Origin of the sequence: Nocardiopsis oceanisediminis, from assembly GCF_048595525.1 — a bacterium.
GTDB lineage: Bacteria > Actinomycetota > Actinomycetes > Streptosporangiales > Streptosporangiaceae > Nocardiopsis_A > Nocardiopsis_A oceanisediminis.
Window position 1 is genome coordinate 1 of the sequence record NZ_JAFMZJ010000002.1, and the last position, 226,593, is coordinate 226,593.

General features: G+C 70.6%; 207 protein-coding genes, 11 pseudogenes and 7 CRISPR repeat arrays (1 of these 225 only partly in view). Of the genes and pseudogenes, 105 read left to right on the plus strand and 113 right to left on the minus strand.

The genetic code is table 11. The features are described 5' to 3' along the window. Positions 1-530: 530 nt before the first annotated feature. From J0910_RS29970 to J0910_RS29995, 6 genes are all read left to right on the plus strand, one after another. Positions 531-1,694 (plus strand): ParA family protein, encoded by a 1,164-nt coding sequence (locus J0910_RS29970; RefSeq protein WP_420162131.1) that lies wholly within the window; start codon positions 531-533, stop codon positions 1,692-1,694. After that, a complete protein-coding gene (locus J0910_RS29975; RefSeq protein WP_420162132.1) occupies positions 1,691-2,680 on the plus strand; it encodes a ParB/RepB/Spo0J family partition protein in 990 nt (329 codons plus the stop codon). Before J0910_RS29970 ends, J0910_RS29975 begins: the two co-directional genes overlap by 4 nt. A 161-nt stretch (positions 2,681-2,841) precedes the next feature. Further along, positions 2,842-4,677 carry a DUF2637 domain-containing protein gene (locus J0910_RS29980; RefSeq protein WP_420162133.1) on the plus strand — a complete coding sequence of 612 codons (1,836 nt, stop codon included), beginning with the start codon at positions 2,842-2,844 and terminating at the stop codon, positions 4,675-4,677. Between the two features lie 2,805 nt (positions 4,678-7,482). Next, a complete protein-coding gene (locus tag J0910_RS29985) occupies positions 7,483-7,989 on the plus strand; it encodes an RNA polymerase sigma factor (RefSeq protein ID WP_420162134.1) in 507 nt (168 codons plus the stop codon). After that, the gene (locus J0910_RS29990; RefSeq protein WP_420162135.1) at positions 7,986-8,513 is read left to right on the plus strand and encodes a hypothetical protein; all 528 of its coding nucleotides are present in this window, start codon (positions 7,986-7,988) and stop codon (positions 8,511-8,513) included. The genes J0910_RS29985 and J0910_RS29990 overlap by 4 nt, the downstream gene beginning before the upstream one ends. An 86-nt stretch (positions 8,514-8,599) precedes the next feature. Continuing rightward, positions 8,600-9,340, plus strand: coding sequence for an AAA family ATPase (locus J0910_RS29995; protein ID WP_420162136.1), 741 nt, complete (start codon positions 8,600-8,602; stop codon positions 9,338-9,340). Positions 9,341-9,499: 159 nt separating this feature from the next. On the opposite strand, the gene J0910_RS30000 is transcribed toward J0910_RS29995, so the two are convergent. The 9 genes from J0910_RS30000 to J0910_RS30040 all read right to left on the minus strand — a co-directional run bounded on the left by J0910_RS30000 (position 9,500) and on the right by J0910_RS30040 (position 27,102). Next, on the minus strand, positions 9,500-12,895 hold the full coding sequence (locus tag J0910_RS30000) for an AAA domain-containing protein (RefSeq protein ID WP_420162137.1): 3,396 nt from the start codon (positions 12,893-12,895) through the stop codon (positions 9,500-9,502). Between the two features lie 697 nt (positions 12,896-13,592). Then, positions 13,593-17,412: a CRISPR direct-repeat array (repeat unit 28 nt; unit sequence GACTCACCCCCGCGGATGCGGGGAGCAC). Between the two features lie 280 nt (positions 17,413-17,692). Then, complete coding sequence (cas2e, locus tag J0910_RS30005) at positions 17,693-18,034, minus strand: type I-E CRISPR-associated endoribonuclease Cas2e (protein WP_420162138.1); 342 nt, start codon at positions 18,032-18,034, stop codon at positions 17,693-17,695. Further along, positions 18,034-18,999, minus strand: a complete 966-nt coding sequence (gene cas1e / locus J0910_RS30010; RefSeq protein WP_420162139.1) for a type I-E CRISPR-associated endonuclease Cas1e — start codon at positions 18,997-18,999, stop codon at positions 18,034-18,036. Before cas1e (J0910_RS30010) ends, cas2e (J0910_RS30005) begins: the two co-directional genes overlap by 1 nt. 3 nt (positions 19,000-19,002) lie before the next feature. After that, a complete protein-coding gene (gene cas6e / locus J0910_RS30015) occupies positions 19,003-19,686 on the minus strand; it encodes a type I-E CRISPR-associated protein Cas6/Cse3/CasE (RefSeq protein ID WP_420162140.1) in 684 nt (227 codons plus the stop codon). Continuing rightward, complete coding sequence (cas5e, locus tag J0910_RS30020; RefSeq protein ID WP_420162141.1) at positions 19,683-20,423, minus strand: type I-E CRISPR-associated protein Cas5/CasD; 741 nt, start codon at positions 20,421-20,423, stop codon at positions 19,683-19,685. The genes cas6e (J0910_RS30015) and cas5e (J0910_RS30020) overlap by 4 nt, the downstream gene beginning before the upstream one ends. Then, positions 20,420-21,703: a type I-E CRISPR-associated protein Cas7/Cse4/CasC gene (gene cas7e, locus J0910_RS30025; protein ID WP_420162142.1), complete on the minus strand. Its 1,284-nt coding sequence runs from the start codon at positions 21,701-21,703 to the stop codon at positions 20,420-20,422. The genes cas5e (J0910_RS30020) and cas7e (J0910_RS30025) overlap by 4 nt, the downstream gene beginning before the upstream one ends. 60 nt (positions 21,704-21,763) lie before the next feature. Continuing rightward, a complete protein-coding gene (locus J0910_RS30030) occupies positions 21,764-22,435 on the minus strand; it encodes a type I-E CRISPR-associated protein Cse2/CasB (protein WP_420162143.1) in 672 nt (223 codons plus the stop codon). After that, positions 22,425-24,071, minus strand: a complete 1,647-nt coding sequence (casA, locus tag J0910_RS30035; protein ID WP_420162144.1) for a type I-E CRISPR-associated protein Cse1/CasA — start codon at positions 24,069-24,071, stop codon at positions 22,425-22,427. The genes J0910_RS30030 and casA (J0910_RS30035) overlap by 11 nt, the downstream gene beginning before the upstream one ends. Positions 24,072-24,084: 13 nt before the next feature. Beyond that, complete coding sequence (locus tag J0910_RS30040) at positions 24,085-27,102, minus strand: HD domain-containing protein (RefSeq protein WP_420162145.1); 3,018 nt, start codon at positions 27,100-27,102, stop codon at positions 24,085-24,087. 170 nt (positions 27,103-27,272) lie between these two features. Further along, positions 27,273-28,771: a CRISPR direct-repeat array (repeat unit 28 nt; unit sequence GTGCTCCCCGCGTCCGCGGGGGTGAGTC). 36 nt (positions 28,772-28,807) lie between these two features. Between J0910_RS30040 and J0910_RS30045 the strand changes: the two genes are divergently transcribed. Then, complete coding sequence (locus tag J0910_RS30045; protein WP_420162146.1) at positions 28,808-29,161, plus strand: right-handed parallel beta-helix repeat-containing protein; 354 nt, start codon at positions 28,808-28,810, stop codon at positions 29,159-29,161. Between the two features lie 57 nt (positions 29,162-29,218). On the opposite strand, the gene J0910_RS30050 is transcribed toward J0910_RS30045, so the two are convergent. Beyond that, positions 29,219-29,776 carry a DUF4352 domain-containing protein gene (locus J0910_RS30050; protein WP_420162147.1) on the minus strand — a complete coding sequence of 186 codons (558 nt, stop codon included), beginning with the start codon at positions 29,774-29,776 and terminating at the stop codon, positions 29,219-29,221. A gap of 439 nt (positions 29,777-30,215) precedes the next feature. Here J0910_RS30050 and J0910_RS30055 point away from each other — a divergent pair, with 439 nt between their 5' ends. Then, positions 30,216-31,031 (plus strand): phosphotransferase, encoded by an 816-nt coding sequence (locus tag J0910_RS30055; RefSeq protein ID WP_420162367.1) that lies wholly within the window; start codon positions 30,216-30,218, stop codon positions 31,029-31,031. Positions 31,032-31,049: 18 nt separating this feature from the next. Here the strand turns inward: J0910_RS30055 and J0910_RS30060 are convergent, their stop codons facing one another. Next, complete coding sequence (locus tag J0910_RS30060) at positions 31,050-31,193, minus strand: hypothetical protein (protein WP_420162148.1); 144 nt, start codon at positions 31,191-31,193, stop codon at positions 31,050-31,052. A 243-nt stretch (positions 31,194-31,436) separates the two neighbouring features. Between J0910_RS30060 and J0910_RS30065 the strand changes: the two genes are divergently transcribed. Continuing rightward, entirely contained in the window at positions 31,437-31,940 is a 504-nt protein-coding gene (locus tag J0910_RS30065; protein WP_420162149.1) for a flavoprotein, read from the plus strand. Positions 31,941-32,317: 377 nt separating this feature from the next. Here the strand turns inward: J0910_RS30065 and J0910_RS30070 are convergent, their stop codons facing one another. The 5 genes from J0910_RS30070 to J0910_RS30090 form a co-directional block, all read right to left on the minus strand. Next, positions 32,318-34,012 carry an AAA family ATPase gene (locus J0910_RS30070; RefSeq protein ID WP_420162150.1) on the minus strand — a complete coding sequence of 565 codons (1,695 nt, stop codon included), beginning with the start codon at positions 34,010-34,012 and terminating at the stop codon, positions 32,318-32,320. A 30-nt stretch (positions 34,013-34,042) separates the two neighbouring features. Beyond that, entirely contained in the window at positions 34,043-34,249 is a 207-nt protein-coding gene (locus J0910_RS30075; RefSeq protein ID WP_420162151.1) for a hypothetical protein, read from the minus strand. A 617-nt stretch (positions 34,250-34,866) separates the two neighbouring features. Beyond that, entirely contained in the window at positions 34,867-35,556 is a 690-nt protein-coding gene (locus J0910_RS30080) for a hypothetical protein (RefSeq protein ID WP_420162152.1), read from the minus strand. Between the two features lie 1,050 nt (positions 35,557-36,606). Further along, positions 36,607-37,306: a CRISPR direct-repeat array (repeat unit 28 nt; unit sequence GACTCACCCCCGCGGACGCGGGGAGCAC). An 84-nt stretch (positions 37,307-37,390) separates the two neighbouring features. Further along, positions 37,391-37,795 (minus strand): helix-turn-helix domain-containing protein, encoded by a 405-nt coding sequence (locus tag J0910_RS30085; protein ID WP_420162153.1) that lies wholly within the window; start codon positions 37,793-37,795, stop codon positions 37,391-37,393. Further along, positions 37,792-38,256, minus strand: a complete 465-nt coding sequence (locus J0910_RS30090; protein WP_420162154.1) for a replication/maintenance protein RepL — start codon at positions 38,254-38,256, stop codon at positions 37,792-37,794. Before J0910_RS30090 ends, J0910_RS30085 begins: the two co-directional genes overlap by 4 nt. A 1,834-nt stretch (positions 38,257-40,090) precedes the next feature. On the opposite strand from J0910_RS30090, the gene J0910_RS30095 reads away from it, so the two are divergent. From J0910_RS30095 to J0910_RS30125, 7 genes are all read left to right on the plus strand, one after another. Continuing rightward, positions 40,091-40,450, plus strand: coding sequence for a hypothetical protein (locus J0910_RS30095; RefSeq protein ID WP_420162155.1), 360 nt, complete (start codon positions 40,091-40,093; stop codon positions 40,448-40,450). Positions 40,451-40,517: 67 nt separating this feature from the next. After that, entirely contained in the window at positions 40,518-42,122 is a 1,605-nt protein-coding gene (locus J0910_RS30100) for a polymorphic toxin-type HINT domain-containing protein (RefSeq protein WP_420162156.1), read from the plus strand. A gap of 7 nt (positions 42,123-42,129) precedes the next feature. Continuing rightward, positions 42,130-42,510 (plus strand): hypothetical protein, encoded by a 381-nt coding sequence (locus J0910_RS30105; protein ID WP_420162157.1) that lies wholly within the window; start codon positions 42,130-42,132, stop codon positions 42,508-42,510. 241 nt (positions 42,511-42,751) lie between these two features. Then, positions 42,752-43,321: an SUKH-4 family immunity protein gene (locus tag J0910_RS30110; RefSeq protein ID WP_420162158.1), complete on the plus strand. Its 570-nt coding sequence runs from the start codon at positions 42,752-42,754 to the stop codon at positions 43,319-43,321. A gap of 47 nt (positions 43,322-43,368) precedes the next feature. Then, positions 43,369-43,875 carry a hypothetical protein gene (locus tag J0910_RS30115; protein WP_420162159.1) on the plus strand — a complete coding sequence of 169 codons (507 nt, stop codon included), beginning with the start codon at positions 43,369-43,371 and terminating at the stop codon, positions 43,873-43,875. Positions 43,876-44,527: 652 nt separating this feature from the next. Further along, positions 44,528-45,208, plus strand: coding sequence for an Imm52 family immunity protein (locus tag J0910_RS30120; protein WP_420162160.1), 681 nt, complete (start codon positions 44,528-44,530; stop codon positions 45,206-45,208). A 237-nt stretch (positions 45,209-45,445) separates the two neighbouring features. Continuing rightward, entirely contained in the window at positions 45,446-45,817 is a 372-nt protein-coding gene (locus J0910_RS30125) for a DUF6188 family protein (protein WP_420162368.1), read from the plus strand. A 186-nt stretch (positions 45,818-46,003) separates the two neighbouring features. Here J0910_RS30125 and J0910_RS30130 read toward each other — a convergent pair whose 3' ends face one another. Together J0910_RS30130 and J0910_RS30135 are read right to left on the minus strand one after the other, a co-directional pair. Then, positions 46,004-47,857, minus strand: coding sequence for a hypothetical protein (locus J0910_RS30130; RefSeq protein WP_420162161.1), 1,854 nt, complete (start codon positions 47,855-47,857; stop codon positions 46,004-46,006). A gap of 661 nt (positions 47,858-48,518) precedes the next feature. After that, positions 48,519-48,770, minus strand: coding sequence for a hypothetical protein (locus tag J0910_RS30135; RefSeq protein ID WP_420162162.1), 252 nt, complete (start codon positions 48,768-48,770; stop codon positions 48,519-48,521). A 293-nt stretch (positions 48,771-49,063) separates the two neighbouring features. Between J0910_RS30135 and J0910_RS30140 the strand changes: the two genes are divergently transcribed. The 5 genes and pseudogenes from J0910_RS30140 to J0910_RS30160 all read left to right on the plus strand — a co-directional run. After that, positions 49,064-49,741 (plus strand): TetR/AcrR family transcriptional regulator, encoded by a 678-nt coding sequence (locus J0910_RS30140; RefSeq protein ID WP_420162163.1) that lies wholly within the window; start codon positions 49,064-49,066, stop codon positions 49,739-49,741. 768 nt (positions 49,742-50,509) lie between these two features. After that, entirely contained in the window at positions 50,510-51,091 is a 582-nt protein-coding gene (locus tag J0910_RS30145; RefSeq protein WP_420162164.1) for a flavoprotein, read from the plus strand. Further along, positions 51,088-53,100: a tetratricopeptide repeat protein gene (locus J0910_RS30150; RefSeq protein WP_420162165.1), complete on the plus strand. Its 2,013-nt coding sequence runs from the start codon at positions 51,088-51,090 to the stop codon at positions 53,098-53,100. The genes J0910_RS30145 and J0910_RS30150 overlap by 4 nt, the downstream gene beginning before the upstream one ends. A gap of 828 nt (positions 53,101-53,928) precedes the next feature. Beyond that, positions 53,929-55,157: pseudogene (locus tag J0910_RS30155) on the plus strand (IS701 family transposase). A 99-nt stretch (positions 55,158-55,256) separates the two neighbouring features. Then, positions 55,257-55,398: pseudogene (locus tag J0910_RS30160) on the plus strand (IS481 family transposase); the annotation flags it as partial. Positions 55,399-55,549: 151 nt separating this feature from the next. Here the strand turns inward: J0910_RS30160 and J0910_RS30165 are convergent. Then, entirely contained in the window at positions 55,550-55,825 is a 276-nt protein-coding gene (locus J0910_RS30165) for a hypothetical protein (protein WP_420162166.1), read from the minus strand. A gap of 179 nt (positions 55,826-56,004) precedes the next feature. On the opposite strand from J0910_RS30165, the gene J0910_RS30170 reads away from it, so the two are divergent. The 5 genes from J0910_RS30170 (at position 56,005) to J0910_RS30190 (ending at position 60,580) form a co-directional block, all read left to right on the plus strand. Continuing rightward, on the plus strand, positions 56,005-56,127 hold the full coding sequence (locus J0910_RS30170) for a hypothetical protein (RefSeq protein ID WP_420162167.1): 123 nt from the start codon (positions 56,005-56,007) through the stop codon (positions 56,125-56,127). Positions 56,128-56,369: 242 nt separating this feature from the next. Beyond that, positions 56,370-57,485 carry a DNA-processing protein DprA gene (locus tag J0910_RS30175; RefSeq protein WP_420162168.1) on the plus strand — a complete coding sequence of 372 codons (1,116 nt, stop codon included), beginning with the start codon at positions 56,370-56,372 and terminating at the stop codon, positions 57,483-57,485. Between the two features lie 40 nt (positions 57,486-57,525). Continuing rightward, positions 57,526-58,701 carry a hypothetical protein gene (locus J0910_RS30180; protein ID WP_420162169.1) on the plus strand — a complete coding sequence of 392 codons (1,176 nt, stop codon included), beginning with the start codon at positions 57,526-57,528 and terminating at the stop codon, positions 58,699-58,701. A 228-nt stretch (positions 58,702-58,929) separates the two neighbouring features. Beyond that, positions 58,930-59,835: a DNA-processing protein DprA gene (locus J0910_RS30185; RefSeq protein ID WP_420162170.1), complete on the plus strand. Its 906-nt coding sequence runs from the start codon at positions 58,930-58,932 to the stop codon at positions 59,833-59,835. Between the two features lie 16 nt (positions 59,836-59,851). Continuing rightward, positions 59,852-60,580 (plus strand): phosphoribosyltransferase, encoded by a 729-nt coding sequence (locus J0910_RS30190; protein WP_420162171.1) that lies wholly within the window; start codon positions 59,852-59,854, stop codon positions 60,578-60,580. A gap of 105 nt (positions 60,581-60,685) precedes the next feature. Here J0910_RS30190 and J0910_RS30195 read toward each other — a convergent pair whose 3' ends face one another. Beyond that, the gene (locus J0910_RS30195; protein WP_420162172.1) at positions 60,686-60,883 is read right to left on the minus strand and encodes a hypothetical protein; all 198 of its coding nucleotides are present in this window, start codon (positions 60,881-60,883) and stop codon (positions 60,686-60,688) included. A gap of 393 nt (positions 60,884-61,276) precedes the next feature. Beyond that, positions 61,277-62,769: direct repeats of the CRISPR family, unit length 28 nt; unit sequence GTGCTCCCCGCATGCGCGGGGGTGAGTC. Between the two features lie 461 nt (positions 62,770-63,230). Between J0910_RS30195 and J0910_RS30200 the strand changes: the two genes are divergently transcribed. The 5 genes from J0910_RS30200 to J0910_RS30220 all read left to right on the plus strand — a co-directional run bounded on the left by J0910_RS30200 (position 63,231) and on the right by J0910_RS30220 (position 67,214). Then, a complete protein-coding gene (locus J0910_RS30200) occupies positions 63,231-63,431 on the plus strand; it encodes a hypothetical protein (RefSeq protein ID WP_420162173.1) in 201 nt (66 codons plus the stop codon). Beyond that, positions 63,424-64,053 carry a DUF6879 family protein gene (locus J0910_RS30205; protein WP_420162174.1) on the plus strand — a complete coding sequence of 210 codons (630 nt, stop codon included), beginning with the start codon at positions 63,424-63,426 and terminating at the stop codon, positions 64,051-64,053. Before J0910_RS30200 ends, J0910_RS30205 begins: the two co-directional genes overlap by 8 nt. Beyond that, entirely contained in the window at positions 64,050-66,449 is a 2,400-nt protein-coding gene (locus J0910_RS30210) for an ATP-binding protein (protein WP_420162175.1), read from the plus strand. The genes J0910_RS30205 and J0910_RS30210 overlap by 4 nt, the downstream gene beginning before the upstream one ends. A 169-nt stretch (positions 66,450-66,618) precedes the next feature. After that, positions 66,619-67,005, plus strand: a complete 387-nt coding sequence (locus J0910_RS30215; RefSeq protein ID WP_420162176.1) for a hypothetical protein — start codon at positions 66,619-66,621, stop codon at positions 67,003-67,005. Next, complete coding sequence (locus J0910_RS30220; RefSeq protein WP_420162177.1) at positions 67,002-67,214, plus strand: hypothetical protein; 213 nt, start codon at positions 67,002-67,004, stop codon at positions 67,212-67,214. Before J0910_RS30215 ends, J0910_RS30220 begins: the two co-directional genes overlap by 4 nt. Before the next feature lie 178 nt (positions 67,215-67,392). Here the strand turns inward: J0910_RS30220 and J0910_RS30225 are convergent, their stop codons facing one another. The 10 genes from J0910_RS30225 to J0910_RS30275 form a co-directional block, all read right to left on the minus strand. After that, positions 67,393-67,680, minus strand: a complete 288-nt coding sequence (locus J0910_RS30225) for a hypothetical protein (protein WP_420162373.1) — start codon at positions 67,678-67,680, stop codon at positions 67,393-67,395. A gap of 372 nt (positions 67,681-68,052) precedes the next feature. Next, complete coding sequence (locus J0910_RS30235; protein WP_420162369.1) at positions 68,053-68,721, minus strand: response regulator; 669 nt, start codon at positions 68,719-68,721, stop codon at positions 68,053-68,055. Positions 68,722-68,781: 60 nt separating this feature from the next. Further along, complete coding sequence (locus J0910_RS30240) at positions 68,782-69,606, minus strand: hypothetical protein (protein WP_420162178.1); 825 nt, start codon at positions 69,604-69,606, stop codon at positions 68,782-68,784. Next, positions 69,603-70,529 (minus strand): ABC transporter ATP-binding protein, encoded by a 927-nt coding sequence (locus J0910_RS30245; RefSeq protein ID WP_420162179.1) that lies wholly within the window; start codon positions 70,527-70,529, stop codon positions 69,603-69,605. The genes J0910_RS30240 and J0910_RS30245 overlap by 4 nt, the downstream gene beginning before the upstream one ends. Positions 70,530-70,665: 136 nt before the next feature. After that, complete coding sequence (locus J0910_RS30250) at positions 70,666-71,784, minus strand: ABC transporter permease (protein ID WP_420162180.1); 1,119 nt, start codon at positions 71,782-71,784, stop codon at positions 70,666-70,668. Positions 71,785-71,873: 89 nt separating this feature from the next. Beyond that, positions 71,874-72,587 carry an ABC transporter ATP-binding protein gene (locus J0910_RS30255; protein ID WP_420162181.1) on the minus strand — a complete coding sequence of 238 codons (714 nt, stop codon included), beginning with the start codon at positions 72,585-72,587 and terminating at the stop codon, positions 71,874-71,876. Next, a complete protein-coding gene (locus J0910_RS30260) occupies positions 72,584-73,660 on the minus strand; it encodes a peptidoglycan-binding protein (RefSeq protein WP_420162182.1) in 1,077 nt (358 codons plus the stop codon). Before J0910_RS30260 ends, J0910_RS30255 begins: the two co-directional genes overlap by 4 nt. A 41-nt stretch (positions 73,661-73,701) precedes the next feature. Then, a complete protein-coding gene (locus J0910_RS30265) occupies positions 73,702-74,151 on the minus strand; it encodes a hypothetical protein (protein WP_420162183.1) in 450 nt (149 codons plus the stop codon). 603 nt (positions 74,152-74,754) lie between these two features. Then, positions 74,755-75,969, minus strand: a complete 1,215-nt coding sequence (locus J0910_RS30270) for a sensor histidine kinase (RefSeq protein WP_420162184.1) — start codon at positions 75,967-75,969, stop codon at positions 74,755-74,757. A 47-nt stretch (positions 75,970-76,016) separates the two neighbouring features. Continuing rightward, the gene (locus J0910_RS30275; RefSeq protein ID WP_420162185.1) at positions 76,017-77,798 is read right to left on the minus strand and encodes an ABC transporter ATP-binding protein; all 1,782 of its coding nucleotides are present in this window, start codon (positions 77,796-77,798) and stop codon (positions 76,017-76,019) included. Positions 77,799-78,222: 424 nt separating this feature from the next. On the opposite strand from J0910_RS30275, the gene J0910_RS30280 reads away from it, so the two are divergent. The 12 genes from J0910_RS30280 to J0910_RS30335 all read left to right on the plus strand — a co-directional run bounded on the left by J0910_RS30280 (position 78,223) and on the right by J0910_RS30335 (position 89,084). Next, positions 78,223-78,387, plus strand: coding sequence for an LxmA leader domain family RiPP (locus J0910_RS30280; protein ID WP_420162186.1), 165 nt, complete (start codon positions 78,223-78,225; stop codon positions 78,385-78,387). Between the two features lie 145 nt (positions 78,388-78,532). Then, positions 78,533-78,697, plus strand: a complete 165-nt coding sequence (locus J0910_RS30285; protein ID WP_420162187.1) for an LxmA leader domain family RiPP — start codon at positions 78,533-78,535, stop codon at positions 78,695-78,697. Between the two features lie 91 nt (positions 78,698-78,788). Continuing rightward, complete coding sequence (locus J0910_RS30290) at positions 78,789-79,445, plus strand: flavoprotein (protein ID WP_420162188.1); 657 nt, start codon at positions 78,789-78,791, stop codon at positions 79,443-79,445. Beyond that, on the plus strand, positions 79,435-81,552 hold the full coding sequence (lxmK, locus tag J0910_RS30295) for a class V lanthionine synthetase subunit LxmK (protein ID WP_420162189.1): 2,118 nt from the start codon (positions 79,435-79,437) through the stop codon (positions 81,550-81,552). Before J0910_RS30290 ends, lxmK begins: the two co-directional genes overlap by 11 nt. Continuing rightward, positions 81,549-82,556 (plus strand): T3SS effector HopA1 family protein, encoded by a 1,008-nt coding sequence (locus tag J0910_RS30300; RefSeq protein ID WP_420162190.1) that lies wholly within the window; start codon positions 81,549-81,551, stop codon positions 82,554-82,556. The genes lxmK and J0910_RS30300 overlap by 4 nt, the downstream gene beginning before the upstream one ends. Continuing rightward, positions 82,553-83,341, plus strand: coding sequence for a class I SAM-dependent methyltransferase (locus tag J0910_RS30305; RefSeq protein ID WP_420162191.1), 789 nt, complete (start codon positions 82,553-82,555; stop codon positions 83,339-83,341). The genes J0910_RS30300 and J0910_RS30305 overlap by 4 nt, the downstream gene beginning before the upstream one ends. Continuing rightward, positions 83,334-84,335 (plus strand): LLM class flavin-dependent oxidoreductase, encoded by a 1,002-nt coding sequence (locus tag J0910_RS30310; RefSeq protein ID WP_420162192.1) that lies wholly within the window; start codon positions 83,334-83,336, stop codon positions 84,333-84,335. The genes J0910_RS30305 and J0910_RS30310 overlap by 8 nt, the downstream gene beginning before the upstream one ends. Beyond that, the gene (locus J0910_RS30315) at positions 84,332-85,594 is read left to right on the plus strand and encodes a M16 family metallopeptidase (RefSeq protein ID WP_420162193.1); all 1,263 of its coding nucleotides are present in this window, start codon (positions 84,332-84,334) and stop codon (positions 85,592-85,594) included. Before J0910_RS30310 ends, J0910_RS30315 begins: the two co-directional genes overlap by 4 nt. Positions 85,595-85,599: 5 nt before the next feature. Beyond that, a complete protein-coding gene (locus J0910_RS30320; protein WP_420162194.1) occupies positions 85,600-86,817 on the plus strand; it encodes a M16 family metallopeptidase in 1,218 nt (405 codons plus the stop codon). Between the two features lie 419 nt (positions 86,818-87,236). After that, complete coding sequence (locus J0910_RS30325) at positions 87,237-88,259, plus strand: hypothetical protein (protein WP_420162195.1); 1,023 nt, start codon at positions 87,237-87,239, stop codon at positions 88,257-88,259. 265 nt (positions 88,260-88,524) lie between these two features. After that, positions 88,525-88,848 carry a hypothetical protein gene (locus J0910_RS30330; protein WP_420162196.1) on the plus strand — a complete coding sequence of 108 codons (324 nt, stop codon included), beginning with the start codon at positions 88,525-88,527 and terminating at the stop codon, positions 88,846-88,848. A 29-nt stretch (positions 88,849-88,877) separates the two neighbouring features. Further along, on the plus strand, positions 88,878-89,084 hold the full coding sequence (locus J0910_RS30335; protein ID WP_420162197.1) for a hypothetical protein: 207 nt from the start codon (positions 88,878-88,880) through the stop codon (positions 89,082-89,084). Positions 89,085-89,468: 384 nt separating this feature from the next. On the opposite strand, the gene J0910_RS30340 is transcribed toward J0910_RS30335, so the two are convergent. Then, a complete protein-coding gene (locus J0910_RS30340; RefSeq protein ID WP_420162198.1) occupies positions 89,469-89,891 on the minus strand; it encodes a hypothetical protein in 423 nt (140 codons plus the stop codon). Between the two features lie 101 nt (positions 89,892-89,992). On the opposite strand from J0910_RS30340, the gene J0910_RS30345 reads away from it, so the two are divergent. After that, positions 89,993-90,214 (plus strand): hypothetical protein, encoded by a 222-nt coding sequence (locus tag J0910_RS30345; RefSeq protein ID WP_420162199.1) that lies wholly within the window; start codon positions 89,993-89,995, stop codon positions 90,212-90,214. Between the two features lie 57 nt (positions 90,215-90,271). Continuing rightward, a complete protein-coding gene (locus J0910_RS30350) occupies positions 90,272-90,571 on the plus strand; it encodes a hypothetical protein (protein ID WP_420162200.1) in 300 nt (99 codons plus the stop codon). An 815-nt stretch (positions 90,572-91,386) separates the two neighbouring features. Here J0910_RS30350 and J0910_RS30355 read toward each other — a convergent pair. Then, positions 91,387-91,719, minus strand: coding sequence for a histone-like nucleoid-structuring protein Lsr2 (locus J0910_RS30355; protein ID WP_420162201.1), 333 nt, complete (start codon positions 91,717-91,719; stop codon positions 91,387-91,389). Positions 91,720-92,350: 631 nt separating this feature from the next. On the opposite strand from J0910_RS30355, the gene J0910_RS30360 reads away from it, so the two are divergent. Beyond that, positions 92,351-92,665 (plus strand): hypothetical protein, encoded by a 315-nt coding sequence (locus J0910_RS30360; RefSeq protein ID WP_420162202.1) that lies wholly within the window; start codon positions 92,351-92,353, stop codon positions 92,663-92,665. A 245-nt stretch (positions 92,666-92,910) separates the two neighbouring features. Here J0910_RS30360 and J0910_RS30365 read toward each other — a convergent pair whose 3' ends face one another. Next, a complete protein-coding gene (locus J0910_RS30365; RefSeq protein ID WP_420162203.1) occupies positions 92,911-93,726 on the minus strand; it encodes a hypothetical protein in 816 nt (271 codons plus the stop codon). A gap of 667 nt (positions 93,727-94,393) precedes the next feature. Between J0910_RS30365 and J0910_RS30370 the strand changes: the two genes are divergently transcribed. From J0910_RS30370 to J0910_RS30400, 7 genes are all read left to right on the plus strand, one after another. Further along, on the plus strand, positions 94,394-94,648 hold the full coding sequence (locus tag J0910_RS30370) for a hypothetical protein (RefSeq protein ID WP_420162204.1): 255 nt from the start codon (positions 94,394-94,396) through the stop codon (positions 94,646-94,648). 425 nt (positions 94,649-95,073) lie between these two features. Beyond that, on the plus strand, positions 95,074-95,394 hold the full coding sequence (locus tag J0910_RS30375; protein ID WP_420162205.1) for a hypothetical protein: 321 nt from the start codon (positions 95,074-95,076) through the stop codon (positions 95,392-95,394). 94 nt (positions 95,395-95,488) lie between these two features. Then, on the plus strand, positions 95,489-96,262 hold the full coding sequence (locus tag J0910_RS30380) for an NYN domain-containing protein (protein ID WP_420162206.1): 774 nt from the start codon (positions 95,489-95,491) through the stop codon (positions 96,260-96,262). Positions 96,263-96,482: 220 nt separating this feature from the next. Continuing rightward, positions 96,483-96,698 (plus strand): hypothetical protein, encoded by a 216-nt coding sequence (locus J0910_RS30385; protein WP_420162207.1) that lies wholly within the window; start codon positions 96,483-96,485, stop codon positions 96,696-96,698. Next, positions 96,695-97,768: a DUF2332 domain-containing protein gene (locus J0910_RS30390; RefSeq protein WP_420162208.1), complete on the plus strand. Its 1,074-nt coding sequence runs from the start codon at positions 96,695-96,697 to the stop codon at positions 97,766-97,768. Before J0910_RS30385 ends, J0910_RS30390 begins: the two co-directional genes overlap by 4 nt. Positions 97,769-98,114: 346 nt before the next feature. Next, complete coding sequence (locus tag J0910_RS30395) at positions 98,115-99,389, plus strand: NsdA family TPR-like regulatory protein (protein WP_420162209.1); 1,275 nt, start codon at positions 98,115-98,117, stop codon at positions 99,387-99,389. 352 nt (positions 99,390-99,741) lie between these two features. After that, the gene (locus tag J0910_RS30400; protein WP_420162210.1) at positions 99,742-100,332 is read left to right on the plus strand and encodes a hypothetical protein; all 591 of its coding nucleotides are present in this window, start codon (positions 99,742-99,744) and stop codon (positions 100,330-100,332) included. A gap of 136 nt (positions 100,333-100,468) precedes the next feature. Here the strand turns inward: J0910_RS30400 and J0910_RS30405 are convergent, their stop codons facing one another. Further along, entirely contained in the window at positions 100,469-100,645 is a 177-nt protein-coding gene (locus tag J0910_RS30405) for a hypothetical protein (protein WP_420162211.1), read from the minus strand. 485 nt (positions 100,646-101,130) lie between these two features. Between J0910_RS30405 and J0910_RS30410 the strand changes: the two are divergent. Then, positions 101,131-101,663: pseudogene (locus J0910_RS30410) on the plus strand (transposase family protein). Here the strand turns inward: J0910_RS30410 and J0910_RS30415 are convergent. Together J0910_RS30415 and J0910_RS30420 are read right to left on the minus strand one after the other, a co-directional pair. Further along, a complete protein-coding gene (locus J0910_RS30415; protein WP_420162212.1) occupies positions 101,589-101,888 on the minus strand; it encodes a helix-turn-helix domain-containing protein in 300 nt (99 codons plus the stop codon). The pseudogene J0910_RS30410 and the gene J0910_RS30415 sit on opposite strands and share 75 nt — an antisense overlap. Before the next feature lie 37 nt (positions 101,889-101,925). Continuing rightward, positions 101,926-102,186 (minus strand): hypothetical protein, encoded by a 261-nt coding sequence (locus tag J0910_RS30420; RefSeq protein ID WP_420162213.1) that lies wholly within the window; start codon positions 102,184-102,186, stop codon positions 101,926-101,928. Positions 102,187-103,491: 1,305 nt separating this feature from the next. Between J0910_RS30420 and J0910_RS30425 the strand changes: the two genes are divergently transcribed. From J0910_RS30425 to J0910_RS30440, 4 genes are all read left to right on the plus strand, one after another. Then, positions 103,492-104,274 (plus strand): hypothetical protein, encoded by a 783-nt coding sequence (locus tag J0910_RS30425; RefSeq protein ID WP_420162214.1) that lies wholly within the window; start codon positions 103,492-103,494, stop codon positions 104,272-104,274. 105 nt (positions 104,275-104,379) lie between these two features. After that, a complete protein-coding gene (locus J0910_RS30430; RefSeq protein WP_420162215.1) occupies positions 104,380-105,186 on the plus strand; it encodes an MFS transporter in 807 nt (268 codons plus the stop codon). A gap of 79 nt (positions 105,187-105,265) precedes the next feature. Then, the gene (locus J0910_RS30435; protein ID WP_420162216.1) at positions 105,266-105,748 is read left to right on the plus strand and encodes a GNAT family N-acetyltransferase; all 483 of its coding nucleotides are present in this window, start codon (positions 105,266-105,268) and stop codon (positions 105,746-105,748) included. Between the two features lie 456 nt (positions 105,749-106,204). Further along, on the plus strand, positions 106,205-106,486 hold the full coding sequence (locus tag J0910_RS30440; protein WP_420162217.1) for a hypothetical protein: 282 nt from the start codon (positions 106,205-106,207) through the stop codon (positions 106,484-106,486). A gap of 528 nt (positions 106,487-107,014) precedes the next feature. Here J0910_RS30440 and J0910_RS30445 read toward each other — a convergent pair. From J0910_RS30445 to J0910_RS30465, 5 genes are all read right to left on the minus strand, one after another. After that, positions 107,015-107,941, minus strand: coding sequence for a hypothetical protein (locus J0910_RS30445; protein WP_420162218.1), 927 nt, complete (start codon positions 107,939-107,941; stop codon positions 107,015-107,017). Positions 107,942-108,464: 523 nt separating this feature from the next. Further along, the gene (locus tag J0910_RS30450) at positions 108,465-108,725 is read right to left on the minus strand and encodes a hypothetical protein (RefSeq protein ID WP_420162219.1); all 261 of its coding nucleotides are present in this window, start codon (positions 108,723-108,725) and stop codon (positions 108,465-108,467) included. Between the two features lie 34 nt (positions 108,726-108,759). Beyond that, complete coding sequence (locus J0910_RS30455; RefSeq protein WP_420162220.1) at positions 108,760-109,113, minus strand: LuxR C-terminal-related transcriptional regulator; 354 nt, start codon at positions 109,111-109,113, stop codon at positions 108,760-108,762. Further along, entirely contained in the window at positions 109,097-109,459 is a 363-nt protein-coding gene (locus tag J0910_RS30460; protein ID WP_420162221.1) for a hypothetical protein, read from the minus strand. Before J0910_RS30460 ends, J0910_RS30455 begins: the two co-directional genes overlap by 17 nt. A gap of 406 nt (positions 109,460-109,865) precedes the next feature. After that, positions 109,866-111,350 carry a serine/threonine-protein kinase gene (locus tag J0910_RS30465; RefSeq protein WP_420162222.1) on the minus strand — a complete coding sequence of 495 codons (1,485 nt, stop codon included), beginning with the start codon at positions 111,348-111,350 and terminating at the stop codon, positions 109,866-109,868. Between the two features lie 287 nt (positions 111,351-111,637). Between J0910_RS30465 and J0910_RS30470 the strand changes: the two genes are divergently transcribed. Then, positions 111,638-111,859: a hypothetical protein gene (locus tag J0910_RS30470; RefSeq protein WP_420162223.1), complete on the plus strand. Its 222-nt coding sequence runs from the start codon at positions 111,638-111,640 to the stop codon at positions 111,857-111,859. Between the two features lie 19 nt (positions 111,860-111,878). Here J0910_RS30470 and J0910_RS30475 read toward each other — a convergent pair whose 3' ends face one another. From J0910_RS30475 to J0910_RS30500, 6 genes are all read right to left on the minus strand, one after another. After that, entirely contained in the window at positions 111,879-112,112 is a 234-nt protein-coding gene (locus J0910_RS30475) for a P-loop NTPase family protein (protein ID WP_420162224.1), read from the minus strand. A gap of 635 nt (positions 112,113-112,747) precedes the next feature. Beyond that, positions 112,748-113,209 carry a hypothetical protein gene (locus J0910_RS30480; RefSeq protein WP_420162225.1) on the minus strand — a complete coding sequence of 154 codons (462 nt, stop codon included), beginning with the start codon at positions 113,207-113,209 and terminating at the stop codon, positions 112,748-112,750. 65 nt (positions 113,210-113,274) lie between these two features. Further along, positions 113,275-114,447, minus strand: a complete 1,173-nt coding sequence (locus tag J0910_RS30485; RefSeq protein ID WP_420162226.1) for a NucA/NucB deoxyribonuclease domain-containing protein — start codon at positions 114,445-114,447, stop codon at positions 113,275-113,277. A 26-nt stretch (positions 114,448-114,473) separates the two neighbouring features. Continuing rightward, positions 114,474-115,724 (minus strand): hypothetical protein, encoded by a 1,251-nt coding sequence (locus J0910_RS30490; RefSeq protein WP_420162227.1) that lies wholly within the window; start codon positions 115,722-115,724, stop codon positions 114,474-114,476. A 192-nt stretch (positions 115,725-115,916) separates the two neighbouring features. Continuing rightward, positions 115,917-116,657: a hypothetical protein gene (locus J0910_RS30495; RefSeq protein WP_420162228.1), complete on the minus strand. Its 741-nt coding sequence runs from the start codon at positions 116,655-116,657 to the stop codon at positions 115,917-115,919. Next, positions 116,654-116,782, minus strand: coding sequence for a hypothetical protein (locus J0910_RS30500; protein ID WP_420162229.1), 129 nt, complete (start codon positions 116,780-116,782; stop codon positions 116,654-116,656). The genes J0910_RS30495 and J0910_RS30500 overlap by 4 nt, the downstream gene beginning before the upstream one ends. A 389-nt stretch (positions 116,783-117,171) precedes the next feature. On the opposite strand from J0910_RS30500, the pseudogene J0910_RS30505 reads away from it, so the two are divergent. After that, positions 117,172-117,369: pseudogene (locus J0910_RS30505) on the plus strand (IS701 family transposase); the annotation flags it as partial. A 63-nt stretch (positions 117,370-117,432) separates the two neighbouring features. Here J0910_RS30505 and J0910_RS30510 read toward each other — a convergent pair. From J0910_RS30510 to J0910_RS30530, 5 genes and pseudogenes are all read right to left on the minus strand, one after another. Then, positions 117,433-117,858: pseudogene (locus J0910_RS30510) on the minus strand (TniQ family protein); the annotation flags it as partial. Then, positions 117,855-118,763 (minus strand): TniB family NTP-binding protein, encoded by a 909-nt coding sequence (locus J0910_RS30515; protein WP_420162230.1) that lies wholly within the window; start codon positions 118,761-118,763, stop codon positions 117,855-117,857. The pseudogene J0910_RS30510 and the gene J0910_RS30515, both read right to left, overlap by 4 nt. Next, positions 118,760-120,412 (minus strand): Mu transposase C-terminal domain-containing protein, encoded by a 1,653-nt coding sequence (locus J0910_RS30520; RefSeq protein ID WP_420162231.1) that lies wholly within the window; start codon positions 120,410-120,412, stop codon positions 118,760-118,762. The genes J0910_RS30515 and J0910_RS30520 overlap by 4 nt, the downstream gene beginning before the upstream one ends. Positions 120,413-120,641: 229 nt before the next feature. Next, complete coding sequence (locus J0910_RS30525; protein WP_420162232.1) at positions 120,642-122,312, minus strand: tetratricopeptide repeat protein; 1,671 nt, start codon at positions 122,310-122,312, stop codon at positions 120,642-120,644. Between the two features lie 148 nt (positions 122,313-122,460). Then, positions 122,461-122,676 carry a hypothetical protein gene (locus J0910_RS30530; protein ID WP_420162233.1) on the minus strand — a complete coding sequence of 72 codons (216 nt, stop codon included), beginning with the start codon at positions 122,674-122,676 and terminating at the stop codon, positions 122,461-122,463. 228 nt (positions 122,677-122,904) lie between these two features. Between J0910_RS30530 and J0910_RS30535 the strand changes: the two genes are divergently transcribed. Further along, on the plus strand, positions 122,905-123,534 hold the full coding sequence (locus J0910_RS30535) for a class I SAM-dependent methyltransferase (RefSeq protein WP_420162234.1): 630 nt from the start codon (positions 122,905-122,907) through the stop codon (positions 123,532-123,534). 77 nt (positions 123,535-123,611) lie between these two features. Here J0910_RS30535 and J0910_RS30540 read toward each other — a convergent pair. From J0910_RS30540 to J0910_RS30600, 13 genes and pseudogenes are all read right to left on the minus strand, one after another. Beyond that, a pseudogene (locus J0910_RS30540) lies at positions 123,612-124,049 on the minus strand (Tn3 family transposase); the annotation flags it as partial. Between the two features lie 191 nt (positions 124,050-124,240). Continuing rightward, the gene (locus J0910_RS30545; protein WP_420162235.1) at positions 124,241-126,313 is read right to left on the minus strand and encodes a hypothetical protein; all 2,073 of its coding nucleotides are present in this window, start codon (positions 126,311-126,313) and stop codon (positions 124,241-124,243) included. Next, complete coding sequence (locus J0910_RS30550) at positions 126,310-126,801, minus strand: hypothetical protein (RefSeq protein ID WP_420162236.1); 492 nt, start codon at positions 126,799-126,801, stop codon at positions 126,310-126,312. The genes J0910_RS30545 and J0910_RS30550 overlap by 4 nt, the downstream gene beginning before the upstream one ends. Next, positions 126,798-127,064, minus strand: a complete 267-nt coding sequence (locus J0910_RS30555) for a hypothetical protein (protein WP_420162237.1) — start codon at positions 127,062-127,064, stop codon at positions 126,798-126,800. Before J0910_RS30555 ends, J0910_RS30550 begins: the two co-directional genes overlap by 4 nt. Before the next feature lie 42 nt (positions 127,065-127,106). After that, positions 127,107-128,399 carry a tetratricopeptide repeat protein gene (locus tag J0910_RS30560; protein WP_420162238.1) on the minus strand — a complete coding sequence of 431 codons (1,293 nt, stop codon included), beginning with the start codon at positions 128,397-128,399 and terminating at the stop codon, positions 127,107-127,109. Next, entirely contained in the window at positions 128,392-128,679 is a 288-nt protein-coding gene (locus J0910_RS30565; protein ID WP_420162239.1) for a hypothetical protein, read from the minus strand. The genes J0910_RS30560 and J0910_RS30565 overlap by 8 nt, the downstream gene beginning before the upstream one ends. 74 nt (positions 128,680-128,753) lie before the next feature. Continuing rightward, positions 128,754-129,059 carry a hypothetical protein gene (locus J0910_RS30570; RefSeq protein WP_420162240.1) on the minus strand — a complete coding sequence of 102 codons (306 nt, stop codon included), beginning with the start codon at positions 129,057-129,059 and terminating at the stop codon, positions 128,754-128,756. A 76-nt stretch (positions 129,060-129,135) separates the two neighbouring features. Continuing rightward, positions 129,136-129,483 (minus strand): hypothetical protein, encoded by a 348-nt coding sequence (locus J0910_RS30575; protein WP_420162241.1) that lies wholly within the window; start codon positions 129,481-129,483, stop codon positions 129,136-129,138. Between the two features lie 222 nt (positions 129,484-129,705). Then, entirely contained in the window at positions 129,706-130,587 is an 882-nt protein-coding gene (locus J0910_RS30580; protein WP_420162242.1) for a DUF6879 family protein, read from the minus strand. Positions 130,588-130,625: 38 nt separating this feature from the next. Further along, on the minus strand, positions 130,626-130,913 hold the full coding sequence (locus J0910_RS30585; protein ID WP_420162243.1) for a hypothetical protein: 288 nt from the start codon (positions 130,911-130,913) through the stop codon (positions 130,626-130,628). 174 nt (positions 130,914-131,087) lie between these two features. Continuing rightward, positions 131,088-131,270: a hypothetical protein gene (locus tag J0910_RS30590; RefSeq protein WP_420162244.1), complete on the minus strand. Its 183-nt coding sequence runs from the start codon at positions 131,268-131,270 to the stop codon at positions 131,088-131,090. Next, positions 131,267-131,515 carry a hypothetical protein gene (locus tag J0910_RS30595; RefSeq protein WP_420162245.1) on the minus strand — a complete coding sequence of 83 codons (249 nt, stop codon included), beginning with the start codon at positions 131,513-131,515 and terminating at the stop codon, positions 131,267-131,269. Before J0910_RS30595 ends, J0910_RS30590 begins: the two co-directional genes overlap by 4 nt. Next, positions 131,512-131,838, minus strand: a complete 327-nt coding sequence (locus tag J0910_RS30600) for a hypothetical protein (protein WP_420162246.1) — start codon at positions 131,836-131,838, stop codon at positions 131,512-131,514. Before J0910_RS30600 ends, J0910_RS30595 begins: the two co-directional genes overlap by 4 nt. Before the next feature lie 181 nt (positions 131,839-132,019). On the opposite strand from J0910_RS30600, the gene J0910_RS30605 reads away from it, so the two are divergent. The 3 genes from J0910_RS30605 (at position 132,020) to J0910_RS30615 (ending at position 133,567) form a co-directional block, all read left to right on the plus strand. After that, a complete protein-coding gene (locus tag J0910_RS30605) occupies positions 132,020-132,838 on the plus strand; it encodes a helix-turn-helix domain-containing protein (RefSeq protein ID WP_420162247.1) in 819 nt (272 codons plus the stop codon). Then, on the plus strand, positions 132,838-133,032 hold the full coding sequence (locus J0910_RS30610) for a DUF397 domain-containing protein (protein WP_420162370.1): 195 nt from the start codon (positions 132,838-132,840) through the stop codon (positions 133,030-133,032). The genes J0910_RS30605 and J0910_RS30610 overlap by 1 nt, the downstream gene beginning before the upstream one ends. Before the next feature lie 349 nt (positions 133,033-133,381). Then, a complete protein-coding gene (locus J0910_RS30615; RefSeq protein ID WP_420162248.1) occupies positions 133,382-133,567 on the plus strand; it encodes a DUF397 domain-containing protein in 186 nt (61 codons plus the stop codon). A gap of 597 nt (positions 133,568-134,164) precedes the next feature. On the opposite strand, the gene J0910_RS30620 is transcribed toward J0910_RS30615, so the two are convergent. From J0910_RS30620 to J0910_RS30640, 5 genes are all read right to left on the minus strand, one after another. Further along, positions 134,165-134,944 (minus strand): protein kinase, encoded by a 780-nt coding sequence (locus J0910_RS30620; protein ID WP_420162249.1) that lies wholly within the window; start codon positions 134,942-134,944, stop codon positions 134,165-134,167. Between the two features lie 2 nt (positions 134,945-134,946). Then, complete coding sequence (locus J0910_RS30625) at positions 134,947-135,831, minus strand: radical SAM/SPASM domain-containing protein (RefSeq protein WP_420162250.1); 885 nt, start codon at positions 135,829-135,831, stop codon at positions 134,947-134,949. Positions 135,832-136,163: 332 nt separating this feature from the next. After that, on the minus strand, positions 136,164-137,009 hold the full coding sequence (locus tag J0910_RS30630) for a helix-turn-helix domain-containing protein (RefSeq protein WP_420162251.1): 846 nt from the start codon (positions 137,007-137,009) through the stop codon (positions 136,164-136,166). A gap of 13 nt (positions 137,010-137,022) precedes the next feature. Beyond that, the gene (locus J0910_RS30635; protein ID WP_420162252.1) at positions 137,023-137,550 is read right to left on the minus strand and encodes a DUF6879 family protein; all 528 of its coding nucleotides are present in this window, start codon (positions 137,548-137,550) and stop codon (positions 137,023-137,025) included. A gap of 3 nt (positions 137,551-137,553) precedes the next feature. Further along, positions 137,554-137,754 (minus strand): hypothetical protein, encoded by a 201-nt coding sequence (locus J0910_RS30640; RefSeq protein ID WP_420162253.1) that lies wholly within the window; start codon positions 137,752-137,754, stop codon positions 137,554-137,556. A gap of 104 nt (positions 137,755-137,858) precedes the next feature. On the opposite strand from J0910_RS30640, the gene J0910_RS30645 reads away from it, so the two are divergent. From J0910_RS30645 to J0910_RS30655, 3 genes are read left to right on the plus strand one after another with little or no spacing between them, the layout of a single operon-like run. Beyond that, the gene (locus J0910_RS30645; RefSeq protein ID WP_420162254.1) at positions 137,859-138,377 is read left to right on the plus strand and encodes a hypothetical protein; all 519 of its coding nucleotides are present in this window, start codon (positions 137,859-137,861) and stop codon (positions 138,375-138,377) included. After that, a complete protein-coding gene (locus J0910_RS30650) occupies positions 138,374-138,613 on the plus strand; it encodes a hypothetical protein (RefSeq protein ID WP_420162255.1) in 240 nt (79 codons plus the stop codon). Before J0910_RS30645 ends, J0910_RS30650 begins: the two co-directional genes overlap by 4 nt. A gap of 9 nt (positions 138,614-138,622) precedes the next feature. Continuing rightward, positions 138,623-139,084, plus strand: coding sequence for an NUDIX domain-containing protein (locus J0910_RS30655; protein WP_420162256.1), 462 nt, complete (start codon positions 138,623-138,625; stop codon positions 139,082-139,084). 282 nt (positions 139,085-139,366) lie between these two features. Here J0910_RS30655 and J0910_RS30660 read toward each other — a convergent pair. Further along, a pseudogene (locus tag J0910_RS30660) lies at positions 139,367-139,711 on the minus strand (acyl-CoA dehydrogenase family protein); the annotation flags it as partial. Positions 139,712-140,147: 436 nt separating this feature from the next. On the opposite strand from J0910_RS30660, the pseudogene J0910_RS30665 reads away from it, so the two are divergent. Next, positions 140,148-140,270, plus strand: a pseudogene (locus tag J0910_RS30665) (helix-turn-helix domain-containing protein); the annotation flags it as partial. Between the two features lie 32 nt (positions 140,271-140,302). Here J0910_RS30665 and J0910_RS30670 read toward each other — a convergent pair. After that, positions 140,303-141,115 (minus strand): alpha/beta hydrolase family protein, encoded by an 813-nt coding sequence (locus tag J0910_RS30670; protein ID WP_420162257.1) that lies wholly within the window; start codon positions 141,113-141,115, stop codon positions 140,303-140,305. A gap of 316 nt (positions 141,116-141,431) precedes the next feature. Continuing rightward, positions 141,432-141,842 carry a hypothetical protein gene (locus tag J0910_RS30675; protein ID WP_420162258.1) on the minus strand — a complete coding sequence of 137 codons (411 nt, stop codon included), beginning with the start codon at positions 141,840-141,842 and terminating at the stop codon, positions 141,432-141,434. 4 nt (positions 141,843-141,846) lie between these two features. On the opposite strand from J0910_RS30675, the gene J0910_RS30680 reads away from it, so the two are divergent. The 3 genes from J0910_RS30680 to J0910_RS30690 are packed head-to-tail and all read left to right on the plus strand — an operon-like array spanning position 141,847 to position 143,422. Beyond that, positions 141,847-142,254: a hypothetical protein gene (locus J0910_RS30680; RefSeq protein ID WP_420162259.1), complete on the plus strand. Its 408-nt coding sequence runs from the start codon at positions 141,847-141,849 to the stop codon at positions 142,252-142,254. Next, positions 142,251-142,502: a PTS transporter subunit EIIB gene (locus J0910_RS30685; protein ID WP_420162260.1), complete on the plus strand. Its 252-nt coding sequence runs from the start codon at positions 142,251-142,253 to the stop codon at positions 142,500-142,502. Before J0910_RS30680 ends, J0910_RS30685 begins: the two co-directional genes overlap by 4 nt. A gap of 44 nt (positions 142,503-142,546) precedes the next feature. After that, positions 142,547-143,422 (plus strand): IS5 family transposase, encoded by an 876-nt coding sequence (locus tag J0910_RS30690; protein ID WP_420162261.1) that lies wholly within the window; start codon positions 142,547-142,549, stop codon positions 143,420-143,422. A gap of 120 nt (positions 143,423-143,542) precedes the next feature. Here the strand turns inward: J0910_RS30690 and J0910_RS30695 are convergent, their stop codons facing one another. Beyond that, complete coding sequence (locus J0910_RS30695) at positions 143,543-144,430, minus strand: alpha/beta hydrolase (protein ID WP_420162262.1); 888 nt, start codon at positions 144,428-144,430, stop codon at positions 143,543-143,545. A gap of 149 nt (positions 144,431-144,579) precedes the next feature. On the opposite strand from J0910_RS30695, the gene J0910_RS30700 reads away from it, so the two are divergent. Then, positions 144,580-145,452 (plus strand): helix-turn-helix domain-containing protein, encoded by an 873-nt coding sequence (locus J0910_RS30700; protein ID WP_420162263.1) that lies wholly within the window; start codon positions 144,580-144,582, stop codon positions 145,450-145,452. Positions 145,453-145,512: 60 nt separating this feature from the next. On the opposite strand, the gene J0910_RS30705 is transcribed toward J0910_RS30700, so the two are convergent. From J0910_RS30705 to J0910_RS30745, 9 genes are all read right to left on the minus strand, one after another. Beyond that, a complete protein-coding gene (locus tag J0910_RS30705) occupies positions 145,513-146,016 on the minus strand; it encodes a hypothetical protein (RefSeq protein ID WP_420162264.1) in 504 nt (167 codons plus the stop codon). Between the two features lie 14 nt (positions 146,017-146,030). After that, positions 146,031-146,228 (minus strand): hypothetical protein, encoded by a 198-nt coding sequence (locus tag J0910_RS30710; protein ID WP_420162265.1) that lies wholly within the window; start codon positions 146,226-146,228, stop codon positions 146,031-146,033. A 64-nt stretch (positions 146,229-146,292) separates the two neighbouring features. Then, on the minus strand, positions 146,293-147,882 hold the full coding sequence (locus J0910_RS30715) for a P-loop NTPase family protein (protein WP_420162266.1): 1,590 nt from the start codon (positions 147,880-147,882) through the stop codon (positions 146,293-146,295). Positions 147,883-147,997: 115 nt separating this feature from the next. Further along, on the minus strand, positions 147,998-148,483 hold the full coding sequence (locus tag J0910_RS30720; protein ID WP_420162267.1) for a transposase: 486 nt from the start codon (positions 148,481-148,483) through the stop codon (positions 147,998-148,000). Continuing rightward, positions 148,480-149,010, minus strand: a complete 531-nt coding sequence (locus J0910_RS30725; RefSeq protein ID WP_420162268.1) for a hypothetical protein — start codon at positions 149,008-149,010, stop codon at positions 148,480-148,482. The genes J0910_RS30720 and J0910_RS30725 overlap by 4 nt, the downstream gene beginning before the upstream one ends. A gap of 237 nt (positions 149,011-149,247) precedes the next feature. Then, positions 149,248-150,666 carry an ATP-binding protein gene (locus tag J0910_RS30730; RefSeq protein ID WP_420162269.1) on the minus strand — a complete coding sequence of 473 codons (1,419 nt, stop codon included), beginning with the start codon at positions 150,664-150,666 and terminating at the stop codon, positions 149,248-149,250. Positions 150,667-151,373: 707 nt separating this feature from the next. Next, entirely contained in the window at positions 151,374-152,864 is a 1,491-nt protein-coding gene (locus J0910_RS30735; RefSeq protein ID WP_420162270.1) for a hypothetical protein, read from the minus strand. Positions 152,865-153,649: 785 nt separating this feature from the next. After that, a complete protein-coding gene (locus J0910_RS30740) occupies positions 153,650-154,555 on the minus strand; it encodes an SRA domain-containing endonuclease (protein ID WP_420162271.1) in 906 nt (301 codons plus the stop codon). A gap of 8 nt (positions 154,556-154,563) precedes the next feature. Beyond that, a complete protein-coding gene (locus tag J0910_RS30745; RefSeq protein WP_420162272.1) occupies positions 154,564-155,409 on the minus strand; it encodes a TauD/TfdA family dioxygenase in 846 nt (281 codons plus the stop codon). A 130-nt stretch (positions 155,410-155,539) separates the two neighbouring features. On the opposite strand from J0910_RS30745, the gene J0910_RS30750 reads away from it, so the two are divergent. Together J0910_RS30750 and J0910_RS30755 are read left to right on the plus strand one after the other, a co-directional pair. Continuing rightward, positions 155,540-155,941, plus strand: coding sequence for an NUDIX hydrolase (locus tag J0910_RS30750; protein ID WP_420162273.1), 402 nt, complete (start codon positions 155,540-155,542; stop codon positions 155,939-155,941). 4 nt (positions 155,942-155,945) lie between these two features. Continuing rightward, positions 155,946-157,094, plus strand: coding sequence for a helix-turn-helix domain-containing protein (locus J0910_RS30755; RefSeq protein WP_420162274.1), 1,149 nt, complete (start codon positions 155,946-155,948; stop codon positions 157,092-157,094). A gap of 83 nt (positions 157,095-157,177) precedes the next feature. On the opposite strand, the gene tgmC is transcribed toward J0910_RS30755, so the two are convergent. The 8 genes from tgmC to J0910_RS30795 form a co-directional block, all read right to left on the minus strand. Then, positions 157,178-158,335: an ATP-grasp peptide maturase system methyltransferase gene (gene tgmC / locus J0910_RS30760; protein ID WP_420162275.1), complete on the minus strand. Its 1,158-nt coding sequence runs from the start codon at positions 158,333-158,335 to the stop codon at positions 157,178-157,180. After that, on the minus strand, positions 158,332-159,267 hold the full coding sequence (gene tgmB / locus J0910_RS30765; RefSeq protein WP_420162276.1) for an ATP-grasp ribosomal peptide maturase: 936 nt from the start codon (positions 159,265-159,267) through the stop codon (positions 158,332-158,334). Before tgmB ends, tgmC begins: the two co-directional genes overlap by 4 nt. Before the next feature lie 17 nt (positions 159,268-159,284). Then, on the minus strand, positions 159,285-159,572 hold the full coding sequence (tgmA, locus tag J0910_RS30770) for a putative ATP-grasp-modified RiPP (RefSeq protein WP_420162277.1): 288 nt from the start codon (positions 159,570-159,572) through the stop codon (positions 159,285-159,287). A gap of 52 nt (positions 159,573-159,624) precedes the next feature. Continuing rightward, positions 159,625-159,882: a hypothetical protein gene (locus J0910_RS30775; RefSeq protein ID WP_420162278.1), complete on the minus strand. Its 258-nt coding sequence runs from the start codon at positions 159,880-159,882 to the stop codon at positions 159,625-159,627. Between the two features lie 55 nt (positions 159,883-159,937). Further along, positions 159,938-160,774, minus strand: a complete 837-nt coding sequence (locus tag J0910_RS30780) for a helix-turn-helix domain-containing protein (protein WP_420162279.1) — start codon at positions 160,772-160,774, stop codon at positions 159,938-159,940. A gap of 7 nt (positions 160,775-160,781) precedes the next feature. Continuing rightward, entirely contained in the window at positions 160,782-161,309 is a 528-nt protein-coding gene (locus tag J0910_RS30785; protein ID WP_420162280.1) for a DUF6879 family protein, read from the minus strand. A gap of 7 nt (positions 161,310-161,316) precedes the next feature. After that, positions 161,317-161,688 (minus strand): hypothetical protein, encoded by a 372-nt coding sequence (locus J0910_RS30790; protein WP_420162281.1) that lies wholly within the window; start codon positions 161,686-161,688, stop codon positions 161,317-161,319. 215 nt (positions 161,689-161,903) lie between these two features. Next, complete coding sequence (locus J0910_RS30795; protein WP_420162282.1) at positions 161,904-162,413, minus strand: NUDIX hydrolase; 510 nt, start codon at positions 162,411-162,413, stop codon at positions 161,904-161,906. A 233-nt stretch (positions 162,414-162,646) separates the two neighbouring features. Between J0910_RS30795 and J0910_RS30800 the strand changes: the two genes are divergently transcribed. The 3 genes and pseudogenes from J0910_RS30800 to J0910_RS30810 all read left to right on the plus strand — a co-directional run bounded on the left by J0910_RS30800 (position 162,647) and on the right by J0910_RS30810 (position 163,943). Next, a complete protein-coding gene (locus tag J0910_RS30800; protein WP_420162283.1) occupies positions 162,647-162,913 on the plus strand; it encodes a transposase family protein in 267 nt (88 codons plus the stop codon). 36 nt (positions 162,914-162,949) lie between these two features. Further along, positions 162,950-163,156 (plus strand): annotated as a pseudogene (locus J0910_RS30805) (transposase family protein); the annotation flags it as partial. A 199-nt stretch (positions 163,157-163,355) separates the two neighbouring features. Beyond that, complete coding sequence (locus J0910_RS30810; protein ID WP_420162374.1) at positions 163,356-163,943, plus strand: hypothetical protein; 588 nt, start codon at positions 163,356-163,358, stop codon at positions 163,941-163,943. Here J0910_RS30810 and J0910_RS30815 read toward each other — a convergent pair. Continuing rightward, positions 163,869-164,810, minus strand: coding sequence for an IS5 family transposase (locus J0910_RS30815; protein WP_420162284.1), 942 nt, complete (start codon positions 164,808-164,810; stop codon positions 163,869-163,871). The two genes, J0910_RS30810 and J0910_RS30815, sit on opposite strands and share 75 nt — an antisense overlap. Positions 164,811-165,502: 692 nt before the next feature. On the opposite strand from J0910_RS30815, the gene hemC reads away from it, so the two are divergent. The 11 genes from hemC to istB all read left to right on the plus strand — a co-directional run bounded on the left by hemC (position 165,503) and on the right by istB (position 179,545). Further along, a complete protein-coding gene (gene hemC / locus J0910_RS30820) occupies positions 165,503-166,438 on the plus strand; it encodes a hydroxymethylbilane synthase (protein WP_420162285.1) in 936 nt (311 codons plus the stop codon). Between the two features lie 547 nt (positions 166,439-166,985). Beyond that, complete coding sequence (gene cas3 / locus J0910_RS30825; RefSeq protein ID WP_420162286.1) at positions 166,986-169,838, plus strand: CRISPR-associated helicase Cas3'; 2,853 nt, start codon at positions 166,986-166,988, stop codon at positions 169,836-169,838. Between the two features lie 450 nt (positions 169,839-170,288). Further along, positions 170,289-171,878 carry a type I-E CRISPR-associated protein Cse1/CasA gene (gene casA, locus J0910_RS30830; protein ID WP_420162287.1) on the plus strand — a complete coding sequence of 530 codons (1,590 nt, stop codon included), beginning with the start codon at positions 170,289-170,291 and terminating at the stop codon, positions 171,876-171,878. Beyond that, the gene (gene casB, locus J0910_RS30835; protein ID WP_420162288.1) at positions 171,875-172,675 is read left to right on the plus strand and encodes a type I-E CRISPR-associated protein Cse2/CasB; all 801 of its coding nucleotides are present in this window, start codon (positions 171,875-171,877) and stop codon (positions 172,673-172,675) included. The genes casA (J0910_RS30830) and casB overlap by 4 nt, the downstream gene beginning before the upstream one ends. Positions 172,676-172,680: 5 nt before the next feature. Further along, a complete protein-coding gene (cas7e, locus tag J0910_RS30840) occupies positions 172,681-173,823 on the plus strand; it encodes a type I-E CRISPR-associated protein Cas7/Cse4/CasC (RefSeq protein WP_420162289.1) in 1,143 nt (380 codons plus the stop codon). Beyond that, the gene (cas5e, locus tag J0910_RS30845) at positions 173,820-174,617 is read left to right on the plus strand and encodes a type I-E CRISPR-associated protein Cas5/CasD (RefSeq protein ID WP_420162290.1); all 798 of its coding nucleotides are present in this window, start codon (positions 173,820-173,822) and stop codon (positions 174,615-174,617) included. The genes cas7e (J0910_RS30840) and cas5e (J0910_RS30845) overlap by 4 nt, the downstream gene beginning before the upstream one ends. Continuing rightward, positions 174,602-175,282: a type I-E CRISPR-associated protein Cas6/Cse3/CasE gene (gene cas6e, locus J0910_RS30850; RefSeq protein WP_420162291.1), complete on the plus strand. Its 681-nt coding sequence runs from the start codon at positions 174,602-174,604 to the stop codon at positions 175,280-175,282. The genes cas5e (J0910_RS30845) and cas6e (J0910_RS30850) overlap by 16 nt, the downstream gene beginning before the upstream one ends. Next, positions 175,279-176,298 carry a type I-E CRISPR-associated endonuclease Cas1e gene (gene cas1e, locus J0910_RS30855; protein WP_420162292.1) on the plus strand — a complete coding sequence of 340 codons (1,020 nt, stop codon included), beginning with the start codon at positions 175,279-175,281 and terminating at the stop codon, positions 176,296-176,298. The genes cas6e (J0910_RS30850) and cas1e (J0910_RS30855) overlap by 4 nt, the downstream gene beginning before the upstream one ends. Next, entirely contained in the window at positions 176,298-176,636 is a 339-nt protein-coding gene (cas2e, locus tag J0910_RS30860) for a type I-E CRISPR-associated endoribonuclease Cas2e (protein ID WP_420162293.1), read from the plus strand. The genes cas1e (J0910_RS30855) and cas2e (J0910_RS30860) overlap by 1 nt, the downstream gene beginning before the upstream one ends. A gap of 39 nt (positions 176,637-176,675) precedes the next feature. Beyond that, positions 176,676-177,314: direct repeats of the CRISPR family, unit length 29 nt; unit sequence GTGAGCCCCGCGGACGCGGGGATGGGCCG. Positions 177,315-177,511: 197 nt separating this feature from the next. Continuing rightward, positions 177,512-178,732, plus strand: coding sequence for an IS21 family transposase (istA, locus tag J0910_RS30865; RefSeq protein ID WP_420162294.1), 1,221 nt, complete (start codon positions 177,512-177,514; stop codon positions 178,730-178,732). A 3-nt stretch (positions 178,733-178,735) separates the two neighbouring features. Next, entirely contained in the window at positions 178,736-179,545 is an 810-nt protein-coding gene (gene istB / locus J0910_RS30870; protein WP_420162295.1) for an IS21-like element helper ATPase IstB, read from the plus strand. A gap of 325 nt (positions 179,546-179,870) precedes the next feature. Here the strand turns inward: istB and J0910_RS30875 are convergent, their stop codons facing one another. Both J0910_RS30875 and J0910_RS30880 read right to left on the minus strand, forming a co-directional pair. Then, complete coding sequence (locus J0910_RS30875) at positions 179,871-180,332, minus strand: hypothetical protein (RefSeq protein WP_420162296.1); 462 nt, start codon at positions 180,330-180,332, stop codon at positions 179,871-179,873. A gap of 1,000 nt (positions 180,333-181,332) precedes the next feature. Next, the gene (locus J0910_RS30880; protein WP_420162297.1) at positions 181,333-182,637 is read right to left on the minus strand and encodes a restriction endonuclease; all 1,305 of its coding nucleotides are present in this window, start codon (positions 182,635-182,637) and stop codon (positions 181,333-181,335) included. Positions 182,638-183,237: 600 nt separating this feature from the next. On the opposite strand from J0910_RS30880, the gene J0910_RS30885 reads away from it, so the two are divergent. After that, complete coding sequence (locus J0910_RS30885) at positions 183,238-184,929, plus strand: hypothetical protein (RefSeq protein ID WP_420162298.1); 1,692 nt, start codon at positions 183,238-183,240, stop codon at positions 184,927-184,929. Between the two features lie 447 nt (positions 184,930-185,376). Here J0910_RS30885 and J0910_RS30890 read toward each other — a convergent pair whose 3' ends face one another. The 3 genes from J0910_RS30890 to J0910_RS30900 all read right to left on the minus strand — a co-directional run bounded on the left by J0910_RS30890 (position 185,377) and on the right by J0910_RS30900 (position 188,036). Beyond that, positions 185,377-185,637, minus strand: a complete 261-nt coding sequence (locus tag J0910_RS30890; protein WP_420162299.1) for a hypothetical protein — start codon at positions 185,635-185,637, stop codon at positions 185,377-185,379. Between the two features lie 454 nt (positions 185,638-186,091). After that, a complete protein-coding gene (locus tag J0910_RS30895; protein WP_420162300.1) occupies positions 186,092-186,574 on the minus strand; it encodes a hypothetical protein in 483 nt (160 codons plus the stop codon). Positions 186,575-186,803: 229 nt separating this feature from the next. Then, complete coding sequence (locus tag J0910_RS30900) at positions 186,804-188,036, minus strand: NsdA family TPR-like regulatory protein (RefSeq protein ID WP_420162301.1); 1,233 nt, start codon at positions 188,034-188,036, stop codon at positions 186,804-186,806. Between the two features lie 173 nt (positions 188,037-188,209). Between J0910_RS30900 and J0910_RS30905 the strand changes: the two genes are divergently transcribed. From J0910_RS30905 to J0910_RS30945, 9 genes are all read left to right on the plus strand, one after another. Continuing rightward, entirely contained in the window at positions 188,210-188,482 is a 273-nt protein-coding gene (locus J0910_RS30905; protein ID WP_420162302.1) for a hypothetical protein, read from the plus strand. Next, positions 188,482-188,691 carry a hypothetical protein gene (locus J0910_RS30910; RefSeq protein ID WP_420162303.1) on the plus strand — a complete coding sequence of 70 codons (210 nt, stop codon included), beginning with the start codon at positions 188,482-188,484 and terminating at the stop codon, positions 188,689-188,691. The genes J0910_RS30905 and J0910_RS30910 overlap by 1 nt, the downstream gene beginning before the upstream one ends. Before the next feature lie 229 nt (positions 188,692-188,920). Beyond that, positions 188,921-189,601, plus strand: coding sequence for a hypothetical protein (locus J0910_RS30915; protein WP_420162304.1), 681 nt, complete (start codon positions 188,921-188,923; stop codon positions 189,599-189,601). Beyond that, on the plus strand, positions 189,598-189,756 hold the full coding sequence (locus tag J0910_RS30920) for a hypothetical protein (RefSeq protein ID WP_420162305.1): 159 nt from the start codon (positions 189,598-189,600) through the stop codon (positions 189,754-189,756). The genes J0910_RS30915 and J0910_RS30920 overlap by 4 nt, the downstream gene beginning before the upstream one ends. Then, the gene (locus J0910_RS30925) at positions 189,749-190,864 is read left to right on the plus strand and encodes a UDP-N-acetylglucosamine 1-carboxyvinyltransferase (protein WP_420162306.1); all 1,116 of its coding nucleotides are present in this window, start codon (positions 189,749-189,751) and stop codon (positions 190,862-190,864) included. The genes J0910_RS30920 and J0910_RS30925 overlap by 8 nt, the downstream gene beginning before the upstream one ends. A 50-nt stretch (positions 190,865-190,914) precedes the next feature. Continuing rightward, positions 190,915-191,862: a serine hydrolase domain-containing protein gene (locus J0910_RS30930; RefSeq protein WP_420162371.1), complete on the plus strand. Its 948-nt coding sequence runs from the start codon at positions 190,915-190,917 to the stop codon at positions 191,860-191,862. 343 nt (positions 191,863-192,205) lie between these two features. Beyond that, positions 192,206-192,901, plus strand: a complete 696-nt coding sequence (locus J0910_RS30935; protein ID WP_420162372.1) for a NucA/NucB deoxyribonuclease domain-containing protein — start codon at positions 192,206-192,208, stop codon at positions 192,899-192,901. Further along, positions 192,898-193,425: a hypothetical protein gene (locus J0910_RS30940; protein ID WP_420162307.1), complete on the plus strand. Its 528-nt coding sequence runs from the start codon at positions 192,898-192,900 to the stop codon at positions 193,423-193,425. The genes J0910_RS30935 and J0910_RS30940 overlap by 4 nt, the downstream gene beginning before the upstream one ends. A gap of 288 nt (positions 193,426-193,713) precedes the next feature. After that, positions 193,714-194,478: a transposase family protein gene (locus J0910_RS30945; protein WP_420162308.1), complete on the plus strand. Its 765-nt coding sequence runs from the start codon at positions 193,714-193,716 to the stop codon at positions 194,476-194,478. A gap of 419 nt (positions 194,479-194,897) precedes the next feature. On the opposite strand, the gene J0910_RS30950 is transcribed toward J0910_RS30945, so the two are convergent. Continuing rightward, positions 194,898-195,086: a hypothetical protein gene (locus J0910_RS30950; protein ID WP_420162309.1), complete on the minus strand. Its 189-nt coding sequence runs from the start codon at positions 195,084-195,086 to the stop codon at positions 194,898-194,900. Between the two features lie 349 nt (positions 195,087-195,435). Beyond that, positions 195,436-195,882: a hypothetical protein gene (locus J0910_RS30955; RefSeq protein ID WP_420162310.1), complete on the minus strand. Its 447-nt coding sequence runs from the start codon at positions 195,880-195,882 to the stop codon at positions 195,436-195,438. Positions 195,883-196,090: 208 nt separating this feature from the next. Between J0910_RS30955 and J0910_RS30960 the strand changes: the two genes are divergently transcribed. Further along, positions 196,091-197,197: a tyrosine-type recombinase/integrase gene (locus tag J0910_RS30960; RefSeq protein WP_420162311.1), complete on the plus strand. Its 1,107-nt coding sequence runs from the start codon at positions 196,091-196,093 to the stop codon at positions 197,195-197,197. Between the two features lie 562 nt (positions 197,198-197,759). Further along, a CRISPR array of direct repeats spans positions 197,760-202,247; the repeat unit is 28 nt; unit sequence GTGCTCCCCGCGTCCGCGGGGGTGAGTC. A gap of 256 nt (positions 202,248-202,503) precedes the next feature. Here J0910_RS30960 and fxlM (J0910_RS30965) read toward each other — a convergent pair. The 8 genes from fxlM (J0910_RS30965) to J0910_RS31000 all read right to left on the minus strand — a co-directional run bounded on the left by fxlM (J0910_RS30965) (position 202,504) and on the right by J0910_RS31000 (position 211,839). Continuing rightward, on the minus strand, positions 202,504-203,694 hold the full coding sequence (fxlM, locus tag J0910_RS30965) for a methyltransferase, FxLD system (RefSeq protein WP_420162312.1): 1,191 nt from the start codon (positions 203,692-203,694) through the stop codon (positions 202,504-202,506). Positions 203,695-203,705: 11 nt separating this feature from the next. Continuing rightward, a complete protein-coding gene (locus J0910_RS30970; RefSeq protein WP_420162313.1) occupies positions 203,706-204,830 on the minus strand; it encodes a lanthionine synthetase C family protein in 1,125 nt (374 codons plus the stop codon). Continuing rightward, on the minus strand, positions 204,827-207,772 hold the full coding sequence (locus J0910_RS30975) for a lantibiotic dehydratase (RefSeq protein ID WP_420162314.1): 2,946 nt from the start codon (positions 207,770-207,772) through the stop codon (positions 204,827-204,829). Before J0910_RS30975 ends, J0910_RS30970 begins: the two co-directional genes overlap by 4 nt. A 66-nt stretch (positions 207,773-207,838) precedes the next feature. After that, on the minus strand, positions 207,839-208,036 hold the full coding sequence (gene fxlA / locus J0910_RS30980; protein ID WP_420162315.1) for an FxLD family lanthipeptide: 198 nt from the start codon (positions 208,034-208,036) through the stop codon (positions 207,839-207,841). A gap of 323 nt (positions 208,037-208,359) precedes the next feature. Next, a complete protein-coding gene (locus J0910_RS30985; protein WP_420162316.1) occupies positions 208,360-210,423 on the minus strand; it encodes an NB-ARC domain-containing protein in 2,064 nt (687 codons plus the stop codon). After that, positions 210,420-210,887, minus strand: a complete 468-nt coding sequence (locus J0910_RS30990) for a MerR family transcriptional regulator (protein ID WP_420162317.1) — start codon at positions 210,885-210,887, stop codon at positions 210,420-210,422. Before J0910_RS30990 ends, J0910_RS30985 begins: the two co-directional genes overlap by 4 nt. A 21-nt stretch (positions 210,888-210,908) precedes the next feature. Further along, positions 210,909-211,205, minus strand: a complete 297-nt coding sequence (locus J0910_RS30995) for a hypothetical protein (RefSeq protein WP_420162318.1) — start codon at positions 211,203-211,205, stop codon at positions 210,909-210,911. 220 nt (positions 211,206-211,425) lie between these two features. After that, on the minus strand, positions 211,426-211,839 hold the full coding sequence (locus tag J0910_RS31000) for a hypothetical protein (protein WP_420162319.1): 414 nt from the start codon (positions 211,837-211,839) through the stop codon (positions 211,426-211,428). A gap of 130 nt (positions 211,840-211,969) precedes the next feature. Here J0910_RS31000 and J0910_RS31005 point away from each other — a divergent pair, with 130 nt between their 5' ends. Further along, complete coding sequence (locus tag J0910_RS31005) at positions 211,970-212,779, plus strand: helix-turn-helix domain-containing protein (protein ID WP_420162320.1); 810 nt, start codon at positions 211,970-211,972, stop codon at positions 212,777-212,779. Further along, positions 212,776-212,952 (plus strand): DUF397 domain-containing protein, encoded by a 177-nt coding sequence (locus tag J0910_RS31010; RefSeq protein ID WP_420162321.1) that lies wholly within the window; start codon positions 212,776-212,778, stop codon positions 212,950-212,952. Before J0910_RS31005 ends, J0910_RS31010 begins: the two co-directional genes overlap by 4 nt. 72 nt (positions 212,953-213,024) lie before the next feature. Here J0910_RS31010 and J0910_RS31015 read toward each other — a convergent pair whose 3' ends face one another. Further along, the gene (locus tag J0910_RS31015; RefSeq protein ID WP_420162322.1) at positions 213,025-213,189 is read right to left on the minus strand and encodes a hypothetical protein; all 165 of its coding nucleotides are present in this window, start codon (positions 213,187-213,189) and stop codon (positions 213,025-213,027) included. A 398-nt stretch (positions 213,190-213,587) separates the two neighbouring features. Here J0910_RS31015 and J0910_RS31020 point away from each other — a divergent pair, with 398 nt between their 5' ends. The 4 genes and pseudogenes from J0910_RS31020 (at position 213,588) to J0910_RS31035 (ending at position 220,334) form a co-directional block, all read left to right on the plus strand. Beyond that, entirely contained in the window at positions 213,588-214,856 is a 1,269-nt protein-coding gene (locus J0910_RS31020; RefSeq protein WP_420162323.1) for a hypothetical protein, read from the plus strand. A gap of 120 nt (positions 214,857-214,976) precedes the next feature. Then, positions 214,977-215,225, plus strand: a pseudogene (locus J0910_RS31025) (DUF2637 domain-containing protein); the annotation flags it as partial. 36 nt (positions 215,226-215,261) lie between these two features. Beyond that, positions 215,262-215,596: direct repeats of the CRISPR family, unit length 28 nt; unit sequence GTGCTCCCCGCGTCCGCGGGGGTGAGTC. Positions 215,597-217,100: 1,504 nt separating this feature from the next. After that, on the plus strand, positions 217,101-217,682 hold the full coding sequence (locus tag J0910_RS31030) for a DNA cytosine methyltransferase (protein WP_420162324.1): 582 nt from the start codon (positions 217,101-217,103) through the stop codon (positions 217,680-217,682). Positions 217,683-219,024: 1,342 nt separating this feature from the next. Next, positions 219,025-220,334 (plus strand): annotated as a pseudogene (locus tag J0910_RS31035) (IS701 family transposase). Positions 220,335-220,581: 247 nt separating this feature from the next. Here J0910_RS31035 and fxlM (J0910_RS31040) read toward each other — a convergent pair. From fxlM (J0910_RS31040) to J0910_RS31060, 5 genes are all read right to left on the minus strand, one after another. Beyond that, a complete protein-coding gene (gene fxlM / locus J0910_RS31040; RefSeq protein ID WP_420162325.1) occupies positions 220,582-221,841 on the minus strand; it encodes a methyltransferase, FxLD system in 1,260 nt (419 codons plus the stop codon). A 235-nt stretch (positions 221,842-222,076) separates the two neighbouring features. Beyond that, positions 222,077-222,643, minus strand: a complete 567-nt coding sequence (locus tag J0910_RS31045) for an AAA family ATPase (RefSeq protein WP_420162326.1) — start codon at positions 222,641-222,643, stop codon at positions 222,077-222,079. 10 nt (positions 222,644-222,653) lie between these two features. Continuing rightward, entirely contained in the window at positions 222,654-223,682 is a 1,029-nt protein-coding gene (locus J0910_RS31050) for a thiopeptide-type bacteriocin biosynthesis protein (RefSeq protein ID WP_420162327.1), read from the minus strand. Next, positions 223,664-224,911, minus strand: coding sequence for a lanthionine synthetase C family protein (locus J0910_RS31055; RefSeq protein WP_420162328.1), 1,248 nt, complete (start codon positions 224,909-224,911; stop codon positions 223,664-223,666). Before J0910_RS31055 ends, J0910_RS31050 begins: the two co-directional genes overlap by 19 nt. Further along, positions 224,911-226,593: the 3' portion of a lantibiotic dehydratase gene (locus J0910_RS31060; RefSeq protein WP_420162329.1), read on the minus strand. 1,326 nt of this gene lie beyond the right edge of the window; the window shows 1,683 of its 3,009 coding nt (coding positions 1,327-3,009); its start codon lies off the right edge, out of view; the stop codon is at positions 224,911-224,913. Before J0910_RS31060 ends, J0910_RS31055 begins: the two co-directional genes overlap by 1 nt.

Below are 226,593 nucleotides of genomic sequence, written 5' to 3' on the forward strand. Positions count from 1 at the left end.
ATCCCCAGCTCCGCCGCCCGGCACCGCCCCGGGCCGTGTTCGTCGCCGCGGTGCACGGCCAGTGGGCGGTTCCATCTGGAGTGCGCCGGCCGATGGCGGGGGAGCAGCGGGGGCGCTCCTTGCCAGTAGGGCGGCCTCCAGTAGCGGGATGGGCGAGCGGCGCCATTTCGCCGCCGACCCCTTTTTCCAGCTCCCGGATGCGGGAGGAGTCCAGTGCATCGGTTCGCACGGCTCGGCCGGCGGCGCCTTGTGCAAATGCTCCCGGGCCGGGGCGGCGTTCCGTTCCACCGGCCGCCGCCTTCTCCTCGGAGCCGGATCCGGCTGCGGGGGGGTTTCCCGGGCGGTTCTCTGCGGTGGTGACCGCCTCCGCGCTCAGGCCGCTCCCTTCCCGTTCAAGGGGTACACGGCGGCCGGGGCGCTCCCGGGGTGTAAACCGGGTTTACATTCGCCCTTCGCTCGCCTGGAAACGAGAGCGACACGCCACACCTCAGGTGAACCAAAGAACCGCCTGGCGTTAGTAAGGTAACGCCATGATGGCATCACGACCCGCTGAGGACCGTGAAAAGGTCACGTCCAAGATCCCCGAGGCGCTGCGGGCGCGGCTGAAGGTCCGCGCCGCCGAGTATCGCGTCGATATCCAGGACGCGGTCGCCGAGGCGATCACGCTGTGGCGGCGGACGCCCGCGGATCGGATTCCGATCGCCGACACCTCGGGGGCCGCATCGTTCAGCACGTGGCTGTTCCCAGGGGTCTACGACGAGTTCAAGAAAATCTGCGCCCGGCGGGATGTCTCCTACATCCAGGGCCTGGCGCAGGCGGTCGGCCTCTGGCTGGCCGACCATCCCTCTCCCGGACAGGAGTCTGGTGTGCGCTCACCTCGACGCGAGATCATGGCCAATCAGAAGGGCGGGGTCGGTAAGACCGCGCTGACCGCCGGCGTGGGGCAGGCCTACGCCGAAGGAGGCTCCCACGGGGGCCCGGGGCTGCGGGTGCTCATGGTCGACTACGACCCCCAGGGCCACCTGAGCAGCCAGCTGGGCATCGAAGCCCTGCCGCTGGACGGCGACAGCCTCGTCAAGCACATGACGGGCGAGGCCAAGGGCTCCATCGCCGATCTGATCGTCCCGGTGGAGGAGGAGCGCTTCGGCGACCGGCTCCATGTCCTTCCCTCCTGCGCGGACGGGTTCGTCCTGGACGTCAAGCTGTCCACGATCCGCGCCCGGGAGGCCGCGCTGGAGCGCGCGCTGGAGCCCGTCGAGGGCGACTACGACATCGTCCTGGTGGACTGCCCGCCCAGCCTCGGGCTGGCGATGGACAGCGCCATCTACTACGGCCGGCGCCGCGACGGGGAGGACCTCGCCCGCTCCGGCGTGGTCATCCCGGTCCAGGCCGAGGACTCCAGCGCCGATGCCTTCACCCTGCTCACCGGCCAGATCGAGGACCTGCGCGAGGACATGCGCATCGAGATCGACTACCTCGGCCTGGTGGTGAACATGTACGACGGGCGCCGAGGGTACATCGCGACCTCTTCCCTGGAGAGCTGGAAGAGCATCGGTGACCCCCGGGTGATCGCAGTGATCCCCGACCGCAAGGAGCAGCGCGAGGCGGTGCGCAGCAAGCGCGGCCTGCTCGCCTACGATCCCGAATCCGCCCAGTCCCAGGCCATGCGTGACATCGTGAAGGAGCTGTCGTGAGCAAGGCCGACAAACTCGGCGCTTCCGCCTCCTTCAGCGCGGCCGGCCGCCCGGCCAGCGCGCGCAGGCGCTTGATCGCCCAGGCGACGGGGGACGCCCCGGCCGATCCGACCCGGGTTCCGCTGGAGCAGCTGGCGGGCAACCCCGACAACCCCCGTGACGAGCTGGGGGATCTGGAGGAGCTCGCCGAGAGCCTGCGCACCCACGGGCTGCGCCAGCCGGTCAGTGTCATGCCCAAGCGGATCTTCCTGGAGGCCTATCCGCATTACGAGGAGGCCGTCGGCGAGGCGTCCTTCGTCGTGGTGAACGGAAACCGGCGGCTGGCCGCGGCTCGTCTGGCCGGCCTGCCGGCCTTGGCGGTGCATCTGGCCGATTCCCAGGACGCCGATACCGCTTCGATCCGCACCGCGGCCCTGGTGGAGAACATCCACCGCAAGGACCTCGAGCCGCTGGAGGAGGCGGCCGCGGTCCGCGAGCTGGTGGAGGTGTACGGAACCAATGCCGAGGCCGCCCGGAGGCTGGGCAAGACCCGCGCCTGGGTCGGGCAGCGGCTGGCCCTGCTGGACCTGCGCCCGGAGCTGCAGCAGGCTCTGCGCGGAGGGGAGTTGCGCATCAAGGATGCACGCCGCTTGGGCACCCTGTCGGCCGAGGAGCAGCTGGGGGAGTGGGAGCGGCTTGTAAACCCGGTTTACAGCCCGCCCCCCTCCTCTGACCCCTCTGCCTCCGAGGCCGGTGTAAACCCGGTTTACACCGGGGCGGAGGAGGCCCGCGGGCAGAAGGCCTCCGCCCCGGCGGAGGCGCCTTCCAGGCCGCCGGTGAACGGCGCCGCTCCCCGCAGGGGCAAGCGGCCTGAGCCCTTGAAGCTCCACGTGGAGTGGGACAACCCCGAGGCCGTCGCCGACCAGGTCTTCAAGGAGCTGTCCACCGGCATGTCCGCCGATGAGCTGCAGCGGTTCGCCTCCGCCTTCTCTGAGCGCCTGGCCTGACCCATCCCGTTCCGGCCGGGCCGGCGGGAGGGGCGGGGACACAGGCCTCCCCTCCGGGGCCGCCCGGCCCCGCCCTTCTCCGGAGCGGGGCCGGGCGAGCACCGTCCCCCATGCCCCTCTTCGGTCTCCTCATCCCCTCGATTCCAGGAAGAGCCTTCCGGATGCCCTTCGAAACCAGCCCGCCGTGGTGGGTGATCGCGATCCTGGCGATCGCCGCGGCCGCGGCGATCGCGGCAGCGCTGCGGTCCCTCCTGGCCCGCAGATCCCCGGGGCGCGGCGCCCTGCACGGCGGCCACCTGGTGGCGACTGTCGCCATCGCCGGGAGCGCACTCGCGCTGATCCTGGTCGCCTTCACGATGAGCTACGCGGCCCTGTACGAATCGGCGACCTGGCTGGCCGACACCCAGCTCTACGCGATCAACGGGGGAGACCTCCGGTTCCTCTTCCCCGTGGGGATCGACGCCGTCATCGTCTACTTCCTGGCGATGGACCTGATCATGGAGTGGCAGGGCCGCCGCCACCCGCTGAACCGCTGGGCCGCCTACGGGCTCTCGGCGATCACCATCGCCCTCAACGTGTCCCAGGGGGACGGCAGTACCGCCTCCTACCTCGGCCATGCGGGCCCGCCCGTGGTCATCGTCCTCATCGCCGAGGGGGTGGCGGCCTGGGTCCGCCACCTGGCCGGCCTGGCCCGCGGGACCACCGCCGACCGCATCCCCGTGGGCCGCTGGCTCGCCCACCCCGTCTCCACGTTCAAGGTCGCCCGGATGATGCTGGGGTGGGGCATCTACTCCTATCCCGATGCCCTGGAGCGCGAGCAGCGGCGCCAGCTCGCCTACGCGATGCTGCACCAGCAGTACGGCCGGGGCTGGCGCCGGCGCACTCCCCGGCATCTGCGGTGGATGCTGGACAACGGCTATGAGCTGGAGCGGGCTTTCGAGATCACGCGGGCGCTGACCACCCGGCGGGTGGCCATGTCCGCCGCCGAGGTGCAGAGCCACGCGGGAGCGGGGGAGGGGCGCCCCGGCCGCAGGGAGCTTTGGCCGCTTCCGGGCGCCTCCTCCCAAGCAGGGGAACCCGGAGGGGAGGGGGCGGCACCTGCGCTCGGCTCCTCCGACCGGGCCGGGGAAGGAGGGCTGCCGGCCCCCGGCGCCCCCGGGGAAGGGCTCGGGGCGGAGGCGCCAGAGCGGGACCCGGATGTCCGGGCCCAGGCGGAGCCTTCTGCGGGCCGGCCGCCGTCCCGGGAGGCCGAGCGGGGCCGCGGCTCTGAGGGCTCCTCTGGCCAGAGCGCCGCCGGCCACTCTGGCCATCCTGGCCGCTCCGGCCAGAGTCCGGTCGGCCGGAGCGGCCAGTGGCCGCGCGTTCCCGAGGAGGGCGGTGGCCGGCCGGGCGGCCCCTCTGGCCAGTGGCCAGTCCCTTCCTCGGAAGAGGGTGGCCGGTCGGCCGCGGCCGCTGGCCAGGGCCTGGCCCCGCCGGACTCTTCCGGAGAAGGGGGTGGCCACTCGGCCGGTTCCTTTAGCCGCAGCGGCCAGCGGCCGGATTCCTCGCCGGCGGGAACCGGCCAGGAGGCCGGGGCCGCTCCGGGCGCAGGGGAGGAGGGGTCCCGGGCCCCGGAGGCCGGTCCCCAGGCCACGGCCACCGGTTCCGCGGCCGGCCGGCCGGAGGAGGCAGGACCGCGGTCTTCTGCCGAGGACGGCTCAGGGGTGCCCGGCGCGGGTGCCTCCGGGAGCGGGGAGCAGGCCGGGGGAGGGGAGGAGGGATCCCCCCTTCCCGACACCCGGCTGACGGCCGAGCAAAGACGCAGGCAGGCGCGCCGCCTCATGGAGGCCATCCCCGACATCACCGACGACGAACTCGCCGCCGAACTCGGTGTGGCACCCCGCACGGCTCGCCGGTACCGGACCGAGGTCCAGCGTTTGTGGGCTGAGGAGGAGCTGGTCATGGAGGAGGCGGCCGATGGCCGTCCCCGCCTCGTCCGCAGCGGCACCAGCGCCTAGCGCTCTGGCCGCGGCCAATGGCCGCGGCCTTTCCGGCAAGCGTTGGCCAGTGGCCGCCGCGGCCGCGGCCGCCCTCCAGCCCCTCTGGCCGCTCAGGGGGCCGAGTGCCTTGCCTGGCCATCCGAGCAGCCCGTTGGCCACTCCCTTCCCGGGAAAGCTTTGGCCAGTGGCCACTCAGGTGGCCAAGGCCTGGCCAGTGGGCAGGGATCCGGCCGATCCGTCGGCCGCGGCGTCCGCCCGCGTCGGCCAGTGGCCGCTTCCTTCCAGGGAAGGATGTGGCCACTGGCCGACGGCCCGGGGCCTATGGCCGCCCATGGCCGCAGGCCGGCCGGTGGCGGTGCAGGCACCCCTTGCGGCTCTCCGCTCCCCGCGCCGGCGGGGTTCCCCCGGCCGAGACGGCGCTCGCTGGGTCCGTGAAGGACAGCACCGAGCTGAGCGGCGCCCAAGCACCGGGCCGCTTCTCTGAGGCCCTGAACCGCACCCCTCACGCCGGCCGGACCGGCGAACCCGGAGAGCTGTGCTGCGACCGGGACCGCGCAGGGGCCGCCGAGCCGGCGGCAGCCGAGGCCAGAGGCGAGATCGCCCGGCACTCCTCCATCCCCTCCCCGGCAGGCCGGGCCGATCTTCTGGCCGCCCTGGCCACCGGGCCGCTCCTCCTGCCCCCGACCTCGGCGCGCAGCCCGAGCGGGACATTCCCGATGCCGCCGTCTGCGCACCGGCTCCGCGCGGTTCGCGGTGGGCCTCTGCACCGGCTAGGTGCGGGTCTGGCCGGAGAACAGAGAGGGGAGCCCGCCGGAGCACTTCCCCCTGCGGTCCGGTAGAGGTTCTCCCCGGCGCAGCCCTGAACGGCGGAGGCTTCCCGGCCTCACCGCCTGCTGCGCGCCCCCGAAGGGAAAGGACCGGGCTGAAGGCGCCCTGGAGCGCCTGCTCCCGGGGGCCGCCCCTGCGAGGTGAGGGAAGGGTTCAAGGAGGCGATGCGCAGCTCCGCCTTACTCACCAGATGGGGTTCGCGCCCGGTGCGCCCGCACGGCCAGGCCGTTGTCCGAGCCCTGCGGGCCAGTGCCGGCGCCCTGTGCCCTGCCCTCCGCGCACGTCCCATCCGTAGGCGGCGGTGAAGGCCCCGCACTCCTCCTCTGAGTACCGGCCCAGGTCCCGCTAGACCGCGGCCACCACCGGCCCCACTCCCTCAATCCAGTGGAGGGCCGGTCCAGGTCCAGCAGCACCGGGCCGGCGGGGTGCGGGGTGATGTTCTTGCGGTGGGCGGCGCCGTGCGCGTGCCCCGGCTGCAGTGCCGGCTCCAGGGCGGTGCACCGGCGGCTCAGCCTGCTGATGAGGCCGCGGAGGAAGGCCGGTGAGGCCGGGGCCACTCCGCTTGCGGCGTCCAGGTAGGCCTCCGCCCCTTCCAAGGGGGGCGAGCTCGGGCAGGTCGAACTCGGGGGAGGGGAGCCGCTGCAGTTCCCTCAGGAGGTGCCCGATATCTCCGCAGGTCCCAAGGACCCGGGCCGCCCCGAGGTGGCCAGCCGTGTAGTTCGCGGACGGCCAGGGCCGTCCGCAGAGCGGAGGAGCCTGCGAGCGGCTCTTGCCCAAGCCCGGCCTTCCCCGTCGACGAGCGGCTGCGCTGACGCCGTCGCCCTGTTCGAGAGCGGATGGCCTCTTCGGCCCGCCTGGGTACACAGAAGGGCAGCGGCATCCCGGCGGCTTCGGCCCTGAGCGGGCAGCGCAGCACCGCGTCCCCTCTCTTTGGGGACGGGAGCCCTTCTCTGCTCTCCGAACCCGCAAGAGTATGCTAATCCATACGTTTCGGGGGGTTACAACCCCCGTTGGCCCCTCCCAGGGATCCCTAAAGCGGGGCCAGAACCCTCGTTACCCTTGGGTAAGGGGGGTTACAACCCCCACTGCGTTTCACATACCCCCAGTTCAGAGCCGTGTTTTCCCGCTGCTGCTCTTACACAAGGACCCCTCCGCCACAAAGGCCCCAGCACGCCCCTGACGGGGCGTCCCCGAACCGATGGGCACCGGAAAACGGGGCCAAGGACCCCGGTGGAATCGTGGCGACCACCTCTTCGAGGAGGCTCCAGGCAAGCAGGAGTACATGGCGAGGGCCTGGTGGTACCAGGGGGCCGCAGCCCCCTGGACCCCCGCCGACCGGACGGGAACCTGGCGCGACACAGGATGTGCATCGGCCCTGGACCGCTCGCGCCAGAACCCCGCCCGGACCGCTTTCTCCCCCTCCACCGAAGATGGCGGCCATGGCACCCCTACCGCCTGTCCCTGCCGGGCCTCTGGCACCTGTGCTCACCCTGGGCATCCCCAACGGGGCAGCGGCGATTCCGTCGCCCCGCGGTAATAGAGGAAGCAGTGGAGTACTGGACTGGAGCGGCCCCTGCTCCGTCCCGGAGCTCTAGCGGCGCTTCTTCTGAAACTCACCGGCTTCAGCCGCCTTCTCTGCGGCTCTGAACTGCTGGTTGTCACACTCCGGTGCCGAGGGGCTCTTTAAAGGGTGAGCAGGGTTGGAAGGGAGAAGCCGATGGAGCCGGTGCTGGCAGGGTTGGCGGCGATCGCGATCGCCGAGGCGGCGGGGGTGGCGAAGGCGTGGCTGGGGTCAGGAAGGCGCCTGTGCCGCTGCAGGGGTCCAGCGCCGGACCCCTCGGGTGGCAGAGAGGGTGGCCAGGCGCTGGTCGTCCACCTCGCCCCCGGCCCGGCCTCAGGAGGCGGCCGATGAAGCAGGACCGGCCTCGGGCCGAAGCCGCAAGGCTCGTCACCAACGCGGGTGCAGGCTCAGGGAAAACCCTGGTAGCCGCGCAGTTGGCTCTGATCCTGCAGGCAGAGCAGGAGGAGTGGCGCCTGCTCGTACAGGAGATGGGCCCCAAGCTGGCCGCCTACCTTCAGAAGATCGGCGCCGGCGTTGAAGAGGCCCGGGACGCCTACCAGACCGCGCTCACCGGAGCATGGCGCCGCCGGCGAGAGATCGACGACCTGCGCGCCTACATCTGGGTGGCCGCCAAGAACGCCTACCTCAAAAGCCCGGCCGAGCCCAGCCCGGTCCCCTTGGGCGAAGTAGAGATCCCCCTCCCGGCCTGCAGGCTTCCCGACTTCGCGGTGGAGCGGAGAGAAGAGCTGCGCCGGGTCCTCAAAGCGATGCAGAAGCTCCCCTTCGACCAGCGCGACGCCCTGGCCCAGGCCGCTTCCGGGTTCCGATCGGCTGAGATCGCCAAGAACATGGGCAGAACCGAGCAGGCCGTACGCCAGCTGGTGAGCAGGGGGCGGGCACGGCTCAAGCAGATCCTGGCCGCGGAAGGAGGAGAGGGATGAGTGAGGACCGCCGGCCGTTGAGCGATTCCGAACTCGATGCCCTCCTGGGGACCGCGGATGAGGCCCTGGAAGCGGCCTGGCGGTCGGAGCTGGCCGAACAGGTTCCGGACTTCATGCCGCTTCCGAAGCTCTGGGTGCCCCTTCCCCCCGGGCCTTTCGGAAGGCTGCAAAGGACGTGGCTGTACGTGCGCCATGACTGGGCCGCGCAGTTCGATGCGGCCGCGGAGGAGCTGGCCGGGGTGGCCGGACTCCTCAAGGCATCGGGCAGGCCCGAGGAGGCCGAGCGGGGCCGGAAGGCCCTCCTCGAGCTGAAAGAGGGGCTGGTGCACGGGGCGGTCGACCGGGAGGAGGCGCTGTCCATGTTCCGCATGGTCCAAGAGCCTCTCGGCGGCGTCCTCGAGCAGGACGTCTCCGATGAGGCCAAAGAGGCGGCCGCGGATGCCTTGCAGGCCGTCCTCGATCTGAGGGAGAAGGTGCGCCGCCTCTTCAGCGACCAAGAGGAGAGGGGACGGCTCCTCTCCTGACGCCGGTCCGGGCCGCCGCGTCCCGTCGGAGGGCCTCGGTAGGGTGGGGCGGCCCGTCCCGGTTCCGCGTCCAGGCGAGGAGCAGCGTGTTCGTCCAAGGCATCGACGTCCCCGACTGGGCCCGTCCCCCAGACCCGGAGGCCTGGCCCTACACGGTCCCGGCGGTGGGCGACCTGCTCACCGCACCACTGGAGTTCCACGCCCCGGTCACCTTCCTGGTGGGCGAGAACGGGTCGGGCAAGTCCACCCTGGTGGAGGCGATCGCCGAGGCCTACGGCCTGGACGCCCGCGGCGGAAGAGCCGGCCGCAAATACGCCAACAACCGCCCCAAGACCCCGCTGGGCGAACACCTGCGCCTGGACCTCACCGTGCGCGGCGCCCGCCAGCTCAGCGCCGGGCGCCGCGCGCGCACCGGGTTCTTCCTGCGCGCCGAGACCGCCTTCGGCCTGGCCGAAGCGGTCTCGGGGATGAACGGCTACTGGGAGGAGGACCTGGCCGAGCACAGCCACGGCGAAGGGTTCCTCATCATCCTGCAGGCCATGTTCGACAGGCCCGGCCTGTACCTGATGGACGAACCCGAAGCCGCCCTGTCGTTCCTGTCGTGCCTGCGCCTGGTCGGCCTCATGCACGACCTGGCCGAGTCCGGCTCCCAGATCATCTGCGCCACCCACAGCCCGATCCTGTCCGCACTGCCCGGCGCCGACATCATCGAACTCGGCGACGAGGGCGCCCGCCGCACCCAGTGGGAGAAACTGGAGACCGTCGACCACTGGCGCCGCTACCTGGCCGACCCGGGCCGCTACCTGCGCCACATCACCGGCCCATGAGCCTGTCGCTGAAGTCCGGCCGGCTTGAGTAATAAGAAGACGACAGGGCGGCGGGATGCGCCGGGATCAGCGGGGCAGAGAGGCTCCTGCGGAACCTCCGCCGATCTCCGCAGCGCCGGGGCCCGCTACGGGCGGGGCCCCGGCAGGGCTGATCCTTTTTCAGGCCGGAACGAAGTCGTGGGAAGGCAGCCGGTCGGCCAGAGTGGAGAAATAGTCCAGCTTCGACCAGGCCGCGAGATCGCCGATCACATAGAGGCGGCGCTTGGCGCGGCTGACCGCGACGTTCACCAGGTTAGGGGACTGGGCGGCCCACTCCTTGGCGCGGGGTTTGGCAGGGTCTCCGCCCAGCACCAGGATGACCACGTCGGCCTCCTTGCCCTGGGCGGTGTGCACGGTGCCGGCGTTGGCCTCCGGGACCCCGTAGGCCAGGGCGATGTCTTTGGCGGTGCGGGCCACCGAGGAGAACGGTGAGACCGTGAAGACCTGGCTCATGTCCTGGCCTCGCTCCCTCATCTTGCCCAGGATCCGTTCGAGGGGGGCTCGTTGGGACTCCACCCAGTGCTCCCGGGTCTGCCCCGCGGCGACGACGTTGACCCAGGAGCTTTTCGCGAGGTGGTCCAGTAGGGGCCGCTCCGGTGTACCGAACACCATCATCCCGCCGTAGGCGATCTCGTTGGAGACGTCGAACATCGGGGAGTCGCAGCGCCGGTGCACCCGCAGCGGGCAGCCCACCCACAGCGGCAGGCCCTGCGGGCCGGGAAGCCGGGTCCCCAGGAGGGTCACCTCGTCGGCGAGCTGCTGGACCGAGGTGGTGCCGGGCACCCATTTGTCGGGGACCCGGTAGGAGCGGCGCAGCGCCTCCTGGGCGGTGTAGGGGAGGCTGCAGATGGGTTCGAGCTGGAGCGGGTCGCCGACGACCACGGCGCGGCGCGAGCGCCACAGGGCTCCGACGGCCTGCTGGGGTGTGGCCTGGCCGGCTTCGTCGATGAGCAGCCAGCCCAGTTCTTCCTGGCCGAAGGGTTCGAACTGCTTGGCGAAGGAGGAGAAGGTCGAGGAGATCACCGGCACCGCCATGAACAGGCTGCGCCAGGCCCCGAGTACGCCGCCGCGCGGGGCTTCGGCCGCCTGGCTGCCGCGCAGCATCTGGTCGGCCGCGGCGAGGTTGGCGTGCATCTTGGCGGAGGTGCATTCCAGGAACGCGCGGTGCAGGTCGACCGCGGTCAGGAACACGCGGGTGCGGGCCGCCGTCAGCTCCGGGTCGCCCCAGATGGAGGCGAGTTCGCGGGCCTGGTCGTCGGCCAGGAGGTCTTCGGTGGGGAGGAAGCCCTCCCACTCCTCCCACCCGCGGTCGACCTGCTGCTGGGCCGCGGAGTAGGCGCGTTCGGCCTTGCCGGTGCGGGCGAGCACCGCTGAGAGTTCGCGTTCGCCGGCGCTGAGCTGCTCGTCGGCGGAGCGCAGGCGCGCGGCCCACTCCTCGTCGGCTGCGCGGGCCTGCTCGAGGTGGGCCCCCATGCTCCGAGCGGTCTCCTGCCATTCCTGGTGGAGGCGGCCGGAGGTGAGCCGCTGGATTCCTGTGGGGCGGCGCCTCCAGTGCTGGCCCATGGAGCGTTCCCACCGGTCCCAGGTGTCGCGGGCTTCCTCGCGCCGCTGCAGGACCGTCCGCCTGTGGGTGTGCGCGGCGTCGTGGCGGTGCCGGGCCTGTTCTGCCTGCTCGGAGGCCTCCTGGGCGGCTTTGCGCAGTTCGGCCAGGCGGTGGGTCTGGGCGGCGAAGTCGCGGCGCTGCTCGCGCAGCCGCTCTACTTCCCGTTCGGCCTGAGTGAACGCCTTCACCGCCTCCCTCCAGCGGCCGATTCCGGGGGCCGGGCGTTTGAGGACGTCGTCCATGCCGCCGCCCGGCGGCCTCCATTTGCCGTCGGCCTGGCGCTGGGGCGGTCCTCCCTCCCAGAAGCGCCGGGCGAAGTCGATCCGGTTGGCCTGTTTGCCGAGCCGGGCCGCGAACACGCCCCATGAGGGGCTGTCCAGGACTTTCGCGCCGACCTCGGCGAAGTAGTCGGCCTCCTCGGCCCATTCCTCTGCGATGGCCCCCGCTCCGGGCAGTTCTGTGGTGACGTTTTCCACCGCGCCGTTGTTGGCTGAGGCCACCACGATCTCGTGGCCGGTCAGTTCGGGGATGAGGGGGTGGACGGTGGTGGTGTTGCGCCCGGTGCGCCAGGTGATGGGGGAGGTGTAGCCCTTGTCGGGGGAGGGGAGCCGGGCCAGGACCCGGGCGCGTTCTGCGACCACGTGGGCCACCAGGTCGCGCAGCAGGGTGGTCTTGCCGGTGCCGGGCGGCCCGTTGACGGCGAAGATGCCGCTCCCTTCGCCGCCGAGGCGGTCGACGATGGAGTTGACCGCGACCTGCTGGCTGAAGACCAGTGGGTGGGAGGTCTTCGCGGGCCACCGGGCCGAGGGGGTCCTGCCGAGTGCGACGCGTGCCGCGCTGGTCTCGGTGCGCAGGTCGATGCGTTTCAGGCGTTCGGTTCGGGAGGGAGGGGAGAGGTAGTCCCCCAGGGCGGTGCCGTAGCGCCCGGACCGCACCTCCTCGGCGACCATTCCGAGGTCGTCGGCGATCCGGCTGTTGAGGATCTCGCCGGTGTCGGGAGGGTGAGGGGGCTCCGAGGGCGGTTCGCAGGCGTCCCGGTCGGCTGCGCGCTGGTGCATGACCTCCTGCTGGCGGCGGTGTTCTCTGGCGGCCTCCCAGGAGGTGACCTGTTCGCTCTTCACCCGTATCAGCGGCCGGGCGAAGTCGCCGATGCCGCACAGCCGCAGTGCCGTCTGTGTGCATGCCTGCAGGTCTTGACGGGTCAGGGGGCGGCGGCTGGCGCCGGCGGGGTTGGAGTCGGGGCGGGCGGAGGCTGCGGGCTCGGGGACGGCCGGTTCCGACCGGCGGCTGCGGTACAGCTCGTCCTCGGCGGTCTCCAGGAGTTCCCAGATGTCGGCGAGGCTCTCCGCCTGGAGGAAGGCGTCTTTTTCCAGGACGCGCATCAGTGCTTCGCGGGAGAGGACGCCGCCGGTGGCCAGCCATTCGAAAAGCAGGCTGAAGGTGTCTTCGGCGTGCTTGAGTCCGGACAGCCAGCTATCGACCGTAGGGCCCGGGGACAGGGTGCGGCCCACGGCCCATCCGCAGCTGCCGATTCCCTCGGTGTCCAGCAGGGGGCGCCCGAAGGAGTCGAGGACGAAGGCGGCCACGGGGGCTTCTCCGAGGCGGCGTTCTTCGACGTCGCCGTACTCCTCGGTGCCGAACTTGTCGCGGAGCAGGTCGCGGACGCGGTTGAGGTCGATGGCTCCGCAGTAGACGGTGTGGCGCCATTCCTTGTTGCGGGAGGGGGCCCACCGGTCTTGGAGCCGGTGGTCGGGGTGCCAGGGGAGGGGGTCGTCCTTGGCGGGATCGATGTCGGCGAGGGGGGTGTATTTGTTCGGCCGCTTCGGGACTTTGGGCAGGTCCTGGGGGAGGAAGTATTCCACTGCCTGCCAGTAGTCGAGTACAGCGGCTTTCTGCCGTTCGGTGTTGCCCACGCACGTTCCTTCGCTTTGCGACCAGGCGGCTCCGAAACGTTTCTAGCAGGCCTGGGATCGGGCCGTATCGCCGGTGTGCCAACCGAACCGGGCTTGTGCGGCCTCCGGAGAGGGGTGCCAGGAGGAAGGGGCCGTGCGGCCTGCACCGAGGGATGCCGGGGAGGGAGCTTCTGCGGAACCGCCGGCCGCTCATGGTCTTCCCGGCCTTCGGGGCACGGCTTCCCTCGTGCCGGGGCGCCGCCGGGCTGTTCTGTCCTTCGCCGGGGAGCGGCGAGGCAGAGGGAGGCGGTTTCAGGCGGTCGGTGCTCCTCGGGCGGGCTCGGGTGCGGGGGTGGTTCGCTGCCTGGCGGTGGGCGAGAGAGCGCATCTGCACCGAGCCGGGCGTGCCGCTGGAGAACGTCGAGGTGGCCCACTGGTGCCGCGACGCCGCCTGATCGCCTGGCCCTCTTCCCTGCGCGGGCCCGCTCCTGCGTGCTCAGCTCCGCGCCACCGCCGGGACCCGGGCGAGGACCCCGCGGCTGGCGGTGCCCATCGCGATGTAGGGCACCGACTCCAGCACGGCGACCAGGCCCATGAGAAACGCCGATCTGGAAACCGCAGGGCACTCAACTCAGGCCATCTGCCCCGGCACAGCATGGGACTCTCCGGAGCGGTATCCGAAGAGACCTGGGATTGGGAGTTTTCCGGGCAGGCCTGGGACTCACCCCCGCGGATGCGGGGAGCACATCCAGAGCGGAGGGGGCGACCGGCACCACCAGGACTTACCCCCGCGGATGCGGGGAGCACCACGGCGACCCCGCGGCCACCGGCGCCCGCCTGGACTCACCCCCGCGGATGCGGGGAGCACGGGTCTCCGGTACTCAGAGGCCGCAACCGCATCGACTCACCCCCGCGGATGCGGGGAGCACCTCACCGGCAACTCGGCATTCGCCGCTGGCGGGGACTCACCCCCGCGGATGCGGGGAGCACCCTCGCCGCACGATTGTGAGTCGGAGACCTACCGACTCACCCCCGCGGATGCGGGGAGCACGAAGGCCGGCATCCCCCCGAAGCGCTGATGACGGACTCACCCCCGCGGATGCGGGGAGCACGAGGCACCCGCAGGTCAGTGCGGGCGCCCCCGGGACTCACCCCCGCGGATGCGGGGAGCACCTCATGGCCAGCGCATACGGGAACTGGCTGGTGGACTCACCCCCGCGGATGCGGGGAGCACACGCCGCCGGGTCCTGGGCCGCAGCCGATTACGGACTCACCCCCGCGGATGCGGGGAGCACTCCAGGATGGCCCGGTCGGTGGCCTGCAAAGACGACTCACCCCCGCGGATGCGGGGAGCACTCTAATTCCTCGCAGCACATCCGTCACAGCAAGGACTCACCCCCGCGGATGCGGGGAGCACGTGAGACGGTGATCATCACTGCCGCCGAGCTGGGACTCACCCCCGCGGATGCGGGGAGCACGCGATGCGCGCGGTCGTGCTGAGAGCGGGCTGCGACTCACCCCCGCGGATGCGGGGAGCACGTGTGGGGCCACGGAGGGGTGCCCCTGCCGAAGGACTCACCCCCGCGGATGCGGGGAGCACCCCTCGAAGAACGGGGCGTCGCTGACCTGGATGGACTCACCCCCGCGGATGCGGGGAGCACGGGCCTACCGGCCGGGGGAGGCCGGGCTGACGTGACTCACCCCCGCGGATGCGGGGAGCACGCACCCGCTCCCGGACTTGGCCGCCGGAGCGGCGGACTCACCCCCGCGGATGCGGGGAGCACAAGGGCAAGCCCGCTGTCGCCCGGCTGCAGAACTGACTCACCCCCGCGGATGCGGGGAGCACTGAGGAATCGGTACAGGCTCGCCGGACTCGGAGGACTCACCCCCGCGGATGCGGGGAGCACCTTTTCCGCGCGGCGCCGGTGGTGGTCCACGAGGACTCACCCCCGCGGATGCGGGGAGCACGGTGCGCAAGGGAGAGTGCGCAGGTGGGGCGGGGACTCACCCCCGCGGATGCGGGGAGCACGCTCCTCGACCGAGGGACGCGGCGCCGAGGACGGACTCACCCCCGCGGATGCGGGGAGCACACGCGCCCCAACGGCTACAGCGTCGGCCGCCTGGACTCACCCCCGCGGATGCGGGGAGCACCCGGCTGCATGTGGCCCCGACCTCGCTGGACGCCGACTCACCCCCGCGGATGCGGGGAGCACGGCGGAGGCCAGGGTCCCGGCCTCAGAGAGCTGGACTCACCCCCGCGGATGCGGGGAGCACCCTGACCGACGACGGCGAGCTCTACATCGCCAGGGACTCACCCCCGCGGATGCGGGGAGCACTCCCAGGACGGCCGCCGCAAGCCCCGCAGCAAGGACTCACCCCCGCGGATGCGGGGAGCACTCCCAGGACGGCCGCCGCAAGCCCCGCAGCAAGGACTCACCCCCGCGGATGCGGGGAGCACTCGCGCGGGCGCGCGCGAGAGGTGTCCGGACCGGTGACTCACCCCCGCGGATGCGGGGAGCACAGATCATCACCGCCGACAAGCTGACGCCGAGAAGACTCACCCCCGCGGATGCGGGGAGCACTCGCGCGGGCGCGCGCGAGAGGTGTCCGGACCGGTGACTCACCCCCGCGGATGCGGGGAGCACAGATCATCACCGCCGACAAGCTGACGCCGAGAAGACTCACCCCCGCGGATGCGGGGAGCACCATCTCAAGCGGCTCCTTGTCGTGTTCGGCGGGGACTCACCCCCGCGGATGCGGGGAGCACGCCAGGACGTCCGCGCGGCGGTAGCCGTTGCGGGACTCACCCCCGCGGATGCGGGGAGCACGTGCGCGGGTCCATGAAGATCCCCGCCAGGATGGACTCACCCCCGCGGATGCGGGGAGCACTCCCCGCTCCGGCCGTGTTCCGGTTCCGGTGCGGACTCACCCCCGCGGATGCGGGGAGCACTGCCACTCGGGGCGGCGCCCCAGCACCAGCACGGACTCACCCCCGCGGATGCGGGGAGCACGAGGAGCAGGCCGACGGCCACCGCGCCTACGAGGACTCACCCCCGCGGATGCGGGGAGCACGCCATCCCCCTTGGGCACGGGCGCCCCGCCGGAGACTCACCCCCGCGGATGCGGGGAGCACGTGGACCGACCCTGATGGAGACACCCGCCCTGGGACTCACCCCCGCGGATGCGGGGAGCACCACTCCGGGACCGGTTGGACAGCTCCACCAGCGACTCACCCCCGCGGATGCGGGGAGCACCGGCGCAGAGAGAGACGTCGACCTGTCCATGGACGACTCACCCCCGCGGATGCGGGGAGCACACCCCCACTTGGGCCCCCAGGACGCCCGAGCCGGACTCACCCCCGCGGATGCGGGGAGCACACCCCCACTTGGGCCCCCAGGACGCCCGAGCCGGACTCACCCCCGCGGATGCGGGGAGCACAGCTAGACACCGATCACGACCCGGAGCTGGACAGACTCACCCCCGCGGATGCGGGGAGCACGGTGCGCTGCTCCATGGCCTCGATGAGGAGGGGGACTCACCCCCGCGGATGCGGGGAGCACCGTCGGCCTCGCAGCCGCAGGGAGGCCGAGACGGACTCACCCCCGCGGATGCGGGGAGCACCCGAGCAGCCACTCCTTCTCCCCGGCATCGGGGGACTCACCCCCGCGGATGCGGGGAGCACAGCAGGCGGCGGTGGCGGCGAACGGGGGCATGGGACTCACCCCCGCGGATGCGGGGAGCACTCGCTATACATGTGTACTGATCAGCCGGGCAGCGACTCACCCCCGCGGATGCGGGGAGCACGGATGGCGGCTGGCGGAGCGCTCCCCGGTCCTGGACTCACCCCCGCGGATGCGGGGAGCACACCGAACTGACCCCCGCCGGACGTCTGTCCCCGGACTCACCCCCGCGGATGCGGGGAGCACCAAAGGGGTCCTCACCTGGGCCGGGGCTCCTCTGGACTCACCCCCGCGGATGCGGGGAGCACGGCGTCCCGGGAGCGCTCGGCGTGGGCGAGCAGGGACTCACCCCCGCGGATGCGGGGAGCACGCTGTGAACGCCCCGGCCGAGGCGGCCGTCCTGGACTCACCCCCGCGGATGCGGGGAGCACGGAGCGGTGACCCCGACGACCTACACCGCCCTGGACTCACCCCCGCGGATGCGGGGAGCACCTGCAGGTCGCCGTCCAGGTAGACGCGGGCGAAGACTCACCCCCGCGGATGCGGGGAGCACGCGCCGAGGCCGAACGCCCGGTAGTGCAGCATGGACTCACCCCCGCGGATGCGGGGAGCACCTGCACCCCGACATCACCGGGTGGATCGCCCGGGACTCACCCCCGCGGATGCGGGGAGCACGCGTATCACGGCAGGACGGCAGGTCAGCCCAGGGACTCACCCCCGCGGATGCGGGGAGCACCCCGGGGAGCCGACCACCGAGGTCGGCGTGGCGGACTCACCCCCGCGGATGCGGGGAGCACCAGGGCGCCGACGGCGGTGGTGATCGCCGTCAGGACTCACCCCCGCGGATGCGGGGAGCACCCTTCGCGAACTGCAGCGATGTAGGGCGTTATCAAAACTTGATAATTTTTGCGGCTCATCCTGTCCTCGATTGTCCTCATAAGAAGTCGCTTGAGCCTCCCCCTCCGAGTTCCAGGCTTGCTCGAAGGCGCGCCTCGATAAGGAACCGGGCACACCGCGTCCCGGGCCCCGCTGGAATGGGGACCGGGACGTAGCGAGGAGCCAAGGAGGCGATGCGCGAAGACCTGACCCGACGGCCGGGAGGCCTTCAACGAAAACGGTGCGCATACGGCGGCGGTTCTCACGGACCAGGATGAGAGGGGCCCTCCTCCTCGTCTTCGGGTCCTTCGGCCTTGGGCCAACCGATCAAAGTCAGGCCGTCGATCTCCCTGGGAGTGCGGCTGCCCTCCCCATAGGTCAGGACCCGGTACCCCTGCTCGCCGTCGGAGCCGTGGATCAGGACGGCCCAGCCCCCCTGGTCGTCGATGGCCTGCTGCAGCCCCGACCAGAGGTGCTCGCGCACCCGCTTGGTCAGCGTGCCCACGTACACCCCCGGGGCGGGCTCCAGCATCCAGCGGGTCAACGCACCTCGGGTGCCGTCGGCGATGGCGGTGGTGGAGATGGTGCAGAAACCGCCGGCCATCACCACCCCACCTCATCGGCGTAGTTCACCCCCGAGGGGACATCGCCCTCGGGATCCCACAGGTTGATCAGGCCGGAAGGCCCCGGGGAGTCGGAGACCGGCAGGTCGAGGACCTTGTAGACGTCGGTGATGATCCGCGGGATCAGGCGCAGCAGCCGGAAGTCCTCGCGCAGGCGCAGGCGGGCCGTCCGCTCCGGATCGGTGCTGGCGTGCAGGGAGAACGCGAGCGGAATGGTGACCTCGGCCTTGTAGAGGTCGGCGATGTCCAGGGCGAAGGCCCGCTGCTGGCCGTGGTGGAGGATGCCCAGGGCCGGTGAGGCCCCCAGGCTGAGCAGCACGGCCGCAACGATCCCGTACAGTGCCTGGTTGCCTGAGGTCAGGGCCTTGTTCACCGGGTCCTGGGCGTCGAAGTCGTCGGGGTCGTAGCTGCGTTTGAAGCGCGGTATCCGGTGCTGCTGGGCCAGGGTGCGGTACAGCACCTTCATGCGCCGGCCTTCCAGGCCGCGCAGTTTGTCCAGGGTCAGCAGGTCGGGCAGCTCGTCGTCGAAGCGGATGGTGAACAGGCGCCTGGCCGCCGCCAGCCGCTTCGCGTCGTCGGCGATGATCTCGACCTGGCGGTCCAGGATGCGGGTGGTGGTGCTGTCGTTGAGGAACGCCGAGTAGCAGCGCACCCCTCCGTCGCCGACGTGGACGATCACCGCGCCGTCCTTGGTGAGGCGCTTGACTGCCTCGTGCGTGGTGCTGGTGCCCGGCCCCAGCAGGATGCAGCCGATCCCGGCGGTGGGCAGGTAGACGCGCTCCTGCTGCCCGTCGTCGAACTCCACGAGCGCGCACACGCCGTTGCGGTCGGCTTTGATCTGGACGGTGTCCAGGTAGAGGAAGCCGAGGCGGTCGGCGATGCGGGGCAGCGCGACGGCGCTGGGCGCCCCGAGGGTCTTGGGGAGCCTGCGCCTGTTGGGCGGCACGGGTCACCGCCTCCCTGCGGGGGCCAGGGAGAGCATCCCCAGGCCGTAGGAGCGGCCGCGGCCGATGCCCTCCAGCAGGGCGGGAAGGAGCAGGTCGGGATCGGTGATCTCGGCGGTGCCGTCGAAGCGGACACCGGAGTTGAACAGCCGCTTGGCCTTGCCCTCTTCCCCGGGGTCCTGGTGCCGTGCCCGCTTGTGCCGGGTGAGCGGGGGATCGGAGGCCAGGTCGTGACGCTGGGAGGAGACCAGGTCGGGGGCGAGGCCGGCCTGTTCGGCCTTGCGGCGCCACCACTTCTCGGCCTCGGCGCCGTAGAGGGCCTTGCGGGTGCCCCTCTTCTTGGGGTCGGCGGGGTCGGGTACGGCTTTGACCGGGTTGGCGGCGATGCGGTAGTGGACGGTGCGGCCGCGGGTCAGGTTCTCGAGCAGGGGCAGTAGTGAGACGGTGCGGGCCTGGTCGAATCCGGTGAGGTCGGGGGCGATGCCCGATTGCACCAGGAGCTGGATGCGGGGGCCTGAGGGTTCGAGGCGGTAGAGGGCTCCGGCGGTGCGGCGGGCCTGGTCGCCCAGGCCGTCGGGGAACATGGCCATGACCTTGCGGTGCATGTGGGAGGCGTTGCGGGTGAGCGCGGCGGCCTGGGCGCCGGTGAGGACGGCGCGGGTGAGCCAGAGCTGTTCGGGGGGCTTCATCGCGTCTCCTTCAGGGCTTCGGCGAGTCCGCGGAATCCGCGGATGCCGGTGCCGGCGCAGTCGTCTGCGGAGTGCTCGTTGAAGAGTTCGAGGGCGCCGCGGGCCTTGAAGGCGCGGCGGTCGGGGGTGCGCTCCTGGGGGACGTCGCTGATGTGGGTGTCGGCGTCCTGTCCTTCGGTGGCCTCTTGGAGGAGGGCGATCTGCAGGCGGTTTCCGTCGCAGAGGGGTTCGCGGTAGAGCGGCAGGTGCTCGGCCAGCCGCTGCGGGGGCCGGTCGCTGGTGCCCAGCAGGACGGGCAGGGCCGGCGGGCAGCCGCGCCGCCCGAGGTAGGGCGCCCATCTGGGGGTGCGCAGTGCCTGGGCGAGGTCCTCGATTACCTCCCCGGGGGCGGTGAGGTAGGCGGTGAAGGCGGCGTCGGTAAGGTAGTCGCGTTCGGTGATCACCGGTGTGGTCCGGGGTTTGTGGTCGGCGGTGATCATCCGCCGGCCCGGGGGGCGTTCGGCGCCGACGGTGTGGAAGTCGGTCAGGACGTGGCCGCGCCGGTCGCGGCGCACCAGGAGCCCGGCCTGCTCCCAGTGCGGGGGGAGGGGCTGGGAGCGGCCGATGCCGCTTGCCGAGGCGAGCATCCCGAGGACCCCGGAGCGGGTGGGGTAGGGGTAGGTGTCGCGTTTGTTGAAGGTCGAGCGGACCCCCCACGACTGCAGGGGGCCCGCCAGCAGCATCACCAGGGTCTTCACTGCTGCTCTCCGGAGGAGGCGCGGGAGGCGGCGGACCGGGTGAGCTCGCCCATCGTCATCCGCTCTCCCAGGAGCGCCCGCTGTTCGCCCTGGGCCTGCCCGGTGAGGTCGGAGGTGTCCACGGTGGCGGCGTGGCCGTGCCACAGCCGGCCCTCGGTGCCGAAGAAGGATTCGACTCCGTCCAGGTGGCGGGCCAGGGCGTGCAGGCTGGCGGGCAGGTGGCCCTCGGTGGTGGCGCGGGCCGGGGTCTCGAAGGCCGCGGCGAGGCTGACCGGCCGGTCCGAGCGCAGGGAGACGTAGACCAGGGCGGGCGGGGTGTGGGGGGCGGTGGATGTCTTCTTGCCGCTAGGCACGGCCAGGGAGAAGGCGCGGATGAACAGCCCGGCCAGTTCGCCGGCCTGGTCGGCGGCCTCTTCACCGCCCAGGTGCTCACGCAGTTCGCGCAGGTCCAGAGTGGCGTAGCGGTAGAACACGCCGCTGCCGTACTCGGCGGTGCCCAGGTGGCCGCTTCCGCTGCTCTCCTTGCCGGTGAGCAGGTCGTCCACGGCGGTGAAGTAGTCGACCTCGAACTTGGCCTCGTGGGTGGTGAAGGCGTGGGCGACCTGGGAGGCGCCGTCGATGCGCCCTTCGGGCAGGGCGGCGATCATGCGCCCGAACAGGGCGAGTCCGGCGCCGGTGCACTGCTTGAGGATGCCGAGCAGCTCCTTGTGCCACTTCTTGTCCTTCTTCTTGTGGACGGTGGGCAGCGGGTCGCCTTCGGACAGGCCTTCTGCCGCGCGCTCGTAGTCGGGGCGGTGGGCCTCGGCCAGTTCGATGAGCCGGGGGAGGTCGCCGTCGTTGAGGTAGAGCAGGACGTTGGTGAGGAGCTGGGAGGCCTCCTCCTCTTCGGGGCTCTTGTCCGCGGCGGGCTTGGCCTTGGCGGGCTTGTCGGCGCCGGTGTCCTCGTCGTCCTTGCCGGTCTCTTCGTCGTCATCGAGCATGCTGAACAGGTCGCGCGCGGCGATTTGGGCGGCCATGTGCGGCCAGCCGCGCTCCTGCAGGGCGCGGGCGATGGTCTCGCCGTGGGCGCGGGAGCGGGTGCCGAAGTCCCACTGCCCGCCCTGGGTGATGTTCTGCAGCTCGGTGCGGGTGGCGCGCTTGTAGCACTGGCTGGAGACGCGCATGCGGGCGGCGCCGCCGTAGGAGACCTCCTTGGGGGCGCCCATGTCGTCGCGGTTGAGGTTGGCGAAGGGGACGGCCTGCAGGATGTGGACGTCGGCGAAGCGCGCTTCAGGCTTCATGGTCGGAGGCTCTGCTTTCTGCTGGGAGTGGGAGGAGGGACGCGGGGCGGCGGGGCGCGGTCAGGGGCGCCGGTGCCACACCGGGGTCGTCAGGTAGGAGGTCTGCCATTTGTGCGCGACCGCGTCGGCGTCGCGGGTGTGCCATTCGATGTCTGCGGCCATCTGCCCCCAGGCCGGCAGCCGGTGGTGGCCGCCGTCGAGGAAGGACAGGGTGGAGAACAGGTGGCGGGGCAGCCGGTCGGCGTCGGTGCGGCAGAGCTGGACCAGGCGCTTTTCCCGCGGGCTCATCTTGTCCGGCTTCGCGGTTCCGGGCAGGGCCTTGTGCTTGGGGTCCCCGCGGTCGGCCTCGGCCAGCGCCAGCCCCAGGTCCAGGCGGGGGTGCCGCCTCTCCCGCCCCTGCTCTTCAGAGTCGGTGCCGCCGGGGCTGCGGCGGTCGTAGGCCTTCCAGCGCTCCTCCAGGGTGGGGGCCTTGTGGAAGGCCGCCATGAGGCCGGCGGCCAGCAGCAGCGCCTGCTGCGTCCGCTCGCCCTCGGCCAGCTCGCCGTAGCGGGCGCCCTTGTCGTCCAGCCAGGCCAGCAGGTGGCGGCGCGCCTGGTAGGAGCGGGAGCCGTCTTTGCGCAGGGCGGTGCGCAGCTCCGAGCGCACGCCGCCGTAGTCCAGGAGCGGGCGCAGGTGGCCTATGAAGGCCCGCGCCATGTCCCAGCGCCGGGGGGTTTCGGGTTCAGTGGGCATCGTCGTTCTCCGGGGAGTCCGCGGGCAGGGGGTGGGGGCGGTTGTTGTGCACCGAGCGGCGCATCAGGTAGTCCTGGCGCGAGGGCGGGCGCACCGATCCGCCGGCGGTGGCGGTGCGGGTGACCTCGTCATAGACCTGCAGGCACAGCTCGCGTGCGGCCCGGCGGGATCCGCGCCGCAGGGCCTCGCTCTCGAAATCGGCGCCCTCGGCGGCCAGGCGGTCGTAGAAGAGGTCCTCGGCGCGCTCCCAGAACAGGCGGGCCCCGCGCGAGGGCCAGACGCGGTTGGTCTTCTCCTTGGGGTTGCTGCGGGTGCCGTCGCGCCAGGCGGCGCGCAGCCGCGCCTTGACCGTGGTGCACTCGGTGTCGATGAGGGCCAGCAGGCGGCGGGCGGCCGCAGCTGCGGCCAGGGTCTCTTCGGAGCCGTCTGTGAGCAGGCGGGCGAACTCCGGGGGCGCGGCCGAGGACCACCAGGCGTGGTCGGTGGTCATGGGGTCCTGCTGGAAGCCGACGGCGATGAGCCCGGCGGGACGGCCGCAGGCGCCGGTGTTGAGGCGTTCCTCCAGGAACCGCGGGGGGCGGTAGCGGCCGGCCCCCACGGTGCGCCCGGTCGCGCCGTCGGCGGTCTCGGGCAGTAGGGAGTCCAGGTCGCGCCAGAGGGCGCGGGAGGGGTCGGCGGTGCGCCGGGTGCCCTTGGTGCGCTCGTAGCTGATGAAGGGGTTCTCGGTCTTCAGGTCGGGCCAGGGTTTGCGGTAGGCCCAGGTCCGGTAGACGTCGCAGACCCCGTCCTGGCCGTCGCGGACCAGCAGGAAGGCGTGGGTGTGCACGCCGGTCAGCAGGGCGCACATCCCGCCCGGCGGGCTGGGCGGGGCATCGGGGTCGGGCAGCTCCTCCAGCTCCCAGGGGCACAGGTCGGGGCCGGGCCGGGCCGCGGGGTCGGGTACGGCCGGGCCGGGGGGCACCAGCGACAGCAGCAGCGAGTCGAACAGGTTCTCGCCGCGGGGGTAGTAGGTGATGGTGTTGCGCAGCATCCCGGCCTTGGCGCTGGAGGTCTTGGAGCCGCGGACTTCGCGGGGGGTGATCTGGCCGGCGGCGCCGTAGTACCACTGGGCGATGAGCCACCAGGCGGCCTCTCCGGCGCTGATGGCGCCCTGGTTGTCCTTGTGGTGGCGGGTCCACCAGGTGGCGCTGTTGACGCCGGTCGGCCGGCCCAGGACCAGTTTGTTGATGCCGCAGGTCACCGACTGCTCGGTGAGGCGGGGGTCCTGGAGGAAGGGGCGGGGGCCGAACAGGTCGAGGGCGCCCTCGGGCAGGGCGGCGAAATAGGTGCGCACCGGGCCGTCCGGGGCCTGCCCGCCGAGTCCCTCGGGGCGGGAGGCGAAGGTGCCGTGGGCCAGCCACAGGTCGCGGCGGCGGCGCCACTCCGCCGCGCCGTCCTGGCGGTCCAGGCCGGTGACGCGGTAGGCCAGGGCGGTCAGGATATGGCGCAGCCCGGCGTGGGCCGGCGGGTTGGGCGCCTCGATGTCGGCGATGTCGTGCGCGTTTTCCAGGAGCCAGGCCAGGCCTGTCTCCACCTGCTGCCCGGCGCGGGTGCGCACCCCGATCCAGGGGCGCTCGCGCAGGTCGAACGGGTCCATGTGTCTCGTCTCCTCAGCGGCCCGGGGCGCGCTCGGGCGCGGTGAACAGGCCGTAGTCGGTGCTGAAGGCCACCGTGCGGCGCGGGGCGCGCGCCCGGGGGAGGTGGCCGGGGGCGGCGTCCGCGCCGGGGATGACCGACGCCTCGACAGTGTCCCCGAAGGGTACGACAATGACTTCGGAGAGTAGCGGGTGGTCGGTGAACCAGCCGGGTGCGGTGCCGGCCACCGCCTCCTGCCAGGCCGGGGCGCGGCGCACCGGGATCGCGTGCCCGATGACGGTGCGCACCGCCTCCGCCGAGGGGGCCCGGTCCTCGCCGGGCGCCGCGGGCAGCGGGACCGATGCCCCCGGGTCGAGGTAGAGCCGGCCCTCCCGCTCCCAGACCGGCAGCAGCCGCACCGAGTCGGCGCCCAGCCGGGTCGACAGCACCTCCTCCACGTCGAGGTCGGCCTCGGTGAGGCGGTGCAGGTCGGCGCGGCCCAGGTTCGGGCCCGGGGAGGGGACGGCCGCCTGGTCGCCGCGCCCGGCGGCCACCCCCTCCTCGGCCCACCACGACATCAGGGCCTCCTCGAAGGCCTCATCGCCCTCACACCCCAGAAGATGCAGGCCGGGCTCGGCGGCCTCGACGAGCTCCTGGACACCGTGGGGGACCTCGACGGTGCGCCGCCACCGCCGGCCCTCCTCCTGGAGGGCCGCGCCCTCCAGCAGGGTGCGCCAGGTCTGCAGCAGGGCGGCGTGGGCATAGGGCGGCGCCTCGGCCGGTTCGCCGGTCTCCGGTTCCACGTCGGCCAGCACGTGCACGGCCCACTCCCGCCACGGGGCCGGCACCTGTTCGGGGGCCCGGTGGCGGTGGGCGCGCCCGGCGCGCTGCAGGATGAGCGAGAGCGGGGCGAGTTCGCTGACGGCGGTGTCGAAGTCCCAGTCCAGGGACTGCTCGGCCACCTGGGTCGCCACGACGATCGCCCTTTCGGGGCGCTGCGGCCGATCGGCGGGGTCGTCCTCGCCGCGCTTGCCGAAGAGCGCCTCCAGCCGGGCGGTGCGCTCGGCGCGCTGCTTTCCCTGCATGCGGGCGTGCAGCAGGTGCACCTCGCAGCCGGCCGGCGCCTCGGCGCGCAGCAGGGCGGTCAGGACCTGGGCCGAGGTCACGGTGTTGACGATGACCAGGGCGCACCCCTGGCCGCCGGGGCGCAGCAGGGGCTCCAGCAGCGGCATGCAGGCCCGGGCCAGGCCGCGGGCGCGGGCCACCGGGTCGAGCCTGCCGCCCCCGGAGGTGAAGGCGTGGGAGGCCAGTGCGAGCGGCGCCGGTTCGGAGTGCACCCGGGGGCTGGCCGCGGTGGCATCGGAGGCGGAGTCGTAGTGGACCCACCCGGGGTAGGGCAGCGCCGGCAGGTCGTCGTCCCGGGCGGGGGGCTCGGCCCGCCCGCCCCACACCGCGGCGCCCTTGCGGTAGGCCTGCAGGTAGTCCCGGGCGACCTTGGCCGGCAGGGTCGCCGACAGCAGCACCACCGGAACGCCGAAGGCCCCCAGCCAGGCCAGGACCGTGCGCAGCAGCACCCGCATGTACACGTCGTAGGCGTGGCACTCGTCGATGACGACGACCCTGCCCCACCCGCCGGCCATGCGGAAGGGCTGGAAGCGCGCGGGCAGGGCGGCAGCGAGCAGCTGGTCGACGGTGGCCACGACCACCGGGGCCTGCAGCCGGAGCAGCTTGTGGGTGCCGGCCTCGGAGAGCCTCAGCCCGCGCCCGGCCTCCTCGCCGTGCCGTTCCACGGCCAGGCGCCCCGGGGCCGCGGCCCGCAGGCGGGCCTCGTCGGTGGCCTTGAGCTCCTCCAGCAGCCGCGCGGCGTCCTCGGAGTAGGGGGCCATGGAGTGGAGGAGCTCCACCGCCGCCTGCCCGCCCAGGATGGGCCACAGGTCCTTCACCCAGCGGGCGAACTGGGCGTCGGTGGTGGCCATGGTGGGCAGGAACACCCCCACGCCCAGGTCGGCGCCCATGCGGCGCCGGAAGATCTGCAGGGCCTCTTGGGCGACCTCGGTCTTGCCGCCGCCGGTGCGGTCGGCGGCGATGAGGAGGCCGGGGCCGCTGACGTGCTCTTCGAGATCGGAGCAGACCGAGGACTGCACGCCCCGCGGGGCGAAGGCGTAGCGCTCCTCGAAGGGGAGGTCGGCCGTCTTCAGCGGGACCAGGCCCATGCGGCGCAGCTCGGCCCGGGCGTCCTCGACCCCTGAGGCCAGGAACGCCGCCGCGGTCTGAGGGGTCCACTCCTCGGGGAGGTGGCGGCGCCGGCGCCCTTCGATGTAGGGGGCCTGGGAGGCGATCCAGTCGGCGAAGGGCACCAGGGCGCAGGCGGCCACGGCCGCGGGCACGTTGCCGGCCCCGCCGGGGGCCAGGCGGGGCCGGCCCAGGGCCGACCAGACCAGCAGGGCGAGGTCGTGGCGGACCCCGGCCCAGTCGGCGGTGTGGTCGAGTGCCTTGGCCAGGGCCTCCCGGGCCGCGCCGCGGCTCATCGCGGAGGTGATCTTGCCGTGGTGGGCGCCGATGACCAGGCCGATGAACTGCCGGATCTCGGCGGCCTCGGCGTCGCCGGGGCCGTCCTCGGCGGATGCGAGCCGCAGCGGCCACTCCTCGAGCAGGGCGCTGGCCTGCCCGGGGGCGGTGTGGCCTCGCTCGCCGCCCCGCTCTGGCAGCGCGCCGGCCCACATGCACTCCCAGGAGGGCAGGTACCGGGCGGCGAATCCGGTGGTCGCCTTGCCGATGTCGTGCAGGGCGGCGAGAAGGGCCAGGCACAGGACGCCGTCCTCGCCCAGGCCTCGCAGCGCCTGCCGGGGCAGGAGCGGGGATTCCAGCCGGTCCAGGGCGATGATCAGCGATGCGGTGTCGATTAGGTGCGCGGGCAGTGGATAGGAGCCGCCGGGCAGGATCTCCGCGGACTTTCCATAGACCGCCCCGAGGCTGCGAGGGCGCAGTTCTGCCTTCGGTGGCCCTGTCGGAGCGGTGGGGCGGGGGAGACGGGAAAGCCGGCGGTGGGTCATGGGCTCTAGTCTGGGGATGTGACCGAGGTTCCTGGGGTGTTTTGGGGTGTTATGGCCGCTGCAGGCCAGTTTTCGGGAATCGCCTTCCCGGGAATCGATCATGGGGTAATGCACCCGGCAGACGATTATAAACTTTCAATAACGCCCCGCGTTGTTGCAGTTCGCGAAGGGTGCTCCCCGCGTCCGCGGGGGTGAGTCTGTGCGTGATACTGCGCGTGCCTGCCGGCGCACCGTGCTCCCCGCGTCCGCGGGGGTGAGTCCGCCCGCGGCGTCCTCGACCCCGGCCAGGCCGCCGTGCTCCCCGCGTCCGCGGGGGTGAGTCAGAGGGGTTGCGCAGCGGGCGGGACCAGTAGGGGTGCTCCCCGCGTCCGCGGGGGTGAGTCCTCGCGGGAGCTGTGGTTCGTCGTACTCACCGAGTGCTCCCCGCGTCCGCGGGGGTGAGTCCCCGTTGAGGCCCAGGATCGCGACCACAGCGGCGTGCTCCCCGCGTCCGCGGGGGTGAGTCGGCCGCCGCGGCGAGACCGGCCCGGATGGTCTGGTGCTCCCCGCGTCCGCGGGGGTGAGTCTCTGCCCTGCTCTCTATTGATGCAGGCCAGGGGGTGCTCCCCGCGTCCGCGGGGGTGAGTCCGGGAAAGGAGTCCGCGGCCGCTGCGGGGCCGTGTGCTCCCCGCGTCCGCGGGGGTGAGTCTGGCAGGAATGGAGAGCACCATGACCGAGCACGGTGCTCCCCGCGTCCGCGGGGGTGAGTCCAGCTCGGTCCGCACCACGGCCCTAGGCTGCATGTGCTCCCCGCGTCCGCGGGGGTGAGTCCACCTGAAGTGAGCCTGAAGTGAAAGCGCCCCTGTGCTCCCCGCGTCCGCGGGGGTGAGTCCGACGTCGCGCGGGCCGAGGTGGCCGAGGAGGTGTGCTCCCCGCGTCCGCGGGGGTGAGTCTCAGCGGCGCATCCCGATGACCGTCTCCCCGGGGGTGCTCCCCGCGTCCGCGGGGGTGAGTCGCAGCATCGAGATTTCGGACTTGTTCACTGGAGGTGCTCCCCGCGTCCGCGGGGGTGAGTCCTCGGTGATGTAGGGGCCCCACGCCTCCACGCCGTGCTCCCCGCGTCCGCGGGGGTGAGTCCGATCTCGCGGGTTTCCTCGGTGAGCTCGCTCCAGTGCTCCCCGCGTCCGCGGGGGTGAGTCCCCGCTGCAGGCAGCGCTGCTCGGCGAGATGGTGTGCTCCCCGCGTCCGCGGGGGTGAGTCCAGCCCGATCTTCAGCGGCTCGGCGATGCTCTTGTGCTCCCCGCGTCCGCGGGGGTGAGTCGGTCCCCGGCCTGCTGCTGCGGGTGCTGGAGGCGGTGCTCCCCGCGTCCGCGGGGGTGAGTCGGCGAGGGCGGTCCGGTGAGCCGCGAGGCCGAGGGTGCTCCCCGCGTCCGCGGGGGTGAGTCCGAGTAGCCCTCCCAGTCCACCACCGTCGGCACGTGCTCCCCGCGTCCGCGGGGGTGAGTCCGATCGATGACTTCGACTTCTCCCCCCGCCCCCGTGCTCCCCGCGTCCGCGGGGGTGAGTCGCCTCCACGACGCCTCTCATCTCACGCCCCCCTTGTGCTCCCCGCGTCCGCGGGGGTGAGTCGGCCGAGCGCCAGGCGGGGTACATGCCCGACCTGTGCTCCCCGCGTCCGCGGGGGGGTGAGTCCGCCATCACCAACCCCACCGGGTCCGGGATTTCGGTGGACTCTCACCAGCTCGCCGCCGGCGTCCTGGACGACATCGTCGCGCACTGCAGCATCGTCCGCGGCGCCGGCAGCAACGACATGCACATCCTCGGCGGGCTCGACGTCGAGATCTCCGACAACCGCCTTGTGGACATCACCGGGTACGGGGTGCAGGTCTCCAGCTCCGCCGACCATGTCACCGCCCACGGCAACCGCATCCGCGGCACCGGGTCAGCCGGGCTGAACATCACCACGAGCATCACGAACGTCAAGATCTACTCGAACGACGCCCGCGGCTCGACGATCGTCGTGCCGGCCGGGATCACCGGCCGCGACGTCACCGCGGACAACGTCCCGGCCCCGACATGAACGCGCGCCCCGCTCCTCCCTAGTGGAGGGGCGGGGCGCCTTGGTCGTGCCCGGGGGCTACTTCACGTCGGCCGTGATCGGGTCTCCCATGAACATGTTCTCCTCGAATGCGACCGACTTCGGGGTGAAGGAGCCCTTCGCGGTGATCGCGCCCGTGGCGTTCTCCCCCGGCGCCAGGGTGACCGTGTCGATCTGGTTCTCATCCATCCCGAGCCCGTCGGCGGTGTCGTGCTTGGTGCCGCCGTCGTCGGTGATGGAGAAGGACAGCGGGTTGATGTCGATGGGCTCGTCGCCGTTGTTGGTGACGGTCACCTGCACGCTGGTGTACTCCCCGTCGGCGAGGATGCTCGGCACGAACTCTGCGGCGGTCGCCTCCAGGACGACGGGGCCCTCCTCCGCCGGTTCCTCTTCCGCGGCGGCGTCCTCCGCCGGGGCCTCCTCGTCGCCCTTCTCCGGGGCCTTCTCCTCCTGGGAGGCCCCGGAGGACCCGGTGCCGCCGGCGTCGGGGTCGGAGGCGAGCAGGGCGCCGCAGCCGACGAGCACGACCAGGAGGATCACGGCCAGGCCGCCGCAGCCGAGGCAGCCGAACAGGATGCCCTTTGCAGTCTTGTCCACGGTGTTCCTTCATCAAGAGGGGGACAGGGGGAAGCCCTGGTGCAGCGGGAACACGCAAGGGAGGCGCGCGGTGTGTGCGCGTGGAGACGGGGCCGCCGGACTGTCGTGCTGTGGCGCGGGGACGGCCCCGATGAAGAAGTTATCGAACCGGTTCAGGGTGTTTAGGCGGTTTTCACGGAATGGCCCGATCCGGCCTGTATGGCAACCGAAACCCGGGCGGCGCGTCCCGCCAGGGAGCGGGACGCGCCTTGCGCGGCTAGCTCACGCACATGCAGTAGGCCGAGCACGCCTCGTTCGGGCACGCGGTGAAGGTGTCATCGTCATCGGCCTCGTGGCGGCCGGTGTAGGTGGTCTCGTCGTTCACGACTCCTCCATCTGTGAGGGGGGTTGATTGGTAGCCTGCGGCCCTGCCGAGACGAGGAGGCCCGCGCGCGTGAGGATGACCCCGCAGGACATGAAGCACGCCCTCGACGCCCTCGGCCTGGAGCCGGACGGCCCGGAGCGCTACGGCTTCGACCAGGTGACCGTGTCCGGCCCCGCCCGCACCGCCGACGGCCGGCCCGTGTGGGTGCGCGCCGCCGGGATCCCCGAGCCGCCGCTGTGGCCGCGCCCGGACGCGATCGGCGAGGCGTCCCGGACCCTGGCCGGCGCCGTGCGGATGCCGCGCGTGCTCGACACCTTCGACTGGGCCCGGTGGGACGAGCACTACGACCGGGAGGGCACCGCCCGCGCCTACGTGTTCGAGCGCGTCACCGAGGCCCCGGTGTCCGACACCCCGAACCTCACCACCGACCCGAACCTCTCGGAGTCGTGGTGGTCCGGCCTCCGCCAGGCGCACGACGCCATCGCCGCCGCCGACTGGGCCGGGCCCGCCCGCCCGAAGAGGCGCTTCCTCGTGAGGCTGCGGCGCGTGCTCGGGCCCGGCACCGACGCCGCACGAGTGCCGTGGGTGCCGCAGCACGGGGACTTCCACTGGGCGAACCTCCTCTCTGGTGACGCGCCGACCGTGGTCGACTGGGAGGGCTACAGCTACGCCCCCCGCGGCCTCGACGCCGCCTCGCTGCTCGTCTACTCCCTCACGCACCCGCCCACCGCCGCCAGGGTCCGCCAGGAGTACACCGACGTCCTCACCGGCGAGCACGGACGCCTGGTGCAGATCTACGCGTGCGTGTCGGTGATGACCGCGGTGCGGGCCGGGTACTACACCGACCTCGGGCCGGCCATCCGGGACCACATGGCCGCGCTCATCTCCTGACCGCGGGGCCGGGCAGCTTCAGTCCTTGTCGTCGGTCTCCTTCTTCTCCTTCTCGGCCTTCGCCTTTTCCAGCTCGCGCCGGACCTCCTTCAGGCCTTCTTTCGCTTCCGCCCTCTCGTCGGCGGGAGTCCGGACGCGACCTTCCTTGGTCCACCAGGGCATGCGGTGTCCTTTCTCTGCCAGAGGGTGTGGAGCCCGCCCCGGGCGGGGGAGTCAGCCCCGGGGCGGGCGGGTGGCCGGGCTCCTCGTCCCCCTCCGGCGGGTGCCGGCCGTGGTCGGCGCCGGGGCCTCCGGTCCCGGCGCGCGGTCGGTCTCTATGCGCGCGCCTGCTCGCCCCGTCCGCCACCCGGCCGGATCGGCGGGGCGGTGCGGCGGGCGGGGTGCTCTTCCGCTGCGGTTTTCCAGGTGGCGCCCACGACGGACTCGTGCACGTCGCTGTGGCCGGCGGGGCGGGCGCAGGAGTGCGGGTGGCCGGTCCAGGTCATCGCGACCCCGGCGGCCACCGCCTTCATCGACGGGGCCGCCCTGGAGGAGCAGACCGGCCGCCCGGTGCGCAGCCGGCACCGGGAACCCGGGCAGCCGCGCAGCCCGAAGGCGGACGCGATCGTGGTCGCACCCGCGTCGTTCAACACCGTCAACAAGCTCGCGGCCGGGATCGCCGACAACTACGCGATAGACGTGGTCGGGGAGTCGCTGGGCATCGGCGTGCCGGTGGTGGTGCTGCCGTTCGTGAACTCCGCCTACGCCGCCCGGGCCCCGTTCCGAGCCAGCGTGGAGTCGCTGCGCTCCGAAGGCGCGGAGGTCCTGCTGGGGCCGGGAGAGTTCGTCCCGCATGAGCCCAAGACCGACGCCGGGGCGGAGTTCCCGTGGGGCCTGGCGCTGGACCGGGCCGAAGCGGTGGCCCGGTAGGAACGCCGAGGCCCTCGCGCGGCGGAGCAGCCGGGTCGGTTCCCCGCCGCGCGAGGGCCGGCCCCTGCACCCCGGCGGTCACCGGCGTGACCGCGCCGGCCTGCGCGGCCATGGGGATGACCTTCCGGCGGTCGTGGTGACCGCCGTCCGCCTCGGCGGCCGCGCCGTCCGGGAGGAGGCCGGCCAGCGTCAGGGCCGCGGTCACCTGCCGCAGCACTCGGCGGCCGGTCCGGTCCGAGCAGCCGGTCATCGCGGCCACGCCGGCGCCGGTGGCCACGGCCCCGGTGGCCACGGCCGCGGCCACCCGCCGGTCACGGGCGGACAGGCCCGGCAGGGCGGACACCGCTGCGGCCAGCTCCTCACCGGACAGGGCCGGATCAGGGCGCTGCTCGGAGAAGGCCGTGGGCACCCGGACGCGGACAGCGCCAGCCGGGGCGACCGTTCGACGGGGCCGCCGGACACTCACCACGACCGCCTCGACTGGCACCGCGCGGCCGCAGATGACCGGCCGGACCGGGGCGGCCACCGGGCGGTCGTCCTCCTGGCCGCCGTCGGCCGCACGCTTGGCTGCACTGTCCGCTCCCCGGACACGGGCCATGGCCGCGGCCACCGGGACGGCGGCCGGGCTGCAGATCGTCCGCCGCCCGGCGGTCGGGGTGGCCGAGGTCTGGGCGATGCGCAGCGCGGCCATCGCGAGGAGGTACGCCGGCTCGGCGACGAGCGGCACCCAGATCGCAACGGCCACACCCTGCCACCCGTAGGCCAGGCCGTGGTGCTCCCCGTGTCCGCGGACGCGAGTCCGAGAGTGGCCGAATCGAGCCGCCGCGCATCACGTGCTCCCCGCGTCCGCGGGGATGAATCCGTCGCTGGGCTGGCCTGAAGAGCACGGAGTGGGTCCGGTAGGCGCCGGTGGGTCGGCCTGCAGTGCCCGAGGTCATTCTCCGTAGAGGGTCGGCAGGTCGATGAGACAGGACGTCGCCGCGGCGGTCGGCCAGCTCGACCAGATCCGGATAGAAACCGTGCAGCGAGTACAGGGCGAGGACCGTGCCGGAGGTGTCGTGGCCCTGGCCGGCGAGCAGGGAGCGGATGTGCTCCAGGCGCTCCAGGTCTCCGGTCCCCCGGCGGGCGGCGGTCGCCTTGGCCTCGCCCAGGAACGCGATCCTCGCTCGGGGGGACTGCGGGCGCTGGCCGGCGGCCAGGGCGATGACGTCGACCTCGTGCCTGGTCCGGGCAGCGGGGTCGGCCACCTCGGTGGTGCCGACCGGGCCGGGCAGCCCGCCGGGCATCAGGGTGTGGGCGTAGCGGCGAGTGAAGTCGCGGGCCAGGTCCTCAAAATGCGGGCCCAGGATCTTGGAGTTGAAGGTCGGGGCGGCCTGCCGCCACATCTGATCGGCGAATCCCTGGTCCACCGCGGCGGCATGGGGCAGCGTGATCAGCTGGTTGAAGCGGATGACGGGGTGCCGGGAGCGCAGGATGTCCTGCTCGCGCCGGATGTAGCCGGTCGACTCCAGCACGTCCAGCGGGTGGGCCACGGCGTTGCGCGGGCGCTCCAGCGCCGCACCGACCTTACTGGGGGTGGTCGCGCCCTGGGCGATGGCGGTGAGGATGTCGTAGTACAGCGTATGGCGGGTGATCCGGGGATCTTCGCACAGCAGGTACTCGGTCTCGGTCCGCGAGTACACCGCCCGGCCCGGATGGAGCAGTGTCCGGGTGAGCCAGGAGTCGAAGCCCTCATCAGGATGCGGGCGCGAGGCCACCGGCCGGTAGCCGGGGCCCCCGCCCAGGACCGCATGCACCTTCAACGCGGTCAACGGGTCGGCGATGCGCCAGAAGGCCCGGCTGTCGCGGTAGTCGAAGGGCCCCAGGCGCAGGTCGACCACGGCGCGGCCGCGCAGCGGCTTGGTGCCTGAGAGCAGCTCGTGCATGACGCTCATCGCTGAACCGCACAGGATCAGCCGCGGGCCCGGCCCGGCGCCAGGCCGGGCCCCGCGCTGGCGCTCGTCGTAGAGCTGCTGGAGCAGTCCCGGGATCTCGGGGGAGTGCTGGAGCAGGTAGGGCAGGTCGTCGACCACCAGGAGCGGGCGGGGGGAGCGGGCTGTCACTTACAGGGCGTTGCTCAGGACGTCGCGCCAGTCGGCCAGGCGCAGGGTTCCCGGGCTCAGGCCGGTGTGGGCGGCGAGCGCGTCGCTGAGGCGCTGGATCGCCGGCAGGCGCCCCTCTTCTCGGACCGCGGTGACATAAAGGCCGCCGACCTGCTCGGACAGGGCCTGCAGGAGGTAGGACTTGCCGTAGCGCCGGCGTCCGGACACGGCGCCCAGCCGCATTTGGGGGGCGGGGTCGGCCAGGAAGTCCGCGAGCAGGGCCCATTCGCGGTCCCGCTCGACCAGGTCGCTCGGCTTGGGCAGGGGGTTCTCCTGCAGCGGACCTCCACACGCGGACTTCGGCGGATCCCGTTCGAATCCACTTCGGCGGGATCGAGCCTATCGGGCTTGCTCCCATACGGCGCACACGCAGGCTGGGCCGACTCGCCGCTCTCTTGCTGTCTCAACCCGTGCACACCGCGGTATCGCGAAGGCACCGGCTCTTCTCCGAAGACCTCGGCCGGGTGGCCCGGTGAGGGCGGGATCCGTGAGGGCACACCGGATCTGGGAGGCCCTCGTCCTGAGAGCACGGAGAACGGCCCCTGCGGGTCCGAGGGGCATGGCCGGCCGCCGTCTCCGGCCCCGATCAGGCCACCGCCTTGGGCTGCGGGAGGTGGAAGGCGGGCGGCGCGGCAGACCGCCCGCCGACTGCAGGAACGGGTCGGGATCCGGACGGCCGCCCCCGCGAAAGAGTCCCGTTCGCTTCGGGGCGTCCCCGGACGACCTCGACCCGTGGTCCCGCCGGGGCGAATCCAGGTGGATCTGCCTCCAGGCATCCGCGGGGCTCACCCCGGCGGTTCCCCGACGCGCAGGCGCAGCGCCTCCTCCACGGCCCGCCTCCCTTCCGGGGTCTTGGCCGGGGCCGTTCCGCGCTGCTCGGCGCACTCGGCGAGCTGTTGCACCGCCAGGTTGAGGATGGAGGCCATGGAGCTCATCTGCGACACCGAGAGCACATCCTCGGCACCGAACCGCTCCAGTTCGTCGAGCCATTCGTCGGCCTCTTCATCGGTCTCCAGGTCGGGGCGGGCGGCGATCAGGCGCCGGGCGGCTTCCAGCACCCGGTGGTGCCTGGCCCGAGCTTTGGCGGCCTCGAGGTCCAGGCGCCGGCGGGTCTCGGCCTGATCGGCCTCGATCCTGCGCCCGATGTCGGGGCTGCGCCTGCGCCGGGGGTCCTCCACCGCGGCCCGCAGACGCTGGTAGTAGTTGGCCACTCCGCCCTTGCTCTGGATGCCCAGGACCTCTCCCAGCGCTTTGAGGGGCACTTTCTCCTGGGTGTTTCCTTCGGGGCGGGCCTGGCGGAAGAGCGCGAGTTCTTCTTCTTCGAGGAGCCTGCGGAGCAGGCGGATCGCCTGCAGGCGGAGCAGGACCTGTTCGTTGCGGATGCGGCCGTTGGAGGAGGCGGGCAGCTGTGTCCGGTCGCGCCGGGCCTGAGTGAGCACGCCGAGGATGTCCTCGTCGTCCGGCCAGTGCTCCATCCTCTCCTGACCTGCTGTTTCGTGGAGTTCACGCAAGGCTTTGGACAGGCGCCGCAACTCTCGGGAAAGGGCCGGGTCGACTCTGTTGGCCATCGGGCTTCGGGGCCCTTCGATCGGGGGTTTCCAATTTGGAAACCAGGCTAGGGGGTGTCTCCCGCGGCGCGCGGGAACACCCCCTGGAGATCGGTGGGGAGGCTGGCGTCTTCACGCTCATGCCCTAACGGAGAGGATGCGCCTTTCAGGGCACCGCCGGCTCCGGCCGAGGCCCGGGGCGGCCGTCTCCGTCGGCAAGCTCCCCGGCTGCCTTTCCCGAGCGAAGCAGAACCTGCCTGCGGGCCGCTGAAGACGAACAGGGGGCACACCGGCGCCCACTCCGGCCAATCACCGGGGGCGGTATCCGGCCCAGCGGGACCTCGGCCCGGACCGCCCCTGGAGGCCGCCCGGGCTCCTTCCGGGGGGCGGCGCGAGCTGCAGGCTGCCGCGCGAGATCGTGGAACTCCTCGGCGACCTCGGCAGTCACGGGCTCCTTGCCTTCTTTCATGGGGGTTCGTTGCTGACCGTCTGGCAGGGTCGGGGGGATCCCGGGAGCGCCGGGTATGGCTTTCACGGGCTTGCCGCAGGTGAGGCTCTGGAGGATTGACCCCCCGGCGCTCCGCGACGGCCCGACCGCTGATTGGGATGCGCGAAGCAATCGCTGTGCAAGGAGACGACGGCGCGGTCGTCCTCCAGGTAGGCGGGGGTCTTGGCCTTGGAGGCCTGCAGGCCGCTGTCACGCACCGGGCGATGCGGCCCGAGCCACACAGCCCGACCTTGGCGGTGAAGACGACTGCCTGAGCGAGCGCACGGCGGTCTCCAGCACCAGCGGCCGGTAGACCTCGTAGAGGCGGTGGTTGCCGGTCCCGGCGAAGCGGCAACACCACCCGCCGCCACCGCTGCAATGCAGGCGTTCGGCAGGTCACCGCATGGGTGAGCGATGCCTCTGCCTTCGGCTGACTGGACGCCTCCATCCCATGACGTGGGGAAATAAGAGCGAGAATGCAGCACACTCCGGACTCACCCCCGCGGACGCGGGGAGCACTCCACGGACACGCTCTGGACGCCCGGCTGCGTGGACTCACCCCCGCGGACGCGGGGAGCACGCCGGCGCACGCGTTTCCCCAGGTCAGAGCCTGGACTCACCCCCGCGGACGCGGGGAGCACCCGGTGGCCGTCTGCCACTCCCGGCGCACCAGGGACTCACCCCCGCGGACGCGGGGAGCACGGACGGTCTTTAATGACTTTCAGGATCACTCCAGACTCACCCCCGCGGACGCGGGGAGCACCCGGTCCCCATGGCAGCGAGCTTGGTCGCGTCCGACTCACCCCCGCGGACGCGGGGAGCACCAGCCGCACAGCGGCTGCGATCTCCTCGGCCGGGGACTCACCCCCGCGGACGCGGGGAGCACCCCTCGGGGGGCCCGGAGGAGCCCCCGATGGGGGACTCACCCCCGCGGACGCGGGGAGCACCTGCTGACGGTGCGGATGCCGTCCAACACGCTGGACTCACCCCCGCGGACGCGGGGAGCACTGACATCCGGCCGAGGAGCTGTGTGAAGAACTGGACTCACCCCCGCGGACGCGGGGAGCACCACCGCCCCTCCAGCGGGGCGCCGGGCTCGATGGACTCACCCCCGCGGACGCGGGGAGCACCTCGGCGGCCAGCGCCGAGCGCCACAGCTCCAGGACTCACCCCCGCGGACGCGGGGAGCACCCTTCGCCACCTGCAGCAACGCAGCGCGTTACCAAAAGTTGATAATTGCTGTGCGCTAGCAAACGCAACACCCCGACCTCCAGCTCAGGCCACACTGAGCTTCTTGCGCCGACGCGGGGGCCGGACGTCATGGTCGGGCATCGGCACCGGGGGCACCTCGGCGGGGACCGAATCCAGCGCCTCCTGCCACTCCTCGGTAGTGCCTTTGAAAGCCACGTTGGGGTTTATCTGCCACAGGTCAGCAGACACCTTCCACAGCAGCCCCAGTTCCTGCAGCCGGGACAGTGCGGGGGAGATGTTGGTCGGGGCGGTGTTGAGCCGCAGGGCTATGTCGGCACGAGACAGCGGCACCCTGCCCCCGTCCTCCATCCGGCCCAGCATCGTGTTCCACACGTCGTGCTCGGTGGTGGTAAGCCTGTACAGCGGAAGCACCCAGGCCAGCGCCTGCGACTGGTAGAAGATCGCGTTGCCCTCGGGGACATAGGTCATTTCCCGGCCTCCTTGAGCTTCCTCCTGCGCCGCGGCGGCCTGGTGCCCTGCTCTGGAAGGTCCAGTTCCGGCACCTCCGGCGGTATCTGCTGGATCGCTTCGGCCTGCTCCGAGGAGCGGCCGTAGAAGGCCACCCGCGGATTGATCCGGTATATCCCGCGCCCCGGCCTCCAGATAAGACCGTACCCGGCCAGCCGGCGGAGAGCCTCCCCGACCTCCTTTCGGCCGATTCCGAACTCTTTGGCGATCTTTTCCTGGGTGGCCCGGATGATGCCGCCCCGCTCCTGGGTGCCCAGGAGGTGGTGGAAGACGTCGTATTCGGTGGCGGTCAGCCCCAGGTGCGGAAGCTTCGCCGAGAGCTCGCGGGAGGCCTGGTAGTAGCTGCGGCCGATGAAGTCGTATTCGGTCCGCCTGCCTTGGACGACCAGGCTCTGGCCGGGGCTGAGGCGGATGGGCTGCACGCGCGGCTCCTCCGCGCTGACAGGCGCGGGGCTGCTCTGGCCCTCTACCGCCTGCTTGGTCAGGCGCAGCCTGCGCACCGGTTCCGACACGTCATCCCCACTAGTTCGCCATCGTCCTCTGGGATCGCTCCGGTGCAACGCCGCCGGCGCCGACCCCCTGCAGAACCCAACGGTATGCTAATCCATACCTTTCGGGGGGTTACAACCCGCGTTTCTTGCTCCCGGGCGTGTCGGAAAGAAGAGGCCCTGCCTCGCCGCCGACCGGAAGAGCAGGGCCGACCCCGAACCGGCCCGCATCATCGCAGGTGGATCCTGGCTTCTCTGCCTGGTAGGCCTGCTTGGACGCCTCGCCCGCAGCTCCCGGAGGCCGACCCCAGACAATCTGCGGTGGGACGGGGCCCTGGAACCGCCGGAGCCGATGGGCAGAGTCGCCGAGTCTTCGGCCCGCAGGATCGAACGCCGACCTCTGCCCTGCGGCCGCCTGCGACCGCATCCGGCCACAAGCCGAGCACTTTCGGTAGGACGCTCCGCTGCCCCCGGACGGATGCAGTGCACCGAAGCCCGAAGCCATCCGCCCGGTGGCGGAAGGAGGAGGGGTTCCGACCACAATCCGGTCCGGTCTTACCGTCACCCTGAGCCGGCGAATCATGCGGCTGGACGGCCCAATGCGCCCAGCAGAGCTTCAGTAGCTATGGACTGCCCCGCAGACTCTGGATTCAGTCGGCCTGCAGTCGATGACCACGGCCATCCCGCCGTCGCGACGCGCGAAGCAGTCCGGCGCGTGCGAGGACGGCCGCCCGTTCGCCGCCGACCAGAACAGCCAGAACGGCTGCGAGGAGGTCCCCACCACCGCCGGCACGGCCCCGCCTGGCGGCCACCCCGTTCCTGGACACCGTGCGCCTGGCCCGCCGCGCCCACCCCGAGCCGGCCTCCCACGCCCTGGACGCGCTCTTGGGGCACCTGCGCATCCCCGTCCCCGCCGCAGGCCGCCGCGCAGGTCTTCCAGCGCCTGCTGGAACACGGAACACGGCAAGACCCCTGGACCGACCCCCACCACTTGGAGGCCGCAGGACGCTATGACCCCAGACCCGCGCCGCCGACCGAAACGGGACAGGAGAGCCTGTTCTGGACAGCCCCGCAGGCCCGAACCCCGGCCGTTCCGGGGACAGGGCGCGGCTGGAGCGGCTGGACGCCTCAGATCAAGCCCCGCAGGGTGCCCGAGAGGAGGGTGCCGTCCAGGAATTCCTCTGGGGGCCGCACCAGGTCTCGATGTCCGCCGCATGCAGGCGCACCATGCCGTGAGGACCCAGGCGGCCGGGAAGGAGTTCTGCGGTGGCGGCCCGGTGCTGTGGGGCGAATTGGCCGCACCCTTTCGACCTGCGATGCTGCACTACTGGTGGTCCGCTGCAGAACGGCCCTCATCCAGGACTGGGAAGGGGGCTGTGAGCGGCGGCTTTGCTTTCGGTCGCTGATCGTCCCCAGAGGGATCGCAACGTGATCCGGGGCGGCCCACGAGGCATTCCACACCCGATCCCCGCCCACACCGGAGCAGCGCAGATCGGCGGTCTGGACCCTGTGGAGATTCTCGGCGGGCGGCTGCACCCTGCCGATTTCTCACCCGCCCGCGGTCACTCTTGGTACAGAAAAGCACACGGCCGGAAACGGCCATTCGCGTTCCCGCTGGCCAGGAGCGTGCCCGACAGTCACTGGGCCCGGCTTGGGCCCCTGGACCCAAGCCCCGGAAGCGGACCATCCGTAGCCTTACCGGAACTTTCCGCACACCCCCTTGATGTCCCGCCCGAACCCCGCCTTTCTCCCAGGAGGCTCTTCGCCCGTGCGCCGCCCGCTTCCCGTCCCTCTCAAGGCCACCCGCGTCCTGCTTTTCGTCTTCGCCGCCGCCGTCGCGCTGCAGATCATCGGCGGACTGATCATCGGCGGAATCACCCCCGAGGTCCTCGCCCTCCTGGTCTGGGTGGCCCTCCCCGGAGCCATCGCCCTGGCCCTGGCCCTGCGCCTGCCCAGCGGCCGCCGCCCCTTGCTGATCGCGATCGCGGTGTTCCTGTCGCTCCTCCTGCTGATGGCGCTGGGCAGGATCGGCGCCGGGGAACCCCAGGGGCTGATCAACCTTCTGCTGCCCACCGCGATGCTCGTCCTCGTGTTCCGCCGCTCCTCCCGGACCTTCCTGGCCTCCTGACCCCGCCCCTCTCCCCCCAGGTGCCTTGGTGCTAAACCGAATCCGCAACCCCGAACGCGGCGCGAGCATGATCGAATACGCCGCCATCGTCCTGCTCATCGCCGCGATCCTCAGCGTCGTCATGGACCTGCGGATGGCCGACCGCATCGCCGCCCTGCTCCAGCACTCCATGGACAGCGTCGCCGGCCCCCAGGCCGACGGGGACGAGGACGGTTCCCCGCCACCGCTCGCCGGCGGCGCAGCCGACACGGATACCGGTACCGGCTCCCAAACCGGAACCGAGGGGACCGGTGCCCCCGGAGCCTTCCCGGAGGAAGCCACGGACCCCGAAGACGAGGCCGCCGGTGCCGAGAACGCCCTGTGGGAGGGCGATTCGCCGGTCTATGGCAGTGTCTTCGGCGGCACCCCGCCCGATGGCGGGCTGCACTTGGCCCCCGGCGAGGACGGCATGCCCGAACCCGTCGGGGAGATCAATCCCGACGACCCGGTGGTCGAGCGCTTCCTCGACGCGCTGCTCACCGCCGCCGCCGGGGACATGGCCGGGGCCGTCCAAGGGCTGTGGGCGCTGGTCACCGACGCACCGCAGGCCATCGCGGGCTTCGCGCAGGCGGTCATGGAGGACCCCTGGGGGCTCCTGGTCAGCAAGGAGTTCCGGCAGGCCTTCTCGGAAGGGGACTGGGCCCTGGTCCTGGGCTATGGGCTGTGGGAGTTCGGATCGCTGCTGTCCCTGGGGGCCGGGATCGTCATCAAGATGATCAAGACCCTCGGCAAGATCCCCGACGGCGGCAAGCTCCCCGGCACCCCGGACACCCCGCCGGACAAGGGGGGCGGCTCCGACCAGAACGGCGAAGGCGGCAAAGGCAAAGACGGGGAGTCCGAGGAAGGGGACAAGGACGGCATCACGTGTGCCTCCAACAGCTTCCTGCCGGGCACCCCCGTGCTGCTCGCCGACGGCAGCACCGCCCCCATCGAGGACATCACGGCCGACGACGAGGTCTGGGCCTTCGACCCCCTCACCGGAGAAGAAGGGCCTCGCGAGGTCACCGCCACCATCGCCGGCGACGGCCCCAAGGCCCTCGTCGACATCACCACCGACGACGGTTCAGGCAACACCGGAACCGTCACCGCCACCGACGAGCACCCCTTCTGGGCCCCCGAACCCGCCCGATGGGTCGACGCCATCGACCTGCAACCGGGCACCTGGCTGCGCACCTCCGCCGGCACCTGGACCCAGGTCACCGCGACCGAGGTGCACAGGGCGGACGACCAGCAGGTCCACAACCTCACCGTCGACGACCTCAGCACCTACTACGCTTCCACCGGCAGCGTCTCACTCCTCACTCATAATGACAGCTCAGATTGCAGCGATCTTGGCGAGGATTGGGAACCAAGGGACCCAGGGGAGATCTGTGGAAGCTCTGGATGCGAAGATGTCGCACGTGACATCCAAAGCAGGATCGGGGGCACCCGCTACAGGATTCAGGACTCCTTGGGCGCCCCATTTCTCGGACAATACCGAGGCGAGGACACTGGATGGGGCCACCACGATGTCGTCATCAAGGACGGGCGCGTTTACGATGCATTCAGCAGCAGACACGGCGTCCCCATAGAAGAATACCGAAATCTATGGCAATACGGAGATGACCTCGAATTCACTGAATTGAAAGACTAGTAGCACCATGGACTACATAAACCTCTTCCGCGACGCACAAAAACGCCCTAATGCCTATGGAATTTCCGGAAACTACTCAGAGATGGTCGCATTCATCATGGGGTGTGACGCAGGAAACGAATGGGGCCTCCTGGCCGGCTTCCCCCACTGGTTGGCGCTCAGATACGGCTTGGAGGCGAACCTGTCCTGGCCCGCAATGATTGAAAGAATATCCACTCAAACCCCGAAAGGCGAATCCCTCTCTCGGGACGACGACCACAAAATATCCACGCTCTTCCAGCATGTGGAGTCTTTTCTGGAAGAAAGGACGGGCCCCCACTTCACTGCGACCACCATCACGAACTACGTGGAGGCGAAACTGAGGGCTCGAACACAGGATCCGAGCTGACCCCTTTGCAATCCAAGTCCGATCTACAACCCACCCCGGGAATCCTTGCAATCCGAATAATGGATCCCACTGCCACCGGAAAATGTGCATACCCTGATGGATATGTGGTCTACGTGAGCAAAGGGAGGCAAACAGTCAATCCTGCAACCGGAAAAACGACCAGCAAAGCCGATCCCTCCAGCCGCGCAGAACGCGAGGGACATCGCGCGCTACATGAATGAGAACGGGGACCGCTGACACCGTGCCGGATCACCACGACGACATCCGCGCCGGGGCCGAGCGCACGCTTCAAGATGCCTATCTGCTGCCATTGGCCGAGATCGTCGATTCCGAGAAGACCGTGCAAGCCCCGCCTGCCACAACCTCCTGGCTCATCCCGGACAGGGATCGTGCTGTACTCGACCTCTGGGGACTTCCCGCACGAATCAAGGCCGGCTTCTTCGAGAACACGCCTCAACAGGCCCTGGATCCCGCCCTGTCAAGGTATGGAAGCGGCTTCTACCTCCTGGGACGGTTGAATCACCTGTGCATCGGAGCCGAAATCGGCACCGGGGCGGTCTACGTTCTCTCCGAGGAACCCGCTTCCTCCAATTCCTTGCTCAACTCCTCGATCGAGCACTACGTTGAATGCAGTTGGCGCTGGTGCGCGGCACTTCCCGTTCTGATCCAACTGGTCGATTGGGCCTGGGAGCCCGACCAGCTCGATTTCTACGACGAGAGGCGGGCCGAAGTCGGTCGGAATATCGCAGCCATCGACCCCGAGGCCGCCTCCGGCAAGGGCGCCCTTTGGCAGGAACTCACCGACGTCTGACCATGACCAGCCCTCAAAGCCGATCCCTGCAACCACATTGAACTCTCATGTTTTCGATAGAAAACCTCATCAGGGAAAGAAGTTTCTCGCCGCCCTCCAGGCCACTTGAAATGGACCCCTTAAGAGAAAACAATGCACTGCAGGAAGCCCAGTTGCTCGACTCTCGAGTATGCCCGCTGACGTCCGTCGCAGCACTCCTCTTCGAGATGCGCACCGCTTTGCAGTTTAAAGATGGAAACGCCGCGCTGCTTGTGGTGCGGAACCTGCACTCATTCAACTGGACTTCATCCTCAATGGAAACGCCCTTCGTCGCACTGACGGCGGTCTCCAGTATCCCTGAGTGCGAAGACAACTTATTCCACATGAGACTTGGATTTTACCTGGAAGCACAGCTTGCCAGTGCAGGCAATCTGACAGAATTTTACCTTCTCGACGTAGAAGAAATAAGCGAAGCGCCACCCGACTATTTAGATGCGGATCAAGATGGCATTTATCGAGAATTGCCGTCGTGGTCTTCCGTGTGCAACCTGCTTCAGATTTCGAGCTTGAACTGAGGTAGTGCGGTCGATAATCCGGCCGCCAGGACACATGTGGGGTCCGTGACCTACTTTCCTTATCGTCCGACCACGCAGAGAGGATCTCAGGGACCCTCTTCCGCTTCACTGCCCTTCCATCCGATAGTCGGCCTGCACCCAGTCGAAAGACCCCTGACCTGCATTCACCGCCAAGGCCGCCAGTACTATTTTTTCAAAAAAGGAGAGGCTGGGGCGCGGATGCGCACAGACCTCACACCCGTCAGAGATGAACGTCATTCGAGGAGCTACTGAAAAAGGAGGTCGATACGGCAGGCAAAATCCTCTGCAGCCCTCCGCCGCAAGGATGGTAGCAGCCTTCTGGCGGGCGCTCTTCAATCTGGATCAGCGGCAGCGGAAAACCCGTCTGGCAGCTCGCTCTCGATATTTTGATCCCTGGATGGGCAGAGCAATAAGCGGCTCGTGAAGCGCAAAGAAATGGAGTGGGAGGCGCTCGAGGAATGAGAGATCAGAGAAAGGCGTTTCTAAGGGATTTTTCGTTGAAGTCCCAGAGAGTTGAGGCGGGGAACCCGATATCCTTTGATCGACCCCGTCCTCTCTTTTCGTGGGGCACTCTCCCAGGTGGCGATCAATGGAGATGCGCACGTCGGATCATTGGGCGTAGGCCCTTGACATGAGATTCACGGCCTCTGCTTTCTGGGGCCCCCGCAGGCATCCGGCGAGCGAGTATGCCGACTCCCTCTCTTCGTGCCTGAGCGCCCTGAAAGAGATATCATCCGACCTGTCAGGCTGGCGGAGCCTCGGCCCCTCCGAAGAGGAAGCACAGGCAAACCGGCCAATAAATACAGACTCTGCCAGCATTCTTTCCTTCATGGAGCAGGGAAAAGAGCTCGATGAATCTGCGCTCACGGGCGTGCGCCTCGAGTTTTGGAACGGAAAAGAAAGTGCATCGAGCTTTAGCATGAATTGCGGGATCACAGGCGGCGAGAGCCGCCTAAAAAATAATTTCCTTCTCAGACTCCCCGACACCGAAGAAATAGAAGGGGGCCTCTATTCGGAAAACAGATCAACCGCCATCTCTGCGGCGATTATTCGCCAATTCAGCCCGGACTGGTTCACTTTCTCCACCAAAGAATTTCGAAAGATGCAGGACAGGAAGGTCTCAGCCCCTTACGTTGGATGGCTAACTTACTTCTCCCATCTTCCTGAAACAAAAAAGCCGACAGCCCCAGAAGTTGACATAATCGATTTCCATGAAGGCGTGCTGATGAAAGCAGCCCCTTCGCCAAAAGACACGACCACAGAAGACGTGGCTCGCGCCTGCAAGGCGGTCGGCATCCCGCTGAAGTGCTAGACCGGCGCCCTGCGCTCCTTTGCGGGGAAATTTCCATGTATACGGCGTCTGCTGGTTCGGCCGGACCGGTCGACGGGGCGAGAGCCCGGCCGGCTCGGCTTCTGCGATGAGAAGCGGTCCGAGGCCGGCCGGTCCCTCGGAGCCGTCGGCCCCGAGGCCGCCTCTGCAGAGAGCACACTCTGGCAGGAGCCCATCGAAGATGTTCGACCGCGCCCAGGCCCCGATCGGTCGGTGACCATGAACCTGCCCCTTGAAGAGCAGAGCATCATCCGGGTCTGCTTCGACTCCGCCGTCACGATCCTGACCGGCGGAGGCCATCAGGTTTCACTTGAAGCGGAGATAGAGCTCCTGACCCCCGGGAACGGGGCGGTCGTCCTCGAACCGGACTCCCCAGGGCCTGCCGCGCTCCACATCATCCGGCTGGTCGGGGACACGATGAGCACCGCGAGGACAGAAGGCGACGGCTCCCTGCGCATCGTCTTCGAGAGCGGCGTCGAATTGACCGCTCCCCCTGACACTCACTACGAGTCCTGGAGCGTCGTCGGCCCCTCCGGCGGGCGCGCGGTCTGCATGCCCGGAGGGGAGATCGCGGTGTGGGACGGCCTGTGAGGCCTGATCGCCCGGGTGAAGGCCGCCGGCCCGCCAGGGCGGCCTGCTCCTCTCCGCCGGCCGCATTGAGAAGGCCCGAAGGCTCACCCGGGACCGGCAGAGAGGGAAACCTCCGGGGCAGGGCCGCGCCTCGACACCGCGCCGGGGCCGAAGGGCGTTCTCCGGCCCGGACGGCCCCCGGGGGCCTCAGCAGTGGGAGGGCCGGCCGGTCCTCAGCGATCGTGCGCCCTTCCTCGGTCTGAGGGCGGCGATGCGCCTGGCCGTCCGGTGGTCGGGGGCCCCTCCGGGGGAGCGGGGGTAGGGCGCTTTCCTCCGGGCGGGGAGGCCGCGGGGGGCCCTCAGGCGCTCGAGTTCGCTGCACCAGGCCGCGTAGGCCGCGCGCTCTGCCCGGTAGTGGCGCATGCGGCGGGCCCGGGTGCCGGCCGTTCCCAGCCTGCGTGCGGCCTGGTCCCTGCGGGCGGGTGCCGGGGTCGTGAGCCGGGGGAGGCCCTTCCGGATCTCCGCGAGGTCGCAGGAGAGGAGTCTCAGCAGGTGGCGGGCGGTCGTCTTGGCGGTGTAGCCGCTTTCCCCCACCGTATCTACACCGTAAAGGCTATGTTTTTGAGGGGTCTTTCCCAGTTCCCAGGCGGTCGCTTCCACATGCCGTCCCAGCCCTGAGGAGCCAAGAGGGGAGCGTTCGCACCAGACGTCGTGGGCCGCGTGGTCCAGGCGGGCCCGGATTGCGGCGAGCAGGGCCTGGCGGGTCGGGGAGGGAGCGGGACCGCGCTGCGCTGGGATCGCTTGTGTGCCACCCCGGGGCCCTGAAGGGAAGCGTATCGCCTGGGCCCCCCAAGCGGAGGGGGAACGCAGGCGGTAGGCGTTGGCGGTGCGCCCCTCACCCTTCTTCTCCAGCACGAGCCTGCCGTCCAGGATCAGGCGGCGCAGTGCGCGGGAGGCGGTGGAGGGGGTCATCCCGCAGGCATCGGCCAGGCGCCGGCAGTCCACCTCGACCACTTCGCTCAGGGCCTCCAGGGCCATGGCCCCCACGAACAGCAGGGCCTTGCGGTCGGAGGGCCCCGACTGCACCCGCCACCACCGGGGCCTGCCCACCGCGGAGACGATGTCCGCGACGCGCTCCACCAGTTCCCGCACCCGGGGGGTGTCGCGGGTGCGGCGGTCGCGGCGCGGGGCCCGGGAGGCATAGGCCAGGACCCGTCCCCACTGCCGGCGCAGGAGGGCGGACTGCTCGGTGCGGCTGCGGGGGCGCCGCCGGCCCGCCCCGCCCTGGGAGCGGAGGTGCTCCAGGCCGGGGGCCCGGGGGCGGGAGGCGACCAGGGCCTCCACCTCGGCCAGGCTCCACCGGGCCAGCGCCAGTCCGGTGAAGATCTTGGCCAGGTGGGCCGAGGCGTCGGCGGGGGAGTGCTCCAGGAGTGCGGCGGTGGCCTCCGGGAGCGCGCGGCCGCGGCCCACCAGGCGCATCGCCTGGGTGTCGATGAGGCCGCCCGCCTCCTCCTGCCCTCGTTCGGGCTGGGGGGGTGCTCCCAGGTGGCGGGCCAGGCGCTCGAAGCGGTCCAGGCGGTTGGGGCCGGCTTCGCACAGCGCGGCCAGGGTGGAGGGGTCGGTGGGGAAGAGGAGGCGGGAGAAGCCTCCGTCGCGGTGGGGGGAGCCGGGCGGGCGCAGGCAGCCGGTTCGGGTGTTGAGCAGGGGGGCGGTGTCGAGGGTGGGGCAGTGGAGGGCGGCTCCGCGGGCGATGGCGTGGGCCAGGGCGGGCGGGGCGCCGCGCGGGTCGGTGACGGGCACCCACAGGTGCAGTCCTCCGCGGGGGCCTGAGGCGCATACGGCGAAGGCGAGGCCGGCGGCGTCGAGGCGGCGGCCCAGCAGGGCGGCGTCGCGGCGCACGGCCTGGGGGCCGGCGTGTTTGGCGTCCAGGTCGAAGGCGATGAAGCGATAGCGGGAGTCGGCCTGGGCCAGGTACATCGCGTAGGGGCCGGCCGGGCGGCCCGCCGCGACGCTGGTCTCGGCGTCGTAGCGGTGGGCCCATCCCCCGGTGCCGGCGGGCACGTCGGTGCGGAGTCGGCCGCGCGGGGCGTGCCAGCGGGTGAACTCCTCCCATACTGCCTGTGCTGTGCGGTTGTGGTCGTCGTCTGGGGCATGGTCCGGGGGCCCTGCGGGGGTGACACGCCATCCCGTATCAGGGCATAGAAGACCCGCCCCGAGGCCATGTTGTACGATGAGTACGACCTCTCGGGGTCAAGTTTTAAACACGACCTCTCTGGGCCGGTTGATGTCGGCCTTCCGAGGTCGCTGCGTGACGGCCCCTCGCGGGTCAGCTCGAGTAGCTGGAGCAAGCGGTACGCGTACCTGGAAGTAAGCAGTCGGTACGGGTGCCGGCCCCCTTTCTCAGGGGGCGGTTGACAACTGCACACGCGGCCTCGTGTGAGGCCGTGGGCGCAGGTGCGGCTTTGGGGCCGTGCTTTCGCCGTTATTGGGAGACCGGGCGCTGCCTGCTGGATCTGCCAAGTACCGCTTCAAGGCGGCGCTGGTCTCCTGGTTGTGGCTCTCCCGCGGTGCGCGGGACGGCTGGGGACGTGGCTCGGGGATCACCTCCTTGCTTCGTCCGGTGTCCGGGAGTGGTGGTTGCCGCCACCGGTCTCCCGGGAGTCTTTTGGATCGTGAGTCCGCACGTAGTCTCGCCCCGGTTGCCGCCGGGGCTTACGTGTTTCTAGGTGCTCTGAGCGTAGCGGTGGCCGTCGCTGTCGGGGCCCTTGGACTCCAGGGCGGCCTTGCAGGCGGCGATCACGTAGTCGCTGAACTCGCCCTTCTTGTAGCCTGCCGCCTCGGCGTCGGCCTGCAGGCGCTCGTAGAGCTTCACGGGGAAGCGCACCATGTGAGGATGGCGCTCGCCCTTGCTGGGCCGCCCCGGCCCCCGGCGCTTGGGGGCCGGCGCGGCTTCCTGTGCGTGCGTCTCGCTCATAAAAGAAACCTGTATCAGAAAAATGGTCGGGTGGGGAGTGCTTCCCGGCGTGTCGCGGCGGACCGCCCACGCCGTCGCCGCAGGAAGGCGGGCCCGGAATCGGCCGGTGGCAGGCTTTTCGGCCCCCGGCGTCACCGTGGGTGACCTTCCTGAAACGGTTACCGGTAGTCTTGCAGAGGCACCGGACGTTTCTCAACGCGGGGTGGCCCTTACTCCAACACTGTTGGAAAAATTTTCGGGCGGGGCGCGGCCCGGCGCCCACGGCGGCCCTGCAGGTCGCTACCCTCTCGCATATGCCTGAAGCCCCGCCGCCCCACGGTTCCAAATCCAAAGCCGCCCGCCGCAACTCCGCCGAGGCCAGTAGCGGCCAGCGGGAGATCAAGAAGATCCGCCTGCAGCAATCCGTCCTGGAACTGCTCAAGCAGGGCGCCGGGATCCACGGCGTCACCATGGCCCAGATCGCCGGAGCCCTGGGGATCGACAAGTCCAGCGTCTACCACTACTACGCCTCCAAAGAGGACCTGTTCCGCGAAGCGCTCGGCAACCACCTGGACGCCCACATGGCCCGCGTCGACCTGGCCCTGGGACCCGGCGAGGACTTCGCCGGCTACACCTCGCGCCTGGTCGCCGAGATGGTCGCGCTGTGGCGCTCCTCGGGCCCGCTGCTGCTGGCCTCGGCCTCCCTGGCCGCCACCGACGCCGCCCAGCACGCCTGGGAGCAGCAGCGCATCCGCGGCTGGAGCCATGCCCTGGAGGCCGCGGCGCGCACCGCCGCCGACCGCGGCGAGATCGCCCTGCCCCCCGACGTCCCGATGGCGGCGGCGGCGGCCATGTGGGGGGCGTGGGGAGGTTGCTCCGCCTCGATCGGCCATCTGGAGGCCTACCCGCCAGAGCAGCGCGAGGCCATCGTGGAGCGGCTGCAGGCGGTCATGGTGGATTCGGTGCGCCGCGCCCTGGGCTGGCGCGGCTGAGAACGCCTGGGCGCTGCGCGGTGCCGCGACGGCGAGCGGAGGGGGCCGGGGCGCCCGACATGATCCGAGTGCGACGCCGGCGCGCAGCCCAAAGGGCCCCGCGAGGTCGGAGCGGCCTCTGAGCGCGCCGGAGGGGAGCAGGCGGAGCCTGGGCCCGCCTCCTGCAGCCTTCCGGGCGGGGCCCTGACCGGTGGGCGGAAGGACGCCCGCGACCGCTGCGCCGGACCGCTTCCGCGCCCGGACAGACCGGTTGGACGCCCCCAGGCCCCGGTCGGCCCGGCGCGCCCCGGGAACCGGCCGCGCTCCGAGCATCTGGGCCCAGAGCTCAGACCGGGGGATCCGCGGCCTCCCTGATCGCGTTGCGGCCCCTCCAAGGCGACCGCCCTCTGCCGCCCGCCGGCGCCTTCGGTGCAGAACTCGGTGGGTGGGGCCGATAGGCCCTCTCGATGCGAGGCGCCTTGCCCGGCGGCTGCGGGCAGGGTCTCGGGTACACGGCGGAGGGCGCCGCCGTCCGAGCGGCCCAGGGGCCGTCGACAACGTCGCCGTACTGACCCTCGACGGTAAGAGCCCACGCGGCCCGGCTACTGCCGACACCGGGCACGGCCTGCTGACCCGACTGGGGTTCGCGAGCATTCCTACGGCTCACCGGTGGGTGGGCTATGACTGACTCATCTGCCTGCTCGACCTTCTCGGGATTACCTGACCAGCGGTTACGTGAATCGACTCCGAGAATGAAAACACTCTGCGGCAGAGCGGGTCGGAGAGCTGGTGGGAAGGGCCCAGGAGCAGAAGTGGGCGGTGCAGGGGATCGCCACGCCCTCGACCGCCGAGTTCGTTGACACCTCTGCGCTGGAACAGCGGATGAGCAGGCCGACGCGCGGCCAGCACCGGGATCCCGGCCAACCGCGAACCCCGAAAGTCGAGGCAGTGGTGGTCGCGCCCGCCTCGTTCAACACCGTCAACAAACTGGCGGCGGGCATCGCCGACAACTACGCCTTGGACGTGGTTGGCGAAGCGCTGGGCAGCGGCGTTCCGCTCCAGCGTGGAATCACTGCGCTGCGAAGGAGCGTCGTCCCCGCACGAGCGGAGGCAAGCGCGGGAGGCTGCTGCATCGCATCGCCGAGAGTTCTTCACAGATCGGCGATCCGGCCGAAGGGGCCCGGCCCTCCTGTATCTCGAAAAACGGAACCGCTGAGATCGCTTGACCGGGTGCGTCTCTCCAGGGAAGCGGTGCGGGTGCCCTGCAGAGGCATGAAGCAGAAATCCGAAGAGAGTGCCTCTTTTTTCAAGTATCAGGGATTGTTGAATCCTGAAATGTTCTTCAGCTGGGTGGCAATGATGCAGATGTGAAGGCGGGCGAGGGCGAAGTTCGGCACAATCGGCACCATGCCTGCGCATCGACCATTCGCTACCTCGGGCCTCCGGTGGTGAGCAACCGAGCCGAGATGAACACCGCCGGCAATCTCGTCCAGGTGGGTTCTCTCACCGGTGCCCTACACCTCGGCGGAGGGAACGGAATATCGCCTGACCGGGACCGGAAGGTGGAAGCGGCTCTGGCCGCGGCGCTGCCCGTGGCCCATGCCGACCTCAGAAACCTGGGGGTGCGTCCTGCGCGCCCTGGTCTAAACGGGTCCAAACTTCCTCCCTATGTTCCCAGGGATCACGATGGGAAGCTGGTGGAAGCAGTGCAGGAAGCCGCCCGGAGGGGAGGGGCGGTGCTGGTCCGTGGAGACTCGGCTGCCGGTAAAACCAGGAGCCTGGTCAACGCCTTGGTGCAGACGGTCGGCTTCTGGCCCCTCATCTCTCCGCCGGTCGGAACCGACCTGGGGAGCCTGGCCGAACACATCGCTCGCACCCCCGCATTCGCCGAAGAAGGCGCGATCGTTTGGCTCGACAACGTCGACCGGTTCCTTCTTCCGGGAGTCGGCGGGCTCACTGAGACTAACCTGGCTCTGCTGACCTGCAGCCGCCTCATCGTCGCCGCAACACTGAGCACCCACCTCTATGAGTACCACTGCGCCCCCCATTCGCTGGAGGCCCCGGATGGAGCCGCGCTCTACCGGGAGCACGGAAACCTCATGCTCAAGCGCCTCAATTTCGTGACCCTGGACCGAAGGTGGTCTCCTGAGGAGATCCGGCGTGCCGCGGAATCGGGGGATGAACGCCTGAACTCGGCGGCACGCGTGGCAGAGCAGGGGGTGCACGGGGTCGCTGAGTACTTGGCGGCCGGCCCCGAGCTGCTCGGCCTCTGGCGTGACGCCGATCGGCCGACCTCTAGAAATGGGCACCCTCGCGGATATGCGGTAGTGGCGGCGGCGGTGGACCTGACCCGCACGGGCTTGGCGGCCCCGCTCGACCGGTCGGTGCTGGAGACCGCTCATACCGCCTATCTCCAAAGGTCGGCGGTCTTCCGTCCAGAGGACTTCGATCAGGCGCTGGATTGGGCCCAGGAGGTCCGGCTAGGGGTGAGCGGCCTGCTCATTCCTTTCGACGTCGGTGAGGATCTGTGGCAGCCGTTCGAGTACCTCGTCGAAGCCGCCGAAGGCTCCGTTCCAGAGGCGGTGTGGCGGGCGGCCCTGGTCCACGCCGCCGACGACGACGAGCGAATGGCCATCATCGGTAGAGCCGCCGATGAAGGCCAGCAGGGTCTGGCTCGAGAGGCTTGTGCGCTGCTTGCTCAGGACGGCCACCCCCAGGCCATGAACCTGATGGGCTGCTGGCTCCATGAGGAGGGCGAGCTGAGAGGGGCCCAGCGGTGGTATCGGCGTGCCGCTGCAATGGGAAACACCATTGCGATGGTCAATCTCGCCCTCCTCCTGGAGGGGCGAGGGGGTAAGCGTGAGGCTGAGCGGTGGTATCGCCGTGCCGCTGATGCGGGAGAGATTCCCGCCATGGTCGGCCTCGGCTCCTTGCTGTACGAGTGGGGTGGGAAACGAGGCAGTAAGCGTGAGGCTGAGCGGTGGTATCGCCGTGCCGCTGATGCGGGAGAGATTCCCGCCATGGTCGGCCTGGGGTTTTTGTTGTTACAGCAGCGCAGGGAGAAAGAAGCCGAGTGGTGGTTTCGGTGCGCCGCTCAAAAAGGGGACAGCGAGTCGATGGTCAGCTTCGGTGACTCGCTGTACAGGCGAGGCGATAAGCGTGAGGCTGAGCGGTGGTATCGCCGTGCCGCTGATGCGGGAGAGATTCCCGCCATGGTCGGCCTGGGGTTTTTGTTGTTACAGCAGCGCAGGGAGAAAGAAGCCGAGTGGTGGTTTCGGTGCGCCGCTCAAAAAGGGGACCATTACGCCAGGCTCCATCTGGGCGTTCTGCTGAGGAAGCAAGGGCGGAACAAGGAAGCGGAGGAGTGGTTCCAGGACTGAGGGTTCCACGGCTTCTTGCTCTACCTTATAGGAAGCTGCATAATACAGGGCGCCTATGCCCGGTGAGATAAAAATATGCTTTGCCGACACGGCAACGGAGCCTGGTATGGGGCTGGGGGCCGAACCGTCGACCTCGCCGCAGTCCCACGAAAGCCGGTCAATGTATCTGGAGTTGCCTCGCCTGCAATATATTTCCCATGGAAGGGGGCGACTCTGGGCGGGTCCGGGGTGCGGTCACCTCGATCCGTTCGGCGCTCAGCCCGTTCCGCCAGCGCGGGTGGTCCAGGCCCGCCAGGTCGATGAGACCGCCGCCCGGCGGCAGCGCGGGATCGTCTCTCCCCTGAGCATCCCCGGAAGGGTACTTGTCCTTCGTCTGGGAGCGGTTTCCGCCGGGTGCTATCCGGGATCCGGGCGGGGCTGGCTTGTACGCATCCCGGCGAACGAGGCGTGCAGTCCCGGCCACCCGGGGCCGGGCTTCAGAGCCTGTGCGGGGAGCAGCTCCTGACTCACCGAGGCGCACGCCCATGCGGGCATGGCCATCGACTGCGAGCCAGCCCGCGCGCGCCACGTCGGGGGCCGGGTCGCCGGACCGGCCGTTGTAGCAGGCAAACCATATGTCGCCGGGGCCGGGCTGGTATCCGGTTTCGGGGCGGCGCAGCTGGGGCCGTGCATTCGAACTAGTACTGCAACGACACTCCGTGATGCGGGGGACGTGGCATCGTTGACCGCATCGTGGTGAAGCAGACAATCGAAGGCCGGTCAGATGCGTTTCTTGACTTCACGGCCCGGTTCGCGGGACGTTTCGGGCGGGTGGAGCCCCGGCGGCGGATGGTGTCCTACCTGCGGGGACTGCTGAGCGAGACAGAGCGGAAGAACGGCTGGACCCTGGCGGAGGCCGCGGGGGACGACGGCCCCCAGGGCATGCAGCGGCTGCTGAACCACTACCTGTGGGACGCAGACGCGTTGCGCGATGATGTCCGCGATGCGGTGATGGAGCATATCGGCGACCCCGAACGAGGAGTCCTCATTCTCGACGAGACGGGATTCCTCAAGAAAGGGGTCCGGTCCGCCGGCGTGGCGCGCCAGTACTCAGGGACGGCCGGCCGGATCGAGAATTCCCAGATCGGAGTGTTCCTGGCCTATGGGTCGGACCGGGGGCGAGCGCTGATCGACCGGGAACTCTACCTTCCCAAGTCCTGGACCGAGGACCGGGAGCGCTGCCGGGCCGCCGGAATCGGCGATGACATCGATTTCGCCACCAAGCCGGACATGGGCCTACGCATGCTCCAGCGCGCGGCGGGGGCGGGAATCCCGTTCGGATGGGTGACCGCGGATGAACTCTATGGCCAGACGAGCCGTATCCGGGTGTGGCTGGAATCCCACGACATCCCCCATGTCCTGGCCGTCCCGAAGTCGCAGATGGTCATCACGATGGAATTCTTCGGCCAGGCCCGTGCGCACCAGTTGGTCAGCGACTTGCCTGACGAGGCATGGGAGCGTCTGAGCTGCGGCGGCGGCGCCCGCGGCCCGCGCGTCTACGACTGGGCCGCAGCTGCGGTCCGGCCCTTCAGGCGTGAAGGATGGGAGCATTGGCTGCTGGCGCGGCGCAGTATCGCCGACCCCGCGGACATCGCCTACTACATCTGCTTCTGCCCGGCGGGGACGGCGCTGGAAGAGATTGCGCGGATCGCGGGATCGCGGTGGATGGTCGAGGAGTGTTTCCAGGCCGCGAAGAATGAAACCGGACTCGACCACTACCAGGTCCGCGGCTACACCGCATGGTATCGGCATATAACCCTGTCCATGGCCGCCCTCGCCTTTCTCGCCATCCTGCGAGCGGAGGCAAAAAGGGGGATGCAGAGACTGTAGCCGGCCATCCCCTGGCGCCCGTGACGATGAACGAGGCCCGGCGGCTCTTCAACCGCATCACCTTTCCGGTTCGCAACGGTTCCCGGCACGCCCTTGCCTGGTCCCAGTGGCGAAGAAGAAGCCAGGCCCGAGCTCGCAGCAGCCATTACAGACGCAGAGTGCATCACGAAGTGTCGTTGCAGTACTAGGTGTAATGATCATGGACGTTGTTGGCAGTAAGCCTTGATCAACGACGAAGACCTCCGATGTGGTGGAACTACCAGGTCACACACCACACGGAGGCCTCCATGTCCCACCGTAACGCCCGCCTGACCGTCCATGGGAGCCTCCTGCTCGTCCAGCGCATCACCGCTGGCCGCCCAGATGGGCGTCTCCCGCATCACCGCCCACAAATGGCTCCACTGCTACGAAACCGAGGGCCGAGTCGGCCGCTATCAGCACACCCCAGCCCGGGGCCGCCTCAGGGCCGGTGACGTCCTCCGGCCAGACGATGTCGCCTGCGCGCACCCCCGTGTCTCCGAGGGCCGGCTTCCGGGGAGGTAGGCCAGGGTGAAGAACGCGGTGAGGAACCGGTGCCGCATCAGCGGTCCGGCCCCGGGTGATCTGGGCACCGGCCAACGGGTTGGTACCCAGCAGCCGCTTGGAGACCGCGCAGTCTAGGGCGGCCGAGAAGATCGAGCGGCGGCGCCGCACCGTCGGAGTCCATCGCCGCGATCGGCAGGCAGACCGCCTCCACCCAGTCCACACACGCCCGCTGCTGCGCCGACAGCGGGGTCAGGTCGCGCACCCGGTTTTCCGGGCGGGCCGCGGCGAGGTTCATCCGGAAGGCCGGTGCGGCGCGCAGCGCCGAGCGCACCACCGGCATGGGGCCGGAGCGCCCGGTCGGGCTCCCCCACCGATCTGCAACCGCAGCTGTGCGCTGCTCACACAGGCCCCCGGCACCTCCACCGTGACCGAGACCGCCTACGACCAGCGCGCCACCCACGTTCCAGGCCTGCGCCACCTGGGAGCCCGTATCCGATACGAGGAGGACGCTTGGCCACCTGGGCACACGAGGCCGCCGCCGACGTCGGCGGGGCACTGGAAGAGATGGCCGCCGCCGGCCGCGGAACCGTCGCGGCCGGCGCGATCGCCCCCGGCGGTCCGCCGATGCGCTGACCGGACCACGTCCCTTCGGCCGCCCCCCCCGGACTCGGCCCGGTCATCACGCCAGGAGCCGCGTCCGGTCACGGCCTTCCCCAACGGTCAACCGGGCAGCCTCACTACGCGTCAAGCTAGAACCGGTGGCAGCCGGAGGCGGCGGGGAAGAACAGCGCCACTGGGGCCGGTCGTGGGCAGGGCGCGGCCACCCGTTTCACCAGAGGCGAGGCCGAAGGCCGACAGCGGAGGGAGGCGGGGGAATGGCGGAAGGCAGCGGTCGCGATGACCGCCACGCCGCCGACCCGGTGCCCATGCCCCCATCGGACATCCCCTCGTTCCCGGTGGCGCTGCTGGCGCTGGCGGAAACCCCCGGCATCGGGCACCAGAGCCTGAGCAGACTCGTGGATCTCTGCGGTGACCGGCTGGGGCGGCTCTTGGCCTGCCCTCCGGAAGAGGCCGCTGCCCGGCTGGCGGAGCTCAAAGCACCGTCGAGGCTCACCGGACCCCTGGCGGGCGCCGATCCCCGCATGCTCGACAAAGCCCGCGCGCAGATGGACGAACTGGCCTCAAGGAACATCCACGTCCTTGGCCCTGAGCGACTCCCGCGGCGCCTCACCCGCCTGCCCGACCCGGACCGCCCCCGGTGGCTGTTCCTGCAGGGCGATCCCGAGGCCCTGAACGGCACTCATGTCGCAGTGGTCGGAACCCGGGAGCCTTCCGCCTCGGGGGCCGACGCGGCCCGAGCGGCGGTCCAGACGATGGCCGCCTACCCCCTGGCCTTGGTCTCCGGTCTGGCCAACGGGATCGATGCAGCAGCCCATGACCGTGCTTTGGAATGCGGCCTGCGCAATGTCGCCTTCCTGGGGCATGGGCTGGACCTGGTCTTCCCCGCTGAAACCGGATCCCTGCGCGGGCGCATCATCGAACAGGGAGGGGCCGTCGCGACCGAATACCCTCCCGGCCGGCGCTACCGCAGGGAGCAATTCGTGCAGCGCAATCGGCTTCAAGCCGGCCTGGCTCAGGCGGTCGTCGTCGCCGAAGGCCGCGTTTCCGGGGGCACCGCCCACACGGTGGGTTTCGCTCAGCGCTACCGGACTCCTGTGATCGGGCTGAGGGGGGCCGGTATCAGCGACGAGCTCAACCGGCTGATCTCCTCACTGCCGCAAGGGCGCGTGATCGACGTTTCCACCGCTCCCGGCCTCCGGGCCCTGGACCGCTTCCTGAGGAACCTGGCCGAGGCCGACGGCCATCCCACCCACGCACTCTCCCGGGTCGAACGACACCTTCTCCAAGAGTGCGAACGGCGCGAGCTGCGCCCCGACGACCTTCTCCGCCTCCGGAACCTCCTCCACCGCCTCCTCGACGGAAAGCCTTGACCTCGTGCCTGTGCGTGCTCTGATCATCGACTACAAAGTCTTGACGAAGGGGGATGCCGAAGAGATCGGCTCCATGCTCGACTGGGCGGCCGGCCAGGGGCTGGCATGGTGCCTCTTCTCCACCGAGGCGATGGACCCCGAAGAGGTGTGCGGGCCCCGGGGCTACCCCCGGCCGGCGGCCTGCGTCCATTCGGCCGACATCCCCGAGGGCAGAAAGCGCGGATCACCCCTGTGGGTCGAGGTAGCCGCGCAGAGGCTGGGGGTCAAGCACCATGAGCTCTTCTACATGGGAGGCAGTGCCCGGGATTGGCGCAGCGCGATCAACGCCGGGGTGTTCTACGTCCACGCCGCCTGGGGAGATGAGCTCCCCTCCAACTGCAAGGCCTATAAGGCCGGCTCCGCCGCCGACTTCCGGCTGATGCTGGAGCACTTCCTCCTGGGGGAACCGTCGTGGGCCTATGCGGGAGGAGGCCAGGGATGGGAGCTGCGCTGCCTTCTCCCCGCCGGAGCGTCCTTGCCCTGCACTGCTCCGGGGACCAGCTTCACACTGCAAGACGTCCTCACCTACAAGAAGGAGGTGAAGATCGGCGGGACCGATGCCCGCAACGTTTTGATGCTCTCGGTCCTGGCCAACGCCTACCTCGAAGGGCTCATGAGCCCCGGGGCGTTGATGTGCATCTACCCCAGCAGCAGACCGGGCGAGGTCAGCGACCGGCTGAGCGGCTATTTCCGCCCTGCCTCGCACCTGTTCCGCAGCTACTACAAGGAGGACCTGCTCATTCGCGGGCGCCAGGCCCTGGACACGAGCCGCGAGCGGGTCAAGGCCAAGCGGGAGAGCCGCCCTTCTGGGGTGTCGATCGCCACGCAGGCCACCAGCGTGCACGTGGGCGAGCGCTACGCGGCCCCCGGCAAGCTGAAGGGCAAGACCGTCATCGTCGCCGATGACTTCACCACCCAGGGCATGTCCCTGGACTGGGCGCGCACTCTGCTCACCGCGGCAGGGGCCGCCCGCGTCATCCTCCTGGCGATCGGCAAGTACGGGCGCCCTGAGCACACCGCCTACACCCCGCAGGCAGAGATCGCCCCGTACCGGCTCGGGGCTCTGGAGGCAGGCGACTTCACGCAGTCGGCCGTCCCGTTGCGGCACGACACCGGTGCCGAGGCGCGTATGCGCGAACGCTTCGGCAGACTCCTGCCTCTTCTGGCCGGGGAGTGAAGGCGTTCTGGCCCCAGCAGGGCAGGGGAGGGGAGGCCCTGGCCGTTCCCGCGAGGGCCTGTTCCTCCAACGCGGCCTGCAGGGGTCGAAGCGAAAATGTCTCAGCAGCTCATAGCATGTTAAGTGAACAGGTGTACGATTCTGGTGGAGCGGTGCTCAAGCAGGCCGGCAGGAGGCGGAAGCATGGCGAGGTTGGGAAGCCAGAGGCGGGCTTCTACCATCGGTGACATGCACACCATCGACGAGCGGACCGCGATGCTCGCTCTTCTGCTGGGCAAAGGCGCGCGGTGGCCGGCGGTCGCCGGTGAGGTCATGGAGCGCGGAAGCGCCGCGGCGGTGCTGGAGGACAGGCTCGGGGGCGAGGCTCTGTTCCCCGTCGTCGAGCAGGCGCCCGAAGTCTCCCGGGCCCGGGAGATGGTCGATGCCTGCCTGCGCCAGGGGGTCGAGGTCCTGAGCCTGTGCGACCCCGGCTACCCCGCCCGGCTCCGGGACATCCATGAGATGCCGCCGGTGGTGTTCCTCCGAGGCCGGATGCGGCCCGATCCGCGCGCCATCGCCGTGGTGGGCTCCCGCGAGGCCTCCGACTACGGGCTGAAGATGGCCTACAGCATCGCCGCGCAACTGGCGAGGATGGACGTGACGGTGGTCAGCGGCCTCGCCGCTGGGGTGGACGCCGCCGCCCACCGGGCCGCGCTCGACGCGGGAGGGCGCACCGTCGCGGTGATCGGAACTGGGATCAACCGCTGCTACCCCCGCCAGAACAAGGACCTGCAGGACGAGATCGCCGAACGCGGCATGATCCTCTCCCAGTTCCTGCCCGACGCGGCGCCGACGCGCGCGTCGTTTCCCATGAGGAACGCGGTGATGAGCGGGTACGCGGCCGCGACGGTCGTGGTGGAGGCCGGCGAGCACAGCGGTGCCCGCATCCAGGCCCGCTACGCCCTGCAGCACGGCCGCCCGCTCATCTTCCCCTCTGAGCTGCTGGGCAACCAGTGGGCCCGGGAATTCGCCCAGAGGCCGGGGGTCTACGTCGTCGATCGCATGGAGGAGATGGTCGAGGTCGTGGAAGCCCGCCTGCGCGATGCCGACGCCACGCTGGCAGAGATAGCGAGAGAAGCGGCCGTTGCCTGGTAGCCCTCCCCGGGAAGTGGTGAGGCGCTCGGTCGCCGAGCAGAGCAACTACCTCAATCCGGCCTTGAGCGGGCTCCCCGAGATCTGCCCGGCGTGTTTCGGAGCGATGCCGGCCGGCAGGGGCATCTGCGGGAACTGCGTCGAATCCCGGACGGTATCGGGCGGCGTCTTGGCCGATGTGGTGGCCCCGATCACCTACAGGGTCGGTTACCAGGGCCAGGGCGCCCACGACCTGCGCGCATACAAGGCCGACCCGGCGAGCAGCGAAGCGAAACTGCGCTTGACCTGCCTGTTCTGGGACTTCTGCAGCCGTCACCTCAACTGCGTGAAGGCTCGGCTGGGAATCACCGGGTTCACCCATGTGGCCTTCGTCCCCAGCACGAAGAGGCCGGGAGGCGTCCATCCACTGCAGGCCATGCTGTCCCCCCTGATCCCGCTCAAGCTGGCACCCCTGCGGCTGAACTCGGGCATCGACTCGGCGCTGCGCAGCATGAACACGGAGTGGTTCGCTGCAGAGCCCCTCACATCAGGGCGGAAGCAGCCCTCGGCGGTGCTGCTCCTTGAAGACACCTGGGTGTCAGGGGCGCGAGCGCAGTCCGCCGCACACAGCCTGAAGAAAGCGGGGGCGGAGCGGGTCGGGGTGATTACTTTGGCCCGCCAGCTGAACCCTGACTATGCCCCGGCGCAGCCGATCATCAAAGAGCTGGGCAAATCCCGCTACGACCCCGAAAGATGCGTCTGGCACTAGGGTTCGTATCGAGTCGTGGTCACAAGGTGGTCTGGGTGAGGTTCTTGGCCCAGGCCATCGAGGCGTGCAGGTGGGGGCCGGAGAGGCGGCTGTCAGGGGCCTCGCCTACCGCTCAGCGATACCCCGCCAGGCCTTGAGCCCGTTGTTCAGGCGCTCGACGTTGTTCCGCTCCTTGCAGGGGCCGACGTCGCAGTCGACGGGCCGGTCGCCCCGGCCCGCACGGGAGCGGCTCGCCTGCACCTCGGTGGCGTCCGACCGCAGCTCCGCACCCTCGGCTTGGACACAGGCGAACGTGTCCTCCAAGGTCTGCAGACGCGCGCCCCGGACGGCTCGGGGCTGGGCATCCGGGCTCGGCTGACAGCGCGCGGAGCCGGCCGGCGGAGGGGGGACGGTGGAACCTCCCGAAACAGCAGGCTCAGAACCGCACGCGGCAGGCCAAGACGCAGATGGGCCAGGACCGCACGGTGGGCCGTGATTACCGTAGACAGGGAATGCAGCAGCCCTTCGGCGAAGCCTCACTCGCTAACCCGTAAGCAGTGGGAGAGTGGCCATTGAGCCTCTGCTGCTGGGTGGGAGAACCAGACCGGGGGAGCTAAGGAAGGGGCTTGAGCCGTTCTATGAGGAGAAAGAGCTCTCTTCTCAGGTCAGCTCATATCAACTTTTGGTAACGCCCCGCATCGATGCAGTTCACAAAGGGTGCTCCCCGCATGCGCGGGGGTGAGTCCTGGCCCGAGGGGCGCAGCCTCGCGCCCTACCAGGTGCTCCCCGCATGCGCGGGGGTGAGTCTCCGAGGACCATGTAGGAGGGGAGCCCCTCCGCGTGCTCCCCGCATGCGCGGGGGTGAGTCCTCCGCTAGGTCGCGGGCCTCCGCGTCCAGCCAGTGCTCCCCGCATGCGCGGGGGTGAGTCGACCAGGCCACAGCCCTTACGCCAGTTGTCCAGGTGCTCCCCGCATGCGCGGGGGTGAGTCTACCGGGGCGGGTGCGGCCACGTCCCTGATATCGTGCTCCCCGCATGCGCGGGGGTGAGTCTGGCTGAGCGACCCCTTGTCCCTCTGCAAAGAAGTGCTCCCCGCATGCGCGGGGGTGAGTCCAGCAGGTTCCCCCACGCCGCCAACCGGTCGGGGTGCTCCCCGCATGCGCGGGGGTGAGTCTACGTCGGGCTGGAGACGTACCCCCTCACCGCCGTGCTCCCCGCATGCGCGGGGGTGAGTCCAGGCCCTTGATGATCTCGAAGGCGCCGCTCACGTGCTCCCCGCATGCGCGGGGGTGAGTCGAGTGGTCGATGTCGAACCCGGCCGTGCTGAGGGTGCTCCCCGCATGCGCGGGGGTGAGTCCGCGACGCTACTCGCGATTACCGCTTGCGCCGAGTGCTCCCCGCATGCGCGGGGGTGAGTCCCGCCGGTACCACAGCCCCGTGTACTGGCTCTTGTGCTCCCCGCATGCGCGGGGGTGAGTCGAGGGGTCGGGATGGGCAGCACCCGCCCCGAGAGTGCTCCCCGCATGCGCGGGGGTGAGTCCGAGCGCTTCGTCCGGTTCAGGGGCGCGCACTGGTGCTCCCCGCATGCGCGGGGGTGAGTCCCAGCGCGGCCAGCGCGGCCGCCTCCGAGATCTGTGCTCCCCGCATGCGCGGGGGTGAGTCTGGCCGTGGCTCGTCGTCATCATCGACGAAGCGGTGCTCCCCGCATGCGCGGGGGTGAGTCCCAGGATTCGGCCGGTGGCCGGGACGTTGCGCTGTGCTCCCCGCATGCGCGGGGGTGAGTCCCTGCTGCACATGCCTCTGTCCACCAGCGCCACGTGCTCCCCGCATGCGCGGGGGTGAGTCCAGGGCGGTCACGCTGCCACGGAGGGCTCTCATGTGCTCCCCGCATGCGCGGGGGTGAGTCCCCCGTCGCCTACCTGGGCGAGCCGGGCCGGGCGTGCTCCCCGCATGCGCGGGGGTGAGTCCGCGCTGATGGAAGAGCTACGCAGGAGGGAGCAGTGCTCCCCGCATGCGCGGGGGTGAGTCCGGTGCAGGCCCGGCTCGCCGTCGGTCTCGTACGTGCTCCCCGCATGCGCGGGGGTGAGTCCGACGTCGACCAGGCGCTACACGCCTACAACCGGTGCTCCCCGCATGCGCGGGGGTGAGTCGGCCCTCACCCGAGAGCCCGACGGGCGCAGCTGGTGCTCCCCGCATGCGCGGGGGTGAGTCCGGCTCCATGGGATCCAGAAGCCCGTACTGAACGTGCTCCTCGCATGCGCGGGGTGAGTCCCCTAGGCTTGCGTATAGCTGAAGCCTTGGGGCTTGTGCTCCCCGCGTACGCGGGGATGAGTCTGCCTTGATGAGCGGTGGTCCGGGTTGCGGGTTGTGTGCCCCGTGTGCGCGGGGATGAGTTCTGCTGGCTGCCTAACCGAAGCCGCCTGCGCGGCCCACCCCCGCGTAGGTGGGGGTGGGTCAGGCTTTACCGCTGCCGACAGATCCTTAACTCGCTCCCCACCTTTCTCTCTGATTTCAATTCCGTGAATTGCGGGCATTGTCGTGTGCGATGAAAACGCCTTATAGTCCGCTCAACCGTGCAAACCGAATGATAGTCGGAGGTGGCCATGCCCCGCCCCTGGGAGGCCGACCCGTCAGCAGGATTCGACCGGCGTCTGGGAAAAACGCCGAAAGAGTTGGGAAACACCGGAGGCAAGGACGACTGCCCGGACATCTGGAGGCTGACCAACGGCGACATCGCGGTGATCGGGCGCGACCTGACCTCGGATTACGAGTCGCGCCTGCCGGAAGGGGTGCACATCTCCGCAGGTGAACGCCTGGTCGTCATCCCAGGAAGCACGCTGGCATCGGCGAAGAAGGACATCGCCGATGACTGACCCGGCCGCCCTCCGACTCGACCCCTCCCGAGGAGTCCGCCTCGCCCACCGGGAGTACAAAGAGGAGTTCCGCCGGCACGATTCCGAGGTCCGCGACCACAAGTCATGGAAACTGGAACGCCGTCAGCATTTCCTGGAACCGAACGACCCCAGCTGGGAGGCGTTCCACCGAGGCGAATGGGAGGAGTCGCTGCGCCTCCTGGAGGACAGGCGCGGCGCCCTCTCCGAGGCCGTCGCAGACGAGGAGGAGCGCGGCAATCCCTTCCACCGGGTGCGCATCGTGAAAGAGCCGCTCACCCCCTACCTCCGGTGGGAACTGCGCTACCTCCGGCTGCAGGCGGAGTGCGGGCGCCCCGTCCGGGTCCTCGGCCATGAAGCTGTGCTCCCCTTGGAACCCGCCGGGCCGCTGCCCGAAGCGGTGGTGCTGGGGGGACGAATCCTCTACCAGGTCGTCTACTCGGACGAAGGGCTCTCGGACGGCGCGATCCGCTTCACCGATCCCGAGATCGTGCAGCGCTGGGAGGGCCTGATCGGAGAGCTCTACAGCAGCGGCGAGGACGTGGTCTCCTACACCGACCGCCACATGCCGGGCCTTTCACCGCCGCCGGGTAGGGGCCGATGACGGGACGCAGAGAGGACCGCGCCGGCGGTACCCGCTCGGAGATGTCGGGCCGGTCCCAAGACGTCGTCCAGGCGGGCAGCATCGGCGGCGACGTCCACTTCCACAGCAACCGCGCAGAGCAGCCCAAGGGGCCTCCCCCGCGGCAGCTCCCGCGCGGCGTGCGCGGCTTCGTCAACCGCGCGGCCGAACTCGACCGCCTCAACGCGATCGTCACCGGCGCCGACGGCGGGCAGCACCTCATCGACGTCTGCGTGATCGCCGGGACGGCGGGGGCCGGCAAGACCTCCCTCGCCGTCCGCTGGGCCCACCAGGTGCAGGACCGCTTCCCCGACGGCCAGCTCTACATCAACCTGCGCGGTTACGACCCAGGTGAGCCGGTCACCGCCTCCCAGGCGCTGCGCCGGTTCCTCACCGCGCTCGGCGTCGAGGCCGGATCGGTGCCCGAAGACCTCGATGAAGCCGCGGCCCTGTACCGCTCCCTGCTCGCCGGGCGGCGGATACTGGTCCTGCTGGACAACGCCGCCTCGGCGGCCCAGGTCCGCCCTCTGCTCCCCGGCCACTCCGCCGGCCTGGCGGTCGTCACCAGCCGCGGACGCCTGTCCGGGCTGGCCGTCCACGACGGAGCGCACCGCATCACGCTGGGCACCCTGCCCGAGCCCGAGGCCGTCGCGCTGCTGAGCACCATCACCTCCGGGCTCCGGCCCGCCGACGGCGACGCAGAGCTGGCCGAACTGGCCCGCCTCTGCGCCGGGCTGCCGCTGGCCCTGCGCATCGCCGCCGAGCGCGCCGCCACCCACCCGCTCATGGGACTCGGTGAACTCATCGGCGAGCTGCGCGACGAGTCCGGCCTCTGGGAGGCGCTCGACACCGGTGAAGAGGAGGAGACCAGCGCGGTGCGCTCGGTGTTCTCCTGGTCCTATCGGGCCCTTCCCCCGGAGGCGGCCCGCCTGTTCCGGCTTCTGGGCCTGCACCCGGGCCCCGACTTCGGCATTGCCGCGGCCGCCGCCCTCGCCGGGATCAGCACCCGCAGGGCCCGCCACCTGCTCGATGTCCTGGCCGGCGCCCACCTGCTGGAGCAGACCGCACCAGACCGGTTCGAGTTCCACGACCTCCTCCGCGCCTATGCCGCCGACCGGGCCCACGACGACGAGGAGCCCGCCGACCGGTCGGGTGCGCTGCAGCGCCTGCTCGACTGGTACCTGCACGCCGCCGACGCCGCCCAGGGCCGCATCAGCCCCGCCGAGGACCGCCTCTGCCTCGAGCCCCCCGGCGACGGCATCGCGCCGCCTGTGTTCGCCGACTACGACCAGGCGGTGGACTGGGCCGAACGCGAGCACCGCAACCTCGTGGAGGCGGTCCGCGCCGCGCATGAGGCCGGGCTCGACCAGTGCGCCTGGCAGCTGGCGGCCGTGCTGTGGAACGCCCAGGCCCCTTCCGTGCCCCCCGGGGACTGGATCGCGGCAGGCGAGGCCGGCCTGGCCTCCGCCCGCCGCCTGGGCGATGGCCCCGCCCAGGCGCGGCTCTTGGAGAGCCTGGGGTTCGGCCATGTCCAGCTGCACCGGCTCGAACAGGGGGCCGAACTGCACCGGGCCGCGCTGGAGCTGTTCACCGGCCTGGGGGACCGGTCGGGCCAGGCGACGGCGTTCAACGCCCTGGGCCTCATCCACCTGAGGCGGCGTCGGCTCGCCGAGGCCGAAGCGCGCTTTTCCCAGGCGATTGAGGCCTTCGGCGGCCTGGGGCAGGACCACTGGCGGTCCGTCGCCCGATTCAACCTGGCCACCGCCCGCCATCAGGCCGGGCGGTCCGCCGAGGCCGAAGAGATCATCGAACGGGAGCTGGAGGCTCACCGGGCCCGGGGTGACAAGCGATCCACGGGCAACGCGCTGCGGATCCTCAGCGCGATCCGCCTGGACCGCGATGAGCCCCAGTCGGCGCTGGAGGCCGCGGAGGAGGCGGTGGAGATCGCGTTGGGCCTGCGGAGCCACCTGGCCGAAGGGTACTGGCTGCTGGATCTGGGCAGCGCCCAGCGGGCGCTGGGCCGGTTCGGCGAGGCGCTGGCCTCCTTCCAGCGCTCGGCGGTGCTCCAGCGGCGGCAGAGGAACCGCAGCCGGGAGGCCCTGGCCTGGCACGGTGCGGGGGAGACCTACCTGCTGATGGGGCGGCCGGAGCAGGCCGCCGATCTCCACCGCCGGGCCGCCGGGGTCCACCGCGAGCTCCACGACCCCTGGAACCGGGCCCTCGCCCTGGAGGGCCTCGCCGAGGCGCTGGCGCCCGACCGCCCTGACGAGGCCCGGGCGCACTGGGAGGAGGCCCTCCGGCTCCTGGCCGGCTACGGCGATCCCCGGGCGGTGCGGACCCGGGAGCGCATCAGGGCCCGCCTGGCAGCCGGCCGTTGAGGCCGCCGGGCCATCGCCCCGGCCGCGGGGCGGGGCAGGACATCGTGCCCATGGGCCGCAGGAGCAGGGAGCGGCCGATTAGGCACCAGGCCCGCCCCCGCTGGGCGGCCGTGCTTCGAACCCTCACCCTTTCCGTCGGCTGTCGGCGGCCGCTGAGAGGGTTCGGGCCATGGCAGCAGACGTGTTCGGTTTCCACGCGCCCCGCCTCTGCAGGATCCGGGGCGAACAGGCCATGGCCGAGGCTCCGGTTCCGCAGAGTGCCGAGGCGTTCCGTGCCGGGAACGAGGCCGTGGGAGCCGAAGCCGAGACGCTGCGCGACGGGGTGCCGGCGCCCCTGCCCGTGGTCGCTGCGGCGGGGGCCGCGATCGTGCTGGGTGAGCCGGGCGCGGGAAAGACCTCGGTCTTGAGGCAGCTCACCGGAACACTGCCCCGCCTCGTGGGGGAGTGGGACCGAAGGAGCGATGCATGCCTGTGGGTGGCGGGCGGAGGCCTGACAGAGGGTTCTCATCAGGAGGAACTGGGCCGCCACCTCTGCGCTATCTTCCGGCGAGGTTGAAGAGGCCGCTGCAGGGTCGGGACACCACCAGGGCCCGCTTCATCATGGCCTGCCGCACGGCCGACTACCCGCCGAGGCCGATACTGGTGCTGTCCGAGGCGTTCGGGGCCTGCCGGTGTGTGGACTCGGCCCCGCTGAGCCGTGCAGAGGCCGCCGCCCTCGCCGGCGGCGCCGGTGTCGCAGGCGAAGCGCTGGCCGGAACCGTCTAATCGCCGACGGGAGCAGGGGGATGGCTGCCCCAGGAGCCGGGCCGGTCGCGGGGCTTCTCGCCTACCTCCGCCCTCCCCCGCGGAACACCTACCGCCTCCTCGGGCGCCGGAGCGAAGGCGGGGGCATCGTCGCCGGCGGCACCGCCTGAGCCCATCGGCCGCCCGGCCGGCCTGCCTCTCAGTTCAGCAGCAGAAGCAGCGCGATCCCTGCCACGTTCACGATCCCGACGACCAGGCCGATGGTCGCGATCAGCTGCACGCGAGCCAGCTGCGGCATGCTCTCCGGTTCCTCCCGTCCCCTCTGGGAGGAGGCAGGGGGAGAAGAGTCCCTTCGCTCCACCGCCGGACGGGGCAGCACCAGGACGGAACCCTCCGGAGCCTCTCTCGCGTCGCCGGCCTCGGGGCCGCCCGCATGGTGCACGGCGAGGTCGGCCAGCCCCTCCCCGTCGGGACCGCTCAGCTCCAAGAAGATCCCGTCCCAGCGCCTGCCCCATTCATCGACGTCACCGCCGCAGCACTTGACGAAAGCCAGGCAGACATCCCGCGATGGCAGCCGAAGCCCTCTCGCGGCGGTAGAGAGAGTGGTACTGGAGAAGCCGGCCATCTCCGCCAGTTCCCGATAAGGGGGATTTCCGGCGCTTCGCCGGAGTTTGCGCAGGTCGTGAGCGAATTTCGCTACCGGTCCCTGCATCGGGTCGATCGGACTCTCAGGTCTTGGCAATTGGGCTCCCGGCGATCCGTTCAGTCGAATTCCGCGCATATTCATGCGCGTAGAGGCCGGCGGGGCGGGCCGCCGAAATCGAGGAGCGGCGCTTTCCCGCTCCTTCGGGCGGCAGGCCTATCCTTCGGAGGGTTCGACGAGCCTGGCGTCGTAGGCGAAGATCACGGCCTGCACCCGGTCCCTCAGTTCCAGCTTGCCGAGGATCCTCCCGACGTGCGTCTTCACCGTGGCCTCGGCCATGGCGAGCCGTTCGGCGATCTCGGAGTTGGACAGGCCGCGCGCGATCTCCACCAGCACCTCGCGCTCCCGCGCGGTCAGAGCCTCCAGTGCGCCCTGGGCCTCGTTCGGCCGCGGCTCGGCCTCCCTTCCCGGCAGGTGGCCGCTGACGGCGTCGAGCAGCCGGCGGGTCAGGGTCGGCGCCACGATCGCGTCGCCGTTCCCGACCACGCGGATCCCGTCCAGGATCTCCTCCGGGCGGGCGTCTTTGAGCAGGAATCCGCTCGCGCCCGCCCGGAGCACCGGATAGGCGTACTCGTCGAGGTCGAACATCGTCAGCACGATGATCTGGACCGCAGGGTGCCGCTCGATGATCCGCTTGGTCGCCTCGATGCCGTCCATGCCCGGCATCTGCACGTCCATGAGGACGACATCGGGACGGAGTGCGCCGGCCTGGCGCACCGCCGAGTCGCCGTCCGAGGCCTCGCCGACGACCGTCATGTCCTCTTGCGATTCCAGGATCATCCGCATCCCCATGCGCTGCAGCGGTTGATCGTCGACGAGCAGCACGCGATGCAATCCGGTTTTATCATCTGCGGTATCCGCCACGTCTTCGGATCCTACCTCAACTCAATTGACGTCCCCCCTCTTGAATGAGGCGATGGCCGGGAGGAAAACGAGGGCGACATAGCAGCAGAAGAGCATGAAGCCATTGGCTGGGGTGATGGGCGAATCGGGGAGCGGGAACTCCATGATCTTGCTTCCGAGGGTCGTCGGCATGAAAACCGACGCCTTCTCGTCCCACCCCGAGGGAAGCAGTGCGGAAAGCATCGGAACGAGGTACAGAACGCCGACCATCACCGTGATCCCCACCGCGGTGCTGCGGACCAGGGCCCCCACTCCGAGCCCCATGACACCGATCGCGCCGAGGTAGAGGCCGGCCCCGAAGAGGGCGCGCACCACGTGGCCGTCCACCGGCCAGGCGAACCCCAGGGCCTCCTCCAGCATGGGGCGCGCGGCGAAGAAGCAGAGCGCGGCGACCGGAACCGTCACCGCGACCGTGGCGGAGAAGAGGACGACGGCCTTGGCCGTGAGCACCGGGATCCGCCTGGGAACGGCCAGAAGAGTGGAGCGGATGTGCCCCGTTGCGAACTCCCCGGTGACGAATAGGACCCCCGCCAGGGCCACGGGCAGCTGGGCGAGCGCGACGCCGCTGAGCGTGAGGTGGGTGGGGTCCGCGAACAGCTCAGGGGGCGGGGCCCCGCTGCCGGTGTCCATCCCCGACACCGCGACCGCGGCGAGCCCGAACGCGAGCATCAGCGATGCGGCGGCGCCGTAGACCACCGCCGTGGACCTCAGCGTCCACAACTTGCCCCACTCGGAGGACAGGACCCTCGGCCAGGTGACCCGCCCGCTCCTCTGCCGCGCCGCCCCGGTCTCCGGTGTGGCCCTCATCGCCGGTCTCCTCCCGCCTCGGTGCCGCGGTATTCGCTCTCGGTCCTGGTCAGCTTCATGAAGGCCTCCTCCAAGGAGGTCCGCTGCGGGACGAAGTCATAGATCTCGATCCCCTTCGCGGAGGCGAGCCGCTCGATGGTGAGCCGGTCGATGCCGGCCACGTCGACGGCGTTGGCGCCCGTGCGCGCACACGTCCCGCCGCTGCGCTCCACGACCTCGCAGAGCGCTTCGGCGTCGGAGGCCACGACACGTGCGGCGTTTCGGCCGCCGGCGGATTCGATGAACTCCTGCGTGGTGGTCTCGGCGAGGATGCGGCCCCGGGCGATGAGGACGACCCGGTCGGCGAGGTCCTCCATCTCCGACAGCAGGTGGGAGGAGAGCAGGACGGTCCGCCCCTGCTCGGCGAATCGGCGCAGCATCCGCCGCATCCACCGGGCGCCTTCGGGGTCCAGGCCGTTGAACGGCTCGTCCAGGATGAGAACGCCGGGATCGCCGAGCAGAGCGGCCGCCAGGCCGAAGCGCTGCCGCATCCCCAGGGAGAAGCCCCCGGGGCGCCGGTGGGCGGCGCTCTCCAACCCGACCTCCTCCAGGACCGCCGCGGCCCTGCTCCGGGGGATGCCATGGGTCCGCGCCAGCAGGCGCAGGTGATCGATGGCCTTCCTGCCGGGGTGGAACGCCGAGGCGTCGAGCATCCCTCCCGCCTCCCGCAGCGGGGCCGGATGCCCGGTATAGGGGCGCCCGTTGACGGTCGCCGTGCCCGATGAGGCCCGGCCCAGTCCCAGGATCAGCCGCATCGTGGTGCTCTTGCCGGCTCCGTTGGGGCCGAGGAACCCGGTGACCTCTCCGGGGCGGACGCTGAAGCTCACCCCCTTGATCCCGACGTCGTCGGCGTAGGTCTTGGTCAGTTCCCGAACCTCGATCATCCGGGTGCTTCCTTCCCGTCGGTGGTGTCCGCCGCCGGCGGCGCTGCGGTGCGCCATCGACGCTAGGGGCCCGGGCTCCGCGCGGCCTCCGCCTGCGGTCGCATGCCGGGGAGCGCCTGTACGCCGGAGGTCGGACTCAGTTCGCCGCGAGGGCTTCGGTCGGTGCCAGCCGGGCGGCTCGGGCGGCCGGGTACAGCCCTGCCAGGGCGCCGATCCCGACGGCCGCCGCCAGGGCCCCGCCGAGGCTCCACAGGGGCAGCGTCGGCGACCACCCCTGCAGGAGGGCATAGATCGCGGTGACCGCCGAACCGAGCAGGACGCCGCCGAGGCCGCCCATCAGCGAGAGCAGTGACGATTCGACGAGGAATTGGGCCCGCACGGCCCCGCGCGTCGCTCCGAGGGCACGGCGCAGCCCGATCTCCGATCGGCGCTCGATGACGGAGATGACCATCGTGTTGGCCACCCCGACCGCACCGACCAGCAAAGAGACCCCGCCGAGACCGAGCAGCATCGATCGCAGCGCGCTGTCGACGGCCTCTTGGGCGGTCAGCGCGTCGGAGGGGCGCGAGACCTGGACATCGCTGGGGCTCTCGGGGTTGGCCGTCGCGGCGAGGACGGATCGCACGTCCTTGACGGCGCCGGGATCGGCGCGCACATAGATCGTGGACACCGATCCGTCGTGGCCGAGGTGGTCGCGGGCGATCGGGGCGCCCACCAGTGCGGCCGTGTCCAGTTCCGGGGCGAGTGGGACGGGGTCCAGCACACCGGCGACGGTGAACCACTCCCCGCCCAGCCACACCTGCTCGCCCGTGCCGCCTGGGCCCACACCGAGGCGGGAGGCGGACTCGCTTCCCAGGACCACCGCGGGGTAGCGGCTGGTCGCCCTGTTGAGCCACGTCCCGCCGGCGAGTTCGAGCCCGAGGCGCTGGCGGAGGTCGAGGGGCACGGCGAGCACTGCGATGCTGCCCGAGCGCTCCGGGGGGACGCGGTCGCTGCGGTAGACCTTCGCGTCGACCTTGCCCACCGCGGTCACCGACTCCACGGGCGGGATCATCCCCACCGCGGCGGCGGCCGTGTCGGGCAGGGCGACCTGTTCGCCCATGAGGTCCGTTCCGGGGGCCACCCTCAGCAGGTTGGTCCCGAGCCGGTCCAGCTGCGCGTTGAGTTCGGCCCTGCTGGACTCCGAGACGCCGACGACCGCGATCACGGCGGCGATTCCTATCGCGATGCCCAGTGCCGAGAGGAAGGAGCGCATGGGCCTGGCCTTCAGGCCCCCGCTTCCCAGGCGAAGGAGGTCGGCGGGGCGCAGAGACGCCGGGCGCGTCGGGTCATCGCGGCGGCGCCTCATTTCGCCTCTTCCGCGGTCCGGTCGGCCTCCGGCTTCCTCGGGGGCCCGGTGTCCCCGACGAGGCGCCCGTCGCGGATCTCCAGTCTGCGCGGCAGCTCCGCGGCGATGTCCCTGTCGTGGGTGATCACGACCACGGCGGTCCCCCTGCCGTTGAGCCTTCGGAGCAGCTCCACGACCTCGCGCCCTGAGGCCGAGTCGAGGCTGCCCGTCGGTTCGTCGGCGAGGAGGAGCCGGGGCCGGGGAGCGACCGCGCGGGCGATCGCCACCCGCTGGCACTCGCCTCCCGACAGCTCGTGGGGGCGGTGGTCCAGGCGGTCGCCGAGACCCACCGTCTCGAGGGCCCGGGCGGCGCGCTCCAGCCGCTCCGGGAGGGGAACACCCGAGTAGAGCAGCCCTTCGGCGACGTTGCGCACTGCCGGCACCCCGGGGGCCAGGTGGAACCGCTGGAAGACGAACCCGATGTGGTGCGCCCGGAGCGCCGACAGCCTGCGGTCGTCCAGCCCGGCGACGTCGCGGCCGCCGATGCGCACCCGCCCTGAGGTGGGGCGGTCCAGGGTGCCGATGATGTTCAGCAGGGTGGACTTGCCCGAGCCGGAGGCGCCCACGATCGCGACCAGCTCCTCCTGCCCGATCCGCAGGCTGACCCCGTCCAGGGCGACGACCCCTCCGGGGAACTCGCGGCGGGCGCGCTCCACTTCGACCAGGCTCATTCGGGCACCCCCACGACCGTTCCGGCCTTGACCTCGGCCCCGGAGACCTCGACCATGCCGCCGCCGAACGCCCCGGTCTCCACTTCGACGTAGCGGTCCTCGCCCTTCTCCCGTACACGGAGCCCGTATCCGCCTTCGCGGAGCGCGATGAGCGCCTCCACCGGGACCGCGAGCACGTCCTCGTGCCGGCCCGCCTCCACCGAGACGCTGACGGGGGCCGCTTCGATCCCCTCAAGGCCCTCCTCGCCCTGGAGTCCGTCCGGGTCGAGGGAGACTTCGACCCGGACGGCCGCCTCGTCGGCGTCCTCGCCGTCCTGTGCGGCGGCCACCGATCCCACGCGGGAGACCTTCCCCTCCACCGACGCGCCGTCGGGCAGCTCGACGGAGGCCGGCTCGCCCTTCCGGATCATGTGCAGCCGGTCGATGCCCACGTCGATGGAGACGACGCGCCGCGTTCCGGTGACCGACAGCAGCGCCCCGGAGGCGGCGCCGCCGAGCTGCGCCTGAACGCCGTCGACGCGTACCTCGCCCTCGGCGACCACGAAGTCGCCGGGGTCGATGTAGCCGGTCCGCTCCATCCCCAGGTCCTTTTGCAGCCGATTGACCGCGCGCGATGTGTCCCAGGTGAAGGTGTCGTCCACGGTGAACCCGCCGTATCCGAGCTCGCTCAGGTTCTCCTCGATCATCCGGACGTCGCGCCCCTTCATCCCCGGCCCCAGCGTCCGGTAGAGGGGCATGCCGCCGTAGAGCAGCGGGGTCGGCCGGTCGTCGGAGCGGAAGACCTGCTCACCGCGGTGGATCCGGTCCCCTGGCTGGGGGAGCCAGGTGAGGGTCCGCTCGCCGAAGGCCCCCTGGACCGGCCGGGACTCGCCGTAGCCGAGGCGGCCTGCGACGCTCTCCTGCTGGACGAGATCGGTCTGGACCACCTCCGCCGTCGCGGGCGGCCCCGCCTCTCCGTCGGCCGGTGCGGCGCTGCAGGACGCCGAGACGCCCACCCCCACCGCGGCGGCGACCGCTCCCACCGCACGCCACGAGCCCTGACCGCGCGGACGCGTACTGCCCGTGCTCGCCATCCTGCTCTTCTCCTCTCGCTCGATCGGGTGGCGGACGGCGCTCAGGCGCATTCCTGGTCGGCGGCGGTGTACTCGTCGCTCTGCGGGTCGACCCCTTCCAGGTCGATGACCCCGTCGGAATCGGGGTCGGGGATGTCGATCCCCTCCTCGCGCATGCATTCGGTCCATGCGCGCAGCTCCTCGATGTCTTCTGGAGAAAATTCCAGGCTCTCCCCGGAGGCGGGGGCGAGGTCTTCGCACGCCTGCATCGCAGAGGCAAGCGTCTCGTCGTCGATGTCGACGCCGCCGGGGTCCTCGCCCTCTTCGGGGAGTTCGAGGCCGTGCTCTCGCAGGCAGGCGTCGTATTCCGCCTGCTGCTGCTCGGGGTCGGCCGCCTGGCTGCTCGCACCGCCTGCGCTGGGAACCTCTTCACCGGAGTCGTTCCCGCCGCAGCCGGCCGCGAGGAGCAGAGCCAGGACGGGGACGGCTGCCAGCACTCGCTGCTTTCCCAATTTCCGCTTCCTCCCCATCGCGTCTTCTGGGCTCCCGAACGTGTTGGACCGCCCGGGGCCGGCGGCGTTCTCGGGCCCGCCGCTTGGGAGGAAAAGCTAGACAGCGCTCAGAAGGCCCGCATCCACCTGCGGTCGCAGGCGGCGGGGGAGGGGTACACGGGAAGTCGTAGTGTCGACCGGCTGCTCAACTGCTGGGCCGCCTACCCGTTGGCGGCTCCCCTGGGGCCTGGTTCTCCTCCCGCGGGGTCGCCGCACCCTTGCCCTCATCGTTTCCAGTAGCCGCTGCTGTCGGACTGCGGGAGTGGGGGGAGAAGTCGGTCGGGGCCGGTTGTGGGCAGTGAAATCGCGGCCCCGGCTTGGAGCCCTCCGGGGATGATCAGCGGCCCGAGGGTGGAGTCGCAGGCCCAGGCTCTGTTTCCGCTTTTGTAGGAGGGGCGTTCTGCAGGGGTCCGCCGGTGGCGCAACGCTGCAGGGCAAAAGGGTGCGGGCTCTCTTCTCCTCTGGAGAGGGGGCGTTCGGGTCTTCTTCGAGCACGCGGCAAGTTTGGCCCGGGGAACTTTGGGCCGCCTCGTCCCTACGAGGTTGGCAGAAGCGGCAAAAGGCTCAATGCCGGGTGGCCCCGCCGTCCGCGTCCGGGCGCGGGATGCGCGCTCGAATCCGCCAGCCGCTGCCGGGCGCGGGGCCGGCTTCGAGCTCTCCGCCGTGGATCATGACCCGCTCCCGAAGCCCGATCAGCCCGGCCCCTCCTCGCTGTGCGGAGGAGAGGGCAGGCGGACGCGCACCACCCGCCCCGGTATCGGTGATGGCCACCTCGACGAAGGCGTCGCTGATCTCGATGCCGACGGAGGCCTCCACCCGGGGGCCGGCGTGCCGACGTGTGTTGGTCAGGGATTCCTGCACGATACGGAGTACGCATAGGCGCAGGCTCGCCGACAGCTCCTCCATATCGCCCTGCTGATCGAAGTGGATGACCAGCCCCGCCTCGCGCGCCCGCTCGACGAGGTCGGCCACGCTCTTCGCTCCCGGAGCCCCATCGGCGTCCTCTCGGAGGACGCCGAGGACTCTGCGGACGTCCACGATCGCCTCGCGCCCGGTGTCGGCGGCCTTGCGCATCGCCGCGGCGGCCTGACCGGGATCGACACCTGCAGTGAAGGCGGCTCCTTCGGAGAGGGAGACCATCACCCCGAGGCTGTGGCCGACGATGTCGTGCATCTCTCGGGCGATGCGGTTGCGCTCGGCCGCTATGACCAGTTGGATCTGCTGATCGCGCTGGAAGCGGAGCAGGCTGGTCTCGCGTTCCAGGGCCTGGATGCGCTCCCGGCGCGCCCGCATGATCAGGGCGAGGACCACCGTGACGAAGGCCAGTCCGGTCAGTGAGAGGACGATCGCCGTACGCCCCCACAGCGTCGTGTCGGGCAGCCAGCGCGCCGCCGCGCCGACGCCCGACACGGTCAGCAGCAGACCCGCCGCCCCCTGCCACCACGAGCCGCGCACGATGAGGTGGTAGAGGGCGCTGAAGAGAGCGAACTCGCCGGGCACGGTGATCCCCGAGTACCACTGCACCAGGGCCAGCCCCCAGATGGCCGCGAACGTCGTTCCCGGCACCCGCCTGCGCCCCAGGAGCAGTGCGCAGAAGCCGGCGTGAAGGATCAGCGGCAGGGCGGTGCCCTGCTGGGGGGTGGGCCATAGCAGGGGGAGGCCGACGAGGAGGAGCACCCCCGGCAGCACGGTGTCGGCCGCGGGCAGCCCTACACCGCCCAGCGGTGAGCGGGGTGCGGGATGCACGGCGGGGGACGGGCAGGCGGTGGCGGGGCTCATGCCACGATCATGCCAACCGGTGCCCCTCGGCTTCTCCCGTGACGCCTTCACCCCGCGACCCGGGGGCGGGGGAGCCTGTCCGCCGTGATGAGCTGGGTGGTGGCCAGCTCGCGGTAGAGCTCGTCCTCTTCCATCAGGGAGGCGTGGTCGCCCACGGCGCGCACCCGGCCTTCTTCCAGGACGACGATCCGCTCGACGGCCGTCACCGTTGACAGCCGGTGGGCGATGAGAAGGACGGTGCACTTCTCGGCCGCCAGCTCCACGGTCTCCTGCAGGGCCGCTTCGCTGCGGGCGTCGAGCTGGGAGGTCGCCTCGTCGAGCAGGAGGACGTCGGGGCGCCTCAGCAGTGCCCGGGCGATCGCGAGCCGCTGGCGCTCGCCTCCTGACAAGGCCGCCCCCCGGCTGCCGACCCGGCTGTCCAGCCCCTGGGGGAGGCCGCGGACGAAGTCCTGCAACCGAGTCCGGCTCAGTACCCGGAAGATCTCCTCATCGGTGGCGCCGGGCGCCCCATAGCAGAGGTTCTCCCGCACCGTGCCGTCGAGCATCGCGGCGTCCTGCTCCACGTAGGCGATCCGCTCGCGCAGTTCGGCTCTGCTCCTCGTTCGGACGTCGACCCCATCGAAGAGAATGCGGCCGTGGTCGGGGTCGTAGAAGCGCTGGAGCAGCTCGAAAAACGTCGTCTTTCCCGCCCCTGAGGGGCCTACCAGCGCCGTTCTGGCGGCGGGAGCCGCTTCGAAGGCGAGCGAGGACAGGACGGGCTCCCGTTCCGGGTAGGCGAACGTCACGTCCTGCACCGTGACCCTCGGCGGACCGCCCGGGTCCCTTCCCACCTCGCCGTCGACGTCCTCCTCGACGGCCTTGTGCGCCACCTCTTCGATCCGGCGCAGCGCCCCCAGTCCCTGGGAGAGCATTCCGCTGCCTGATACCAGGGAGAACACGGGGGCGATGAGCCGGAACAGGTAGAGCAGGAAGGCGATGAGCACCCCGAGCTGCACCGTCCCGGCAGCGACGAGGGCTCCGCCCGCGCCGAGGACCACGAGGAAGGACACCTGGACGGCCAAGCCCGACAGGACGCCGATGACAGCCTGGTAGCGGGCTCCGCGCATGCCCGCGGCGTAGGCCCGCTCGGCCGCCTTTTCGGCCTCCCGGATCTCCCGTTCCTCCGCCCTGTTGGATTTGACCGTTCGGGCGGCGCCCAGTGATTTCTCCAAAGAGGCGCCGAGGGCGCCGATCTCCTGTTGGGTGGCGTCGCTCGCCCGGCGGATCTGCGGCATGAAGAACAGCGCTATGGCCCCGATGGTCAGCATCACCCCGGTTGTGACCGCGAAGAGAGTGGGGTCGAGGAAGAGCATGATGGCCAGGGCGGTGATGAGCGTTATCGCGCCGTCCAGGATCTGCACGATCCCCGAGGACGAGGCCTGCTGGAGGAGCTGGCTGTCAGAGGTCACCCGGGTGGTCAGGTCCCCCGGGGAGGAGCGGTCGAACTCCGATATTCGAAACCTGATCATTCGTCCTATGAGCCCTTTTCGGACTCTGATTATCATGTTCTGCGACATTCGCTCGCCGAACCAGATGGTGGCGGCGTTGAAGGCGCCGGCGAGAACCACAAGGGCGACCAATAGCAGAATGGGCGTGGCCAGGCCTCCGCCGCCCTCAAGCGCACTGATCACCCGCGAGGCGAGAAGCGGCTGCATGAGGCCGGCCGCGCTCGACCCCAGGGTGAGGACGAGGACGAGGATCATCGCCCTTCGATGGGGGCGGATGTAGGGGAGAAGGCCGCGCAGTGCGCCCGCGGTCCCTCCCGACGCCTTCTCGTCTCCCTCTGACATCGCTCACCCCTTTTCGGTGCGGAATTGCAAATCAAAATCCATTGGTGTTCGGAATGGGCCGGGTTTCTTCGCCGGCGGGCCGGGGCGGGATACAGCCTAGTGAGATTCGAGCGCGGCACGGAAATATGGCCGAAGCCGGACACGTTGACCACGGCTTTTGATCATGATCAAGCCGCGCATCAATGCGCGATCAACTCTTTCTCCTCGATCTCCCTGCTCAGTCGCTTGGAGGGTGAAAAACAACTCGGGCCTCTTGTGCTGGATGACCCCCGAGTGAAAGCTATGACATGTCCGAAATGCGGGTGAGTGCTCCTCGGTGACCGCGACCGCTTCCATGTTCGCGGCCGGCGGGTTGGACATGGGCGAGGAGTTTCCATTTCGCGCTTTCGGGTGCAACCGATCCGATGAGAGAAAGAAGAAGGAAATGCGGACCGACGAGCTGTTCGACGGCTACACCACCTACACCAGCGCCGACGAGCTGAACCTGTTCGAGGACGAAATGGCCGAGGCCGGCTACACGCCCTCCTCCGCTCCGTGCATTCGGCTTTCCGCTGAGACCGTCCGCCAGACCATCAAGTGGGAGTGCTGACAGCCGAATCCGGCCATCACCGGTCCGAGCGGTGAAGCGGCGGTCCCCGGGGGAGCGATCCCCGGGGACCGCCCCCACCGCGGCGGCCTCTGGGGACATTCTCCCGCCAGGCGCGACCGATCCCGATAACAGAAAGAAGAAGGCAATGCGGACCGATGAGCTGTTCGAGGGCTACACCGCCTACACCAGCGCTGACGAGCTGAACCTGTTCGAGAGCGAAATGGCCGAGGCCGGCTACACGCCCTCCTCTCTGCTGTGCTTGCGGGGCGGGGTCGAGACCATCCGCCTGACCATCGTCCTCAGCTGCTGACGAGCACGCGCGTTCGACCGATGATGCGGCGGGCTCCGGAGAACCGGTCTCCGGGACCCGCCCCCGCCCCAGGACAAGGAGCCCCACCACGATGGCGTCGGACAACGCCAGACCCCCCTCACCCGGCCCCCAGCCCTACGGCGCCCGCAACACCCTCCTGATAGGCACCGGGGCACTGAGCGTCTCCCTCTTGCCCTTCTGGCTGAACTGGATCCGCGAGCTCCACCCCGAGACCACCGTGCGCACGGTGCTCACACGAGGTGCCCGGAGGTTCGTCAGCCCCGAGGCGCTCGCCGCGCTGAACCCCGGCGGCGTCCTCCTGGACGAGTGGGGCGGGCCCCGAGGGGAGAGCCGGAAACAGGCACCGCACGTCGCCTGGTCGGAGTGGGCGGATGCAGTACTGGTCTACCCGGCCACGGCGCACTTCCTCGCACGCCATGCCCTCGGACTGCCTGAGACCCCCTCACTGCTCACCCTGCAGTGCTTCTCGGGTCCGATCGGATTGGCGCCCTCCCTACCGCCGGGTTCCCTGGACTCCCCGGCGGTCCAGGAGCACCTGCGCGCACTGGCCCGGCTCCGCAACGTCGTGCTCGCTCCGTGCGAGTCGGCGCGCAGCGCTACCACCGGAAAGGTGGGAAACGGTGCGGCCGCCCCCCTGCCCGAACTGATGTACCTGGTCGAAGGACTCAGGAACAGGATCGGCCTCCGAGGCCGACACGAATCGGGGGAGCCCGCCGATGCGGCCTGACCCCTCTTCCCCGATCGTCGCCGAGTACGGCACAGGCCTGGTCCGGACCCGGATCACCCGGGAGGGCGAAGGGTGCTACCTCTGGTCGAGGACCGCCGGTCGCGAGGACGGCCCCTCCCCGAGCCTGGCTCCGGAACCGCTGCTCGCGCGGCTCCCCCTCCATCTCCCCTCCTCTGCGGCCGAGATCGCCGTCGGCCTGCCCGCCGACGGCGGAGTGCGCTACCGCCTCCGCGGCCACCGGACACTGGCAGAGCTCCTGATCGGCTCCGGTGGAGCGAACGCCTCACCGGGCGCCTGCAGGGCCCTGCGGTCGGTGGGCTCGACCCTGCGCGCCCTGCACTTGGCCGGCCTGCCGGAGGAGGGAGGAAAAGGGCAGGGCGCACACCGCCGCCCGCCGGCGCTGGGCAGGCTGCGGTCATGGCTGCGCCCAGCCCTCCCGCAGGCGAACGCTCCCGGAGAACGCCTCCGCGCGGCAGCCTTCCAGCGGCTCGGAACCGCCCGATGGGAGCGGATGGCCTCGTGGTGCACCGGCATGCTCGGCTTGGACGGGCCGGGAGCCGAAGAGGTTCTCCTCCACGGAGCCCCGTCGATGGGAACGATCGTTCTCCACGGTGGCGGTACCCAGATCCTCAGCGGCGAGGCCCTGGCCGCAGGGGCGGCCGAATACGACGTCGGTTGGATCCTGGGGGAGATCACCGAGATCACAGGCTTCCCAGCGGCGCTCACAGGCGGCCCGGACCGGGAGGACTCTGCGGGGGAGACGCTGGCGGACGCCCTCAGCGACGGCTACGGTGCGCCGCTCGACGGCACACTCCTCGCCCGGATGGCGGCCCTGCGCGTCGCCCTCCACATGCACGACTTCGCCACCGCCGTCGGGTGGGCCGACCAGCTGGAGGAGTACCTGGACCCGCTCGCCGAACTCCTCGACACCGCCCAGGGCGCCGACGGAGTCGCCTCCCCCCGCACCGGCCCGCCGGAAAGGTACCTGGTGGCCCCCGCCCCGCTCACCGGTGCCCCCGACGTCAACCGGGTGCTGGCCGAACTGGGGTTGGGGCGAATGGAGGGCTCCAGCCTGGTGTCCTTCTCCGGGCGCAACGACAACTGGAGGGGGACCACCGACACCGGGGCCGCCGTCTTCGTCAAGCGCATCCTTCCCGAGAGCGGCACGGCCAGCCCCTCCTTCGACCGGTCGGTGGCTTTCGAGCGGCTGGTGCAGGCCGCCCCCGAAAGCGCTCCGCCGGCCCCGCACTGCCTCGGCTGGGACCAGGGCACAGGGCTTATCGTTTGGGAGGGACTGGCCTCGACCGCCTCGGCGGCGGTGCTCGCCGACGAGGACCGCTTCACCGAAGCACACGCCCGACGCGCGGGCAGGATCCTCGGGACGCTGCACAGTATGCGGTCCCTCCCCGAAGCCGCCGTCGACACCTCCCCGCCGGCCATGCCGCCGATGGAATGGGCCGAGGCCCTGCCCCTGGAGCTGTACCTGTCCAGCAGCATGGCGGAGCTGGAGGCCTGGAACCTGATCCAGCAGGACCGGGAACTGGTCTCGGCTCTGCGGCGGCTGCGCTCCTGGGAGGCCGAGGCCCCCCGGACCCCCGCCCACTGCGACTTCCGGCTCGACCAGCTGATCCTGGAAGGATCCCGGATGCTGCTGAGCGACTGGGAGGAGTTCCGGATCGCCGACCCGGCCCGGGACGTGGGAGCCTTCGCCGGCGAATGGCTCTACCGCGCCGCCACCGGAGGCCCCCGGGGCCACCATGGCGGGGGACTCCCCGGACCGGACCCCGACGGCGACCCCCACACCGGGATCATCTCGCGCACCCGGGCGAAGTTCATCGCAGACCGGCCCCTCGTCGAAGCGCTATGGCAGGGTTACCGCAGCGCCCGCGACCCCGATCCGGGCTTCGCCGAGCGCGCGGCGGCCTGGGCCGGCTGGTACCTGTTCGAACGGCTCATCGCCACGGCCAGGGAGAGGCCCCGGCTCTTCGCCGGAGTCAAGGCCGCAGCGGGTATAGGGCGCCGGGCCCTTCTGACGCCCGCCGACGCCGCCCCGCTGCTGGGACTGGCAGCCCGGCCTGCACCGACCGCACAGGAGGCGCACCGATGAGGGACCCCGCGACCGCACGGCTGCACCCCCGCATCACCGCCCTGCTGCGGCGAGTGGAGATAGGGCTTCCTGAACTGAGGGCGCGGGTCGACGGCGAGGAGGTGAGCGCGGAGAGCGCCGCAGAACTCCGCGGCCGGCTGGCGGCCAGGCTCTACTCCACCCTCCACAGCGGCGAACCGCCCTCCGCGGACGGCCCGCGGCCGCGCACACTGCGCGACACCCGGATGGAGCGGCCGCTGCGGGAGGCGGTCCCCCACCGCTCGGCGTCCTCCCCGGCCCGCATCGCCGCACCGGTCCGGGACGGGGACGGGCACGCTGTCGTCCTCCTCTCCGATGTCCGCGTCCGCATCCCCCGCACAGCGGTCGCCCGACCGGGGGAGCTTCACCCCGGGATGAGCGTGGACGTCGCACTCCCGGCGTCCCGAGCCCTGCTGTCCCCGGGCTTCTTCCTGGCCGACGGATCGCGCGGAGCGGCCCTCGGCGCCAGCGAGGTGGCGCGGCTCTTCGTCCACATCACCTCCCCGGGCGCCGCGCCGACCATCTGGCGCTCGGTCCTGGAGGCCCTGGAAGAGCGGGCCCTGCACTACCGGGCCAAGGTCCTCTCCGCCCGCGACGCCTTCCCCCGGCGCGACGCACTGGTCGTCTACACCGCGGAAGCCGACGCCTCCGCGCTGGACGCGGTGGCCGCTCAGATCACCGGCATGCCCGGCATCGGGTCGGAGACCTCCCCCTTCGCCCGCCCCCTGGCCCCCGGCATCGCGCGGGCCAGCGAGCCCGCCGACGGGCGCCCCGGCCACCGAGGGCTCAGCTTCGGCCAGCACCGCTCCCGCGCCTTGGCAGAAGGGCTCATCACCCACGCCTCGGCCCCGGAGCGGCGTACCCGGGAAGCGGCCGTCGCCGAAGCGTTCACCGCGGCGGGCATCGACCCCACCGACCCCTCCCGCAACCTCACCGCCCCTACCACCCCGCAAACGCACCCCGACACCGGGAAGGAACCGCAATGAGCCTTGACACGGGAAACGGCACCGACGAGGGCCTCGCCGACGACCTGGAGCTCAGCGGCCACTACGGCGACGGCCTCGCAGAGGTCTACGACCGGCTCTACCCCGTGACCGAAGGCGTCGAGGAATGCGCCGGCTTCGTCGCCGGCCTGTGCCCGCCGGGCGGCTCGGTGCTCGAGCTCGGCGTGGGCACCGGCAGGATCGCTCTCCGACTCGCCGAACGGGGCCTGCGCGTGCACGGAGTCGACGCCTCGCAAGGCATGCTGGCCCGGCTCGCCGAGAACGACCCTGAAGGCACCGTCACCGCCACCCGGGCCACGTTCACCTCGATGCGCCTGGGGGAGAGGTTCGACACCGCGCTGGCCGCCTATAACGCCCTGTGCTGCGTGCTCTCCCAAGAGGACCAGATCAGGGCCATCGCCAACATGCGAGACCACGTGCGCCCGGGCGGGCACCTCGTATTCGAGACGTTCGACCCGGCGCACGAATCGGGGAACGGGATCACCATGCACCCCCTGGGCCCGGGCGGCGTCATGTTCGAGTCCGTCCAGGCCATGCCGGGCGCTCAGATGACCTTCATGACCAGCGCCCTCTTCCGGGAGGGAGCGCCCGAGGTGACGGTGGGCTTCATGCGACCCGTCCACCCCTCCGAACTCGACCTGATGGCCCGCATCTGCGGACTCCTGCCGACGGGCCGCTACAACGGATGGTCGGGCCGGGACTTCACCGGCGGTGGCGACATGTGCGTTTCGGTGTACCGCAGGCCTGAGGAGGACGCCGGTGAGTGAATCTCCGGTCTTCTCCATCGGTTCCCCGCTCCAACCGCGCCTACCCGGTGACGTTGTCCCCTACGGGCGCCTGGTCCAGCGCTCCGGCGCCCACAGGATGTGGTTCGGCCAGAGCCGGCTCATCGAGACCCAGCAGATCATCTCCTTCATGGCGGGAATGGGGATCCGCATCCCCTACGGGTCAGGGGTCTCCCTGACCGCCCTGCGCCACCCCTACGACGCCGCCGTGGCCGCCAACTCGATCGCCACCTTGACGGGGCACCCCTACACCGCCGGTTACGGTGCGGCCCATCCCGGCTTCGTCCGCGGGCTGCGCGGCCGCCCCTACGACAGCCCCAGGAAGGCCGCCGCCGAATACGCAGATCTCATGCGCCGCCTGCTATCGGGCGAAGAGGTCGCCTTCGAAGGCGAGTACTTCTTCCACCAGGGCCTGGAGCCGCTCGAGGGGGGAGGAGACGTCGAGGTCGGGCTCGGCGTTCTGCGCCCCCGGATGGCGGCCGCCGCTGGCCGTATCGCCGATGTGGCGATCACTTGGCTGACACCGCCGGCCTACCTCCGCTCCGTCATCGCCCCCGAGCTGAGGAAAGGTGCCGTCGGCCGCGAATCCGCGCCACGGATCGCCACCATGGTGCAGATCGCCGTGCGCCGTCCCGGACGCGACCCGGTCGAACTGGCCGACCTGTGCGCAGGGCTGCACCTCAGGGCACCGCACTACCGCGCGATGCTGGCGGAGGCAGGGATCGGCCTGGGAGACGGCAGCAGGGACAGCGCCGCGGCCCTGGTCGACAGCGGGGTCTTCCTCTACGGTTCACCGGAGGAGATCGCATCCGGGCTGCGCGAGTACCACGCGGCGGGGGTCCAAGAGGTCGTCCTGAAGGCGACCGGGCCGCACATGGGCGAAGGGTTGCGTCCCGCGATCGACGACCTGATCGCCGTTCTCACCTGCCTCCGCCTCATGGACGACGCGGACTCTGGGAAGGCAGGGAAGGCATGACCGCGCCGGGCCCCTTGACCTCGGTCGTCCTCGGCAACGGGCTCCGAGTCCGCCTGCTGCCGACCGGCCACCGCGGTGTCGCCTGCGTCGTCTTGACTATCGCCTCGGGGGCCGGCTCCGACCCCTGGGAGGCGAGCGGGCTCGCCCACATGGTGGAGCACCTCACCTTCCGCAGGGCCCCCGCCCCGGGGGGAGGCGTAGGTGCGATCGAACGGGCGGGAGGCATGTGCAGCGCCACGACCCATCACGAGCACACCGAGTTCGTCAGCGTCCTCCCCGCGGAATCAGTGGACGAGGCGCTCGCTGCGGAGGCGCACCGCCTTCGCCCGCCGGAGACCGGCGCTGAGGCGCTGCGCGGTGAGCGCGGTGTCGTCCTCGCCGAGATCGCCGCCCTCTCCTCCGGGATCGCCGCCTTTCCATGGGACAGGCTGCCACCGCTGCTCCACGGCCCCGGCCCCCACACCCGGCTGCCCCACGGAGAGCGCGATGCCGTCGCCCGCCTCACCGGCGACACCGCCGCGGAGTTCCACTCCGCGCACTATGTCCCCTCCAACACGGTGGTGACCGTGGCCGGGGACATCTGCCCGCAACGCACACTGGAGAGCGTCGGGCGCCACTTCGAGTCCTTCCCTCCCGGAGGCGGTCCGGCGGTGCCCGACCCCCCGGCCCGGCCCCTGGACCCGGGCGCCCACCGCGCCGAGGAGCGCGGCGGCCCCCCAGGGATCGTCCTCGCCGCCATCGGCTACCCCGCGGCGGCCCTTCGCCCGGACCGCCCCGGCTCGCTCGGCGGCCTCGTGGTCGCAGAGCTGCTCGCGGCCCGGTTTCGCGGCCATGTCAGCCGAAGGGCCGACCTGCTGTCGGCCCGCGTCGACCATGGCCGCCCCGGGCAGCGCTTCACCTCGGCCGCGGCCAGCACCCTGGCCGTCCGCATCGCCCATCCGGACACCACAGACACCGGTCGGCTGGTCGCCGAAGTCGACGGCGAACTCGAGCAGATCTCCTCGGGGCGCTTCTCCGAACAGGAAATGCGGCGCGCCGTCGCCGCACTCACCCTGGAACAGCTGCGCCTCCTGGACGATCTGGCTTCTGTGGCCGCGGGCATCGGCCGGTCCGAGGCCGTGCTCGGCGACCCGGCCCCCCACCTCGAACTGTCCAAGGAGCTGGAGGAACTGCGCTTCGATCAGGTCTGCGCGGCCGCAGGGCGGTCGCGCGAGGGCGGCCGCGCCGTCGTCCGCGTCCTTCCCCGGGAGGAGCCGTGAGCCCGTTGGCCCGACTTCAGGACTTCCTGCACGAGCAGACCACCCCGGAGGGGGCGAGGATCATCGTCTTGCGCCGCCCCGGTTCGGGCGTGGTCGACGTCCGCCTCGCGCTGCCTTTCGCCCGCGTGGTCCCAGGCCTCAGCGCGCCGATGGAGCTCCTCGCCGCCTGCCTGGTCGATGACTGCAGGACCCGCCAGGACATGGCCGAGCACGCCGGGTCGGTGCGGGCGGCCCTGGGCCCAGAGGAACTGGTGGTCTCGGCCGGCGCGCTCGCCTCCGGGACAGAGCCGCTGATCGCGGCCGTCACCGAGGCGGCCACAGCGGCCCGCTACACCCTCCCTGCCGTGGACCGCGCCCGGAGAAGGCTCGCCTCCCGCCCCCGGACCGGACTCGGGCGCCGAACGGAACTGCTGCTGGAGGGCTGGCCAGGGGCGGCGGCCTTCGCTCCCGCACCGGCGGACGCTCTCGCGGAGACGGGCCCCGGGGACCTGGAAAAGACCCACCTGCGCCTCATCGCCCCCGCGGGTGCGGTCCTCGTCATCGTGGGCGACGTCATTGCGGAGCAGGCGATGGAGGCGGCGTGCGGAAGGCTGTCGGGATGGCGGGGGGCGCCTCCCTGCCTCGACCTTCCCGAGCGGGAACTCGCCGGGGCGGAGCAGGTCGCGTTCCTGCCCGAGCCCGGGGAGGCACCGACCGAGATGGTCCTGCACGGCCCGGCCCCGAAACTGGGGGCCCCCGGCCACGCCGCTTTCCACCTGGCCAACCTCCTCGTGGCCGGCTTCTTCTCCGGACGGCTCGTCCAGAGGCTGCGCCACCGCGCAGAGATCGCCTACCAGGTGGACTCCTCTATACGACGCTTCCGGCGCACCGCCTGGACGGAGATCTCGGCCAGGGCCGTTGCCGGAACGCGCCCCGATGCGCTCCTCCAACAGACCTCTGCGGCCCTTGACGAGCTCGCGGAGAGCGGGCCGGCCCCAGGCGAGCTGGAAGCGGCGAGGCGGTTCTCCCTGGGAACGCTCAGGACCGCCTGCACTTCCGGGGGCGCCCTGGCCGACGCCATGACCGGGTACGCGTTGAGCGGCGAGCACCCGCTGTGGATGCTGAGCCGCGAGGAGAGCCTGGCGGCCGCGGGAGCCGGCGAAGTGACCGATGAGATCCGTGCCCGGCTCACCCCCCGGTCCCTGAGCGGGGTCGTGTCCTTCGGGACGCTGAGGGGCTCGTGAGGCCGCCGCGCTGAAGCAGAGCCCGCCGCCCCTGTTCCGCACCTCCCGCCGGTCCGGGACGACGCCCGGTCGGCGAAACCGCCGAACCATCCCGCTCGCAGTAGGCCCGCTGGTCGACGCCCTCCTCGGCGCCGGCGCGCTGGCCTGGCTGGCGTCCCGCACCGCCTCCGGGCTCCCCTGCGAGGCCTGGCGGTATGTGGCCGAATCACTCGAGGCCGGGCGTTCGCGCTACCGGATCCTGTTCGAGCTGCGCCGCCGGAGGGCATCCCGCCTGCTCACGGAGGCAGGCCGACCTGTGCGGAGCGGGCGGGGCCGGCAGGGCGCCGGGGCCGCGCCGCAGGCTGCCGCCGCCGGAGTGCGCACCCGGTAGGAGGATGGGGGCCGGCACGACACCTCCGACACGGACAAGGGGACCCCTCATGGTGAAAGTCGCCATCCAGCCGTCCTTCGGCAACGCCGCGGCCAGGCAGCACTGGAAGGACACCCTCGATGAGGAGGTCGACTTCACCTCCGGCCACCGCCGCCAGGCCCTGACCGCCCAGGAGTACGCCCTGCTGGAGCAGGCCCACCCCCAGGGGCGGGCCAGGTTCTGGGGCGCCACCAAGGCCCAGGACAAGAACATGCAGCGCCTGGGCCCCGGCGACGTGGTCCTGTTCACCGGCAAGAAGCAGGTCCGCGGCGTGGGCGAGATCGGAGTGCGCTTCCGCAGCGCGGCCTTCGCCGAGACCCTGTGGGACCCCGACCCCAAGAACGGCGCCTGGCTCAACGTCTACTCCCTGTCTTCCTTCACCCCCTTGGCGATCCCCTACGAAGAGGTCTGGGCGCTGCCGGGGTTCAACCACGGGGACAACTTCATGGGGCTGCGCGTCCTGGACGAAGAACGGGCCCGCACCGTCCTGGACGGACTGGGCATCACCCCCGAGGGCCACCTGCGCTCCCTCATCGACCAAGAGGCGCATGTGGAGGAAGAGCTCCTGGCGTCCCTGGCGGGAAGCCAGGCGGTCCCCCTGGAAGCGGTCCACACCCCGGCGACCTCCTATGAGCGCGCCGCGGGCGGGATCACCGTGCGGCGCACTGAGGCGCTGCTGGTCCAGGAGTTCGCCTCCACCCTGGAAGGCGTGGAGGTCCAGCGGCTGCGCACCCCGGCGGGAGTCACCGACGTCTACCTCAGCGGTCCGCAGGGCGGCGAGCTGATCGAGGCCAAGAGCGGAAGCACCCGCAGCTATGTGCGCCAGGCCCTGGCCCAGCTTCTGGACTACGCGGCCCACACCGACCGGCCCGTCGACCGGGTCTGGGGGCTGTTCCCCCGCGAGCCTGCGGCCGACCTGGTGAAGCTGCTGCACCGCTACGGGATCGGCTGCATCTACCGGACCGCCCCCAAGCAGTTCGTGCGCCTGGCGCCGCCGGAGGACAGCCAGGAGCTCATCGTGCAGTTCTGGTGAGCCCGGACCGCCTGCCCCGGAGCCGCTACGCCCGCAATGAGGGCGCGTCGGCTCCAGAGTTGTGAGGTGTTGAACGGTCGCGCCGCTGCCGCGCAGAGGCAACCGCAGGATCCACCACCCGCACGCAGGCGGACCGGCCGCCCCTGGGAGCGGTGGAGAGCCCGCTCCCAGCCTCTAGGAGGTCGGGGGTCGCCACGGCGGATCGGCCCCGTTCGCCGGCCTCGCGGGTGATCTCGGGAGTCCGGTACCGGCTAGGAGGACGAGCATGGCCATTCCCCGACGCGACGAGACCGCCGCCTCCGGCCAGGAGGGGGTGGAGGTGGTGCTGGTGGGCGGCCCGCCCGACTGGCACGGCACCCGGATGCGCGTGCCGGATGCGGGACGGGGCGTGATGCTCGCCTCCGCCTATGCCCCGTCCCGCATCGCCGGGCTGGGCCCGCCCCCGCGGGCGGTCTATGATCCCGATCCCGCCCCCCTCTTCTCACTGGTCGCGGTGTGGTGGTTCCGCGGCTGGTCCCCGGCCTCCGCCCAGCCGGCGGAGCGGGACCGGCTTCCCTGCCTGGCTGAGCGAGAAGAGGTCACCCCCTAAGCGAGGCGGACGACATGCTCACCGGGTGGATGACCCGGAACGGTACCGAGTGGCTGATCTCCCGCCATCTCGTGCACCGGGTCTATGAGGGGGAGGGAGAGGCCGGCGGCACGGTGGAGGTGTGGCGGGTGCGCGCCCACCTCGCGGCCGGTGAGGGCTCAGGGGAGGAGTCGCTGTGGGAGCTGGTGCGCGACCCTGTGGTGGGGATGGTCCCGGTCCGGGCCGAACCCGGGTGAGCGGGCGGGCATACCGCTGCGGAGATCGGCCCGTCCAGGCCGGGATGCGGGGGCGCGCACCTGGAGGAGCGGGGCTATGGTCAGGCTCCCTGGACTTCACCGACGACCAGGTGCGCACACTCGCTGAGCAGTCCATCGCCAGGCCGAACAGGCCACCGAGGCCATCACAGTGCTCGGCGAACGCATCTCCGCCGGCGGCCGCGAACGTGAAGCCTGCGAGCGGCTGATGGGAGGGTTCGGCCCGCGAGGGCATGTCGGTGGTGATGAACTCCCGCGCCGTGGCCGGCCCCGGTCAGCCCGCCGACAGCACCGGGTCGGCCGGCGGAGGGTACGGGGATGGGGCTGCCTGCCCCGGGCGCCCTCGGAGAGCGGCCGTATCGGCGGCTACCCCTCCCCATCACGACCGGGACCGTCTGGAGTCGGGCGGGCCCGATCGCGGGGCCGGGTGAGGAACACCAGTCCCATGGCCGGCGGCATCGACAGCGCCAGCGGCGCCACGGCGTCCAGCAGCCGCTCCTGCCGGTTCTCGGTGCACTGTTCCGGCTCTTCCTCGGCCTCGACGAGGTCGGAGTAGGAGGGGGACTCGGGCGGGGAGAGGGCAGGGGGGCGGCTGCACAGCCTCCAGGACCCGTCCCAGTCCTCGACCACGGGGACGAACAGCAGTGCGGCGGCCCACCCCCAGGACGCGAGCGCGGCCAGACCGCAGATCCAGGCCAGCATCGGCCGCAGCTCGGCGAGCGCGCGCTCGCGCGCCCGCCGGGCCTCGGCGTCCTGGTGGATACGGCGCAGGTGCTCCTCAGAGGACACCGGCACCTCCCCGGCGATGGCGCGCGGTCCCGCCGCAGCGGTGGGCGTCTTCACGGGGCGCCAGCGGGCCTTGCCCGGCGCGGGGGAGGAGGGCGGGGGCGTTGGTGCTCATGGTCGCCGACCATAGCGCGGAGCAGGACACGGCGCCGCCCGGCGAAGGGCTCCCCCCATGGCCAGCAGCCCTCTGTCCCCGTGACGCCCTCCTCGCCGGCGCCGGCCTCTTCACCGGGCACTCTGATACCGACCGGCTGCTGCTGGCCTGGGCCGCCTCGATGAAAACGGACAACACCCGCAAGGCCTACCGGAACGACGTGCTGAAATGACGGGACTACCTCGCCCGCGTCTACGACCTGGACCTGCTGCAGGCACGGCAGGCGCACGTGGACACCTGGCGCCACGCGCTCGGCGAGCGGCCCTCGACCGTCGCTCGGCGGCTGGCCGCGGTGGTCCGCTTCTACCGCTATGGGCCGAAGCAGGCCTCCCAGCTCGGCATCGACCTGGAGCGGTGGGGGCTGGACCACAACCCGGCCTCCGACGTCGAGCGCCCCCGGGGGGGGATTCCGCTGCGTTGGTCAGGCAGGGAGACCTCCTGCGCAGGCGCCGGCGGCACCGAGGCCGCAGCGAAGCCGGAGGCCGTGCGAAAGCGCCTCAGCGGGAAACCCGGGGCCGGGCGAGGATAGCCCCGGCCGGTGTGTCCCTTCCGGGACGGCGGTTCATCCCCTTTGGCGGGGAGGGGAAGCCGAGGGCCTGGGCCTGCACGCGGTCGAGGCCGGCCTCGACCATCTGCGCGATCACCGCCGAGTGCTCTTCGGCGGTGAGCCCGACCGGCCCGGGGGCGCCGCAGAGGAGGGCCTGGCCGCGGGTGCGCACGGCCCCGTCGGGGGTGGGAAGGCGCAGTCCGCGACGGCGCTGGCGCCCCTGTCGTTGATCTTCTCGATGCGTTCGTCCGCCGATTCCAGGACCTCGCCCTGCTCCTCGGCGGGCAGGGCCCGTAGACCGTGGTCCGTCGGTGTCGGGGGTGTGTGGCCCATTGCGGTCGGCTGCATGGCGTCTGTGGGAGTCGGAGCGGTCACCGACCTGCCGTATGCCGGATGCAGTGGGCCCGGCCGTCCGGAGCCAGGTGCTGCGAGGCCTTCGGCCGGCCCGGCCCTGCCGGAGAAACGGCTCCCGGACGGCCGCGGCGACCAGGGCGCACGGGGCCCGCCGGCGGGTCCCGTGCCATTGCGGCGCATGCCCGCAGAAGACGGTGCGCCCACAGAAGGCCCCGCAGCGCCGAGGGGCTCTAACGCGCACACCGGGGGAAGACCAGAACACCCCGCATGCCCGCCTCTGTTCTTCGCGGGGTCCGGTTCCTCTGCAGAACGCCCCCGCGGCCCCGAATCCGAGGGCGAAAGAGCCGTTGAGGCGATCCAGTCCGGGGCGGAGGAGCGGAGGCTTTCCCAAAAAACGCGGAAAGCCCCGCCGCAGGGCGGGGCCGAGGTGATTGCGCACCGGGCTACTCGGAGGCCGCCTCGTACTCGGCCACGATGGCGGCCGGAATGCGGCCGCGCTCGTTCACCTGCTTGCCCTGGGCCTTGGCCCAGGCGCGGATCTCCGCGCTGCGCTCGCGGCTGGGGGCGCTGCGCTGCTGGCGGCGCCCGCGGGCGGCCTTACCCGGAGCCTTGCGCGCGGCCTGGACGAACGGTGCCAGGGCGTCGCGCAGCTGGGAGGCGTTGCCCGCGCTGAGGTCGATTTCATAAGTGGTGCCGTCTACGCCGAACGAAACGGTCTCGTCGGCCTCGCCGCCGTCGAGATCGTCGACGAGAAGCACATGAACCTTCTGAGCCATACCGGCCTCCTTGAAGAAAGTGTTTTGGGGCAGCGTACTACGCGCAACGGCATCGATCGGATATTCAAAGCGGCGCACACAGGGAAAATTCTGTAGTCAGATCAATGCGGTCGGCGACGGCAGGGGATCGCCTTACCGAAAACACCCGCCGGACGCCGGTTCCGTCACTTCTTCAGCAGAGGGCGATTGCCTCCTCGGCCCCCTCTCCGTCGCTGAGTTCCCCGGTGGGGCATGGCGAGCTTCACTCCGGAGGAGGTTCGCCCTTTGCCGCCCCGGCGCGCCTTCGAGCGCGGCCGGAAGCCCGGGAAGCTCCGGAGCAGCGGCGACGACCGCGCAGTTTCGCTGCGCTGCTCCAGCCGAGCGCGTAAGCCCGCGCCGGATTCTTCGCCGCTCTCCTCTGCGGTCGCTACGGAGCCGGGGGCGGGCGGCATCGGCGATCGATCACGTCCTTCTTCCCGGGCCGAACCGGGCGGCGAACCGGGACGCCCGCCCAACGGCCAGGCCGTAGAGCGTGGCCCGTCCGCGGCTACCCTGCAATGGCGCACGGCAGATGCCGGCTCCGATGAAATCGACCGGACGCCTGAGACATCTCTGGCGCATGGTCCGGCCGATCGGAACGGTGAGGTGGCAGATGCCGCGCATCGCGGCCCGGCAACCGGGCGGAACGGTCCTGGTGGCCTACGGGCACGCCGGCCTGATCGTCAACGAGAACGACGCGCCGATCCGGATCGTCGACCCGCACTTCATCGGCACCGTGTGGTCCAAGATCTGCTTCGGCCAGTGGGAAGAGGTGAACGAGCCCGTCCCCGAAGGGTTCCTCGCACCCGGGGTCCTCGGTCTCATGGCGGAGTTCGAGGGGCAGTGGCTGAGGAGGTTCAGCGGCGAAGAGCTCGACATGTGGCTTGCCGACCGCCCGGATACCGGGGACCCGGCTCCCCGTATCTGACCTCGTATTTTCGCAGTCTCGTACCGTTTCCGGCGCGGGATTCCCTCCTGCCCGCGGCTGCGGCCCTGTCCGACCGGCTCAGGGCTGTCCGGGCCGAGGCCGCCCTTATGCGCAGGAACGCCGCCGGGCACGCCGGCCGCGCGGCCGGCCTCTACGCCGACCCGCTCCCCGAGCGTGAACCGACCCGTGCCGGGGCCGGCCTGTGCGCGGATGCGCCGATCTCGGCGGCCGTTCCGTCGGCGTCCTCAGAAGCGCCCGGGCGTGCTCGGGGGGCCGAAGTGGTGCAGGGCCTTGAGGACGGCCAGCTCCCCGATCCTCTTGAACCCGTACGGCCCGGAATCGACGTCGTGCCATCCGACTTCGCGCAGCACCGCGCGCATGGCATAGGGGGCCCGCCCGCCGCCGGCCTGCCTCCAGCCGCGCTTCAGCCCGTAGGCGAACGCGGCGATGAACTCCTCCCAGGTCTGTGGGTCCAGCTCCATTCCGCGGGGCAGCCGCTGCTCGGGCAGCAGGTCGACGATCAGGCGGAGGTCCTCTTCCTGGTCCGGCCCGGGGGGCTCCAGGTCGAGGCGGGCCTCGGCGTGGAGCCCGCCGCAGCACTTCGCGCGGCTGAGCACGTGGAGCTGCCTCAGCGGGTGGGGGAGGGCCGGCGGTGCGGGGCGGTTGCACCAGCCGATCGGGCGCGGCGCCCGGCCCTCCGCCAGCGCCTGCTCGGCCTCGCCGGCGGCGAGTTCGGCCGTCTCCTCGAGGAGCCGGTCGTGCACCTGCTCCCCTGGGGCCGGGGCGGTGCCGCGGAAGCGGTGCAGGACCGCGTGCCACGGGGCGCCGCTGCGGTACTCCAGGGCCCGGTCGAGGTGCCGCGCGAAGGAGGCCGCGCTCTCCTCCGGTGGGACGGCCCAGGGCACAGTGGTCTCCCGGTCGGCTGCGGTGCCGCCGCCGGGGTGCAGGTCGAGCAGGACCTGCACCTGGTGCAGGCCATCGGCCTCTTGCAGGGCGTGGTCGACCTCGATCGGGAAGGGACCTCTCCAGGCCGCCGCCGGGTCCAGGACTTCTGCGTCCATCCGCCCCTCCCTCGGTCGGTGCTTGGTGGACCGGGTGAGCCTACCGTCACCGCTGCCGGCCACGGGACCGGAGCCCGAGGCGATCCACGCCGATCCCCGGGGTCAGTCGCTTCCGGCCTTCGGGCTGGCCGCGCCGGAGACAGCAGCCATCCCCAGCAGGGGCACCGAGATCTCCGGGGAAGTGCAGGCCGAGGTGGCGCGGGCCGCCGTTTCAAGCGGCAGCCGGGGCCAGATGACACGGCCTCGCCCCCGCACCGGTCGCTTTTCGGTTCCTACTCTCGGAAAAAAAGGGGGGCGACCGGCTCCTGCCCCTCGAACAAAGCGGTGGAACAAGGACGCAGCCCCTGCCGCAGACCGCCGGCCGTCACGAGAGCAGAGCCCTTCTCCTCCACGAGGCAGGCCCGGCCTTCGCCGATCTCGTTGTCTTCGCAGACCGCGGTCTCGAACAGCGGTCACCCGGTCAGGGCGGCGAGCCCCCGAACGGGCCGAGAAGAAGCACACGCGCCGCCACCCGTGCTGCGGCCAGGCCATGGCCGCAGACGCCGACCGCGCCGATGACCGAGGCCCCCTTGCCCCCGTCGGCCCAGGGGCAGAGGGGACCGGGGAACATGCAGGTGAGAGCATGTCCTGCATGCCGATGCCCGAATCATCCGATGACCCTGTCCTGGTGAGTGAAGACGCCCTGCAGGTCCCCGTCATCGTGCGCGAAGCCGTGGGAACACGCCGCTACCTGCATTGGCGCAAGACCCTCCAGCCCTGGCCCGGCTTCGGCGAGGTACCCGCCCCCGGCGCCTACCGGGTGGGCACGACCTGGCGCGACGTCATCGACGCCGCCGTCACAGTGGGAAGGGACCTGGCCCCCTGGCTGGCCCACCGGCCGCACCGGGCCGCCCACGAGCTCCTTGCCCGGGTCGCCCCCTGAGCGCCTATCTGAGCCGGGAAGAGTTCCATTGCCGGGGTGTCGCGCATTCCTCGTGCCGATGCGGGCAGTGGGGGACGGCACCCGACTGGTGCCGACCTCTCCCGAGTCCGGCGGCGGCGTGCCCCGGGCACGGACACCCGCGAGCGCCTGCACGCCCTCCCGGCCCCGCCCGCCGGATGATTGCCGAGCGGTCTGGTGTCATCTCCCCTGTCCGGCGTGTGTGGCGACGACCGCAACACCGCGGCGGGCGTACCGAGGTGGATCTTCGCAGCGTGAATCGGTAGAAGCCGGGACGTTGCGGCGGTGCGATCCGCCGCTGGCGGGTCAGAAGGGGCGGGGTGGGGCGGCCGTGGGAAACGCGAGACCGATCCGGTGTCCGGCCGCCGAACCGACCATGGGACTGGTCGTCGGGGACCAATAGTGCCGTGGTAGCGGGGCGACAGCCGCCCGAGGCGGCGCGCGCCGTCACCGAGGTCTGCGGCCACCTCCCACTCGCCGTGCGCGCCGCCGGACTGCGGCTCAGCTACGAGGCACTGGACCCCGAGGAGCGGCAGGTGTTCCGCTGGGCCGGGCTGCTGGCGGCCTCGGAGTTCAACGCGGACCTGGTCGGCAGGCTGGTCGGGCGCCCGGTGGCCGGGACCTCTCTTTTGCTGGTCCAGTGCCTTTCCGAAACCGCACTCCGCTGCGGGACCTGGGGTCCGAGTGGGAATGGAACGGTGAGTCCCGGCTGGGGCGGGCCAGGCTAGCGGCGTGAACGCTGGTAGGGCCGACCGGCGCGGGGTAGGCCGCCGGTGAGCCGGGCCGACCCCGGAGGCCGCCTTGCAACGGGAGCTGTATCGCATGACCGCCCTCAGCCCTGCCGGCGCCAGCGTGAAACTGGCCGTGCTGATCGACGCCGAGAACGCCAACCCCGCGGTGGCCGGGGAGCTGCTGGCCGAGGTCGCCCGGTACGGTACCGCTCAGGTCAAGCGCGCCTACGGCGACTGGACCGACGCACAACTGAAGGGGTGGAAGGAGCAGCTGCTGGCCCAGTCCATCCAGCCCATCCAGCAGTTCGCCTACACCACCGGTAAGAACGCCAGCGACGCCGCGATGGTCATCGACGCCATGGACCTGCTCCACACCGGGCGCTTCGGCGGGTTCTGCATCGTCTCCAGCGACAGCGACTTCACCCGCCTGGCCGTCCGCCTGCGCGAGTCCGGTCTGACCGTCTACGGGTTCGGCGAGCGCAAGACCCCCGAGCCGTTCGTCGCGGCCTGCGACAAGTTCATCTACGTCGAGAACCTGCGCACCGAAACCACCCCGGGCCGGGCCGGGGCGCCCGGCCGGGCACCGGCGGCCGCGCTGAAAAGCGACAGCGCGCTGGTCACCCTGCTGCGCCATGCCGTGGAGGCGTCCTCTGACGAGGACGGCTGGGCCCACCTTGCCGCCGTCGGCCACATCATCACCGAGCAGCGCCCCGACTTCGACTCCCGTACCTACGGGTATGCCAAGCTCAGCGACCTGTTCGCCGCCACCGGCCTGTTCGAGCTGGACCGGCGGATCCCCGGCGGCGGGAAGTCGGCCATCGTCTGCGTGCGCGACAAGCGCCACCCGGCCACCACCACCAGGTAAGAATCGCCGGGTAGCCCCGGTGCAGCAATGCACCGGGGCTACCCGGCGGCGGCCGAAACCGGCACCGCCCCGGGGCGGAATGGAACGCGGTTCCCCCATGCGGGGGTTCCCGGGCCGGGGCACGAGTTCAACAACGAGGTCGCGCGGCTGTCCATCGAGCACGCGACGCGATGAGAGTGGGGATCGACAATGATTTCTGAAGACAGGTTCCTCGAACTGAGTGCAGGAATTCCTTCTTGAACGGCTGGGGGACAAAGCGGCCCACGTCGACGCCGACACGGAACTGGTCGAGTCCGGCCTCCCGGGCTCGCTGATGGTCCTGGAGTTCTTCTTCTTCCTGGAGAACGTCAGTGGAACGACGGTCAAGCCGGAGGAGGCGACCGTCCAGTCCCTGTCCACTCTGCGCGGTGCCTACCGACTGGTGGTGGCGTCATGAGCCTGACCATCGAACAGGTACTTGCCGGCTGCGAGTGGCAGCGCGATCTGTGCCGTAAGAACGGCGCACCGACCTACGTCGCCCTCATCGACGAGCTGATCGACCGTCTCGGTCCGGACGACACCGTCACGGGGCTCCTGACGGAGGACGGTCAGAACCCCATCCGGTCGGCCCTGTGCCTGAGGCTGTTCGGTGCCGTCAACCGGATCGCCATGCGCGAGTCCGCGGACTGGATCACCGACCACTACCCCACGCTCGGCGGTGAGTCCGCCCCGGAACGCGTGGTACCGGAGTTCTTCGGCTTCCTCCTCGGCAACCTCGACGCCGTCCGGGAACAGATGGGCATCGCCGTGCAGACCAACGAGGTGGGACGCGCGGCTCCCCTCTCGGCCGCGATGAACTACGTCGCACACGCCACCGGCCGTCCTCTCCGCCTGCTCGAGGTCGGTGCCAGCGCGGGACTGAACCTGCTCCTGGACCGCTACTTCGTGGCGGGCCCGCGGAGTTCGTGGGTGCCCACGGACTCGGCACTGCGGTTGGAGGGACACTTCGCCTCGGGGGACCCGGAGGCCGTCGCGCCTCCCGAGGTCGTCGAGCGCCGCGGTTGTGACCTCAACCCGATCGACGTTCACGACCCGGCCACGCCGAACCTGCTGCGCTCGTTCGTCTGGCCGGAGCACGTGGAGCGCGCCCGTCGGCTCGAAGCCGCGCTGGAGGTGGCCAGGTCGGTGCCACGGCTCAGGATCGACGCCGCGGACGCCTACTCATGGGTCTCCGAACACGTCGAGGACTCCGTGTCCGGCCGCACCACGGTGGTCTTCCACTCGATCGTGCTGCCCTACTTCGACCCGGACGAACGCGCCAGGTTCACCAAGCTCGTCTGTTGCCGGGGAGAGGGGAGGGACGAGGACCGGCCCCTGGCCTGGATCTCATTGGAACCGGGTGAGGAGGATTCCAGCGTGGTCGACCTGACCTGCGAGATCTGGCCTATGGGCAAGAAGGTGCTGCTGGCCGGGACGACCCCGCACGGGACCCATGTGCGCTGGGATCCGCAGGACCTTCTGACATGAGCGCGGTGGTCGGTTCGCTGGCCAGTGCGATCGGCGTACCCGCGCCGCTCACGGAGCTCCCGGCCGGAGCCATGCCCTCCGAAGCGGCCGGTGAGCTCATGAACCGGGGGCAGGAGCTGTGCCCGGTGACCGAGGACGAGCTGCCGTTGGTCGAGGAGTCGGTCAGCAGATCGCTGGCCGGCGCCGGCGTGGACCTCCGGTCGGTCGGCCACGTCCTCGTCGCGACCGAGACGATGACGGTCAACGGATCACGGGACGCGCACGAGAGGGTGCGCGGCCGGCTCCACAGGACGCTCTCAGGTCCGGGCCTCGGCCACGCGCCCGTGACAGCACTGACCTTCGGCGCGTGCCCGAGATGCGCCCGCTGGAGGTCCGCCGCCACGCCTACGGCTGGACCCGCCGCCAGCGGGCCGACGCCGTCGCCGATGTGCTGCACGCCCGCGGGCAGGCCGACCCCGGACTGAGCGAGGCGCGCATCTGCCGCTGGGAGCACAACGGTGTACGCCCCAGCCCGGACTACGCGGTGGCGCTGGTGGAGGTTTTCGGCGTACCCCCTGCGCGCCTCGGCCTGACCGCCTACGGTCACGATTGGTACCGTCGTCCCCACCCATGCGAGCAGGGAGCCCCCATGGCCGACCATTCACTGACGTCGGTGACCGACAGCCTCGCCCTGCAGCTGGAGGTCGAAGGGCCCGCCGGCGGGCCGCAGACCCGCGAGCAGGCCCACCGGGCCCTGCACTACTTCGCGACCCGCTACGGCGACTACCCGCCGGCGGTGATGGCCGGAGAGGTGCACCGGTGCCGCGGTCTGGTCGTGGCCATGCTCGCCTGCCCCCAGGCCGACCGGGACCGGCGCGAGCTGCGGGCCCTGGCCGGGTGGCTCTCAGCGCTGCTGGGCAACTTCGTCTTCCATGCCTCCGACTATTCCGGGGCCCACATCCACCTGGGCACCGGCGCCCGCTTGGGAACCGACGTGGGCGATGTCCGGCTGGCGAGCTGGAGCACGGGCGCCCAGGCCATGGTCGCCTCCTCCCAGGGCCGCGACGCCGACGCCCTGGAGCTGGCCGTGCAGGCGAGTGAGCTGGCCTCCGGGGCCTTGCAGCAGGCGCAGATGGCCGCCTGGGCCGAACTGGGACCTCTATCTCGGATGGGCCTGGCCCGCGAGGCGCGTGACGCCGCCCGCCGGGCCCGGCTGCGCATGGACGCCGCCGAGGAGGACACCCGGTCCCGGTGGGGGTTCGACCGCGCCGAGCTGCACCAGCACCTGGCCGAGGCCCACTTGGCCCTCGGCGAATCCGGGGAGGCGCGTCGGCACGCCGAGACCGCGCGTGGGTTGAAGCGCACCGGATCGGGCGGGTGGGCCGCGGCCACCGCGATCCTGGCCCGCGCCCGGGCGGCCGAGCGCGACGCCGGCGGGGCGTGCGCGCTGGCCGAGGAGGTCCTGGACAGCGTGCCCGCGGACTCGCTGCGGGAGACGACCCGGCGCCGCCTGCACGCGCTCCAGACCGACCTGGCCGCCGCCCCGGACCGGCGGCCCGCACCCTGGCCGACCGGCTCCGCGCCCTGCCCGCCCACGAACCCGTCCGGCGATCCAGCCCGGAACCCAACGGCCACTGAATAGGCGCAGAGCGGGGCCCTCCGAAGCGACCTCCGAAGGGCCCCGTTTTTGGGGCCGTTTTGGGGCCCGTCAGCTTCCCTCAGACGCCGTCAGGCTCCCTCAGGATCCACCAGGCACCCCCTCCGACCTGCGGTTGAACCGTTTCCGCAGGTGGAGAAAGGCGCTGTACTTATTCGAGACCCGGGTCATCGAGTACCAGACCGGCGGCGGCCTGGACTGGGACTGACCTGCGAAGACGCGGGCCTCATCTCCCGTCGGCGGAGGGGTGGGGGGTGGTCTCACCCCAGGTTGCGGGGAGTACTGGTCATGGTCAAGGTCCTCAACCCCCGTAGCGTTGGCGAAACAAAGTGCTGATGTGAGCAGGGTTTCTATGAGGGAGTGGTTCACCGTCAAAGGTTTCGCAGTGGGTTTCACCTCCGGCGCCGTTTCTTGCCTGGTCGTTGTAGGCGGGTCCTGTTCGGCGCTGCGCTCGGCAGAGGAAGAGAACGCAGTGACGGCACCTGTCGGAGAACTCCACTTCGGCGATGTTTTCGACATGCGGAGCGAGTGGATGGACAGGCCGGAGGAGAGGATCTCCTACACCATCACGTCGGTGGGGACGGAAGATGGCGGCGAGGAAGGGGCGAGGAATTTCACCTTCACTCTGGGTATTGTGAGCAACGCCGATCGCCACGTCGAAGACCCCTACCCGGATGTCAGGTGCGGTAACGGAAGGGAAGAGGATCTGGTCCTCTCCCGGGAGGAGGCGAGAGGGGAGTACCCGAGCGGCCTGGAACCAGGAGAGGGGACCCTCGGTATGACCATGGAGATCGGCTGTGAGTTTTCTGAACCGACCTATCCGGAAGATCTGGTCGTCACGGTGTCGAGGAAGGGCGAAGAGGTGACTTTCGTGGACCCGATGCGCGGGGTGGATCGGATGAAGTGGCGCCACGAGTTCGATGCGTGAGTGTTGTGCCCGCCCACGCAGAAAGCTCGGCTGGGAGGCCCCGGCCGGGCACCTCGCCGCAACCGACTGACCTCATGTGTTGCGACGACCGTTGGACTTCACCGGGTGGGCGGGGCGTTTGCTCGGGGCCGGCCGTTCACAGCTGGGCGGTCTTGCGGGCCCAGATGTTGAGTGCGGCGACGGCCAGGGCGGCTGCGGCCCACAGGGTCCAGAGCCACCACACGGGGTCTCCGAGCAGGGATCCGGCGATCATGCCGACCAGGGAGAGCGCGAGGGTGGCGTTCGTGAGGTGTACAGCGGTTCGGGTCTGCATCTCCCGCCTTTCCGTGCGGTCTGCTGTGTGAGATCCTGGGAGGGCGGGACCGGGGTAGGTTGAATACCCCGGTCCCTCTTTACCGCTTGCGGCGGCGGTGGCGGCCCTTCAGGCGGTGCCTGGCGTGGTTTGTCTTCTCCACGCACGCCCTCTGGCCTGCCGCGTGGACTCACCCCGCGTATGCGGGGAGCACCCACTCGAGAGATCCGTTCTCAACAGGCGGTGTGGTTCGGGTTACTTCGGCCCATCAAGGAAATCATGAACCTGGCGTCAGAAATGCTCACTCCGCAGCATCCTCGCCAGACCGGCCTATCTCCTCTTCTCCGTAGAGCCTCCGTATCGCATTCTCAGCGGCATTGAGCCTTTTTCATCCTGAATGCGCAGGTCACAGCCCCGTACCGGTCTCCCCGAACCCCTCCCGAACAGCAAGGAGCCCCTGGTAGACGGGTTTTCGACCAAGAATCCCCACCCACCAAGGGCTCCGCATGCTGTTCTACCGTGCCGCGCTGCCGTTGTCACGCCGCACCCTCAACCTGACCGCCCGCACCATCCGCGCTCACCGCACCCGAACCGGATCCCGGTGGCGCCGCCTCGACCCGGCCGCCCAAGCCCTGCTCGTGCTGGTCCACCTGTACAAGGGTGAGCCCTTCGCACAGGTCGCCGCCGGATTCGAGGTCGGTACCGCAACCGCTTGGTGCTACGTTCGCGAGACCACCTCCCTGCCGGCCGAACAGGCACCCGCCCTTGAACAAGGGCTGCGTCGTGCCCGCCGCAAGGGCTGGGCGACAAGGGCTACGTCGGCTTGTCGGAGGTGGTGTTCTGCCCGTTCAAGGGACGCGGCAAGCCGCAGTGGAAGAAGGACGCCAACTCCGACCACGCCAGGCTCCGCAGCCCAGGCGAACGCGCGATCGCCCAGCTCAAGAACTGGGACATCCTGGGCCGCCTACGCTGCTGCCCGCAGCGGGCCGGGGAGATCACCCGCGCTGTTCTGGTCCTTCAGCTCCGAGAAGCAGGATGAAAAAGGCTCGATGTAGCGGTTACGCCATTTATGTACGGTCTGTGGCCAGATTCCCAGTTCCCGGGCGACCTGCCCGTCGGACCCGCCTTCGGCGCAGCGCAGGACGATCCGCGCGCGCTGCGCCATGAACTGCGCTGACGTCCGTCGTCGTGCGATCTGTTCCAGTGCGCGCCGGTCGTCATCACCGACTACCAGGGGCCGCTTCTTGGGGCCGCGATCTGCCATGCGGGCATTGCAGCCTAACTGTCATCGAATTAACGACTCAGAACACTAGGAGCCGCACGTTGCCTCCGCGGCGGTGCTTGCGGCCGCTGTACCAGAGGTCGGTTCCGGAGTCGTCGGGCTTTGGCGGTCGACACCGGTCGGATTCGAAGAGCTTTCCGTCCAGGACCGCCCGCCTGCCCTGGCTGAGGGCCTGCTCGAGCACTTCTTGCAGATCGGGCGCGTTTTGCGCCGGCACGTCGGTACCTTCGTCGATGTAGCGGTAGGCGGTCGCCCGGGAAATGGCGTTGTCCCTGGCCAAGGCCTCGGCGGTGGCCGGCTCGCGGAAGTGGCGCAGGAGGGGGAGCGCCTGTTTGAAGCAGGTCAGGGCCCGGGCGCCTCGGCGGGTTCCGCGCTGGCGGCGCTCGGCGGCCAGGAGGCGGAAGACTTCCAGGACGAGTTCCCTGGGGGCGTCGAGGATGGCATCATAGGTGACCGCGTGGAGCCTTTCACGGTAGCCCGGCAGAGTGTCGTTACTTCGCCTTCTACCTGGGACTCCACGTCTTTGTCCGGGGAATGGGAATGTCTACCGGAGCGTCCGCTCTGCGCGTTTTGCCGCCTTCATTCCACTTCTGAAGTCGCTGAGATCACCTCAATACACCACAAAAGACTAAAACGACCAACCTAGGGCAGGGCCCAACGAAATGCAAACCCAAAAAGAAGGGTGAAATGAAAAATAAAATTATCCTCTACTTGGTATCGGTGGTCGGCATTGCATTTGTCATTTATTTGCTCTTTGCCCCCCCTGTTGGGATGCACGTACAAGTAGGAGAAAAATCCTATACTCTTGATTGTGATTCACCGATACTAGCAGGCCCTCCCTACAAGGAAACAGGCCCTTGGGACTACAGCAATGGAATCTATAATGACACTGAAGCCTTGCATAATGCATGCGACACGCGCAGGGTCCAACAACTGTCTATTGCTCTCCTTGTTGCAATTCCAACGACGATCGTATCTTCTCTCGCCCTACCCAGAATATCTAACATTTCATGACATGCAAGCAATGAGGTGATCTCAGCGACTTCAGAAGTGGAATGAAGGCGGCAAAACGCGCAGAGCGGACGCTCCGGTAGACATTCCCATTCCCCGGACAAAGACGTGGAGTCCCAGGTAGAAGGCGAAGTAACGACACTCTGCCGGGCTACCGTGAAAGGCTCCACGCGGTCACCTATGATGCCATCCTCGACGCCCCCAGGGAACTCGTCCTGGAAGTCTTCCGCCTCCTGGCCGCCGAGCGCCGCCAGCGCGGAACCCGCCGAGGCGCCCGGGCCCTGACCTGCTTCAAACAGGCGCTCCCCCTCCTGCGCCAGGCCGCGCAAAGAAGGGCTGATCGCCTTCGCCGATCTGGGCTATGAAGGGGCCGGCCCTGCTCGAACAGGGCGGCAGCGGTCATCCGGCGGTCTGTTTGTCGGGGGCGTCCATGGCGGCCTCCCGAAACTGCTGGTCACAGGAGTCCTACCCACACCGAAGAGAACAATCAAAGCTCAGTCAGTAGCCAGTCCAGGGCACCAGCGGCGCTGGCCGCTCCCGTGCGGCCAGCCGGGAGATAGGGCAGAATCCTGCCGTGACCGTCGTGGAACCCGTTCTGGAGGCCTATCCGGTGGAGGGGTTCGGGCTGTGGCCGGTGGCCCGGTTCGAGCCGTGGTCCTTCATGCCGCTGAGCGGGGCGCTGGCCCCGGCCGAGGTCGGCACGGCGGTGATGGCGATCGCCGCCTGCAACGACATCGACCCCGGCCCCGACGACGGCCGCCCGCCGCGCCCGGCCGACCCCCTCCAGGGGTTCCTGCACGGCCTGCTCACCATGGGCGACCTCTTCGCCCCGGGAGGGCTCAGAGTCCGCGACACCGCCACCGGCGCGGTCCTGGTGCCCGGCTGCTGCAGCGGACTGGACGAGCGGCGCGACTGGTACGAGGTCACCGACGGCGAAGGGCGGGCCGGCTTCGGCCACGACCCCTCGCCCCTGGCCGAGCGCGTCGGCGGCACCGCCCGGCTGACCGCCGATGCCGATCGGGACGGCGGCCCGGTGATCGAGCTTCCCGTCGCGGAGCTGCGCCGCCTGCTGGCCGGCGCGGAGCGGGACCTGGCCGCATTCCTCCGCTCGGCCGCCGCCTGGGCCGCTGTGCATCTTCCCGGTCACGCCGGACCCGTCACCTCGGCCCTCGCCCGAGCCCTGGACCTGCCCCCACCGGCCGCGGCGCCAGGCTCCTCGGAAGCCTCCACTTCGCCGACGCCGTCAGCAAAGGCATCTTCCCCAGCGGCAGCGCCGTCTACTTCACCGCCGTCACCGGCCTGTCCGCCGAGCAAGTGGCCCTCGGCGTCTCCGCAGCCGGAGCATCCGGCTTCGTAGCCTCGCTCCTGCTCGGAATGGTCGCCGACCGCCTGGGCGCCGCACGGCTGCTCTGCCTCATGCTGCTGCTCCAAGCCGTCGGCTTCCTCGCCATGATCACCTTCCTTGGGCTTCGTGGAGTACGGCGGAGGACCGGCCTTCGGGTCGGTCATCGGCTCCATTGCCGAGCAGGGCGACCGAGTCCGGATCAGAGCAGCGATGCGGTCGCTGTTCAACGTCGGCTTCAGCCCGGGCAGTGCGATCACTGCGTTGGCGATCCTGGGCGGCGACATCCCGATCCGGGCGCTGCCCTTCGCGACAAGCGCGCTGCTCCTGGTAGCCGCACTCATGACCCTGCGCCTGCCCGCCGTAGGCAACGCCATCCGCAGACCCCAGCGCCTCTTCGGTGCGATCCGGGACCTGCGCTTCATGCGGGTGGTCGCGCTGTCGGCATCGGCGGCGCTGCACGGCTCCGTCATCCTGGTGGCGCTGCCCCTGTGGATCGTCACGCGATCAGAGGCACCGGATGTCCTGGTCCCCGTGCTGCTCATTGCCGACACCGTCTTCGTCGTGCTGGCGCAAGTACGGATGGGCGGCGGCACAGACACCGTCGAGGGCGCAGCCGGCGTCGCCCGGCGCTCCTCCTTCCGGCTGGCCGGCGGCTGCGTCCTCATCGCAGGCGCTTCCTACCTCAGCAGCATCACGGCAGCCGTGCTGATCTGCGCCGCCGTGCTTCTGCTCATCGTGGCCGAACCGCGCCAGTCCGCCTCCGCCTGGGGCTGTCGTACGGTCTGGCACCGGAACACTCCCAGGCGGAGTACCTCGGCGCGTTCAACCTGTACTCGGTCGCCCATAACGTCCTCGGGCCGGCCGTTGTCGTCGCGCTCCTGGGAGCAGCCGGCTCATGGGGCTGGCTGCTGGTCGCCGCGGTAGTCATCGGGGCAGGTCTCCTGACCCCGTCAGCAGCGCGCTCCGCCGCCTCCAGCACATTGGTCTCGGACAAGGGCACCCGTTGACGTTTACACGACTCCTCACTCCCGACGACGCCCCGGAACTCGCCAAGATTTTCACGCAGAACCGGGAGTTCCTCGCCGAGTGGGACCCGATCCACAGCGACGACCACTTCACCGTCGAGCGCCAGGCCGCCCTGCTGGGACAGGCGGCGCGCAACCACGAGGACGGCGCCTCGGTTCCGCTGGCCGTCCTCGACCCCGACGGGCGGATCGTCGGCCGCCTCAACATCAGCAACATCGTTCGCGGCGCCCTGCAGTCGGCCAGCCTCGGCTACTGGGTGAGCCGCTCCCACAACGGCCGCGGACTGGCCACCGGAGCCGTCTCCGAAGCCAAGGAGATCGCCTTCGGGCAGCTGGGGCTGCACCGCCTCCAGGCCGAGACCCTGGTCAGGAACACCGCCTCGCAGCGGGTCCTGGAACGCAACGGATTCACGCCCTACGGCATCGCCCCGCAGTACCTGCGGATCGCCGGCCGGTGGTAGGACCACATCCTCTACCAGCTCCTCAACCCCGGATGGACCGAATGAGACACTGCAGACTCGGCGCCAGCGGACACTCAAAGTCAGCGGGAGCTCCCACGGGATGGATCAACCGCACAGAAGGCGAAGCGGTCAAGAAAGGCGAAGGGGACGGCACCGCGCAGCGGCCCGGTGAAGTCCTGCGCGTGCAGCGGCACCGCTGCTGCGGGCACGGGGCCGCCCTGCTCCCCGGAGTCCGCCGCCACCGCCTTCATACTGATCTGCACCGCACAATCACCGATTGAAACGGCCTCTCGGCCTCACTACCGCTTGAAAGGTGATGGCATGCTGGTGCATCAGATGATCGTGCACGGCGGTATGTGCCCGTCGGGACAGCACGACTGGCGGTCCACGGGCAGCGGAAACCAGCAGCAGTGCTCTAAGTGCGGAGCGATCCAAGACGGCAGCTAGGGAGCGAGCATGGCCGACACGCACACCGCAGAGTCGTTCACCCGCGATGTGGTCCGCCGGGAAGCAGAAAAGCGCGGGGTGAGCGTCGACTGGGACGCCCATCTCCCCGAGGAGGCCCCTGAAGGGCTGCGGCACGCGGTGTTCAAGGTCGAGGGCCGCTGGTGCGTGTGGGCGACCCGCAGCGCCGACCCCGTGGTGCTGCCGTCTGAGCGCGACTTCTACCCCCTGGACTCCGTTCTGGCCGGCGGATGGGAGCGCGTGGGATGGAACGGGATCCGCGCCATGCAGTGACCGGGCCTTCGGCGGTGGAGCCGGGGCCTGCGCAGGCCCCGGCGCTCACCCGCATGAGCGCCGGCGGGGCGGAGGCGGCTCGGAAGGGAAGCGGCCCGGATCCTGCCCCGCCTGGGCTCCGCGGAGCTCCGGCCGGCCCGGAGCCGGAGCGCCCGCCCCCGCAGAGCCCTGTTTTCCGAAGCCGCCATGGGCCGGGCGGGAAACCGCGGAAGGCCTTATCCGAACTCGTCTGCGGGCGGAAGCCTCCTCGCGCGGCCCCGCCGCCCCGGCTCTACTGGAACTGCTCTGCCGGATGCCTTCCCAGGGCATGTCCGGATCGGTGCAGGAGACGCCGGAGGGCGAGAGCGCCGCTCCAGACCCTTCGCGCGCCGAACGCTCTGCGGCGGCCTCGGCCGCCCGGACCGTGCTCACGCCCCGGGTGCACACGGCGGAACCACCGGTGCTCCCTCCGTAAGGAGCCCCAGTGGTCCGTGTCAGCTGGGAAGGCCACCTCTGAGGCCCGCCACGCCTACGGCCCCATCAGCCTTCTTACCCACGCAGGGCGCGGCTGAGGGCCCTGCCGGATTCGGCGGTGAAGGGCCCGTCGATCTCCACGCCCAACGTGCGGGCAAGTTCGGCGATGTGTAGGCGCACCGCTGCCTCCAGCAGCGACGCGTACCTGTCGGCCGCGTTCTGGGAGTGGACGTGGGCGGTGACCGTGATCGCTGCCGCGACCAGAAGCATCGGCCACCACAGCACGACCAGCGCCCCGTACAGCACCGCCCACCCCGTGAGGGTCGCCGCGCGGGTCAGGGCCTCCCGGGCGGCGCTCAGCTGCTCCCGGTTCCCTTCGTCCAGGACCAGCCACAGGCTGGGCCAGATCTGGGACAGTTCCACATGGTGGGCGCGCCCGACGCGGACCGCCACCGCGCTGATCCGGTCCCCCGCCCAACAAGTGCGCTGAGGATGCTCCGGGGAAATCCGTTCCCGCGCCCGGTAGGTCTCGTTCACCTCGGCCCTACGCATCTCAAAATTGTGCTCCCGGCCGGTGCGGTGGGCGTCTCCGAGCGCGGACACAGCCCTGCCGAGCACACGCTCGTACTGCTTCGATGCCTTGTTCCAGCGCTTCCTGCGCGCTGCGATCCGCCTCTGTGCGGCCCGCCGCAGCAGCGGCGTATCCGGTTGCAGCCACCACCGTTCGACGATGGCCCCCAGTGTCTGCGCTGCGAACCCTGCGGCGGCGGCTGCGAGGAGTACCGCCCCCAGGAGAACCGCCAGGGCCGACACACCCGCACCGTCCACGGCGCTCGCCCACTCGTCGATCCGGGCCAGCAGCTCGCCGAAGGCGAAGGGGCGGAGGTGCGGCATCGTCCAGGCGACGGCGACGACGGCCGCGTAGAGCGCGCCGGGCAGCACGAGCATGTTCAGCCAGCGCTGCGCGATGCCCTTGCCCAGTTCGCTGAGGACGAGGGACACTCCGCCCTCCTCTCAGATCTCTCGGACAGCCGCTGGACCGCCTGTGATCGCGCAGCGCCGCTCGTCTTCGTTCGCATCGGTCGAGAGGACGGCCAGTGTGCACCGCCTGAGCGGGCACAGATACACCCGCTCGGGCGGCCGACCGGTACCCGCCAGCCCTGCGTGCCCGGGGTGCCCGTGCTCTGGGAGGACGCGCGGGGACCCAGCCGCAATCATCGAGAACTGCACCCCCGGCGCCCCTGATGCTCCGGGGCTCCCCGGGCTGTCTCGGGCGTGTGCAAGTTCTTGGCGAAGACGCGAGATGCCGTGCACGCCCCCGGGGTGCCCTGCCGCAATGAGCGTGTCGTGCAGGTCCCCCAGGGCCTCCACGAGGTCCTCGGACAACCCCGGTGACCCACCGGGATCTCGGTGGAGCACCGCGAGTGCCCGGTCCAAGGGCCCCGTGTCCGTGGCTTCCTGCAACTGCGCACGCATGGCGTCCAGCTTGGTGCACACGTGGCGTACGGCTTCGGCGACGTACGGCTCATTCCAGGATGTTCCGCTCCTTGAGCGGTTCGACTCGCCCGTTCCCATTCGTCCAGCGCTCCGCCACGTCAGAGGTGTCCGTCACGTCGACAGTGCCCAGTGCCCCGGCCGTGATCCCCGCCCGTCCGGTTCCGGACAGCCGCCCTTCGGGGCAGCTGAGGATGGCAACTTCGACACCGTCGGTGAACTCCGCTTCGCCGTCCGGTGGCAGCCGCCCTTCGGGGAGGGAAAAGAACGCGGATGTGAGCCGCGCCTTCATCTTCAGGGGGCTGATCTTCCCTGCTTGGAAGGCGTCAGATCAGCCTTTTGCGGGCCGCCCAGACGACGGCTTCGATCGGGGTGTTCACGCCGAGCTTGTCGCAGATCGACCGCAGCTGGCGGCGCAGGGTGCGGGCAGAGAGCTCCAACCGCCGCGCGGCGACGTCGGTGGTCACCCCGGTGGCGATTTCAGCGAGCAGCTGGATCTCGTCCTGTGTCAGAGAGACGCCGGCGGGATCGGGGCGAGTGCCGCGTTCGGGAGGGGCGTCGCCTTGGTCGGCCTTGGCCGCTCCGAGGGCGGCGACGGCGGGCTCGTCGTGATCTGCTTCCCGGTACGCACGGGTGTCACGGCCGAGCGCGTCGAGGAGCTGCTCACTGAACCTGCTCATCTGCTCCTCCGATCTCGGCTGGGACGGCACTTTGAGAATCGGCTGCGGCGCCGTCCCGCGTCAAGCGTGCGGAGCGGCTGAGCTGCTCGATGATGTAGGGGGCGGCGATGCCCACGGCCAGCGCCCCGAACGCGCCGCTGATCTGATCGCCCAGGCCGGCCGCCGCCGCGAGCCCCGTGCCGATGCCCAGGCGGATGACGACCGAGGCCGCCCACGGCCCGAAGGAGGGTTCGCCGGGATACTGCCAGGGCCAGCATCGGGTCCGCCTGATCGCGCTGTTGAACTGCAGTCCTTCGATCGCGAAGGCGCCGAACAGGCCCCAAAGAGCACAGGCGAGAGCGGTCACGTCAGGTTCCCGAAGGGGCGGGTGAAGCAGATGTCAGGGGCGATCCCATCTGAGGCGGCTCCGTGAAGAGTCGGTTCTGAGGGTCTTCCGCGTCGTGGACGCCGATTCTTTCGCATCAAGGGCGGTGGCCGCTACCGGCCGACCGGTTTTAGTCCAACATGGGAGATCCAGGTCTTTGTGGCGGTGCAAGCCACGGCTATGGGCGCTTCTTGAATTCCACCAGGCTGAGCTGAGCCCCGCGGGTGTGGCTGGGGAGGGGCGGGGGTCGGTCCCTGGCGCAATCGGGATCGAGAGGGAACGAGGCGACCTTTCAGTGTCTAGGTTGAAGGGCGGACGTTGATGACGTCGGTGGTGAGTCGAGACGCCGGCGGTCGGGGCCCTCGGGTCGGCCATGCGCGTCAGGAGGTCAGTCCGTTCGTGAGAGTACGACTGTCGTTTTGGGGCCGGACCCGGTCATCCTCTCCCCGGACACACTGTTCTCGGCGAAGATGTCAATGGTCATGGTGTCCCCGTTGACGGTCAGATCCACCTCGCTGCTGTAGTTCCAGCTCTCGTTGCTCATGCAGGGACGGACCTGGCCCTCGGTGAACGAGATGTACGCCCGGTCGGTGTTGTCGGTGTCGTCGAGCAGCCTGATCTGGGCTGAGCAATTGTCCTCGCCGAGGGCTTTGAGCTCGGCGGTCGGCTCCCCGGCCTCGGTCCGCACCTCTACCTGAATCCCGGAGTCGGTGGTGCCTTCCCACGATCCGGCTTCGTCTTCGGAAAACCGGGTGCCCGCGGCGTCGTTGCCGTTTCCGCCGGTGCCGCCACCGCCGCTCTTGTTCTCGTCGCCGCCCTTTTCCTCCGCGCTGGTACCCCCTTCGAGGACGTTGCCGAGTAGCATCCCCATCCCCGCAAACGCGGCGGCGACCAGCACGGCACCGGTGCCGAGGAGCCAGCGCGGCGTTCGTTTCAAGCGCCCCGACCGGCCGGAGGGGTTCGGCTCCGGGAGTGTGCCCGGCGTCGGCGGCCGGATCGCGGCGGTCGCCGCAGTGCCGTCGAGCACGGCCGTGTGGGCGTCACGCATCGCCTGGTCGAGGCTGGTGGCGTCGGTGGGTCCTCCCTGGCGGCCCAGCAGCGTCATGAGCACCTCCACCGTGTTGGGGCGGGCGGCGGGGTCCTTGGCCAGGGCCGAGGCGACAAGCGGGCGCAACGTGGCGGGGAGAGCGCTCAGATCAGGGGCGGTATTGAGCACGTTGTGCAGCACGTTCGGGATCGTGGAGCCCTGGAACGGCGAGGTGCCCGTGGCGGCGAAGGCGAGGACGGCGCCCCAGGCGAACACGTCGGAGGCGGCCGTGGCGTTGCCGTGCGCGATCTGCTCCGGCGCCATGAACGCCGGGGTTCCGATGGTGGAGTTGGTCAGGGTGCCGGCGCCTTCGGTGATCTGGGCGATGCCGAAGTCGATCACCCGTGCCCCGCCGTCACCGAGAAGGACGTTGCCCGGTTTGAAGTCGCGGTGCACGATACCGGCTTCGTGGATGGCGACCAGCGCGGTGGCCGTGGCCACGGCGAGTCGGCTGAGGTCGCCGTCCGTCATGGGGCCGTCTTGTCTGATGCGCTGGGACAGTGATGGGCCCTCAACGTACTCGCTGACGATGTAGGGGGAGGCCGCGTCGAAATCGGCCGCCATCACGGCCGCGGTGCAGAAGGAGGCGACCTTCCGGGCCGTCTCGGCCTCGCGTACGAATCGCTGCCGGACGCCGGAGTCGTCCAGTGATTCGGCACTCAGGCACTTGATGGCCACACGGGCCCCGCCCTGCGCCGGTTCCGCGAGATAGACCGTTCCTTGGCCGCCCGCTCCGAGGCGGCCGATCAGACGGTACCCGCCGACCTCGGCCGGATCGTCGTCCATCAGGGGCGCAGGCTCAGGCATCTCGGATACTCCGGGGGTAGGCGGACGCTTCGCTAACGCTAATCGGGGATATCGCCAGAGTCACTCTGGTTTCTCAGAACATGGGCGCCTGACATGAGACTTGCTGGGATCAGCTCATCGGAGGAACCCTGCAAGGATGGGCGGTCTATTTTTGGGCGCCCTGGGGGCGTGATCGTAAGTTACCTTATCCTTGGAAAGCGGGCCCGAGGAGTGATCTGCTGGCAGTCCTCGGGCCCCGGGCAGGGTCTAGGTGTATTGGCCTGCAGGTGGCCGACGCCCACCAGTGGCAGCCGACCTTCGGGGCAGCCGAGGAGGCGATGTCGGTGGCCGCGCTGCACGAATCCGCGACGGTGGCGGCCGTCTTCTGGTGCATAAAGAGGAACAACAGCGGGGTCCTGGCCGCTGACCTGATGGGGCGCCGCTGTCCATACGCCCTGGAGGCTGGGCAGAAGAGAGCGGTCCCGGCGTTCCCGCCGGAACCGCTCTGAGGGCTCCGCGGCTGTCCGCTCAGCTGGTGGTGATTGGTGCGCCCATGGCGTGGTAGCCGCCGTCGACGTGCAGGGTGGCACCAGAGGTGCTGATGTGTTCGGCCAGGGTGCCCAGGTCGGTGCCGGGAGGCGGTGCGAGCAGCCACCGCTGCCCGGCCACGCTGTTCAGGGCGTGGCGCAGGGCGCGGGACTTGCCCGCAGTGGAATCGCCCACGACCAGCACCGCGCCCCCGCTCCGGGCGGCGGCGCGCACCGCCTCCTCCAGCGCGCCGTCGAGGTCGCGGGGATGTAGGGCGGCAGCCTCGACCCGTCAGGCCCGGGGCCGGGCCGGGTGCACCCCCCCAGCGCCCGGGGGCCGCCTCCAGGGCCCGCTCCCGTTCCGGGGCCGCTCCGCTGTTGTGGATGTTGTAGACGTCGCGGGCCGAGCCGATCTGGGCGAGGTTGCCGGCGGCGGTGTGCTCGGCGCTGTTGCGCACCTTCGAGGAACCGGGGCGGGTCCCGGAGGCGTGGGGGGCATGGTCTCGATTGTGCCGGAGCAGGAGGGGCCCTGTCCCGACCCTCCGCCCGTTCTCCCGGCGGCAGGGAGCACAAGAGGCCGGGACCCTTGCGGGCCCCGGCCGGAGAGGGCCGGTCGGCCGACGGGGCGGGACGTCGGCGATGAACGGCGTCTCTGTGTCCTCGGGGAGGAGGCAATCATCCTCTAGAACATTTCAGGAAGTTCTTTGACAAGGGTTTTTGAGATGTCCGCGGTATTGAAGTGGGCGGGAACATGTCCGTGGGGGCTGTATATGGTTTTCTGGGGAAATGAAGTCGCGTCCCTGGTTCTGCGGCGGCGCCCTGTGCTTTTCACGGGAAGTTTCGGGGTTTGTTTCTGCTTGCTGGAAGCGCTCAGAGGGCGGGCCACAGGTCCAAGGCGTAGCGCTCCTTGCCGTCCAGGCGGGCGAGGACCTCTCCTTCACGGTCGAGGTCCCAGTCCTCGTCGCAGGCCTGCTGCTCGATCCGGGCGGCCTCGCGCATCACCGCGTGGTGGTTGCGGCTGCGGACCCGGACCCGCCACCGCCCTGGGGAAGGGAGCTCGACCTGCGTGGCGGGTCCTTCCGTGCCCTGGAGGACGGTCAGCTGCCCCTCGGGGAAGGCGACGGTGAACAGGTATTCGTGCTCGAACCCCTGCTCTGCGTCAGGAGGAGGGGGCCCGTCCCATACCTGGATGTCGAACCCGACCTTGACCGTTTCGCTGGCGCATGGAAAGACGATCCAGTGCTCGTCGGCTGCAACCCCCTCGACCGTGGAGCGGGCGATCACATCACGGCCGCCGCGGACGTGGCCGCCCCCGTCGTGAACGGACAGCATCTTGTAATCAGGAGTGGCTAAGACCTGCTGGCGCACTACCAGCTCAGAAGCAGAATGATGAGGCATCAAGGTGTTCCCGTGATCTGGACATAGAAGGGATCGCCGTCCAAGATTCGCTGCTCTTGGTACGTTAGCAGAAGAATGTGTCCCGCCTCTTTGTTGTCGTCGCCACCGATGAGGCGTGCGGAGAAGCTTCTCCTGTCCCCAGTGGATGCGCCCTCGTAGGTGGAGGCGAAGGGGTACTCATCGCAGTTGACCAGATCGCCGTCCCCCTTGTCTCCCCACACATCAGTGCACACGCGGCCGGCCGCCCTCCGGTTCTTGTCTTTCTTCTTTTTGTTCTCCATCCGGTGCAGAGGGCGGCCCTCTTCCTGGCCTTGGGGCTTCTTCCCCGGGACGGTCTTGCCGAGGTGGGAGGGGAAGGTGCGCTCGGGGCGGTTCTGGGCGTCGTAGATGTGCAGGGCGGTCTGCTCGACCGCGGGGTCGTCGAGGCTGAGGGTGTAGAGGCCGGGAGTGTCGGCCAGGACGGTGCCGTGCTTGGGCTGCCCGGAAGGTGCTGCGGAGTCGAAGCGGGCCCTGGTGCGGAACAGGCCCGGCTCGGAGTAGGAGTTGGTCTGGGGGTGGGAGGCGCCGATGTCCATGGAGAGTTCGAGGTCGGCCAGCTGGCGGTTGCCGGTGCCGCTGCTGCCGTTGTGAGGGGAGGTGTAGGTCAGCTGCCACCGCCCGGAGTTCTTCCACTCGCCGATCAGGTCGTCGCGGCTGGTCCTGGTGGGCTGGACGACCGGGGTGGAGCCGGAGGTGGAGGCGGTGAAGGTCTGGGTGATGCGCAGGCGCTCTTTGTCGTAGGCGAGCGGATCGTTGAACAGTGCGTTGATGCCGAACACGCTGGTGAAGATGTCCAGGCGCCGCTCGTCGGGGGAGGCGAAGGCGAGAACGTAGAAAGAATAGTTGAGCTTGCCGATCACCTTGGTGCCGGCGCTTCCGATTTCATAGATGTCGGCTTCGATGATGGTGCTCTTGCAGGTGGAGAAGCGGTCGCGCAGCCAGCCTTCTTCAGTCCCGGCCTCTTTGCGGTTTTCGCAGGCTAGGAGGAGCTCCTCGAACTCGCTTTGGGAAGGGCCGCCGGCCAAGGCGGCGGCATCATCGGCGGCGGCCGGGGCCGGGGTGAGCAGCAGGCACAGGCCGGCGAACACCATGAGCACGCGCAGCGCCAGTGGGCGTGGGAGGAGGGAGGGCATGGTCCTCTTTTCCAGGGGAGAGGGGGTCAGGCGCATGCGCCCAGGCAGGAGTGGACGATGTGGCCGTCGGCCTGGTCCAGGGCGATGACCGCCCCCTGGTAGCGGGCGCCGTCGGAGCCGGTGGCCGCCGCACTGGTCCGGGCGACCCACAGCGGGGCCTCGGCGGGCCAGGCATCGGGCACCGGGGCCCCGGTGCGCTCGCGGTAGGCGCCCGCGCTCTCCCGATGGAGCGTGATGTCGCCTTCGGCGAGGGCGAACCGCTCGGCGACCAGGTCCCGGGCGTCCTGGTCGGTGAAGCCCGTGCCCGCCGAGCGCGCCTGGGGGTGCTCAGAGGCCTGGGCCGCGGCGGCGTTGCAGACCTCGCCGCGCTCCACGCATTCGGCCAGGCCCTCGACCCGGTCCAGGCACTCCTCAGGGGCGTTTTGCATGCAGGCGGCCAGTTCGGCCTGGTCGACGCCGTTGAGGACGCCGTCGGCGGCCGGGGGCGGTGCGGCCGGGACCGGGGGGAGGGAGAAGGTTCCCCCGCCGGTGCCGCCGGGCTTTTCGACGTTCCACACCGACAGCTGGTCCTTCTTGAACTGCATGGAGGTCTTCAGGCACAGGGGAGGGGCGCCTCCGGCGTCGCAGTCCTGGCTGAGGCCGTCGGCGACCTGCGCTTTGGGGAAGCGGCTCCAGTACTTGTTGCCGGTCATCCACTGGAGGTGGTTGTCGATCTTTTCCACCGCGGTGGTCTGGGGGGAGGCCATGATGAGGCTGGCCGTCATCGACCTCGGGTCGCTGTCGGGCTGCTTGCTGGTCGATCCGGCGGGGTTGAAGTCATAGACCAGCCTCCACTGGCCGCCCGAGTCGCCTTTGAGCAGCATATAGGTGTGGGGAATGACGCCGGGCTCGGCGGGGCCTCCGTAGGGCGGGGTGATGGAGCCCCTCTCCTGGGTTTCTGCGGAGTTCTCTTGCCAGAAGGGGCCGTAGGTGACGGCATCGCCCTTCTTCTTCACCGCTTCCAGGCCGATCACGATCGAGGCCCGCTGGGAGGTCTCGACGCCTACGGCCTTGCGGGTCCAGGTCCCTTCGTAGGTGTCGGCGGAGTAGCCGATCTTGGCGTTCCTCCAGGAGGAGAAGACGCCCTGGAGGGGTTCGGGGGCCTCGGCGCACAGCACCGCTTGGAAGGTGAAGGGGCCGGCGTCGCACTCGGGGGCGGCCTGGGCCGGGGCGGCGGGCAGCAGCGCGGCTGTGAGGAGCGCCGATGCCAGGACGGCGGTCCGGGGGAGGATTTTCACGTGTGCGGCCTTCTATCGGGGGAAATGCCGCGAAAACCCTAGAGATTCACTGCCTGTGCCTCAAGGGGGCAAAATGACCCCTTATGGTCACCCGTTGCTGTTGTCTGCTCACCTTTGGTTCTGGTAAGGGATCATCGGATGATTGAGGATTGTCGAAGCGTGATTGGTTGTACCAGGGCAGAGGTGGGGGCTTTAGGGTGCCTTCCCGCAGCGGGATGAGCGCCTTGTGTTCGGCCGGATCCCGGAATCGGGCCCCGGCCGCACGGGGGCGGGCGGCGGGCGCGGTGCTTCGGCGGTGAGCCGGGCGACGGCCTCTCCGACCGCCTCGCCGCCGTAGAGGCGCTTGGCCAGGCGCCTTCTGGCGGTGCCCCAGCGCTGCACCTCGTCTCCGTCGCCTCCGCAGGCCTGGATGAGGGAGGTGACGGAGGCGATCCCCACCAGGTTCCCACGCTTCTCCTTGCGTGCGGCGTCTTTCCTGTCCTTCCTGCCCTCGGAGGGCTGCAGAACGGACTGGATGGTCGAGCGCTTCAGCTTTCCGCCGGAGTGGTACTCCAGATCCCGCAGGGAGGGCTCGCCAGCCCAGTGGCGGTACTGGCACGGCAGCTCGATGAAGTCCTCGGTGCTGCGGGCGCTCATCGGGTCGGGCCGCTCGTCATAGCCTTCGTAGTCGGGGAAGGCGGCCGGGGCAGGGGCCCGCAGGCGGGGCCTTGGAGTCCGGGGCCTCCTCCCGGGGGCAGGTGGATCCGGATGTCGCGGCCGCGCCCCGGTGCGGCCGGTCCGCTCTGGGGGATGGACTTCAGGGGCCCGCCCGTAGTAGCGGCCGGCAGGGCCGCGCTGGAGCTCGGTCGGCGCGGCGTCGGGGACGGGCCGGTAGACGGTGGGTTTGCGGTGGGAGCGGTTGGGGCCGGTGGGGCCCAGCAGGTCGGTGCTCATCGGGCCTCCCGGCAGGGCGGCATCCGGCGGATGGCCTCGGCGGCCGCGCCCAGGGCGAGGGCTATGACGATGACGCGGGCAGGGGCCAGAGAGCTGATCACGATCAGCGATCGGGACTCGCTCATGGAGGGGTCCCTTTCCCTGTTTTTCTTCGGGCCTTATGCAGCTGTGAACCCCGGCAGCAGGTTCCGCGTCGATTGTTGAGAAAGGTGCCGCTCGGAGCTGATGGGAGATCACTTATGGGGCACGGTACCCGACAAAGTGCGCGCCGCGAGCTGGGTTTCACGCACTTTTGTTCTGCTTATCCCGCTTATTCTCGAATGTGCCTTTAAGTGGGTTTGCAGTAGAGGGATTCCAAGGGGCGGTGCGGGCTGGCCTTCGGGCGGTCGGGGGCGTCTGCGGCCGTCCGGGGCGGTCCGGTCCGGGCCGGCGGAGAAAGAAAAGCGGCCCGCCGTGTTAGTACTGCAACGACACTCCGTGATGCGGGGGACGTGGCATCGTTGACCGCATCGTGGTGAAGCAGACAATCGAAGGCCGGTCAGATGCGTTTCTTGACTTCACGGCCCGGTTCGCGGGACGTTTCGGGCGGGTGGAGCCCCGGCGGCGGATGGTGTCCTACCTGCGGGGACTGCTGAGCGAGACAGAGCGGAAGAACGGCTGGACCCTGGCGGAGGCCGCGGGGGACGACGGCCCCCAGGGCATGCAGCGGCTTCAGCGCCAGCCGCCATACCAGGGCGCGGCCGCGCTCGGGATCGGTGGCGCACCGCGGGCAGGCCCGGGGCAGCGGCCAGCACGAGAACCACGGCCCCCGCCAGCGCTTCCAGCGGCCGACGCGGTTGGCACCGGCCTCACCGGGGGTCAGAAGTACCGAGTTGTCCCGGACGTAGGTGTCGAACACCGGCTGAGCGACCTCGAGCGGCACGTAGAGCATGTCGAACAGCCACGGCTGCCAGCCCACGAGTGTCATCGTCCGCAGCCGGGCGATCCCGACGCCGGTGCGTTCGGCCAGCGCGGTGAGCATCGCCTCGGGCGGGTCGTAGTCGAGGTCGACCGGGGCCCGCAGGCCGACCAGGCCGAGGTTGCGCTCCAGCAGGTCTTGGACCCCCAACCCGTACAGGTCGGCGAGCCGCTCCAGCCAGGACGACAGCGACTCCAACGCACCGGGGCGAGGGTGCAGCGGCCACCGCCGCGGCGCGCTCACGTGAGCTCGCGCTCGAACAGTCGGCGACGCTCGCTCGGCCCGGCATAGGGCGCCAGCCCCAGGGTGCGCTGGTTGATGGCCTCCTCACCGGACTCGACTGCGGCCACGGCTGCGTCGGTGAGCAGATGGGTCAGCTCGCCGATCGTGCCCTCGCTGCGGGTGAGCAGGTAAGCGGCCATCTCGGCGGACGCGATCGGTGAGGGCCTGCGCAGCGGGAACGACGCGGCGAAGCTGGCCAGCAGCGAGCAGGCGTCGGCGTCGGCCTCCCAGCGGGGCAGGGTGAGCGGGGCGAACCGGTTCTCCAACTGGTCGTCGGAGCGGATGGCCAGGTAGGCGTCCCGGGTGCCGACACCGACCAGCGGGACGCGCAGCTCGTTGCCGAGGTAGCGCAGCAGGTTCAAGAACTCCCGACGGGTATCGCCCCGGCCGCCGAGCACGTTGTGCAGCTCGTCGATCACCAGCATCCGCACCCCGGCCGAGCGCAGCAGCCGCAGCGCCAGCTGTTCCAGCTCCGCCACCCGGTAGCGTGAGCGCAGCGGTGCGCCGAGCGCGGCCAGCAGGGCCACGTAGAACCGGTGGACCGACGGCTCGGAGGGCATCTGTACTGCCAAGACCGGGATCTCCTCGCGGCCGGGGTGCGACACCGGCGGGTGGGAGCGGCGGAACTTCTCCACGATCATCGACTTGCCGTTGTTGGTCGGCCCGATCAGCAGCAGGTTGGGCATCCGCTGTTTGGACGGCCAGGCCAGCAGCGTCTCCAACCGCTCCAAGGCCTCGATGGCGCGGGGGTAGCCGATCCACCGGTCCGAGCGCACGTACCGCAGCCGCTCGGTGTCCGGTAGCCGCACGATCTGCTGGGCGGCCGAGTGCAGGTGCGACAGGTCCACCGGTTCGTCGGCGTTCACCACTGCTCGATCACCTCGAACGGTCTGGCCGCGGCTTCGCCGGCTCGGTCACGGGGCGGTGATGGCGGGTTTGCCGGCTGCGGCCGGGGCGCTGCCTCGGAGCGGCGCTGGCGGTCGCGGCGGGCCTTGCGGGTCGCGCCCGACGCGGCCTCGGTGATCTGGCGCATCCGCTCCACCATGGCGAACAGCGCGTTCTCATCCACCTCGGCCCGCCCGAGCTCGCGCAGCCGCGCGACGGCGGCCTTGTGCTCCCAGGCGGTGATCGGCGGACGCGACAGCGTCCGGTAGGGGACCTCCACGTAGGTGAAGCCGTCCGGGGCCAAGACCCAGATCCGGCTGATGTCACGCGGATCGCGGCGCAGCACGAATCGGCCCAGCCTCTCGCGGCGGGCGATCCACGGTTTCAACGCGTCGCTGTAGTACTGCACGTGCTCGATGACGAACCCCGACCGCGACAGCGTCCGGCGGATCACCGGCAGGAAGTCCACCAGGAAGGCGGTCTCGCTGGTCACCGTCACCGGCGGGGCCGCCGCGGCCTTGTCCGCCCAGACCCCGGCCGGGGTACGGCCCAGCCCCTCGTGCACCTGGCCGTGATAGGAGGCCACCGCCAACGCCAGCCAGCGCTGCAGCTCGGCCAGCGTCAGCACGGCCGTGCCGTCGCTGTCGTAGGCGCCGCGCTCGGCGGTGTTGGAGAACGTGGTGCCCGGCAGTTCATGGGCGGACTGCATCATCGTGCCGATCAACCGCTCGACGATCCCGCCGAAGTGCGGCCTGCCGGGCGGCCGGTAGCCCAGCTTGATGCCGTGCTGGTCGCAGCCCCGGCGCAGCGCCTCGCTCTTGAACTCTGAGGCGTTGTCCACATACAGCTCGCGCGGCTTGCCGCTCATCGGCCACGCCGCCTCCGCCCCGAGCCGTTCCAGCCAGGGCCGCTTGTCGGTGACCGTGTGCGCCAGACATAGCCCGACCGAGGTCGCCGATGGGGACTCCAGCGTCACCACCAGGCCCACGACGCACCGGCTGGCCACGTCGATCGCAGCCGTCAGGTAGGGGCGGCCAATGGGCAGCCGGTGCCGTTCGTCGACCACGATCACGTCCACCGGCGTGTGGTCGATCTGCACCTGCTCCAGCAGCCCGGTGACCGCGGGCGGGGCGCCCCCGGCCGACCGCAGCGGGCGGGCCGCTTCACTCCCGTCCCGCGCGGTGGTGGCCGAGACCGGATCCAGTCGCGCGATCCGGCGCAGCACTGTCCCCCGCGAGGGGACCCGCAGGCCGCGGGCCCGGCACCGGCGGGTGATCTCGCGGTGTACCGCTGCCACCGTGCGGCGCTGCCGCGTCAGGTACCGCTCCCGCAGCACCTTCTGGACGATCGCCTCAACCTCTTCCGGCAGCCGCCCGCCCCCGCGACCGCCGCTGGAACGGCCCGGAAGCAGGTCCGACACCACCCCTTCATCCGCGCGCCATCGCCCGAGCAGTACGTACACCTGGCGCCGGGAGATCTGCAGCTTCGCGGCGGCTTCATCCGCTTCCGCCAGGCCCACGGTGTCCTTCTCCGCGAGCGGGCCGATCACCTCGGCCTGCCTCACTGCGGTATCCCACGCCTGGGCGGGCGCGGTTAGGACGCCGCGCTCGGCCACCGGTTCGTCCGTCATCGCCAAGCCCTCCGCCGTGCATGCGACTACGGCCGATCCGACCGTAGTGCAGGCGACTCCGTATGTCCTGAGAACCCGGAATCCTCTGCGCTCGGCAGGTGAATGCGCAGCTCAGCCGTGCACACGACTTCGGACATTCACACCTGACTTAACTTCTGCGGGTACGAACTGTCCCCTCTGCCGCGCTCCGTCGCAGAGGGGACAGCTCGGTCATGGAGACCCCCGCCGCTCAGGCCTTCGCCTCCGCCGCTTTGCGGTACCACTGCTCGGCCTCCCCGGCCTCACCCCGCTGCTCCAGCAGAATGCCGAGGTTGGTCATCGCGCGGAAGTGGTTGCCGTTCGCGGTCACGGCTTTGCGGTACCACTGCTCCGCCTCCTCCTTCTCACCCCGCTCTTGCAGCAGGACGCCGAGGTTGTTCATCGCGAGAGCGAGGTTGCCGTCCGCGGCAATGGCCTTGCGGTACCACTGCTCGGCCTCCCCGGCCTCACCCCGCTGCTCCAGCAGGTGGCCGAGGTTGTTCATCGCGAGAGCGTGGGTGCCGTCCGCGGCAATGGCCTTGCGGTACCACTGCTCCGCCTCCTCCTTCTCACCCTGTTGCTTCAGCAGGAAACCGAGTTTGAACATCGCGCGGGCGTAGGTGCCGTTCGCGGTCACGGCTTTGCGGTACCACTGCTCGGCCTCCCCGGCCTCACCCCGCTGCTCCAGCAGAATGCCGAGGTTGGTCATCGCGCGGAAGTGGTTGCCGTTCGCGGTCACGGCTTTGCGGTACCACTGCTCCGCCTCCTCCTTCTCACCCCGCTCTTGCAGCAGGACGCCGAGGTTGTTCATCGCGAGAGCGAGGTTGCCGTCCGCGGCAATGGCCTTGCGGTACCACTGCTCGGCCTCCCCGGCCTCACCCCGCTGCTCCAGCAGGTGGCCGAGGTTGTTCATCGCGAGAGCGTGGGTGCCGTCCGCGGCAATGGCCTTGCGGTACCACTGCTCCGCCTCCTCCTTCTCACCCTGTTGCTTCAGCAGGAAACCGAGTTTGAACATCGCGCGGGCATCGCCGGCCTCGGCGGTGCGGCGCACTCGGGCCTCTTCGTCTTCTTCGGGCTCGGTACGCAGAATCCGAGTCTTGGCCAGTGGCGGTGTTGCGACGCGGCCGGTGAGGAGCATGTCCAGGACCTGGCGTGCGGTGGGCCGCTGGTCGGGGTCCTTGGCCGTGCACGCCAGCACGATCCCCAGCAGCGGGTCGGCCAGGTTCCCGGTCTGGGGCGGGTGGTTCAGGACCCGGTTGATGCGGGAGGCCTGGGTGGAGGCGGCGAAGGCCTCGGCGCCGGTCGCGGCGTGCACGATGACCGAACCCCAGGCGAAAAGGTCCGCGGCCGGCCCCAGGGTGGTGCCCTCGATCTGCTCGGGGGACATGTAGCCCAGGGTCCCGATCCGTGTGGCCGAGGAGGTGTCGGCGTCCAGGGCGCGGGCGATACCGAAGTCGATCACCCGCGGCCCGTCCGGGCCGAGCAGGATGTTGTCGGGCTTGAGGTCGCGGTGCACCACTCCGGCGGCGTGGATGGCGCTGAGCGCGGTGATGGTCTGCACCGCCAGGCGCTGCAGGTCCCCGCCGGTGCGGGGGCCGTCCTGGTCGATGGCCTGGGCCAGGGTGGGCCCCGGGACGTACTCGGTGGCGATCCAGGGCGGCTCGGCTTCGGCGTCGCCGTCCAGGACCTGGGCCAGGCAGAACCCCTGCACTCTGCGGGCGTTGACCAGCTCTTGGGAGAAGTAGCGGCGCACCTGGGGGTCCCGGGCCAGGTGGGGGTGCACAAGTTTGATGGCCGCCTGCCGGCCGGCACTGTCTTCGCCCAGGTAGACCGTGCCGAACCCGCCCGAGCCCACCTCGCGCACCAGACGGAACCCGCCCACCCGCTGACCAACCTCCGCCACCGCTGCCCCCGACTGTTCGCTGTTCGCTGCGCGGGATCCAACCTAGACAGGAACCGGGCAATCCACCATCGGATGCCCGTAAAAGGACTGGCCCCCAGGAGGGCCCCTTCGCCAACCACCCCACGCCCTACCGGTGTCGCGGGCGGGAACGGGCGGGCGGCGCTGCTCGGGCCCGGCCCAGGTCGGCGGGGAAGTAGGCGTGGGTGAAGGCGGTGATCTGCCGGGTCAGAGCGGTGGTGAGCCGTGCAGTGGAGTGGCCCTGGTGTTCGGGGTCGTGCTCGGCGGCCACCGAACGCACCCACCCGTTCAGGACGCCGCGCTCGGTCACTGGTTCGTCCGCCATCGCCCGACTCCTCGCCGTGCACACGACTTCGGCCGATTCCGACGGTAGTGCAGACGACTTCGGGATGTCCGGGGAATCCGAAGTTCCCTGCACCAGAGGGTGAATCCGCAGGTCGGATGTGCAGACGACTTCGGAAACTGACAGGCGGAGCCCGGGGCGCCTGTCCGAGAAACGATCGATTCTCGGACAGGTCCGGGGTTGGCCCGGATCGACTGTAGGGTCCTGCTTGTGGCAGATCATCAGGACGAGACCAGGGCGGCCTACGACGGGGTCGTCGAGCTCTACGCGTCACTGTTCGCCAACCGGCTGGAGACACAACCGTTCTCTCGGGCCATGATCGCCACATTCGCCGAACTGGTGCGCGCGACGGGCAACCTACGGGCAGCGGACGTCGGGTGCGGACCCGGACATCTGACGGCCATGCTGAACGAACTGGGCCTGAACGCCTTCGGGCTCGACCTCTCCCCGGGCATGATCGACCACGCCAGTAGAGCTCATCCGGTGCTGCGCTTCCAGCAGGCGCGGATGGAGTCCCTGCCGATCGAGGACGGCGCACTCGGCGGCGTACTGGCCCACTACTCGATGATCCACACCCCTCCGGGGGACTTGCCGAAGCTGCTCGCCGAGCAAGTCCGTGTCCTGGCACCGGGCGGCCTGCTCCTCGTCTCCTGCTTCGGTACCAACGGGCCAGAGCCGATCCGGTTCGACCACAAAGTGGCGCCTGCCTACAGCTGGCCAGCGGAGTGCCTGGCCGAGCTACTGGCCGACGCCGGGCTCGTTCCCTTCGCGCGGCTACTCCACGACCCGGCCTCCAAACGGGGCTTCCTCGACACCCACCTGCTGGCCCGCCGTCCGTAGGTCCATCGACTCTGCGCACCGGACGGTCGGAGCCTCCCCTCACCGCCGGCCCGGCGGCCGTCGTACACCGCGTCTTCTCAGTCGCTCTGGTCGGGGTCGCGTAGGGGGCGCAGGTCCTCCACCGTGGGATCGGTGGGGAAGGTGTAGGAGCCCAGGAAGTTGATGTGATCGAACCCCAATGGGGACAGCCGCGCGCACATCTCCTCGGTGGCTGGGACCCCCTCCGCGCGTAGCCGGGTGACCGCGGCGTCGATGTAGAGCGAGTTCCACCACACCACGGCGTTGAGGACCAAGCCCAGGGCGCCGAGCTGGTCCTCCAGGCCTTGGCGGTAGTGCTGGCGGAGTTCGCCGCGGTTCCCGAAGCAGATCTTGCGGGCCAGCTGGTGACGGGATTCGGAGACGTTGAGCTGAGCTCCGATCATGCGCCGGTAGGGCTCATCGTGCAGGAACTGGAGCAGGTGCAGGGTTTTGAAGATGCGCCCGTAGTGGGCGAAGGCGTCCCCCAGCCCGGTGGGCCTTACCTCCAAATCCTGTAGTAATCCTCCTCGACCCCCGAACAGGGGCAGTTGTGTGGTTCATCCGCGGGCTCCGGTTGAGTGATGGCCGATGCAGGTGGGGGCGGTGGTGGCCTGCCCGGGGCGCCACCCGGCCCCCCGGAAGGGGGCGGGGTGCTGCGGTGCCCCGGGTGCGCTTCCACCGCAGGCGGTCAGGGGCGGCTGTGCTCAAGGCGGGCGGCGACGCGGCCGGCCTCGGGGACCCCTATCGGGGCCAGGACCTGGTGGGCCTCTTCGAGCAGGCGGCGCTCCTCCTGGCCGTGGCCGCGGGCGGCGGCGATGTCGGCCAACGCGGCCAAGGCGTTGCCGATCTGGACCTGCTGCCCGGTCCGCCGGGCGGCGGCCAGGGCCTCGGCCGCGCCGGCGGCGGCCTCCTCCAGGTGCCCGAGGGCGATCAGGGCGGGAACCCTCCGGGTGAGGGTCTGCACCGCCTGGTAGGCGTCGTCCTGCTCGCGGAACACGGCCAGGGCCTCGGTGAAGTAGGAGTGCGCGCGGCCGTGTTCGCCCAGCCGGTCCAGGATCTGGGCGTAGAAGCGCCACTGGATGGCCAGCCCGCGGGGAGAGCCGACCCGTTCGTGGTGGGCGATGGCCTCCTCGGCGATGGGCAGCGCCTCGGCGGGCCGGTCCCGGGTGGTGGTGGCCTGGGCGAGCACCTCACAAGACGAGCCCATGACCTGGGCGTCGCCGAGGCCGCGCCCCAGCGCCAGGGCCTCGCGGCCGGTGGACTCCGCGGCCTCGAACCGGCCGAAGCACATGTGGCGCTGGGCCCGCAACAGCAGCATCACGGCTTCGGCGTACCGGTCGCCGGAAGCGCGCGCCGAGGACACGCCGAGGTCGGTGGCCTCCTCCCACGCCGCATGCGGGCGCAGCCCCGCGAACCGCGATTTGCAGGAGTCGACGAGGCGGACGACATCCCCGTGCTCGCCGGCCTCGTGGGCGCGGCGGATGACGGCGTCCACGGCCGCCCCCTCGGCCGCCCACCAGTCCAGGGCGGTGCGCTGGTCCGGCAGGGGCTCGGCGCCCTGGGGGTCTTCCAAGCGCCAGCGGCGCGGGTTGAGGGTGGCATCGGCGCGCAGCGCCGCGTACCGGTAGTGGCCGCGCACGGCCTTGTGCGCGGTCGCGGCCTCCTCGGGGAGGGTTTCCAGGATTCCGGCGGCGTGGTCGCGGACCACGTCGTGGATCTCCCACGCCCCGTTGCCGGCGGGGGTGAGCAGGTTGGCCTCGCTCAGGGCGCGCAGCGCCGCACGCGCTTCCACCTCCTCCGAGCTGAGGAGGGCGGCGGCCAGTTCTGCGGTGATGCGGGGGCCGGGGAGGGCGCCGAGCAGCGCATAGAGGCGGCGGGGTTCGGTGGGGAGGGCGGTGTGGGCGGCGTCCAGGCCGGCGTACATGGCGGAGTCCTCCTCAGAAGGGGAGAGAACAGATATGTGGTGGGCGCGGCGGCCGGTGAGGGCCTCCAGCGCCTGGTCGGTGGGGCAGTCCGGGTCCAGGGCCAGGAGCCCGGCCACCGCCGCCACCGCGAGCGGCATGCCGGCGCACAGTCCGGCCAGCGCGTCCAGGTCGCGCCCGGCGACCTGGTCCTCGGGGAGCAGCCGGGCCAGGAGTTCGGCGGCGCCGTCCTGGCCGAGCGGGTCGACGGGCACCCACACCGCGCCGTCGGGAAGGAGCCCGGACAGCCGGGTGCGGGAGGTGGCCAGCAGCAGGCACCCGGTGCCGGCGGGGATGAGCGGGCGGACCTGCTGGGCGGTCGCGGCATCATCGGCCACGATCAGCAGGCGGCGGGTGTGGGTGAGGGTGCGCCACATCCCCACCCGCCCCGCCTCTGTGGGGGGCAGGGCGCTCCCGTGGACGCCCAGGGAGCGCAGCGCGGCCCCGAGGACCTCGGAGGCCGGCGCCGGTTGGGAGCCGCCGAGGTGGAGGAAGACCTGCCCGTCGGGGTAATGCGGGGCGGCCCGGTGGGCGAACTCCACCACCGCCGAGGTCTTGCCCGAACCGCCGAACCCGGCGGCGATGATCAGGCGCGCGCCGCCCTCCACCAGCTTCTCCAACCGGGCCAGCTCTCGGGCGCGGTTGGTGAACCGCGCGGTGGGCGGGGGCAGCTCGCGGGGCACCGGCGGGGCCGGCGGCGTGCTGGGCGCGGTGGTGATGGTGAGGCCGCCGGTGACCTGTCCGGCCTGAACGACCGGCCCGTTGGTGTTCCCGGAGATGTGGTTCCTGCCGCCGTTCACCGCCGTCCTCCGGTCACCTCGGCGGCGCCGAACCTGACGAGCAGGTAGTAGGCCATCTCGACGCGGACGCCGATCTGGTCGGCGAAGGCGTCGAGCCGGTCGTCGCGGTACAGCTGGGCCAGCCGGTCGCGGAGGCGGGGCAGGGCGGTTTCAGGGATGCGCACGTCGCCGTTGGGCAGCACGGCGGTGGGCAGGTACCCCGCGTCCGCGATGCGGCAGATGATCCGGAAATGAACGCGGTGGGTGACGCCGATGATGTGGCGGGACCGCAAGGCGCACCCCGGGTGCGGGGTGCCCGGGTTGAGCCGCTGCCAGTGGGACCAGATGTCGGTGGTGCGGTAGACCCGGGCCTTCTGGCTGATGCGGAGGGGGTCGGGCAGCAGTCCGCGGTCGCCCCAATCGCACACCGTCCGGGCGGTCACGCTGTAGAACGCCCCGACGTCCTCGGTGGACATCGTCGGGGGCAGGATCAGGGGGCTGTTGCTCATTGGGCCTCCTGTGCGCGGGACGCGGGCTGGACCGGGACCCGTCCGCCGCCGGGGGCGGGAAGCAGCCGCCCGCCGGGCGGCACCGGAACCGCGGCCGGGACCGGAGGCGGCGGGGGCGGTGCGGGCAGCAGTGCGGCGGCCAGCTCCGCGCTGCCGGGTGTGGTGGACAGCCGTTTCGCGATCTCCTCGGTCGGCAGCCCGGCCTTGCGGAGGCGGGCCAGTGCGGCGAGGTCGATGTCAGGGATGTCGAGGGGGTCGCGCATCCGGGTTCCTGTTCTCCGTGTTGAAAAAAGGGGGGGCGGTGTTCAGCCGTGCCGATCGAGGCGGTCCAGGCGGTTGACCAGGTCGCCGACCTGGTGGGGGGTGGTCCAGCGGGCCTGTTCCAGGGCGGTGTGCAGGTGGGTCCGGGCCGCCTCGAGGTCGCCGCGGACCTGGGCGGCGCGGGCCAGCACCCGGTGCGCCCGCACGGCCTGGGGGCCGTGCCCGGCCTGCAGGGCGGTTTCCAGGGCGCGGGCGGCTGCGGCGGCGGCCTCCTCGGGGCGGTCCAGGTCGGTGAGCACTTCGGCCGAGGCGATGAGGGCGTGGGCGGCCTGGACGGTGTCGCCGGCCTGCTCCAGCACCTCCAGCGCCCGGCTGTAGGCGGCCAGGGCCTCGGCGGGGCGGCCGTCGGCCACCAATGCCATGCCGAGGAACCGGCGCTGCACGGCCGCACCCCGGGCGTGGCCGGCCTGCTCGTAGAGTTCGACGGCCCGCTCGCAGCAGCACACCGCCGCCCGGAGGTTGCCCAGCTTGCGGTTGGCCGAGCCGAGGCTCTGCCACGCCGACCCTTCGGCCAGCGGGTTCCCGGCCTGTTCGGCGTGGCCGAGCGCGGTGCGGGCGGCCTGGGCGGCTTCGCTGTAGCGCAGCTGGGACATGAGCCGGGAGTGGTCCAGCAGCGCCATCGCGGCCCGGGGCCCGGGGGCGCCCAGGAGCTGGGCCGAGGCGGCGCCCAGCTCACAGGCCCGCAGCCACACCCGCAGCGGGCGGCGGGCGTGGATCCAGGTGCGTAGTGCTTCGGCCAGCGCGCACACCTCTTTGTGCATCCCGGCCTCGTGGGCCAGCTGGAGGAGACCGTGCAGCAGCGGCTCGCGGGCCTCGAACCAGTCCAGCGCCTCGGCCGTCGTGGTGACCGGGAGCGGTTCGGGCACCTCGGATTCCGGGGTGCACAGCCGCCAGGACCGGGCGGGGTTGGCGGCGGCGTCGGCCGCGGTCGCGGCGGCCACCGCGTGGTGAACGAGCCGGGCGGTGGCCGCGCGGGCGGCCCCGGTTCCCAGGGCGCGGGCGGCGCGGTCGGCGACGGCGGCCACGGCGTCGTGCATCCGCCACACCCCGCCCTCGGCGGGGGCGAGCAGGTGAGCCTGTGCCAGTACTCCCAGTGCGCCGGCGGCCTCCCCGGGGTCCAGGCCGGACAGCGCGGCGGCTTCCTCCGCGCCGATCCGGGCGGGGGCGGGGTGCAGCCCCAGCAGCGAGAACACTGTCCGCTCGAGCGGTGGCAGGGTGTTGGCGGTGGCGGTGAGGCGGTCGGCCACGACGCCCTCCGGGGCGGGGTGCTCATCCATGGGCCACCCCCGCCAGCGGCCGCACCAGCTGGGGGAACGGGGAGGCCAGGGCCGTGTCGATCGCGGTGATCAGGTGGCCGCCGAGCAGGAGCAGCCACTCCCCGGCCGCGCTGTCGGGGTCGGCGACCGTGTACTCGCGCAGTACGGCGCGGGCGAGCACGTCCGCGGCGGGGGCGGCCTCCGGGGCGGGCGGGAGGTGCAGCGCCGTGCCGGCCCGGTCCAGGGTGAGGGCGCGTCGGCTCCATCCGATGGCGGCGGGCTCAAGGCCAGTGGGGGGCATCGTTGTCCTGCTTTCTGCTTTTCAGGCGGGTGGTTGCCGGCGCAGGGCCGGGAGGGAGGCCGGAGCGGTGCGCTTCAGGCGGAGCCCTTCGTCTGGGAGCGGGCGCGGCGGCGGGCGCGCCGGGCCACGGTCTGCTGGCAGCGGCAGAGGGAGAGGCCCGCCACGGCGTCCGGCAGCCACAGGGCCACTGCCAGCGCTGTCCCGAGGGTGTGAAACAGCCGGGGGAACTGAGCGGCGGCCGTTTTGAGCTGCACCACCTCGGCCCGGCAGGCCGGGGAGCAGGTGTCGTCCGGGTCCAGCAGGGCGGGGTCGGGGGTGCGGGCCAGGGAGATGAGGCCGGCGGCGAGGTAGAGGGCCAGGGCGCCCAGCAGCCACTGCATCGGTGTCTCCTTCGCGAGGTCGGGGTTGGAGGAGGGGCCGCCCGCCCGGGAGCGGAGGGGAGGCGGGCGGCCCCGGTCACGGTCCCGGGCAGGAGCGCCGGCTCCTCCCCCGGGGGACGGTCCGGTGGGCGGTGCCCCGGGCCGCTGTGTGGCAGGGGCAGTGCACCGCCCACCGGTAGGCGGCCTCGACGGGCCAGAACACGACGGCCAGCGGCGCCTTCTCCGCCCGCTCGGCGGCCGGGGTCCGGGCCGTGTACCGGGCGTGCGCCATGGCCCGCCGGCACTGCGGGCTGCACGCCAGGTCGGGGTCGATGCGCCGGTCCCGGCGCAGGGCGCCGGGGAGCAGGCTGCGGGCCGCGAGGCCGAGGCCGGCGGCGAGGTAGGCGCCCCCGAAGCACAGGGCGGCGGTGGCGAGCGGGTGCACGGCTGCCTTCCTTGTTCTGGCCGGTCAGATCCAGGGCCCCGGGCAGGAGCGTCGGCTCCTCCCCGGGGGTGCTCCGGCCGGTGGCGTGGACGGTCCGGCCGGAGCACGGGGGCGGGCCCCCGCGCGGCCCCCCGGCGGCGCCCATCGCCGCCGCCGGGGTCGCAGATCAGTCGGGGCCCGCAGGGCCGGGTCCGGCTCCCCGCGAGCCGGACCCGGCCGGCCTCAGGCCGCCGGTCTCCGGCGGCCGGCGCTGAAGGGGGCGGCCTTTGCGAACGCGGCTTCGAGGCGCTCGGCGTGGGCGGCGACCGCGGCGGGTGCGTGCAGGACGCGGCCGAAGCGGAACCGCCCGGCCGCATCGTGCACCAGCTCCACGGCCCGGTCCCCGCCCTCGCGGTGCAGCACCCATACGTCGGCGTCCAGCCCCGGCGCCGGGCCCTCCAGGATCCGGACCTCCTCGCCGGCCCCCGCCAGCCGGGGAAGGACGGCGGTGAGCTGGAAGGCGGTGTAGAGGGTGATCGGGTGCTCGATGATGCGCAGCCGCCGGAAGCTCTTGTCCTTGGCGAGGTCGGCCCAGGACTCCAGTGCCTCGCACAGCACCGGGTCGCCTGCGGGGTCCTGCTCGCGCAGCCAGGCCCGGTAGGCCTGCTCTTCGGCCGGGGGCTGGTAGTGCTGGCGGGACTCCAGCCGCAGGCCGCCGGCGCACCCGCCCAGCAGCTCCTGGAAGCCTGCGTCGGACAGGGAGGTGAAGACCATCGAAACTCCACGGCCGGCGGGAAGGGGAAGGTCGGAGATCAGTTCGTCGGGGGTGGTGCGGCGCCGCATGGCGCCGTGGCCGGTGGGCGGCATCGCGTACACCCACCTCGGCCTCCCGTAGGAGGCGGCGTCGGCGAGCACCACCCAGCCCGGCCACCAGGCCCGGATGATGTCCAGCAGCCGGTGCACCTCCAGCGCCTCCGACAGCTCGGCCCGGGTGTCGGCGCGCGCCTCCTGGCGGTGGCCGGGGGCGTGGGGGTGGGGGCGGGTCGCGGTGTGCACGGTGTGGCGCGACTTGCCGTCGGGGGCGTCTTCGAGGCGGGTGCCCAAGCGCCAGCCGGTGGTGTTCACGGGGGTTCTCCGTCGTCGTCGGGCTGCGCGGTCAGCGGTCAGGGGGCGCGGTGGTGGCCGAGGATCTCCACCACCGCGTCCTCGGCGGCCAGATCGACCCGGTGCTTTCGGCCGCGCCGGTCGCAGAACCAGGCGTGGCGCGGCGGGTCGGGGGTGAGCACCAGTGGCGGGGGCCCGCCGGTGTCGGGCGGGCCGCCCAGGAGGATCACCGCGCCGCGCCCGCCCTGGTGCAGCAGTCGGCAGGCGGCGCCGCGGCCCTCCAGCTGCTCGCAGAGGTAGCGCGCGATCTCGTAGTGCGGCGGGTCCGGCGGGGGTCCTGCGGGCACGGGGGGCTCCTGGCGGTGTAGCGGCGGGGTGGTGCCCGCCCGCCCCTGGGGGCGGGTCGGCTTCTGCCGGGGGCGGGCGGGTGACAGGGGCGGCCCGCTCCACCGGCGGGTACAGAGCGGGCCGCGCGGCCGCCCGCCTCGCAAGGGGAGGCGGTGTCGGGGCGGGCGGCGGTCTCACCGGCCGGGCGGCCGGGGGACCTGCCGGGAGGGCAGCGCCCCCCGGTCGATCCCGGTGCGGACCAACGCGGCGAGGTCGGCCAGGTCCTGGGCGGCCGGCGGCGGAGCCGAGCCCCGGAGCAGGGCGGCCTGCTGCTGCTCGATGCGGCGGCAGTACGGCCCCGGGGCGGGGCGGGTCACGGCGCCACCGCCGCCTCCTGGTCCAGGCGCCCCAGGAAGGCCTGGACCTCGCCGAGGTAGGCGCTCTCCTTGACCTGCGCGTACTCGGCATCGAAGAGCCGGTACACCGGGGTGTGGGACAGCGCGTCGCGGCCGCGCACCAGCCGGTAGCCCAGCCGCTCGGCCTCGGCCCGGCTCTGCTCGAAGGCCTGGCGCAGCCCCGGGTCGGACAGGGGCGGCGCCTGTGGCCAGAAGCGGCGGATCATGCCGCACCCCCGTCGTTTGCGGTGGTGTGGAGGCGGTGGTGCCGGTCCTGGGCGGCCTGCTCGGTGCGCAGGCGCGCCTCCAGCTCGTCCAGGTCGCCGGCGGTGATGCGGCCCCGGAAGCCCAGGCGCTTCTCCGCCGGGCTCAGCGGGGTCTTGCGGACGGCGACCAGGCGGGTGCTCGCCGGGGCGAGCGGGTCCTGGCCGATCGCCCACCCGGGGAAGTCCAGCTGCAGGGCGCGGCGGGCGGTGAACAGCCCGGCGGGCTCGGCGTCAGGGGTGTCGGAGGCCCTGTCCGCAGGGCAGGGGGTACCGGTAGAATCCATGCGTCTTCACCTGCTTGGGGTAGGTGGAGTCCACACCCCCGGGCCCGGCGAAGCCGCGGGGGTTTCTTGTGCTCTGACAATGGCGCCGTCGTTACGCGGCTGTCCACGGATGCCTCCGAAAAGGAACCAAGTAAGGCGATCGGGGGTTTACAGGGGCCCCGTCGTACTAGATAGTGCTCACATGGTGCTCAAGCCCGAAGTAGCCAGGAAGCGTTTCGGCAACGAGTTGTTCAGGAGGCGGAACCTAGCGGGCCTTACTCAGAGACAGCTTGCGACCCAAGCCAACCTGTCTCAGACGTTCGTTGGGGCTATCGAGCGTGGCGAGAAGAGGGTCAAACGCGACAAAGTTCTACTCATAGAGGCTGCCCTGAACACTAAAGGAGCCCTGGCGTCTCTGTGGGACTCCCTGTTCACGCCTAACGGGCTGAGCACCTACTTCCAGGACATAGCGAAGCTGGAACGAGGAGCTTCATGTCTCAAGGAGTTCCAGCTCGGGCTGTGCCCCGGCCTGACACAGACTCCTGAGTACGCCCGCGCGATCATCCAGAGTGGTCGACCGACGGCTTCTGCGGCGGCAGTCCAGGAGGCGGTGGAAGCCAGACTCGCCCGGCAGGAGATACTGCTCCGTGCAGACAACCCTGTTCTCTACGTACTCGTGCTCGATGAAGCCGCCTTGCGACACACCGCCGGAGGGCATGAGACCATGGCCCACCAGATGAAGCACCTGCTGGAGCTCGCGGAGCGACCGAACGTGTCGATCCAGGTCATCCCCTTCGGGACGAGCGGTCACCCTGGGCTCGACGGCTCGTTCCTGATCATCGATACACCCGATCAAGGGCCTGTGGTCTACACCGAGACACTCAAGTCGGGATCACGAGAAGATGACAGTGAGACCGTAGTTAAATACGCAGGGGCGTTCAGCGACCTGAGAGGAGCGGCGCTCCCCGCCGTCCCGTCACAGGACTACATCAAGAAAATCATGGAAGAGTACAAAGGATGATGGCATCAGACTGGACGAAGTCCAGCTACAGCGACGGCGGCAACAGCAACTGTGTCGAATGTCGCTCATCTAGCATGTTCGCGCAGGTGAGGGACACTCAAAATCGCCACCTAGGATACCTGGAGTTCTCCTCTAGTGAATGGTCTCTTTTTCTTCGGAGCGTGAAGGCCAGCGCCTTTTCAGAGAAGGCGTAGAAGACTGAGAAGGGCCGCCTCCACACCCGCACACCTGGTGTGGCGGCGGCCTGTCTCACGACCGTAGACCATCCCGGCCCCGTTCGCGGTGAACACCGCGAGACCGGATCAGGCCAGCCGCCAGCGCCCGATGGAGCGGCGCCGCCGTCGGCGGGGCACCCCGCGCGGCCTCTCCGCCGCAGGCTCCGGAGGCCCCCTCTGTCCCGGTCACCTCGGCGGTGGCGTGCACCGGCTTCTCCGGCCTGCACCGGCTCGGACACAAGCTGCCGGTTCGGCAGGCTGCAGGCTAGTGCGCTGAGTCCAGATGCCACGCTGGGGTATCTGCGAAAGAAACTGAAGGAGTACGAAGATGCCGAAAACTGAGTGGCACAAGTCCAGCTACAGCACTGGCGGCAATAGCAACTGCGTCGAGTGTCGAGCGTCGGTCGGCTCCGCGCAGGTCAGGGACACGCAGAACAGAAGCCTTGGACACTTGGAGTTCGGCGGGCAGGAGTGGGCGGCCTTCCTCTTGGACGCGAAGGCAGACCGCTTCTAAACACCAGCGATAAACGACGCGGAGGGCCGCCTCCACACCCGCAGACCTGGTGTGGCGGCGGCCCTCCTCATGACCGTAGACCATCCCGACCCTGCTCGCGGGGAGCACCGTGAGGCCGAATCGGGCCACTCAGAGCCCAAGAAGGCGGTGTAGAACGTCTCGACGGTGGCGTTCAACAGCCACCCCCGGGCCGCGCTTACTGGGGCGCAGACCATCGGCGCGCGGCGCGGACGATCCGCAGCCCGGGAGCCTGGTCGATGGCGGCCAGGGCAGCCACGATGTGCTCTTCAGCGCCGATTTCAGCCGCCAACGCGACCGTGGAAGCTAGATGCACGCGTCCTCGACGTCGGTCACTACGGCTGTCGTCTTGCGAATGAGTCGGTACGACACTGATCCCGGTGCATGCAGCCGGAACCAAGCGAGGCGATCAACCGCGTCGCCCCGGTGCGAGTACTCCTCTGACGCAGCGAGCCACCGGCCCTCGGAGCCAACCTGGACGACCCACACGACGCCGAGCACCTCTGCTACCGCCTCGTCTGTCACCCCACCATTCGTCACGGCTTCAAGATAGTCCCTGCCGTGGCGGCCGCGGACCGGTCAGGGCTTCAGCCCCCGGTAGTGGGCCCATCGGTGGGCGGCTTCGGCCATCGCCTTCAGCCACCGCTCCTCGGGGCGGGCCTCGGCCATCCACCGGTGCAGCCGGTCGTTGGCCGCTGCGAAGGCGTCCACTGCCTCCGCCTGGGCCTTCCTCCATGTCCGGCAGCCCGCCACCGCGTCTTCGGCTGAGGCCGGGGTGTGCCCGGCGGCGATCAGCTGCACCGCCAGGCAGGCCGGCGTGATGAACCCGGCCCCCACGGTGGGCCACTCCCAGTCGACCACTCGTACCCGCCCCCCGGTGGTGATGAGCAGGTTGTCGGGCTGGACGTCGGTGTAGACCAGCCGGTCCCCGCCCAGCAGGGCCGCCTCGTCGGTGAAGCGGTCCCACCGTGTCTCGCCCCATCCGCGCGCCACCGCCGGGGGCTCCACAGCGCCGATCCGCTCCACCGCCTCCGCCACCCCGGCCAGGTCGGGCGATCCCGGGCAGAAGTCGGCCCGCCGTCCTTGCACCGCCTCGAAGCCCAGGACGACCCAGTGCTCGTTCTCGGCCCGCCACAGCAGCGCGGGGGCGAGGCCGCCCAACGAGGGGTTGATGAGGCCTTCCCGGGCTACCGAGTCCAGCAGGCCGCCGGGCCGGTTGGGCACGCCCTTGACGAAGAAGGCCCCCTTCTCGGCCTCCACCAGCGCGGTGACGGCGCCGCCGGCACCGCCGCCGGCGGGCCGGGTGCACTGGATCGCCCCGGTGAAAGGGGCGATCAGGCGCGGGAAGGGGATCTGCACTGCTACCTCCTGGGGGCGCATCCGCTGTTGGGGGTGCCGGGCTTGCACCACCGGTCGGGCTCGCACGGGTTCTGCGGCGGCGGCTGGTCGCCGTCTTGTTTCTTGCCTGCCCGGATCTTCGAGACGGCCCGGGCCATCGCGGGGCCGGACAGGATAGCCGACAGCTCCTCATCGGCGACGTTGCCCACGCCCATCCAGGAGGACATGGCGCAGGGGGACACCTCACCGGTGGGGCCGACACAGGCGGTGCCGCTCCCGCAGTTCCCGCACAGCCCGGACACATCAGGGGGCCGCTCCCGCCCGCCCCTCCCGAACGGGCGCACCCGGTCGGTTCCGACGTCGGTGGCGCCGAGCGATTCGAGGTCCTCCACGGCCGCCTCGACGCCTTCGCCGGGGCCGACCGCGATGATCCCGACGCGCAGCGGGACGCCCAGGGCCACGGCCTTGGCGATGTTGGCCCTGGTGCGGCGGTGGCTCGGCCGGGCGGTGACGGCGTTGTGGCGGGCGGGGTCGGCGGAGTAGTAGGAGGTGGCCAGCGACATGCCCTCGCGCCGGAGGAGCTCCCACCACCGAGGGGAGAGGTGGACGAGGTTGCTGAAGACCTCCACGCCCAGCCCCGCCTCCAGGGCGTGTTCGGCGATGTCGGGGGCGTGGGGGTGCAGGGTGGGCTCGCCCCCGATCAGCTGGAGGTGTCCGGCACCGGCGCGGGCGGCCTGGTCCACGACGCCGAACCAGTCCTGGCGCTCCATGGTGCCGTGGGTGCCGCCAGGGCCGGAGGCGTTGTAGCAGTGGGCGCACTCCAGCTGGCACTTCCTGGTCAGGTCCAACCACACCATCCGCAGCGGGGGGTGTTCTCGGCAGGGGGTGGGCAGTTCGGTGACGGTCACACAGATCTCCCTTGCGTGTCCGGGTTCTGCTCGCCGTTCTTCTAGAAAGGGGCCGGCCCCGAGGGGGCGGCGGGTCGTTCGCTGCTCTCGGCAGACTCCGCAGGCCAGGAATCGCCGCTCGCCGACTCATGGCGCCCGCCGTGGCCGACGGGCCGGGCGCATGGCAGCGCCCCGTGCGGCCGCTCTCCGTCGGCCGCAACAGGCCAGGCCAGGCACTCCTGCGGCAGGACGGGCGGGTAGCGGCGGGGGCGTTCCATGGCCGGGAAACTACCCGGGCGGCTTTCCCGCCGTCCCGAAGATTTCTCGAAATTTCTCCTGCAGGGGAGTGGATTTCACGGCTTTTCTCGCAGGAGCTCGCGGCGCAGCCGCGCCAGCAGCCGGTGCGCACCGGTTCCCCGCTCGGCCACCCCCCACAGCTCATCCCAGGTCCGCCGGTACGGTGCGATCGCCTCGGAATCGACCAGCCGCAGCTCCGCCCCGATGGTCTCCACCAGCACCAGCTCACCGTCGAACAGCCAGAACCCGTGGCTCGGAACCACCGGCACCCGCACACCGGTGGGCACGACCGCGATGTCCACCCCGGCCATGCCCACCATCCCCGCGACCCGGTCGAGCTGGCCGGCCATCACCTCCACTGGGCAGATCAGCAGCCGCAGCGCCGGCTCCCACATCAGGACCTCGATCCGCCGCCCCGGCTCGTACAGGATCTGCTGGCGCCGCATCCGCGCCTGCACCCCGGCCTCCACATCATCGGGCGTGCCCTGAAGGGCGACGGTGCGGCCCAGCATGTGCCGGGCGTAATCGGGCGTCTGCAGCAGCCCCGGCACACAGGCCGCCTCGAACACCCGGATGTGAGAAGAGGCCTGCTCGATGTCGCCGAAGGAACGCTGCCGCGCCATGGTGCCGGCGGCCAACTGCCTTCTCCAGCTCGTGTAGTGGGTCTCCGCCTCGCGGCGCTGGGCGAGCAGCTCCTCGGCCGCTGCCGGCGCCCCGCACGCCGTCGCCCACGCCCTCAGGTCCTCCGCGGTCGCGCTCTGCTTGCCGTGCTCCAGCTTGGAGACCTTCGACGGCGCCCACCCCAGGGCCCCGGCCAGGGCGCGGCCGGACAGCCCGGCCCCGGTGCGCACCTCGCGCAGGCGCGCCCCCAGGGCATGCCGGGCCGTCTGGAAATCACTCATCGATGGGCAGGGGTCAGATGCGGGAGGCCGTGTACCCGGTGAAGGTCAGCGCGTGGTGCCAGGCGGCATCACGCGCCCGCACCGCCTCCAGCACGGCCTCGGGCTCCTCGGTGAGGACCACGCCGAGGAAGCGGTCATCGTCGTCGAAGTGCAGGTCGGCCCGGACCGCGCCGTCGAACAGCCAGAAGTCGCCCTCGGGCAGCTCAGCGACGACGGGGTGACCGCGGTCAAGGTAGCGGATGTCTTCGCCGGCCGCGATGTTGTAGGGCGTGCCCCACAGCTCCCAGCGCAGGTAGTCGCTGGGCGGGTCATCGATGAGCCGCACCCGCTCCATCCGCTTGCCCGCGCCGGTCTGGTCGCGAACCATCTCCAGCCACGGCCGGAACCAGGCGATCCCGGGGTCGCGGCCAGCCAGCCACTCCTGGTAGGGGCCGTCCTCCTCGGCGACGCCGTAGGAGGTGCGGGTCTCCAGCCGCCAGGCGGTGAAGCGGTAGGAGCGGAACAGCTCATCGAAGTCGGGGCCCGGGGGGATCAGGTCCACCGGCTACTCCTTGGGGGCGAAGCGGGTGAGCAGCTCGCGGGGGACGACCACGAACTCCTCGCCGTCAAGGACGTCCTTGATCTGGGCGAGCGCTTCGGGGTCGGTGAGCCTATCGCCCTGGACGACGATGTCACCGGTCTCGGTCTCATACAGGGTGGGGCAGCCGCCGCCCTGGGAGGTGCTGCCGAGCATCTTCAGCTTCACGGGGGCCTTTCTACCTAGGGTGCCCGCATCGTAACCGCAGCAGCGCGCACTCGTCTCGGGAGGGCGGCACAAGAACCTCCTGTAGGAACTACCTCACCTCTCCTGTGACCGAAAGCGGCATTTCTCTCCCAAACCACACTCTCACCGCAGACGAGGCCGACCACGCCGCCGCGCTGCAGTTCGGCGACTCCACCGTCCGCCTGGCCGACATCGCCCGCCGCTCCGGCCGCGCCACCGAGGCCGCGGAGGAGCTGTGGCCGCTCACCGCCCGGCTGGAGGCCCTGCTGGCCGAAGGCCGGGTGGACGCCCCGGTGGTGGGCCTGCTGGCCCGCCCCCGCACCGCGCTCGGGGTCTGCCTGGGCCACCTCCTGGCCGAAGAGCAGCTCCATGCGGCCGCCCGCTGGACCGGGCGCGCCCTGGTGCTGGCCGAACAGCTCGACGAACCCGAGCTGCACGCCCACGTGCTGCGGATGCACGGAAACGAGCTGCGCAAAGCAGGGCGCCCGGCGGCCCCCACACCTCCACGCTGTACGCGTTCGTCTTCACCGTCGACCCCGACCAGGCCGGATTCACCCGCGAGGACCTCCTCGCCCGACTGCGCGGCGCCGGCTGCACCGAGGTGACCGACTGCGACTCGATGCGGCCCCTGCACACCTACCCCGCCTTCACTGCGCCCCGCTCCCCCCTCACCTCCTACCGGCACCCGCCGCCGCGCACGCCGACGGCCACCGCGGACCGGCTCGCAGCGCACTCCCTGCGCATCGGCGTGCCGGCCGAGGACACCGCCGCCGCCGACCGCTACACCCGAAAAGTGGCCGAGGCTCTCGAAACCGCTCTGGCCGAGCTCGGTGGGCGGTAGCGTCGCCACATGGATCTCCAGAGCCTCGTCGACGGCGCCGAGCGCGACCGGATTGCCAAGCTCGTGGTCGGCGCCGTCGTCCACGACCGCGGCCGCGTCCTCATCCTGCGCCGCTCCCTCAGCGACGACTTCCTGCCCGGCATCGAGGAGCTGCCCTCCGGCGGCGTCGAGGCCGGTGAGTCCCTTATGGAGGCGCTGGCCCGCGAACTCGCCGAGGAGGTCGGGTGGTCGGGGCCGGTCGAGCCCGACGCGGGCTTCACCGCCTCCTTCGACTACGTTTCCGGTAGCGGCCGCCCGGCCCGCCAGTACACCTTCGGCCTGGCCTGGAACGGCTCGCCGGTCGTCCTGTCCGGCGAGCACACCGGCCACCGCTGGATCGCCCCCGGCGAACTCGGCGCCACCGACCTCAGCCCCGAGTCCCGGCAGACGATCCGGGAGTGGGCCGCGCACACGGCGGCGTCAACCTCGTAGCGGCACGCGGTTCACCAGGAACGTTCCTGGTACCGGTGCGAACTTCGCGCAGCTGTGCCCCCAGGCGAAGGGCCGTACCGTGACCGCAATGGAAGGGGCGGGCGGGTGCGCCCGCCCCTTCACCATGCCGGTGTTACCGGCAACAGAAGCGGTAACACCCATCCGGGAACACGCGGTAAATCCGAGTAGAGGTCAGTAGGTTCTCATGTCCTCTTCCCTGGTTCCCCTCTTCGGAGAGGGGCGGACAGGCTTGCAGAACGCCCGCGCTGACATGCGGGAACGTCACTTCACCGGCAGGCCGGTGACGGCGCGGCCGATGATCAGGCGCTGGATCTCGCTCGCGCCCTCGAAGATGGTGAAGATGGTGGCGTCGCGGTGCCAGCGCTCCACCGGGTATTCGCGGGTGTAGCCGTTGCCGCCGAGGATGCGCAGGGCGTTCTGGGTCGTCCAGGTCGCGGTCTCGCTGGCGAAGAGCTTGCTCATCGACCCTTCGGCCTGGGCGAAGTCCTTGTCGTTGCGGGCCATCCAGGCGGCGCGCCAGACCAGCAGGCGGGAGGCGTCGATCCGGGTGGCCATGTCGGCCAGGGTGAAGGCGACCGACTGGTTCTCGGCGATGTCGCGGCCGAAGTCGAATCCGGGGTCGGCCTCGTCGGCCCCGGTCATCACCATCACCGTGTAGAACGGGGCGTCGGGGTGCTCGCCGTCGGGCGGGGTGGCCGTCTGGGCGGCGGCGGCCAGGTACTCCTCGGGCACCTGGTAGGTCTCCTGGTCCATCACCTGTGCGCACTGGGCCGGCTCGACGTCGCGGTAGCCGCTGGTGCTGTCGCCGCTGCTGTCGACCTCTGCCGGGTTGACCGTCTCCAGGGTGTAGTCGCCGGGGAAGTCCTGCTCTTCCAGCAGGAAGCGTTCCAGGTCCTGGTCGTGGGAGATGGTGCCGGTGGTGTCGGCGGAGCATCCGGCCGCGAGCAGCAGCGCCACCGCTGCGGCACCGGAGAGCTTCACGGGGCAGGGGGTGGATTCTAGTTTGTGTTGCAACACGGGCCGGGACGAAGGGGGATGAAGGGTGCCGGGCAAACGGCTGACGATCACCGAGCGTGAGGAGATCCTGGTCGGGGTCACCAATGGCGAGAGCAACGCCGCGATCGCCGCCCGGCTGGGCCGCGACCGCACCACCGTCTGGCGCGAGCGCAAGCGCAACACCTCCCCCTCGCCGCGGGCCTACCGGGCCTTCCCCGCCCACATCCGGGCCACCGCACGCGCCCGCGTGTCGAGCCAGTCCACCGAGACCCGAATCGCCTCGTCCTCTCGCTCGGTCGAGTCGAAACCATGGTCGGACCCCTGCACCGTGTGGAAATCCGTGTGGGCCCGAGCGGAGGCAGCGGCCCTGGCGATGTCGTAGGACACGTAGCCGTCCTGGTCTCCGTGGACCACGAGCGAGGGAATACGGGATGACGTGTAGGTACCGAGGGGGTCGTACAGGCTGAACTCGCGCCACATGATCGGGCTGAGGGGAAACTCACCGTCGATCAACAACTGACCGCTGGTGTCCAACTCCCGCTGTTGGCCAGGACTGAAGTTCTCCACTCCCCAGGGGAGCTCTGGGTTGAGGAAGGTGTGCTCCAGATCGAGTACGGGGTTCCACAGGACGAGGGAGTCGATCCGGTCACCGAGTACAGGAAGCAGGAGTGAGGAGGACACGGCCCCGAAGCTCGCGGCCAAAACGGAGAGCGGTTCGTGCCAAGCGCCCAGAGCGTGCTCGATGACCGACTGGAGGTCCAGCATCTCGCCGGCGACGGTCACACCGCGGGGCGTCCCACCGCTCTTTCCGTGTCCCCGGTAGGAGAACCGAACGACGTTGAATCCCTTGTCGGACAGGGTGTCGGCCAAGCGGACGAACATGCCGCCCTCGTCCTTGTCGACAGTGATGCCGTGAGCCTGGACGACGGTGCCCTTCGAGCGGTCTCCTTTGGAAGAGTGCAGGACCGCGTCGAGCGGGACGCCGTCGGCGCTGGCTACGTCGAGGGTGCGCATGCGCTGGACTTCCTGAGCCGGGGGTGGGGGCGGGCTCCTGCTTCAAGGGTCGGCGTCAACGTTCCGCCTGGAGCAATGCGAGCTTGGACGAGGATCGGCTCCTGAAGCAGAGGACACCGGGAGGATACCGGCCGACAAGCACTACGGACAGGCATGCTGATTCGTGTCCTGGCCGTAGGCGGAGGAGATGCGGCGCTGCGGGTGCACTTCCGCACCACCTGCGGGCGCCGCAGGACCGCGCCCCTGCGGCAACAGGAGGAGGGGGGTGCCGCCCGCCCCGGCGGGGAAGGGAGTCGGCCGGAGCGGGCGGCGGTCTTCACACCACGCGGGTCCTCGCCCACCAACCGCTCTCCGCGGCGGCGGGATCGAGCTCGTCCCGGACCACCGCGGCCGGCCGCCCCCGGACACCACCGGCGGGATCCAGGGCGTAGGCGGCACGCAGTGCGGCTTCTTCCTGCTCACCGGTTTCGATGAGCAGGCCGGAGCGGTGGCAGAAGGGGACGGTCGGCAAGCGCTGTTGCGCGGTGCGGCTCATCGCCGTGCGGGCGCCGGCCAGTGCCTCGGACAGCCGGGTCGGATAGGCCCCCGCGTCGGGGCCGGTGAGCGCGACCTCCACTCCCGGGGCCAGGATCAGGATGACGCCGCCCGGCTGCGAGCATCCTGCTCTCCCTGAAAGCCGCGCCGACCGGATGGGCTGCACGACGCCGTACCGCAGGGGAGGAGGCATGGAGGTGACCGCAGTGCGGGGCCCCGTGGACGCGGCGCTCAGCCGCCGGCTGCTGGCCGAACTGGCCGCCGAGCCTGCAGCCCAGGCACCAGCGGCCTGGACAGCAGGACTGGCCGGGACCGCCAACACCATCCGCACCGCCCTGGAGCGGGCTACAACCGACGGCGCCGAGGAAGTGGCCTTCGAGGACCTGCTCTCCTGGCGCAACGCCTTTGACGGACACCTGGCGCATATGGAGACCGCCGACCCGGCGTCCTGGACTGCTTGGCGGCGCCCGGGAACCTTCCTGGACTTGCTGCTGCGGCTGCGCTCCCTGCTGGCCCACGTGGTCGGTAAGGCGTACTGGGACGACGCCGAGCACGTCGCCTTCGCCGAGATCGACGTCGAACGCTATCTGTGGGGGGCGCGATGAGGCCGGAGAAGGTCCGGGCAGCGGTCGCGGAGCTGGCCGAGGCCCTGGGCGGGGCGGCCAACCTGGTGGCCGTGGAGCACTGCGTGACCCGGCTCCGCCTTGAGCTGGCCGACCGCGGCGCGGTCGATGAGCAGGCGCTGCGCGCGCACCCGGCGGTGCTGGGACTGCGCGAGGACATCTCGTTCCAGGTGATCGTGGGCCCGGCGGCGGTCGGGCCGCTGGCGGCCGCGCTGCGCGAGGTCGGTTAGGCCGTGTGTCGAAAGTGATCTTGGGCTGTGAATGATCGTGGTTCATGGGTCGGGGAGATCTCACGGACGAGCAGTGGGCGGTGCTGGAGCCGTTGTTGCCGAAGGGCGCCAGGGCGGGGCGGCCGCCCGTCTGGCCTCGGCGGCGGTTGATCGACGGCATACGGTTCCGGGTTCGGACCGGTGTTCCGTGGCGGGACGTCCCGGTCGAGTACGGGCCGTGGGGCCGGGTCTACGACCTGTTCCGCCGGTGGCAGCGCAACGGCACATGGCACCGGATCCTCAGCTGGCTCCAGGCCCTGGCGGAGGCGAAGGGGGCGATCACGTGGGATCTGAATGTCGACTCCACGGTCTGCCGCGCCCACCAGCATGCGGCCAGGGCCCGCAAGCAGGGTGACCTGCAGAAGGAACCGCCGGGCGGCGTCTTCACCGAGCCCCGTGATCATGGGCTGGGACGTTCGCGGGGCGGGTTCACCACCAAGCTGCACCTGGCCGTCGAGCAGGGCCAGAAGCCCATGGCAATTGTGATCACGGCGGGACAGCGCGGGGACTCACCGCAGTTCGAACCCGTGCTGAGGAAGGTTCGCGTTCCCCGCCTCGGGCCGGGCCGGCCACGCGTCCGGCCCGATCGCGTGCGGGCCGACAAGGCGTACGCCTCCCGCAAGAACCGGGCCTATCTGCGCCGCCGTGGGATCCGCTGCACCATCCCGGACAAGGCCGACCAGGCACGCAACCGACGAAAACTCGGCTCCCGTGGCGGCCGGCCGCCACATTTCGACCCGGCCGACTACCGCGAGCGCCATGCGGTCGAGTGCGGGATCAACCGCCTCAAGAGACATCGCGCGGTCGCCACGAGATACGACAAGCTTGCCGTTCGCTACGAGGCCGTGGTGCTGGTCGCAGCCATCGGAGAGTGGCTGTGACCAGCACCTTCGCGACACTCGGGCGCCTGACTCTCGCCGGGGACGTCCCACCCTGACCAAGGGGGATCTACCCGCAGCGCGGACGAGGCGTCCGCTGGATGACCGCTCACGCTTGCCGGCTCAGCCGAGGTGCTTGCTGAAGAACTCGGCCAGCTTGGCGACGGCGGGAGTCACGTACTCGTCGCGGTCGTACAGGTCGACGTGGGTGGCGCCGTCGACGAGGAACAGTTCGGCGTTGCCGGGGCTGTCGGCGACGGCCTTCTCCGAGAACCCGCGGGTCACCGCCTCGGTACCGGCGATCATGAGCAGCGGGCGAGGCGCGATCTTGGCGACGTCGGCGAAGGAGTCGAACTGGTCGAGGAGGTCCGCGCTGCGCACGACCACGTCTCCCGTGGAGCGCGGGTGCCTGCCGCGGGGCGTCTTGTAGTAGTCGACGAACTCGGCCGTCGGGGCGGGGGTGTCGGCGTCGGCCGTTTCCGGGAGCACGGCGAACGTCGCCGCGGGCTCGCCGGCGGCCTCGGCGTTGCGGAGGTTTCCGGAGTTCTCCACCATCTGCTGCCAGCCCTCGGGGTCGGCACCGCGGAAGAAGCTGGGGACGTCCGTCCCGGAGACGCCGGCCACGGCCTTCATCCGGTGGTCGGTCTGGGCGGCGTAGGGCACGTAGGCTCCGGAGCCGCACACGCCCATCACGCCGATGCGGTCGGAGTCGATCTCGGGGCGGGTGGTGAGGTAGGAGACCGCCGCGCGGAAGTCCTCGGCGCGCTGGAAGGGGTCCTCCAGGCCGCGGGGCATGCCCTCGGATTCGCCCTGGAATGCGGCGTCGAAGGTCAGGACGGCGAAGCCTTCCTTGACCAGGCGTGTGGCGTACACCGCCGGGGACTGTTCCTTGACCCCGGTCGTCTGGTGGCCGATGACGATGGCGGCGAGCGGGCCGTCGCTGTCCTCGGGAAGGTAGAGGTGGCCGGCGAGCTGCAGGCCGTTGGTGGGGAATCGGACGTCGGTCCTCATGTTCTGCTCCTGGGGGAATCAGTGCCGGCCGGCGATCTGCGGGCCTGTGTCCACTGTCCGGCCGACGGCCGGGGCCCGGGAAGGTCGGGCTGCTTCCTAGGAAGGATCTCTCCCAGGCAGAGCTTTTCCCTCGGTGCCATGCTGGAGGAATGGTCGATTCCGCGCATCTTCGTGAGCTCGGTGAGTTCCTCAAGCATCGCCGTGGTGAACTCACACCGGGGCAGGTCGGGCTTCCCGAGCGCACCCACACCCAGCGCCGCGTGCGGGGACTGCGCCGCGAAGAAGTGGCTGAGCTCGCCACCATCAGCACCGACTACTACGTACGCATCGAGCAGGGCCGACTGGCACCGTCACCGCCGGTACTCGAGTCCCTCGCGCGGGAACTACGCCTGGACGCCGACCAGAGGACGTACGTGGAAGGACTGGTCGACCAGGCCGCGCGCGCCGGACACCGCAAGACGCCGCGCCGGTCCCCGCGCCCCAAAGTGCACCCGCACCTGACCCGGCTGCTCGGCCAGCTCACCGGTACCCCCGGCATCGTCTTCGGCCCACGCCTCGACATCCTCGCCTGGAACCCACTGGCAGCACAGCTGCTATGCGACTTCTCGGCCGTGCCCGAGCCCGAGCGCAACTACGTCCGCATGGTCTTCACCGACCCGGTGATGCGCGACATCTACCCGGACTGGGAGGACGTGGCCCGCACCTGCGTCGAAGTCCTGCGGATGGAAGCCGGAACGAATCCGACGGATCCAGCCCTCACAGCCCTGGTGGGCGAGCTGGCCGTCGCCGATCAGCAATTCCGGGTCTGGTGGGCCGAGCACCGCGTCGCGCACCAGGACTTCGGCAGCAAACGCATCACCCACTCCCGCGTCGGCGAACTCACCCTCGACTGGGACACCTTCCGCTACGCCGGCGCACCAGAACAGCAACTCGTACTCTGGTCGGCCGAACCCGGCACCCCCGACGCGGAACGACTGGCCGACCTGGCCCACGACACGGCCCAGAGTCCGCAACTTTCGTGAGTATCACTGCGACTGATCTTTTCGAGGAGCAGCGAACCGTCGCCACTTTCGATACACCCCCTAGAGCCAGCAGGCGGCCACGGCTGCGGCTCGGCGCAGGCACGCCGTTTTTGTGGTGCCGTCGGCGCGGTGCAGGGAACGGGCGGTCAGCTGCATGCGCGTCCTGCCCACACCGACGGCGGGGGAGCGGGGCGCGCCGCAGGCCCTCGTGCAGGCCAGCACCGCCCCGGGTGGGCCTGTGAAGGGCGCTGGGGTGATTCCCGCGGTGTCGGCCACGGCTTCGGTGGCCGCGCCGGTGCCGTCGACCACATGTACGGCGGCTCCGGGCGGCGCCCAGGATGCGGGGTCCTCCCAGAAGGCGGCGTAGGCGTCCAGGAAGCCGGGATCGAACCACTCGGTGAAGCGCTCCCGCTCCCGGGGGTCTTCAACGGCGCGGCGGGCCTCGGCCAGCGGCCCGCCGACCGCCGGCCAGGAGGCGGCCGGATCGGGCTGGGCATCGGGGAAGACGACCGCTTCCTTGCCCAGGAGGCGTCCCAGCAGGCTCGTTTTTCCCGCGCCGGGCATTCCTTCGAGGATGATCACCGAGCCGCGGGCAGAGCGGCCAGCACACGCGGCACCAGGTCGAGCACCTGCCCGGTCAGTTCGGCGTCGATGTTCGGCGCCCACTGGAGAACCCAGCGCAGGTGGCGGGCCAGGTGGACGTTCAGGTGGCCAGGGTCGATGGCGGGGCGGGCGCTGCCCTGGGCCTCCTCGGCGTAGGCCCAGGGCAGCGGCACACGCCATATGACAATGTGACGCCTATGGCCCGAATAGTAGATTCCGAATAGGTGAAAGTGCTGACTAGGGGTTAGATCTGTAGAAGTCGTCAAGGTCTAGAATTGCTCGGCGGATAGCTCGATGATCTTGCAGGGGAACATCGATATCAATGTAGTTATTCCCCTCTTCAAGGTCGTCGAATGGAAGCATTCCGAGTGGTGCACTGTTGGTTTTAAGTAGATCAACGTAAGCGCCGTAATCGATTCCCCAAATATCATAGCGCTCTCCAGGCTGATCCTGGGCGGAGTAGCCGCGGCGAAGGATGTGAAGAACGCGCGCATCAAAAAGAGCGAGAAGCAATTCATTGCGAGACTCGGAAGGCTTAACAAGGAATGCCCGCGCCCGCTTCCCTCGAATCACCTCGGAGATGATCCATTCAAGAAGATGGCGGCCCTGGGCTAGGCTTGTAATTCCGTTCATTTTGTCCCCGTGGTACCAATCGCGAGTTGCGTCTCGGATTAGAGGGACGGATATTTTCTCTTGTCCGGCTTTCATGGCCGCCTTTGCTGCAATGTAAAGAGCATCCCTAGGCACTCCTTCGGCGGCCCGAACCAGCTCGTCGAATGCTCGCTTATCGATGAACCCAGGGGATATGGGATCCCCAGATGGGAGTGACGGTGCCAGCTGGGGCATGGTAGCTTTGATGCTTTGGACATGCTTGCTAAAAAGGCCTCGAAAGAATGATCGAGCGCGACCTTCATTGCCCTCGTAGACTAGGAAATCATCGAGGTTTACGTGCGCACCCATGTCTGCGCCGAGTTCAATGCCGATTGTTTTTCCATCAACCTGCGCCCTGAAGTTTGACTGCTGTTCAATAGCTGCAATCTTAACGGTGAATTTTTGAACAGGGAGGATGCACCGCGTCAAGAAATGCGCCAAATAGGGCTGAAGGTCTCTGGGTATGCTGATCCACTCATCAAGAAGTAGCCAAACACGCCGACTCGAAATGGCCGTCCCCAGTTCGCGAAGGGCCTTCGCTACATCGGTGAAATTTAGGCTGGTTTGTTCGGTTCCCGTGCGGGTTTCGGATCGGATGCCACGCTCTTCAGACGCTTCACTCACTCCTGCTTGTGCCGAAAACCCCGACCCTTTAAAGGAAAGGGACGCGCTGGCTGAAGCGTTTGCATTAGTTCCAATTTTTGTCTCTGATTCATCTGTCTTTTCAACGGAGCCAACAATCCTGACTGATGTGATTGCGGCTAGGAGGTGGTCTGCCCTCTCTATGAAAAGAGGATCTTCCATTAGGGCATTATCTTCAAGTACTGCATTCAGCATGGATTCGTGCAGTTGACCGAGGAGGTCTACAAGCAAGCGGGCGGCACGTTCGTTGATAGAGGCCGACTCTTGGTCGAGCAAACTTCCAGACGAGCCGATCGTACGCAAGTCGATGTACAGAGAAATGTCGCCACGGGAGGCTGCTTCGGAGCCAAGGTAGCTGAGGGCATGTGTTTTCCCAGTGCCTCGGCGGCCGTAGATCACTTGATGATCTACAGTATCTATTACGTCTACTACCCCCGAGTCGACGAACGTTTCGTGCAGTTGAAGGCTTTCCTGCTTTTCTGCGCGCTTCGGGATTTTATTGAAGGCCCGGTTGAGGGGGGAGAGAGCTGACATGAGAAGGATCTTAGACCATGTAGCCCTTGACTTCGGAACTTCTGCAAGTTTAGGCGTCGTTCCTGGCGGGGTTGAAGCGCCTGCTGAGGTTGAACTCATGATGTCGCTGGGTTACTCAGGTGGGTTTGATGGTCAGGTCGGCCTTGGTGAGGCAGCTGTCTATGAGGTCACTGTGGTACTGGATGTGCCGTAAGCCGCGTCGGATGCACTGGACGAGGTGTTCAGGGGTGCTGAAGGTGACATGGGAGAGCTGGCCACGCTGCAGCAGTGGCCAGATCCCTTCGACGGGGTTGAGGTCGGGTGCGTAGGGCGGCAGGTAATAGATGGTCGGCCAGTCCCGGGAGTCGGCGAACTCCCGCAGGCTGGCGGCCTTGTGAACGTTCAGGTTGTCCCAGATGGGCACGATCGGGCCGTCGGGCTGCTGGGGCGACGACCAACAGATCGCGGTAGTCGCGTCAGGAGAAGCTCTTGCGTCCGTCACGGCGGCGCGCAGTTCGGCCCGGCGCGCCTGCATGTCCGGTTCCTCTGGGGCGTCAGAGAGGTCTCGATTCGTGCCGCCTGGCTCCAGGGTCTGGAGCAGCTTCCCAAGCGGTTCGTTCACCCCAGAATGGAGGCGCCGACCCAGTCGGCTTCCTCCAGGCCGGCCAGGCGGGTGGGCGCGTCGGCAGCGGGGTCGGTGCGCGCGGCCAGCACCGCCTCCCGGGCGGGCAGGGGCTGCAGCCGCGCCCGCCAGGCCTCGGCGGCCTCCCGCCCGGCGCGGGAGGCGTAGCGGGCGCTCAGGTGCTCCAGCGGGCCCATGGCCAGCGGGTCGTCCGCCCCGGGGGCATAAGGGCGCAGCAGCGCGGCCGGGCCGCCCAGCTCACGCAGGCGCCGCCGCAGCTGGTAGGGGTCGTCGGCGGCGTAACTGGGAACCTCTGCGACCAGGGCGCCGGTGCGGCCGTCGGGGGCCCGGTCGGGGCGGGCCGGGGCGGTGTCGGGGTCGCGGCGGCCGCGGTCGGCGCGCCCCAGGGCTTCCAGCACGGCGGCCAGGGCCGCGGCCCGGGGGCCGAAGACGCGGCGCAGCCGGATCCGGCCGGCCGCGGCCTCGCCCAGGGCGGCGGCGACCTCCTCCCGGGCGGAGCAGGTCATGTTCCGCCCGGGGCACCCGGTCCGTGGTCGCCAGGGGTGTCCCGTCGTCGTCGAGCGGTTCGTAGACACCACTGAAGCGGTGCGTTCGGACGACGTAGCCGATCCCGTGCAATCACCGACTCTCGCGACAGGTGGTGCGCAGAGCCTGCGCCACTGCCATACGGAGGCTTCGCGAACGCGACGAGCGGGAATCCGCGATGGCGAGCGCGTGCTCACTGCGCCGCCTTGCGGCTGGTGTCATTGCGGCCACGCGGCCAGCAGATCGCCGGGGCCATAGGCGGCGTCGAGTCCCGGAGCATCGGTGCCGCTTCGTGAGACCGCCACCACCGGGACGGGGTCGCCGGTGAGCGCGGCCCGGTGCCGGTGGAGGGCCGCCAGGTCGTGCCGGTCGAACGGCGACTGCTCCAGCCACTTGATGGAGCCGACGAACAGCAGTTCCTTGGCGATGGGGGCGCGGTCCGCCCCGACAATGTCGATCTCGACGTCGTTGGTACGGGTCCAGTAGCCGCCCACCGCCGGGGCTGCGGGCAACTGATCGTCGGGCAGTATCCGGGCGAGCGCCTCGCGGACGAGCGGCTCGATCGCCCGGCCGCGCCAGCTGGTCCAGTTCTCCCTGATCCGTGACAGGGCTAGATCACCCCGCCCCCGCTCGATCTCCCCCATGGAGGGCCTGAGAAGGTGCAGCCAGAACCGCAGGTAGGGATCCATCACCCGGTAGCGGCGGTCCTTCGACGGGCGCGGCGACACGGGCAGTTCCCCGACGACGGTCCGCTTGTCCGCCAGCAGCTCCAGCGAGCGCTGTAGCGGCGTGGCGCCGATCCCACCGGCCGCGCGGGCGATGTTGGTGAAGGTCCGCTCGCCGCTGCCGATCGCCGCCAGCACCGTACGGGCCTGGGCCTGGGGCGGGAACTCCGCGGCCAGCGAGCGTTCGGCCGACACCAGCAGCGCCGAGACCGGATCGTTCAGCGCCTCCTCGAGGAAGTCCCACAGCCCCGCCCCGTGCTGCCACTCCGCGCAGATCAGCGGCAGCCCACCGGTGACCAGCGCGGCGTCGAAGGCCTCCGCCGGCTCGAGTCCCAGCATCCCGCCGACCTCGGCGGGGTTCAGTGGCCCGAGCACCATCTCCCGGCCGCGTTGGTGGAAGGGGCGCTCGTAGCTGTTCAGCGCCTCCATCATCGACAGATCCGAGCCGATGAGGACCAGCAGTACCGGCTTGGTCTCAAGGGCCCGATCCCAGGCCCGCTGCAGCATCCCTTCAAAGGCGCCGTCGGCATCCATCAGGTACGGCACCTCGTCCATGACCAACACGCTCGCCCGGTCGTCGGGCAGTGCTGCGGCCAGCACATCGAACGCGGCATCCCAGCTCTCCGGCCGCGCGGCGGCCACGAGCCGTGCCAACGGCAGCGTCGACACCTGGGCATCCCGGGCCAGTCGCGCCAGATCGTCCCCAAGGGACGCACCGGTCGCCGCGTAGAACAGGAACGGCACCCTGGAGCGCTCCACGAACCGCTCGACCAGCCGCGACTTGCCCACCCGGCGCCGACCGCGCAGCATGAGGCAGCGTCCGGGTCGCTCTCTCCCGACCCCTGTCGCCACCTTCCGCAGTTCACGCTCAAGCGTCGCCAGCTCGTGCCGACGGCCTACGAAATCCACCATGCCCGGCGACCTCCAAGGTGACACTAACATTAACATTGCTAACATGAATGTTAGCAACATGCAGCCTGAAAAGTAACCCACCCAAACCGCCATGGCAGCCACCAGCGGCTGGACGCTCTCGGCGGCAGCGCGGCGAGGATGGACGGCGTCGCCACGAAGAAGATCACCGCCTCGGCCCTCCACCGTCTTCGTCACCATGGCCAGGCCCGGCCTGCACGACCATGGACTCATGGCCTGCCCGACCGGCCGGCGGCTTCGGTGCGCGGCCACTGGCGCATCGAGGCATGTCACCACATCCGAGATGTGAGCTTCGGTGAGGACGCCTCGCGGGTGCGCGTATGGGTGCCGCTCCGCAGAACATGGCCCTGCTGCGTGATCTCACGATCGGCCTGCCGGCCGGCTTGGGGTTCGCAAGTATCCCCGCAACTTACCGGTGGGTGGGCTATGACTGTTTCATCCGCCCGCTCGACCTTCTCGGAATCTCCTGACCAGTGGTTACGCCAGCCGACTCCGAGAATGAAAACACCCTGCTTGCCAGAGCTTCCTGCCGCCGAATGGGACTGCAGGATCAGTGCGAAGCCATGGCCCTATACCTTCAGGACAGAAAAGCCTGCTGACCTGCTGCAGGAGCCGTTGAAGAAACGACGCTACTAACTCGCCTGAAGCTGGAACCCCTGCCATGAAGTCGATCACATGGTGTTTAAGGTCTAGCTGACGAGGTCATTGAAGCGAGCGCGGATCCTCGGGAACTCCCATATCTTTTCGCCCCCTTTAATGCCCAGCTTCTTTCGTTCTCTGGGAGGGGTGGATGCTCTTTTTGCGTCGTCTACCAGGACGGCGAGATCTGAGTCGTCGAGCACTATGATGTACCCTCTGTGGTCCAATGCCGTGTCTCGACATCTCTTCAGGAAAAGCTCTTTTTCTTTGAATTCCCTGCATACTAGCAACCCCACCTTTCCGCGTAGCGGAGAGAACCTGGAAGAGATCTGGTCCAGCTCGGGGTTCCCCAGGTCACGTTCGTAGTTCTTGCACTCTACGAAGATGTATCTGCTGGGTATCCTGTGGTCTATCAGCCAGGAAAAGAAGCCTCTTTGGGAGGTGTTGGTGTACTGGATATCAACCCGCTTCCTCCCGTTGTGGAGCTTCTCCTCTTTTGTTGGGAAAGAAAGTTCCGGGTACAGGAGCGCTGAGAGCAGACTCTCTACCCGGTCGTGGTAGTCGTGGGCGTGGTCGAATCCGGTAGGGGTTTCTATGACTGCGCGGAGAAGCTCGTCGTAGTCGATGTCGTCACTGTTTGTTGCGGAAGCGAGGGCGGAGTGCCCGAGGGGGAGCGAACGTGATTTTTTCTTGGTTTCGCGGTACCTGAAGACGAGCTCTGGGCGTTCAACGCTGAGGCGGTTTACGTCCTCCTTGGACATCCCGTAGTGCTCAATTACGTCTTCCGGGTTCACCTTTCTGAGGGTTCTGTCTCCTTCTTTGACTGTCTGGACCAGCTTGCTCGATGGGTTGTCGAGTTCTTCGTCGATCAGAGTCGGGACTAGATAGTTCCTGAGAAATTCGTCCTTCTTCAGGTGTAGTCCGTTGCGGACTATTACTTTCGGGACCAGGAGCAACTTTCCGCTTTCCGATGTAGGCAGCTCCGTGTAATCTTCCTCCCACTCCTGCCTGCTGGGGTCCCATACGAACCCGCTCGGAACCTCCTCGGTGGGGATGTCGTAGAACCTGGAGACGCTCTGGGTGTAATTTATGAGGGTTCCCCGAAGGATATTTGTCGTGATGTCGGATATCACATCTCTTCCGACGCCGTCGATGAAGAGTGCGGTATCCTCGAGATCTTCGATTAGGCCGGTCTGTGCCGCCCTGCTCTCGGCGAGCTTGTCCCCCAGTGTTCTTATTGATTTCGCCCCCAAGGCGCGCCCTGCGGATTTTCCTTTCGAAATTCCGAGGTGCGTTTCGTTGGGCTCTCTCAACTTTGCGAGGAGGTCGAGAGTTCTTTCCCTGTCGCCCTGACGGACAGCGTCCAGCAGGCTGTCAAAGTAGGTTGTCAGCATGATGTTGCACTGTTCACTCCAGTCGTCCGAAAGCCAGCGGATGCAGGATGGATCGATGTACACGGGTGTATCTTTGATGACGTCAACGTCTACGAAATCGAGCTCCGACTGCTTTCTGTCAATGCCGAAGTATTCCGAAACTCTCATGGCGCCTCCTTCTGGGCGACCATGCCACCGACATTTCCGTAGATCAACAAATTGGCTGAAAGTGGCCAAATGTATCTATTGAGAAGCCGGGCCGTGCTGCGCAGGGGGGATGGCACCAAGGCCTGCCGAGGGCCTCGGCTCGCTGGGGAAGTCCTGCCCATGCCGGGCAGGGGCGGGCCGCCAACCCCCCGCTCACGTGCCCGGAGAGTTTGCTCTGAACCATGCTGCCCGCCAACTGGCCTCCTGCCGCACAGGCGCGAAGAAGGGGCACCGAGGTTCTATGCCCACCCCATGGGGACCTTTCGCCGAGCCCGTGTTGCGGTTTGGGTCCTGTCTGGGGGCCAGATCACCACTCCGCTGGATCCCCTGCGCACCGAGGGCCGGCCTTGTTCAAGGGCGTCTCCCCCCCCCGGAGATCTCTCCGGTGGGCAGTGGACCCTGGTCGGGCCTCATTCGTCGACCCCGCTCTCGGCCTGGGGCAACACTTCAACAAGGTGATGCGGTGGTTTCGCAGCTGGGTGCGGCAGGGCGTCTTCCGGCACTTGTTGGAAGCAGTGATCGCCCAAGTCCCCCGCACAGGGCCGGTCCGACCCGGAGCTGTGGGAACCCCATCGGTGGGATCGCCGCGGCTGGGCCTGGCTGCCCTGTGCGCCGGTGGTACCGGAACCTCCTGGCCCCATCGCCCCACCCGAAGCGGTGTTTTGCGTTGGGGGCAGACAAGGGGCCGGGGAGGGGGCCCAAGGGGGCGCCCTCCCCGGAGGTCTGCTCTTTAGCGGGGGTACGGGTCAGGCCGTGCTGGTGAAGGAGTCGCCCTCTTCCCAGATCACCTCGATCCCAAGATCCGCGCAGTAGTCGAGCAGATCGGGGCGGGGCCTGCTGGGCAGGAGGACTGCGAGCGCGGGCCGCTGCCCGTCGCGCTCGATGAACCGGCGGTAGTCGAGGAGCTGGCCGACGGCCATGCGGACGGCCTCGCGGGTGATGGTGCCCTTGGCCTCGATCAACTTGTGGACTGTCTTGTCGTAGAGGTCGCTAAACAGCGGCTTGAGCTCCTTCACCGGCGAGATCTTGTGCCGGGCCACGGTGTGCCCCTGGAGGAGGAGGTGGCGCTGGTACCTCTGCACGAGCTTGGATTCGCGCCGCTCTGCCTGGTAGGGCTCCCGGGACGGGTTGACGTAGGTGCGCTCGGTGTGAGTCTGCTCGACGTCGACCTCGATGAGTTCGGACTTGTCGTGGGGGGTCTGGGGGAGGGGGGGCCGCTTGTCCTGGGTCCCTCCGACGGGGGTGAGGCGGAACATGATGACGCTGCGGATCTCGTCGCTGTCCCGCATCGGGGCGTCGGTGAGGTACCAGGGGTTGTCCGCGGCCAGTTCGAACTCTCCGACGTAGGTCACCTCGCCCCGTGCGCCGTCCAGGAGGCGCAAGGCCCGGCCGTCTTCGCGGTGGTTGAGGATGGCCAGGTTGCCCTGGGTCATGGTCTGGTCGCCCTGCTGGCCCTCGCCGGCGTAGTGGTAGCAGCCGTCGTCGCCCCAGCCGTCGAAGTAGCCGTACTGGTGCCCGCTCCTGGGGTCGGAGAACAGGAAGATGTTGGGGGTCTGGCGGGAGGGGCCGATCCCGCCCTGCTGGCGGCCTCCGTAGTCCTCGTGGAGCCTGGCTCGCTTGACCGTCTCCCCGGGCTGAAGCTTGAAGTCCATCTGTACTCCTATTTTAGGGTTGATTTTTGACCTAAAAATCTAGAGTAGATGTTGGTGGCGGCGACTTCAACCGGTTTTGAGGGACGTCCGCGAGCGTGCGCACCGGCAGGCCGGGGAGCAGGCGTCGTCCCCCTCGAGGGGGGCGGGGTCGGGGGTGTGCGCCAGGGCGATGGCGCCTCGAAGCGAGGTAGAGGACCAAGACGCCCGGCAGCCACTGAGTCGCGGGCTCCTTCACGAGGTCGAGAAGACGGGAACAGAGGAGGGGAATGCCTGGGAGCGGAAGGGTGGGCCTGGACTGCCTCGGTCAGCGCCGGGAGGTGGGCCTGGGCGCGGGGGGAGAAGCTGGCCAGGCCGTCCAGGCGCAGCCGGATGCTCCACCTACCGCCCGCAGCGCGCTCCAAGACCGGGGCGCTGTGCCCGCAGGCGCCGCCGAAATGAGCGGCCCCGCGCGCCGACAGCGCCTCCAGCGCGGCCGGGGCGCGCTCGGCCAGGTGGGCGAAGACGCCGGCGCCGTCGGCCAGCACCGTCTCCCCGCCAGAGGAGCCCGGGTGCACGCACAGCAGCATCAGCAGGTGCGGCGGGGCCGGGGTGCCTGAGCGTTCGGTGTGCAGGCGCAAAGCCTGACGGGTGAACCCGGTGCGGCCGGGGCGGTCGCCGTCCGGGCGGGGGCGCCCTTCGGTGATGCCGTCGGGCCCGGCGTCGGGGTGCCCGGCAGGCACCAGTAGGGAGGAGGCCAGGGACGCGAAGGCCGCACGGCCGGCGGGGGCGGTGAAGCGCACCAGCCCGGTCTCGCGCAACCGGGACGTTATCGCCTCCGCGGCGGTAGCGAGGTCGAGGGAGGTCGTCGTGGTCATGTTCTTGAGGATCCGGCCGCGCGGCCCCGTAAGGCCAGTGACGATCTGTCAATCCCGATGGCCCTGCCCGGTGCGGGACGCGGTGCTACGGTGCGCGCAACAGCACCCCGGACAGAGAGCGAGCCTGCCCATGCCCCCCGCGCAGTTCCCCGTCTCGGTCAAAGGCGTCCTCATCCGCGAGGGCAAGGTGCTGCTGCTGCGCAACGAGCGCGAGGAGTGGGAGCTGCCCGGCGGCAAGATCGACCCCGGCGAGACGCCCGAGGAATGCCTGGCCCGCGAGATCACAGAGGAGACCGGGTGGGCCGCGCAGACCGGGCCGATCCTGGACTCCTGGGTCTACTACATTCCCGCCGCCGACCGGCACGTGTTCATCGTGACCTACGGCTGCCGCACCACCGCCGACGCGCCCCTGCGGGTCTCGGAGGAGCACAAGGAGGCCGGCCTGTTCACCCGCGGCGAGATCGCAGGGCTGAACATGCCCGAGGGCTACAAGCGCTCCATCGCCGCCTGGTTCGACCACCCGCAGCGGTGAGCCGATGAGCACGCGGGCGCCGCGCTGGATCTGGGTGCGCCCCGAGGCCCGCGCGGCCCTGGCCTCCGGAGAGGCGGGGGCGATGCTGGCCTGCTACCGCCGCCTCACCGGCCTCTCCCAGGCGGTGCTGGCCCAGCACCTGGGCTATGACCCCTCCTACATCTGCCTGCTGGAACGCGGCCGCCGCCGGATCAGCGACCGGGCCGGGCTGGCCCACCTCTCCCGCCGCCTGGGCATCCCGCCCCACGCCCTGGGCATCACCGCAGACGAGACCGACCATGCCGCCGCGCTGCAGTTCGGCGACTCCACCGTCCGCCTGGCCGACATCGCCCGCCGCTCCGGCCGCGCCACCGAGGCCGCGGAGGAGCTGTGGCCGCTCACCGCCCGGCTGGAGGCCCTGCTGGCCGAAGGGCGGGTGGACGCCCCGATGGTGGGCCTGCTGGCCCGCGCCCGCACCGCGCTCGGGGTCTGCCTGGGCCACCTCCTGGCCGAGGAGCAGCTCCATGCGGCCGCCTGCTGGACCGGGCGCGCCCTGGTGCTGGCCGAGCAGCTCGACGAGCCCGAGCTGCACGCCCACGTGCTGCGGATGCACGGAAACGAGCTGCGCAAAGCAGGGCGCCCGGCGGCAGCCATCGCCCGCCTGTCCCAGGCCCTGGCCCTGCCCGCGTCCCGGGCCGAGCACGGGCAGGCGCTGTTCCTGCTGGCCCGGGCCGCCGGGGAGCACGATGACGCCGACACCTTCGATGCCGCGATCGAAGCGGCCGACCGCAGCATCGGAGAGGAGCCGGTCGGCATCCTGCTGACCCCTTTCACCGTGCGGGAGGCCCGCATCCGCGGCCTGGCCTGCACCGGCCGCCTGCGCGAGGCGGCCGATCTGGCCGCCCGCCCCGCCGGCGCGTCGGCGCCGGCCCCGCAGTGGGAGGCGATCGAGGCCGCCACCACCGGCCATGTGCTCCTCGCGGCCGGAGACGAGACCGGCGGAGCAGAGGCGCTGGAGCGCGGCCTGTCCGCCTCGGTGGCCCACCGGCTCCCGCACCAGATCCAGCGCATCCTCCGAACCGCCCGCGCGGCGAACCGGGACGACCTGGCCTTCCGGGCGGAAACCGCTCTGGCCGCTCTGCATCGCCCACCGCTTCCCGAGTCCCCGACATGAACCGCCTTCCTCGTCGAGGAGCACTCCATCTGCCGGGGTGTGCTCTTCAGGCGGCGGAAGGGCCGGGCGGACTCGCCCGGCCCTCAGATCGGGAGCTTCCAGCTCGGCCCGCTGGGGTCGCCCAGCCACACCCGCTGCCCGGACCGGGTGGCGGTCATCCCGAACGCCGAGACATGGGGCGCACCGGCCTCCCGCCACGCCGCCACGGCCTCCTCCACCGCCCCCCACAACCGCACCGGGCCGGCCTCGCCGACCCTCCACCCGGCGCCGTCGGCCCGCACCCGCGCATGGGCGCCGGTGGCCACGTCCAGCAGCCCGCGCTGCGGCCCGATGCCGTAGGTGATCGCGCCGGGCGCGGCGAGCTGGACGACGAACGCCCCCGTCCAATCCTCCAGCACGTCGGCGCCGACCTCGGTCGGGCGCTCGTCGGCGCCGGCCGGGAACCATATGGGCCCGTGCGGCGGGGCCTGGTGGGAGCGGGCCATCATGAAGGACCGGTATCCGGGCACAAACCGCCCCTGCGCGGCGCCGTCCTCACCGACCTCCAGCAGCACCTGGGCGTTGGCGCCCGCCCACCCGGCCAGGGTGACCAGGATCTTGGCTCCGGCATCGACCTGGGAGAGCCAGGGCGGCGGCAGGTAGCGGAACGCGCAGGTCGCGATGATCCTGTCGTAGTCGGCCCCCTCGGGGGCGCCGCCGAAGCCGTCGCCCACCCGAAGGCCGGGCTCATAGCCCAGCCCGTGCAGGGCGGTTCGGGCGCGCTCGGCGACACCGGGGTCGACCTCGATGGAGGCCACCCGGTCGCTGCCGAGCCGGTGGCACATCAGGGCGGTGGAGTAGCCGGTCCCGGTGGCCACCTCCAGCACCCGGTGACCGCTTCGCACGTCGAGGTCCTCCAGCATCCCCACCACCAGGGAGGGCAGCGACGAGGAGGAGGTCGGGGCCCCGGAGCGCGGGCCCGCGGCGTCGGAAGCGGCCACACCGTCGACCTGGGTGACCCAGGTCCGGTTCTCATAGGCCAGCTCCAGCCACTCCTCCTCCGGTGTCTCCGCTCGCCGCAGGGGCGTCCACGCCGGCCGTTCCCCGTCGGTTTCGAACCGGTAGACGGCATCGCCGAGGAAGGCTTCGCGGGGGACGGCCTCCAGCGCGGCCCGCCACCCCGGCGAGCGCAGCACGCCCTGCGCGGCGAGGTCGCCGGCCAAGCGCGCGCGCAGTTCGGCGCCGGCATCGGTAGTGGTCATCGCTCGCCTTTCTCCAGCAGATCGGCCAGGGCCCTTGCGATGGGAAGGGTGAAGCGGTCAGGAAACCACGACCACTGCCCGTTGGGATTGCATTCCAGCATGATCCAGGCCCCGTCGCGGCGCAGCGCGAAATCAAAGGCGCCGAACGCCAACCCGAGCGCCGACAGGTAAGCGCGGACCCCCGCGGCCACGGCCCCGGGAACACGGACGGGCGCATAGGCGAGGTCGGCGTAGGCCTCGCGCCAGTCCAGCACGGGAGCCCCCTCGATGCGCACCGCGAACATCTGCTCGCCCACCACGGTCAACCGGACGTCGGCGGTCTTGTCCACGCCCGCCTGGAACATGTGCGCGGCCGCCGCCACCTCCCCGCCGATGTCACCGGGCTCCACCGCGCGCACCCAGACCGTGCGCCCGGTGCCGTCCGGCGCGCGGTAGTCTCCGCGCCACAGCGGCTTGTAGACCACGGGCGCATGAGCGCGGGCGAACGAGCGGGCGCGGCCGGGGTCGTTGGTGATGAGGGTGCGCGGGATGTCCAGGCCGCACGCCGCCGCGGTAGTGAGCTGGAGCGGCTTGGCCTCGGCGTCGCGGTTGCGCCAGGGGTGGTTCACATAGAGCGCACCGGGCAGGCAGGCCAGGAGGCCGCCGAACCCCCACCGGGACTGGTCGACCACCCACTGGGCGTCCTGGGCGCTCAACCCCGGCGCAGCGGTGTAGGGCGAGGGGCGGCGCCAGTAGACCGACCGCACCCCCTCCAGCTTTGCTTCCCTCCACCGCGTGCGCGCCGCACCGCCCACCCCCTCGGAGCAGAACTCGGCGGCGAGGCCGATCTGCTCGGGGAAGGAGCCGGGGTCCATCCGCACCACGGGGACCCCGCGCCGGTTCAGCTGCCCGATGACCAGATCGGCGGCCGGGTCGTCTTCCGCCGTGGCCACCAGAACCGCGGGCTCCACTAGTCGGGGACGTAGTCGGTCGTGGTGTCGGTCCGGCTTCCTCCGGGGCTGCCGTCGCCGTCACCGCCCATCGGCGTCTCCGAGTGCGTGGGCCGGGCGACGTTCGACCCGTGCTTGCCGGCCTGGATCGGCTGTCCGGTGCGGTCGAAGCGCCGGGCCGTCTGCGTCAGAGGGTCGATCTCGACCCGGGTGTAGGGCAGCGGGGCGGACGGCGGGTAGGGCGCCATCCGGGACAGCCCCCACGGGAGCGGAGGCGCCGGTGCCGGGAGGGGGCGGGGGGCGGTCATCGTGGAGCCTTCCTCTCAAGGGGCGAGGGGCGCCGCGCCGCAGCGGCGGCGATCAACGGCGACCAGGGGCCGGGGACTGCCAGCCGGTCGGCCGGAACAGGCCGCCCGCCTCCGCGGGCGGTGCGGCGGCCGGGGCGGGCTGCGGCGCCCACCGGTCGCCGGTCACCGACTCGTGCTCCCCGCGGTGCCCGGCGGGCCGGGCGCACGGCAGCGCCCCGCGTGGCCGGGACCCGTCCGCCGCAGCGGGCCAGGCCAGGCACTCCTGCGGCGGGTCGGACGGGTAGCGCAGAGGCCGGGGAAGCGTGTCCATGCGGTGACGCTACGAGCGCGCATGGTCCCGCCGCCAGGAGTTTGCTCAGGTTTGCTCAGTCGAGTGCGGCGGCAGCGCGGGCGATCAGCTCCCGGGCCTGCCGCCCGTAGACCGCCCCGGCCTGCAACCGCTCGAACGCGCGGGCGTAAGCCGCGATCTCGGTCGGCTGGGTGACGGTGAGCTCCGCCGAGTAGGTCTCCACCATCACCGCCCGCTCATCGAACATGATGAACCCGACCGCCGGCCATAGGCCTTCGGGGCCTTCCCGGGGCACGATGCCCAGGCTCAGCCGCGGCAGCGACATCACCGCCAGCAGCCGGTCCAGCTGGCCGCGCATCACCTCGGCCCCGCCGATGCGGGTGTAGAGCGCCTGCTCGCCCAGCAGGCAGGCGAACCGGCGCCGCCCCTCATAGAGCATCTGCTGGCGCTGCATCCGCGCGGCGACCCCGGCCTCCACGTCATCGGGGATCTGGTGGAAGTCCACCACCCGCCGCAGCAGCGCCTCGGCGTAGGCGGCGGTCTGCAGCGTCCCCCACACCACCCCGGGCGCATACACCCGGAAGTGCCCGGTGGCCTCGTAGAGCCCGATGGAGGCGCGCTGGCGCCGCCGGGTTCCCGACCCCAGGACCCGGCGCCACTCCATCCACAGCGAGTCGATGTGGCGCACCGCCGCGACCAGATCGCTGAGCTGGTCCTCGGCGCCGCAGTGCCGGCACCACTCCCGCACGTCGGCGACGGTCGGGGACTGCTTGCCGTGCTCGATCTTGGAGACCTTCGACAGCTGCCACCCGGCCGCACTCGCCAGGGCCCGCCCGGTCAGCCCCGCACCGCGGCGCAGCTCGCGCAGGCGCGCGCCGAGAACGGCGCGCGCCTGCTGGGCCTGACCGGACACCGGAGGCTCAGCGCAGGGCGAAGGAGCCGTGTGGGACGGCCAGTTCCCACAACCGGTCGCGCACCCGCACCGCCGCGGCCACCGCCTCGGGCTCCTCCACCGGCTCCGAGCCGAGAACCCGGCCGCCGGGGCCGAAGCGGCCCACGGTCAGCAGCCGGTCGTCGATGAGCCACCAGTCGTCCCCGCCCACCGGGAAGACCACATCATCGGGGACCCGGTGGCGGGGCAGCCACCGGATGTCCTCCCCGGCCCGCTGGTTGAGGTGGGTGGTCGAGTGCTCCCAGCGGATGTAGTCGCTGGCGGGCTCGGTGAACACCCGCACCCGCCGCACCGCGCACCCGGTCCCGGTCAGGCGGCGCATCCGCTCCAGCCAGCCCTGGAACCAGGCGTAGTCGTCGGCCTCGCCGCGCTTCCACCGCGCGAACGGGCCCTCTTCGTTGGCGGTCTGGTAGGAGTCCTTGAGCTCCAGGTGGAAGGCGTCGTGTTCGGCCTTGCTGAGCAGTTCGTTGCGCTCGGCGGGGGAGATCAGGGTCAACTGGGCGTCACTCCCGGAACAGGGCCTTCAGGTGCGCGGCGGGGACCTCCACGCAGTCCTCGTGGTCGGGGATCGCCATCCGCGCGCGGGCGGTGCGGTCGGTGACGACGCTACCGCGCACGATGCAGGTGTCGGGGCCGGTGGTGCCGACCACAGGGGGTTTCAGGGGGCCGAGTCTCCCGGGGACGCCGTCCTTGGACAGGTGGTTCAGCAGGCGGGTGTAGATCTCCACGTCGAGCCGGCCGTCCGGAGCCGAGGTCCAGGGGGCCCTGCCGGGGGTGAGCTTCCACCCTTGGACGATGTAGCTGCCGCGGTCGGTGGCGTACAGCGTGGGGGAGTCTCCCTCTGCGGTCTCCTTGCCGAGGAAGGTCAGTTCCATGTTCCCTCCCAGGGGTTGCTCATGTTTGCTCCGGTTCAAGGAGAGAGTGCGGCGGCCCGGTCGGGAAGTCAATGGGCCCAGGGCAGACGGGGAGAACGCTCTTCCTGGTGCGGGGGATCGCCGGGCAGGGGAAGGGGAAGGCAGTCTCGCCCGACCCTCGTAGGCGTGAGCCGCTTGCCCATCTCGCCCCTGCCGCAGTGAGAACTCGCTCGAGCTCAATCCACGTGAGACGGCTGGGGAGAGCCCACCGGCAGCCCCCAACTCGCGGCGATGCGCGCGGCCGCTTTCGCCTGCGCCTCTGCGGCCGCTCCCCAGCCCAGCAGCTCCATCGCCTCCGGCAGCGGGCTCAAGCGGCGGACGTGCACACGCCCCTTGTCGGGGTCGGCCGCCCGCGGCCCCAGCCGAGTCAGCCGTGCGGCCATGCGCAGCTGGGCATAGGGCTCCGAACCGGCGCGGCGTACTTCCTGGAAACCCAGGTAGACCGGATCGGCGATCTCCACCTGGACCTCTTCCCACACCTCCCGGAGCAAAGTGGACACCCGGTCCGCATCCCCTGGTTCAGGTGTTCCCCCGGGAAGGTTCCACCGGCCGTCGTCGCACAGCAGCACCGCCCGCCCCAGGGCATCGAAGATGTAGCCGTAGACCTGCCGAACCTGCATCCCCTCCGGCGGTCGGGCCGCCCCGTGCCACAGGTAGACCGGCTCTTGCTCCTGTGTTTCGCGCATTGCTCGGCTCCTTTCCTCACCGCCCGGCGGCAGCCTAGGACCGTTTCCCGCCGCTGTCAGAGGAACAGGCAACACCTCCGCAGACGGAAAGGTCCTTGAGGTTCTTTTCGATGGCCGGTTGAAGAACCTCGTCGAGTAGAGCGTCCATGGCCCCCGGGGGCGCCGCGCGGGGCGGTGCCCCGGGACGGGAAGGTGCTCGCGATGACGGTCATGACGCTGCCCCGCCCCCACCGATGCCGCCGAGGAGCCCGACCCGGGGACGCCGCGCCCACCGCGCCCGCACCGGGTCCCGATGGCGCCGCCTCGCCCCGGCCGCACAGGCCCTGCCGGTCCTGGCCCACCTGTACAAGGGCGAACCGTTCGCCCAGGTGGCGGCCGGGTTCGGTGTCGGCACCGCGACCGCTCGGAGGTACGTGCGCGAGACCACCGCTCTCCTGGCAGAACAGGCACCCACCCCGGAACGAGGACTGCGCAGCGCCCGCCGCAAGGGCTGGGGATAGGCGATCGTCGACGGCACCCTGATCGCCCGCGACCGCGTGGCGGCCGACCGCCCGTTCTACTCCGGCAAGCACAAACAGCACGGCATGAACATCCAGGTCGTGCCCGCACCCGACGGCGAACCCCTGTGGACCTCCTGGTCGCTGCCCGGCGCGGTGCACGACACCAGGGCCGCCCGGGTCTGGAGGATCGCCGAGCGCATCAAGGCCGCCGGGCTCATCGGCTTGGGCGACAAGGGCTACATCGGGCCGTCCGACGTCGTGTTCTGCCCGTTCAAGGGCCGGGGCAAGCCGCAGTGGAAGAAGGACGCCAACTCCGCTCACCCGGGGAACGCGCGATCGCCCAGCTCAAGCAGTGGGACATCCTGCGCCGCCTACGCTGCTGCCCGCAACGTGCCGGCCGGATCACCCGCGCTGTGCCGGTCCTCCAGCTCCGAGAATCAGGATGAAAAAGGCTCACTACGTTCATCGCGTCCACCAGGACCGGTGGAGCGCCATCGAGAGGCTCCGGCGGTCGCGCCCGCTGAACTTCTACCTCGAAGAGATGGTCACCCTCCTCGACGACGAGCCCGTGGAAGAAGTTCTGGACAGGTTCTACCTGGACCTGGTCACCCCGACCAACAGAAGAACGCGCCGAGATCAGACCAGGAGCAAGATCAATCATGTTTTCGACCGCCTGAATATCAAGCCCGAGCGGAATAAGCAGGTGAACGTCACCGACCTCGGGGTTCCGACCTCCATCGAGTTCAGCTACGGCTACCAGAACGGCCGCCTGCACCTCATGGACCGGCTCCCACTGGCGGCAAGCACAACCGATCTGAAGCGCGCCGCCCATGACCTGCTGTACCGGTACGGGGCCGCGCGCAAGAGCAATGTGACGGACAGTTTCATCACCTTCGCCGACCTGTCTCGGCGTTCGAAGGGACCTGAGTCGGTGCTGAGGATCGTGGAGAAGGCATCAGAGGTCGTCGACGTCGGCGACATCGATCAGGCCACCGATCACCTCGCAGGAATCATCGGCCAGACCGCCTGAAACGCAACTTTCGGGCACGGGTGAACGCTGTGGCGGGCCGCCATGGCTTGGGGGCACGCCTGAGTGACTGTTGGGTATGCGAGTGATTAAATGGCCTGGTCGGCAGAGCGGTTGCTCCACGGCTGCCTCTGACCGGCCAGCCGTGCGGCCATCAACCGGATCATCGCGATCTTGACCATGGCCTCGGAGGCGGCGGTTGGCCACCACCCACCGCCGGGGCAGCGCCTCGAATCCCTTGGCGCCGTCGCTGCGCCTGACGATCTCCACCATCAGCCGGAACCTCTCATGGGCCCAGGTGAGCAGGCTGTCGTCGACCTGGTTGGCATAGCCGGCATCGGCCCACACCAGGCCGATGGAGGGGAAGTGGGCGGCCGGCACCTCCAGGACCCGGCGCCCGCCGGGCCGGTCCTGGACCGAGGCCGAGGTCACCGCGACCGCCGGCACCGGGCCCAGGGTGTCGGTGATCAGGTGGCGCTTGCGGCCGCGGGTGCGCTTTCCCGCGTCGTAGCCGCGGGCCTGGCCGCCCTGCCCGGTCAGGATCGTCTGGGAGTCCAGCACCGCCGCCGAGGGGTTCGGGTCGCGGCCGGAGGCGGCGCGCACCCGTGCGCGCAGGGCGCCGTGGATCCGGTCGAGGGTGCCGTCGGCGTCCCAGGGCGGCAGGTCGGCCGGGATCATCCGCCACTGGCAGCCCGAGTGCAGCACGAAGAAGATCGCGTCCAGCACGAGGCGGTCGCCGTATCTGCGGGGCGCCCCGCCTTTGGCCCAGTCGCGGGCGGGCATGAGCGGTTCGATCACCGCCCAGGCGGCGTCGGACAGGCTCGAGGGATAGCATGGGCGGGCGTCCTCGCCGGGCTTGCAGTTGCACACACAGCGCGATTCTGGCGGGGGCGCTCTGCTTTCTCACCGGCGGGTCCGGTTATCACCACGCGGAGCCGACCGCATACCCAACAGTCTCTGAGGGCACGGCAAAGATCTTTGGTGCGGGGGAAGTATCCTCGTCCGGAATGAAGTAGACAGCGAAGAGGCGCAGCGGTGAGGACCTCAAAAAGGTAACGCGAAGATAACGCTGTGTGTTGTTGCAGGTCATTTGCTGTGAGCCCCGCGAACGCGGGGATGGACCTTATCCGGGCAATTACTGGACGGCCGGACTGAAGTGAGCCCCGCGAACGCGGGGATGGACCGATCCCGCGCAGTCATTGCGCTCACCTGCGCGTATACGGAGAGTCGCCGTCTGGTCCGTGGCCCGTCAGGGGCCCGATTTCGTCGAGAGCGGCCCCCAATCGGGTGTTGGCCGTGTTGATCTGGCCGGTGAACCAAGTGGGTGTAGGTGCACATCAGCACTGCCACGGTGTGGCCCAGGCGCCGGGCGACCTCAAGGTGGGGCGATGCCGCTGTAGAGCAGCAGACCCGCGCAGCCGTACCGAAGGCCGTAAGGCCGCTGGGCCAACCCGGCTGCCAGCTCGGGGGCGTCAGCGCCGCCCTGCACGCCCTCAGCGGCCGGGTGGGGAACCCCATATGGTCATCACGGATCGTAGTCAACCTGTACGGATAGTGACATCATGTCGGAAACCCTGCTCGTCGGATCCCGCGGCTCCCACCTCGCCAAGGCCATGGTCAAGGAACTCATCGACGGCCTGCGCCCCCACCACCCCGCCGCCGCCTTCACCCAGCGCACCATCATGACCTCCGGCGACAAGGACCGCGTGTCCAGCCTCCAGGCCCTCGGCAAGTCCATGGTGTCGATCTTCGCCACCCAGGTCGAGGAAGCGCTGCTGCGCGGGGAGATCGACATCGCCGTGCACTCGCTGAAGGACCTGCCCACCGCCCCCACCCCCGGCACCCTGCTGGCCATCACCCCCGCCCGCGAAGACCCCCGCGACGCCCTCACCGGAACCCCGCTGGCCGAACTGCCCGACGGCGCCCGCATCGCCACCAGCTCCACCCGCCGCATCGCCCAGCTCGCCCGCCTGCGCCCCGACATCACCACCGTCCCCATCCGCGGCAACGTCCCGCCCCGCCTGCGCAAAGCCCGCGAGATGGGCCTGCACGGCTGCCTGCTCGCCTCGGCCGGGCTGCGCCGGCTGGGCATGGCCGAGGAGATCGGCACCGACCTCGACCCCGCCGACTTCCCGCCCTCCCCCGCCCAAGGCATCCTCGGCATCCAGATCCGCGAGGCCGACCGGCACCTGATCGACCTGCTCGCCCCGCTGCACGACCCCGCCGCCCACGCCGCGGCCACCGCCGAGCGCGCCCTGCTGGCCGAGCTGCACGGCGGATGCAGCGTCCCCATCGGCGCGCTGGCCACCGTCGACGGCGACCGGCTGCATCTGGCCGCCCAGGTCACCGCCCCCGACGGATCCCGCGCCACCACCACCACCCGCACCGGAGCGCTCACCGACCCGCATGAGGTGGGCAAGCAGGCCGCCACGGCCCTGTACGACCAGGGCGCCGAAGCGATCCTCTCCCAGGTCAGGGACACCCCCCAGAAGGAGTGACGTCATGTCCGCCCCGACCATCGAACCCTCCTCCGGCTCCAGCCCGCTGCGCGGCCGCCCCGCGCTGCGCCGCTTCCTGCACCGCTCCCCGGTCACCCCGGCCGATTTGTGCATGCCGCTGCTGGTGACGCCCGCCTCCGACCTCACCCCGGTGCCCACCTGCACCCCGGGCGAGGTCGGGCTCCGGGTCGCCGAAGCCGGCCCGCCTCGGCATCGGATCGGTGAAGATCTTCGCCGAAGGCGAGCGCGGCTGGCGTGCAGGCGGGGGCCTCCTCCAAGGCCCCGTTCCCGCGGACCCCCAGCAGTCGTCGTATATGTGAGCCTCGCGGACGTGGGAATGCCCTCTCGGTTATACGACCAACCGCTCTGGATTATGAGTCCTGTGGATATGGCGCTGGGTTACCGGCTGGACATGTTCGTCGCATGCAGCGGTAGAGGAGGAAGGCTGCGCTCGCGGCGCTCTAGGTGGCGGGGGCCTCCTGATCCCGCCTTGTCGTTACCTCTCGCTAGGGTCCGATGACATTCAGTGGTCCAGTGGGGAGTGGCCGTGGCTTATCCGTTTGGTTCTTCTGCTTCACCCGAAGAGGCCGTCGATCTGCGCCTGTGGGCTAAAGAGCGAGACCTCGGCGGGTATCGGCATCCTGCGGCCTGTCACGCGCTCGACGCTGCTGCGATGGCGCTCGTGCTTTGGGAAGAGGCCGTTGCGCCGGGGGTGCGCGCTACCATCAGTGCCTCGCTCGCGACCGACGAGGAGCATGCCGGAAGGCTCATCGCATTCTGGGCCGGCCTGCACGACGTCGGAAAGGTGAGCCCCGAGTTCCAGCATCAGATCGACATCGACCTGCCGTCTTACCCCTCCCCTCGGGACCTCGCCGGGAGGGCCGGGCACGCTACGGCCACGGCGCGGTGGCTGGAGCAGGCCCTTCCGACCGCTGGATACGCCCCGACCTGGGAGTTCGAATCCGTCACCGCGCTCGTTGCCCAGCTGCTCGGCGGGCACCACGGGCATTTCCCTGAATTCTCGGATCCCCCGGCCGGGGGCGGCTCTCGCGCAGGTACCCGAGGCGACGCATGGGATCAGCAGCGATGGCGGATGCTGCGCGTTCTGGAGACGGTTCTGGACTCGCCCCGGCCGCCCGGGGCGCTTCCCGAGCCGGTGGCGGGAATCATCTGCGGGCTGGTCATCCTCGCTGACTGGTTGGTGAGTCAGAAGCACCATGTCCTCGCTCAGAAGCCTCACGTCCCCAGCACCGGCGGGATGGAGGAGCTCCGCTCCTACTTCAACCGCCAGAGGCGGGGAGCTTCTCAGGTCCTGGATGAGGCAGGCCTGCGTCCGCTGACCACTACGCCGGGTACCTTCAGCGCCTCCTTCCCGGAGTTCAAGGCCAATGGCCTCCAGGCGTCCATCGCCGAGCACCTCCCGCGGATATGCGCGGGTGCAGGGCTGCTGCTGGTCACCGCCCCGACAGGGGAAGGAAAAACCGAGGCCGCCTTTCACGCGGCCGACATCATGGGACACGCGGCGGGGCGGCCCGGCCGCTACATCGCGCTGCCCACCATGGCGACCGCGGACCAGATGTACACCCGCCTGCGCTGCTATGCCGAGCGCCGTGCGGATGTCCCCCGCCCGCTGACACTCCTGCACTCCATGGCCTGGCTCAACGAGGACTACAGGCCGGCCCCCGTCGGCCAGGGCGCTCCGGCCGTATTGACCGCTGACGCCTCTGGAAGGCGGGATTTCAACGTCACGGACTGGCTGTTCGGGCGGAAGCGGGGATTGCTGGCCTCCTGGTCGGTCGGGACCATCGACCAGATCCTCATGGCCGTGCTGAGGGCCAGGCACAACGTGCTCCGCTTGTTCGGCCTCGCGGGGAAAGTCGTCGTGGTGGACGAAGCGCACGCTGTAGATCCTTATATGCAGGAAGAACTCGAACGCCTCCTGCAGTGGCTCGGGCGCCTGGGCGTTCCGGTGGTTCTGCTGTCGGCGACGCTGCACCGCACCGTCGCCGACGCCTACGTCTCCTCCTATCTGAAAGGGGCGGGCAAGCGCTCCAGCCGGAAGAGGTTCGGCAGGAGGCGGCGAGGCAGGGCGGAGAGCCCTCTGGTGGACCGTGTCGATTATCCGGGCTGGATCTATGCCGATGCCGAGTCGGGAGAGGTCAGCCGGAACCCCGAGCCGATCACCGGGAAGGAGCGCGACCCCCTCCGCATCGACCTGGTGAGCATTCCGCAGACGGGGCGCGGCAGAGAGCGCCGCGCGGACCGCTCGGCGGCACTGGAGGACGAGCTCGGAGAAATTCTGGAAAGCGGTGCCGGGAGCGCTGCGGTGATCTGCACGACCGTCGGCGAGGCGCAGGAGACCTATGACCTGATCGGAGATCTCCTTCGAAAGCACGCTGAATCGGGGCGGGAGGTCCCGGAACTCCACCTGCTGCACGCCCGTTTTCCAGCGGAAGAGCGAGAGAAGATCGCTCGCAGGGTCATCGCGAAGTTCGGTAAGGAGAACCCCGGAAAAGAGCGGCCGAAGTCGGCGATTCTCGTTGCGACGGCGATAATCGAGCAGAGTCTCGATCTCGATTTCGATTTGGTCGTCACGGACCTGGCTCCGGTTTCCCTGCTGCTGCAGAGGGCCGGGCGCTGCTGGAGACACCAGGGAATCGAAGGCATCCGCAGGCCCCGATGGGCGGAGGGCCCGCGGATGGTGGTCTTCGTTCCGGAAGGGGGGAAGGCGGCTGACCTTCCGCCGGGCTGGGCCCACATCTACCCGGCCTCCCTGCTGGTGCGGACGCGGAACATGCTGGAGGCGCGGCAGGGGGAGCCGGTCAAGGTTCCCGGTGACGTTCAGGGGCTCGTCGAGCGCGTCTACGACGACCCGGGCCTCATCGATGACATGAAGCACGACCTGGAACGGGCCGGCAAGGACATGGGGATGCGCACCCAGGCGCGCAATGTCCTGGTGCCGGGCCCCGGTGAGCTCAACGGCGGGCTGTACGAACTCACCTCGACCGCTTTCGGTGTCGACGAAGAGATGCTGGCGACCCGCTTCGACGCCGACTCGGTCCGGGTCCTCTGCTACTACCGGGACGCCGATGGGAGGCGGTGGCTGGACCGGAAGTGCGAAGTGCCGCTCCCTGAGCGCGGTTCAACCGCGAAGGGGGCGTTCACCGATGACGATCTCGCTCCGATCATCCGCCGCACGGTTCCGGTGCGGGGAGGGCGCTGGGTGCCTGGCCGGCCGGAGCGGGAGGGGCTGCTCCCGCCGGCTTGGCGGAAGGACTTCCGGCTCCGCGAGTTGATTCTGGTCCCGCAGGAGGTGACCGCCGGGGGAGAAGCGGGCCCGGGCGACCTCGGCGGTCGGACGTGGTGGCTGGACCACTCGAAGGGGCTTATGTGGTGGTAAGGGGCGTTTGCGCCGAAAAATCACCAGAGAGTGATTCGCCATCACGCTTTGTGGCGTCTATTCTCGAGACGGCAGTGCTTCTCTGCTTCTAGGAGTCAGTCCTCTTGGAATCGACGATAGGAGTGAGGTGGGAGGCGCGGGGAAGGCGATGACCGGGCTCAGGAAGGGGCCCGTCCGGGCCTCAGCCCCGCGTTCAAAGGAGCAGGAACCTCTGCGGCGTCGGCGGAAGGGGACGGAGACCGACGGCCCACCGCCCGGTGGGCCACCGGCGTCCCCGCCTCCGCGGGGGCGGACTCGGCATGTCTCCTGTCGGGTGAGTCTGTCCTTGGCCCATCCCCGCCTTCGTGCGGGGCTCATGGCGAATAGGAGTCCGCGAGCGGCAGCCGGGCTCGACCGGCCGGCGGACAAGCTCCGGTGCGCGGTCCTGACGATACAAGAGAGTGAGCGGAAATGGCGCCTTCCTACCGGCTCGACGAGGAGCCGTGGCTCCCGGTGAAATGGCTGGGCACCGAAGGGGGCGGGGCCGCTGCGGAACGGCCCGGCCGAGTCGGCCTGCGCGTGCTCCTGAAACGCGCCCACCACATCGCTGACCTGGAGCTCGCCCTTCCTCCCGCGGCCTCGGGGATATGGAGGATCCTCGCGCTGATCGCCGCCCGGGTCACCGAGCTGGACGCTGCCGACGGCACGGCGGAGTGGAAGAAGCGGCGCTTGGAGGTACTGCGGGCAGGCCGCTTCGACGCCGGCCTGGTCGACGACTACTTCGACGACCTCTCCGGGGCATTCGACATCTTCGGGGGATGGCTTCAGGACCTCCGGCTGGCCGAGCAGTGCTCTGGAACCTCCGGGATCAACAAACTCTGCTGGGGAAGGACCGCCGGGAACAACCAGGTATGGCTCGGAGGGCACTCCACCGACCTCGCCCCCGAGCCGGTTTCCCCTGACATCGCGGCCCAACACCTCATCGCCACCATGTACCACGGGCCCTCCGGGCGCTGCACGGCGCGCACCGCCGGCGGCGTCTCCAAGGCCGACACCTCGGCGGGCCCGCTGCGGGGCGCGCTCTCCTTCCATCCGCTCGCGGACGACCTGTTCACCACCCTGGTGCTGAACATCCCCTATCCCGGCGACGGAGAAGTGGACCTGGCTCCCTGGGAACGGGACGGGCCCGACGACCCCACCGGCCTGCCGGCCGAGGCCACCGGACTGGCCGGCGTGCTGACTAACCAGTACCGCCACGCGGTCCTCCTGCACCCCTCGGAGGACGGCAAGGAGGTCGTCGACGCCACGATCACCTGGGGCTTCCGGATCACCAAGGAGTTCCGTGAGAGCTGGGCCCCGCCGACCGACCCCTACCGCATCTACCAGACCTCGAAGGAGGGCAGGCTCTACGCCCGCCCCGCCGATGCGGACCGGGCGGTGTGGCGGGATCTCGACGCCCTCCTCCGCGACAACGACCGTGCCGGTCGGCGCCGCCCGGCCCTGTTCGACAACTGGACCGTTCGCGACGGTGTCCCCGAGGAGGTCCTCAGGACGCTGAGGGTACGGGTGTTCGGCTTCGACCAGGACGGCCAGACCAGGGACCGCCAGTGGTTCACCGCCACCACCCCGGCGGTGCTGCGCTGGCTGGAGAGCAGTACCGCCGGCTCCGCGGAGGCTGATCGCGCGCGGCAGCGGATCCGACTGTCCGTCGCTTCGGCGGAAGGAGCGGGAAGCCGTTTGGAGAGCGCGCTCAAGGCCGCTTGGCGGGAGAGCAACAGCCCGAGCGGCGGAGAGCCGAAGAAGACCGATACGGGAACCGGGCCATGGTTGCGCCAGGGCATGTCCCGCTATTGGTCGACCGCGGCCCGGGAATTCTGGGAAATAGCATTCGACGACAATAGGGAATCCCCGGGGAACACCTTCATCCTTGCTGCGGCCCGCGCATACGAAGAGGTCACCGATTCCTATTGCGCAAACCCCAGGAGGGCTGAAGTAGTGGAGCGGCACCGCGGCCGTCTCTTCAAGTACTGGAACACTGCGCAGAAAGGAGGCGAGTCATGACTGGTTACGGGCGCCGGTCGCTGCAGAAGTCGGCGGACCTCATGGTCGATAACCTCGCCGAGAGGATCGTCAGCGCCCCCGGCGACCGGGCCGTGCTGCGCAGGATGGTCGGGCATCCGCCCGGCCACCTCACTGCGCGCCCGGTGCACAAGGTCATATACGACTGCCTCAAAGACGGCGACGGACGCCCCCACGGCCTCCCCGAGGATCCGGCGGGAGAGTGGGCCTTCTACGCCGTGGCGTCGATGATGGCCGACCAGCCCCGGGACGCCAGGGACGCCCGGAAGGCCGAGGCCCCAGAGGAAAGCGGCCGGGAAGAGAGCGGCAGGGGGCCCGGGGCCGTATCCCCGGACGGCAGCGGTGACGCGGCTGACGGAGACCCGGCCGACTCAGGGGGAGAGGCGGCCCCGGAGCAGGAACCCTCCGGTGGCGAAATGCGGCTCCGGAAGTCCGAGCGCCGCCCCAACCTGGGCGTCTCCCTGGCCGGAGGAGTCAAGGACGGGGTCTTCAAGGCCGAGACCACGGAGAAGCGCCTGCACCGGCTGTGCCGCCTCGACCTCGCCGGCCTGCACAAGCGCCTGCCCGCGCTGGTGCGCCACGCCCGCGCCGACCTCGTCGACCTCGACTGGGGGGTGCTGGTCGTCGACCTGGCGCGCTGGGAGAGCGAGCGGGACGAGGTGGCCAAGGAATGGCTCCAGGCCTACCACCGCACCCGCAATTACGACCTGTACCAGGAACAGAAGAAGAAGCAGGAGACGGCCGCCCCGGCGGCCCAGAGCGACGAGCAGGAGCAGTGAGCCGCATGAGGGCTTCCTACATCGACGTGCACGCCCTTCAGACCCTGCCGTATTCCAATGTCAACCGCGATGATCTCGGGTCGCCGAAGACAGTGGTGTTCGGCGGGCAGGAGCGCACCCGCATCTCCAGCCAGAGCTGGAAGCGCGTCGTGCGCCACCGGGTGGAAGAGCGTCTCGCCGATCCGGCCGTGCGCACGCGCAGGCTGATCGGCGCCATCGCCGACGAGCTGGGGCGGCGCGGCTGGAGCGCGCAGACCGCTGAAGAGGCCGGGCGCCAGGTGGTGGTGTCGGCAGGTAAAGGCATCAAGGTGGAGCCGAAGAAGAAGGGGCGCGAGGACGAGCCGCAGGACACCTCAGTGCTGTTCTACCTGCCGCAGGCGGCCATCAAGGCGTTGGCGGACCTGGCGGCCGAGCACGAGGGGGCCATCGAGGCGGAGGCGGCCAAGAAGAAGCCCGGGAGCAAGGGCGTGCTGCCCGCCGAACCGATCAACGAGATCCTCAACGGGCGCAGCGCCACCATCAACCTGTTCGGCCGGATGGTCGCCGAGCTGCCCGGCACCGAGGTCGACGGGGCGGTCCAGTTCGCCCACGCCTTCACCGTCCAAGGCACCAGCGTCGAAACCGACTTCTTCACCGCCGTCGACGACATCCCCAAGGACGACGACCACGGCAGCGGGCACATGAACGTCGGCGAGTTCGCCTCGGGCACCTTCTACCGCTACGCCAACGTCAACCTCGCCCAGCTGCTGTCCAACCTCGATGGCGACACCGGGGTCATGCGGGAGCTCGTCTCCCAGTTCCTGCGCGCCTTCATCGACACCGTCCCCACCGGCAAGCAGAACACCACCGCGGCCCAGACCGTGCCCGACCTTGTGCACGTGTCCCTGCGCACCGACCGGCCCATGTCCTACGCCGCCGCTTTCGAGGCACCGCTCCTCTCCGCCACCGGTTTCGCCGCGCGCGCGCAGACCCGGTTGGACGACTACGCCGGGCAGCTCAGCCAGGTCTGGTGGGAAGATACGGCGATTCCTTTCCACGCCGGCGTCAACCTGGACAAGGACCTTTCCCACCTGGGGGAGCGGGTCGACTCCTACCCCGCGCTGATCGAGGCCGCACTCGGGGCGCTCGGCGGGAGCGGGCAGGGATGAGCGGGCTCCTGATCCGGCTGGCGGGTCCGCTGCAGAGCTGGGGGGAGCACAGCTCCTTCGCCGACCGCGACACCCTGGACCACCCGACCCGGTCGGCGCTCACCGGCATGTTCGCCGCGGCCGAAGGGCGCGGCCGCGCCATGCCCCTGGAGCGCTACGCCCCTTTGCGGTTCACCGTCCGCGTCGATCGGCCGGGGGTGCGGATCTCCGACTTCCACACCATCGGTGGAGGGCTGCCCGCGAAGCAGACCGTGCCGACGGCGGAAGGCAAACGCCGACCGGAAAAGGCGGGAACCATCGTCACCCGGCGCTCCTTCCTGGCGGACGCCGTGTTCACTGTGGCGGTGGAGGGCCCCTCCGATGTGCTCGGAGAAGTCGCCGCCGCCCTGGAGGCGCCGCACTGGGGGCCCTACCTGGGCCGGAGAGCCTGCGTCCCCGATCCGCTGCTGCTGCTGCGCCCGGAGGCGGAGGACCCGGTGCACAGCCTGCGGACCGAGGTCCCGCTACCGCCGCACGCGGGGGAGAAAAGGCAGGGAAGAAACGGGAGAAGGGCGGCAGGGGCCCGGGTCCGCTTCATCGAAGAGGGAGCACCCTCCGCGGCGGGTCAAGGGCGGAGTTCGGCCGTGCTCAACGACATCCCCCTGTCCTTCCTCGGGCAAAGGCGCACTTACCGCTCGCGCGAGGTGGCCATCAGGCTGGAGCAACTGCCGGCCCACCTGTTCACACGAAAGACCGATGAATACCAGCGACGCATCTTCGAATACGCGAAGGAGGGGCGGTGCCCGTCCGACTGATCAAGATCGAGCTCGACGACCGCCTCCCCCGCGTGCGGCAGGCAAGCGCCGGAGACCTGCATCGGATCCTGCTGAAGACCGCCTCACCGAGCCTGGGCGACAGGGCGATCCAGTCCCCCCGGCGGCAGGCCGGACTGCTCTTCAGAGTGGAGGAGACCCGGGCCGGGCGGCATCTGCTCGTGCAGACGCAGTGCGAGCTCCTCCTGGATCGGCTTCCAAACGGCTTCGAAGCGGTCGGGGCCAAGGACCTGGCGCCGCTGCTCGACAGCATCGGGAAAGGGGACGTCCTCCGCTACCGCATTACGGGAAGCCCGATGAAGCGGCTCGGGAAGTCCGAGCGCCCGCGCGAGATCCACAGGCGCGATGGCAAGCGCTTGGACTCCGGCGCCCATGAGCGCCCCTTGACGGGGGCGGCAGCAGACGCCTGGTGGGAGGGCAAGGCAGAGCAGAGCGGCTTCAACCTCCTCAGTGCCTCCTCGACACGCCTGCGGGAAAACGACGACAGCAAAGGCGAGCGCAGGGTTCGCCTGCCGGCCGTCCGCTTCGACGGGCTCGCCCGGGTCCATGACGCCGACGCGGTCCGGGCGGCGGTACTGAACGGGGTCGGACGGGGCAAGGCGTTCGGCTCCGGAATGCTGAGCCTGGCCCATGTGGGGGGACGATGAGCGAATCCGACTCTTCGGCGAAGCAGAGGTTCGCCCGCCCGACGCTCGCGATGTTGCCGCGGGTGTCGGACGGGCTGTCCTTCCTGTTCGCCGACATCGTGCGGATCGTTCAGACCGACACCGGAGTGTGTGCGGAGACCGAGACCGATTCGGGCGCCGTGCATCGAGTGCCCATACCGACGGCGGCCCTTGCCTGCATCCTGCTGGGGCCGGGCACCTCGATCACGTCGCCCGCTCTCGCCACGTTCTTCCGGCATGGTACGAGCGTCGTGAGCAGCGGCGCGGGCGGAGTGCTTCACTATGGGGGCCTGCAGGCCTCCACCCGCACGGTGAAGTGGCTGGACCTCCAGGCCAGGGCCTACGCGAATGTCGAAACCCGCCTTGACGTCGCGAGGGCGATGTTCGAGATGCGGTTCAAAGAAGAGGTGGCCGAGGGAACTCCTCTGGAGACGCTGCGCGCCATGGAAGGCCAGCGGATGCGCAAGCTCTACCAAGGGCTGGCGTCCCGGTACCGGCTCAAACCCTTCAAACGCAACTACAACCCGGAGTCCTGGGGAGAGCAGGACCCTGTGAACAAGGCCCTGTCCTCGGCGAACGCCGCCCTCTACGGGGTGGTCCACTCGGTGATCATGCACCTGGGTTGCCACCCGGGCCTCGGATTCGTCCACGCTGGAAAGCAGCACTCTTTCATCTATGACATCGCAGACCTGTACAAGGCGGAAACAACGGTGCCGCTGGCCTTCTCCCTGCATGCAGCACAGGACCCTGCAGCCGAGGCCCGGCGCCGCCTGCGCAGCGACCTGAAGCTGTACCGGATGATTCCTCGGATCATCAGCGACATCCAGCTGCTTCTCGACCCTGATGAGGACGGGCAAGAGGAGGCCGCACCGAAGCGGTGGCAGGTCGTTGATCTATGGGACCCAGTGCACGGGGCGGTGGCCGGCGGGGTGAATTACGGCGATTCCTTCATAGCGGCCCCTGAAGCGGTGACAGGTGACCAGCAGGAGAGCCGCTGATGACGTCCATGGTGGTGATCTCCACTTCGGCCGTCCCGCCGCACGTACGGGGAGCGCTATCGCGCTGGATGATCGAGCCTCAAGCTGGGCTGTACATCGGTACGATGACGGCCCGGGTACGGGATCGGCTCTGGGAACTCGTATGTGAGTCGGTCGGAGAAGGCGCAGCGGTCTGCGCCTACCCCGCTGACAACGAACAAGGCTTCCTCATCGCGACGGCGGGCGAAGATCGAAGGCACGTCGTTGATTTCGATGGGGTGCAGCTCATCCGTTTCATGGGTGTTGATACAGGCAGCGAAGGGGAGCAACCGCAGCCACCATTGCCCGAAGGTTGGTAACGCGAAGATAACTCTCGTTGTTTGTGCAGGTCATTTGCTGTGAGCCCCGCGGACGCGGGGATGGGCCGGTCGCCTCCGAGGCGATCAACTCCATGGCGGAGTGAGCCCCGCGGACGCGGGGATGGGCCGTAGTAGATCGGGTCCACCGACGGGTCATGGACGTGAGCCCCGCGGACGCGGGGATGGGCCGCTCATCCACTGCCCGCGCCCGCCCGGGGCGCCGTGAGCCCCGCGGACGCGGGGATGGGCCGGCGTTCCGCCGATTGGCCAAGCAGCACCACCCGTGAGCCCCGCGGACGCGGGGATGGGCCGCGGTTGCGGGCCGCGCCCGGGCCGGCGTAGCCGTGAGCCCCGCGGACGCGGGGATGGGCCGCGGTTGCGGGCCGCGCCCGGGCCGGCGTAGCCGTGAGCCCCGCGGACGCGGGGATGGGCCGGAGCCCCCCATGGCCACCCCCGACCTGGAGCAGTGAGCCCCGCGGACGCGGGGATGGGCCGCCGGTGCCGCCGGGCATGCTCATGATCATCCCGTGAGCCCCGCGGACGCGGGGATGGGCCGGCTGCGCAGGGGGCTCCGGCGGAGCAGGCTTTGTGAGCCCCGCGGACGCGGGGATGGGCCGAGGAGCGAGCCGCAGCACAGCAGGCCGTAAACGTGAGCCCCGCGGACGCGGGGATGGACCGGACATCCCCGCCGGCTCGAGTGTCGCCGACGAGTGAGCCTCTCAAAGGCGGGCGCGGTCGTCGAGGTCGAGCGGGGGCTCTTCAGGAGCGAGCCTGTCCTTGTAGCGCTTGATCCATGTGCGCAGTGTCGGCAACGTGTGAATACTGACCACCAGGCAACGCGTGAAAACTGACCACCCCCGCTGATCATCGAGAGGGTGATCACTGTGGAGGACTGGGCGGAGATCCGCCGTTTGCGCAGATCAGAGAATATGCCGATCCAAGCGATCGCCCGCCGCATGGGCATCGCGCGCAACACCGTCAAGCGGGCGCCGGCCAGCGACCAGGTGCCCAAGTACCACCGCGAGCCCAGCGGTTCGATCGTGGACGCCTGCGAACCCCGCATCCGCGAGCTGCTCGCCCAGTGGCCGGACATGCCCGCAACCGTGATCGCCGAGCGCATCGGCTGGGATCGCTCCATCACCGTGCTGCGCGACCGCGTCCGCCGACTGCGCCCGCAGTTCAAGCCGGCCGACCCGGTCTCGCGCACCGCCTACGGGCCGGGCGAGGTGGCCCAGTGCGACCTGTGGTTCCCGCCCGCCGACATCCCGCTGGGGGCCGGGCAGAGCGGCCATCCGCCGGTTCTGGTCATGGTCTCGGGCTATTCCCGGTGGCTGATGGCGCGGATGCTGCCCTCGCGCCAGGCCCCCGACCTGGTGGCCGGCCACTGGGAGCTGCTGAAGGGGCTGGGGGCGGCGCCCAAGACGCTGGTCTGGGACAACGAGCCCGGCATCGGCCGCCGGGTGGCGGGAAGACCGCGGCTGGGCGAGGAGTTCGCGGCGTTCCGCGGGGCCCTGGGCATCCGGGTGATCCAGTGCCGCCCGCGCGATCCGGAGGCCAAGGGGCTGGTCGAGCGCGCCAACGGCTATCTGGAGACCTCCTTCCTGCCAGGCAGGGAGTTCGCCTCCCCGCACGACTTCAACGCCCAGCTCTCCGCCTGGCTGGCCAAGGCCAACCGGCGCTTCCACCGCCGTATCGAATGCCGCCCTGAGCAGCGGCTGGCCGCCGACACCGCGGCGATGGCCGAGCTGCCGCCGACGCTCCCGGCGATCGGATGGCGCATATGCCTGCGGCTGCCGCGCGACCACTACGTCCGGCTGGGCACGGTGGACTACTCGGTGCACCCGCGGGCGGTCGGCCGCCGCATCCAGGTGGCCGCGGACCTGGAGCGGGTGCGCATCACCTGCGAGGGCGAGCCGGTCGGCGAGCACGAGCGCTGCTGGGCGGCCCATCAGACCATCACCGACCCGGCCCATGCCGCCGCGGCGGCGCTCATGCGCCGCGCGGCCGCCCGGGGGCGCGGGGCAGCGGTCGGGGTCCAGGTCGAGCAGCGGGACCTGGCCTCCTATGACCGGCTTTTGGGAGCGAAGGGGGCATGAACGATGGCGGGCACGCCGAGAGCACGACCCGCGAAGGCGACGAGCGGGCGCAACACCGCCGCGGAGCTGGCCTATCTGGCCGGGGTCTTGAAGACCCCCTCGATGCTGGCGGCGGTGGAGCGCCTGGCCGAGCGCGCCCGGGGTGAGTCCTGGACGCATGAGGAGTTCCTGGCGGCCTGCCTGCAGCGCGAGGTCGCCGCGCGGGAGGAGCACGGCGGGGCGGCGCGCATCAAGCACGCCCGCTTCCCCTCCCTCAAGACGCTGGAGGAATTCGACTACGACCACCAGCGGGGGCTGAACCGGGAGGTGATCGCGCACCTGGGCACGCTGGACTTCATCGCCGCCCGCGAGAACGTGATCTTCCTCGGGCCGCCGGGGACCGGCAAGACGCATCTGGCGATCGGGCTGGCGATGCGGGCCTGCCAGGCCGGGCACCGGGTCGCCTTCGCCACCGCGGCCCAGTGGGTGAACCGGCTGGCCGATGCCCACCACACGGGCCGGCTGGAGGCCGAGCTGATCCGGTTGGGCCGCTACCCGCTCGTGGTGATCGACGAGGTCGGCTACATCCCCTTCGAGCCCGAGGCGGCGAACCTGTTCTTCCAGATGGTCTCCAACCGCTACGAGCGGGCCTCGCTGATCGTGACCTCGAACAAGGCCTTCGGCAGGTGGGGCGAGGTCTTCGGTGACGACACGGTGGCCGCGGCGATGATCGACCGGATGGTCCACCACGCCGAGGTGATCGCGCTCAAGGGCGATTCCTACCGGCTCAAGGACCGCGATCTCGGGCGCACGCCGCAGGCGGACGCCGCCTGATCCGGGCAGGCATGGCCAAGCACGATGGTGGTCAATTCTCATGCGATGCCTGGTGGTCAATTTTCAAACGACGTTGACACGCAGGGTTTCGGCGTTGATGTCGAGTTCTTCTGCGATGTGCGTGATCGGGCGCCCGCTGTCGATCACCATTCACGCTGCTTCCTCGCGGAACTCTTGCGAGTACTTGCTCGGCCTGCTCATATCCCCTCGTTTCCTTCTGGAACCATGTTACGGTCCCTGTCCGGAACTCTCAGGGCCCCTCACCTTCACTGGACTCGCCTGCACACTCATCTGCTATCGCAGACTCACCAAATGAGACGACTTCTTAGCAGGCATATCCGGTGACCTGTACGTGCATGCCGTTGTAGATCTTGAACCAGGTGTTCTCAGGCGGGGCGTAGGCGAAGGCGCTGCTGGGGACCCATGCATCCCAGAGGCCGCTGATGACGCACCCCTTGATGACGCCGAAGGTGTCGGTGTCCTTGAAATACACGGTGGAGGTCTCACCGGGCTGGAGCCACCTGTAGCCGTTTCCGGAGCCGTCTCCGCCGCAGCTGGGGCTGCCCACCGAAGGAGCATTAGAGTCGCCGCACCAGTCGTTCCCGATCCGCAGGGGGCGGTTGGTGTCGTTGGTGATCTTGCCGCAGAGCTCGATCGGGCCCCACGCATCGCAGTTGCCCATCGGCTGTGCCTCGTCGGGGGTCTGCTCGGCCTGGGCCGCCCCGGCGGAGGACACCGCCAGGACCGCCACCGCCCCCGCCGAGACCACACTTCGCACTACTCGCACTACCCGGTTCATCGCCACGTCGCTTTCCCCGGGTCGCCCCGGACTCATCTCCAGCAGAGCCGTCGCATCGACGGTAGACAGCGAAGAGCCGGCACGGCCGAGCATGTCCGGGTTCGGACCTGTTCTGGCCCGAGGCGGCCATCCCGGGGACCGGTGGCTCCGAGGCTTGAGCAACGACCGGGCGGGCCAGTGGGGTGAGTGGGAGGTGCGCGTCGAGGTTCCAGGGAGGCCAGCAGATCCTCCTCGCTCAGGGGCGGTGTGCTGAATAATCCCTTCCGTGACCTTCAGGATCGCAGTCGCTGCTGCCGCAGTGCTGGCCGTCGCCTTCCTCGGGGCCGCGCTGTGGCTCGGCGGCGGACCGATGAGCCGGCAGGGCTGGGAGGCGGCGAGCTGGGTCGCCGGTGTATTGACCGTCGTTATCGTCGTCTTAAGCGTGGTGAGACGGCATGTGCTCGTTCCCCGGGACTCTCCGGAGAGCCGCGGCAGAGGGGGAGAGCGGGGATCCTCCCGTGCGCCCGCTGCGACCGTGGCCCCGGCTCCAACGGGGAATCCCGTTGCACTGGTCCGGCAGGGGATCTGCTGCGCAGCCGGGGACGGACAGAGCCCGCCAAGCGTTCCTATCGCAAGGCGATCAAGCTCGGTGACGCGCGGGCGATGAGCCGGGTGGCTGAAATCCACGAACTTCAAGGGCGGCTCCCCAAGGCGGAGCACTGGCACCGCAGAGCCGTCCGCGCCGGTGACACCGAGGCCACGGTGAAGCTGGAGGCACTGCGAAAAAGCCTCGGCGGCGATCCCGGAGCCGGGCGAGGAGAGCAGCCGAAAGGCTGAGGGCGGCTCCCGAGGCGATCAGCGCCACCAGGTCTCTGCGGCCGGCCGGCTTGGCCACGCAGGGCCCGGCCGGTGGCCGCCCCTGTCCGGGTGATCGCTCCGATTCGGTTTAGAAACCTGACCCGTTCGAAAACATGACCGGGCACCCGAGCCCGCCCCGAGCTGAGTCTCGTCACTCCAACAGGATCTCCTCGGGGCGCCTCCCGGTGACCTCGAGACCATGACCTTTGAGAATGTGATCGATACAGGCGGTCAGATCGCCGGCGTGGTCGTCGCGGGCCATGTTCCTCACCTCCTCCACCAGACTCATCCCGTTGACGAGCACGATCGGGTACTGATCCTCGACCATCTCCAGTTGGGCGGCCTCGGAGTAGGAACCGGTGGTCACATAGACGCCGATCCAGCCGCGTCGTAGCCGGGCCACGACACGAGCGATCTGCTCGGCCGAGATCAGAGAGTCGGGCTTGACGCATTTCGCCTGGCCGAGCACCACGAGACTCGTATGAGCCAGGACACCGCCACCCAGGTCGAGACGTGCGACGAAGTCGGCTCCTCCGTCCCCGGACCTGTTCGTCAACCATCCTTCGCGGTAACCGCTGCCGGATCTCCGTAGGATGCGAGCGGTGACGGCGGAGGCCAAGGCCTCGAACTCGTGCTTCTTGCCGTCGAAGTACGAATAGATCAGCTCCAGATCCTTCGCGTCGGCGCCGTCCTTGGCCGGTCGCTGTTCCTTGGGCTTGACGACCTTGGCGCGGGCCACCCGCCGGCGCAGCCTGGGCAGGGCGGAGTTGCCCTCTTCGACCCAGCGTCGCCAGGCCGCAGGAGCGGATGCGAGAGTCCGCCTCGCGGAGAGCAGATCATCACGTCGGGCGTCGATCCAGTCCCAGGCGACCTCGTCGCCTTCGGCCGTCAGGTCGATGAGCGCGATGTCGTAGACATAGTTGGTGAACGTCGTGCGCTCATGGCCGCTCCACTGGACCACGCGCTCGGCCCGCTCGATGACGCCCACACCGCAGAACTCCACATGCCCCTTCGGTTTCCCGTTGCGGGGCACGGCACGGAACAGCATCAGGGGAGGAGCGAGCAGCCTTTCCTGCTCTGTGGGCGCCTGGTGCAGAGCGAAGGCCTCCAGCAGCGCCGCGTTCCCCTTGGTGCTCCCCGGGGGCACGGTCGAGCCGGCCTTGTGGTCTCCGAAGTAGCGAACATGACCGTTGTCCATGTCGTACACGTCGTGCCAGGGGGTCTGTTCTGTTCCGGCCTTCCAGGGGCTGGAGCGGATGAGGATCACCGGACGACGGAGGCCGTCTGAGGCGGAGGTCTTGACCATCCCGTTGATGCCGGCCTCCAGCAGGGCCCGCTTGCGGCCGGGGGAGTGGGTCACATGATGGAAGTTCGGATGACCGTCCAGGTGGGAGGGGGCCGGGTCCTTACCGGTCGCGTAACGGTACACCTCGCCGACGCGCAACCGACCGCCCATCCGTTTCTCCTCGTCTCTCGATCGATGTGACCCGCTGACGAAGATAGGCCGTGGGACCGACACCCATCTTCAGAGGCAAGGACGATCTTTCATGCATAAAACGAGTTATGCATGGAAAAGGGTGCGTCGAGCAAGAGCCCACAGGCCTGGTGGAGCCGCCGTCCCGGATCGCCCAGGGGTGATCCGAGGCCGTGATCCGACCCTCCCCAGTCCGACGGCGCGTCTCCACCAGGCCGCCCCTTGGCCCGGGGCGGGTCTCGCCCATCCCGTCGTGGCGGGCTCTTCGCGCGGCGACCGGCGAGCGGTCGTCGTCCTCCGACGCTTCGGCGACTCGATGACAGCGGGTGCCGGGCAGGCGGGCCCACGGGTCGATGGAGGGACCTCTCTTGGTCTGACTCTGGTTAACGGGCATTATCGAGAGCCAGATCAGGTGATCCGGTACCGGATCAAACAGTCCTCTGCATGCACTGGTTTCCGCTCTAGGAGACGCGGCTTCAAGAAGTATGATTCGTAGTCGAGACAGATATGAATCGTTTGCAGCATTACCTGTACCGATCCGTCGACAGGCCGCCTGACCGGCCACCCCAGGAAGGACGAACCGTGCACGAGGCCGAACCCCCGCCCCTGTACCGCCTCCCGCAGCTCGCCCGCCGCATCGGCATCAGCGCCGACTACGCCCGCACGCTCAAACGGCGCAGCGGCAAACTCCCGCCCCGCGACCTCCTGGACGCCGACGGCGAACCGCTGTGGCGCCAGGAGACCATCGACCGCTGGGCCTGCAGCCCCGACGCCCCTACCGGAGCCGCCCCCGGAGAAGACGCCCTATGGCTGTTCGACACCCCCGAAAGCACGGAGCCGGCGCCGATCAGCCACTGGGGCCTGACCCGCACGGACAGGGGCAGGATGTTCGCCGTCCGCTACGACACCCCCCACGGGCCGCTGGTCTACGGCTGCACCCCCGACGACGCAGCCCCCGAGCTGGCCAAGGCGCGCCCCGACCACAAGGCCCGGCTCCTGGCCCACCTGATCAGCCCCGCCTCCCGGCCCGACGCACTCATCGCCCTGGCCGAGGCCCCGCCCGACCATGAGGGCGAGCCGGCCCTCCACCTCTTCAGCCTCGAAACCGACGGCCCCACCGGCGACGACAGGGCGCGAACCGGGCGCTCCCCCGCTCCCCTGCCGCGCCTGCGGGCCACCGCCGTCACCCCCGCAGACATCGCCCGGGCCACCAACCGCCCCCTGCCCGTCTGGGCCCACGGAACCTGCCTGCCCGACCTCATCGCCGCAGCCCGAGGACGCGAGGGAGAACCCCTCCCCGTTCCCGAGGCCGCACCGGAATGGAAGGCCGCCCTGCACCGCATCACCGCCGCCGTGGACGACGGCATGGCCGCCCGCCACCCCACCGCCTTCGCCCTGCTCGCCGCCGACGTCCGCCGCGAACTGCGCACTGCGCACAACCGCCTGCGGACCCGCCCCTCCACCGGCGAGGGCTGGTACCTCGCAGTCCGCCCCGTCCCCCCGGCCATCCCGCTGGGAGTGGAAGCGCACCTGCCCGCCGAAACACCGGCGACCGACCCTGAGAAAGCCCGCGCCGAACTGGCCGAACTCGCCGAACGCGAATCCGGGATGAAACCGGGCGACCCTCTCGGCGATGCCTGCGAGCACGCCATCGTTCTCCTGGCAGGAGCCCTCGCCGAGTCCCCCGCTCGCCCGGAACCCGTCGAAGACCTCCATGTCCCGGGCGAGGCCGCCGACATGTGGCTGGACTCCTTGGAACGCCTCGACACCGACCGGGTCCTGGCCACCCGGCGCGGCCGCCGGCTCGTCGAAGGCCTCACCACCCGCCCCTCCTGGGTCGGCTCCGACGGCGACGGACTGCTCACCGCCTTCTTCCACACCGCCGGCAGCGGCTTCTACCGCACGGAATGGCCCCGGTCCCTGGACGCCGCCCGGTCCTGGGGGCCCGGCACCGTGATCGTGTCCGACGACCGAGACAGCGGCCTGGTCTTCGCCTTCACTGAAGGCCGCCTGGTCCGTGTTCCGAAGGCCACAGGAGAGGCCGTGTTCCGATACGGCCGCCGCAGCGGATCTTCTGAGGAGCTGTACACCGCGCTGGTGCGGGCCGCCACCGGGAAACAGCCCCCCGGCCCGCTGGAGGAGAGCCGCCTGTGGCAGGCGATCATCAGCACTGACGGCCCCTTCCGGTCGCCTTGGACCGATGTCCGGGAATGGGCGGCCGAAGACCTCCAGCAGGCAGAGAAGACAGAGGCGGCGGAGGCCGAGCCGGGGTGAGGCTCCGGAGGGCCTGAGGCCTCGCCTACCAGGCGCCGCTCAGGAGCGCCGGTGACCAGGTACTCGGGCTACACGGTCACCGTTTCAAGTACGGGCTCTTCCTGCTCTCCATACGGGACCGGACGGTTGTGGGCGCCTCGGGCCCGAACGCCCCTCGTCGGCCCCAAAGGAATGGGCGGTTTTCTTGCCAGGGAAGGGCATGGTGTCCCGCTCCTCGCACCGGTCCCTGGAGTCAGCCTGCATCGTTGTCGGAGGCTGGGTCAGCCGTTAGAGCTGATGCGGATCACCCGGATCTCCCCGCCGTACAGCGAGACGACCGCGGCTTGGCCTCCGGCGTGCACCACTCCGTGATAGGCCACCGGGCCTATGCCGCCCGGCATGTAGGGGTCCAGCAGCAGCTCCGGGAGCTCGGCCTCAGCCAGGCGGATCAGTGCCTCGGCCAGGGTGTCAGCGTCGGCCCGGGGGAGCGCTCGGATCTGCTCCCGGGCCAGTGGCTGCAGGGTGATCGGCCGCACCGGCGTCCTCTCCGTTGCCGGGGCGGTCGAACAGGTCCGCCCACTGTCGGCGGAAGTCCTCCGGGTCCTCGGCGGTGATGGTCACCGATCCTTCTGGGGCCGGCGCGCCGGTCATGATCCTGGCCAGCGAGGCATAGACCTCGGTGTCCAGCGCGGCCTTCTCGGCGTCGCTCAGGTGCTCCAGTGCGCTCATGGTCGGGCGCCCTCCTCACGGTGCTCTCTCTAGAGTAGGCGCCGTCTCCTGCTGGTGCGAGTTTGCAGAACGGTAGAGGCCGATCGTGAGGTGGCCCAGCGGAGCACCGGGTTCCGGGCTGGAGGAGACACCACCAGGCAACTCCGCTTCCTCTTGCTACGGTGTCAGATCGTTTTGAGCTCTGCCAGGGCCTGCGGGTGCGGTCGCGGACCGTGACCGGTGGTGCCCCGCCTGCGCGCCTGGGCCCGGTTCTTATCGATCCCGGCCTCTCTCGACTCCACCCACAGCATCTGAGCCGTCAAGCCCGCCGTCTCCTGCGGCGGGTCTTCTCGTTCGAGTCCCGCCGTTTCCCCGCCGTGCTCCTCTGCGAGTGTCCGCTGAGATCGTCTCACTCGGCTCCCTTGTTCGGAAACCTCGAGGCACCTCAGGCGGCCCTTCTGCGCGGGGGAACGGTTCACTCCCGGTGGGCGCCTTCCGGCCAGACGACGTCGACCGGGACGCCCCGGCCGCGTGCGGCCTCGACCGCGTCGCCGGTACCGCCCTTGCCGCCGGACGGCTGGCCGTCCCAGACGGCGACGAGACGGTCGATCCCGCCCAGGATCGCCTCATTCGCGTCCTCGTAGGCGTCCCGGCCAGCGGTCTTGTGCGGCATGTAGCGGACCAGCGCCGAGCGCATCAACAGGCCGTCGAACTGGTCGAGGTTGTGCGGCTTGACCTTCGCCTCGCGGTAGTCGACCGAGGGGAGCACGACTTCGAGCGTCCCGCCGGCCTCCAGCACGACCTCGGCGAAGATCTGGTCTGCCCCGCGGGCGAGGCAGGACAGCCCGACCAGATCGCCGTCCTTGTAGGGCGCGAGCACCTCGGCCAGGGCCTGGCGCACGAGGGGGACGCTGTCGGCCGTCAGGTTGGAGTGACCGGTGATCCCGATCCGCGTCATACCGTCTCCTTCGAGGTCGAGTGCTCGGCCAGCAGGGTATTCGACAGCTCTCCGCGGACCTCGGCCACGGCGGGCTCACGGTGGAAGGCGGCGGCCTCGCGGTACCAGTCGTGCAGCCTGCGGCGCACCCGGCCCGAGCCGAGGTCGCGTTCGATCCCGGTGGCCTGGGTGACGACCCGCGCGGCCTCCTCGGGCTCGTTCAGAACGAGGTAGGTCCGCCCCAGGCCGATCAGGTCGAACGCCCGGTTGCGCTTCTTCGCCGGGTTGCGTAGCCGGAGGGCCTGGGTGATGTAGGCCGCCGACGATCGCGCGTACTCCAGCCGCGCCGCCTTGTCGTCCTGGCCGAGGGCGAGGTCGCGGTACCGGGCGCCGACGACCCCGGACAGCTCGGCAGCTCCTCGCTGGTCCCTTCCTCCAGGAGTTCCTCGGCCTGGGCGACGGAGCGGGTGTAGGCCGCGGTGCGCCCCATGCCGGCGTAGGACCACCCCTCGCGGGTGCGCAGCATCGCCAGCACCGTCGGCGGCGCGTTGTGCGCCTGGGCGCTGTCCAGGGCGATCCGGGAGATGTCGAGGGCGTCGCGGGGGTTCTTCGTGTCCAGCATCTGGCGGGCCATGTCGGCCAGGACCCCGACGCCGTACAGCTTGTGCTCCGGCCCGGCCTGGTGGATCGCCCGCAGCGAGAGCGTGTAGTACTTCTGCGCGGTCGGGTGGTCGCCGGCGTCGTAGGACATGGACGCGGCGATCTTCGACAGCTCGGCCATGACGACGAAGAGCCGCGCCTGGACCGGTGCCGACTGCGTGGTCTCGGCGAGTTCGGAGACCTCGGAGAGCTGTCCGACGACGGCCTTGCGGCGGATGCCCAGGCGCCAGCGGTCGTCCCAGTGCCGGAGGGCTACGGTCGCGGCTTCGATGCGCTGAAGCTCGGCTTCCCCGAGCGGCCCTTTGCCGCGGCCGAGGATGCCCCGGGGCGGCAGCAGCCAGTGTTCGAGCGTCTCGGTGAGCGCCGCACCGACGACGAGCGCGCCGGCGGCAAGGGCCTCTCTGCGTTTCATCAGGTCCTTCAGCGTGATCTCGGCGATGTCCTCAACGGTTCTCGCCGCCGACCATAGATCACCTGTTGCCGCAGCTGGCGCACCGGATCGGGAGTTGCCACCGACATATACGGACCGGGCATCGGCGAGCCCGAGCATGCGACGGGCCTCGTTCGGCATACCGAGGCCGTCGGCCACGCGCTGCCAGCTCCAGAGCGCCGTCATCTGCTGCTTGCCGGACATGATCCGGCTGACGTGCGGCTGCGCAAGCTCGACGGCCGTACCGATCGCCTGCTGGCTCGCTCCGCAGTACTGCCGGACGAGGCGGAACAGGGCGCCGGCGTCGTGGTCCTCCAGGGCGTGCAGGACCTCGGCTCGGGACCAGAAGGACAGGGGGATTGAGAGGCGTCCTGAAAGGTGGGGGTCGCTCATTCATACCGCCGTCGTATATCGCCGCGGGATTCCTCGTCTGCTGCTACTCGACGTTACATCGCCTTGTGTCACTGCACACGAAAACGGTCGCCCCGCAAAGCGGCGACAAACCGACCAATCCGGCCGCGCTCGCGTGCTGATGTTCGCCCGCAAGCCGCCGGAGGAGTACACACATGGCCCGATTGCAGCGAATCCGTGCAGCTCACTGGTGGAAACCCCGTCGCCGACGCACCGCGAGCGCGAAGGCCGTCGAGCTTCTGCCGATGACCGTTTCCGGCCCGGCGGCCGAGTTCACCGCGATCGTGCCGCCCGCCCGACCGTATGTGCTGCACGTCGAGCACAAGCGCCGACGCTGGCACGCACGGCGCGATCGGCAGCGTCTCGCCCTCGCCGTCCTGATGGACATCGGTGAGCCCGCACTGGTCGGGGCCGGAGGCGTCCGGTGATGACGCGAGCGGACAAATCGCACGACCCCATCGGTGACTTGATCACCGGCAAATGGGTCCTCTCGCTCACCGGCGAGGGGCGGTTCATCGCCTACAGGCCCTTCGGGTGGACCGGCCCCGATCCACACGAGCAGGTGACCGCGGAAACACGTGAGGCCCTGCTGTCCAAGCTCCGCTACCTCGACCGACATGCAGTGAACGACCCCTGAAGACTCCGCTGCGGTGAAGCTCCGCCTCGGGTCTCCCGAAGGCCGCGCTGAACCGCTCTCCGCAGGCGCCTGCCGGTGAATGAAAAGGGGAAGCCGCAGGCGCCCACGACGGGGCGCCGGACCCCGAAGACATCGGTGCCCGGTGCCCCATCCCCAACCCCCCGCGCCCGGTTCCCGAGGCCGCCGCTGGGCGCGCGGGGCCACTCGCCGACTCCCTCCGGAGGAGCAGATGACCCCCCAGCATGACAGCGGACAGTTCCTCGACCTCGCCTACTACTGCGACACCGCCGGCGTGCCGCTCCCCTTCCCGCTCCCCACGACCGTCTTCGACGTCAAGGCCGCGCTGACCGACTGGCTCACCACCGCCCGCCGATCGCTGGCCGGCACCATCCACCCCCGCGCCGAGGTCGACGGCACCGTGATCGTCGAGCCCGGCGCGACCGTCGACGCCGGAGCCGTCATCACCGGCCCCGCGCTGATCTGCCGGGGCGCCTACATCGGCCGCGGCCTGGTCCGCGACCACACGGTAATCGGCCCCGGGAGCAAGATCGGCTACGCCTGCGAGATCACCCGGAGCCTCGTCCTGGCCGATACACGCGCCATGCACTTCGTGTTCATCGGGGACTCGATCATCGGCAGCCAGGTCAACGTCGGCTCCTCCTCGGTGCTGGCGAACCTGCGCGTCGACCGGCCGGTCGTGGAACCGGCCGTCGACGAACTGGCCGTCACCGTCGGAGACACCCGGATCGGTACCGGCCAGACGAAGTTCGGTGCGGTCTTGGGGGACCGCGTGCAGCTGCCCGCGCTGACCTCGGTCGCGCCGGGGACGCTGATCGGTCCGGACGTGACCATCTACCCGACCGACCAGCTCGGCGGCCTGTGCCCCTCCCAGGCTCGGGTGAAGTCATGACCCATCTCCGCATCGAAGGCGGCCGTCCTCTGGCCGGAGCCATCCGAGTGCAGGGGTCGAAGAACGTCTTCCTGCACCTGTTCGCCGCCGCCCTGCTGGCCCGCGGCAAAACCGAGCTGCACAACGTCCCCGCCATCACCGACACCAGTGTGTGAGGCCATCGCCCGCACCGCCCGCGCCGATGTCCACCGGCACGGCGACACCCTGGTCGTCGACGCCTACCCGCTGGCCCGTGGAACCGTCCCCGCCCGACTGGGCAGGGCGATCCGTCCGACTGCGTGCCTGGCCGCCGCGCTGCTGGCGCGCACCGGCCACGCCCGCTTCCCCGCCCCCGGCGGGGACGCCTTCACCGACCGGGGTATCGGCAAGCACCTGGACGCCATGCGGGCCGCCGGCGCCGAAGTCCACCGGAAGGGCGGCACCATCCGTGCCGCCCTCGGCGGGCGGCCGCGCGCCTTCGCCTTCGACGCCTCCACCTCCTACGGCCCCAGCCTGGGCGCCACGGTCACCGCCCTGCTGCTGGCAGCCACCGCGAACGGGGCCAGCACCATCACCGGCGCCAGCGGCGAGCCCGAAGTGGTGCACACCGCGGAGATGCTGCGCGAGCAGGGGGCGCAGATCATTCGACGACGGCCCGGAGTGCTCGCCGTGTACGGGGTGGAGGAGCTGGTCGGCGGCTCCTACCGGGTGCCGCCGGACCGGATGGCCGCAGGCACGCTGGCCATCGCCGCGGCCATCACCGGCGGGAGCCTCCACCTGCGCAACGCCGGCACGGACCTGCTGCCCGAAGGGTTCCGCCGCGCCACCGAACAGGCCGGGGTGGTCCTGACTGGCACTCGGACCGGGATGACGGTCCAGCGCGGCATGTTGCGTCCGGCCCAGGTGGCCACCGGCGTCCACCCGGGCTACCCCACCGATCTGCAACCGCAGCTGTGCGCGCTGCTCACCCAGGCCCCCGGCACCTCCACCGTGACCGAGACCGTCTACGACCAGCGCGCCACCCACGTCCCCGGCCTGGCCCGCCTGGGCGCCCGTATCCGCGCCGCCGGGCCGGTCCTCACGATCTGCGGTCCTGCCCCGCTGCGCGGCGCTAGCGTTCACGGCAGCGACATCCGCGCCGCCACCGCCCTGCTGCTGGCCGCCCTGACCGCGGAGGGCACCACCGCCCTGACCGGCATCGAGCACCTGCGGCGCGGCTACGAGGACCTGCCCGCCGCTCTGCAGCACCTGGGAGCCCGCATCCGATACGAGGAGGACGCTTGACCACCTGGGCACACGAGGCCGCCGCCGACGTCGGCGCGGTACTGGAAGAGATGGTCGCCGCGGCCCGCACCCCCGGCGGAACCGTCGCGGCCGGCGACGCCTCCGGCACGGCCACCGCCTCGGCCGGAGCGATCGCCCCTGGCGGCCCGCCGACCGGGCCGCACGTCTTCTACGACATCGCCAGCCTGACCAAGGTCGCCGCGACCTGGCCGCTGGCCGGCCGGGTCGCCGCCTGTGGCCTGCTCGACCTGGAGGCCCCCATGGGCCGCTACTTCCCCGAAGCATCCGGGCCCGGGGCCGGCGTCACCACCCGGCAGATCCTCACCCACACCTCCGGGCTGATGGCCTCCACCCGCCTGGACCGCTACCGCGACACCCCCACCCCGCTGGCCGAGGCGATCCTGGCCGAACCCCTGGAGGACCCCGACACCCACCGCTACATCAACCGCGGGTTCATCCTGCTCGGCCTGCTGCTCGAACGCCTCACCGGCACACGGCTGGACCTCCAGCTCACCGACTACGCTGAGCAGATCGGCGCCCCTCGCATCACCTACGGGCCCATGCACCGCGGCCCCGGGACCGCCCCCACCGAGCCCCGCCTGCCCGGGGGACCCCCGCTGTGGGGCAGCGTGCACGACGAGAACGCCGCCCTGCTGGGCGGGGCCGCCGGGCACGCCGGGGTGTTCGCCAACGCCGAAGGCCTAGCCGCCTACGCCCGCACCCTGCTGGCCGACCACGCCCGCCAAGGCGCGTTCGGCGACTACGTGCGCACCTCCTGGGAACCCCAGGTCCGCATCGACGGCACTACGAGCCGGGGCCTGGCCTGGCTGGTCGACGACACCGGCCTGGTCCACCACCACGGCTTCACCGGAACCAGCCTCTACCTCGACCCCCCGCACGGCCGCTACCTCGTGCTGCTCACCAACGCCGTCCACCACGGGCGCCGGCGCCCCGGGCTGACCGAGCTGCGCGCCAGGGCCTCCAAGGCATTCACCTGACCGCAGGAACACCGAAGCCGCCCCGCTCCACGCGCTGTCGCGGAGAGCAGGGCGGGACTCACCCCCGCGTACGCGGGGAGCACCTTCGCGAACTGCAGCGACGCGAGACGTCATCAAAAGTTGATGCCCGCCGGCCCGAGGAGAAACCGGCCCCCTCCAACGAAGAGCAACCCGCAAACCCCGCACCCGGGCACCGCCCCCTCCCCCGACAGAATCTCAACCACCACCGCCCCCGCACAAGACTCCACCCAGACCACCCGCCGCCGCACCGGGCGAGCATAGATTCGAGCACATCGTCGCCACTGCCGCGGATGTGCAGCATGAACCGCCGAGGTTGAGTCCGATGGACCAGGCGGGGCCTCCCAGGCCCCCACGCCTCGTCGCTGAGGTCGGCTCCAGGCCAGGCCCCGCGCACCCCGGCCAGCGCCTCGCCCAGACCGGCGTCGAAGCGCGCCTGGTCATCTTCGGCAACGGCTGCGTCCCCGCCCACGTCCCCGACGGCGCCTCCAACGTCGTACTGCCCGAGAACGAGGGCATCCCCCCAGGGGCGCAACGCCGACTGGCCGAGCACGGCACCGTCCTGGCCGACGCCCCCGGCCTCTACACCCTCAGCCTCGACGACCCCGCGGTCGAGCAGACCGCCCTGCACATCTACGACGCCCAGAACCGCCCCGAACGCACCTTCCCCTCCCACCTCGGCAAGACCGTCCCGGGGAAGAAACCCCAAGAGCAGGGCGAAAGCCTCCCCCTCCACCGCATTGAGGATTCGAAGAAGATCGACAGCAACCGGCGGGCCTCTGGCCGCGTGCGCGATGACGTATGGGGCAACAAGGGAGATGGAAAGCTGGTCAACTGCGACGAATACCCCTTCGCCTCCACCTACGAGGGCGCATCCACCGGGGACAGGAGAAGCTTCTCCGCACGCCCCATCGGCGCCGACGACAACCAGGAAGCCGGAAGAAGACTCCAGCGCACCTACTATGAACAGAGAATCCTCAACGGCGACCCCTTCTACGTCCAGATCACCGGAACACCATGAGCGAGCCTCCGGCCACCTCCCCTCTCACCCGGCGCAGCCTGTTGGTCGGCCCTGACTACCGGATGGTCTCCGTCCACGGCGGGAGCGGCCACATCCACGGCGACCACGAGGTGATCACCCGCTCCACAACCGACGGGGTCGCGGCCGATGCGCACTGGATCGTGTTCCAATGCGGCAACACGACGGTCAAGGTGGGCTTCGACATCACCGTCTGGCAAACCGGTCCTCCCCCTGCCGATGGCGAGAATTTCGACCAGGAGCACTTGTTCACCGTCAGGTTTCCCGAGGGGGAACTGGTCGTCGACCAGGGCACCCGCGGTGTCGCGGCCATGATCTCCCTTCCGCACAAGGGGACTTGGCTGGTCCGGGTGCGCAGCCGCAACCACCGGGCGGTGATGCGCGAGGCCGCCCGGATCGAGCAGCAGGCCTGCGACGAGGACTGGGACCTCGACCGTGAAGGAGAGGTCCTCGCCCGCCTGGACGGCAAGGAGCGCTACGCCTTGGACCTGTGGCCCGCCCTCTGAGCGCTTCCAGCAAGCAGAAACAAACCCCGAAACTTCCCGTGAAAAGCACAGGGCACCGCCGCAGAACCAGGGACGCGACTCCATTTCCCCAGAAAACCATATACACCCCCCACGGACATGTTCCCGCCCACTTCAATACCGCGGACATCTCAAAAACCCTTGAGCCTTTTTCATCCTGAAGGCGCAGGTCACAGCCCCGTACCGGTCTCCCCGAACCCCTCCCGAACAGCAAGAAGCCCCTGGTAGACGGGTTTTCGACCAAGAATCCCCACCCACCAAGGGCTCCGCATGCTGTTCTACCGTGCCGCGCTGCCGTTGTCACGCCGCACCCTCAACCTGACCGCCCGCACCATCCGCGCTCACCGCACCCGAACCGGATCCCGGTGGCGCCGCCTCGACCCGGCCGCCCAAGCCCTGCTCGTGCTGGTCCACCTGTACAAGGGTGAGCCCTTCGCACAGGTCGCCGCCGGATTCGAGGTCGGTACCGCAACCGCTTGGCGCTACGTTCGCGAGACCACCTCCCTGCCGGCCGAACAGGCACCCGCCCTTGAACAAGGGCTGCGTCGTGCCCGCCGCAAGGGCCGGGCGTACGTGATCGTGGACGGCACGCTCATCGCCTGCGACCGCCTGGCGGCCGACCGACCGTTCTACTCCGGCAAGCACAAACAACACGGCATGAACATCCAGGTGGTGTCCGCACCCGACGGCGAACCGCTGTGGACCTCTTGGTCACTGCCCGGCGCGGTGCACGACACCAAGGCCGCCCGGGTGTGGAAGATCGCCGAGCGCATCGAGGCCGCCGGCCTCGCCGGGCTGGGCGACAAGGGCTACGTCGGCTTGTCGGAGGTGGTGTTCTGCCCGTTCAAGGGACGCGGCAAGCCGCAGTGGAAGAAGGACGCCGACTCCGACCACGCCAGGCTCCGCAGCCCAGGCGAACGCGCGATCGCCCAGCTCAAGAACTGGGACATCCTGGGCCGCCTACGCTGCTGCCCGCAGCGGGCCGGGGAGATCACCCGCGCTGTTCTGGTCCTTCAGCTCCGAGAAGCAGGATGAAAAAGGCTCACGGCCGGCCGCGAGCACGGCCGGGGCGAAGCCGGCCAAGACCAGGGGCGCACCGGGGTCGGGGAGCAGGACCGGACATACCGGATCTCCCTCCATGGCGGTGCCGGCCGCCGCACCCGCCGATGTGAGCAGCACCGGGCAGTCGCGCGGCACGGACCGCGGCTGCCGCGGCGGCGCTCAGCGCCGCCCCTGCAGCGGCCCCCGGAGAAGCAGAACCAGGTCAGGATGGACTACCGGCACCTTTGCGGCTCCTTCTCTGCGGTGGGGAGGCCGAGAGCCCGCTGCTCGGGCACCGCCGGCAGGGCCCGGATCCTCTGGACCGCCCTGCGGCCCCGCTCACAGCACCGGCCGGGAACCGGGCCTCCCCGTGCGGCCCCTTCCCCGGAGCGCCGCAGGGTCGGAGGGGGCTCTCACTGGGCCCGGCGGCCGACCAGGTAGACGGCCGCTCCGGCCAGCACCAGTGCGCCCCACGCGGCCCACAGCTCCCGCAGCGGACCCTCGGCGCCGAGGGCGGTGGCGCCGACCAGTGCCGCCAGAGTCGCCGCGAGCGCGAAGGCCAGCACGACCAGTGCGCCTTTGTAAACCCTAATCGCCTTCATCTTCGATTCCTTCCCTCTCCCCTATTTCGGATCGCTCTTCCCGATCAGAGACTCCGCGACCTTGAAAGGAGGTTCTGTCGACTCCTTTTTGGAAGCGCGCTCACCCTCGGATGGATGGTGGTGTTTTTAAAAAACAAATCATTGCCTTTACGAGGTAGATCCTGATTTGGGGGATGCCGTCCTCCGCTCCTTCCTGCCCTGCGCGCCGCTGCCCTCCCCTGCCCCCGTCCGGGCCGCCTCAAAAAACCGACCGACCCGAACCGCTCCCCCGCCGCCCCGGCGCGGTCGCGCCGGGGCGGCGGGGGAGCTCGGCGTCCCCTCCGCGCTCCTCACCACCGGCCGCCTGCGCTCAGCGCACGGCCCCTGCGCCGGGGCGCCCGAACCAGGCACGGGCCTCGGAGGTCGCGAGCAGCACCAGGGCGGCGACGTCCAGGGCGAGCCCCAGGACCAGGCCTAGAGTGATACCGGACAAGGCGGCGTTGGACACCGCGCCGGCCAGGCCGAGGACGGCCACGATCCGGGCGAAGGACAGGGTCCCAGGCCCGCCGCTGCCGAGCCTGGCGGCGGCGATGCCATACATCAGCACGAAGGCCACCGCGATGGCCAGGCTGAACAGTATGTCTCCGGTGCCCGTCCCGGTCTCCTCGGCGAACTCCTCGAAGGAGGAGTCAAGAGCCGCCATGCCGATGAACAGGACGAGCAGCACGATCCCGATCAGCACCGCATTGATGATGAAGATGGCCCGGACGGCCTTGACCGCAACGGGCATGGGCACGGGGAAGTAGGAGGCCTGCATATGAGGGGGATACAAGGAACTGCTTTCCAATATCGGAATGATCCGCCCAAAAAAGGCTAACCTAGACGGTGGCCGAGACCTCACCGAAAGCTATGGCCGGAAGAGGACACCGCCCCAGAACCAGGACAGCGCCGCCCCCGCTGCCGCACCGCGCCCCGCCCGGCCCGCAAACGAGCCCTCCCCTGCTCCCCCGGCTACGGTGGGCACCATGCCCGCGCTCCCCGACCCGCCCAGCACCCGACCCACCGCACACCCCGCCACCAGCGGCGACACCGACGGCCTGGTGCTCTCCCAACGCGCCGCCAAAGCCCTCGCCGACGGCGTCCCCGACTCCACCCGCCGCGCCTACACCGGCGACTGGCAGCGCTTCACCACCTGGTGCGCCCACCACGGCCACGAATGGGCAACCGGCCCCCGCGCCCTGGCCGCACTCCTCGTCGAATACACCACCCACCTCGCCTACGACCGCCGCCTCAAACCCGCCACCATCAACCGCGCCCTGGCCGGAATCGCCAAGTACTACCGAACCGCCCAGGCCACCGCCCCCGACCTCTCCCCCGCCCGCCAGGTCATCAAGGGCTACACCCAAGCCCTCGCCGCCTCCCCCGACTCCGCTGACCGCCGGCTCTCCCGCCCCCGCCGAGCCGCGGCCGCCACCCCCGACAAACTCCGCCGCATGACCGCCGCCCTGGACCCCGCCACCCCCGCAGGCAAACGCGACACCGCCGTCCTGCTGCTGGCCTTCGCCACCGCCGCCCGCCGCTCCGAACTGGCCGCCCTCAACACCGACGACATCACCGAAGACGAAGCCGGACGCGGACTGGAAGTGGCCATGAACCGCCGCAAGACCGGCACCCGCCACCACGTCGCCGTGCTCTACGGCTCCCACCCCCGCACCTGCCCCGTGCGGGCCTGGCGGGCCTGGTACGAGGTCCTCACCGAACACGGCCTCGCCGGCGGTCCCGCCTTCGTGCGCATCGACCGCCACGGCCGACTGGCCCCCCGGGTCCGGCGCAACGGCCGCCTCATCGGAGACCCCCAGGGCCGCCTGACGGGCGAGGCCGTCGCAGAGATCGTCGCCCGCGCGGCCAAGAACGCCGGCCTCAACCCGCCACCGGGCCCCGGCATCCCCGCGCCCCAGTGGAGCGGCCACTCCCTGCGCCGCGGCTATGCCACAGCGGCCCGCACCGCCGGCCAGGACCGCCTCACCACCGGCCGCCACGGCGGCTGGGCCGACGGGTCATCGGCCTTGAATGCTTACTTCGATGACGGTGACCGGTGGGACGATAACCCGCTCACCGGAATCGGGCTATGAAAGCAGCAGGTGAGGCACACGGCAGAGGCATTGAGCACTCAGCGCCCTGTCCCCGTCCAGGCAACCGCCCCCTCTCACAGGGGCCGCCACCGGCAGAAAAGCCCGTAAAAACGCCGGCGCTCAGGCCCCCGTCTGGTCATGGTGGTAGAAAACAGCGATGGGTGTCCAGGGGCTGCGCGGTGTTCGGAGAAGGGGGGCGCCGGGGGTGAGATCTGGCTTTCATCGGCTGGCCCAAGGCCGCAGGGGCCTGAGGACGGGAGAGGGGTGCCGCCTCATCTTGGCAGGCGGGAACCGTCGCGGCGTGGGCGGCGGCTTGGCTGCGGGCGTTTCCGGCGGGCGCGCCGCGTGTTCGCTGTTGGCCTTTTCGGTTCCTTGCTGTGTCCCGGGGGCGGTTGCGGCGGGGCCCGGGAGGCGGTGGGCCTGGTTCTCTGCGGCTGCGAGCGGGCTCAGTGCGCGGTCGAGGGCGAACCGCGCGGCTTCTTATGAGGACAATCGAGGACAGGTTGACCCGCCGAAATCATCAAGTTTTGATAACGGCCTGCATTGCTGCAGTTCGCGAAGGGTGCTCCCCGCGTCCGCGGGGGTGAGTCCCGATCCCATCACCCGTCCTCTACTGGCCACCGGTGCTCCCCGCGTCCGCGGGGGTGAGTCCGACGTCGAGCCGTCGAGGCGGACCTCGACCTGGTGCTCCCCGCGTCCGCGGGGGTGAGTCCTAGCAAAGAGGTACAGCACATGCGCATGATCAGTGCTCCCCGCGTCCGCGGGGGTGAGTCGCACAGCGACAAGAAGGCGGCGGAGCGCTTCCTGTGCTCCCCGCGTCCGCGGGGGTGAGTCCTCGCTGACCTCGTTGTAGCGGGACTCGGTACGGTGCTCCCCGCGTCCGCGGGGGTGAGTCCGTTCGGCCGAGCTAGGCATGGACTCCCCCTCCGTGCTCCCCGCGTCCGCGGGGGTGAGTCCGAGCGTAAGCAGGCTGAGACCGCTGTTGCGACGGTGCTCCCCGCGTCCGCGGGGGTGAGTCCTCCATCGTCGCCGCGGCGACCGCGGCCTGGGAGTGCTCCCCGCGTCCGCGGGGGTGAGTCTACGAGCCCGCGCACGCGCAGGTCCAGGCCACGGTGCTCCCCGCGTCCGCGGGGGTGAGTCTCAGCAGGCCAGCGCGGAGCCGGCACGACTGGGGTGCTCCCCGCGTCCGCGGGGGTGAGTCCGGAGAGGGCCGTCCTCTCCAGCTGACGCTCTCGTGCTCCCCGCGTCCGCGGGGGTGAGTCCGACGCCATCGCCCTGGCCGCGGCGCTCATCTCGTGCTCCCCGCGTCCGCGGGGGTGAGTCCCCATCGCCGCGGACCCGGCCGACCACGACCACGTGCTCCCCGCGTCCGCGGGGGTGAGTCTCCTCCACCCCGTGCACCGGCCACATCGCCGAGGTGCCCCCCGCGTCCGCGGGGGTGAGTCCGCTCGGGGCTGTTTCGCGCTGTGTCTGGACGAGTGCTCCCCGCGTCCGCGGGGGTGAGTCCCTCACACCCTCGCGCGGGCGCGGTGCGCACGCGTGCTCCCCGCGTCCGCGGGGGTGAGTCCCCAAGCCATTCGGTCCCCCTGGTAGATGGAAAGTGCTCCCCGCGTCCGCGGGGGTGAGTCGGTACTCGGTGAGGTCGCCCTGGGCGCCCAGGTGGTGCTCCCCGCGTCCGCGGGGGTGAGTCGGCGCCGTCGATCCCGTGCTCGGCGGCGACGCGGTGCTCCCCGCGTCCGCGGGGGTGAGTCCACCGCCGGAGACGCCATGTCCGAGCGCTCCAGGTGCTCCCCGCGTCCGCGGGGGTGAGTCCGCGCTGTTCGACCCGATGCTCGACGGCGGTACGGTGCTCCCCGCGTCCGCGGGGGTGAGTCTTCCCCTCGAACGGGGTCACATCCCTCGGAGAAGTGCTCCCCGCGTCCGCGGGGGTGAGTCACAGTGCACGCGGGAAGAGTGTTGCAGAGGTGACGTGCTCCCCGCGTCCGCGGGGGTGAGTCCAACGGCCACAGGCCCCACCCGGTGAGGGCAGGGTGCTCCCCGCGTCCGCGGGGGTGAGTCGAGGCGCGCTACGGCGGTCGAGTTCTACGAGCCGTGCTCCCCGCGTCCGCGGGGGTGAGTCCGCGCTGTTCGACCCGATGCTCGACGGCGGTACGGTGCTCCCCGCGTCCGCGGGGGTGAGTCTTCCCCTCGAACGGGGTCACATCCCTCGGAGAAGTGCTCCCCGCGTCCGCGGGGGTGAGTCACAGTGCACGCGGGAAGAGTGTTGCAGAGGTGACGTGCTCCCCGCGTCCGCGGGGGTGAGTCCAACGGCCACAGGCCCCACCCGGTGAGGGCAGGGTGCTCCCCGCGTCCGCGGGGGTGAGTCGAGGCGCGCTACGGCGGTCGAGTTCTACGAGCCGTGCTCCCCGCGTCCGCGGGGGTGAGTCCCTGTACGAGACCACGGTCATGGCGGGCCTGGTGTGCTCCCCGCGTCCGCGGGGGTGAGTCTGACGCTCGGGAGGGGGCTCAGTCTGCCGGGGAGTGCTCCCCGCGTCCGCGGGGGTGAGTCCGTGTTCGCGCCCATCCGCTCCGGCGTGGGCGCGTGCTCCCCGCGTCCGCGGGGGTGAGTCCCGACCCCGGCCCGGATGGCCGCTGCGTCGCTGGTGCTCCCCGCGTCCGCGGGGGTGAGTCCCTGCGCATGCAGTGCCAAGGGACCGCAGGAGTGTGCTCCCCGCGTCCGCGGGGGTGAGTCCGGAACCGGGGGCGGAGGCCGCCGCCCCGTGCCGTGCTCCCCGCGTCCGCGGGGGTGAGTCCGAGCACGGCGTAGGGGTAAGCGGTCGCGGTCTGTGCTCCCCGCGTCCGCGGGGGTGAGTCCCGGTCGCCGATGGGCGCATCGTCGGGACTACTGTGCTCCCCGCGTCCGCGGGGGTGAGTCCCGGGCGACCTCGTGCGCACCCCCGACGGCCTGTGTGCTCCCCGCGTCCGCGGGGGTGAGTCCTCCGACCCCGACCGCAACCGCCAGGTGGTCCTGTGCTCCCCGCGTCCGCGGGGGTGAGTCTCCGCGCTGGCAAGAAGCTCCGCCTGGCCTTCAGTGCTCCCCGCGTCCGCGGGGGTGAGTCGCCGCGCCGGGCCGCACCCCGGTCGAGGTCGGCGTGCTCCCCGCGTCCGCGGGGGTGAGTCCAGGCCCTGGCCGCTGCGCGACCAGTCGATCCCGTGCTCCCCGCGTCCGCGGGGGTGAGTCCATGATCCTGGTGCCCTATGAGCCGAAGTGGCTGTGCTCCCCGCGTCCGCGGGGGTGAGTCCGCGCCGGTGGCCACCTGCGCCGTGGTGGCGGCGTGCTCCCCGCGTCCGCGGGGGTGAGTCGGTCGATTCCGCCGGTCTCCTTGTAGTGGCTGGCGTGCTCCCCGCGTCCGCGGGGGTGAGTCGGTCGATTCCGCCGGTCTCCTTGTAGTGGCTGGCGTGCTCCCCGCGTCCGCGGGGGTGAGTCGTCCGACGGCGCCGGCGAGGAGCGGCGCGACCGGTGCTCCCCGCGTCCGCGGGGGTGAGTCCCCCGGTTTCATGGGGAGCCCGCACTGGGTTCAGTGCTCCCCGCGTCCGCGGGGGTGAGTCCACCGTCAGTGCACGGGTCCGACGTGCGCGGAACGTGCTCCCCGCGTCCGCGGGGGTGAGTCCCTCAGCGCTTCCGGTCGAAGCCTGCCGGTCGTGTGCTCCCCGCGTCCGCGGGGGTGAGTCCACATGCCCGCCACGTTCAAGGTGGACCAGGCCGTGCTCCCCGCGTCCGCGGGGGTGAGTCCACCGCCGAGCACACCCGAATGGTCCGTGCCGAGTGCTCCCCGCGTCCGCGGGGGTGAGTCCGCGGCAAGGGCAGGCCCTCGCGCTACTGCTCCGTGCTCCCCGCGTCCGCGGGGGTGAGTCGTCTTCCTCGTCGGCCCGTCCGGCTCGGGTAAAGTGCTCCCCGCGTCCGCGGGGGTGAGTCCGCGCTGATGGAGCGCATCCGCCCGCTCGCGGAGTGCTCCCCGCGTCCGCGGGGGTGAGTCCCAGCGCGCGACGGTGCCGACGACGCCGCCGCGGGTGCTCCCCGCGTCCGCGGGGGTGAGTCCAGCCGCGGCCGGTGGGCGCCCGCCGCACCGCCGTGCTCCCCGCGTCCGCGGGGGTGAGTCCTTGGGCTTCCAGTGCAGGTCCCGCTCGACGACGTGCTCCCCGCGTCCGCGGGGGTGAGTCTTTGGGCCCGGCGGCGGCCGACAGCGTCTCGCAGTGCTCCCCGCGTCCGCGGGGGTGAGTCCAGGCTCGCCCACCTGGGCTATGACCTCGGGCTGGTGCTCCCCGCGTCCGCGGGGGTGAGTCCATCACCTGCGAGCCCTGCTCCGTCATCGCGGGGGTGCTCCCCGCGTCCGCGGGGGTGAGTCACTGCATGAGCGGATGCGTCGGCCAGGTACCGCGTGCTCCCCGCGTCCGCGGGGGTGAGTCCGAGCCGTGGCCGGGCGGGCATCAGCACCAGCTGTGCTCCCCGCGTCCGCGGGGGTGAGTCGGCGCCCCTCCTGGGAGGGGCGCCTTCGCGCGGGTGCTCCCCGCGTCCGCGGGGGTGAGTCCGCGAGCTCCGCAAGCTCCGGCTGCAGCAGGCCGTGCTCCCCGCGTCCGCGGGGGTGAGTCCGCGAGCTCCGCAAGCTCCGGCTGCAGCAGGCCGTGCTCCCCGCGTCCGCGGGGGTGAGTCCGCGAGCACCGCCGGTGCGCCGAGGACGGGCAGGTGCTCCCCGCGTCCGCGGGGGTGAGTCTGACCCCGACCCCGACCCCGACACGAGGTGCTCCCCGCGTCCGCGGGGGTGAGTCCGTCACCGCGCGCAGGTGCTGGCCGGCCCACTCGTGCTCCCCGCGTCCGCGGGGGTGAGTCCTCGAAGTGGCCCGGGACCTGCCCGGGGTCCGGGTGCTCCCCGCGTCCGCGGGGGTGAGTCCGAAACGGAGAAACCATCGTGATCGCATCCCTCGTGCTCCCCGCGTCCGCGGGGGTGAGTCCGCGCTCGCGTCGGTGGTGAAGCGCACGGGGTCGTGCTCCCCGCGCCCGCGGGGGTGAGTCCTCACCTGATCACAATTTCCCGACTGCCGCTTAGGGCGCCCCCACCCGGCCCGGGCCCCGGCTGACGTAGCCGCGCCACGTGTCGGGGCGGACGCCCTTCCGCCCCGCGATGTCCTGCGCGCTCAACCGCTGCTCGTCCCGCTCCATGCCCCTAGAGTGCCGTACTCGGCTACCGGAGGTGGAAGGCGGACAGGGGACAGCGGCCCACCTTCCCGCCCTACTGGGGAGGTGGGCCGCTTTTCTCATGCCGTCCGGGTCACCAGGACAACGCCACCTGCGACCACTGCTTCTCCACGACCGCTCCCCGGGCCCCGACGTCTGCTGCGGCCGGGTAGACCATGACCTGTGGGACCGCGTCGCGGGCGGCATCCCACACCGCCGCCTGCTTGCAGATCTGGCGGGCGAGTTCGGCCCCCCGGGGGCCGTGGCCGACCGCGCCGAGTTCAAGCCCGGGCTGGTTCCCCTCCGCCCGGCGCACGCTCAGGTATGCGAACGAGCCGCCCTCGGCCACCCCAGGGTTGAGCGGGGGGATCGCAGGGGACACGAGGCCGGAACCCAGGGCCGGCGGCTTGGTCACCATCCGCCCGGTGCCCGGCTCGGCGCCGGCGAGGCGCATCCATACCCCTTCCAGCGGGGTTTCGCCGGTGATGCGCACCCCCGACCACGCCTCCACCCGGTCGGCCTCCAGCACCTTGCCCAGGGCGGCGGGGTCGGCGGGCGCGTCCTGGTCGTAGTGGAAGGCCACCCCCTCGGCCAGTGTGGTGGTCTGCTCGCCGTCTTGGCCCTGCATGGGGATGAATCCGCACAACCGCACATCGCGCGCCACCAAGCGGCCCTCGATGTGGTCCAGGGCCAGGGAGCGGGTCAGCCCCCGCCACCGCAGCGGCACCACCATGCGTCCGTCCTTGGCGAGCTGGTCCCACCAGGCCGGGGGGATGTCCCACACGCCGGTGGTGGCGATGATCCGGTCGAACGGCGGCTCGCCCGCAGTGCCTTCGGCGCCGTCGCCGGTGATCACCCGCACCCGGCCGTGCCCGGTCGCCTCCAGGTGGGTCCGGGCGGCGGCGGTCACCTCGGGTTCGATGTCGATGGTGACCACGGACCCGCCGGGGCCGACGAGTTCGTCCAGCAGGGCGGCGTTGTAGCCGGTCCCCGCCCCGATCTCCAGCACCCGCATGCCGGGGCGGACGTCAGCCTGTTCCAGCATCATCGCCACCACGTCGGGTTGGGAGGCTGAGCTGATGTCGGCGCCGCCGCGGCGGTGGGTGACGACGTACTTGTTGGCGTAGGCCTCCTCTGCGGGGACGCCGGGGAGGAACCGGTGGCGGGGCACGGCCATGAAGGCGGCGCGGACGGCTTCGCTGCGGATGGCCCCCGCCTCGGTGAGGGTGTCCACGAGGTCGGCGCGCAGCGCGTCCGGGGCGGGTGTCGAGGTGTGGTCGGTCATCGCGGTCCAGTCTAGGAATCGGCGGTGTTCGGTTGCGAGTGAACGGGGGTTCGCCCGAGAAGGAGGCAGTTCGCCCATGTTGTGTCGGCTGCCCGGGTGAGGTCGAGTCCGGCCTGGCCGTCCAGCAGCCCCGGCCCCGAAGCGGCAGACGGGGAGGGGGGAGGCGGGGGAAGGCTGCGCAGGTGCGGGTGGAGGGCGTGCTCGGCGGCCCGGGTGAGGACCAGGCGCAACCCGGCCTGGCCGTGGCACAGCCCTGGTTGGGCGAGCCGGTCGGACTGGGCGGCCGCGCCGAGGAGGGCGTGTTCGGCGTCGAACTGGCGGGCCCGGTCCCCTAATGCGCGGGCGGCCAGGTGGTGGGACCAGGCGATGCCGGGGGCGCCGTAGCACCAGGAGGGCCGGCCGGGGTGTTGTTGGGGGCGGTTGCCGGCGACCCATTCGGGCCACCACACGGCAGGGGCGGTGTTGCGGTGGGCGTCGTAGAAGACGAGGATGCGCCGCATGGCCTCCCGGCCCCCGGGGACCTCGATCCTGGCCAGGGCGGCGGTGGCCAGCAGGGCGAGCGGCCCGGCGGCGCCGTGGGCCAGGCCGAGGTTGGTGTGCCCGCCCGGGAAAGCCGGATCGGGAAGGTTGGCCGGGGAATGCGGGGTCCACCACCCCGGGGCGTCCCCATGGGGGGCGGAGAGCGGGCGGGTGAGGCGGACGAGGTAGGCCAGCACGTCCTGCAGAAGGGCGCCGGTGGGGTGGGCGGCCAGGAGGTACGCCCCGAGCCCGGTCAGTCCTCCGATCAGGTCGAACTCCCGCAGTTCCGGGGGCTCTCCGCGGTCGATGCGCGCGTGGGCGGCCCCAAGGCGCTGTTCGACCAGCAGCAGCGTGGCGTGGTCCACGACCTCCAACGCGGGGGCGTAGGCGGGGTGGGCGGCGGTGTGCAACGCGTAGGCCACGGCGGGGGCGCCGTCGAACAGGCCGCTGTGTCCGGTGGCGGGGACGGGGGCGGCGACCATGGCCTTCGCCCAGGTGTGTGCGGCCTCCCAGGGTTTCCCGTGTTCGCGGGCTCGGGCGGCGTGGGCGAGCAGGATCCCAGGGGCTCCCCGCCCGAGGGAGAACGCCCACCGCGGGTCGGGGAGAGGCGGGGTCATTGGGTGTCCTCGCGGTCGCGCAGGGACAAGGCGACGGCCCGTGCGACTCGTAGGGCGGCGCGTTCGGTGGCCCGCTCCGTACCGAACCACCGGTTGTGGTGCATGTGCACCAGGCTCGCCAGCACGGTCTCGGGGTCGAGGCTGCTGGGGAGCACGGCCCGGTAGGCGGACACCTCCCGTGCTAACAGTTCGCGGTGGGGGGCCAGCTTCTCCCACCCGGAGTGCTCGGCCGGCCGCTCCACCAGCGCGGCGGCTTCGGCCACAGCCGTCCGGGCGGTCTCGGCGGCGGCTCCCTCGGGGCGGTGGGCGATCAGCCACTCCCGCGCCCCGCCCTCAGAGCCCAGGAACGCGGCGGCGATGTGGAACACCGCAGCCGCCCCCACCGCCACCGGGTCCACACCCCCCAGGTGAACGAGTTGTTCGGCCACCATCCGGGTGTCGGACACGAACACCCGCTCGGCCGCCCCCAGTACCTCCCCCGACCCGTAGCGGCCGGTCTCAGGCTGGTAGGTGTCCAGGACCAGCCGCCGGCACAACCCCTCTGAGCGGAGGTGCTCGGCCCATCGGCCCACCAGGCTGGTGCAGGCCCCGTAGTCATCAGGGCCGTCCACGGCGACGCGCACCCGCAGGTGGTCGTGTTCGCGGCTGTCCCAGTACCGGATGAACCACATGTCGCGCCCGGCGGCCAGGCGGTGCAGGTGGTGGGTGATGGCCTCGTGCTGGCGGTCGCGCGGCCCGTACACCTTCGCGCTCACCCACCGGGTGCACTTCCCGGCGGGGAACTGGTCCCGGTCCCGGGCCACCGGGGTTCCGCGCGGCGGGGCGGGTCGGGGTGGGGCGGTGGACAGCAGCGGGACGGCGACCTCGTGGGGGCGGCCGCTGCACCACCCCCAGTCGTCGGTGTCGGGTGCGGGGCGCAGGATCGCGGCGTCGTCCTCCTGGTCGAGGTGGTGGCGGAGCAGGGCCCGGTGGGCAGCGTGGGACAGGTCCAAGAGGAGGGCCTGGTCGCCGTGGTGCAGCTCCACCCGTTCGGGGAGGCGCCACCGGTGGGCCCACTCCTCCAACCCGGCGGCCCAGGAGGCTGAGGAAGCGTGGGCCCCGGGAAGATCGGCCGAGGTGAGCCGCCACCGCTCCGGGCTGATCGTGGCCCGCCCCCGCCGGATCCCGGGAAGGTAGGGAAGGTGGCCGGCGGGGCCCCAGTCCAGTTCGAGGAACGGGGTCCATCCCCCGCGCGGCAGGTTGATGAGGAACTGGGCCAAGGTTGGGGCCTGCTTCTCCAGCGCCAGGGCGTGGAACGCGGCGGGCTCCACCACCTTGTCTCCCCACAGCAGGTACATGCGCCCCCAGTCAGCGGTGACCGCCAACTCCGCCAGCGGGATCACGGTGCCCGGGGCGGTGTGCTCCCCGATGGGGATGGTGTGTTCGGCGAACCGGGGGACCCTTCCCACGTTCTCGGCGTGCGGGTAGACGGGCGGCGTCACCACCTGGGCGGGGATGGCGCCTTCGACCGACACGGGCACGCTGCCCAACACCTCGGCCAGCGGTGTACCGGGGTCGGCGAAGCGGCCGGTGAGCACCCCGGCGTGGTAGGCGGGGGTGACGGTGAGCCGGTAATCACCCCGGTCCAACGCCTCCCGGGTGGGGGCATGGATGCGGGCCTTGGCCTCCACGTGCGGCGGCACCCGCGGCGTGAACCCGCCGGTGAGCGTTTCCAACCGCTGGTCGTCCAGGACGATTTCACGGCGGCCCGCCATGATCGCCTCGTGCGCCAACCCCAGCAGGCCGGTGTCGCGGCCGGTCGCCGGCGGCGGGTCGAGCTTGGGCATGATCGACCCCGGATAGGTGGAGGGGTAGCCCAACCCGGTGTCGGGATCGACCAGGTCCAGCAGCGGCACACGGGCCCCGGCGCCGTACCGGTCCAGGAACGCGGCGTGGTGCTGCTCCCACACCGGGAACCGCGGGTAGGGGGCCAGCCGCAGCAGGGTCGAGGCGGCGTCGGCCATGTCGGCGGCGACACCACGCGGCACCTCAACCTCACAGTCCAACCCGGCGTGGAGCGCCAGCGGGGTGCGCCCCGCCCCGGACACCTCCCGCATCCGCTGTTGCAGCACATGGCGCCGCTCCGACGACGGGGAGGCATTGTGCTGCTCCACCTCCTCCACCACCGCCTCCAGATCCTCCACCAGGCCCCCATGGCCGGGGGCGTGCAGGCGGACTTGGTCCACGACGTGCCGCAGCGGGTCGGTGACCGTGCCCGGGGGCCGCAGCGACGGGACGAGGAACCCCAACCGGACGAGCTCGAACAGCATGGGCCGCACCACTTCCGGGTGCGCAGTGTAGGCGGCGGCCAGGTGTCCGACCAGCACCCCGAACCGCACCGGTTCACCGGCCCGCTCCATCGCTGTGCGCACGGGCCCGGTCAGGTCCACGGCGACGGTTTCGAGGCGGTGTGTCACCTGGAGCCGGCCCGCCCGCCCCGAGGCCAGGTTGGAGGCGACCACCGGCAGCCGGTCCAGGAGAACGGGGGTGGCGAGCAGGCGCCGGATAACATCGTCCACCCACTGCGCGTCAGGCCGGGCCTCGACCTTGTGCCGCTGCCCCCACCGGATGCTGGTCCGGTCGCCGAACACGAAGGGCGCCGCCCCGGCGAACAAGGCGAACGGCGTCGGCCGGTGAGACCTCAGCGCGTACCGCATCAGCGACAGCCCCGTCTTGCGGACCTCCTTTCGGGGCCGTTCGCCTCGCTGGATCTCCTCGACCCGGCGCACCAGTCCGGGGGCCGCCGCCTGGACGGCCCCGGCGAATCCCTCGTCAGCCCATACTTCTGCGATCCATGTCCGGGTTCCGGCTTCGTCGTCCGGGTCGGGCCACCACGGTGCGCGGGCGGGTGTCAAGGCCGCTCGGAGCAGTCCGGTTGCGGCGGGGCGGTAGAGGGGGGCCATTGCCACTCCTTCGCAAGGGGGCGCCGCCCCACCGGAGGGTGGGGCGGCGTGTCGGTCCGGGGCCGGTCAGCTGCCGCTGGCGCAGGCGCTCGGACAGGTGGAGGAGCACCCGTTGCTGGTGTCGCAGGAGCCGTAGCAGGGGGTGGGCTGCGTCTTGGTAACGGTGGCGTTCAGCACGAACGCGTCCGCCGCCTCCACGACTGCGGCCGGGGCGGGAGAGATGGGGTCGGCTTGGAGGACAGGGGTGGTCTGGAGCGTAGCCATCAGGGTCCTTTCGTCGGGTTGTCGTTGTTCTGCGGGTGCGCCCTTGGGGCGCTTCAGCAGCGTTTCGGCTGCCGGGTCTTTCAGAGCCGGTCGCTTACTGGCGGAGAGGTTCGTGTCGCTGATCGTAGGCGCGCAGGTCTGCGGGATCACGGGTGTGGCCAGTGAAGGCCGTTGTTGAAAGCCCTGCTGGCAAAGAGGGTGGGTCCCGGCCCGCCGCCGGGGAAGGGCCGGACGGGTGCTCGCGTCCAACGGCGGGCCGGGGATTTAAGGGAGGCGGGGTCGGCCGGTGGCTCCGCCCCTGAGGGGAGCCGACCGGGCCCCGTTCAGCCACGGCCGGCCTGGTCCAGGTCCCGAAGCTGTGCCTGGACCCGCTGCGCCTCCGGGGCGTGGAGGCTCTGGTACCGCTCCAGTGCGGCCTCCAGGTGGCGGCGCCGCGCTGCGCCATCACCCCGGGCCGCCTCCACTTCGGCGAGGGCTTCGGCGGCAGCGCCCTGCTGGACGGACGCGTCGGTGGCGGCGGCGAGCTCTGCGGCTTCGGCGGCCCCGTGCGCGGCTTCGTCCACCCGCCCGGCTCCGAGGAGGGCGGGCGTGCGCCCGAGGAGGGTCTGCACGATCTGATAGGAGTCGTCCAGGCGCCGGAACACCGCCAGCGCCGCATCCAGCAGCTCCAATGCCTCGCCGTGGCGGCCCATGCGGGCCAGGGTCTCGCCGTGGAAGCGCTTCTTCAGCGCGACGCCTCGGGGGCTGCTGTGCTGCTCGGCCAGGCGGGTCGCCTCCGCATGCACCGGCAGCGCCTCCTCGTACCGGCCGGCGGCCGACAGCGCCCGCGCCTGAACTTCCAGCGCGGATGTGTGGCTGCGCCGGTCGCCCTCGGTTTCGGCGATGATGCGGGCGTGGTCGGCTACCACCGCGGCCTCTTCGAAGCGGTGGCCGCACATGGCGAGCTGGGCCTGCGACAGCAGTACGCACACCTCGGCCCGCCTGGCTCCGAGGGCGCGGGTCGAGGACAGCGCCAGGTCGATGAGTCCGCGCCAGGTCTCATAGGGGCGGCGGGTGACGAGCCAGGCTTTCGCCGTGTCGAGCAGCTGCCAGGTTGCGGTGTGGCGGCCGGTGGCGTGGGCCAGACGCGCCAGAGCGGCCACCGTGTCCCCCTCGCGGTCCCACCACTCCAGGGCGGTCTTCCTGTCGGTGAAGAGATCGGGGGCGCGGTCGAAGACCTCGGCGTAGCGCAGCCGGGAGGCGTTGAGCGCGATGTCGGCGGCCGCGGTGGTCAGGAGGTGGTGGTCGATCAGCCGGTCCAACGCATCGCCGCGTTCTTCCTCTGGAACTTCTTCCTCGACGCGGGCGCCGGCGTGCTCCCGGACCACGTCGTGCATGGCCCACACCCCGGGCCCGACCGGCCTGGTGAGGCTCATCGCCGTCATCATGTGCAGCGCCTCGCGCGCCTGCTCTTCCCCGGTGCCGGCGAGCGCGGCCGCAGCGGGCAGGGTGATGTGGTGCCCGGGGTGCAGCCCGCACAGCAGGTGCAGGCGCCGGGCATCGTCGGGCAGGGCGTCCACGGCGGTTCGAAGCGCACGGTCCACGGAGTCCTCCAAGGTGAGCGGGTCGGTGCGGGTGAGCAGTGAGCGGGCGAATTGGGGTGTGCGGCCGGGGTCCAGGGACAGCGCCCCGGCGATGGCGCACACCGCGAGCGGCATCCCGGCCGCCGCCGCGGCCAACGCCGACAGCTGCGGTACCGCGCGGCGGACCAGCCGCCTCAGGAGCTCGGCGGCCTCGGCCTCGGGGAGCGGGTCCACGTCGATGTGGTCGGCATCTGCGATGAGGCCGGGTAGGCGGGTGCGGGCGGTGACGATCAGGGTGCACCCGGGCGTCGCGGGGAGGAGCGGTCGTATCTGCGCCTCGTCCGCGGCGTCGTCGGCCAGGACCAGCAACCGCTTGCCGTGGGTGAGGGTGCGCAGCAGGGCGGCGCGCTCCTCGACCGTGCGGGGGAGGTGTCGGGGGTCGGCGCCCAGGGACCGCAGTACAGCCCCCACCGCGTCGGTCGGCGGCACCGGCGTTCCCCTGCCGGCGCCGAGGGTGAGGTGGATCTGCCCGTCCGGGTGGTCGGCGGCGACCTGGTGGGCGAACTCGGCCGCGAGCGCGGTTTTCCCGACCCCGCCGATCCCCGACAACACGACCACTCGCATGCCCTCGCTACGCGACCGGCGCAATTGCCCCAGCTCCGCACTGCGGTTGGTGAACCGGGCGGCCGGCGGCGGAAGCTCGTGGGGGACCGGCGGCCCGGCCGGCGCCGGTGCGGCGGCGGTGGTGATGCTGAGGCCGCCGGTGACGCTGTGGGCCTGCACCACCGCCCCGGCCGCGCTCCTGTCCACTTGGTTGCGGGTCACAGCTGCCCCCGTTCCTGGGCGCCGAACCGGAGGACCAGCTGGTAGGCGGTCCCCGGGTACACCCCGAGCCGGGCGGCGACCTCATCGCAGCCGCCATGCTGCGCCCACCGACCCAGGGAATCGCGGAACCGCTCCAGGGAAGTCTCTGGAATCCGCAGCCGCCCGCTCGGGATGGTGACGGTGGGGAGGTGCCCGACATCGGAAAGTTGGGTGATCAGCTTCGCGGGCAGTTTGCGGACGGCGGCGATCCCGCCCCGGGTCAGCAGGGGGCATCCCGGGTGCTCCACGCCCGGGTTGAGGTCGTTCCACTGGGCTTGGATGGCGTCCGCCGGGTACATGTGGGCCCCCAAGATCATGCGAGAGGCGGGGAGCAGCCGCTCCCTCTCCCACCGGGTGACGGTTTTAACGCCGATGGTGTAGAACTCGCCGACGTCCTGTGTGGTCAGGTAGGTGGCCGGTGGCACGATTCGTTTCGTCCTTGCAGGTCAGATGGGAGATTGGGCGGTGCGGTGGTGGGCGAGGATCTCCACCGCTGCGTCGGGGAGCCGGGCCATGCGGTCGCCGAGGTCGAGGCGGACCCACTCCCGTTCCCGGTTGCCGCGCCCCTGGGGCCGGTCGAACCGCACGGCGGCCGGCGGGTCGGGCACCAGCACGAGCGGGTCCAGCAGGACCATCGCGCCTTCCCCGCGCGGCCCGCACACGATCCGGGCGGCGGCGCGGTGAGCGGTGAGCCGGTCGCATACCGCCTGCGCGATGGTGTAGGGGGTCAGCGGGGTGTCCATGCGGTCCTCGCCGGGTCGCGCCGGGGGAGAGCCGGCCGCTCGGCCGGGGGCTCCTCCGGTTCGGGGCGGGGGCGGGGCGCTGTCAGAGGGAGGACCGCCTCCGCCCACACGCGGGCCCACCGTTCCAGGGTGGCCTCTGAGGGGCCGGCCCGCCCGGTGGGGCAGGTGCCGTGCGGGGCGCCGAGTTTCTCGCACCGGCCGCACCACTCGGTCCGGGCCATCACGCGGCCCCGGCGGCCGGGCCCTGGATCCGGGTGGCGCGGTGCTGGGCGTCGAATGCGGCCACCAGCATCACAGTGATGTCAGCGGTCTGCTCGGCCCCGTGCAGGGTGCGGACCACGTTGTGCGGCTCGACCACCCGCTCCCGGTCCCGGTCGCGGTTGCGGTCCCGGGGGCTCCAGGGCCACCCGTCCCACACCCACCCGAGCACGGGGTGGCCGCTGGGGTCAGGCACGATCGCGACGACCAGCGCCCAGGATCCGGTGCCGACCTGTACGCACTGCACCATCGGGCCGCCGCGCATGGGCCGGGTGTAGACGTCGGTGGGGATGTCGCGGGCGGCGAGGCGGCGGGCGATCCGGTGGGCGGCCGCGGCGGTGCCAGGGGCCCCGAAGAGCTGCAGATTGGTGTCCATGGCCTTGAGGCTGCCACCAGCATGAACAGAACTGAACAGTGCTTACTCAGAAGATGCGAACCGGCAGATTCCGTTTCCTTAGGTAGGCAGAGCCCATCTCTAGGTACGCAAAATGTGTGATGCTGTACACATGACGGAGCGGACACACGAGATTTGGTTACCGTTCGGGAAGATGGTGCGAGCTGCACGCCTAGAGCAAGGGCTGACGCACCGGGGGCTAGCCGAGCGAATCCAAAGCTCACACGGCCTCATCAGCAAGATCGAGAACGCCAAGAGGGCCACCAGCAAGGAAACCGTGCTACTCCTCGACACCGCCCTGAAGTTCGACGGGAAGCTCGTGCGACGCTGGGAAAGCGTCATCCGGACACAATCGTCCCCAGACTGGTTCCAACGGGCTAAAGAGTACGAGGAGCAAGCCCGGGAGATGAAATTCTTCCACCCGCTGGCCGTGCCAGGCTTTTTCCAGACTCCTGAATACTCGCAGCTGGTGATCACAGCCAGCTCACCTGGAATTACCGGAGAGCAGCTGGCAAGTATCACGGAAGCCAGGAGGGCCTGGCGCCAGCGGCTCAGAGTGGGGCAGGGGCTCGTGCTGAACGTCGTCATCCCCGAGTCGGCGTTCATCGCTGCCCGCCACGAGCCGGAGGTCATGCGGGGGCAGATAGACCGGCTGCTGGACGAGGCGGAAGCAAGATCTACTACGATCCAGGTGCTGCCTGCCACCAGCAGGGATCTAACCTGGACATGTGGTGCCTTCAGACTCCTCTATCTGCGGGACACCGACACTCTGCTCTGCGCTGAGCATGCCCTAGGTGAAGAGTTCTCAGATGCGGAGGAGCAGGTGAGCAACATGGAGGCGGCTTTCAGCAGACTCCAAGCGTGGGCGCTCCCTCCGGATGCGTCGCGGGACAAGATGACGGACTATAGGGGATCACTGTGAACAGCTGGCACAAAAGCACCTACAGCGCTGGCCAACAAAACTGCGTCGAGGTGCGGGAAACCCCTGACGTGGTGCACGTCCGCGACACCCAGCACAGGGAGGCCGGGCACCTGACCTTCCCCGGCCCCGAATGGGCGGCCCTCATCCGCAGCGTCCACTTCGGCGAGCTGTAACCCCCTGGACACCCCTCACCCCCTGAAGACGTAGAGGCGGCCCCGCCACGGAGCGGGGCCGCTCTCACCAGGTCAGAGGAGTGTCCCCTGGCCATCAGCCCCGGCGGCCGCCTCCTTCTCCAGCTCTGCGGCCCGGCTGTTGACCGCCTTCACGAACCGCCAGTTCGGCTCCATCTTCCCCGATTTCGCCGCCGCCTCCCGGGCCGCCATCGCCTCGCCCCGGCCCCGCGCCGCCACCAGCAGCGCGGCCGCCTTCTCAATCAGCTCGCCATCCCCCCGAACCGGGGCCGCAGGGTGCTCCCCGCGTCCGCGGGGGTGAGTCGGGGGCGGCCTGGTACACCCCGGCCCAGGTCCAGTGCTCCCCGCGTCCGCGGGGGTGAGTCGGGGGCGGCCTGGTACACCCCGGCCCAGGTCCAGTGCTCCCCGCGTCCGCGGGGGTGAGTCCCCCGACCGGCGCCGCCGCGACCGTGAGCGGCGCGTGCTCCCCGCGTCCGCGGGGGTGAGTCCCCTTCCCGGGCCGCGCTCGTCTTCCCGCGGCCAGGACGAGGTATGATCCCGGAAACAAGCGAGGCCGCCAGGAGCGCCAACTCCTGAACGGCCTCTGACCACCAACCTGTACAGGCAGGAAGGCGGCTATGCCGAACTTTACCGTTCGGCGTCCGGAGGATGCACACCGCACCTCCCCGGCGCCCGACGAGGACTCCCCTCGCGCGTCCTTCACCGTCATGGTGGACTGGATCGCCCTGCACCCGTCGCTGAGCGACACCGCGAAGTCGGCGCACCGCGCCATGCGGTCCATGGTCTTGGAGAACCGCGACGAACCGGTCGTCCGCCTCACCGACACCGAACTGGGCTGGCTCATGGGCAAGTCGGCGCGCACCGCGCAGCGCGGCCGCAAGGAGCTGCAGGCGCACGGCATCGTCGAAGTCGCGCGGTCGGCGACCTACACCGAGCACACCCCGGCCGGCCCGGCGTTCCGCACCGTCCACACCTACCGGGTCTCCGACGCCCCGCCGCCCGGCTACGACGGGCCGGTCTCCCCGTGGGACGCGCTGAACCGGGCCCGCCAGGCCGCCGGGGTCTTCCCCCATGCGCCGCGGCCGACAGATCTGTCCGGCGGGGCGTCGCCCGTGTCGACCGGGACGTCGCCGATGGGGCCCATAGAAGTAAGCGCCCTTGAAGCAAGCAGGGGGAACGAATCCGCTCCGTCCGCAGGCGGTTACCCGCAGGGCGCCGCGGGGGAGCGGACGGACGAGAGCCCCCGCGAGAACAGCGCTCCGACCCCGGAGCCCGCCGGGTGGGCGCTCGCTCTGCTGGCGCTCATCCCCGATGCGGCGCTGTCCCGACCTGCCGCCGACCGGGCCGCCCTCGCCAGCCGCCTGGCGGCCCTCGACGGCGCAGGGGTGCCCCGCGCCGAGCTGGCGGCGGCCGTGGCCGGCGCCGACACCGCGGAGCGGCCCTATCCCGCGCTGTCGGCGCGGCTGGACTCGCCGCAGTCCGTGCGGGCGTGGAACACCCAGACCATGGGGGTCGGCGGCTTCCGGGCCCGGACCGGGGCCGAGCACGGGACCTTCGGAGTCCCGTGGGACACCCCGGCGGGCTTGGCCTCCGGGTACTGCGCGGTGCACACGACGATCCGTACCACCGCCGACGGCTGCCCGGTCTGCGCACACCGCGCCCCCGTCTCCACCGCCCCTCCGGAACAGACGGCCCAGGGACCCGACCCCGTCGAAGTCCTCGATCAGGTCGACCAGGCCGAGCTTGACCGGATGCGCGAGTCCCTCGAGAGCACCCGCAGCCCCGGCGCACCCACCGGTGAGGCCGGTCCGGGCCGCGCCCCCACTCCCGCTGGCCGCGCCGCCGCGGATGAGGTCCGGGCCCTCCTTGCCAGCCTCAAGAAGTAACCCCCCGGAAAACAGGACGCCCCCGGGCGGCGGTAGGACGCCGGCCGCGGGGGCTTGATCCGACACCCTGACTACACCAGGAGCGGACCTGTGAATACCGTATCGCGCACTCGCGCGCGCATGCCCCTGCCCGCGGCGGCCGGACTCGGCATCGCCGCCGGACTCGCCGTCGTCTCCTACGGCCACATCTTCAGCGTCGCCCGCCTCGCCGGCGCCGCCCCCTGGGAAGCCGCCATCATCGCGGCCACCGTCGACGGGCTCATCGTCATGAGCCTGGCCACCATCGCTCTCGCCCGCCGCTACGGTCAGAAGCCGCCGCCGGTCGCCAAGGTCGGCCTCATGATCGGCGTCTCGGCCACCGGTGGCGCGAACTTGGTGCACGGGATCGCCTACGGCTGGGCGGGCGTGCTCCCCGCGTCCGCGGGGGTGAGTCCGCGACGCGGGGCTGGGCCACCGGGCCGCGGATGTGCTCCCCGCGTCCGCGGGGGTGAGTCCAGCTTGGCGGTGGTGGCCCGCTCCAGCCGGGAGTGCTCCCCGCGTCCGCGGGGGTGAGTCGGATTTTGAAGGCGGCACCGGCCACGGCCTTAAGGTGCTCCCCGCGTCCGCGGGGGTGAGTCCGAGGAGGCGGAGCCGTTCATCGGCCAGTACCGGTGCTCCCCGCGTCCGCGGGGGTGAGTCCGCGGTCTTCTCCGGCACCGTCTCCGGGTCCCTGTGCTCCCCGCGTCCGCGGGGGTGAGTCCATCTGGGAGGGCACCGTCCGGTCGTCCAAGACGTGCTCCCCGCGTCCGCGGGGGGTGAGTCGAAGCAGCGCGAAGAGTTCATCCGGGCGGCCCGGGTGCTCCCCGCGTCCGCGGGGGTGAGTCCGCGGTGGTGCGGCTGGCCGAGGCGTCGCTGGGGTGCTCCCCACGTCCGCGGGGGTGAGTCCAAGCCGGTGATTGATCAGTGACCGGCCCGGCGGTGCTCCCCGCGTCCGCGGGGGTGAGTCCCTCCTCAGAAAGGAGGGGTTCCCCAGGGTAGACGACGGCCGTCCCGGCATCACCGTCTCCGAGATCACCGAGAAGTACCGCCGGTCCCGGTCTCGAGTGGCGAACTACTGGGTGCGCGAGCCCGCGTGGCACGAGCGGGTGCGCGTGGTCGGCAAGCGCGGGCGCGCCGTCGAGTTCGACGCCGGCGACGTTCACGAGCTGCTGCGCGAGTGGGTGTGGCTCCCCACCCGCGGACAGCGACGTTCCACCCGAGCAGTTGCTGACTCAGCAGGAGATCGCCGACTACGCGGGCATCAGCTATGAGCTGGTGAGGTCGGACGCTACTCAGGCGAAGGGGGTTCTGGGTAGCCTCGATGAGGTCCGGTATGGCACACGCATGTGGCGACGGTCGACGATCGGTACTGGGGTCGACAGGTGCGCGATCGAGACCGTCAGGCGCCTTGAGCACCGAGGGGCCCTGAAGCAATCAGGGTGCCTGTCTTCATAGAGGCGTGGAGGAATCCTCTATAGGTGTGTGTAGGAATCCCAGGTCTATGTATGCTCTGAGGTGTTGCAAATATAGACTCGAGTGTGACTAAACAGAGAGGCTCCCGGTGGGGACACGGCCGCCAAACCTCACCCCCACCAGGAGCCGAGGGATCAGCCGCTCACGAAGACGGCGATCGCGAGGACCGTCCGGCTGAGGGCACCGAGCACTCCAACAAGTACTCGGATGCCCTCCCGGACGCTCTCTCGCTTCCACCAGGCGGACCGATCCTTCTCCTGTGCCATACGCACACCTCCCAGATGTCGCTTATCTGTGCATCCGGGCGATTCCGACCGCCGCGGGATCCCAAGCGGCGGTACGCGGCACGTATGGCAGTGAGCGAGAGTTTACCTTGAAACACCAGGTCCACCGGGCGGCATTCAGGCACATCGGTAGATGCCCCATAGGACTTCGACCTGCAAAAACAATAGAGAAGTATGCACATTAATGTGCCTCAATGTGCCTTAACGCCTCCTTTGGCGGGCGAACTATGACGAGGGGCACATGGGCGTATCGCTATCTCCCCACGGGGAGCCGGTTGCAGGCCCGCTGGCCCTCATGCCACACTCGAAGCGCCGTAGAACACCTGTACCCAAAACCCGGAGCCTGCCAAGGCGCCGGGTTTTTTCGTGCCTGCACTCCCCGCCTTCGACCGCCTGGCCGTCGCGCGTTCGGGGACGGCGCCCAGGCACCCCTCACTCTCACGCTCCCCGTGTCGAGTGAAAGGCCCCAGTGCCTGAACAGCCACACCCACCACCACGTCTCGGCAGCCTGTGCACGGGATACGGCGGCCTCGACATGGCCGCCGAACAGCTCTTCGGAGCCCGGACCGAATGGATCGCCGACCCTGCCCCCGGGCCGTCGAAGATCCTCGCGCACAACATGCCCGCGGTCCCCAACCTCGGCGACCTGCACGCGATCGACTGGCAGCACACTCCGCCCGTCGACATCCTCACGACCGGCTTCCCCTGCCAGCCCGTGAGCGCGGCAGGACGCCGACACGGCACCCGAGACAGGTGGCTCTTCCAAGACATCCTCGACGGCGTCCGGCGACTGCCGGAACCCCCCGCCCTGCTCCTCTTCGAGAACGTGCGCGGACTGCTCACCGCCAACCAGGGCGACGCCATGCGAAACGTCGTTCGAGGTCTGGCCGAGCTGGGGCTACTGGCACGATGGCGGGTTCTGCGCGCCTCCGACGTTGGCGCGCCCCACCAGCGCCCCCGAGTCTGGATCACTGCTGCGGACCCCGTGCGCGTCAAGACGACGCCTGGGGCCGTACCGCCGAGGAACGGCGGAAGGCGGGGCACTACGTGATGCTCAACCACCAGGTGCGGACGATCATCGACCAGGCGGTGCGGGACGGCTTGATCCCGCCGCTTGGGACCGATTCCTCCCCGCCGTCCGACGCTGGGAGAACGTGACCGGAAGGCCGGCACCGTTCCCCGCCGAACTCGGCCCGCACGGCCCGCGCGTATCGACACGGTGGCTCGAATGGATGATGGGGCTCCCCGACGGTTGAGTCACCGACGTGCCCGACCTGCCACACGCCGAGCAGCGGCGCCTACTCGGTAACGGCGTCGTGCCGCAGCAGGCCCTCGCCGCGATCACCGACCTACTGGACTGGCCGGACCCCGTATAAAGCCCGGCCCCTGATCGTGCCCGCCCTCCGCCGCACGGCTGGGGGTCCTCGGCGTCGAGGGCGGGCACCATGAATAGGGCTCACTTCCTCATTCTGGGAAGCCAGCAAACCGGCAAGCTGGCAAGCTAGCTAGATATCTTGCTAGGCTTCCACCTGCGAAGTTCAAGACTTCGGAAGTTATGAACTTCTGAACTTCGGAGTCGAACCAAAGAGCCCTCGGCCAGCCGCTGCCAAACGATCAGCCGAGGGCCTCGCAAGGGGTCTCATCTCCACTGGTTGTGGAGGTGAGGCCCTACCTCACCACTGGCGTAGCACTTCCCAGGCGATCCGCAGCAGGATCTCTGCCGCTCGAATTGCCTTCGAGTGCTGCCACCACCGGCGCTTCTCCGGCTCATTCACCAAGGGGTCTCCCTTGCGCGGCTGGGTACTCCGTTCCGGCCACGACGGGCCGCTACCGTCGACGGCTAGCCACTCGGCGGCACCTGGTGAGCGTGAGCGCGCGAAGCAATAGGAAGGCTAGCGCAACCCCATTGCATGATTTTGGGGGTCGGAAATTAATACTGTATCTAAATTCTAGGTCGCGACATTGAAAAGAAGGCGTGTCGTCTGCCCCCCGTCCCCATCGATAGGTTCGCGTTCGAGGAATCGATTCATTCGGAACCCCGCCCACAGATGGCCGGGCTTGCCGCGACTGTGCTCCCCGCGCACGCGGGGGGTGAGTCCGACCAGGCCGCCGTCGACCTCTCCACCGCGCTGTGCTCCCCGCGTTCGCGGGGGTGAGTCTGTACACGAGGTCGGCGCCGAGCGACTGGAGCCGGTGCTCCCCGCGTACGCGGGGGTGAGTCCTGTCCCCCCGCCAGACCCGCATGGTGTTCGTTGTGCTCCCCGCGTACGCGGGGGTGAGTCCCCCGCTCCTGGAGAAGCGGGGCGTTGTCCTCGTTTCCGGCCTAGTACTGCAACGACACTCCGTGATGCGGGGGACGTGGCATCGTTGACCGCATCGTGGTGAAGCAGACAATCGAAGGCCGGTCAGATGCGTTTCTTGACTTCACGGCCCGGTTCGCGGGACGTTTCGGGCGGGTGGAGCCCCGGCGGCGGATGGTGTCCTACCTGCGGGGACTGCTGAGCGAGACAGAGCGGAAGAACGGCTGGACCCTGGCGGAGGCCGCGGGGGACGACGGCCCCCAGGGCATGCAGCGGCTGCTGAACCACTACCTGTGGGACGCAGACGCGTTGCGCGATGATGTCCGCGATGCGGTGATGGAGCATATCGGCGACCCCGAACGAGGAGTCCTCATTCTCGACGAGACGGGATTCCTCAAGAAAGGGGTCCGGTCCGCCGGCGTGGCGCGCCAGTACTCAGGGACGGCCGGCCGGATCGAGAATTCCCAGATCGGAGTGTTCCTGGCCTATGGGTCGGACCGGGGGCGAGCGCTGATCGACCGGGAACTCTACCTTCCCAAGTCCTGGACCGAGGACCGGGAGCGCTGCCGGGCCGCCGGAATCGGCGATGACATCGATTTCGCCACCAAGCCGGACATGGGCCTACGCATGCTCCAGCGCGCGGCGGGGGCGGGAATCCCGTTCGGATGGGTGACCGCGGATGAACTCTATGGCCAGACGAGCCGTATCCGGGTGTGGCTGGAATCCCACGACATCCCCCATGTCCTGGCCGTCCCGAAGTCGCAGATGGTCATCACGATGGAATTCTTCGGCCAGGCCCGTGCGCACCAGTTGGTCAGCGACTTGCCTGACGAGGCATGGGAGCGTCTGAGCTGCGGCGGCGGCGCCCGCGGCCCGCGCGTCTACGACTGGGCCGCAGCTGCGGTCCGGCCCTTCAGGCGTGAAGGATGGGAGCATTGGCTGCTGGCGCGGCGCAGTATCGCCGACCCCGCGGACATCGCCTACTACATCTGCTTCTGCCCGGCGGGGACGGCGCTGGAAGAGATTGTGCGGATCGCGGGATCGCGGTGGATGGTCGAGGAGTGTTTCCAGGCCGCGAAGAATGAAACCGGACTCGGCCACTACCAGGTCCGCGGCTACACCGCATGGTATCGGCATATAACCCTGTCCATGGCCGCCCTCGCCTTTCTCGCCATCCTGCGAGCGGAGGCAAAAAGGGGGATGCGGAGACTGTAGCCGGCCATCCCCTGGCGCCCGTGACGATGAACGAGGCCCGGCGGCTCTTCAACCGCATCACCTTTCCGGTTCGCAACGGTTCCCGGCACGCCCTTGCCTGGTCCCAGTGGCGAAGAAGAAGCCAGGCCCGAGCTCGCAGCAGCCATTACAGACGCAGAGTGCATCACGAAGTGTCGTTGCAGTACTAAGGTGTTTTCGGTTCGCGGTTGAATCAAAACAGTGTGCTGAACTGCGCGGCCCCGGTTGATTCCCACTGAGCCCTGCAATCTCTGCTGCAGGTCATGAAGGTAGCCGGCGACAGAAAACGCGGACGCCTCCGCAAAGGCGCGGACACGCTGAACTATGAGGAATTGAGGGTCCGTCAGGGCTCCGCAGAGGCGGGCAGCGAAACGCGGCGCAAGACCTGCTCATAGGCAGCGAGCCCATGTCGGCGGGCTACTGCCAGGTGACGAGGACGCGGTTCAGCGGGGTGTCCAGAAGGAAGACACCGGGCTGCTGCTCGGTCGCGGGCGCATCCAGCGGTGCATCCAGTGGACGAATCTCGAACACCGCCTCCCGGCCGCGGAAGCCGCGGTCCCAGGTGCGGATGGCCTCGGCGACCTTCGCTGCCAGTTCACCGCTGCCGGGGCCGTGGCCGATGACGCCGAATTCCCAGAGCTTTCCTCCCTCGGGCGCCTTCTCCTCCGACAGCCGCCGGGCGAGGTAGGTGAGTGCCCCCTTGTCCACGGCCGCCGTTGACGACGGGTAGGGGTCCTCTGCAAGCACCGTGCCCCTGGCGGCCTGCGGGAACAGCATCCGCATCAGGCCGGAGGGCACAGAGCAGGAGACGAACAGCTCCATCCACTCCGGGCTCTCCATGGCGCGGACCTTCACCCCGGTCCACTCCTCGGTCCCCGGCCGGTCCAGGACCCCGGCCAGCGCCTCGGCGCCGATCCGGCCACTGGCCGGGGCCTGGAGGCGTACCGTGCCGTCCGCGGTAAGCGGGACGATGTGCCGGTCATCGTCGGCGATGCCCCGCCTGAGCGGCACGAAGGTGTTCATCTGGCTACCGACCGATACCCACCGGCCGTCGTGCTTCTCATAGGCGATGGAGCGCGAGACGCTGCCCTTGAGCCGCTGGGGAGTGACGAGGCGGCCACCGGGCACGAGCTGGTCGAGCCAGGCCCGGGGGATGCCGTGGGCGCTGACGGTGGCGATGATCCGGTCATAGGGTGCGCCCTCGGCATAGCCCCGGGCCCCGTCACGGGTCACCACGTCGACGTTGGTGGAGCCGGCTGCGGCGAGGTGGGCGCGGGCGCCTTCGACCAGGTCGTCGTCGACGTCGAGAGTCGTCACGTGCCCGTACGGGCCGACGAGGCGGCTGAGCAGGGCGGCGTTGTATCCGGTGCCGGCACCCAGTTCCAGGACGCGGTGGCCGGGCCCGGCCTGGAGCTGGTCCAGCATGAGGGCGACGATGCGGGGCTGGGAGGCGCAGGAGATGGAGGTGCCGTCGCTGTCGTACTTGATGTTCACCGGCGCGTCGGCGTAGGACTCGGCGAGCGGCACGCGGGGGACGAAGATGTGCCGGGGCACGGTGCGCAGTGCGGTCTCGACCGCCGGGGTGGCGGCGTGGCCGGCGGCCTGAATCCGATCGACCAGGGCGTTGCGGTGCCGTTCGGCCTCTGCCTCGGGCACGGTGGGCGCGTTGCAGTTCACCGCGATGGTGCTATCAGCTGCAGAGCCTGCTCCGTCTGTTGGCGCGGCGCTGGATCCCATGACTACCTCTCGTGCGATGCTGAACAGGGTCTGCTGGTCTGCGCGGAGGGCAGAGCCTCGAAGTCGATGGCGAGGCAGGCGTGGCGCAGGTAGAGCGGGGCACGAGCCGAAGGCGCGGGCCCCGTCCGCGTGCCGCCGGGCGGCGGTGCGGCCCCGCCGCCGCGTTCATCGTCGGTCATCGGTTCGGGTCCGTGCTGAGGCCGGTCTCGCGCATGATCGTTTCCAGGCCGGTCTGGAGGGTGGCCTCTTCCGGGATGATCTGCTCCCTGCCGTCCGGTAGCAGGTCGCGTTCCAGGTACCACGACCGCATCTCGGGCTCACCGAACTCGGCCGCCTGGGGCCGGGTCGTGTGCCGGCGCAGCGTCTCGGAGAAGGAGACGTCCAGGTAGAACATGCGCGTGGTGCCGCGGTGGCGTTCGGCCAGGCCGGTGAGCATGCCCGCGTAGCGCCGGGCGGCCATGATGCCCTCCAGCACCACGTGGTGGCCGCTGTCCAGGGCGTGGGCGGCCATGAGTGAGATCATCGAGATGTTCACGCCCCCGGGCACGTCTTTCTCCTTGAGGATGAGGCGGCGCACGGTGTCCTGGCCGATGACGGCGATGGGCGGCCCGCAGTGTGAACGGATCTGCGCGGCCAGGGTCGATTTTCCGGCCCCGGAAGGACCTCGCAGCACGATCAGCCGCGTGTCCTCGGATCCGATCGGTTCCGGCCGGTCGGGGCGGGAGGGCGGGGTGTGTTCCACACCGGCCACGCTATCCCTGCTTCTCCGAGCGGTCCGGGTTTTCGCGCAGTGGCGGCCGCTGCTTCCCGTGGCCGGCCACCGGCCGCGGTGTCGTCGGGGGCGGGTGCAGGATGGCGGTGCGGGCGGCCCGGGCGAGCAGGGCCTGGGAGCCTGCTCCCAGACCGTGGCGGTTCCAGTGGAAGATGACGTGGTAGGCCAGCACGGCGCGCAGTCCTCGCTGCAGCTGCCCGCTGCGCGCCGCGGACCCGATGGCCGCGCCGCAGGTGTGGAACGCCTCGGCGATCCCGGCGCAGGAGGACAGCGGCCCGCCGGGGGCGAACAGCGGGCCTTGGGGGCCGCTGTCCAGGCCCAGTAGGGATCCCGCCTGGTCCGCGAGCCGTGCGATGCGCTGCTCATGCCCGGCAGGGAGCGGGCGCTGCGCGGCGACGGCGTCCCATACGTCGCCCTGTTCGTACCATTCCAGGCCGGCCCCGGTGAGCAGGGCCGAGCACAGCGCCAGGCTGAGTTCGCGGCGCCCGAGGGGCAGGCCGGGCGGGGGTTGCAGGGCGAAGGCGCTGTCGGCGTGGAACAGGGCGTGGGCGGCCTGCATGCCGGCCGGTCCACCGAAAGCCGCGGTTTCTGGTTCATAGACCACGGTGCGCCAGCCGATGAGGAGCCCTTGGCCGACGTGGTCGTCCAGGGCCGCTTCGGTGCGGGCGCGGTGGGCGTGGCCGAGGGCGCGTACCCGCAGGCGCCAGCAGGGGTGTTTGCGGATGAACCACCACTGGCTCTGCGGGCCCGGGGCGAGGCGGGGCAGCAGTGGGCGGACTGCGGTTTCGGCGCGTTCCCAGTCGGTGAACTCCAGGTCGGCCTGCCACCACCGGCCGGGGCGGTGGTGGCGCAGGGCGCGGGTGCCAGCCTGGTGGTAGAGGTCGGCGGCCGCCTGCAGCTCCTGTGCTGTGGTTTTGGCCCGGGCTGCGGCCCGGTGGAGCGGGGCACCGCCCAGCACCGCGCGCACCGCCTCTTCCAGGGCGGTAGGGCTCAGTCGATCAGCAGGCATGCGTCCCACCCGGTCTCTACACGGTCGCTTGCGGCGGTCAGCAGGGCCAGCACCGTTCCCGCACCGCCGTCCAGCAGCCCCGGGGCGCTGGGCGGTGTGCTGGGCAGAGCGTCGGTGAAGGCGCCTGCGAGCCCGGGGAGGAGCGCGGGCAGACGAGGGTCTGCGGCGTCGGCGGCCGCGCGCCAGGCGGTCTGGAACAGCCCGGCCCAGCCGTGGCACACCCCCGTATCGGCCAGGGCGGACAGCTGGGCGGAATCGCTCAGGCAGCCGGCCAGCGCGGTTTCGAAGAAGCCTTGCAGGTGCGCATCGCCGAGGGCGAGGGCGGCCAGCTGCCCGGCGCGGGCGATACCCGGGGTTCCGTAGCACCAGCTGGGCCGCGCCGGCCCCTGCCGGGCGGGCCGGTGGGAGGTGTACTCCTCCAGATCGATGTGTTCGGGCCACCAGCGCCCGGCCGGGCCGTCCTGGCTCCATTCGACCAGGAAGGCGGCCAGGTGCTCGATGGAGTCTTTCTGCCCGCGGACGGTGATGCCCGCGCGGGCGGCCCGGCTCAGCAGCATCAGCACGCCGGGGATGCCGTGGGCGGTGCCGAGGTTGGCATGCCCCCGGGCCGGGCGGGCGGGGGTACCGCGCGGGTCGTGGGCCGCCCACCAGCCGGGGACCTTCTTCCCGGCGAGGGTGAGCGGCTGGGCCAGGGCGCTCAAGGCGGTGAGGACCTGGGCGAGCCGGGGTTCTGCGGGGGCGGTGTGCAGCAGGAAGGCGCCGAGGCCGGCCAGCCCGGAGATGACGTCGTATTCGGCGAAGCGGGCCGGTTCTTGGCCGCCGATGCGGCGCAGGGTGCGGGCGGCGCGCCGGCGGGCCAGGCGGGTGATGTGGGTGTGCAGGACGGCCGAGGCTTTGGTGTGGGCGGGGTGGGGCCCGGCGGTGTGCAGGGCGAAGGCCACGGCCGGCGCACCCCAGTACAGCCCGGCTGAATCCGAGGCGCTGATGTCGCCGCCGGCCGTGCGGGCCGCGAAGCGCAGCGCGAGCGCGGGGTCCGCCCGCCCTTGGGCTGCGAGTTCGGCGTAGGCCAGTGCGTCACCGGCCTGGCCTGATGCCAGGCAGTGGGCCGTCTCGGGATCGAAGGGGGCCGGCGGGCGCCGGGCCCAGCCGGTGATGAACTCCTCGGCCCTGGCCCGGTGGGTCTGGCTCAGCAGCGCGGCGGGGGCTGCGGGGGCGGGTGCGGTCTGCATCAGCGGCCCCAGTGGTGAAGGCTGCGGGCGCAGTCGCGCGCCAGGCGCAGCAGGGACCGCTCGCGATCGGGGTCGGGGCCCAGTGCGCGGCGGTGGTGCTGGTGCAGCAGTGAGCGCAGGACGGTGCGGGGATCGCGCTGGGCCGAAAGGTGTTCGCGGTAACGCGCCAGTGCTTCGCGGCGCTGCTCCCAGGCCCGGCCCAGGCCGCTCCTGGTGTCTCGGGCCGCCGATCCGGGGGCGAGCAGGTGCCGGGCGTGTTCGCGTTCCGTGCGCGCCACGGGGGCGCGCAGGTCGGAAAAGTCCTCGGTCAGCCACCGCCTGCCCTGCTCGGGGGTGGGTGCCAGCGCTTCGGCGATGGCGACCATCCCGGCCGCCGCCAGCGCCCTGCCCTGGGAGGAGCCGCCCTGGGCGGTGCGGATCTGGGTGATCGCGGCCGCTGAATCGGCGGCGAAGACCCCGTGGGCGGCGCGCATGGCCGGCCCGTGCCCGAAGCGGCCGGTGTGCTCTGTCCGGGAGGTGAAGTCGATCCCGCCGAGCAGGTGGTCCTCCTGGAGGCGGTGGGCCCAGTCGGCCAGGTGCCGGGCCGCTTCGGTCCAGGCGGCGGGGTCGCTGAGCCGCAGTGTCACCAGCAGGCCGGTGCGGGACTCGGACAGCGGCGTGTCGCGCTGGAACCACCACGCTTCCGCGAGCTCCCCGAAGGTGTCGCAGTGGCCGGTGAGGAGTTCGTCGATGCGGGCGGGGTGGACGTCCAGGCGTGCATGGAGCAGCGGCGCGGGCTCCTCCTCGGCCGCGGGCGGAGGGTGGTAGGCGGGGCGGTGGGGCTTTCCGGTCGTCTTCAGGGCGAACAGGACCTCGTGGGCCCGGCCGGCCCACCCGCCGCCGTCACGGTCCAGGCGCTCGCGCAGTTCGACTCCGCCCGCCTGCACCGCGGTGCGCAGCAGGCGCCGGTGCAGCGGCTCGCCCAGGTCCAGGGGCAGCCGCTGGTCGTGCTCAACCATGGCCACCCGGTCGGGCACCTGAAGTCGGCGGCGCCAGTGCTGCAGGGCCTGCTCCCATTCCCGGGTGGTCGAGCCGGGCCGGGGCAGGTCCTCTGGCTTCAGGCGCCAGCGGGCCGGTGCCAGCACGGTGCGCCCGCAGCGGATGCGCGGCAGGTAGGGCAGCGTCTTGGCGGCCCCGGCGTCGAAGGCCGTGTACCAGGCGCAGCGGGCCAGGGGAAGCTCGGCGATGAAGCGCGCCAGGGACGGGGTGTGGGTGCCGGCCTCCAGGGCGTGCAGCACCCGCGGCTGCACCGCGCGCCCGGTGGGTGCATGGACCAGGCCGAACCCGCGGGCATCGGCCACCACGCACAGCTCGCGCGGGGTGAGGACGCCATCGCCGCCGCCGTGGTGGGACAAGGCGACCTCGAACGGCAGAACGGAAAGGGTCCGGGTGATGTCGCTGTTGGCGCGCCGCCGCGGAACGAAGGAGACCTGGGCGCTAAGGGCGCCGTCTTCGCTCTGGTAGGACCCGGCCCACCTGGTGCGGGCCGGTCCTTCGAGGAGGTGGAGGAAGCGCCCGGCCATGCTGCTGGCCGGCCGCGGGACTCCGGTGACCTCCAGTAGGAAGTCGCCGCCTTGCAGCGCTTGGAGGCTGCCTACGTGGACCGCCGCGCTCAGCTCCACCCGGTCCGGCCACACGGCCTC

Bases quoted from the DNA above. Each gene is read 5' to 3' on its own strand.
- J0910_RS29970 (WP_420162131.1), top strand. From the start codon at position 531: ATGATGGCATCACGACCCGCTGAGGACCGTGAAAAGGTCACGTCCAAG.
- J0910_RS29980 (WP_420162133.1), top strand. From the start codon at position 2,842: ATGCCCTTCGAAACCAGCCCGCCGTGGTGGGTGATCGCGATCCTGGCG.
- J0910_RS29990 (WP_420162135.1), top strand. From the start codon at position 7,986: ATGAGTGAGGACCGCCGGCCGTTGAGCGATTCCGAACTCGATGCCCTC.
- cas2e (WP_420162138.1), bottom strand. From the start codon at position 18,034: ATGGCCGGCGGTTTCTGCACCATCTCCACCACCGCCATCGCCGACGGC.
- cas6e (WP_420162140.1), bottom strand. From the start codon at position 19,686: ATGAAGCCCCCCGAACAGCTCTGGCTCACCCGCGCCGTCCTCACCGGC.
- cas7e (WP_420162142.1), bottom strand. From the start codon at position 21,703: ATGAAGCCTGAAGCGCGCTTCGCCGACGTCCACATCCTGCAGGCCGTC.
- J0910_RS30030 (WP_420162143.1), bottom strand. From the start codon at position 22,435: ATGCCCACTGAACCCGAAACCCCCCGGCGCTGGGACATGGCGCGGGCC.
- casA (WP_420162144.1), bottom strand. From the start codon at position 24,071: ATGGACCCGTTCGACCTGCGCGAGCGCCCCTGGATCGGGGTGCGCACC.
- J0910_RS30040 (WP_420162145.1), bottom strand. From the start codon at position 27,102: ATGACCCACCGCCGGCTTTCCCGTCTCCCCCGCCCCACCGCTCCGACA.
- J0910_RS30055 (WP_420162367.1), top strand. From the start codon at position 30,216: ATGACCCCGCAGGACATGAAGCACGCCCTCGACGCCCTCGGCCTGGAG.
- J0910_RS30060 (WP_420162148.1), bottom strand. From the start codon at position 31,193: ATGCCCTGGTGGACCAAGGAAGGTCGCGTCCGGACTCCCGCCGACGAG.
- J0910_RS30080 (WP_420162152.1), bottom strand. From the start codon at position 35,556: ATGGAGCACTGGCCGGACGACGAGGACATCCTCGGCGTGCTCACTCAG.
- J0910_RS30085 (WP_420162153.1), bottom strand. From the start codon at position 37,795: ATGACCTATGTCCCCGAGGGCAACGCGATCTTCTACCAGTCGCAGGCG.
- J0910_RS30100 (WP_420162156.1), top strand. From the start codon at position 40,518: ATGATCGAATACGCCGCCATCGTCCTGCTCATCGCCGCGATCCTCAGC.
- J0910_RS30105 (WP_420162157.1), top strand. From the start codon at position 42,130: ATGGACTACATAAACCTCTTCCGCGACGCACAAAAACGCCCTAATGCC.
- J0910_RS30115 (WP_420162159.1), top strand. From the start codon at position 43,369: ATGTTTTCGATAGAAAACCTCATCAGGGAAAGAAGTTTCTCGCCGCCC.
- J0910_RS30120 (WP_420162160.1), top strand. From the start codon at position 44,528: ATGAGATTCACGGCCTCTGCTTTCTGGGGCCCCCGCAGGCATCCGGCG.
- J0910_RS30125 (WP_420162368.1), top strand. From the start codon at position 45,446: ATGAACCTGCCCCTTGAAGAGCAGAGCATCATCCGGGTCTGCTTCGAC.
- J0910_RS30135 (WP_420162162.1), bottom strand. From the start codon at position 48,770: ATGAGCGAGACGCACGCACAGGAAGCCGCGCCGGCCCCCAAGCGCCGG.
- J0910_RS30140 (WP_420162163.1), top strand. From the start codon at position 49,064: ATGCCTGAAGCCCCGCCGCCCCACGGTTCCAAATCCAAAGCCGCCCGC.
- J0910_RS30175 (WP_420162168.1), top strand. From the start codon at position 56,370: ATGGCGGAAGGCAGCGGTCGCGATGACCGCCACGCCGCCGACCCGGTG.
- J0910_RS30185 (WP_420162170.1), top strand. From the start codon at position 58,930: ATGCACACCATCGACGAGCGGACCGCGATGCTCGCTCTTCTGCTGGGC.
- J0910_RS30205 (WP_420162174.1), top strand. From the start codon at position 63,424: ATGACTGACCCGGCCGCCCTCCGACTCGACCCCTCCCGAGGAGTCCGC.
- J0910_RS30210 (WP_420162175.1), top strand. From the start codon at position 64,050: ATGACGGGACGCAGAGAGGACCGCGCCGGCGGTACCCGCTCGGAGATG.
- J0910_RS30215 (WP_420162176.1), top strand. From the start codon at position 66,619: ATGGCAGCAGACGTGTTCGGTTTCCACGCGCCCCGCCTCTGCAGGATC.
- J0910_RS30240 (WP_420162178.1), bottom strand. From the start codon at position 69,606: ATGAGGGCCACACCGGAGACCGGGGCGGCGCGGCAGAGGAGCGGGCGG.
- J0910_RS30245 (WP_420162179.1), bottom strand. From the start codon at position 70,529: ATGATCGAGGTTCGGGAACTGACCAAGACCTACGCCGACGACGTCGGG.
- J0910_RS30250 (WP_420162180.1), bottom strand. From the start codon at position 71,784: ATGCGCTCCTTCCTCTCGGCACTGGGCATCGCGATAGGAATCGCCGCC.
- J0910_RS30255 (WP_420162181.1), bottom strand. From the start codon at position 72,587: ATGAGCCTGGTCGAAGTGGAGCGCGCCCGCCGCGAGTTCCCCGGAGGG.
- J0910_RS30260 (WP_420162182.1), bottom strand. From the start codon at position 73,660: ATGGCGAGCACGGGCAGTACGCGTCCGCGCGGTCAGGGCTCGTGGCGT.
- J0910_RS30270 (WP_420162184.1), bottom strand. From the start codon at position 75,969: ATGAGCCCCGCCACCGCCTGCCCGTCCCCCGCCGTGCATCCCGCACCC.
- J0910_RS30275 (WP_420162185.1), bottom strand. From the start codon at position 77,798: ATGTCAGAGGGAGACGAGAAGGCGTCGGGAGGGACCGCGGGCGCACTG.
- J0910_RS30280 (WP_420162186.1), top strand. From the start codon at position 78,223: ATGCGGACCGACGAGCTGTTCGACGGCTACACCACCTACACCAGCGCC.
- J0910_RS30285 (WP_420162187.1), top strand. From the start codon at position 78,533: ATGCGGACCGATGAGCTGTTCGAGGGCTACACCGCCTACACCAGCGCT.
- J0910_RS30290 (WP_420162188.1), top strand. From the start codon at position 78,789: ATGGCGTCGGACAACGCCAGACCCCCCTCACCCGGCCCCCAGCCCTAC.
- lxmK (WP_420162189.1), top strand. From the start codon at position 79,435: ATGCGGCCTGACCCCTCTTCCCCGATCGTCGCCGAGTACGGCACAGGC.
- J0910_RS30300 (WP_420162190.1), top strand. From the start codon at position 81,549: ATGAGGGACCCCGCGACCGCACGGCTGCACCCCCGCATCACCGCCCTG.
- J0910_RS30305 (WP_420162191.1), top strand. From the start codon at position 82,553: ATGAGCCTTGACACGGGAAACGGCACCGACGAGGGCCTCGCCGACGAC.
- J0910_RS30315 (WP_420162193.1), top strand. From the start codon at position 84,332: ATGACCGCGCCGGGCCCCTTGACCTCGGTCGTCCTCGGCAACGGGCTC.
- J0910_RS30325 (WP_420162195.1), top strand. From the start codon at position 87,237: ATGGTGAAAGTCGCCATCCAGCCGTCCTTCGGCAACGCCGCGGCCAGG.
- J0910_RS30330 (WP_420162196.1), top strand. From the start codon at position 88,525: ATGGCCATTCCCCGACGCGACGAGACCGCCGCCTCCGGCCAGGAGGGG.
- J0910_RS30335 (WP_420162197.1), top strand. From the start codon at position 88,878: ATGACCCGGAACGGTACCGAGTGGCTGATCTCCCGCCATCTCGTGCAC.
- J0910_RS30355 (WP_420162201.1), bottom strand. From the start codon at position 91,719: ATGGCTCAGAAGGTTCATGTGCTTCTCGTCGACGATCTCGACGGCGGC.
- J0910_RS30360 (WP_420162202.1), top strand. From the start codon at position 92,351: ATGCCGCGCATCGCGGCCCGGCAACCGGGCGGAACGGTCCTGGTGGCC.
- J0910_RS30365 (WP_420162203.1), bottom strand. From the start codon at position 93,726: ATGGACGCAGAAGTCCTGGACCCGGCGGCGGCCTGGAGAGGTCCCTTC.
- J0910_RS30380 (WP_420162206.1), top strand. From the start codon at position 95,489: ATGACCGCCCTCAGCCCTGCCGGCGCCAGCGTGAAACTGGCCGTGCTG.
- J0910_RS30390 (WP_420162208.1), top strand. From the start codon at position 96,695: ATGAGCCTGACCATCGAACAGGTACTTGCCGGCTGCGAGTGGCAGCGC.
- J0910_RS30405 (WP_420162211.1), bottom strand. From the start codon at position 100,645: ATGCAGACCCGAACCGCTGTACACCTCACGAACGCCACCCTCGCGCTC.
- J0910_RS30415 (WP_420162212.1), bottom strand. From the start codon at position 101,888: ATGGCAGATCGCGGCCCCAAGAAGCGGCCCCTGGTAGTCGGTGATGAC.
- J0910_RS30440 (WP_420162217.1), top strand. From the start codon at position 106,205: ATGGCCGACACGCACACCGCAGAGTCGTTCACCCGCGATGTGGTCCGC.
- J0910_RS30450 (WP_420162219.1), bottom strand. From the start codon at position 108,725: ATGAAGGCGCGGCTCACATCCGCGTTCTTTTCCCTCCCCGAAGGGCGG.
- J0910_RS30455 (WP_420162220.1), bottom strand. From the start codon at position 109,113: ATGAGCAGGTTCAGTGAGCAGCTCCTCGACGCGCTCGGCCGTGACACC.
- J0910_RS30465 (WP_420162222.1), bottom strand. From the start codon at position 111,350: ATGGACGACGATCCGGCCGAGGTCGGCGGGTACCGTCTGATCGGCCGC.
- J0910_RS30480 (WP_420162225.1), bottom strand. From the start codon at position 113,209: ATGCTGTCCGTTCACGACGGGGGCGGCCACGTCCGCGGCGGCCGTGAT.
- J0910_RS30485 (WP_420162226.1), bottom strand. From the start codon at position 114,447: ATGCCCTCCCTCCTCCCACGCCCACTGGCGCTGCGCGTGCTCATGGTG.
- J0910_RS30495 (WP_420162228.1), bottom strand. From the start codon at position 116,657: ATGAGCACCGACCTGCTGGGCCCCACCGGCCCCAACCGCTCCCACCGC.
- J0910_RS30500 (WP_420162229.1), bottom strand. From the start codon at position 116,782: ATGAGCGAGTCCCGATCGCTGATCGTGATCAGCTCTCTGGCCCCTGCC.
- J0910_RS30520 (WP_420162231.1), bottom strand. From the start codon at position 120,412: ATGACGGACGAACCGGTGGCCGAGCGCGGCGTCCTAACCGCGCCCGCC.
- J0910_RS30530 (WP_420162233.1), bottom strand. From the start codon at position 122,676: ATGGCGGACGAACCAGTGACCGAGCGCGGCGTCCTGAACGGGTGGGTG.
- J0910_RS30550 (WP_420162236.1), bottom strand. From the start codon at position 126,801: ATGAGCAACAGCCCCCTGATCCTGCCCCCGACGATGTCCACCGAGGAC.
- J0910_RS30555 (WP_420162237.1), bottom strand. From the start codon at position 127,064: ATGCGCGACCCCCTCGACATCCCTGACATCGACCTCGCCGCACTGGCC.
- J0910_RS30560 (WP_420162238.1), bottom strand. From the start codon at position 128,399: ATGGATGAGCACCCCGCCCCGGAGGGCGTCGTGGCCGACCGCCTCACC.
- J0910_RS30565 (WP_420162239.1), bottom strand. From the start codon at position 128,679: ATGCCCCCCACTGGCCTTGAGCCCGCCGCCATCGGATGGAGCCGACGC.
- J0910_RS30570 (WP_420162240.1), bottom strand. From the start codon at position 129,059: ATGCAGTGGCTGCTGGGCGCCCTGGCCCTCTACCTCGCCGCCGGCCTC.
- J0910_RS30595 (WP_420162245.1), bottom strand. From the start codon at position 131,515: ATGATCCGCCGCTTCTGGCCACAGGCGCCGCCCCTGTCCGACCCGGGG.
- J0910_RS30600 (WP_420162246.1), bottom strand. From the start codon at position 131,838: ATGGATTCTACCGGTACCCCCTGCCCTGCGGACAGGGCCTCCGACACC.
- J0910_RS30605 (WP_420162247.1), top strand. From the start codon at position 132,020: ATGGTGCTCAAGCCCGAAGTAGCCAGGAAGCGTTTCGGCAACGAGTTG.
- J0910_RS30610 (WP_420162370.1), top strand. From the start codon at position 132,838: ATGGCATCAGACTGGACGAAGTCCAGCTACAGCGACGGCGGCAACAGC.
- J0910_RS30615 (WP_420162248.1), top strand. From the start codon at position 133,382: ATGCCGAAAACTGAGTGGCACAAGTCCAGCTACAGCACTGGCGGCAAT.
- J0910_RS30630 (WP_420162251.1), bottom strand. From the start codon at position 137,009: ATGAGTGATTTCCAGACGGCCCGGCATGCCCTGGGGGCGCGCCTGCGC.
- J0910_RS30655 (WP_420162256.1), top strand. From the start codon at position 138,623: ATGGATCTCCAGAGCCTCGTCGACGGCGCCGAGCGCGACCGGATTGCC.
- J0910_RS30670 (WP_420162257.1), bottom strand. From the start codon at position 141,115: ATGCGCACCCTCGACGTAGCCAGCGCCGACGGCGTCCCGCTCGACGCG.
- J0910_RS30675 (WP_420162258.1), bottom strand. From the start codon at position 141,842: ATGCCTCCTCCCCTGCGGTACGGCGTCGTGCAGCCCATCCGGTCGGCG.
- J0910_RS30685 (WP_420162260.1), top strand. From the start codon at position 142,251: ATGAGGCCGGAGAAGGTCCGGGCAGCGGTCGCGGAGCTGGCCGAGGCC.
- J0910_RS30690 (WP_420162261.1), top strand. From the start codon at position 142,547: ATGGGTCGGGGAGATCTCACGGACGAGCAGTGGGCGGTGCTGGAGCCG.
- J0910_RS30695 (WP_420162262.1), bottom strand. From the start codon at position 144,430: ATGAGGACCGACGTCCGATTCCCCACCAACGGCCTGCAGCTCGCCGGC.
- J0910_RS30700 (WP_420162263.1), top strand. From the start codon at position 144,580: ATGGTCGATTCCGCGCATCTTCGTGAGCTCGGTGAGTTCCTCAAGCAT.
- J0910_RS30705 (WP_420162264.1), bottom strand. From the start codon at position 146,016: ATGCCCGGCGCGGGAAAAACGAGCCTGCTGGGACGCCTCCTGGGCAAG.
- J0910_RS30715 (WP_420162266.1), bottom strand. From the start codon at position 147,882: ATGTCAGCTCTCTCCCCCCTCAACCGGGCCTTCAATAAAATCCCGAAG.
- J0910_RS30725 (WP_420162268.1), bottom strand. From the start codon at position 149,010: ATGACCTGCTCCGCCCGGGAGGAGGTCGCCGCCGCCCTGGGCGAGGCC.
- J0910_RS30730 (WP_420162269.1), bottom strand. From the start codon at position 150,666: ATGGTGGATTTCGTAGGCCGTCGGCACGAGCTGGCGACGCTTGAGCGT.
- J0910_RS30735 (WP_420162270.1), bottom strand. From the start codon at position 152,864: ATGAGAGTTTCGGAATACTTCGGCATTGACAGAAAGCAGTCGGAGCTC.
- J0910_RS30740 (WP_420162271.1), bottom strand. From the start codon at position 154,555: ATGGACTTCAAGCTTCAGCCCGGGGAGACGGTCAAGCGAGCCAGGCTC.
- J0910_RS30745 (WP_420162272.1), bottom strand. From the start codon at position 155,409: ATGACCACGACGACCTCCCTCGACCTCGCTACCGCCGCGGAGGCGATA.
- J0910_RS30750 (WP_420162273.1), top strand. From the start codon at position 155,540: ATGCCCCCCGCGCAGTTCCCCGTCTCGGTCAAAGGCGTCCTCATCCGC.
- J0910_RS30755 (WP_420162274.1), top strand. From the start codon at position 155,946: ATGAGCACGCGGGCGCCGCGCTGGATCTGGGTGCGCCCCGAGGCCCGC.
- tgmC (WP_420162275.1), bottom strand. From the start codon at position 158,335: ATGACCACTACCGATGCCGGCGCCGAACTGCGCGCGCGCTTGGCCGGC.
- tgmA (WP_420162277.1), bottom strand. From the start codon at position 159,572: ATGACCGCCCCCCGCCCCCTCCCGGCACCGGCGCCTCCGCTCCCGTGG.
- J0910_RS30775 (WP_420162278.1), bottom strand. From the start codon at position 159,882: ATGGACACGCTTCCCCGGCCTCTGCGCTACCCGTCCGACCCGCCGCAG.
- J0910_RS30790 (WP_420162281.1), bottom strand. From the start codon at position 161,688: ATGGAACTGACCTTCCTCGGCAAGGAGACCGCAGAGGGAGACTCCCCC.
- J0910_RS30795 (WP_420162282.1), bottom strand. From the start codon at position 162,413: ATGCGCGAAACACAGGAGCAAGAGCCGGTCTACCTGTGGCACGGGGCG.
- J0910_RS30800 (WP_420162283.1), top strand. From the start codon at position 162,647: ATGCCGCCGAGGAGCCCGACCCGGGGACGCCGCGCCCACCGCGCCCGC.
- J0910_RS30810 (WP_420162374.1), top strand. From the start codon at position 163,356: ATGAAAAAGGCTCACTACGTTCATCGCGTCCACCAGGACCGGTGGAGC.
- hemC (WP_420162285.1), top strand. From the start codon at position 165,503: ATGTCGGAAACCCTGCTCGTCGGATCCCGCGGCTCCCACCTCGCCAAG.
- casA (WP_420162287.1), top strand. From the start codon at position 170,289: ATGGCGCCTTCCTACCGGCTCGACGAGGAGCCGTGGCTCCCGGTGAAA.
- casB (WP_420162288.1), top strand. From the start codon at position 171,875: ATGACTGGTTACGGGCGCCGGTCGCTGCAGAAGTCGGCGGACCTCATG.
- cas7e (WP_420162289.1), top strand. From the start codon at position 172,681: ATGAGGGCTTCCTACATCGACGTGCACGCCCTTCAGACCCTGCCGTAT.
- cas5e (WP_420162290.1), top strand. From the start codon at position 173,820: ATGAGCGGGCTCCTGATCCGGCTGGCGGGTCCGCTGCAGAGCTGGGGG.
- cas1e (WP_420162292.1), top strand. From the start codon at position 175,279: ATGAGCGAATCCGACTCTTCGGCGAAGCAGAGGTTCGCCCGCCCGACG.
- cas2e (WP_420162293.1), top strand. From the start codon at position 176,298: ATGACGTCCATGGTGGTGATCTCCACTTCGGCCGTCCCGCCGCACGTA.
- istB (WP_420162295.1), top strand. From the start codon at position 178,736: ATGGCGGGCACGCCGAGAGCACGACCCGCGAAGGCGACGAGCGGGCGC.
- J0910_RS30880 (WP_420162297.1), bottom strand. From the start codon at position 182,637: ATGGGCGGTCGGTTGCGCGTCGGCGAGGTGTACCGTTACGCGACCGGT.
- J0910_RS30890 (WP_420162299.1), bottom strand. From the start codon at position 185,637: ATGAGCGCACTGGAGCACCTGAGCGACGCCGAGAAGGCCGCGCTGGAC.
- J0910_RS30895 (WP_420162300.1), bottom strand. From the start codon at position 186,574: ATGACGCGGATCGGGATCACCGGTCACTCCAACCTGACGGCCGACAGC.
- J0910_RS30900 (WP_420162301.1), bottom strand. From the start codon at position 188,036: ATGAGCGACCCCCACCTTTCAGGACGCCTCTCAATCCCCCTGTCCTTC.
- J0910_RS30905 (WP_420162302.1), top strand. From the start codon at position 188,210: ATGGCCCGATTGCAGCGAATCCGTGCAGCTCACTGGTGGAAACCCCGT.
- J0910_RS30910 (WP_420162303.1), top strand. From the start codon at position 188,482: ATGACGCGAGCGGACAAATCGCACGACCCCATCGGTGACTTGATCACC.
- J0910_RS30915 (WP_420162304.1), top strand. From the start codon at position 188,921: ATGACCCCCCAGCATGACAGCGGACAGTTCCTCGACCTCGCCTACTAC.
- J0910_RS30920 (WP_420162305.1), top strand. From the start codon at position 189,598: ATGACCCATCTCCGCATCGAAGGCGGCCGTCCTCTGGCCGGAGCCATC.
- J0910_RS30930 (WP_420162371.1), top strand. From the start codon at position 190,915: ATGGTCGCCGCGGCCCGCACCCCCGGCGGAACCGTCGCGGCCGGCGAC.
- J0910_RS30935 (WP_420162372.1), top strand. From the start codon at position 192,206: ATGGACCAGGCGGGGCCTCCCAGGCCCCCACGCCTCGTCGCTGAGGTC.
- J0910_RS30940 (WP_420162307.1), top strand. From the start codon at position 192,898: ATGAGCGAGCCTCCGGCCACCTCCCCTCTCACCCGGCGCAGCCTGTTG.
- J0910_RS30945 (WP_420162308.1), top strand. From the start codon at position 193,714: ATGCTGTTCTACCGTGCCGCGCTGCCGTTGTCACGCCGCACCCTCAAC.
- J0910_RS30950 (WP_420162309.1), bottom strand. From the start codon at position 195,086: ATGAAGGCGATTAGGGTTTACAAAGGCGCACTGGTCGTGCTGGCCTTC.
- J0910_RS30955 (WP_420162310.1), bottom strand. From the start codon at position 195,882: ATGCAGGCCTCCTACTTCCCCGTGCCCATGCCCGTTGCGGTCAAGGCC.
- J0910_RS30960 (WP_420162311.1), top strand. From the start codon at position 196,091: ATGCCCGCGCTCCCCGACCCGCCCAGCACCCGACCCACCGCACACCCC.
- fxlM (WP_420162312.1), bottom strand. From the start codon at position 203,694: ATGACCGACCACACCTCGACACCCGCCCCGGACGCGCTGCGCGCCGAC.
- J0910_RS30970 (WP_420162313.1), bottom strand. From the start codon at position 204,830: ATGACCCCGCCTCTCCCCGACCCGCGGTGGGCGTTCTCCCTCGGGCGG.
- J0910_RS30975 (WP_420162314.1), bottom strand. From the start codon at position 207,772: ATGGCCCCCCTCTACCGCCCCGCCGCAACCGGACTGCTCCGAGCGGCC.
- fxlA (WP_420162315.1), bottom strand. From the start codon at position 208,036: ATGGCTACGCTCCAGACCACCCCTGTCCTCCAAGCCGACCCCATCTCT.
- J0910_RS30995 (WP_420162318.1), bottom strand. From the start codon at position 211,205: ATGGACACCCCGCTGACCCCCTACACCATCGCGCAGGCGGTATGCGAC.
- J0910_RS31000 (WP_420162319.1), bottom strand. From the start codon at position 211,839: ATGGACACCAATCTGCAGCTCTTCGGGGCCCCTGGCACCGCCGCGGCC.
- J0910_RS31005 (WP_420162320.1), top strand. From the start codon at position 211,970: ATGACGGAGCGGACACACGAGATTTGGTTACCGTTCGGGAAGATGGTG.
- J0910_RS31020 (WP_420162323.1), top strand. From the start codon at position 213,588: ATGCCGAACTTTACCGTTCGGCGTCCGGAGGATGCACACCGCACCTCC.
- J0910_RS31050 (WP_420162327.1), bottom strand. From the start codon at position 223,682: ATGCCTGCTGATCGACTGAGCCCTACCGCCCTGGAAGAGGCGGTGCGC.
- J0910_RS31055 (WP_420162328.1), bottom strand. From the start codon at position 224,911: ATGCAGACCGCACCCGCCCCCGCAGCCCCCGCCGCGCTGCTGAGCCAG.